Origin of the sequence: Marinobacterium nitratireducens (genome assembly GCF_014645375.1) — a bacterium.
Taxonomy (GTDB): Bacteria; Pseudomonadota; Gammaproteobacteria; order Pseudomonadales; family Balneatricaceae; genus Marinobacterium_A; species Marinobacterium_A nitratireducens.
The window spans coordinates 169983-400668 of sequence record NZ_BMLT01000003.1; the positions used below are offsets into that span (position 1 = coordinate 169983).

Genomic DNA, 230686 nt, shown 5'->3' on the forward strand with positions numbered 1-230686 from the left:
GCAGCTTTGAGCTGCTCGCCATTGCACCGCTAGACCCACCCTCCGGTTCGTGCTTTCGATGGGCGATGTGCCAGTCCGGCACTCGCAGGTTGGGTGCAGCCCGAAGGGCGTAACCCAACAACCTCCCCGGTCCGTCCGGATAGAAAAAAGAGGCCGCGCAGTGCGCGGCCTCTTCGATATTCTGCGGACAGAGTATTGGTCTAATCGCGGATCGTCGCCACTCGCAGGTCGGAGGTGCTCATGTCACCGCTAAGCTGGATCGAGCCGATCTTCTCCAGCGTATCCGAACTGTGAATGGAGATATCGCTGCTGGTGCCGCCGACATAGATGGTCTTGCCGTCCGCCGAGATGTTCAGGTCATAGTAGGTATGCGGCATCTCGTACAGCGCCAGGGTTTCGCCGGTGGTGATATCGTGCTTCGACAGGGTGTTGAAACTGCCGTAGAAGATATTGGGGTCGCGCGGATCCGAGATGAAGTTGAAGACGATGAACTCGAACGGAATGATTTCCTGACGTACGGCTTCGCCGGTTGCCAGATCCACCCGGCTGATACCCCACCACCATTCGGCCGTCTCCATGTTCATGGTATCGTCCTGAAACTTGGCCGTGACATAGGGCATGATGTACTCGTTGGACTGCTCGCCCTGGGAGTGCATCGCGAAGGCATCGGGCGGCAGCCACTCCGGGCCACGGTCCCAGCTCTGCAGCGCGGTCACCATGCGGACTTCGCCGCTGTTGACATCGATTGCCTTGATATCGGCGCCGCCGAGGATCACCTCACCCTTTTCCGTTGCGGCGATCTTGGTGATACGACGATCCACCGGGAAGGTGCGCACGGGTTTTGCGTCCGTGCCGTCGGCGGTGTTGTAGACCGCCAGCTGCGGTTCCATGACCTCGAAGCGATCAGGCAGGTGACGCACCGGGTTCTGCACCGTGTACAGTTCCTTGCCGTCGGCGCTGACGGTAATCGACTGATGCGTCTTGACCCGGACGTTGCCCTGGGACTGAGCGGCATGGAAGGTGATGTCGCAGGTCTGGATATCGAAACCGTAAACATCCTCGGTCATGTTACTGAGGACATAGGCAATCTTGCCATCCGGCGACGGCGCGATGGAACCGGTGCCGAATTTGCCCGGCACATCGCAGGTACGCACCACTTCGTTGGTGGACATATCGATCACCTGCAAATGGCCCGGGCGGGTGATGGTCAGCAGGTACTCCTGGTCGGCGCTGGCGGGGAGTGCCTGCAACGACAGCAGCGCGGCGCCGGCCAGCGCGGAGGTTTTCATTTTCTTGTTCACTTTCATCTGCACCGCTCTCCGTTACTCGCCGTCCTCGAAAATACCTTCCAGCTTGCGCCAGTCCTTATCGGCCTTGGCCACGCCCTCACCCCAGTCAGGGTAGGTGTTGGCGGTGTCGGGCACCTGCGCCGGCCACCAGCAGGCATCGGCGCAGCCGTAGATATCGGACTCCATCGGCTGGCACAAAGAGCCGAGGCCGCCGAACGGATCGAGCTCCCAGCCCGGGTCGGTGGTGGCGGTACAACCGACCACCGTCTGCATCGCGACTACTTCCTCGACTTCGTCCGGGCTCACCGCCTGGTTGATCAGCTTGGCTTTCTTGTTCAGTGATTTCAGGTGTTTCATTATCAGGCACTCCTCCTCGGAGAGACGTAGGCTTCGAAGAACCCCGGGTTCCCGAGCATGATCCGCGAGTACACTTCCACTCCAAAGTCGATCCAGTCGCGCATCAGATCGCAGTAGTGATAGGAAGGTTTTGTCGGATCCCCATACTTGGCATAGCTTTCGTGGTAGCAGCCCCCCGAACAGAGGTTGCGGATACGGCAGGTCTCGCAGCCGGTGTTGCTGCGGTCCAGACGCTTCTCGACGAATTCGGCGAGGCGCGGCTTGTCGATCCCGGTCTCGACATTGCCGAACAGCGGCATGTCGGAGCCGGTGAAGCGATGGCAGAGGTTGAGTCCGCCGTCCTTGTCGACCGCCAGCAACTGGACGCCAGCACCGCAGGGGATCAGCTTCTTGTTGCCCTCGTACATATCCGTAAGCATCTGGTGCATGTTGCCGAAGCCGAAGTTTTCACCGCGACTGGCCGCCTCGAGGTAACGCCGGCCGAGACGCTTCATGCCTTCGAATACCTCGACCTGCTCCTCGGGCGTCAGGTTGAACTCGGCGATATCACCGGAGGTCACCGGTCCGAAACCGACTTCAGCGAAGCCAAGGTCGAAGTAGAGGTGATCGAAGATCTTCTCGACATCCGTGATGCCACGGGTCAGGGTCACACGGCAGCCCACCGGCCGCGCGGTGTAGCGCGACAGCAGCATTTCCACCTTGCGACGCACCACATCGTAGGTGCCCTGACCGCCAACGGTGATGCGGTTCTTGTCGTGCATCGCCTTGGGACCGTCCATCGAAATGGTCAGACCGAAACGGTGCTCGTTGAACCAGTCCACCAGCTTCTCGTTGAGCAGCGTGGCGTTGGTGGTCAGGGTAAAGCTGACCTGGGCGTCCAGCTCGGCGAAGCGTTTCTCGCAGTAGGCCACCACCTCGCGGATCAGCGGCATATTGCTGAGCGGCTCGCCGCCAAAGAAGACCACGTTGTAGCTCGGCTGGTCCGGCGACTCCTTGAGCAGCATCTCGATCGATTTGATCGCGGTATCGAGCCCCATCAATTCGCCCTTGGAGGGCGTGGTCAGGTCTTCCTTGTAGCAATAGGTGCAGCTGAGGTTGCAACCGGTGTTGACGTTCAGCACCACCGTGGTGAGCGGAAACTTCGTCACCTTCTGCGGCTCCGGATTGAAGCGCCCAACAGCACCTTCGCCGACAATCATTTCCAGCGCCCGGAATTCCGAGATCGCTTCCTCGACGTCGGCGGCGCCGAAGCGGCCGTTCAGGGGCGCCAGCAGCTCTTCGGTCACCTCGCCGTGGCGGTCGAACAGTGACAGCAGTTCACGGCTCAGATCATCCAGCTCGAAGATGCTGCTGCTGGGCACGTGGAACAGCATCTGACGCGCATCGACGTCGATGCGGTGCAGATTCGGTTTTACCAGCGTCATGGCGCCCATAATCACCTCTTGTTGTTATGTTCAGGGGGTATCGGTATCGTCAGTCCAGCACGCGACGGACGAAGTCCTGCGGCGCAACCAGCAGGCTGCCCTCGCCGGTCACATCGTTACCGCCATCGCTGACGCTGCCAACGACCGTCAAGCGGCCGACATTGTTGGCCGACATCTTGCGTTCCGGGTTGGGACCGGCGTCGCCCGGCGTGAAGATGCCGCTCGCGTCGATCGCGCCGGCGTACTTCTCGTCCTTGTCGTGCGCAGCCACTTCATCGGCAGGCGCGATCGACCAGGTGGCCGGCATGTAACCCAGACGCAGATCGTCGTCGGTACCCGGCTGACCGTCGGCGCCTGCGGCGTAACCGACGGCACGGTATACGGTGCGTACCTTCGCCATCTCGCCGCCATTCCCGCCGATGCGGCTGAGCGCATTGGCAGGCGTCACCTCGACCCGGGCCAGGCTGTCGTAGACCGCGAGCGCCTGATCTTTGCTGGCGTCACCCACGCTGACGGTACGGGCGCCGGCGGCACCGCTGGCCTTGGCGAGCACGCGAATGCTGTCGCCGTCGCGCGCGATGACCTTCTCGATTTCGACGCCATCGCCAAGGGAGACATCGCCGTCGAGGTTCTGTCCGACGATCGTCAGCTCGGCGCTCTCGCCCAGCTTCAGATGCGCCGGCAGCACCGCTACCACCGCGGGCTGGCCCTGATCGCGCACCGCCATCAGCTCACCACCGATCTCACGCGCCTCGGTGTTGAACATGCGGCCATCCATCACGGATCCCTCGGCGTCGGCAGCCATGACCTGGCGCATCTTGACACCGTCGATCTCAATTGCCGCACGCCACTCGTAACCGGTGTAGACCCGGGCGCTGCCCTTGCCGCTCAAGGCGCTGCCGTCCGAGTACTGACCTTCAAGCGACAGCTGATAACCGGTTTCCGATTTGGAGGCATCCATCCAGGCGGTGAACTCGCCCTTGCCCGGCACGTAACCGAGTACGCGCCAGCGACCGGTCAGGTCCGCCTTGGGCGCCGCCTTCCAGCTGTTCCACTCCGGCGTGATCAACGGGAATTTATTGCCCAGTTCGACAGCGGTCTGGTTTTGCGCGATGTCGTACCAGGCGCGGTCACGGGCCAGCGAGTGGAGCTCGATGGTCGGGAACTGTCCCATATGGAAGCCAACCAGCCGCTTCCACTCGTCTTCGGTACGGCGCTGCAGCGAGAACCGGGCGGCGGAATGACAGCGGGCACACATCTGCCCCAGGCCTTCATCGACCCCGGACTCGACCAGGTTGGTATCCTGCTCCAGGAGATAGCGGTAGGGCTCTGCCTCGGACGGCGCCAGCCCCTGATGGTCAGCGAGGTACTGGACCAGGGCGCGCTTGTCCTCGGTGGAAATCTGGGCGCCGCGCAGCTCCTGCATGCGGTTGATGGTCATCAGCCAGCCTTCCGGGGTCTTGCGCTGTTCACTGATACGTGAAAACGGCGTCTCGCTGTTCCCGGTATCGCTGTGACAGGCCAGGCAGTTGTTGCGGATCAGCTCCTCGCCAGCCTCGGTAGCCGCCAATGCAGGCGCCGCCATTACCGCCAGCGCCAGAGCCGGCCCCGCCAGGGGCACGCGTTTCTTGTTATGCGTAGTCAAAGCCACTACTCCCTCGCTGTTATGTTCCAGGTTGTTCAGTGTTGCCGGTCAATCTACACCCTGGCTGTAAATGAAGTTCTTCGCCTTTGTGCTAAGTTGTAGACGAATGTAACAAGCTGTAACGAAAGCCGGGTGCCCAAGGCCAAAGTATTGATTCGGCTAAGGCATAGCGCCAGATTTTTTTCATCACCCGGCGCTTTGTCCCGCCCCGGACCGTTGCTAGACTGGGCGGGCCCGTACATCTACCCAAGTGCCCCAGACACGAGAGTCCGCCCCATGCCCGACAGCCCAGCCCGCCCGGCTCGTATCCTGATAATCGAGGACGACTTCGCATCAAGATCGCTACTGGTCAGCTACTTCGAGAAAGAGGGCTATCAGATCAGCGAAGCGGAACAGGCCGACGATCTGCCCAGTCGCGTCGCCCGCGACGGCATCGAGCTGGTGCTGCTGGACATCAATCTGCCGGGCAAGGACGGCCTGACGCTGACGCGGGAGCTGCGCGCCACCTCCGCCGTCGGCATCATACTGGTGACCAGCAAGGGCGATGAAATCGACCGTATCGTCGGCCTCGAGCTCGGCGCCGATGACTATGTCACCAAGCCGTTCAACCCTCGCGAACTGCTGGTAAGGGTGAAGAACCTGCTGTGGCGGGTTCAGGGGTCCGGGCAGAGCGCCGGCGCCCGCGAAAGCCAGTGCCTGCACTTCGAAGGCTGGGCGCTGGATGCCAACAAGCGCCAGCTGGCCGGTCCCGACGGCCAGCTCGAACGCTTGCCGGAGGGCGAGTTCAAGCTGCTGCAGGCGCTGATCAGCCACGCCGGCCAGGTACTGAGCCGTGACTACCTGATGGACGCGATTCACGACCGGGAGTGGACCCCGAACGACCGCTCGATCGACGTTCTGATCGGCCGTCTGCGTCGCAAACTGGGCGACAATCCATCCAACCCCCAGCTGATACTGACCGCCCACGGCGCCGGCTACGTATTCGCCGGCAGCCTGAGCTAGGCCGATGCGATCCGCAACCGCACGACAGCGCCCAGAGCGCGGCCGAACCGGAACCGGACGGTGAACGACGTCGGCGGCTATCGCATACTGGCGGAACTGTATCGAAGTCCGGCCTGCACTCTGAGCCGGGCGCTCCGCCTCGCCGACCAGCAGCCGCTGCTTCTCAAACAGCTGCAACGCCAGCAAAAGGACCCGGAACGGCTCAGCCGTTTCAGACACGAATTCGATATCCTGCAGCATCTGGACATCGCCGGCGTTCCGCAGGCCCTGGATTTGCTGCAGCTCGACGAAGCGCCCACGCTGGTGCTTCCCGACTGCGGCGACTTCACGCTGCGTCAGGCGCTCGAGCGCGGCAATCGCGACTGGAAGTCCTGGCTGCCGGTGGCGCTGCGTCTGGCCGAAATACTGGCGCAACTGCACGAAGCCCGGGTCATTCACAAGCAGATTCGCCCCGAGCACATCCTGCTTAAAGGCGCCACTCTTGAGCCGACGCTGATCGATTTCAGTCACGCCTCCCGACTCGGCCGCGAGCAGGCCATCTGGGGTACCGTGCGGCTGGAAGCCACGGCGCTGCCCTACCTGGCGCCGGAGCAGACCGGGCGCATCAACCGTGCGGTGGACTATCGCACCGACTACTACGGTCTCGGCGTCACGCTGTTCGAAATGATGACCGGCCAGACACCCTTTGCCAGCGACGACGATCTGGAACTGGTGCATAGCCAGATCGCACGACCGCCGCCCTGGCCCGACGCCCTCAATCCCGACCTGCCACGGCCGCTGGCGCGCATCATCCGCAAACTGCTGGCCAAGGACGCCGCCAAACGCTATCAGTCGGGCTTCGGACTGTGCCAGGACCTTCGCCGCTGCCTGGAGCAGTGGCGGCGGGACGGGCGCATCGACGATTTCGAGGCGGGGCTCGAAGACCGCTCCGCGCGACTGCAGCTGCCCCAGGCACTGTACGGACGTGACGATCTGCTGCGCCAGCTGGGCGAGCAGTACGACGCCTGCGCCAGGGGTGGGCAGGAGCTCGTTCTGATCAGCGGTTACGCCGGCATCGGCAAATCCAGTCTGGTCCACGAACTGCGCCAGCACGTCAACGCCCGCAGCGGCCACTTCTGCAGTGGCAAGTTCGACCAGATGCGCCGCAACCGGCCCTATCTCGGTATTCACCTGGCACTGCAGGGGCTGGTACGCCAGTTGCTGACCGAACCGGACGACCATATCGCCCGCTGGCGCGAGAACCTGCAGCAGGCGCTCGGTGCCCAGGCGCAGGTACTGATCAAGCTGGTACCGGAGCTCGAGCTGATCCTCGGCCCCCAGCCCGACGTGCCGCTGCTGCCGGCGGTCGAGGAACAGAACCGTCTGTCGCGGCTGTTCCAGCAGCTGCTGTGCGCGTTGACCGGCGACAGGCATCCGCTGCTGCTGTTCCTCGACGACCTGCAGTGGGCCGACCCGGCGTCGCTGCACCTGCTGGAATCCCTGACCGCCGGCATGCGGGTGCCGCATCTGCTGCTTATCGGCAGCTATCGCGAAGAAGAGATCGGTCCGGGCCACGCGCTGCGTCCCGTACTGGCAAGGCTGCGGGCCTGCGCCCGGCCACCGAGCGAGTACCGGCTCACGCCGCTGAACCTCGAGCAGATCGTACAGCTGCTGAGCGATGCGCTTGGCGACGACCGCGAACGTCTGATGCCACTGGCGCGGCTTTGCCTGGAAAAAACCCAGGGCAACCCCTTTTTCCTCGGCCAGTTTCTCTACCGTCTCGACGAGGACGGTCTGCTGCAGCTGCGCGACCAGACCTGGTACTGGGACGAGGACGCCATACGGGCGCAGGCGCTGAGCGATGACGTACTCGACCTGATGATCAGCAGGATTCAGCGGCTGCCGCCACAAACGCAACGCATCCTGCCACTCGCCGCCTGCATCGGCGGTACCTTTACGCTGCGCAACCTTGCGATCGTCAGCGAGACCGGGCTGTCGGCCCTGGGCATGCTACTCTGGCCGGCCCTGAGCCAGGGCCTGCTGCTGTCTCTGGGCGACGCCTATCAGCTGCTGCAACCCGAAACCGGCGACAGCCGATGTCGCTTCGTTCACGACCGGGTACAGCAGGCGGCCTACTCGCTGATCGACGCAGCCAGCCTCGAACCGCTGCACCTGAAGATCGGCCGGCTGCTGCAGCAAAGCGACGGCACAACCGAGGACCGGATCTTCGAGATCGCCAACCACCTCAACCAGGCCCGCCGGCTGATCACCAGCGCCGATGAACGGCTGGCGCTGGCGCACATCAATCTCGAGGCCGGGCAGCGCGCACGGCAATCCGCCGCCTTCGACAGTGCCCTGGAGTACCTCGAGGCGGGCCTTGACCTGCTGCCGGTCGATACCTGGGACAACCACTATGAGCTGTCGCTGGCGCTGCACCTGGACTGTGCGGAGGCGGCCTATATCCGCGGTGAAACCGATCTGATGGACCGGCTTGTCAGCGTCGTGCAAAGGCGCGGACGCTGCCTGCCAGACCGGGTGCGCGGACAGGAAATCAGCATCCACTCGCAGATCTCGCGCAACCGCTTCCAGGCCGCGCTTGACAGTGCGCTGCGGGTGCTGGCGCAGCTCGGCGTCGCACTGCCGCAACACCCGAGCCGCCGTCACAGTCTGATCGGTCTGCTGCGCGCCGAGTGGCAGCTGCTGCGTCGCAGTCCCGAGCACTTGCTCGACTCGCCAGCGGTGGTTTCACCCGAAACGGAGGCCGCACTGCGGCTGCTTGCCGGCATGTTCGGCATCGTCAAGTTTTCCAGCTCCGGTCTCAGGCCGCTGGTCACCGCCCGCAGTGTCGAGCTGACACTGCGTCACGGCCGCTCACCAGACACTGCGCTGGCGCTGGCGGGTTTCGGCGGCGTGCTCTGCGGCCAGTACGGACTTGTCAGCCAGGGCTACCGGCTGGGCGAGCTGGCGCTGGAGTTCGACCGGCGGGCGCCGACGACATTCAATCATCATCGCACCCTGTATCTGATCAACGCGTACATTCGTCACTACCGGGAACCGCTGGCGCACTGTCGCGACGACCTGTTGCGCGCCCACGAACTGGCGCAGGAGGTCGGCGATGTCGAGTGGTCGGCCTACTCGCTGGGAGCCCAGATCCAGTATGCATTTCCCCTGAGCCGCGACCTTGCGACCTTCGCGCCGCAACTGGCGGAGCAGATCGGAATCTTGCGCCAGTCCGGCCAGCAGCAGTCGCTGCAGTACTCGTTGCAGATTCAGCAGCTGGTCGACAACCTGCGCGGCAACAGCGAAACCCCGGAGCGCCTCGACGGCCGTTTTTACCGCGACCAGGAAATGCTTGCCCGCCACCGCAGGGAAAACCATCTGACAGCGCTGGCGCTGTATCACCAGTATCAGGGCCTGCTGCAGTTTCTGCTCGAGGACTTCGCCAGCGCGCGACTGAGCTTTCGCGACGCCGGCAGGCTTCGCCCCTACATCAGCGGTACCTATTCGGCATCCTGGCTGCTGTTTTACGATTACCTGACACAGCTGGTGCTGCTGCGCGGGCAGTCGCCGGGCGTGCGCTGGCGCGGACTCGCCGCCCTGATGCCGCGCCTGCGGCGGCTGCGTCGCCTGGAGCGCGGCGCCCCGGACAACTTTCGCCATCTGCTGTCGCTGATCAAGGCCGAAAGTTACCGCCTGCGGGGCCGCGCCGGCAGAGCCAGCCGGCATTACCACCGTGCCATCGAGCAGGCGGAGCAGCGGGGGCAGGTTTTCGAGGCCGCACTGGCGACGGAGTTTGCCGGCACCTTCTTCCTCGAAGGCCGCAACAGACCCATCGCACGGGTCTATCTGCAGCAGGCTTACCGCCGCTATGCCGACTGGGGTGCCATCGCCAAGCTGCGGCAGATGGAACGGCGCCATGGCGAGGATCTGGTGCGCACCGAAGAAACGATCAACGAAGACCGCGCCCTGAGCAACCAGGCCTTCGATATCGCCTCGGTCATCCGCGCTTCCCAGGCCATCTCCGACGAAATCCGCCTCGAGCCACTGCTGGGACGCCTGATACGCCTGGCACTGCAGAATGCCGGCGGGCAGCGGGCGCTGCTGGTGCTGGTGCGCGAGCGTCAGTTGCTGCTCGCTGCCGAGGCCGACGCCGCACAGGAGCCGCGGTTCTTCGGCGAGCGCCCGCTGGACGACGCCGAGCGGCTGCTGCCGGTCAGCCTGCTGCACTATGTCGCGCGCACCCGCGAACCGCTGGTGCTCGGACAGGCCACGACCCACCCGGTGTTCGACCAGGACAGTTACATTCGCGAACAGCAGCCGCGCTCGCTGCTGTGCCTGCCGATCCTGTACCACGGCAGCCTGACCGCCCTGCTCTATCTGGAGCACCGCGAAAACCGCGACGTCTTCGACGCCACACGCCTGAAGACGCTGCAGATTCTCATGTCCCAGGCCGCCATCTCGATCGAGACCGCCAAACTCTATTCGAGCCTGCAGCAATCGGAGCGGGAATACCGTTCGCTGTTCGAAAACGCCATCGAGGGTATCTTCCGCATCGAGCCGCCGGGACGCTTCATCTCGGTGAATCCGGCCCTGACACGAATGCTCGGTTACGACACCCCGGACAGCTTCATGCAGGAGGTCGGCAATGCGGCACGGCAGTGCTTCGCCGACGCCGAGACGCTGCACCGCTTTCTGGACATGCTGGAACTCGAGGATCAGGTCCTCAATTTCGAGACGCGCTGGCTGCGGCGCGACGGCAGCAGCCTGCAGGTGTCGATCTCGGCCCGGCGGGTACTGGGCGAACAGGACGAACTGCTGTACTACGAGGGCTCGCTCAACGATATCAGCGAACGCAAGGCCAAGGAGCAGGCGGAGCTTGCGCGGGAAAAGGCGGAAGCGGCAAGCGAGGCGAAAAGTCAGTTCCTGGCCACCATGAGCCACGAAATCCGCACCCCGCTCAACGGCATCCTCGGCATGGCGCAACTGCTGATGCGCTCGGAGCTCAGTGACGAACAGCAGGCGCGGGTGCGGGCGATCTACAGCTCCGGACAGAGTCTGCTGTCGATCCTCAATGACGTGCTGGATTTCAGCAAGGTCGAGGCCGGCCAACTGGAGCTTGAGCGCCGCCCCTTCTCGGTGTCGGAGCTGGTTGCCGAGTTGCAGCCGTTGCTGGATTCAATGGCGAGCGAAAAATCGCTGCGCCTTATCGTGCGCAGCGACAGCCGCTTGCCCGAGGCCGTGCTCGGCGACCGCCGGGCGCTGAATCAGGTACTGCTGAACCTGTGCGTCAACGCCATCAAGTTCACCGAGCATGGCCAGGTGGCACTGCGGGTCCGCTGCCTTTCGCAGAACCCGCAACAGGTGCGGCTACGCTTCGAGGTCGAGGATACCGGCATCGGCATACCGGAGGCGGCCCGGCCGCGCATTTTCACCCACTTCAGCCAGGCCGACAGTTCCATCACTCGCCGCTTCGGCGGTACAGGACTCGGGCTGTCCATCTGCAAGCGCCTGATCGAGCAACAGGGCGGCGAGATCGGCTTCAGCAGCCGCGAAGGCGAAGGCACCCTGTTCTGGTTCGAGCTGGACTACTCGCGCGCGCAGCGCGAGCAACTCGACACGGCACCGCCGGCGCCGATCGAACAACCCCTGGATATCCTGCTGGTCGAGGATACCGAGATCAACCAGGAAGTGACCCGCGGCCTGCTCGAAAGCGAGGGGCACAAGGTCAGCATCGCCGATGACGGCTACACCGCGCTGTCGATGCACAACGACCATGACTACGACCTGGTGCTGATGGATATCCACCTGCCGGACATGGACGGTGTCGAGACCGCGCGGCGCATGCGCCGCCACCGCGATCCGCGCAAATCCGGCGTGCGGATTATCGCCCTCACCGCATCAGTGACCGAAGCCGAAACCCGCTCCTATCTCGACGCCGGCATCGATGCCGTGGTGGGCAAACCACTGCAATTCGCCGAACTGCAGCGACAGCTCCACGGCGAGCCCGCCGCGCCACGTCAGCCAGTCGAGCACCACGATGAGCTGCTCGATACCGGACTGCTGGCTCAGCACCGGAAACTGCTCGGGGAGGAGCGCTTCGCCAGTCTGCAGATTCGCATGCGCCAACAGTGCAAGCAGCTGCTCGAGGCCCTTTCGGAGCCCGGTACCGACCATGGCGAGGCGCTGCACAAGCTCGCCGGCACCTGCGCCAACTTCGGCCTCGCCGCCCTCTGCGCCCGCGTGCGCGAGCTGGAGGAGACGGCGGCGCCCGTCGATGCGGAACAGCTTGGGCAACTGCGCGAGCTGTTTCGGCGCAGCCTCGAGGCGCTCGACTCGAGCGGCTGAGCGCGCGGCAGGCGGACGGGGTAGAGCCGGCCCGGGCGCCGGGTGGCACGGGATGGCACGGGATGGCACGGCGGCGATTTCCGAAACGGTATCCTGATCCGATGGCCGGAACACTGCATTGGTACTAACGTTTCAGGAGCTACTGCGTCCAGCCAAGGGTCGGGAGCGACATGAAATTCTTCAAGATGCTGGCGGAGGTCAGTTGGCTTCTGCGCCACCGCAAGCTCATTTCCTATGAAGCCCTGCGCCAGGAGTATGAACTCGATGACGCGGGACTCGAGGCCCTGCGGATCGAACTCATTCAGGTCGAACGGGTGGCCATCGACCTCGACGGCCGCTTTCTGGCCTGCAGCGACCTGGAGTCGACAAAGCTCCCCGCCGGCCCCGAATGCCAGACCGCGCGTCCCCCGGTGACGGAGGAGAAGGTTGTGGCGCCCGTGACGGACCGGCCGGCGCCGCCCGGCAGCGCCGCCTCTGACGCCGAACGACGTCATCTCACGGTCATGTTCTGCGACCTGGTCGGCTCCACCGAACTCTCGACACGGCTCGACCCCGAGGACCTGCAGGACATCATCCGGGCCTATCAGGAAGCCGCCGCACGCGTGATCCGGGATTTCAGCGGTTTTATCGCCAAGTATATGGGCGATGGCATACTGGTCTACTTCGGCTACCCCCAGGCCTCCGAACGCAGCGCCGAGGCCGCCATCAAGACCGCGCTCGGCATCGTCCAGACCATGCCGCTGCTCAACGACGAGTTCGGTCGCAGCCAGGGAATTGAAATCGCCGTGCGCATCGGCATCGCCACCGGCCTCGTGGTGGTCGGCGAAATCACCGGCGAGGGCGAGGCGCAGGAACGCAGCGTCGTCGGCGAGACCCCCAACCTCGCCGCCCGCCTGCAGGCGCTGGCGCAGAAAAACGGTATCGTCATCAGCAAGGCCTGCAAGGAGCTGGCGGGCGAGCGTTTCGTGTTCCAGGCGCTGGGGGAACAGCGTCTGAAAGGGATCGCCGGAGCAGTCGAAGCCTGGGGGGTAACGGGTGAAAGCGTCGCCGACGTTCAGCCGCAGTCGGCACCGATAAAGCCCAGACTTCCGCTGGTAGGCCGGCAGGAGGAAGTGGGGCTGCTGACCCGTGCCTGGGAAGGCAGCCGCGAGGGACGAGGCCAGGTCGTGCTGATCCAGGGCGAGGCCGGCATCGGCAAGTCGCGGCTGCTGCAAGCCCTGCGCGATCATGCCGGTGGCATCGACTATACCTGGGTGGCCGTGCGTGCATCGCCCTATCATACCGCCAGCACGCTCTACCCGATCATCGAACAGCTGAAACGTGCGATGCGCTGGCAGCCGGACGATAGCGCCCAGACCCGTTTCCAGAAGCTGGAAAAATTTCTGCAAGCGCAGCACAGCTGGCCGCTGGAGGAATCCGTCCCGCTGTTTGCGGCCATGCTGTCGCTACCGCTGATCGATGCCCGGTACGCGCAGCTCCAGATGTCGTCCCAACAGCAACGCGAGGCGACGCTGGACGCCGCCACCGCCTGCTACCTCGAACTGGCGGAGCTCCGACCGATACTGATGGTCTGGGAGGATCTGCACTGGGCCGACCCGACAACGGTGGAGCTGCTCGGTCTGCTGATAGCCCAGGTGCCTACGGTACCGATGCTGCTGGTCGCGACCTACAGACCCGAATTCGTCGCGCCCTGGCCAGTGCGTTCGCATATTACGCCGATCACGCTGAACCGGCTGGCGCGCGCCGAGGTCGAGGCCATCGTCACCCATCTCGCCGGTAACAAGACCATGCCGAAGGAGGTACTCGACCATATTGTCACCAAGGCCGATGGCGTTCCGCTCTATGTCGAGGAACTGACCCATACCATCCTGCAGTCCGAAATCCTGGTCGAGGCGGCCGATCATTATGAACTCAACGGCGTACTGGCCGACATGCACATCCCCGAGACGCTGCAGGATTCGCTGATGGCGCGCCTGGACCGCACCCCCATCGTGCGCGAGATCGCGCAGCTAGCCGCGGTGCTGGGCCGCGAGTTCAGCTACGATATGCTGGCCTCGCTCGCGCCCCACGGGGAACAGGCTCTGCAGCAGGGGCTGGCGCAGCTGGTGGAGAACGACCTGCTGTACCAGCGCGGTCGGGGGCAGCGCGCGCTCTACCAGTTCAAGCACATGCTGATTCAAGAAGCCGCCTATCAGTCACTGCTCAAGCGTTCGCGGCAGAAATACCATCGACAGGCGGCGCAGCTGCTGGAGCAACGGTTCAGGGAGGTGATCGAAGCGCACCCCGAGGTCGCCGCCCATCATCTTACCGAGGCCGGCGATACGCGCCAGGCAATCGGCTACTGGCAGCAGGCCGGCGAAAAGGCGGAACGGATCTCGGCGCACCAGGAAGTCATCAGCCACCTGTCGAAGGCACTGGAACTGCTGCCCCGGCTACCGGACGACCCGGAACGCGCGCGTCTCGAGCTCGACCTGCTCATTTCCATAGGCCCTTCCCTGGGCACCGTCAGGGGTTACGCCGCTTCCGAGTACGGCCGGACCTACAGCCGCGCCCGCGACCTCTGCGCCCGACTGGGCGACAGCGCCCCGATTTCCCCGGTTCTGCGCGCCCTGGCCGTCCATCATCTGGTCAGGGGCGAAACGGACATCGCCGTCGCCACCTCGGATGCGTTTCTCAAGATAGCCGCGCAGCAGCAGGATGAAGCCGCCGAGATGTTCGGCCACTATTCGCTGGGTATTTCACTGCTGTTCACCGGCTCCCTGGCCCCGGCGCGGGCGCAGCTGGTCGAGGCGCTGCAGCGCTACGACCCGGACAGGCACCAGGCGCTGGTGCACACTTACAACATCGACATCGGCGTTGGCGCCCAGGGGTTCGAAGCGCTCGGTCTCTGGCTGCTGGGCTTCGCCGATCAGGCACTCGAAAAGGCCGCGACGGCCCTGGCGCTTGCCCAGCGGCATCAACACCCGTTCAGCCTGGCGTTCGCCTGGCTTTGGAAAGCGAAGGTGCATCAGTATCGCGGCGAGCGCGAGGCAGCGATCGAGCATGCCAAGCGGGGTAGCGAGATTGCGCGGGAGCATGGAATGTCCCTGCTCGCGCACCACGGCAAAACGATTCTGGGCTGGGCCCTGGCCCTGGACGACGCGCCGGCGCAGGGGGCCGAAAAGATCCGCGAAAGCCTGGCTGAAGCCGCCCGCGCCGGCTCGCGGAATTTCGCGGCCTGCGATACGGCGATGCTCGCCGAAGCCCAGATCGCCTGCGGACAGATAACGCTTGCCCGCAAGACCCTGCAAGAGGCACTGGCGCGCGAGACCGAAGAGCAGTTCTGGGTCCCCGAACTGCATCGGCTGCTGGGCGAGCTGGAACTGCGGGCGGGATCGGATCTCGGCCAGGCCGAAGCGGCGCTGCGTCAGGCGCTGCGACTGGCGCAGGCCCAGGGCGCCAGGGCGCTGGAATTGCGGGCCGCGCTTAGCCTTGCCCGCCTGTTGCAGCAGCAGACCAGGCCGGACCAGGCCCGCAAACTGCTGGCGCCGGTATACGACGGCTTCACCGAGGGCTTCGATACGGCCGATCTGAGGGCGGCCCGGGGATTTCTCGATAAGCTGGCAGCCTGTCGATCCTGACCGACAGGCTGCCGGGACAACCCCAAAACGCAAAAAAGCCCGCGCCGGTGAAGGGGGAACCGGGGCGGGCGTGGTGCTGGCGGACCGGGCGATCAGAACGCCTTGGAATACACCAGGTAGAAGCGGTTGGCGTTCTTGCGCTCGAGCTGGGTCGGGCCGATAACATCAACCGTCCGGTCGACGCCGTCGACCTCGCCGGTGCCTCGGTTGACCATCGAGTACCAGATCAGCGACAGACCCTTGAGCTGGTTCTGGAAACCGTAGCGCAGCAAGCTGGAATACTCGTCGCGGCTGAAGTTGTCGTAACCGCGGGCATCGCTGGAGTGCATGACCTTGAGATCCCAGTTCAGTCCCGGTACGCCGTACTGACCAAAGTCGACGCCGAGCGACGCCGTCCAGACCTGTTCGTCCTCCAGGCCAAAGCGGGTCCAGCTGTTGCCGCTGGTTTCCCAGGTGCCGTGATCGCTGGTGAACAGCACGCGGTTGAAGTCGCCGTCACGCGTCACCAGGTAGTTGAGCCCCAGGGTGATGCCGTCGAAACCGTAGCGGATACCGGCGTCGTAGAACTGGACATCGAGGTCGCCCGCCGGCGCGTAACCGCCGAGACCACCGCTTTCGAACAGGTCGCCGGCATCGCGCTGGTCGCCCCATATCAGGCTGAAGCCCAGGCGGTTGCCGCCGTCGAGCGTCAGATCATAGGCGCCCTTGGCATAGCGCTCCTTGAGGTAGTCCTTCGCTTCGAGTTCGGTCAGGTCCAGCTGCAGGCCACCGGTCTTGTAGCGTGCCCCGTAGTAGCGTACCGCGTCGATCTTCTCGCCGGTGAAGGTTTTGAGGCTTTCCCCCCAGGTATTCTCGTTACGCGGGCTGTGCTTGTCGAACTCGGAGTAGTAGAACCGCAACCCGCGGACATTGAGGTCGAGGTCGTAACCCACCGTGGTCGACGGCAGGATACGGGAGTTGGAGTCGTTGTAGAGCAGCTCGGAGCGACGCTTCTTGCCAGCGCCGGCATTGAAGCTCAGGTCGTCATCGCCGAAGCGGGTGCTCAGGTACGCGGTCTGGGTGGAGGCGATACCGTTCGGATCGCTCACATCATCGCGGTTGGCCGGCAGGTTGGTGACGTTTTCGACATCGGAGGCGATGTACAGGGGACCGGCCAGCGCAAAGCCGTAGTCGAGCTTGAGCCAGTCGGCCATGTAGCCGGTGCTGTAGTCGACGATGGCGGCATGCACCCACTCGTCGCGCGCCGGTCCGTGGTAGCGACCGGTGCTGTCATCCCGGGATTCGTTCCAGTAATAGTTCTTGTAAGTCAGGCGCAACTGGTCGCCGTCGATCAAGGTGGATGCGGTTGCAAAAGGCGCGAGCGGCAGCATGCCACCCAGCGCAAGACCGAGCAGAGTTTTTTTCATTATGTTGTTCCAGCGGAGTTTTAACATCTAGAGCGACGAGCACAGGCGCCCGTCGCGATGACCGGCCCTACCGGGGGACATTCCCGGCTGTAGAAGCTCCGCCCCGTCGTGAATAACCTCAGTGCCAATATCGTTCGCCGCGTGGCGTGACTCCTGCAGGGAGATATTCCCGGCCGTAGGAGCGACGCCCCGTCGCGAATAACCTCGGTGCCAATATCATTCGCCGCGGGGCGCGGCTCCTACACGAGGGTCGGTTTTTTCGCGGTCAGCCCCGACGCCTGTTCGTAGGCATGGGCGATCTGCAGCACCTTGAGGTCCTGCTTCGCCGGGCCGATCAACTGAATGCCCATGGGGCGGCCCTTGGCGTCGAAGCCGACCGGCACGTTGGCCACCGGGCAGCCGGACAGGGTGCCGGGGATCACGACTTCCATCCAGCGGTGGTAGGTGTCCATGGACTTGCCGGCGACCTCCTTCGGCCAGTGGGTTTCGGCGTCGAACGGGAATACCTGCGCCGACGGCAGTGCCACCACGTCGTAGGTTTCGAACAGCTTGTTCAGCGCCAGATACCAGCGGGTCCGCGCCTTGGATGCCGCATAGACGTCCGCGCCCGAGAGCGCAAGACCGCCCTCGATCTCCCACAGCGCCTCCGGCTTCATCAGTGCCCGGTTCTCTTCCTTGGCGTAGAGCCCGCTGGCGATACCGGCGATAAGGAAGTGACGCAGCGTCAGCCAGGTCTGCCAGAGCTCGTCCATCGGGTACTGCATATCCACGGCCTCGACGCTGCAACCGATATCGTCGAAGCGGCCGAACGCCGATTCGCACAGCGACAGCACACCGTCTTCCATCGGCAGGTAGCCGTTGAAATCCCCGAGCCAGGCGACCTTCATGCCGCGGGTATTGATATCGAGGGAGCCCGCGAACTGCGCAGGATCCGACTCCAGCGACATCGGCACCCGCGCATCGAAGCCGGCCATGGTCGACAGCAGCTGAGCGGTATCCCGTACATTGCGCCCCATCGGACCTTCGTAGCCGAGCTGCTGGTACCACACCTCGCTGGTCGGCCCGAAGGGTACCCGCCCCTGGGTCGGGCGGAAACCGATCACGTTGTTGTAGGCCGCGGGATTGCGCAGCGAGCCCATCATGTCGCTGCCATCGGCCACCGGCACCATCGACGCCGCCAGCGCCACCGCGGCGCCGCCGCTGCTGCCGCCGGCACACAGCTTCGAGTCCCAGGCGTTGCGGGTAACGCCGAAGACGGTGTTATAGGACTGGGAACCCAACCCGAACTCGGGGGTGTTGGTCTTGCCGATGATGATGGCGCCGGCGCTGCGCAGGCGCTCGACGAAGATGGCATCGTGCTCGGGCACCCAGTTCTTGAGGATCGGAGAGCCCATGGTGGTGGCGATGCCGCGGGTGGCCGCCAGATCCTTCACCGCGTGCGGAAAGCCGTGCATCCAGCCGCGATACAGGCCCTTGTTGAGCTCGGCGTCGGCCTGCTTCGCTTCGGCCAGCAGCTCCTCGCGCGGACGCAGCGAGACGATGGCGTTGTAGGTCGGATTGTACTTCTCGATCTGATCGAGGTAGCTCTGCATTACCTCGACGCAGCTGACTTTGCCGGCCTTGATCGCCGCCGACAGCTCCAGCGCGGACAGGCCGAGCAGCTGTTCGGGCGAATTGACGGACCCGGCCTTGGCGGCCCAGGCGGGCAGCGCGGATGCGGCCATTGTCAGGGCGCCGAGTCCGGCACTGGTACGAAGAAAATTGCGACGCTGTGGATCGATTATTGTTGTCATTGCCTCTGCCTCGAATGGTCATGAACCTGACAACATCATGACACCCGGGCGCCGCAACACCAGCAAAGCCGGTTCCACTGTGTGGAACCGGATTCGCTTGAAAGCTCAGAGGATAACGGCCGGCGCAGGTGCGCCGACTTCAGGCACAGCGATTCAGCGACTGGCCAGGCTGCGTTTTCGGCAGTATGCGCTCAACCGCCGGCCCTGGCATGACAGGCTCAAGCGACGGCTCACGGGTGCTTCCGCCGACCCTGAACAGGTGCACCAGTGCCGGCAGCAGTACCAGCGCACCCACCATGTTCCAGAGGAACATGAAGATCAGCAGCACGCCCATGTCGGCCTGGAAGCGAATCGGCGAAATGATCCAGGTGGCCACACCGACCGCCAGCGTCACGCCGGTAAAGGATACGGCCCTGCCGGTGGACCGCAGCGTCTTGCGATAGGCCAGGCGCAGCGGCTGCCCCTCGGCCAGGTGAATACGCAGCTGCTCGTAGATGTAGATGCCGTAGTCGACGCCGATACCGACACCCAGCGCAATCACCGGCAACGTTGCCACCTTGACGCCAATACCGAGCAGCGTCATCAGCGCCTGGCAGAGCACCGACGTCAGCGCCAGTGGCAGCAGAATGCAGGCAACCGCCTTCAGCGAACGGAACATCAGCAGACACATCAGCGCGACCACGGCATAGATGTAGGCCAGGGTCTCGTACTGCGCCTTGGCGATCACTTCATTGGTGGCCGCCTCGAAGGCCGCGTTTCCGGACCCCAGGACAATTTCGATGTCGGCATCGTTGTGCTCAAGGGCGAAGTCCCGCACCACTGCGACGACGCCCTGCAGTGTTTCCTGCCGGTGGTCCGCCAGCTCCAGCCGGATAGCCTGGTAGCGGCAGCTCTCGGCGACGAAGTCCAGCGTGACGCTACTACCGCCGACACGCTCGATCGAGCGCGTCAGCACCCGCTCGTCGCGCGGAATGGCGTGTAGTTTGGGATTGCCCTCGTTGCCGATATACCGGCTGAACTTGGCTGTTTCGGCGGCGGAATCGACGGACTGCACGCCCGGCGTGTTGCGCAGTTGCCAGCCCAGCCGATCGACGATATCGATGGTCTTGTAGGTGTCGCACTGGCCCTGCGGCACCCGGGCGAACACCGTCATCAGGTCGGTGCTGGTGCTGTAGTGGTCGGTGATGTAATTGCTGTCCAGGTTGTAGCGCGAGTCGGCTCTGAGCTCCGGGGCTCCCCGGTCCAGGTCGCCGATACGCAGATCCTGACCGATGTAGAAGCCGCCCGCCGCCAGCACCAGGGCTCCGGCCAGCACCAGCTTCGCCGGACGCGGCTCGGCGAAGTGCGCGACAGCGTCCCAGAGCCGGTTGTCAGCCTGCTGCTTGACCAGCGATCGACTGATGCCGACCGGTCCGACGCCGATATAGGACATCAGCAGCGGCAGCAGGATCAGGTTGGTGAAGATCACCAGCGCCACGCCGATACTGGCAACCATCGCCAGGTCCTTGATAGCGCCGATGTCGATCACGAACAGCATGGCAAAACCGATGCCGTCGCTGATCAGCGCCAGCAGACCCGGGCGGTACAGGCGATGAAAGCTGATGCGGGCGGCATCGAGGCTGCTGGCGCCGGCCGCCGCCTCGCGGGCAATGCTGTTGATCATCTGCACGCCGTGGCTGACGGCGATGGCGAACACCAGGAACGGCACCAGCACCGAAAAGACGCCGAGGTTCGCGCCGATCAGATTCAACGCGCCCAGCTGCCAGATCACGGCCACGACCGAGCATAGCAGCGGCACCAGGGTGGCACGCACGCAGCGGGCATAAAAATACAGCAGCGCCGCGGTAATGAGGAATGCGACCAGGAAGAACAGCGCGATCTGGGTGAAGCCGTCGACGAGGTCGGCAACCTTCTTGATGTCGCCGATCACCTGGATTTGCAGGTCGTCGTTCTCGAAGCGCTTGCGGATATCGTCGATCCGATGCGACAGCAGGTTGTAGTCGGTCGCCTGCCCGGTAGCGGCGTTGACCGGCAACACCCGGAAGTCGATCAGCGATGAGTGGCCGTCAATGGATACGTAGCTGCCAACAAGCTCCGCGCGCAGCACATTGTTGCGGATGGCCTCGAGCGACTTCGGGCTGCCGTCGAAGGCATCGCTGCTGATGATGGGCCCGCTTTCGAAGCCTTCCGGCGTGATGGCGAACCACAGCATGCCCGGCGCCCACAGCGAATTGAGACTGCCGGTATCGACCCCGGGCAACAGCGACAGCTCGTCGCTGATCTTCTGCAGCTGCAGCAGGTAGTCGTAATCGTAAATACTGCCCGCCCTGCGGCTTACCGCGACCCGCACCACGGTGCTGCCGCCGGCCGATATCTCGCCCAGGGTGTCCCGGGCATTCTCGACGAACGCGTGGCTGCCGGGGATCAACCGTTCCAGCCGGGTGTCGGGTTCAATAAAGCTGGCCCGCCAGGCCAGAAACAGAGTGGCCAGCAGGCTGAGCACAAGGATCGGCGCCCGTAGCCGGAACAGGGCGTTTTCCAGCCGGGAAAACGTCACCGCTTGATGGCTTTTTATCATTATTTCGCACCTCTGAGAGCAAAGGGATGCAGGCCGCCGAAGCCGACCAGCAAGGCACTGTCGGAATCCAACTGCAGCAACGCACTGAGTGACTCGCCGCCTTCGGTGTACAGCTGCCGGGCCTGCTTCAGATCGGGCGAGAGTTGCACCAGGACACCACCGGCGCCCGCCGCCAGAACGCCGCCATCGTCCAGCCAGGTCACGCCTGCCAGCCCCAGTTCGGTACCGGATTCGACGCCTGTCCAGCTTTCGCCGCTGTCGCCTGAGACGTAGATGACGCCGCCGACGCCCACCAGCACGATACGATCGAGACCATCGGCACCACGCCGCGCCGCTATGGCATGGAAAGTGCCGTAATGGCCTGTTTCGACTGCCTCGAAGTGCTCGCCACCGTCGACGGACCGAAAGATCAGCCCCTTTTCGGAGGCGATATAGACACGATCCCGCTCGGTACCGGTGGCCGCCATCGCCATCAGGTGCCACTCGTCGAGGTTATCGACATGCTCCGACCAGTCGCTCCAGGTTTCGCCGCCGTCCAGGGTATGCAGCATCTTGTTGTAGACGCCAACGACGAACCCTTCGTGCGCATTGCGGAACAGCACATCCAGGTAAGGCCCTTTCTGGTCGTCGTCGCGACCGTCGTGCTGGTGCTGCCAGCTTTGCCCGCCGTCATCGGTACGCAGGATCAGGCCGTCCTCGCCTGTGGCCCAGCCGGTCTTATCGTCGACGAAGATCAGGGCATTGAGCTGCGTGCGCGACGGCACCTCGGCCTGGATCCAGCTGGCGCCGCTGTCCTCGGACAGCAGCACGTGCCCCCGCTCCCCGACGGTTACCAGACGATTGCCGGCACGGGCGACATCCAGCAGCAGCGATCGCTTCGACGCCTCCGTGTGGATCGACGGCAGTTCGATGGCATCCCGGTAGTCGGCCTGGACGAGCGGCGTTACGCTCAGGCACGCGGCGGCCAGCAGCAGCGCGGTGAATCTGTTGCGTTTCATGTTTGATTGCCATTCAACTGGAGAGGCATCCGGGCATTCGAGGCCCCGGATGCGGTGATATTCGGGTGAAGGCTACCGGAGAGCGGAGAACCGCTACCCCGGAGCCTTTGCCTGCGTCAGCGGCCGCGGCGACGCATTGCCGCAGAGCTGTAGTATGACGATTCGGGCGGCTGACCGTCGAAGACCTGAGCGACCTTCTGCCCCTGTACCCCCATCAGCGAGTAATAGGCGCCGACCTTGAGATCATAGTGAACCCAGATGCCACCGGCGGTGACCGGTACCTCCGGCGCGGTGACCGGATAGTGGTAGGCGACACGCCACAGGTTGCCGTTGTTGTCGTACTTGTCGGTGGCCAGGATGGTCCAGGTGTCCTCGTCGACATAGAAAACGCGCTTGGAATAGATATGACGCGCATCCGGCTTGAGGCTTGCCTCCACCACCCAGACACGGTGCAGCTCGTAACGGGTCAGGTCCGAGTTGATCACCGGCAGCTGATAGGTTTCCTCGATGGAATGGGTCGTCTTGTTGAGCTCGTTGTTGTTGTACGGCACGTACATCTCACGCTTGCCGAGCAGTTTGAAGTCGTAGCGCTCGAGCGAGCCGTTGAACATGTCGTAGTCGTCGATGGTGTTGACCGGGCGGTCCGGGGTATCGAAGGCGAAGTTCGGCGCACGACGCACGCGGCGCTCACCGGGATCGTAGGTCCAGGCCTGGCGCGGATTGACGGTCGGGTTCAGGCCCTCGAGCAGCAGGATACCCTCGCCTGAATCGCGCGACGGTGACAGCATGGTGCTGGAATACTTCCACATCATGCCCTGCTCCCGATCCGCGGCCGAGACATTGGGGTCGTAGTAGGTGAAGTGAACCTGGTTGGAGAAGGTCCACTCCAGCCGCTGCCCGTTGTTGTACAGGGTATTCTCGACCGCACTCGGCACCTCGCGGTAGGTGCCGACGAAACGCGTCTGATGGTTGCGGATCACTTCCTTGCCGTTCTGCGGAATCGGGAAGGGCACCGCGCCCCATACGTTTTCCAGCGCATCGCCGTCCGCGGCGAATTTTGCCTGGGTGGCCTGCTGGCGGATATTCTCGTACACGTACTCGGGCCAGGCGGCGGTACGGTGGGTCGGGTAGACCGGGATACGGAATTCCGGGTACTGCTTGAGCATGGCCTTCATGCCTTCGGTGAGCCTGTCGGCGTGCTCGGCCATGTTGTCCGCGGTAATGACCACAGTGGGCTTTTCACCGGCGAAGAAGTCGGGCCGGTCCTCCCCGCGCTGCCAGCCGTCCGGTACCTGGGTAAGACCACCGGTCCACTCCGGAATGGAGCCATCGGCGTTACCGGCACGCTCGGCCCCCACTGGGGTCAGATCCGCGCCCAGGCGCGCCGCCTCTTCTTCGGTGATGGCCGCCTGTGCCGTTTGTGCCAGTGTGGCGGCGAGCGTCATCGAAAGTACGGTCGCGACCGTACGGAGTCCGTTATTCTTTTTCATCTTCTACCTACCTTTCGCGCGGGGCGAATCAGAATTTGTAGTTGACCGACAGGTTCACGACGTCCTGCGTTTCGTAATGGGAGTTGTCCTGACTGACCCATGAATATCCGGCACTGGCCTCGAGGTCGGTACCGATCGCCGCTGTTGCCGTCAGGGCGCCCAGCGTGCGGTCTTCGGCGAAGTTGCCCCAGAAGTGCGAGTTGCCCTTGATGTCGTGCTGCAGATAGAGATCGAGCGAGAGATCGGTGCCCGGATAGACACCCTGCCAGGTGCCGGTCCACTCGAAGGCAACGCCATAGGCAAGATCGTCGACGCTCTCGCTGCCCTTGGTGATCGAGCTGTTCGGCGCCAGATTGGAGAGATCGCCGCCGACGTAGTCCGCACCGACCTGTAACAGCACGACCTGGGAATCGAGGCCCAGGACCGACGGACCACCGAGCCAGATCCCGTGTGCCGATGCACTGACGGTGTCGTGCTCTTCGGCGTTGGTCATGGCGGCGTTGGTGAAGGCGTCCGCTGAACCAAGCGACTGGAACAGCGGCCGGTTCGGACGATAGGCGATCTCGCCGTTGACGGACCAGCTGCCCAGCGTCGTCGCCAGGCTGGCGCCGAACATGTCGATATCTTCGGGCCAGAATTGCGCCAGGCCGAATGCGGAGTTACCCGCCGTGTTGGCGGTCACGAACGGGAAGGTTTCGTGGTAACGCGAGTAGTAGAGGCCCAGCTCCGTGTTGCCCAAGGTGGTGCGTGCCGACAACCCCCACTGGCCGCTGTCGTCCGGTTCCTGATCGGGGTCCCTCAGCGCAATGCCCAGCAGCGGATCGGTCTCGTCACCACCACGGAAAAAGGCGTCGTCACCGTAGAAGGTGCCCTTGGGCGGAAATTCCGTGCGCCGCCAGTTGGTCTGGACATAGGCCTCCAGCGAGGAGGCATCGCCGATACCGAGCTGACCGTAGAGCGACTCGACGCCGATATAGGCCTCCTTGAGTTCGGCTCCCGGCGTCACCAGCTTGTTGATATTCAGGGGTACCTGGGTCGCGACACCGTCGAGAAAGAACAGGCCCTCGCCCCAGTTGATCACCTGCTTGCCGGCACGCAGCTCCAGCGGGCTGGATCCGATGTCGAAACTGCCATAGACATAGGCATCCAGCACCTCGAGATTGTTGCCGGCATAGTCCTCGGCCGCATCGGACCAGGGTGCGGCATCGCCGTTGAAGTCGACGCTGTCGCCATCCATGATCTCGGTGTCGTACTGATAGCTCACCGAGCCGACGAAACCGTAGTTGCGCCATTGCAGCCCCGCTTCGGCAATCACCTTGAATACATTGGAAATACGGTCGCCCGCATCCGGCACCCGCGCGTCGGACAGGTAGTTGGGCGTGGCGTAGCTGCCGAGCAGGTTGTTGGCAGGATCGAGCGCGGACTTGTCCGCATCGGTTGCGCGAAAGGAGGTCGCATAACCAAGGGTAAAATCAAGATTCCCGGTTAACTCGGAATCGTCACCGAAATTCAATTCGACAGCCTGAACCGGCGCCTGATGAAACAAACCGACTGCGGCCGCCAATACGGCCAGATTGATTTTATTGCGGTTAAAAGGAATCGAATATTTCATTTTGTATTGCCTTGCTATTGGGTCTCATATGGAGCGTTATGAGAAATGTTATTTTTTATGGGAAGTAGGCAAACTCAAAATCACTATATCCGAGTCATAAAAGTATTCCGTAGATTCCTGGTGGCCAGCCTAAGGGTTAATTTCGGCCACCACATGGCTAGCAGAGCAAGGAACGAATACTTCTCAGCCGATGGCAAAGGACACAGGTGCCGGCCCGCTGTCCGAAATAAACCCCTTTAAAGGCCCGATCGAACATAACCGGGCCTTTTGCCTTTGTGCCAATAATGAATCCATGCAATCCCACAGTGGGTTGCGGCGCCGCAAGCCCTGTATAAGAATCACAAAAGGCCCGAAGGGCCAGGAGTCCGGTCATGCAAAACACACTGGAGATGAACGTCGCAATCGACGCCAAACAGCTGGAGAATCCTCCTCTGAGTACAACGAGCCTTTGGCGTGCCATCGTCTTCGGCACGGTTGCCATGCTCGTCTTTCTGCTGATGCCAGCCTATGTCGGCGCCCTGGCCACCCTGGGCTTCGATGACAGCCAGCTCGGCAACCTGGCGTCAATGGACCTGGCCGGCATCACCGTTGCCTGCGTTCTGGCGCTGGGCTGGATCAAGCGGGTCGACTGGCGTCTGGCCGGCATGCTCGCGATGGCGAGTCTGGTGGCGGTCAACCTGCTATGCGCCGGTATCTCGGACTACCAGACGCTGATGGGACTGCGCTTCATAGCCGGCCTGGCCGGTGGCAGCGGCATCGTGCTGGCCTACACGATCATTGCAGGCAGCAGCGCGCCGGACCGGTACACGGGACTTTTCGTCACCATCCAGGTACTGGCTCAAAGCCTGGGTTTCGTTGTCGCGCCCTCTCTGATGGAAAATTTCGGCGTCGACAGCTTCTACTATCTGTTCGCGGCACTGGCACTGGCGGCGCTTCCCCTGCTCAAGGCCTTTCCGAAACGCGGCCAGGACAGCCGGAACGCGTCAGCAGGCGGTGAAAGTCAGCGCTCATCACGCCTGGCACTGATGCTGGTACTGCTGTCGATGACCCTGTTCTTTACCGGCCAGGGCGCTATCTGGGCCTTCGGCGAGCGCATCGGGATGGCCGGTGGTCTCGACGCCCAGGCTGTTGCGAATACCCTGGCCCTCACCGCCTTCGCATCGCTGTTCGGCGCCGCACTGTCCGCCTGGATGGACGTGCGATATGGCCGTTTCTGGCCGATTCTGACCGCTATCCTGGTGCAGCTGGTGGCCCTCGCCCTGTTCACAGGCGAAATGAACGCCGTTTACTTTGCCACCCTGTTCTCGATCTTCGCCTTCAGCTGGAACTTCGGCATCGCCTTCCAGGTCGGCGTCGTCGCCAGCATGGATCATGGCGGACGTTTTACCGCTTTGATTCCGGCTTTTCAGGGCGCCGGCCTGGCAATAGGCCCATCGCTTGCCGGCATATTTCTCAACGGCGGCGGATATTTTTCGATTAACCTTGTTTCCGGCGTAGCACTTGTCGCCTACCTGCTGTTTATTCTGCCCTTCGCGATACACAAGAAAAACTGATATCAGCAGACCTTACAACGTAATTGATATATCCAATTACCAGACGAATAGAAAGTTGCAACAGTGATTTTTCACTTTTGAGCGAAGGAAAATAAAAACGCCACAAAACAAGGCACGCACATCCATTCATGCACCATTTTGCAGCGAAATATAAAAAGAAATAAATACATTTACGCCATTAACAATCCACGACCCGTGATTTTAAGTTTGGCGCTTTACAATTTTTACGATGGTATTCACATGGTCAAGACAGTGACAAACGCACCGGTCAACGGTGTTATCGACGAATCCCTGGGAATCTGCAACGCCAACTGGGACCACCCTTCGCACCTGGCCTACAGTCAGCTTCACATGGACCGGATGATGCCAACGGTCCATCTGGAACCCGGTACGCAAAGCATTCCACTGCAGCGTGCCGCCCGTCCGCTGGCGCTCGACAAGATCGCATTCACGGATCCCCTGGGTGGCCGGGCGATTAGTACAGAGCAGTTCCTTGACCGCCGCCTGTACAACGACGCCCTGCTGGTATTCCATCGCGGCGAAGTCGTCCACGAGTCCTACCGCAATGGCATGAGCGCCGACGACCATCACGTACAGCACTCGACGACCAAGTCGCTGGTCGCGATGCTGGTCGGCATCGCCATGGACGAGGGAGTCATGTCCGCCGAGGCTCCCATCGCGAACTACATCCCCGAGCTTGGCGACTATCCGGAATGGGCCGAAGTGCGCCTGCAGCATGTGCTGGACATGGCGCTCGACAGCCCCTACGCCGAGCACTACGACGACCCCGACTGCGGCTATTTCGACTATGCCCGCGCCGTCGGTTACTACCCGGCGGCAGAAGGCCGTACGCCCGCGGGCGCCCGCGCCTGGCTGACCAGCCTGCGGATGCGTCCGCGTGGCACTCCGGGCAGCCGGTTCAATTACACCTCGCCGCTGACCAATGCGCTGATGATCGCCGTTGGCGAAGCCTACGGCGAGTCCGTGCTGTCGCTGCTGGAGTCGCGAATCTACCAGCGCATCGGCGCGGTTTCGCCGGGCTGGTTCAACACCGATCATCTGGGCGTACCGATCGCGGAAGGTCAGTTCAGCCTGCGACTCGAGGACTTTGCCCGCTGGGCGTCGCTGATGATCAACAACGGACGCAACCTGGCCGGCGATCAGGTGGTGCCGCCAGGCTTCGTGGAGGATACCCTGGCGCCACGGGAGTCATCCCGCCAGGCGTTCGCCCGCAGCGAATACGGCGAGGTTCTGCCCGGCGCCCAGTACCGCAACCAGTTCTGGGTCACCCATCCGGAGGCCCGGCAGTGCGCCATGCTCGGTATCCATGGGCAGTTCGCCTGGTTCGATCTGAACCGTGAACTGATGATCTGCGGCTACGGGTCCTATCCGGTACAGGTCGACCCGCTGATGACGGATTGTCTGCAACAGCTGTGGCTGAATGTCGCCTCGGCCTGCGACAGGCGCTGACGGCCACCGAGATGGCCGCTATTGAGCGAACTACTTCGAGGCAGTACACTTCGTCGATCCTGCCTCGAAGTATTATAATCAACGGCAATGCAGCCTCAAAAAAGAAGCGTCGAACACGCCAGCCTGCCGACCCAGGTCGTATCGATTATCGCCGACGTGCTCAAGGAGCACGGCATCAGCGACAACCTGTTACTCGAAGGCACCACGCTGATGCCGTCGGCCCTGCGCCACCAGACCACCTATGTACGCTACGAGCAGCTGCTGCGCATCCTGGAAAACGCGCTGAACCTTTACCCCAAGCCGGGTCTGGGCCTCGAGGTTGGCCGTCGCGAACATGTCGCCAGCTGGGGGCTGCTGGGATTCGCGGTCATGACCGTCGCGGACCTGCGCGCCGTCCTGGAGATCGGCAACCGCTACTATCTCTCGGGACCCGCCCTCTATGATCTTCATTCCTATATCGAGGGCAATGACAGCATCATACAGGTCGTGACGCCACGCCCGATCGGGCGACTGCTGCCCGTCGTCGTCGAGGAACTTTTCGCCACTGTTTGCACCGTATTTCCGGAGCTCATCGGCGAACCCTTCCGCGTAAAGGAACTGCAGGTCACTTACGACCGCCCCGCTTACAGCCATCTCTACGACGAATTTTTCCAGTGTCCTGTCCGGTACAACGCCCCCGCGAACCACCTGGTCTTCGACAGTGCCTACCTGGACAAGCCACTGGTCAATGCCAACCCGGTGAGTGCGCTCCTCAGCCAGCAGCTCTGTGAGCAGGCATTGCAAAATCATGCCCACGAGGCGGACCTCTGTCACACCATCAAACTGATCCTGCTGCGCAAGCCCGACCGCTTTCCCAATATGGAAGCCGTTGCCGATGAGCTTCAGATGAGCCCGCGCACACTGAGGCGAAGACTCTCGGCGGAAGAAACCAGTTACCAGACACTGGTGGACGAAGTACGCCGTGATCTTGCGATCGGCTACCTGCGGGATACCCGCCTGTCGCTGGCGGAGGTCGCCGAGCGCATCGGCTTCACCGAATATGGCAATTTCCGCAAGGCGTTCCGGCGCTGGACCGGCCACGCCCCCAGCCACTACCGCAACGATGATACGGTTGAGGACAGGGGATAAGCCGGTCGTTTGGGTCAGAAGGCCGCAAGACGTTCGAGCAGCCAGAACATCGACACCGCACCGATTGAATAGGGCGCCAGCCGCCAGCCCCAGCCGGTGGCGGGCAGCGGCAGGCGACGAAGCCCCGCCATAAACGACAGTACCACGGCGATAAACGCGAGCTGGCCGAGCTCGACCCCGAGATTGAAGAACAGCAGCGCCAGCGGGATGGCCTGCTGCGGCAGACCGAGATCGGCGAGCGCGCCGGCAAAACCCAGCCCGTGCAGCAGACCGAAGGCGAAGGCTACCAGCCAGGGCGCACGCGCGGTCAGGCCCGGCGCCCCACCCTGCCGCCCGCGAACGATCTCCGCCGCGACAAAGGCAATGCTCAGCGCGATGCAGGCCTCGACCGGCGGGCCCGGTACCTGCAGCAGGCCCAGCGTCGCCGCTACCAGGGTAAGACTGTGCGACAGGGTGAACGCCGTGATGGTGCCCAGCAGGCGCTTCCAGCCCGTGACCAGCAGCACCAGCGTCAACACGAACAGCAGATGGTCGACGCCCAGCAGAATGTGCTCGACGCCGAGCCCGAGATAGCTGCTGGCCACGCCCCAAGCGGATGGTGTCGAGGCCACGACGAACCCGGGGTTATCGGGCAACAGGCGTTCGGTCTGGGTTGCGCCACCCTCGCCGATCACCCGTACCAGGACATCGATACGCGTCGCGGGAAGACCCGCAATACCGACCCGCTGCCCGGCAAGCCCGCCTTCCCGTCTTACCCGCCAGCTCTCGATATAGGCCCCGCCATCGAGCACCGCGGCAGGCTCGGAAACCGCCTCGGTGCCGTCGGGAAACCGGACATAGATCCCCAGGCGCAGGTCATCGCCCCGGGCCGGGACCTTCCAGAGCACATCGTAGGTATCGCCTGCGACCTGTCGCAGTTCGAGATACGCCGGCCGCACCTCGTGGGCCGACGTCACACCCGCCAACAGCAGGCCGCCGAGCAGGACCAGCCAGCAGTAGAGTTTTCTCACTGTTGTTCCCCGTTACGACTGATTTCGATCGCCGGGGCGGCCTGCGGCCAGTCGACCCGGACGTCGTACTTCGACAGCAGCCCGTCCAGCAGGTCGGCATTGGCTCTGCTGCGCCGCTCGGCCATCAGGCTGCGCTCCACCTCGTCCCGGACCTCGGCGAGCTGCGGCAGACTGGCTGCCTGCTTGCGCTCGAGGAATACCAGATGCACGCCGTACCCGGAGGCGACCGGCCCCGACCAGCTCCCCTCCTGCAAGGAGCCCAGCTGCGAGGCAAACGCCTTGCCGAAGGTGTTGGCGACGTCGGTCCGGGAGGCGTCTGCAAAAGCTGCCGGCAGCATCAGGCCGTCGCCAAGCCCAGCGGGATCGGCGCCATCGCGCAACTGGCGGCGCAGGTCGGCGGTGACCTCGGCCAGCGCTGCGCCCTGTTTCCCCGGATCGAGAAACACCTGGCGAAAGCTGAACCGCGGCTCGCGCGCGAATTTCTCCGGATGCGCAGACAGATAGGCGGCCAGCTCGTCATCATCCGGTCGGCTGACGGCGACCAGGCCCTCGGCGACAAACTCCATCTTCTGCTGTAAACGACGCCGGATCACGGTGTCGTTCTGGTCGAGACCGAGCTTGACCGCCTCGCGGCTGAGAATCTCCTCCTTGACGTACTGGTCGACCAGGCCCTTGAGCTCCTGTTCCGACGGCGCTCGCTGCCAGAGTTTGGTGAAGTTCGCGGCCAGACTTTCCACCTGGCCGGCACTGACAACGACAGCGTCGTTTTCGCTTTTCGCATCCTCTCCGCTGAGCACGCCATAGAACCCGAAGATCAGGGTGCCGAGCAGAAGAAAGTGCAGCAGAGGTTCCTGTAACAGTCGTCTCATGGCGTGTACCAGATCGGGGATGTGTAGGCGCGTTCCTGGATCGATACCGGCACCTCGGGCCCGACCGTAATGCCGAAACGCGCGGCGTCATAGGTGGTCCAGCGCGGCGTCGGGATTTCCAGCACGCGGGCGTAGTAGAAAGCGCGCAGTGAGGGATCGAAGTCCGGATCGGTCCAGACGGTAATCAGCTCCGGATCGCCGATGGTATTGGTCCAGGTGGCGTTTGCCGCATCGACGGTGTTGCCGACCGGCGCCAGCTTGCCGTCGTCGCCGATGCTGCGGGAATCGGCATCGCCCCAGACGACATCGTAGATCTTCTCGTGGGTGTCGCCCTTGTCATCGACCCATCCCTTGATTATCTGGATACGATCGAGGTTGCCATACATGGGATCCTTGCGGGCACCGACCAGGAAACTCGGCGCCTTGCCTTCAGGCGCGCGCTGCAGGTCGCCACCCATCGGCACGCCCTTGGCGTAGCCGATATTGGCGGGCTCGCGTGACAGCGCATCATCCGCGGTGAAGTCGAAGCCGCCGAAGAAGCGCACCGTGATCAGCGGACCGGTGGTGCCGTAGGTTTCCTTGCGTGCCATGGCATCCCAGAGCGCCTCGCGGGTGTTTTCCGTGGCCCAGACACCGGTGCGGCCCGACGCGCCCATTTCCCAGTCCTTGACCACCCGGCCTTCGAAAGAGAGCGCATCGTCGTTCCAGCGCTCGCCTTTGGGCTCGGAGGTACCGTACTTGCCGAAGAAGTTGTTTTCCTCGTCGGCGGTGAGCCCGGTGTGCATGTCGGTGCCGCCGGCAATACCGAACTTGAACGGGTTGGTGCCGAGCTTTTCCTCCAGCATCAGTCCGTTCTTCAGCGCCTCGCGGGCGTACTCGGTGGCGATCATACCCTCTTTCTTCGGCAGCAGGTTGAGATTGCCCTTGTCCCAGATCTCGAAGCCGGCGAACTCGTCGTTGGGCGACAGCGTCGGATGCTGCTCGCCGGTGCCCTTGGGCTGGGTGATCTCGTAAAGCGGTTCCCATTTGGCGCGGGCGTCGGCCCAGGCCTTGGTGAGCTCCTTGCCCTCGAAGGTCTTGAGCGAGAACATGCGGCCGTTGGACAGGTTGCCGTTGTGTGGAATGGCCAGCATGCGGCCGCCGGTCTTCTCCTCGTAGGCCGCCATCCACTCCCAGAGTTTTTCCGGGTTGTTGCTGTCGAAGGTGGTCATCGGTGTCGCCTGGTCGGCCCGGCTCTTGTCGTCCCGGTAAATGACGTTGCGATGCAGGTTGTCGCCGCCGCCCGGGTTCGAGCTCCACTCGTAGGCGATAAAGGCGGTGAACTTGCCGGGGTCGTTGTACCTGTCGACGATGGCCGTGTGGCGCTCCCATACCGTCTGCAGGAATTCCGGATCGGTCATCGCCTTGGGCAGGGTGCCGTTGGACTGCATCGAGATCATCTCGGACATCACCGCGGTGGCCGCCGCCCCACCCTGCTGCATTTTCTCGTGCCATTCCTTGATCTTGGGATCCTTGAGCAGCTCCGGGTCGCCGGAGATGATGCCACTGACGACGCCGAGGGCGTCGGAGTGGTCGGTGATGCTGAGCCAGTCGAGCGCGCGACCGAGCTTGACCGGCTGCCCGCTGTTGGACGTCACCTGCTCGCCACGGGCAAAGCGCAGCGCCTCCTCGGGCCCCAGAGTGGTGCCGGACGCGGCCGCATCGCCCGACCAGGCGGTATGCAGATGCTCGTCGCCCCAGTATACCTGGGTCGGGAAGCCGCGGTTGGCGTAAGGCGAATAGGGGCGCCCTTCGGGAAACTGCGCTGGCTTAACCGGCGACTGGGCGAATGTCGTGGTCACGACAGCGGCGCTACAGCATGCCACCGCAAGTGCAACGGGGGTGAGCTTCATGGATCAATTCCTTCTGTCTGGGTTTCCGGCCGATCACGGCTCCGGGACATCTTGGCTGGGTAAGCATAGCTCAGACATGCCGATCGCGGCGTCAGTCGACGCGGCCAAGCGGCGCCATGAAACGGGCCCACCGGCAATAGGCACAACGGGCATATTACGCCATCCCTGGCAGTCAGCCCGCCCTCGCGGGCATCACACCTCGATCAGCTGCCGAGATACGCCAGGGTCGCGGACACCATGGCGCCGATTCCGGCGCGCAACGTCGAATCATGGCCCGGGTTGTAGTACGGCGAATGCGGCATCTCCAGATGCCCCATCTTGGCCGCCACATTCTGTCCCGGTGTGTCGTGCCAGCGCTCCGGCGTCACGGCGCCGAGGAACCAGTAGACGTAGGGGATATCGTCGCCGCCGAAGCCGCCGGCCGCGGCGTTGCCGAAGTACGGGAAATCCTCGCTGCCGTTCAGACGCGGCATCTCGAACAGGCCATCATCGCCGAAGTAGTCGGCATGCGCGCGCCGCACCCGGTCTACGCTGTCCGGGTCGTTGACCAGCGCGATGGTCTCGGTCAGCACCTCGAACTCGGGCGGCTTCGGCGAGCGGCCGGCGTCGCATTCGGCACGGATAATGCGCCGGATCGACTCCAGTACCCGGCCATGCAGTTCGTTGTCGAAGCTGCGCACGTTGATCTCGAGTTCCGCGCTGTGCGGAATGATATTGCCCTGGGTGCCGGCGTGGAGCTTGCCGACGGTGACGACCACAGTCTGATCGGGCGGCACCTCGCGCGAAACGATTGTCTGCAGCCGCGTGACCACGTGCGCCGCGATCACCACCGGATCGACGGTATTGGCGGGCATCGAGCCGTGGCCGCCGGCGCCGTGGATGGTGACGCCGAGCGTGGTGGCCGCGGACATTGCCTGCCCGGCGATATGGCCGACGGTGCCGGCCAGGGCCGGCATATTGTGCTGGCCGAAGATGATATCGGGCCGCGCAAAGCGCCGATAGAGGCCGTCGTCGAGCATCGCCTGGGCGCCGCCGAAGATCTCCTCGGCGGGCTGGCATACCACCATCAGCGTGCCCTGCCAGCGGTCCCTGAGACCGGCCAGTACCGCTGCGGCACCGACCAGGCAATTGCTGTGCAGATCATGGCCGCAGGCGTGCATCACCGGCACACGCTCGCCATGCTCTGTTTCGGCTGTTGCGCAGCTGGCGTAGTCGAGGCCGGTCTGCTCCCTGATCGGCAGCGCGTCCATATCGCCGCGCAGCATCAGCGTCGGCCCCTCTCCGTTGCGCAGCAGCGCCACCACACCGGTACGGCCGACCTCGCGCGTCACCTCGAAACCGTGCGCCTCCAGCGCCCCGGCCAGTTTGCGGCTGGTATTGAATTCCTGGAATGGCAATTCCGGATGCTGATGAATATCCCGATACAGTTCCTGGATACCGGCGTATACCTTATCGATCCCGCCGTCGATACGTTCTCTCAAATGGGTCACTGCGCTGTCACTCACGTTGAAAACTCCTGATTCAGTCATCATCCTGCCGCCTCAGGCGGCGGCCTCGCGGGATACCGGCTTTTTTGCCACGGCCACCTGGAACAGCGCGACCACCGCCACATTCGCCAGCAGGCCCCAGACACCGGCGTGCCAGCCGAACGGCGAGTCGACCAGGAACTGGAACAGCAGGAACAGCAGACTGCCCACCGCCGCACCGGCAAACACGCTGTGGCGCCTGAGCTTGCGGAAGAACAGCGCGCCCAGCGCCATCGGCATCAGCTGCACGATCAGGCCGTAGGCACCCAACAGCAGCATCACCAGCGACGACGGGTTGAACAGCGCAATCAGATAGGCCATCAGGGACACGCCGACCACACTCCAGCGTGTCACTCTCACCGCGGTCTCATCGCTGCAGTTGCGCATGAAGGTGGCGCCGAAGACGTCGCGCACCAGCACAACACCCGCGGTATGGGCCAGGTTGGCACCGGTCGACATTGCCGCCGCCAGCGCACCGGAGAGCATCAGGCCAATGATCCAGGGCGAGAAATCGGCGATCTCGATGACCAGCTTCAGCAGTACGGTGTCGGCACGCTCCAGCGGTGTGTCGGCAAACACCAGGATGCAGGCAACGTAGCCTTCGAGGCCCGAGGCGCTTTGCGAGCGGGCCCGCAAGCCCAGCCAAAGCACCGCGACCAGGTAGACCAGCGTTATACCGGTGACGATAAACGAATCATTCATAGCGGTCACCATGCCGCATTTGGCGGCAAAGCTCTGAAACAACAGTAACTACTCACCATGCATTCGTGGGTGCCGGAAGAAGCAAAACGCAGAGATCATACCGACGGTTATAACACCGTAGCAAAAGAGGGAAACGGCCATTTGCATGCCCCAGTAGTCGGCTATCCACCCAACTCCCAGGATGGGTATCATGCTGCCGAAGTAGCCAACGACAAGATAGGTTGCAAATAACCCCGAGTGATTGTGTGGCTCAGCGATGCGATTCACCATATTCATACCTGCCAGCAGGCTCATCCCGTGACCGATGGCTGTCGCCAGGATACCTAATGCGAGCAGCAGCACAGAGCCAAGCTGGAGATTAACCAACAGAAGAGCGCTGCATAGAGCGAAAGCGGTCAACCCGACAAAGCCACTCCATCGAGTCGGCAGATGCACGAAAAGTAGTTGTACACCCGCCGACATCAGCAATATCACTGCAATCGCGGCCCCGCTGATGAAGGGCCCCTGCCAGTCGATCATCTTTTCCAGAAACAGTGGCGCCATCGACGCATATAAGCCAAACACGCCGAACGCGAGGAACGAACTAATAACCGTCAATAAAAACGCCACCGAGTCAGACGACTGAGGCCAGGTCAGTTTTGGCAACCACTGCTTCCAGTCGCCAGCCCGTGGCTGAGATGAGTCTGTGATGACCTTGGCATCATCGGGAATGGCGATGCGACGCAGTGCATATATTCCCAGACTACCCAATACGATGGTTGGCGCATAGGCCATGACAAGCGGACGGGTTACCCATTGACCAATTACTCCCCCCACCAAGGGGCCAACGCCAAAACCGAGCGCGATCAGCACGGTGGTAATCATGGAAGCCTTGCGTGTGTGGTGTCTGGACAACAGGAGCCTCAAGCCGATAGACGCGCCTGTCGTCATGAGACTGGATGCCACACCGACGATCAGGCGGGCCGCGTTCAGGCTGGTTGTGTTCCAGGCCAACATAGACAGGAGCGTGCCCACAAGGATAAGACTCAATGAAAGCTGCATGACTTTTTGAAAGCCAATTCGGTCGGATAATTGACCCAGGAAAAGCAGGCCAAACAGCGCCCCTGCCATATAAACCACATAGATAACCGATACGTCGCTGGCTTGAAGCTGCCAGGCTTCCTTGTAGAGCCCATAAAGCGGGCTGATCAGCGCGGTGCTCATAACGCCAACACACATCGCGAAGCATACCCATGGAAAGGGTGACCATTTTGCATTCATCTATCTGGACCAGGTGGATAACAGCCATGTCACTGATTTAAGCGAACTGGCCTTGATTGGATACTGTGTAGAGTTTTTCTAAATCCGATACATGCGCCCGCGGGCTCGGCGTAAGGCATGCTTCTGGAAAATAAGGCAACTTGGATTTCATTGTCTAAAGAAGCATTCCGAGATGGACTGACGAATCAGAACTCCTCATATTTAAGTGATTTTCTTTCAGGGCATTAGGGCCTTCCGCTTTCGATGCGACTCGACGCCAGCAAAACGCGGGCGTCGAGTTAGACTTGGTTGCTTTTTAAACGATGCGTCGCCCAGCCACTCCACTGCTGGGTGGCACTGAGAGAATTCATGAAAATTCCTCAGAATTTTATGTCGTAATTAACGTAAATACGGTTCGCATCGTGCTGGGTGATGTTGTATCCGCTGAAGGTCCGGTTCACACCATCGGGGGTACCCTCGGTATCGTGGGTCACGCTCAGCCAGGCCAGGCTGAGGCCGTCGAGCTCGCCACTAAAGCGATACTGCAGGACACTCTGTGCTTCGTAACGGCGAAAACCGTCAAACCCTTCTGCACCGTCGGAATACGCCAGGTGCATATCCCAACGCATACCGGGCAGACCCCAGCGCGCAAAATCAGTGCCGGCCTTGAGCTTCCACATCGCCTCATCCTCGAGCGAGAAAGCGTAGAACAGGTCTGTGCCCCGGTAAGTGGCACCGTAATCCCGGCTGAACAGCGGGCGGTTAAAGTCGGCACCGGTGATCTTCGAGTGCAACAGACCCACGTAGTACCCGTCGCGCGAGTATGTGATACCGGCTTCCCAGTAACGCGCGTCATGGTCGTCGGTCTCAGGAAGAAAGCCGTTTATACCATCGTACTCAAACAGATCACCGTCGTCCTGTTCCCGGGCGCCCAACAGCTCGAGTTTGAGATTACCTTCAGCCACGGGCATTTTGTACTGAGCTTTGGCGACCTGTCGTTTGAGATAGTCTTCAGCGACAGCTTGCTCTGCAGCAAGATAGAGACCATTGTCAAAACTGTAATTGGCACCGTAGACCTGCACCGAGTCGATCTGCTGGCCCAGGAAGTTGGTCAGGTTACGCCCCCAGTAGTCATCATCACGCGGGCTCTGCTTATCGATTTCTGTATAGTAGAACTTCAGCGACCCTACATGAGCATCCAGGTCGTAGCCTACGGTGCCGGAGGGCAATATGCGCGACTGGGAATCCTGGAGGAGCATGCGGTGGCGCTGTTTCTGACCCAAGCTCATGTCCAGACCGATTTTTTCGTCGCCCACTTTGGCTTTAAGGAAAGCCTGGGTGGTGCCGGCCAGGCCGTCCGGATGGGTGGGGTCCGCGGGGTTGTACTTCAGGTTACTGGTGTTGCTGATGTTATCGCCGATATACAGGTCGTCGGCCATACCGAAGCTGTAATCGAAACCGATAAAATCAAAAAGATAGCCCGAGCTGTAATCAGCGCGCAGTGCATGTACCCACTCATCGCGGTCGTTGCCCGCATACCCGGCTTCCCCGGATTCTTTCCAGTAAAACTGGCTGTAGCGGAGCTTAAATTTACTGTCAGTGACCAGACTCTCAATTACGGCGCTTGCCGAATCCTGTACAACACTGCCCAATGGAGCCGCGGCCACCGTACCTGAAAAGATCAGCGGTAGTAATACAGGCAACGAGGACCATACTCGAAACTTCATGCTTTATTAACCTTCAATCTTAGTAATTAGAATAATGAGGGGCAATAAAAGAACAGCGATCCCGAATATAATTATTTTTAAATATTTCCAAATTTCGGAATTTAACTAACGTTCAGGCGCAGGCCAGCTCCAAACAAAAGCTCGGTATATGTAAAAACAGGTTTCTACATTTACTACGGGGTTATTAGGCGTAACGCAGAAGACTGTTCAATACTGTCCTCTTTCCAGCTACCCGTATTTTATTTTGCTCGCAGCGGCCGCTACCCAACAGGTCTTGATTGGAATCGGCGCCCCACAGAAGGAGCGCCGAACCAGAGCTTGGTTAGTCTTTGCCGAGGCTATCGGCAATGCAGCCGCAGGAACCGCCGCCCGCCTGCGCGTAGCGCTGACGAATGATCGGGTGGGCCTCTGCCGTGCACATGCTCTGATAGGGCTTGCCGCCGGTACGTTCCTTGAACTCAGCAGTGGCTGCTTCCAGCAGGTCCGGGTCGGTCAGCAGGTCGAGACCGGTGGCCGCCAGTACCTGAGCCGCTTTGATTGCGGCCTTGTGGCCCAGGGTCGTCCCGTTGGAGGCGGTGGCGCCCCAGTGGTGCGGTTGCACGTGAAGCGGCCAGGACGCGACCAAAACACCCATGGTTGGAGTGATGTAGCTGATATCGCCCACATCGGTTGAACCGCCCATGCTGGCACCACGGAAATCGGGCGCCATATCGGTAGCCATGCCGTCTTCCGGGTAGCCGGCTTCACGCTGCAGGGTACGGGCAAAAGCCTGCTCTTCTTCGGTCCACTCCGGCACCTGGAAACTTTCGAGATGGGCATACACCCGATCAGACAGCACCTGGTTCGGCAGCACGTCGTAGCAGGCCGCCATATCGACGACTTCGACCTCGGTCTGGGTCATCAGTGCAGCCCCTTTGGCGATGTCCCGGATCCAGGCAACGTTCTTCTGCACGTCGGCGGCGTTGGGACCACGGTAGCGGAAGACAATGCTGGCCTTGTCCGGAATCACGTTGACCGCGCTACCACCATTCTCGACGTAGTAGTGCATGCGTGCTTCCGGCACGATGTGCTCGCGCATGGTGTTGATGCCGTGAGCAAAGAGTTCGCTGGCGTGCAGCGCACTGCGCCCTTCCCAGGGGGCGGCGCCGGCGTGGGCGTTTTTGCCCTGCCACTCGAAACGCAGGTCCGCAGAAGCGACGGTGGCGATATTGAAGGTGGAGTTCATGTTCATCGGATGCCAGTGCAGACAGGCGTCGAGATCGTCGAACACGCCGGCCTTGGCCATGTAGTTCTTGCCGGCAAGCAGCTCCTCCGCCGGGCAGCCATAGACGCGCAGGGTCCCGGTGATGCCGGCGTTCTCCATACGGCGCTTCAGCGCTATGGCACCGCCGATGGCACCGGTACCAATCAAATTGTGGCCACAACCATGGCCGCTGGTGGTGCCGTCTTTACGCGGAGTCTGGCTCGGTACTGCCTCGTTGCCGAGGTCAGGCAGAGCATCGTATTCGGTGAGGATGCCGATCACCGGGCTGCCTGAACCAAAGGTGGCGACCCAGGAAGTATCGATTCCGGCAACGTTGCGCTCGGTGATCTCGAAGCCTTCGGATTCGATCCATTCAACCAGAGTGCGACTGCTCTTGAACTCTTCGAAGCCGACTTCGGCGTATTCCCAGACCTTATCGGCGTTACCGGTGATAGCCTCTTTCAGCTGATCGTCCAGTTCATTCCATTGCAGACCAATATTGAGAGTGTTCATTAAAGCTCCGTTTAAATATTGTGGTTGACCCGAACCCGGCGTCTCCGCCGGATTACACGGATCTAAAATCGATGAGTCGTGGTAATACTGTACCGATCAGGACTGCGCTTCTGGCACCTGGATGGGTGCGGAGGCAAATTCAGCAGTTTCCTCGGTTTCCGGCTTTTTTGATGCTGCGATCTGGAATACAGCCAGGATCACTGCGTTGGCTAACAGACCCCAGACTCCCGGATGCCAGCCGAACGGAGAGTCGATCGCAAACTGGAATACCAGGAACACGACACTACCCACTGCTGCGCCGGCCATAGCACTAGTACGCTTGAGGCTCGGGAAGAAGAGTGCGCCCAGAGTCATCGGCACCAGCTGCGCTATCAGGCCGAAGGCGCCCAGCAGCAGCAGCACCAGAGAGGATGGGTTCAGAAGAGCGACCACATAGGCAATTACAGATATTACGACAACGCTCCAGCGAGTGACCTTCACCGCGTCCGTGTCGCTGCTGTTACGCATAATGGTGGGGCCAAACACATCACGTGTCAGTACCACACCCGCAGTATGGGCCAGGTTAGCGCCGGTCGACATCGCCGCCGCCAAGGCACCGGAGAGCATCAGGCCGATAACCCAGGGAGAGAATTCAGCAACCTCGATAACGAGCTTCAGCAGTACTGTATCAGCACGATCCAGCGGAGTGTCGGCAAAGATCAAGATTCCGGCGAAGCCAATGAACATCAGGGGTATCAGCAGAGTGGCGTACAGCGGGTAGATCGCGCTGACACGGCGCAGTGACTTGCCACTGTCGGCGGTATAGAACTTGGTGAACATGTGAGGCCAGGTCCAACCACCGAAGCAGCTGATCAGGATGGCGGTAGTGAAGAAGCCCCAGCCCATGCCATTGGCACCCGGCATCGTCAGGTACTCCGGCGCCTGCTGCTGAATCTGGGTAAACATTTCGCTGACACCGCCGTAGAGACGATCCGGAATGGCAACACCCAGGAACCAGGCGATGGCAATCATCATCACGCCCTGCACCAGGTTGGTCCAGCCGATACCATTCAGGCCGCTGCAGAAGACATAAATCGTGGTCACGACCAGCGCTATAAGCGCGCCAAGCCAGAACGGCACCAGGCCATCGGTGGCAGCCGAAAACAGCAGACCCGCGCCGGCAATCTGAATAGTCAGATAAGGCACCGAAGCAGCTACCCCGACTACGCCCGCGAAAATGCCCAGAGGCTTGCTGGAGTAGTGGTCAGCCAGCATGTCGCCGTGGGTCAGGTATCCCCGCTTAACTCCGAGCTCACGGACACGAGGGCCCACCATCCAAAGCATGATTGGCACCAAGGACAGGTAGGCAAGGATGTAGAACGCCGGTGCGCCGTTTTTATAGGCCCAACCGGGAGCGCCAAGGAAGGCGAAGGCAGAAAATATCTCGGCACCGAGAATAAAGAACAGGACGACAACGCCGACGTGACGTCCACCGGCCGCATAGCCTTCGAGGCTTGAACTTTCCTGTGTGCGGGCCCGCAGACCAACCCAGAGCATGATTGCCATATACACCAGGGTGATGCCGGTGATGATAACCGAATTACTCATCGCGGTTACCTCCGTGGCGCACGTTGTAGGCGATCCAGGTACCGACGAACAGCAGACACATCCAGAGGATGTACCAAGCCATGAAGAAGGGTATGCCAAGTACGGTGGGTTCGATACGGTTTGCGATCAGGGCGCCCGGCCAGATCATGGCCAGGGTACAGACGAGGAAATGCAAACCAACCAAAAGGTTGTAGGTCTTGCTCATGGATCAGCTCCTAGACTCGCTTAAGATGAGGCTTTGGAACCGGCGAACAAGTCACATTGAACTCTGGCTCGCAGCGCGAACCGAAGCCTCACTGCGACTTATTCGCAGGTTCCCGGGTTTGAGTACTGTGCAATGGCAAGAATCAAATCCCGCTGCCGAGAGCGAGTTGCTGTTGTTTTTATTGTTCCGGAACGAGCCGGTTTGTTTTATCGTCCGGCCAACTGTCGGTGAAACAGGTTGTCCGGTGGTGCCGTTTCACTATGGAGTACCCAGGCCCATCGTAAAAATATATAATTTCTATCTTCTCAATACCTTTCCGGTATACCCATGGATTTTCGACAACTGCAGTACTTTGTCGCCGTCGTGGAGGAAGGCTCGGTTTCCGGCGCCAGCCGGCGGGTTCATGTCGCCCAGCCGGCGCTGACCCGCCAGATCAAGCTGCTGGAGGATTCCCTCGGCACGCAGCTGTTCACCCGCCATTCCCAGGGCATGCAGCTCACGATTACCGGACGGGCACTCTACGAGGATGCGCAGGACCTGCTGGATCAACGCCAGCAGGTGATCGCCCGGCTGGCGGCTCTGGACAACGGTCTGAGCGGCAAGCTGAGCCTCGGGATCACCGTGACTCATCTCTGGCTGCCCATGGTCGCAGAACTGCTGGGGGCCTACCGTAAACGCTATAACGGCGTTGCATTCGAGGTATTCCCGCTGCTGTCGGGTCCGCAGCTGGAGCGTTTGCAGCAGGGCAAACTCGACGCCGGCATTCTCTACCTGGACGATGAGGCACCGGCCGGGCTCTCGAGCCGCTTGCTGCACCGGGACAGCCTGATACTGGCCGTGCCGGAGTCATCACCGCTGGCCGAAGCAGCCCCCAACAGCCTCAGCGCACTGAACGACGAGGATTTCGTATGGGGCGCCCGCAGCGCCTCACCGGTCTACTACGACCGCGTTCTCTCACATCTTCATCGCCTGGGTTTCAACCCGCGGCCGGTTCAGTACGGGGCCGACAATATCGCCATTCTCAGCATGGTCGCAGCGGGCCTCGGCATGGCAGTCGTGCCGGCCTCCGCCGGCGAAAGCACGGTCATTCCCGGCGTACGGTACCTGCGCATGAAAGAGCTCGACGAATGCAGTATGCCACTCTGTTTCGCCTGGCGCTCCGATAACGACTCGCCGACCCTCGCCAATATGATCGCGCTGGTCGATGAGACGCTGTCTCTGGAGATGGACCGGAAGTGAAGTCGGTTTAGGAGAAAACGGATTGGAAAGGGGATCGACGGACCCGGACGGGTCCGCCGCAGTGCGACCGGGCAGCCTTTTCAACGTGGCCGGCGATGAGGTAACGGTGTTGGGTTTCGCACCTTCGGTGCTGTACCCAACCTACTTAATAACCGCTGACCTGGTCCGGCAGAATGACGTTGTTGTCGGCGGCGTACTGCTCCCAGAGGCCTTTCATTTCAGCGAGTTTTTCCGGTTCCTCGGCCGCCAGGTCGTGGCGTTCGGCCAGATCGGACTTGAGGTTGTAGAGGTTCCATTCACCCGTGCCCCAGGGCTCGGGCATATGCACCAGCTTCCAGTCGCCGGCACGGACGAAGCGCTTGCCGAACAGCTCGCCGCCAACGACGCGCTCGGGCATCTTGCCGCCCTGCGGCAGGGACGCGAAGGACAGGCCGGTCATGGGTTCGACTTCACGGTCCTTGTAGAGGGACCCCGGATGTTCGACGCCGGCCAGTTCGAGCAGCGTCGGTGTCACGTCGCGCACGGTGACCAGATCGTCGACGATCTCGCCCTTGCGCGCATCGCCCGGCATGCGCAGCATGGCCGGAACCCGGGTGCCGCCTTCGGTCGGGAAGCCTTTGTGCAGACGAAACGCCGGCGACGACACCTGCGCCCAGTTGGGACCGTAGAAGGTGTAGGAGCCAACGCGTCCCATCTGCTCGTAGCTGAAGTCGTGGGTCTCGTCGATCACCTTGCGGATCGCCGGGAACTGGTCGCCCGGCCAGGTTTCGTCGAGATCGTGCCCTTCGGGGCCGTTGTCCGAGATAAACAGCACCACGGTGTTGTCGTAAAGGTCATTGGCCTTGAGGTAGTCGATCAGGCGCCCGGTGTGAACGTCGATCTGATCGACCATCGCCGCGTAGACTTCCATCTGCCGCTTTTCGATTTTCTGCTGCTCGGGCGTCAGCTCGCTCCAGGCCTTGCCCTTGGGCGGCCGTTCGGCCCCTTCGGCGTCGGCCGGTATCAGCCCAAGCGCCTTCTGCTGTTCGAGTCTGCGCTCGAGGATAACATCGTAGCCTTCATCGTAACGGCCCTGGTATTTTTTCAGTGCGGCATCCGGCGCCTGCAGCGGCCAGTGCGGCGCAAAATAGGCCAGGTAGCCGAAGAAGGGCTTGCCGGAGTCCTTGTCGGCCTCGATGTAGTCGATCATCTGATCGACATAGAACTGCGTCGAATACTCGAAGTTATCGGGCAGGGTGTCGAGCAGGGTCATGCCTTCGCGGTACAGCGCCTTGGCATCCGGCGTCGGCGCGTAGGCCGGCTTCATGTCGTCGAAGTGACTGCCGCTGACCAGCAGTGCAAAGGACTTGTCGAAGCCGCGGGCCGCGGGGCTGGTCTCTTCGGTCTTACCGAGGTGCCACTTGCCGCTCAGGTAGGTTTCATAGCCCGAGTCCCTGAGCAGACTGGCAATACTGACCACGCGGTTGTTCAGGTAGCCCTCATAGCCCGGCTTGCCCTGCTGGTTCGGCGCCAGCTCCTCGGCCATGTTGCCAAGCCCGGCTTTGTGGGGATCGACACCGGTCAGCAACGCCGCCCGTGTTGGCGAGCAGGCGGGCTCGGCATGGAAGTTGGCAAAGCGCAAGCCGGCCCCGGCAAGGGCATCCAGATTCGGCGTATCGATCTCGCCGCCAAAGCTGCCGATATCCGCATAGCCCAGGTCGTCGGCTACAACGACCAGGATGTTGGGCCGTTCGGACTGGTCGCGGGTGGCCGCAGCCTGCACGGTCTGGGCGTAGGGAACGGCCAGCGCTATGCCAAGCGCCAGCGTGGAGAGGGGTTTCAGCATCAAGGTCGGATCTCCTGCTCGGCGGCTGAGGACGCCACCGTGTCTTTATTGTTATGCCGGACTGACGCCCTGTCGCAGGCGTCCACTCCGATGGAAGGACCCAGTGTAGCCACCTGACCCGGGCGGATAATGAACGCAGGCGGAACAACTGTATTGCCACACAGGAAGCAATCGAGGTCGAGGCATATTCCGCACCTGCGTGAAGACGGGGCTACACTCAATAAGCCCGCCGGGAAAGCTGTCCGGTCGACAGGCATTTACCCCAAGCAAAAGGAGACGACAGTGGCTTACGAAACAATCGACGGTAGCAAATATGAAAAGGAATTGCTGGACCTGGCGCGCAAGCATACAACCGGCCAGGGCGAGGAAAAGTTATCGAAGGACGAGGTGGCGGATCTGTTCAAATCCGCCCGCGACGGGACCAGCGTGACCGAAATCGAGAAAAACACCCTCGCCTACATTCGTCAGACCTTTACCTTCACAGACGCTGCAGCACGGGATTTCGACGACGCTTTCAGCAAGCTCTGAGCCCGGATCCCTACCGCAGGCGACACCCTTTACTGTCGCCTGCCCCTTTACGGGTTACGGGTTACGGGTTACGCAAGATAACGGTATAAATCAGACCTTCAAACCGCCAAAGCGTTTGTAGAAGGCGGGCGTCGGCTCCGGCAACGGTCCTTCGGCGGTTTCCATGCTTTCGCCGATGTAGACTTCCGAAGGTCCGCACACGAGGCTGTAGAGATTGCGGCAAAGCTGCCGCGCCGCCACCCCGCTCCAGTCCGGCGGCAGCAGCTCCGCCGGCAGCTGCGGATCGCGCAGCAACAGCTTGCGATATTCGTGAATCATCAGTGTGCGGGCAATGAAACACTCCTGCGGATCCAGGCTGTCCTTGTTCTTCAACTCCTGCCAGACGGGCCTGAAGCGGTCGAGGAACTGGCGATAACTGTCGGATATCTGGTCGAGGTTCCAGCATTCGCGCGACTGCTCGCGCAGTGCCCGGGACGAGCTGGTCTCGTTCTGGCGGGTTTCGAACAGGATACTGCCGTCCAGCGCGTCCAGCTCCTGCAGCGTATTGCGCAGCTCCAGCATATCGTAGTTGGGGGCGGCCATCAGCGTCGGCGAAAAGGCGCCAAAGCCCATCCACTGCAACTCGTCCCGCACTTCCTGGCGTTTCTCGGTGGGCAGCTGCGACAGTACCACCAGGCACCAACTGCCGTCCCACTCCGGCAGAACCGGTGCATAGATACGCTTGAACGCCTTGTCGAAACGGCGCCGCCCCTGGGACGTTACACTGTAGTAGGCGCGCCGTCCCACCTGCTCCGCCGACAGCCAGTTCTCTTCCTTGCTGAGACGAAACACCGATGTACGAACCAGCCGCTGATTGAGGCCAAGGGACTCCAGCACCTGGATCAGGCTACCGAGCCAGACCGTTCCGCCGCGGGGCGCGATGGCGTCGCCGAAGATGGTAATGATCAGGGAGCCGGCACGAATCGGCCGTTGCTGGCAAAACTGACGGACAAGCTCGTTCAGATGACTGGAACTGCTCATGGGCGCGGGGAATCCATCCAGATGGAAAGTCTGGCGCTAATTTTATAGAGCCGGTTGTGCGGATGCAAAACAGCGGTTTCCGATACCGGGACGGCGGTCTGTACCTGGGAGCGCCGCCCCGGTTCGAACAGGAATGCTCCGGCGTAGATACTAACGTTTCAGGAAGTAACGGCCGTGCCAACTTTGTTCGCTGCGGGGCGCAGCTCCCACGGGTCAGATCCAGCCCTGGTGCCGAATCCACATCAGCAGTTGCGGTGCCAGTGCCTTTTTCTCGCCCAGCACGGCGGCCAGCAGGTGCTCCGGATTCTCGCCGGGGCGAGCGCTGCGCAGTGCGCGCAGCAGCGGTGCCAGCGGTAGCCCCTGCAGGTGCCAGATGCCGAGCGGCTGGTCGGGTGTCACCACCACCTCGGCCTCGCGAATGAGATCGTTCTCCACCACAGGACGGCGGGCGATGCTGACGTCCCGGGGCTTGACCGCCTGATGAATCGGGGCCTGGTCGGGCCAGTCCCGGCGTCGACGCCAGAACGGCTCCTCTGCGAACAGGGTTTCCTGGGCGTAGAAATCCCGGCCGATGCGGGCGAAGCGGAAAAACAGTTCCTCGATACGGGCGCGATGAAAGGCCCGGGCCAGACCGGCGCGCTGCGGTTGTTGCAAAAGCGTATTGATCACCGCCGGCGCCTGCATTGCGCTCGACAATGACTGGAATATGCCGTTGCCCGACAACGGATCCACCGCCATCGCCGCGTCGCCGACGCGAATCCAGTCTGCCCCCACCGGCTCCCGGCACAGCGTCGGTGTGCTGGTGCGGGCGTGCAGTTCGCCGGTCGGCTCTGCGCCATCGATAAAGGGCGCCGCCATTTCGAGTGGCCGGATACGGCTGTTGCAGTGCTCGACCAGCCGATCCTTCGGCGGCAGGTCGGCACTGGCAACGTCGAGGGTCAGCTGCAGGTAGCGCCGCCCGTCAGCGGTGGCGGCCATCCAGGCCCAGCCATCGGCACAGCTCTGGACCGCGGTGCGCGGCGTCATCTCGGGCCCCGCCCAGTACTGCAGCAGGCTCAGGGTCTCGGGCCCGCGCAGGCGCTCGAGTCCGCTGCCCGGCGCCGCGCGGCCACGCGCCTCGACGAGAAAAATGCCCTGCAAAGTACGACTTCCGCTATCGGCCACGACCTCGACCCGGTAGCCATCGTCACCGCGTGTCACCCCGCGGACACGGCCCGACACCAATTCGACGCCGTTGCGTTCAAGATCGATCAGGACGCCGCGATCGAACTCGCTCCGTATCACCAGCCTTTCGGTATTGGCGGCGCTGCTCTCGCCGCTCCAGTGGACGCTGCGCGGAGTCGGCGCGGGCAGCGATTTCAGCGCGGCGTCGAAGCCGGCTCCGCGCAGACCGTCCACCACCCGCTCTGAAATCCCTTCTACCGCGGCGAAAGGCCGCGGCTCACTGATGACGCACACCGAATAGCCGATGCGACGCAGTCCGAGCGCAACCGCTCCACCGGCGGGTCCAGCGCCCAGCACCAGTATCTTGCCAGCCTGGCTTGTATCCATCCGTCCTCCCGAAACGATTTGCAGTGCCGGTCTAAAAAGGACCACATGGTACTCCTGCCGCTGGCAGGTACAAGGAGCTGCGATGGATTTTATGCTGCAGCGCACAAATCAATCGTTACAACCGGTGCAAACCACATTGTGAAAAGGTCCGTCCATTAAGGAACCGGGGGAGAGCGATAAGTTCCGGGCTGGCATCAACGCCGCTCGGCCAGTTTCCAGACGGCGGCGATATTGCGCGCGCTGCGAAACAGGTTATCGGACGCGGATTCCAGCGCCTCGGGCAGCGTGACGATACCGGGAACGATGCTGAACAGCGCGTCGATACCGAAATCGTGAACGCAGTCGGAGTCGGCCGAGACCGAACCCGCCAGCGCGATCACCGGAATGCCCTGCAGGCGTGCTCGCCGGCTGACGCCAACCGGCGTCTTGCCGCGCACGGTCTGGCTGTCGATCCGGCCCTCACCGGTGATCACCAGGTCGACGCCGTCGAGCTTGCGATCGATATCGACGGCATCGAGCACGATGTCGATACCCGGCTTGAGACGCGCGTCGAAGAAGGCGAGAAAGGCACCGCCCAGCCCGCCGGCCGCGCCGGCCCCGGGGATATCGTTGATCGCCTTGCCATTGGTCTTTTCCACCACGCGGGCGAAATTGGCCAGACAGGCGTCGAGTTTCCTGACCATTTCAGGATCGGCGCCCTTCTGCGGGCCGAATACCGCCGAAGCGCCGTTTTCGCCGGTCAACGGATTGTCGACGTCACAGGCGACTTCGAAACGGGTCTCGGCAAGACGGGGGTCAAGCCCCTCGAGATCGATCCGCGCCAGGCGCTCGAGCCCGCCGCCTCCTTGCGGGATTTCCTGTCCTTCCCCGTCGAGCAGGCGGGCACCCAGCGCCTGCAGCAGGCCAGCTCCGGCGTCGTTGGTGGCGCTGCCCCCGAGGCCAACGATGATATGTCGCGCTCCCTTGTCCAGCGCAGCCCGAATCAGCTCGCCCGTTCCGCGACTGGTCGCCAGCCAGGGGTTACGATCCGCGGCAGGCACGCGGTCCAGGCCGGAGGCTGCCGCCGATTCGATCACCGCGGTTTCACCATCGCCAAGGCGCCCCCAGACGGCGTCGAGCTCGGTTCCCAGGGGCCCGGTCACCCGATCGGTGTAGGACTCGCCTCCGGTGGCCGCCACCAGCGCCTCGGTGGTTCCCTCGCCACCATCCGCGACCGGGACCAGTACCAGCTCGGCGTCCGGGTAGATCGCCTGGAAGCCCTGACCGATGGCGCTGGCGGCCTGCTCGGCGCTCAGGCTTTCCTTGAACGAGTCGGGTGCGATCAGGATTTTCATGGTCGTTTTTCCGTTTTTGTCTGTTTCGGCAATAGTGGCACAGCCCCGGGGTCATCGCTTTATTCCGGGCGACAAATGAGTTTCGGCCGACAGCCAGAAGTTTTGGTCATTTGCACAAAAACATGAAAACTCAGTCGTCCCGCCGGCGCAGACCGTCGAGCCGCTTCGCCACCACCAGCTGCAGCAGGTCATCGGGCCTGTTCAGATCCAGCGCCAGCGCCGTGGCGAGCTTGTCGAGCCGGTAGCGAAGCGTATTGCGGTGAATGTGCAGGCGCTCGCTGGTGCGGCCGAAATCGAGCTGCTCCTCGAGGTAAACATTGAGAGTCTTCTCCAGCACACCCTGGCGGTCCTGACCCCGCAGCCGCTCGAGGACCTGCACCAGCCGGGCGCCCGCCCAGCTGTCTCGCGCCTCGAACAGCAGCAGGTCGAGCGCCATATCGCCGGCCTCGCAATAACGCAGTTCGGGCGATCGCCGCGCGGCCACGTCCAGAGCCCGGACAGCGAGCTGGTAGGAACCCGACAAACCATCGGCACCGGGCAGGTAGTCGCCAACCGCCAGCCGCACGGCGTCGCCGAACGGCCGGCATTCGGACACCAGCAGTCGCCTGAGGCGCTGCCGGTCCCAGCCTGCGCCCTGCTCGAGCCTGACCGGATACAGCAGCACCAGCTGGCGCGCAGACAGCATCGCGCCCAGTACCTCGCCCTGCCCGGCCTCCCGCTCCGCGAGCCAGCGCTGCAACTGCGCCGGTGACTGCGCACCGGCATCAGCGGTCAGCTCCAGCACCACCGCCACCCGAGGTACGCGAAGGTCCAGCCCAAGCCGGGCGACCCGGTCCTCGAACAGCGAATCGCGCCGCCCTCCTTCTATCAACCGCAGAACCACCGCCTCGCGCTGGCGCCTATCCCACTGTACCTGGGCCGTCAGCGCCGCCTGCTCGACCACCAGCTCCGCCGTCATTACCACCAGATCGGCGAACCGGCGCACCTCTTCCGGATCACCGGTAATACCGACCACACCGACGATCTCTCCCTGACTGAAGATCGGCAGATTGACACCGCCGCGTACGCCACGCAGCTTGCCTTCCTGACCGTGTTCAATATCGACTTCGCCATGGCTGCTGAGCACGTTCAGCGCTCCCTCGTGCAACTGCTCCAGACGCGCCGGGTCGCCGGAGCCGATGATCACCCCCTGATGATCCATGACGTTGACGTTGCAGCCGGTGATCTTCATCGCCCGGTCGACGATTTTCTGCGCCATGTGGTGATCGATGTACATCTGCAACTCCTCAGTCGATACAACCCCATCTTGCCGCACGCAGGACTCGCGCGAAAGCCCACTTTTGTACTCCTGCACAAAAAAGAACGGCAACGGAGGCCTATTTTCTGTCCCGGGGCCGAGGCTGCCAAGGGCAGGAAAGCCGATAATCGCCGTATCAATTTTTATCGGACCAGGTGCTGAAATGAGAAGAACCAAGATAGTCGCCACCCTTGGACCCGCCAGCGAAAGCCCGGCGCAGATCGCCCGCCTGATCGAGGCCGGCGTCGACGTCGTGCGACTCAACTTTTCCCACGGCTCGATCGAGGAACACAGCGAGCGCGCCCGCCTCGTTCGCGAAGCCGCCCAGGCCCGGGGACGGCACGTTGCCATCCTCGGCGACCTGCAGGGACCCAAGATCCGTATCGCGCGTTTTCGCGACGGCAAGATCAGGCTCGAGGTTGGCGACCGCTTCATCCTGGATGCCGAACTGCCGCGCGACGAGGGTACGGTCGAGCGGGTCGGTCTCGACTACAAGGCGCTGGCCCGCGACTGCGCGCCCGGCGATATCCTGCTGCTCGATGATGGCCGCATCGTGCTGAAAGTGGACCAAATCCGCGGCGCCGAGGTGTTCTGCACCGTAACGGTGGGCGGCACCCTTTCGAACAACAAGGGCATCAACCGCCAGGGGGGCGGTCTCTCGGCCGACGCCCTGACCGAAAAGGACAAGCGCGATATCGAGGCGGCGCAGCAGATCGACGTCGACTATCTGGCCGTTTCCTTCCCCCGCAGCGGCGACGATATCCGTTACGCCCGGGAACTGCTGACGGCTGCCGGCGGCAAGGCCGGGATCATCGCCAAGATCGAGCGCGCGGAAGCGGTCAGCAGTACCGAAGCGCTGGACGGCATCATCGACGCGTCCGACGGCGTGATGGTCGCGCGCGGCGACCTCGGCGTCGAGATCGGGGACGCCGAGCTGATCGGCGTGCAGAAACAGATCATCGAGCGCGCGCGCAAGCGCAACAAGGTCGTGATCACCGCCACCCAGATGATGGAGTCGATGATCACCAGCCCGATGCCAACCCGCGCCGAGGTCTCCGACGTTGCCAACGCGGTTCTCGACGGTACCGACGCGGTCATGCTGTCGGCCGAAACCGCGGCGGGCGAATATCCGGTCGAAGCGGTCGAAGCCATGGTCCGGGTCATCGGCGGCGCCGAGAAGCATCCTCGCCTGCGCAGCTCGCGTCATCGCATGGACCAGACCTTCAGCCGCATGGACGAAACCATTGGCCTTGCGGCCATGTACGCCGCCAATCACCTCGAGGGCGTCAAGGCGCTGCTCTGCATGACCGAGACCGGCGCCACCCCGCTGCTGATGTCGCGGATGAGCTCGGGTCTGCCGATCTTCGCGCTGAGCCCCTGGACCGACACGCTGAACCGCACGGCACTGTACCGCGGCGTCTGCCCGCTGCAGTTCGACGCCAGCGAAATCCCCAGCCAGACGGTCAACCAGCGCGCAGTGGACCAGCTGCGCGATCTCGGCGAAGTGAAGGACGGTGACCTGGTGGTGATTACCAAGGGCGACTACCTCAATGTGCACGGCGGCACCAATACCCTGAAAATCGTGCGCGTTGGCGATGAGGTACGGTGAGACGTAACAGGTGACGTGCTACGCGTCACGCGTCACGCGAATCCAATAACAAGAGGACGCCTCCATGCAGAAAGATCCCCGCATCAGCCCGGAATCAACACCGCCCGAATGGCCACAGGGCTTCGATATCCGCGCCGAGCACGCCGAACAACAGGAACTTCTTCAGCACCCTGCGCCGACCGGCGCCGGCCGTCCACAATTGACGAGAGGGACAACAGAGCAATGAGCAAGATTCAGGATATCCGCGCCCGTGAAGTGCTCGATTCTCGCGGCAACCCGACCGTCGAAGCCGACGTCATCCTGGCGTCCGGCGTGGTTGGCAGCGCCTGCGCCCCGTCCGGCGCATCGACCGGCTCGCGCGAAGCCCTCGAGCTGCGTGATGGCGACAAGTCCCGCTACCTCGGCAAGGGCGTGCTGAAGGCGGTCGCCGCCGTCAACGGCCCGATCCGCGATGCCCTGGTGGGCATGGACGCCGCCGACCAGCGCGCACTCGACAACAGGATGCTCGAACTCGACGGCACCGAGAACAAGTCCAGCTTCGGCGCCAACGCCATTCTGGCGGTCTCGCTGGCCGCCGCCAAGGCTGCCGCCACCGAGAAGGGTATCCCGCTGTACGCGCATATTGCCGAGCTGAACGGCACCCCGGGTGCGTACTCGATGCCGGTGCCGATGATGAACATCCTCAACGGCGGCGAGCACGCCGACAACAACGTCGACATCCAGGAATTCATGGTGCAGCCGGTCGGTTCACCGTCCTTCAAGGAAGCCCTGCGCTGCGGCGCGCAAGTTTTCCACGCGCTGAAAGCCGTGCTCCAGGCCAAGGGTCTGAACACCGCGGTTGGCGACGAAGGCGGCTTCGCACCGAACCTGGGTTCCAATGAAGAAGCCCTGGTCGTGATCCGTGAAGCGGTCGAGAAGGCCGGTTACGCCCTCGGTAAAGACGTCACCCTGGCGCTCGACTGCGCGGCGTCCGAGTTCTACAAGGACGGCAAGTACATTCTTTCGGGCGAAGGCAAGGTCTTCGACGCCGAAGGTTTCAGCGACTTCCTGGCACATCTCACCGAAACCTACCCGATCGTGTCCATCGAAGACGGTCTGGACGAGTCCGACTGGGCTGGCTGGGCCTACCTGACCGGCAAGATCGGCAACAGGGTACAGCTGGTCGGCGATGACCTCTTCGTCACCAACACCAGGATCCTGAGCGAAGGTATCGAGAAGGGCATCGGCAACTCCATCCTGATCAAGTTCAACCAGATCGGCTCGCTGTCCGAGACCCTGGATGCGATCAAGATGGCCAAGGATGCCGGCTACACCGCGGTGATCTCGCACCGCTCCGGCGAGACCGAGGACACCACCATCGCGGACCTGGCCGTCGGCACCGCGGCGGGCCAGATCAAGACCGGCTCCCTGTGCCGTTCCGACCGCGTCGCCAAGTACAACCGCCTGCTGCGCATCGAGGAGGAGCTCGGCGACAGGGCCCCCTACCCCGGACTTGCTGCGATCAACGCAACCGCCTGACACGCCTGGCCGCCCCTTTGCGGTGCGGCCATACTCACATGTACAGCGCAGCACTAATGCTGACAGCCGCTCTGTTGGCTACCACGGTCGTGCCGGCCAACGAGCAGGATGCGCCATCCGACTAGCCGCTGGCGCCCAGGACCTGCGAGCCCCTACAACGGAAGTTGTAGGGGCTTTGTCATGCAAAAGCGTTATGATCGAAAGTTCCGGTTTTGTGATGTTCGACCCGCGACCGCCCCGGTAAACCAGAGCAAAGCATCGCCCCCGTAGCTGAACGGTTACGCCTGCGCGAGCCATGCCGGCGCCACCGGATGATCGCCGGCCCAGGCCCGGCAATCATGCGCCCGGGTCGATCGACGTTAGCGAAATGCCGGCTACAAGACTACAACTGGAGATGCGAACCATGAGTCATGACGTCGTTGTATTGAGTGCCGCCCGATCCGCCATCGGAACCTTCGGTGGCGGCCTCAGCCAGATCGAGCCGGCCGAGCTCGCCGGCCAGGTGATGAAAGCCGCCGTCGAACGCTCGACGGTAGACCCGCAGCAGATCAACTACGTGACCGCCGGTCACTGCATTCCCACCGACTCGCGCTACGCCTACGTTGCACGCGTCGCCTCGATCCAGGCCGGCCTGCCGATGGAATCCGTGGCGATGGCGGTCAACCGCCTGTGCAGCTCAGGCCTGCAGGCGATCGTCTCGACTTCACAGTCGATCATGCTCGGCGATTGCGAATACGGCATCGGCGGCGGTGTCGAGGTCATGTCACGCGCAGGGTATCTGTCACCGGCGATGCGTTCCGGCGCACGCATGGGCGACACTTCGATGATCGACATGATGGTCGCGGCCCTCAACGATCCGTTCGGCGTCGGGCACATGGGCATCACCGCCGAGAACCTGGCGGAAAAATGGAACCTGAGCCGCGAGGAACAGGACGCATTCGCCGTCGAATCCCACCGCCGCGCGGCGCTGGCAATCGAAGAGGGTCGCTTCAAGTCGCAGATCGTGCCGGTCACCCTCAAAACCCGCAAGGGCGACGTCACCTTCGAGACCGACGAACACGTCAAACCGGGCACCAGCCTCGGAACCCTGGCGAAGATGCGCCCGGCGTTCAAGAAGGACGGCACCGTGACCGCAGGCAATGCCTCCGGCATCAACGACGGCGCCGCCTTCATGGTGCTGGCCAATGCCGAGACGGCAGCGAAGGCCGGCCAGACCCCTATAGCACGTCTGGTCTCCTACGCCGTCGCCGGCGTGCCCAACCATATCATGGGAGAGGGCCCTATCCCGGCGTCACGCCTGGCGCTGAAAAAGGCCGGTCTCTCGCTGGATCAGATGGACGTGATCGAGTCCAACGAAGCCTTCGCGGCCCAGGCACTGGCAGTGGCCAAAGGACTGGAACTGGATCTCGAGAAAACCAACCCCAACGGCGGCGCCATCGCGCTGGGTCACCCGGTTGGCTGCTCCGGCGCCTTTATAGCGACCAAGGCCATCTACGAGCTGCAGCGCATCAATGGCAAGTACGCGCTGGTCACCATGTGCATCGGCGGTGGACAGGGAATCGCCGTAGTGTTCGAGCGACTCTGACAGCAAGGCACCCGTAGGGTGGGTTAGCGCCGCAAAGGCAGGGGGACCGGACCGGCACCGTGATCATGCGGCGCGTAACCCACCACACAAGTCAAAGGCGTTTTACGATCACGCTGCCGATGGAGTAACCGGCACCGAAGGAACAGATCACGCCGACGTCGCCACTTCTGAGGTCATCATGGTAGCGGTGGAAGGCAATGATCGAGCCGGCGGAACTGGTATTGGCGAACTCATCCAGAATGACCGGCGACTCGCTGGGGCTGAAGTCGCGACCCAGCACACGCTTGGCGATAAGGTCGTTCATGTTGATGTTGGCCTGGTGCAGCCACAAACGCTTGAGGTCTTCGACTTCAAGCCCCTGCGCTTCCCGGTGGCTGTTGATCTGCTCCGCCACCATCGGACAGACTTCCTTGAACACCTTGCGCCCTTCCTGACGGAACAGCTTGTCGCGCTTGCCGATACCGGACTCGTCGCAACGGTTGAGGAAGCCGAAATTGTTACGGATCGCGCTGGAAAAACGGGTTTGCAGACGGGTGCTGAGAATCTCGAAGGCACTGTCCACGCTACAGGTTTCCGGCGTTTCGATCACCACCGCCGTAGCCACGTCGCCAAAGATGAAATGACAGTCCCGGTCGCGCCACTCCAGGTGAGCCGAGGTGATTTCCGGGCTGACGACCACCATACAGCGAGCGGAACCGCTGCGCACGGCATCGGCGGCGGTCTGGATACCGAAGGTCGCCGACGAGCAGGCGACATTCAGGTCATAGGCGAAACCGCCCGCGCCGATGGCCTGCTGGATTTCGATGGCAACCGCCGGATAGGCGCGCTGCATGTTGGAACAGGCCACGATGATGCCGTCGACGTCGGCTGCGGTCTTGCCGGCCTTTTCCAGCGCCTCGCGCACCGCCGCCACACCGATTTCGGCCTGGATGCCCAATTCGTCGTCGGCCCGCTCCGGAATGATCGGTGCCATGCGCTCAGGATCCAGCACACCGCTCTTGTTGATCACATAGCGCGACTTGATACCCGACGCTTTCTCGATGAACTCGACGCTGGAAGGCGCCAGCGGCGACATTTCGCCGGACTCAATGGCTGCGGCGTTCGCCGCGTTGGTACGCTCGACGTACGCATTGAACGATTCGACCAGCTCTTCGTTACTGATGGCTTCCGCTGGGACGAACAACCCCGTGCCACTGATCACAACACGCTGCATAAAAACCTCGAAAAATAGGGGATTTTACCTAAACCTCTGCATTCTAGCAGGATGTTTGCAACAAAGCCCCTGCCGATCCGGAAATCCCCCCAAAGCGCGCCGTTGCCGACCTGGCGTAGCCGGACTGGCATATACCGCTGCGGATTGACGCCAGGTGAAACCTCTAACCATAATGCGCAGCTACATCCGGCCAGCAGTTGCAACTTGCCCATGCAGTCTCACCAATACGGAATCAGAAGCGGCACTCTACTCGGGTTCTCGGAACTCTGCCGCCAACACAAGCTAAACCCCCTGGAACTGCTGGCGCAGGAAGGCCTCTCGCCGGCAGTTCTGCGCTTCCAGGACCTCAAGATATCCCAGGAGCACCTTGCGCGCGTCCTGTCCCGCGCGACCGCCAAATCCGGCAATCCGCTATTTCCTTTGCTGCTGGCGCATGAGAACGCCATCGAAGCCCTGGGGCCGCTGGGTCTGCTGGCCTGTCAGTGCCCGACCATTGGCGACAGCCTGACGGCAATGCAGAAACACATGCATTTTCATGGCCAGGCAAATCAGGTCGAATTCAAGGTGGACGGCGACGAGGTAAAGCTGACGCTCGACATGTCGCTGGACAGCACCATCGATCTGATCCCGCACATCGAGCTGGCGATCGGGCGCGGCGTGAGACTGTTGCAGGCAATGCTGCAGAACAATCAGCCACTGACCTGCGCCTGCTTCAGACACTCGCCCAATACCGCTGTCGAAGAATACGAAAAGCTGCTGGGAGTGCCGGTCCATTTCGATCAGCCTGCCAATGCAATCATGTTTCCGGCCCGGTACCTGGAGCAGCAGCCGGCAGCGGCGTCCGACAGGGCCAGACGATACTTCGAAGCCTATCTGGCCCGCACCGGCCACGGGTACGAAAAGCCCCTCAGCCAACAGGTGCTGAGCCTGGTTCGCGAGCTGATCCCGACCGGCGATGCCTCGGCCACCACGGTGGCCCGGCTGCTGGGCATGCGCCCGCGAAGCCTGCAGCACCAGCTAAAGGCCACGCATTCCAGTTTCAGCAGTATCCTCAACGAGGCGCGATTCGATCTGGCGCGCGATGCCCTGACTCAGAGCGACGTATCGCTGACCGACCTTGCCCTGCAACTGGGATACTCGGAATTGAGCGCTTTTTCGCGCGCCTTCAAGCGCTGGAGCGGCTGCTCGCCACAGCAGTGGCGGGAACGGCAGGAGCGGGTCCCCGAACAGAGTCCCTGAAAGGCCTCTGACACACCCCGGTGAGGTGCCCGGTTGCGGTACAGGCCGGCCGTGCTAGCCGACGCGACTGAGTGCAGCACCAAGACTTCGAAAATAGTCGTAGAAGGCAGCATTGATGCGCTCGCGCTCCCCATCCTGCGGATAGAGGCCGGCGCGCGCCTCTTCGGAGGCGCGGGTGCCCTTGACCAGAAAATTGTTGCGAATACCGGCATCCTGCACGAAGGCTTCGAAAGCTCGGGCGCAGACTTCTTCCGGCTGGCTGTAGTAGAGGGTACCGAGGGATTTGTCCGTTTGCGCCGAGACCCGGAACAGCTCGCTCGGGCCCTCACCGCTGTCGTCGAGCAAAATGGCGCGAAAACAGCGCGACAGGCGATCGTTGAGCGGATGCGGGAGCGGCGTGGCGTCGTGCAGCCAGGCGCGGGAGGCAAAGAGGTTGCGCGGCGCGTCGCTGAAGGCCTTGTCGCACAGATAGTGGTCGAAGGCGTGGAACCATTCGTGGGCGATACTGCCTGGACCCGCGTTCTTGGCCAGCGAAAAACAGCGCTCCCTGGGATCGTAATGCGCCGAAACGCCCGGTCGTCCGCCGGTGCCGTACTGCAGCGACAGGGTACCGCGCAGCGATATCAGCACCTCGGGCCCGCCAAGAATCGTCATCAGATCCGCCAGAGCATCGTAGAACAGCCCGGCCGCCCGCTCCTGCTCCGCTTTCGTCACCCAGCGGCCGATGCGAATCGAGCGGAAATCGAAGCGCCGTCGAATATCGACGAAGCTCACGCCGGCGCCACCGCGATGATCGGGCCCCTGACGATAGAATCGACGATCGGAATCGGACTGGCTCAAGACAGACTCCCACGCGCACAACGAAAACAGCCGCTCGGCATGACCCGTAAGCGGCTGTTATCAGAAATCTGGTAGGACTGACTGGATTCGAACCAGCGACCCCCACCATGTCAAGGTGGTGCTCTAACCAACTGAGCTACAGTCCTGAAGAGCCGCGTATCATACGGATCCTGGGGCGTAATGCAAGTACCCAGGCGCAATTTTTTCGAAGCCCGCCCGGACTGCTCGATCGGCGCCAGCACTGGCAACCTTGAATGCGGGCCAGGGCTCAGCCGCAACACCCCCGCTACACAGCAGCGGCGACAAAGGCGCTGTCGAGCCAGTCCAGGGTACGCTGCCAGGCCAGCCTGGCGCTCTCCGGCTCATAGGCGCCGCGCTGATCGCAGTCGAAACCATGGCCCGCCGGATACAGATGGATCTCGCAGTCGGAACGCTGCTGGCGCACCTGCTCGACATCGGACAGCGGGATGGTGGCGTCCTGTTCGCCAAAGTGCATCAATGTCGGCACTCGGGGCGTCTCGTCGGCAAATTCGACGATACGACGACCGTAGTAGCAGACGGCGGCCGAGAAACGATCCAGACGCGTGGCACCGAGAAATGCCAGCGAACCGCCCATACAGAACCCGATCACCGCAACCGGCCCCGCATCCTGCACAGCGACAGCCGCCGCCTCGATATCGAGCAGCACCGCCGACCAGTCGAGTTCCAGCATCACGCCACGGGCCTTTTCGACATCCTCGGGCGTATAACCGGTTTCGAAATCCCGCACCTGCCGATCGAACAACGCCGGCGCTATGGCCACATAACCCTGCGCCGCGAGGCGGTCGCAGACACCGCGGATATAAGGATTGACCCCGAAGATCTCCTGCAGCACCACCACCGCACCGCGCACCTCTGCGGACGGATCGGCGCGATAGGCACCGAATTCGTGGCCGTCGGCAGCACTCAGCCTGACGTTATTTTCCATGTATGGACCTCCTGAGGATGTTTGCGTCTCGCCCTCAAGGCTGCCACGGCGCCCGCGAGCCCGCAACGGCATCACCACATGAGCCTCCATTTCCGGGCAGGAGTCAGGCTTTCCTGCGAAACCCTCTCCCCCACATGTGACCGCTTCTGAGAGCCGCCCCAGCCCCCATAAAATCATGCCATTGAAATATTATATTGGTAAATTTACGTAAATTTTATTAGATTCAATCGACAGATCACGCAACCCGCTCCACCATCCGCCCAGGAGACATACCATGAGCACAGATCTCGAACGACTCTTCCCGAACGCTTCCGAGATTCCGGACGCCTATCGCCTCGACGGTTCGCTGGAGCAGCGGGAATATCTCATCAACGGCGAACTGGTCGAATGGACCGGCGAGTTAGCACCGGTAAGAAGCCCGGTATGCCTGCGCCGGGACAACGGCGAACTGGAGCAGTGCCTGATTGGCAGCACCCCGCTACTGAACGCCGAAGCCGCACTGGGCGCCCTCGACTCGGCGGTGCGCGCCTATGACCTGGGACAGGGCGCCTGGCCCACGATGACGGTTTCAGAACGCATCCGCCATGTTGAAATATTTCTAAACAAGATGAAGCAACAGCGCGAAGCCGTCGTGCGCCTGCTGATGTGGGAAATCGGCAAGAACCTGCCGGATTCGGAGAAGGAATTCGATCGCACCTGCGACTATATTTCCGACACCATCAACGCCCTCAAGGCACTCGACCGCCGCTCCAGCCGCTTCGAGAACGAACAGGGCACACTTGGCCAGATCCGCCGCGTGCCACTGGGCGTTGCGCTTTGCATGGGCCCTTACAACTATCCGCTGAACGAGACCTTCACCACGCTGATCCCGGCACTGATCATGGGCAACACCGTGGTGTTCAAACCGGCCAAGTTCGGCGTGTTGCTGATCCGCCCGCTGCTCGAAGCTTTCCGCGACAGCTTTCCGCCAGGGGTGATCAACATCATCTACGGCCGCGGCCGCGACACCGTCAGCGCCCTGATGGAAAGCGGCAAGATCGATGTCTTCGCCTTCATTGGCACCAACAAGGGCGCCAGCGATCTGAAAAAACTGCACCCGCGGCCGCACCGCCTGCGCGCGGCTCTGGGCCTCGACGCCAAGAACCCGGGCATCGTGCTACCCGAGGTCGATCTCGACAATGCGGTCGAGGAATGCGTGACCGGCGCCCTGTCGTTCAACGGCCAGCGCTGCACCGCGCTCAAGATCCTGTTCGTTCACCGCAGCCAGGTCGACGACTTCCTCGCGCGCTTCAACGACAAGCTGGCGACGCTGAAAGCCGGCATGCCCTGGGAGCCCGGCGTCAAGCTGACCCCACTGCCGGAGCCCGGCAAGGCCGATTTCCTCACCACCATGGTCGAGGACGCCTGCAGCAAGGGCGCCCGCGTCGTCAACGAGGGCGGAGGCAGTACCGTCGGCACCTTCTTCTACCCGGCCCTGCTCTACCCGGTGAGCTCGCAGATGCGCATCTACAACGAGGAACAGTTCGGCCCCATCATTCCGGTCGTGCCGTATGACGACCTCGATGAAGTCATCGACTACATACGCACATCGGATTTCGGCCAGCAGGCGAGCCTGTTCGGCAGCGATCCGAAGCAGATGGCGCGGATGATCGACGCCTGCGCCAACCAGGTCGGCCGCATCAATCTCAACGCCCAGTGCCAGCGCGGCCCCGACACCTTCCCGTTCACGGGCCGCAAGAACTCGGCCGAGGGCACCCTGTCGGTCCACGACGCACTGCGGGTATTCTCGATCCGCACCCTGGTCGCTACCAAGGACAATGCTGCCAGCAAGGCGCTGGTGGGCAGCATCATTCGCGACCGCGAATCGAGCTTCCTTTCCACCGACTATATCTTCTGACGCCAGAAGCGACCGGCGCCGAGCCGGTCGCCTCCTACCGACCAGATTGCTCGACAGCCGCCAACCACGCCTCTTAAGATACGGACACCACTCCCGGGGACTTGTCGCTGGAGTACGATACCGAAAGCCAGCTCTACCGGGGCAACGCCCGCAGCGAATTCAGGCACCCCGGCTGCGGGGGACGACTGCTCGTTCACCCCAGCGAGGCACGTTTTAATGTACTTATCGAAAAGAGGCGCTACGACCGACACGGCGAACGACTGAGGGAATAACGGAAGACCTGGGCCCGGCCAGCAGCGAAATCGCCGCCCAACAAAAACGGCGGGCCGCTTTCGCTGACCCGCCGTTCCTGTAAGAATTTGGTAGGACTGACTGGATTCGAACCAGCGACCCCCACCATGTCAAGGTGGTGCTCTAACCAACTGAGCTACAGTCCTAAATAGTGCCAGGCATTTCACCTCGCCGCCTCTTCACGGTTGCGACGCTGTTTTGCGCCCCGTCCCGAACAGATGGTGCGTATTATAGAGATCCCGATTTCGAGCGCAACCCTTTTTCACAGTTTTTTTTCGATTTGATTCAGACACTTAGGGGCTGGCTACAACTGTACAGAAACAACGCGAAACGGCACCCGGGATGGAATTCAAGATGACCACAATCTGGCAGCAAGCGGCACGCACCCGCGCGGCGGCAATAGCCTGCGGCGCGCTGAAACCGATCGCGACCGAAAGCCTCGAAATCTGCGAGCACGGCATTCCCTTTGTCATCCGCGTACTCTCGAGCCTGCGCGACAAGTCGCAGGCGCTCGAGCGCTTGCACCAGGCCGCGGACCGGCACCACAACCCCTTTCTGACACCGGAGCCCGAGCTGCTGGTGTCCGAGGTGCCGCCGGCGCATCGCTGCATACTGAACAAGTTCTGCGTCATCGACCGGCACCTGCTGCTGGTCACCCGCGATTTCGAGCCGCAGTCGCGGGTGCTGAACCGGCAGGATTTCGCAGCACTCGCCACCTGCATGAGACAGGGGCCGGCGCTGGCTTTTTTCAACGGCGGACCGGATGCCGGCGCCAGCCAGCCGCACAAGCACCTGCAGATGCTGCCGCTCGACAAAACCGCGGCGCCGCCTTTCGGGCCGCTGCTGGACGACGCCGCGACCCGGGGCCTTGGGCAGGTTCCGCAGTTGCCCTTCCGCCACCGCCTGGTCGCGCTGCCGCAGAAGCTGCTGCAGGACACCACAGCGGCAGCCGAATGGCTGAACGGGCGCTACCGCTCGGCCCTCGACGCGCTGGGCATAGAGGTAAGCGCCGGCAGCGATGTGCGGCAAGCCTACAACCTGCTGCTGACGGCGCGCTGGATGCTGCTGGTACCGCGCCTTGGGGAGAAAAGCGGCGAGGTCTCGGTGAACGCCCTGGGATTCGTCGGCTGGCTGCTGGTGAAGCGGCGCAAACAGGCCGAATGCCTGCAGGCGCAGGGACTGATGGATACCCTGATTGCGGTCAGCGGATCAGGAGCCAACCGCAACGGGTAACCTGTTACGCGTCACCCGTAACACGTCGTCCGTAACACGTCGTCTTTAATCAACAACGAAACTGCCCGGTCATGCCCAGCAGTTCGTCGGAATGGCTGACCACCTGGCCGGAGAAGTTGCGGATCTCGCGCGAGCGCTCGGCATTGCCGCGCACCGTGTCGAGGACGCCGCTCATGCTCGTGGCGATCGACTGGGCGGTGGCCGAGATCTCTTCGATGCTCGCGGCCTGCTGATGGTTGCGGTCGCGCACCTGGGTGAAGAGGTCCCGGATGCGCGACATCTCCCCGGCGGCGTTGTCGCCGAGCGAGCGACTGCCGTCCACCCGCCCCTGGCCGTCGCGCATCGCCTCGAGGATATGTTTCATCTGCGCCTGCATCTCGCCAATGATCTTGTTGATGCTGGCGGTGGCGTTGACCGTCTTCTCCGCCAGCGCCCGCACCTCGTCGGCGACCACCGAGAAGCCGCGACCGGCCTCGCCGGCCCGGGCGGCCTCGATGGCGGCATTGAGCGCCAGCAGGTTGGTCTGTTCCGCCAAGCCGTTGATCATCTCGGTCACACCGTCGACGCGCGAGCTGGCCACGCCGAGCTCGTCCAGCTCGCGGTGCACCTGGTCGAAGATCGCCGCCAGCTGTTCGAGGGAACCGAGCGCGTCGGTGATCACCGCACCGCCCTTCTCGGTAGCTTCGTGAGCACCGAGCGCCAGGTTGTTGGTCTCTTCGCTGGCCAGCGCCATGTCCCGCACCGTCATGCTGATCTGCTCGACCGCCGCCGCGACACTGCCGGTTTCGTCCTCGGTGTGGCCGCTTTCGGCCACCAGCTGTTCCAGGGTGCCGCTGAGTTCGCTGGACATCGACTGCAGTCGGTGACTGCTGCTGACAACCCGGTTGAGCACGCCGCCGAGCTGCTCGGTCAGGCCGTTGACGGCCAGCCCCAGGCGATCGAAGTCGTCATTGCGCTGCGTATCGACGTCGAGCCGCTGCTGCAGATCGCCCTTGGCGATCTTCTCCAGGCTCTCGACGGTACGGCTCAGGGTTCGGGTCGAACTGCGCCACACGGACAGCAGCAGGACGGCACTGACCAGCGCCACGGCGACCGCCGCCGCAAGGATGCTGAAGCTGGCGCGGCTGGTCGTCGCGGCAGCGTCGGCCCGCGCCTGCTGCAGCCGGGAATCGATCAGCTGGATCAGCATGTCGGTGCTGCTGAGCAGGGTTTCCAGCTCGCTGCGCGTCTGGTGCTGTACTGCCGCCTGGTCGCGCAACAGTTTCACCAGCTGGCCTCCGGACGCGGCGACCTGATCGATGCGGTCGGCGAAGGCGTCGATGAAGCCGAGCTCGGTGATCTTGTCCCGAAGCACCTGAATCGACGCCTCGTATCCCTTGATGCTCTCAGGGTCGCGGCGCTCGACCAACTGGGCCAGAGCCTTCTTCACGTCTTCGAGCCAGGGCCGCATGTTAGAGAACATGGCGGCCTCGAAAGCCTGGATCTGCTCATTCAGCGCACCGCGGGCACCGGTTTGATTGCCGTCGCCGATCCGGCTGCCGAGATCGATGACTTCCGTCTGCAGCCGGACCAGCTCGTCCAGCAGGTCGATGATGGCCCCCACGTCGACCCCCTCGGCGCCGAGGCGTTCGAGTTGCGCCCTCTTCTCCTGGCGCAGGGATTCCAGCGCCGCCCGGTCATTGCGATCGCGGGCGGCGACCGCGAGGATATCGATCTTGAACAGGTTAAGTTCGTTCTGCCAGCCGCTGAGCTCGTCCGCGTGACCGGCGGCATCGACTTGGCTGTTCAGTGCCGAAACCGAAAGCCCGCCCAGCACGGCGAAACCCACCAGTGTCACGATTACTACCAGCAGCAGCCGCTGCCGAAATCCCGGATTGAACAGTGTCATCTGCAAGTCCCTGAATGGCTCTCATAGTCGTTGTTGTAATGGGGCCTGGCCTGCGCACCGGGCCAATGAAGGACTATCGGCCGTAAGGTATGGATATTTAGACCTTTTTACCAAAAGTGTTGGCAATGACGGACAGCGCTATACCTGAGGCCAACCTCCGCGCAGGGAAAGGGACGCCCCATGAAACCGAGTCGCCACATCCACCACCCATCGGCGATACCGATCCCGATCCGGCAGGCCGACCACACCGAAGCCCTCAAGCCGAGGGACATCAGCCCGGGCTGCATCGAAAACGTTTTTCAACAGCCTGCCAGGGTGCCGGTGAGCAACGCAAACCGCACCGGTAACGGTGGTGAAGTGCGCTCCGCTTACCGGCACCCTACGGAATTGCGAAATCCCGCGGCGCTCTCAGTTCAGTTGACCGGTTCCAGGTGCTTGAGCTTCTCGAGCTCGTCGCGGTAGTGCGCCGCAAGCTCGAATTCGAGGTTCTTCGCCGCCTCGTACATCTTGTCCTCGAGCTGACTGAGGGTGCGGGCCAGCTCCTTCGACGACATGGTCGCCGGATCCAGCGCATAGTCGGCGGCCTTGTCCGCGACCTTCCTGGCGCTGCGCGCGGCCTTGCGGCCGGGCACCGTCGAGGCCCCTTCCATGATGTCCGCCACGGACTTGCGAATCCCCTTCGGCGTGATACCGTGCTCCCGGTTGTAGGCGATCTGCTTCTCGCGCCGCCGCTCGGTCTCGGCGATCGCCCGCTGCATCGAGCCGGTGATGCGGTCGGCATACAGAATGGCGCGACCGTTGACGTTTCGCGCCGCGCGACCGATGGTCTGGATCATCGAGGTTTCGGAGCGCAGGAAGCCTTCCTTGTCGGCGTCGAGAATCGCCACCAGCGCGACTTCGGGCATATCGATACCCTCGCGCAGCAGGTTGATACCGACCAGCACGTCGAACTGACCGATACGCAGATCGCGGATAATCTCGACCCGCTCGACGGTATCGATATCCGAGTGCAGGTAGCGCACCCGCACGCCGTGCTCCCCGAGAAACTCCGTAAGATCCTCGGCCATGCGCTTGGTGAGCACCGTCACCACCACCCGCTCCTCGCTGACCACCACCCGATTGATCTCGGACAACAGGTCGTCGACCTGGGTCTGCGCCGGGCGCACCTCGACCTGCGGGTCGACCAGGCCGGTCGGTCGCACCAGCTGCTCGGCGACCTGGCCGGCATTGGCCGCTTCGTACTTGCCCGGCGTCGCCGAGACGAAGATCATCTGCGGCGCCAGCGTCTCCCACTCCTCGAACCTCAACGGCCGGTTGTCGAGCGCCGACGGCAGACGGAACCCGTACTCGACCAGAGTTTCCTTGCGCGAACGGTCCCCCTTGTACATGGCACCGAGCTGCGGAATGGTGACGTGTGACTCGTCGATCACCACCAGGGCGTTGTCCGGCAGGTAATCGAACAGCGTCGGCGGAGGCTGACCGGCACCGCGCCCCGACAGATAGCGCGAGTAGTTCTCGATGCCAGAGCAGTAGCCCAGCTCCATGATCATCTCGATATCGTACAGAGTCCGCTGTTCCAGGCGCTGCGCCTCCACCAGCTTGCCGTTGTCACGCAGCTGCTTGAGCCTTAGCTGCAACTCGTCCTTGATATGATCGACCGCCTCCAGCAGCACCTCTCGCGGCGTGACGTAGTGCGTCTTGGGGTAGATGGTGACCCGGGGCACCTTGCGCAGCACCGCGCCGGTCAGGGGGTCGAACCAGCTGATCTGGTCGACCTCGTCGTCGAACAGTTCGATGCGCACCGCGTCCTTCTCGGACTCCGCCGGGAAGATGTCGATGACATCGCCGCGCACCCGGTAGTTGCCGCGGTGCAGCTCGACATCGTTGCGGGTGTACTGCAGCTCCGCCAGGCGCCTGAGAATCTGGCGCTGATCGATTTCCTCGCCCCGGTCCAGGTGCAGCATCATCGACAGGTAGGACTTGGGGTCGCCGAGACCGTAAATCGCCGATACCGTGGCGACGATGATGGCGTCGTCACGCTCGAGCAGGGCCTTGGTCGCCGATAGCCGCATCTGCTCGATATGGTCGTTGATGGAGGCGTCCTTCTCGATGAAGGTGTCGGAGGACGGCACGTAGGCCTCGGGCTGATAGTAGTCGTAATAGGAGACGAAGTACTCGACCGAATTGTCCGGAAAGAACTCGCGAAACTCGCCGTAAAGCTGCGCCGCCAGGGTCTTGTTGTGCGCCAGGATGATGGTCGGGCGCTGCACCCGGGCGATGACGTTGGCAACCGTGAAGGTCTTGCCGGACCCGGTCACACCCAGCAGCGTCTGCGCCAGCAGGCCATCTTCGATGCCTTCGACCAGGGTGTTGATGGCGCTCGGCTGATCCCCCGAAGGCTCGAAACCGGACTGAATTTTGAATCGCTGCTTCATACTGTCACCCCTGTTGCGCAACCGGCCATTATACCGGAATCGAAGCGCCAGGGATAAGGCAGTCCGACGCACGCCTGCGGCAACCGCAGGTTGCCAATTTTTTGGTCGAGGCATTTAGACTGCACTGCGATTCCGCTATTATTAGTCGGCTCTGACCCCATAAAACGCACGAGGGAAACCGGAGCAACGGACCTCCGTACCCCAGGTACGGATCCCGATCGACTAAACGAGAGGATATTTGGCTTGGACGTTCAACTTTCAGACCGCGTAAATAGTATCAAACCGTCCCCCACGCTCGCGGTGACCAACCGCGCAGCCGAACTGCGTGCGGCCGGTAAGAATATTATTGGTCTGGGCGCCGGCGAACCCGACTTCGACACCCCGGATCATATCAAGCAGGCCGCGATCCGCGCCCTGAATGAAGGCTTCACCAAATACACCGCCGTCGACGGCACCCCGGGTCTGAAAAAAGCCATTATTGCCAAGTTCAAGAATGACAACGGTCTGAGCTATGAGCCGAACCAGATACTGGTATCCTGCGGCGGCAAGCAGAGCTTCTTCAACCTGTCGCTGGCGCTGCTGAACGACGGCGACGAGGTGGTCATTCCGGCGCCCTACTGGGTGTCCTACCCGGACATGGTGCTGGTCGCCAACGGCAAGCCGGTGATCGTCACCACCACCCAGGAACAGCGTTTCAAGATGACCGCCGAGCAGCTCGAGGCGGCCATCACCGAACGCACCCGCCTGGTGGTACTGAACAGCCCGTCGAACCCCACCGGCGTCGCCTACAGCCTCGACGAGCTCAAGGCCCTGGGCGAGGTGCTGAAAAAGCACCCCGACGTGCTGATCGCCACCGACGACATGTATGAGCACATCCAGTTCTCGGATCAGCCGTTCTGCAACATCGTCAACGCCTGCCCGGAACTGTACGAGCGCACCATCGTGCTGAACGGCGTATCCAAGGCCTACTCCATGACCGGCTGGCGTATCGGCTACGCCGCAGGTCCGGCCAAGCTGATTGGCGCGATGAAGAAAATTCAGTCCCAGAGCACCTCCAACCCGACCTCGATCGCCCAGGTCGCGGCCCAGGCTGCACTTGAAGGCGACCAGGCCTGCGTGGCCGAGATGGTCAAGGCGTTCAAGCAGCGCCACGAATACGTCGTCGAGGCACTGAACGCAATCAACGGCGTCGAGTGCATCCCGGCCGACGGCACCTTCTACGCCTTCCCGAGCTTCCAGGGCGTGATCGATGCCGACCCGCGCTTCGAGAACGATATCGACCTTGCCGAATTCCTGCTGAGCGACGCCGGCGTGGCGCTGGTACCGGGCTCCGCCTTCGGCGCGCCGGGCAACATGCGCCTGTCCTTCGCCACCAGTCTGGAGACGCTGCAGGACGCCATCGGCCGCATCAAGAAGGCGATCGAGGGCTAACGCCTGAGCAACTTACAGAAAGGGCTCCCACTGGAGCCCTTTTTCGTTGCCGCTCCCGTAGGTTGGGTCTAGCGACGAAGTCGCGTAACCCACCCCCCCGTGCCTACCGCAATCAATCGACCTGTACAACGGTCGATTCGATGGGTCCACGATGCCCTGACCACGCGGAAAACGTTTGAACTCTTACCACCGCATCGCTTGACCCGTCCTACGCCAAGGGTCGCCCGGCGGTTTCAATCACGGTCTGTTAACGATAAACTTGCACTCAATTTTAGAACGACCGGTCTAGATGTTATGACGCGCGGCCGCAGACCCGTACACTGCCGTACACAGCTGCTGGAAAGAGGCATGGAGCTGTTCGATCGTAACGGCTACCACGGCACAGGGCTCAAGGAAATTCTCGATGCCTGCCAGGTTTCCCGCGGCTCGTTCTACAATTTCTTCGGCAGCAAGGAGGAATTCGCCGTTGAAATCATCCGTCACTACCAGGACCTGGGCTTCGCCCACTGGACCCTGCAGCTGGACCCGCATGGCGACTACGCCGCCCAGTTGCGGCGCCAGATCGAAGCCGAAATCGACCAGGACCAGGAGCACTGTTTCCGCATGGGCAGCCTGCTCGTGAACCTGTCCGGCGAGATCGGCTCGGCGTCGGACGCCTTTCGCGGCGCCATTGCCGCCGCCACCGAACGCATGCTCGAGGCCATCGAAACCGATATGCGCATCTGCCAGCAACAGGGCACGGTGCGCCGGGACCTGTCCGCCCGCGCGCTGGCCGAGCTGATCTGGAACAGCTGGCAGGGTGCACTGTTGCGTCGCCAGATCGAAGGCTCGGCAGAGCCCCTGCGCACCATGGTCAGGCTGCTCTGGGACCAGTTGCTGCCGGCCACGCAAGCGAGAACGCCATGACACGCCGATTGCCGATTGCCGCACTGCTCTGCGCGCTGGCCGCGGAGGCCTGGGCCCAGACAGACCAGCCTCCCGGCCTCCCGGCCGAGGTGGTGACGGTCGAAAGCCGTCCGCTCACCGCCAGCATCGCCGCGGTTGGCACTCTGGCCGCGAACGAGCAGATCTGGCTGCGACCGGAACAAAGCGGTCGCGTGCTTGAGATCCGTTTCAGCGAAGGAAAGCCGGTAAGCGCCGGCGAGGTGATGATCGAACTGGATGCCTCGATCTATCGGGCCGAACTGCACAAGGCTCAGGCACAGTTGAACCAGAGCCGCCGGGCATACGATCGCGCCCAGAGCCTGCTGTCGCGCAAAGTCGGCTCGGAAACCGAGCGCGACAGCGCCCTCGCCCGCCTCAAGGTCGATGAGGCCGAGGTGGAGCTGGCGCGCACCCGGCTCGACAAGATGACCCTGCGCGCGCCATTCGCCGGGCTCACCGGACTGCGCCAGATCAGCCCCGGCGACTATGTCGCCATCGGCCAGGATCTGGTGGCGCTGGTCGACAACCGCTCGATGAAGGTCGACTTCAGGATACCGGAGATCTACCTGCCCGCACTGCGACCCGGGCTGCCGGTCAGGATTCAGGTCGATGCCTTCCCCGGCCGCCGCTTCGAAGGCTCGGTCTATGCCATCGCCCCGGGCGCCGACGCCCAGAGCCACAGCCTGCGACTGCGGGCACGCATTGCCAATCCCGAAGGCCTGCTGCGGCCGGGACTCTTCGCCCAGATCCAGTTGCAGGCCGGCGAAACGGCGGCAGCACTGTTCGTGCCGGAACAGGCGATCATCCCCGGCGCCGATGGCTCCAGCGTTCTGCGCGTGAACGCCGAACAACAGGTCGAGCGGGTCGCTGTCGAGCTCGGCCAACGCCGTCCCGGCGAGGTGCAGGTCCTGAGCGGCCTATCGACCGGCGACATCGTGGTCACCGCCGGCCAGCTCAAGCTGCGGCCGGGCATGCCGGTAACCCCGGTGCACGTCGACAACAACCGGGCCCCGACGCCGTGATCCTGCCGGACCTCAGCATTCGCCGACCCGTGCTGGCGACCGTGATGAGCCTGCTGCTGCTGCTGATCGGACTGATCGCCTACGACCGCCTCACCGTGCGCGAGTATCCCAAGATCGACCTGCCGGTGGTGACGGTGGAAACCAGCTACCCCGGCGCCAGCGCCTCCATCATCGAGTCCCAGGTCACCCAGGTGCTCGAAGACTCGCTGGCCGGCATCGAGGGGATCGACTTCATGAGCTCGATCAGCCGCACCGAGCAGAGCCAGATCAGCGTCACCTTCCGCCTCGAGCGCGACCCCGACCAGGCCGCCAACGATGTACGCGACCGGGTCGGGCGGGTGCGATCGCTGCTGCCCGACGAGATCGACGAGCCGGTCATCGCCAAGACCGAAGCCGACGCCCAGCCGATCATCTACCTGGCGTTCGCCTCCGAAGACCAGAACCCGATGGAGATTACCAGCGTCGCCGATCTGCGCGTCAAGGACAGGCTGCAGACGGTACCGGGCGTGGCCAACGTGCAGATCTTCGGCGAACGCCGCTACGCCATGCGCATCTGGCTGGACCCGACGCGCATGGCGACCTACGCGCTGATACCGGAGGACGTCGAGGACGCGCTGCGGGCACAGAATATCGAGATCCCCGCCGGCCGCGTCGAGAGTCTTGACCGCGAGTTCACCATTCTCGCCCGCACCGATCTGAACCGGATCGCGGAGTTCGAGCAGATCATCGTGCGCAATGTCGACGACTACCCGGTGCGCATTCGTGACGTCGCCCGTGTCGAAGTGGCGCCGCAGAGCGAGCGCATCATCACGCGCTTTCGCGGCGAAAGCGCAGTCGCGCTCGGGGTGGTCAAGCAGGCCACGGCCAACCCGCTCGATGTCTCGCGCGGCATCCGCGCGGAACTGGAGAAACTGAGACCGTTGCTGCCGGAGGGCATGCGGGTCGAGATCGCCTACGACTCCTCGGTGTTCATCGACGAGTCGATCCAGTCGGTATACAGAACCCTGCTGCAGGCCGGCGCCCTGGTGGTGCTGGTCATTTTCCTGTTCCTGCGCAATCCCCGCGCCACGCTGATTCCGGTGGTAACCATTCCGCTGTCGCTGATCGGCGCCTTTGCCATGATGTGGCTGTTCGGTTTCAGCATCAACACCCTGACGCTGCTGGCGCTAGTGCTGTCGATCGGCCTGGTGGTGGACGATGCCATCGTCATGCTCGAGAACATTTACCGCCACGTCGAGGCTGGCCTCGACCCGATCCAGGCCGCTTTCAAGGGCAGCCGCGAAATCGCCTTCGCGGTCATAGCCACCACCCTCACGCTGGTCGCGGTATTCGTGCCGCTGTCGTTCAGCGAGGGACGCACCGGCCGCCTGTTCACCGAATTCGCGCTGACGCTGGCAGGCGCCGTGGTGGTTTCGACCTTCGTCGCGCTGACGCTGTCGCCGATGATGGCGTCGCGTACGCTGCACCTGCAAAAGCATCATTCGGCGCTCTACTCCCTCATCGAGCGCTGGCTGCAGGCGCTGATCAGCGGTTACCAGCGCCTGCTCGAGCGGCTGCTGCACTCGCGCCTGCTGGCGCTGTCCATCATGGTCGCCAGCGTCCTCGGCGGCGCCTGGCTGTACGCCCAGCTGCCGGAGGAGCTAGCGCCCTACGAGGACCGCGGCACCATACTCACCTTCAGCATCGCTCCCGAAGGCTCGACACCCGACTACGTCGACCGCTACGTCCGCCAGCTCGAAGCCATCGTGCGCGAGATCCCGGAACAGAACCGCTACTTCACCGTCATCGGTTTCCCCACCGAAACCAACAGCCTGACCTTCGTCGGTCTGAAGCGATGGGAAGACCGGGAACGCCGGCAGCAAACGATCACCGAAGCGCTCTCCGGACGCCTGTATGGAGAAGTCAGCGGCACCCTGTCGTTCGCCATGAACCTGCCGTCGCTGGGCCAGAGCCCGATCTCGCGGCCGGTGGAATTCGTGGTGCGCTCCCACGCCGACTACCGCGAGCTCAAGCGCATCAGCGACGAGCTGATGCAGCGGGTGCGACAGAACCCCGGTTTCGTCCAGCCCGACAGCGACCTCAAGCTCAACAAGCCCGAACTGCAACTCTGGGTCGACCGCGACAAGGCTTCCGATCTGGGTATCGAGATCGACGCCATTGGCCGGGCACTGGAATCCTACATGGCCGGACGCAACGTCACCCGCTTCAAGCGCCAGGGCGAACAGTACGACGTCATCGTCCAGATCGAGGACAACCAGCGACGCACGCCGCAGGATCTGACCGGCATCTACGTGCGCAGCCCCGACGGCGGCATGGTGCAGCTCGCCAATCTGGCGCGGGTCGAGGAGCAGGTGGCGCCCAAGGAGCTCAACCATTTCGACAAGGCACGGGCAGTGACCATCCAGTCGGTACTGGCTCCGGACTACAGCCTCGGCGAGGCCCTGCGTTTCCTCGAGGACAACCTGGCCGAGATCGCCCCCGAGGCGGGCTTCGATTACACCGGCCCGTCGCGGGAGTTCCGCGAGTCCTCCAGCAGCCTGCAGCAGACGTTCGCACTGGCGCTGTGCTTTATCTTTCTGGTGCTGGCCGCCCAGTTCGAGAGCTTTCGCAATCCGCTGATCATACTGCTGTCGGTTCCGCCGGCGCTGTTCGGCGCGATGCTGGCGCTTTATCTGAGTGACGGCAGCCTCAGCGTTTACAGCCAGATCGGCCTGATCACCCTGATCGGCCTGGTCACCAAGCACGGCATCCTGATCGTCGAATTCGCCAACCAGCTGCAGGACCAGGGCCTGGAAATCCGTGATGCCATCCTGCGCTCGGCAAGCCTGCGGCTGCGACCGATCCTGATGACCACCGGCGCCACGGTGCTGGGCGCCCTGCCCCTGGCAATCGCCAGCGGTGCCGGCGCAGAGTCGCGTCAGCAAATCGGCTGGGTTATTGTAGGCGGTATGCTGTTCGGCACGCTGCTGACCCTGTTCGTCATTCCGACCGTGTACAGTTTTTTCGGCAAGCGTACCTTCAAGGACGTCAGACCGGTTCACAATCTTTAACAGAGGACGCTAAGTGTGAAACCACGCACCCCCTTTTACCGACCGGCGTTGCTGGCGCTGGGCATCAGCCTTGGATCGGGCGCCGCCCAGGCCGGCAGTCTGATCGAGCTGTTCGATCTGGCGGTGGCCAACGATCCGCAGATCCGCTCCGCGGCAGCCCAGATGCGCGCCGGGCAGGAAGCTCTGCCCCAGGCCCGCTCGCAGCTGCTGCCCAACCTGCTGCTCGGGGCCGACTCGACCTGGACCGACACCGAGAATGCCGGCAGTTTCAACAGCGAGGGCGTGACTCTGAGTCTCAACCAGTCGGTATTCTCCGCCAGCCGCTGGTACAACCTGCGCCGCGGCGAGGCGCTGTCGCGCCAGGCAGAACTGGTGTTCGACCAGGCGCAGCAAACCCTGATTCTGCGCACCGTCAGCGCCTACCTCGACGTGCTGCGGGCGCTGAACAACCTCGAAAGCGCCCGCGCCGAAGAGCGCGCCATCAAGCGCCAGCTCGATCAGGTCAACGCCCAGTTCGAGGTCGGCCTGATCGCCATCACCGACGTCCAGGAAGCCCAGGCCAGCTACGACAACTCTGTGGTGCGCCGCATCGAAGCCGAAGGCGACCTCGACAACAGCTACGAAGCCCTTGACCGTCTCGCCGGCGAGCCGTTTCGCGACGTGACCAAACTGCAGCCGGACTACCCGATCGAGCCGCCGCAGCCGGCCGAACCCGAGCCCTGGCTGGAAAAGGCCTGGCAGAACAACCTCGGCCTCCAGGTCGCCGACAGCAGCATCGAGGCGGCGCGCCGCTCGGCCCAGTCGGCACGCGCCGGCCACTACCCCACCCTCGACCTCAACGCCAGCTACGACACCGACGGCAGCGGCATCAGCGGCGACGTCGGCGAAACCGGCACCATCGCCCTGGCGCTCAACCTGCCCCTTTACCAGGGCGGACTGACCAGCTCCCAGACCCGTGAGGCCGAAGCGCTTCTGGATCAGGCAATGCAGGACCGTCAGGACACCCTGCTGGCCGTGACCCAGCAGACCCGCAGCCTGCTGCGCAACCTGCGCACCAATGTCCAGAGCGTGAAGGCGCGGGCCCAAAGCATTCGTTCCGGCGAAACCGCGCTCGAAGCGACCCAGGAAGGCTTCAATGTCGGCACACGAAACGTCGTCGACGTGCTGAACGCCGAACGCAACCTCTATGCGGCGCAGCGCGACTACGCCAACGCCCGCCTCGACTACATCGCCAACCTGTTCAGCCTGAAACAGCAGCTGGGCACCCTGAACCCGGGCGACGTTGCGACCCTGGACAAGTGGCTGCTGGAGCAGGAAAGCTGACAGCGGCAAGTGTAACCTCGACTATCGCGCCCGGCCTCGTTTGGGCGCATACTGGGGGCATCGACGGATCCCCCTTTTCGGACCTCAAGGGTAACTTTCAACACCGGGTTCCGGCATCCGGAGGAGTTATATGAGCGAACTGCTGACCCAGATACTGGAAAAAGTGAGGGTCGCCTACGTGCAGGCCATGCAGGAGGGCGACTACCAGCAGCCCTACCTGACGGCGGAACGGCTCTGCCATGAACAGCTGCACATCGACGCAGACGCCCTGTCCCGCATCATCGACGAGGACCCGACGCTGCTCGCGGCCCGCGCCGGTGAACTGGTACAGGACCCGGACGAACTCGACAACCCCTCGGTCGGCGCGATCATCTGCTACAACATCGTCGCCGCGGCGATGGACGGACTGCTGACAGTGGCCGTCGAACACGACTGGCTCGACGTCGACGAGGAAGGCAACGTGCTGGTCGACGATACCGAACTGCACGAAGACCGCCCCGCAATCATGCGCGTCGACTACAGTCGCTCGGCCCAGGCGCTGGAAAATGCCGGCCAGGCGGGCGCCAGCCGGCTGTCGAAGCTGTTTCACGCCGCCGAAGCGCAATACGTCAAGCTGCTGGACAACGAGGTGCACGACGCCTACCAGCTGGCGCTGCGCACCTCGTCCGACTACGCCATTTTCGCCCCCGAGGACATCGCGCCACTGGTGGCGGAAAACCCGCTGCTGCTGGGCCTGCGACCGGACGGTCTGGTCGACCCCGACCTGTTCGAGGGCGATCCGCCCGCCGGCATTATCATCAGCAGCCACCTGACCCACATGCTGCTGCAGCAGCTGCTGGAAATCGCCTCCGAGCGCGGCGCCCTGGCCCGCGACAGCAGTGGGCACCTGATCCTGCCCGCCGAAGACGAGGAATCCAGCCCGCAGCTGCATTGAACGTAGGTTGGGTAGAGGCGCGCAGCGCCGAAACCCAACACAAATCCTCAACCGCAGCAGACCCCGCGAGAACGGGTGTTGGGTTACGCTTCGCTCCGACCAACCTACGTTGCTATCGGCACTCGGCCCGCAGGGGGCCGGAAAGCGAAGCGCACCGCACCGCCCGGCTACAGGGAAACAAAAAAGGTTGATTGCGCTAGCGGGGAAAACGTAAATCGAGGATGGCTGAAAGCGTTAAACCCTGTGCCAATGCGGCTCCATCCATCCGGCTTTTGGCCTATGGATTCCCGCTAATCTGCGAAGAGCCACAAAAAAGGCACGGCCCTCGCGGGCGGTGCCTTTTTTCCGTCTACCGCCAGGAGGGCGGCTCAGTGCATGGTAATGCCGATCGGCGCCACACCGTGCTTGTGGCTGTCGAAGACTTCGCGCAACTCCGCAAGCGGGCGCAGGCCGTAGTCCCGCGGGTCCTTCGGCAGCTCGAGCCAGTCCAGCGTCCAGATGCGGGTCATCAGCTCGTACTCGCCGATCAGGGCATCGAGGAAGATCATCGCCGCCTCGACGCGCGGATCCAGATCCAGCTCGCGCGGTACGTCCTCGAGATAGATTTCCAGCCGCAGCTTGCGGTCGACATCACGCAGCGCGAACCAGAAGTCGCGCAGCTCGCAGAACTCCTCGCCAACGCTGATATGCCGGGGAACCGGATCGTAGCGGTGGTTGAACGCCTTGAACTGGATACCGGTCAGCTGCGGCGCGGCCCCGACCAGGCTGAGCACCGAGCCGATCGACTCGGGATAGCCGTCGCAGCCGAAAATCATCTCGACCGGCCCTTCCTCCTCGTCACGCTCGAAGTGGAACGTCAGATTGCGGTCGATCTGCCGCAGGATGTCATTGTACTGACTCAACAGCGCATCGGCTTCGAACTGGTTGTTCTGCTGACTGTGCAGCAACTGGTCGATGGTCTGCTCGACCTGCTGCCAGAACTCGTTGATCTGTTTGCGATTCTGCTTCATGAACTCTATCAGATGGGCTGCAGCGGCCGGGTCAGGTACGGGGTACCACGACACCGGTCTGTCCCTGGTACTTGCCATTGCGGTCCCGGTACGACGTCTCGCAGACTTCGTCTGCGCCGAGGAACAGCATCTGGGCAACGCCTTCGTTGGCGTAGATTTTCGCAGGCAGCGGGGTGGTGTTGGAAAACTCCAGCGTCACGTGACCTTCCCATTCGGGTTCGAGCGGCGTGACATTGACGATGATGCCGCAGCGGGCATAGGTACTCTTGCCCAGGCAGATCGTCAGGACATCCCGCGGAATGCGGAAATACTCGACGGTGCGGGCCAGCGCGAAGGAGTTCGGCGGAATGATACAGACGTCGGACTTCACATCAACGAAGCTGCCGTCATCGAACGCCTTGGGGTCGACGATGGAGGAGTTGATGTTGGTGAAAATCTTGAATTCGTCGGCACAGCGCACATCGTAACCGTAGCTCGAGGTGCCGTAGGAAACGATCGCGCCCCTGTCGGTGCGACGCACCTGACCCGGCTCGAACGGCGAGATCATCTCGCACTCGGCCGCCAATCGGCGGATCCAGCGATCGGATTTGATTCCCATAGATAGAGAGTCCGTCAGTCGAATAGTCTAAAAAGTCGGCTATTCTACCTTTTTGCAACTGCGGTGTGTAGGGTGCACCGAGCGAAGCAACCGTCATGGACAGCGGAAGGTCGCCCGGCGCGGATAGCGGCACGTACGTAGGAGCCCACTCCGTGGGCGAATAACCGCAGTGCCGGAACGGGTTCGCCCGGGGACCGGGCTCCTACGGGCGAACAACCGCAGTGCAGGAACGGGTTCGCCCGGAGACCGGGCTCCTACGGGCGAACAACCGCAGTGCCAGAACGGGTTCGCCCGGAGACCGGGCTCCTACGGGCGAACAACCGCAGTGCCAGAACGGGTTCGCCCGGGGACCGGGCGCCTACAGCTTCCGCCCGCGTCAATCGTTCTCGACGCTGATGTTCGGCATCGGCCCGGCGGTTTCGTTGCGGCTGGCGATACGCCCGGCGATGCGCCGCGCAATCTCGAGGTACGCCTGTGCCGGCGCCCCGCCGGGATCGGCCGCCGCGGTCGGCCGCCCGGAGTCTGTCTGCTCGCGGATCTGCAGCGACAGCGGCAGCGAGCCGAGCAGTTCGGTATCGTACTGCACCGCGATGCGCTCGCCGCCACCGGCACCGAAGATGTGCTCTTCGTGGCCGCAGTTGCTGCAGATATGGGTGCTCATGTTCTCGACGATGCCCAGCACCGGGATGCCGACCTTGCGGAACATCTCGATCCCCTTGCGGGCGTCGAGCAGGGCAATATCCTGCGGCGTGGTGACGATCACCGAACCCGTCACCGGCACCTTCTGCGACAGCGTCAGCTGCACATCGCCGGTGCCCGGCGGCATGTCGATGAACAGGTAGTCGAGATCGTCCCAGCGGGTCTGGGTCAGCAGCTGCTGCAGCGCACCGCTGACCATCGGGCCTCGCCAGACCATCGGCGTGGTTTCATCGATCAGATAGGCCATCGACATCGTCTGCAGCCCCTGCGCCGGGATCGGCTTGAAGTACTTGCCATCGTCGGATTCCGGGTGGGTACCCGGCGCCACGCCCACCATCAGCCCAAGGCTCGGGCCGTATATGTCGGCATCGAGCACGCCCACCCGGGCGCCGGCGCGGGCCATGGCAAGCGCCAGGTTGATGGTGGTGGTCGACTTCCCGACCCCGCCCTTGCCCGACGCCACCGCGATGATATTGCGCACGCCGGCCAGGTTCGGCAAATTGCCCTGGGCTTCATGGGGCCGGATCTGCTGCCGAATCTCGACCCGCACTTCGCGATCGAGCGCGGCGCCGAGCCTCGCCGAGAGGTCCGCGGCCAGCGCTTCGCGGATATCGGCGCAGGGATAGCCAAGTGTCAGCACCACCAGCACCCGTCCATCCTCCTCCCGCACCTCGGTCAGCGCACCGGCGCTGGCAAGATCCCGACCTAGGACTGCGTCCTGCTGCTGACTCAGGGTGGTTTCGATGCGCTCTCGGTACTGCTGCATATCTGCTTGAGCTCCTGTCGCCTGCCGGCGGCCAAATAGTTTTTCCAACACTGGGAGGAGCCTGCGAATAAGTCCCATTTGGTCTCTGCGGGCCCTGAAGCGTGCAGCTGCAAGGCGCAGTGCGCAGGGAATACCCTAAAGGGCACTTTGGCCGTAGTCCTTTTCAAGCGCTGCAACACAGCAGAAGCATGCTTCAGGGCCCGCCCTTCGGGGCTTGCAGCGCGAACCGGACTCTTTGTTGCCGCTTCTCGACAGGCAACCAGCATGCCTTCAAAGCGGCGCCGCGATTCCAGCCCGCGCTGCAAGCCAGAGCCTCATTGGGACTTGTTCGCAGGCTCCTTAACCTACTTAATTGGTCGGGAATTATTGCTGTTTTAGCGCCGAGCGTCCAGTGCCCGAAGCGACATCCTCGGTGCCGGATGCGCCGGTCGCAGGCGTCCCTGCATTACCGGGGCCTTGGCGCAACCAGAGAAAGCCATCCTGGTCCAGAGTGCCCCGAACGCCGGTGCGGAACCAGCGCAGTCCGTCCCGTTCGATCACCGCACGGGCGGTCGCCCCGGGCTCGCCGAGATAGCCCTGCATGATCTGCGCGCCGCCGATCACCACCTCGCCCGGGACCTGCGGCGGCCGCTCTTCCAGTGATACCGGATCGACGATACGGAAGGTGGTACCGGGTAACGGCAACCCCAGACTACCGGGCCGCGTGCCTTCCTGCAGGGTCCACCACTGGGTATCGAGATAATCGGGCAGGTTTACGCTGGCCACCGGCGTGGTCTCGGTACAGCCGTAACCCGCCAGCACCGGCACTCGGAAACGCGCCTCGAAATCCCGCGCCAGCGCCGGATCGAGTGACTCGCCGCCAACGATTACCGAGCGCAGCGACTGGAACATCAACGGATGCAGCCGCGGCTGCGCCAGATACTGCCGCAACCGGCGCTCGCTGGTACACAGCAGCGTCGCGCGCCGGCGTGCAACCGTTTTGCCAAGCGCCACCGGATCGGCGCCCTCCTGATCGGGGTGACAGATCACCGGCACGCCTTCGACCAGCGGCATCAGGCAGGTGACCGTCAGCCCGGTGGCCTGACTCAACGGCTGAGTGGCGACCCAGACGTCGTTCTCGCGCACGTTGAGCACTTCGCCGATCTGGCGAATGTTGGCGATCAGATTGCGATGACTGAGCATCACGCCCCGAGGCACGCCCTGCGGGCCAGCGTCGAAAACGATGGCCGCGGTCGCATCGAGCCCCCGGTCGTGACACAGCCAACGCTGCAGCAAGGCCAGCGGAATCAGGCGACAAGCCAGGCGAAGCCCCAGCGGCGCCGCAGTGCCGGGAGGCGGAGCAAGATCCTCGAGGCGAAGCACCCGGCATTGCGCCGGCAGCTGCACGCCGGCAGCATCGAGACGCCCCAGCGCATCCCGGGTCGCCAGCAGGGAGCGGACACCGGCCCGCTCGCACATCGCCCGCAGCTCCTGCCCGGTGGCGTCGGGACTCAGATTGACCAGGGTCTTGCCGGCCATCAGCGCCGCCATATTGGCCAGCACCCCCTGGCTGCTGGTCGGTACCATCAGTCCCAGGTTCGCACCCTCGAGCCCGCGCAAACGCCGCGCCAGCTGGGCACAGGCTGCGAGCAGCTCGCGATAGCCCAGCGCCTCGCCGCGGGCATCGCGCAGGATCCAGGCCGAAGGTCCCTGGCGGGCGCTGCGCACAAAGGCACGCGGAACCGTTTCCAGCTGCTCGACGTAGCGGTTCCAGGCATGGATCGACAGCTCGGAAACCCGCTGCTTCACCGTGCTGGCATCACTGTTAATCGGTATCGGCGCACCGAAGGCCACCACCAGATCGCGCCGCAGCCCGAAGCGCCGGCCGGCACGCAGCCTGCGGCCCGAGCGCGAAAAACGGCTCCCCCAGAGACCGCGCAGATAAAACGGCACGATGGTCGCGCCACTGTCCTCGGTCACGGCGACGCAGGCGCGCTCGAAACCGTTGCGAAAACGCCCCAGCTGGCCGGTGTGGCTGATCATCCCCTCGGGGAACAGGCACACCACCTTGCCGGCCTGAAGCAGCTCGCCAATCCGCGCCAGCGCCTCGCGGCTGTGACGCGAAGAGATCGGAATCACGCCAAAACGGTCGAGGAACCAGCGCAGATACCAGCGCTGGTAGATACTGCGCTCCATCACGAAATGGATATGCCGCGGGCAGGCCAGTTGCAGGATGCCCCAGTCGAGCCAGCTGATATGGTTGCCGAGCAGCAGCATACCGCGCCCCTCCTCCTGCAGGTGCTCGAACCCCAGCACCTCCAGTCGGTACTTGCGCCGCAGCACTGCTGTCAGCAACAGACGGATCAGCGCTTCCGGCAGCAGCAGCACCGTGGCCAGCGCCAGCAGCAGGGCCACGGTGGCGAGGGCGTACAGGAGCGTTACCCCCGGCACACCCCGATAGGCGCTGAACACGGTGAGCCCAAGGAAGGCCAGCATGGCAATATTCTGGATAAAATTGTTGCCCGCCAGCACACGGCCACTCTCGCCGCGCTCGGCATTGAACTGGATCAGCGCATTGAGCGGAATCACCATCAGCGCGCCGCAGAAACCGACCAGCAGAAACAGCAGCCCGGCCCGGCCCAGATCTCCTGCGCCGGGCAACAGCAGCAACGCCAGCGCCACCCCGCCGGCCCCGAGCGGGATCAGGCCGAGATTGATATGGTGACGGGACAGGCGCCCCGCCAGCAGCGAGCCGGCCATGATGCCGATGCCCGCCAGCGCCATCGCCCCCTGAATGCGAAAGGTGTTGAGCTCTCCGAGCTGCGACTTGGCGAAGGCCGGGAAAACCGCCAGCATCACCTGGCTCAGCGACCAGAAAAGCGCCAGCCCCAGTATCGACAACCAGATCGGGCGAATCCTAACGAGATGGGCCAGATTTCGCGTCAGCGTGCGCCCGCGGCGGTACGCGCGCCAGTCGAAACGCAGCGCGCTGTCGGTTCGACCCTTTGCCGGCAGGCGATACGCCAGCCAGGTTTCGAAACAGGCGCCGGCGACCAGAAACCAGCCCAGCGGCGCAATGCCGCGCATCAGTTCCGCCGGGCCCGCGCCCTCAACGCCGGCCAGGCGCAGCTCGAACAGCAGCGAGAACACCAGGATACCGGACAGTATCGCCACCATCGTGGCCGCCTGCACCCAGCCGTTGGCCTCACCGAGATTGTCGCTGCCTACGAGTTCGCGGATATAGGCGTATTTGGCCGGCGAGTAGAAGGCGCTTTGCAGCGCCAGCACGAACGTCAGCGCGAACGCCGGCACAAACCAGCCGAGGTAGTAGCAGGCGGTAATCGCCAGCGTCACCAGGATCGCGGCGCAGGCCGACAGCCGCATCACCCTGTACTTGGGGTACTTGTCGGAAACGAAGCCCGCCGGCGTAAACAGCATTATGAACGGCAGCAGGATAAGGCCATTGACCACCGCGGTCAGCAGTATCTGTTCGTTACCGTCGTAACTCTTGAACAGGGTGTTCTGAATAATGATCTTGTGGCCGAGATCGACGAAGGCGTTGATAAAGGCCACCGCCACGAAGGCGGCGAAACCCCGTACTTTCAAAAGTTCTATCATCGCAGCTCTCCCCGGGCGCTCAGCCAGCCGTCGAGATACTGATCCACCAGCGTCGGCAGCATGCGCAGGCTCGCCTGATCACCGGACAGAAACAGCTTGCCCCGCTGCTGCAGTACCGCCAACCCATGCACCGAGCCCCAGAGCGTGCGCGCCTGCAGACGAATATCCGCCTCCGACGCCGCCGGCGCCAGCGCCCGGAGCGGCGCCTCGACCCGTTCGAACAGCCGCTCGATGGATGCGCCGAGCCAGTCCGGGATATCCACCCCGGGCGAGGTGCGGTGTTCGAACAGCAGGCTCCAGCGCTGCGGCTGCGCCCTGGCAAAGGCAACGTAGGCGGCGGCATAGGCGTGCAGCTGCGCCCTGGGCTCAGAGCCACCGACGGCACCGAGCGCTGCGTGCAATTGCCCGAGCGTCTGGGCGTTGAGATGCCAGCACAGATCGTCGAGATTGCGGAAAACCGAGTATAGCGTCGCCGCGGAATAGCCGATCGCGGCGGCGATCCGGCGCGCGCTCAGCGCCTCGATGCCCTGCTCGTCCAATAACCTGCCGGCGGCTGAGAGCGCCAGCTCACGCAATTCTTCGGCGCTGTGTTCACGGGGTCTTGCCATGACGGGTCTCCGCGGTTTCCAAACAGCGTTTAATAACGCTACGCAAAATTACTAAACAGTGTTTACAAAGTAAAGCTCAAAATTCATCCAGACCAGCAATCAAAAGCTGATCTTGTTTTAAACTTCATCTGACTGTAAATTCAGGTTCTCTCCTTCCACACCGTTTCGGCCGCCCCTGGTCGCCGAAATCCATATACAGCCGGTATTTGATGAGCGACGACAAATTAGTCGAGTGGCTGCTGACGTTCAGCATGGAAGAGCTGCTCGACCTCGAAACCCAACTCAAAAAGAAAATCCGGGCCCAGGAGCGGGAACGCGCCCGGGAGGCGGAGCGGCAGGAAAAAGCCGCGCAGGCCGAACGCGCCAGGCTGGAAGCCGAGCGCCGCGCCGCAGACGAGCTACGCCAGAAACGCGAAGCCGAAGAACAGGCGCGTCTCGAAGCCGAGGCTCAGGCACGCAAACGCGAAGAGGACGAGCGCCAGGCCGCGGAAAAAAAGCCGCGCCCGCTGCCGACCAATTTTTACGCCAGCGTGGACCAGCTGGCCGCCAGCCAGGGCCTCGATATCAGTGGCCTGATGTCCGAAATCGCCAAGAAAACCGCGAAAAAGCCACCGCCCCCCGGCAAGGGTGGCAATGGCCGCAGGTGAGTCACCGCCAGGGATGGCGGATGTTCTGGCAACGCAGGAGCAGTTGTCAGTAGCACCGCCAGGCATGGCTGCTGTGCCGGCACTGCAGGAGCAGTTGTCAGTAGCACCGTCAGGCATGGCGGCTGTGCCGGCACTGCAGGAGCAGTGGGCGCTTGGCGAGTGGTGGTAACAGGGTGGCACTCGCGCCGCTCATCACCCCCCTGTTCACTGTCGAGCGATCACTTTCCACTGATCTTCGACTTCAACCGATCTTCGTCAGATAAACGCCGCACTCCAGGTGTTCGGTGTAGGGGAACTGATCGAATATCGCGAAGCGTTCGATGCGGTGGCTGCGGGTCAGCTCTGCCAGATTCTGTTTCAGCGTCTCCGGGTTGCAGGAGATATAGACGATATTCCGGTACTCGCTGACCTGCGCCACGGTATCGGGATCCAGACCGGAGCGCGGCGGATCCACCAGCACGGTGGTGAAGTCGTAGTTCGCCAGATCCAGGTGCGCGGTGCGGCGCGCTTCCCGCTCGCCCTTCAGCACCTGGGAAAACTCCTCCGACGACATCCGGATCACATCGATGTTGTCGATAGCGTTCTCGGCGATGTTGAACTGCGCCGCCCGCACCGACACCTTGGCGATTTCGGTCGCCACCACGCGACGGAAATTCCGCGCCAGCGGCAGCGTGAAGTTGCCGTTACCGCAGTAGAGCTCCACCAGGTCGCCACCGGCATCGCGGGTCACATCCAGCGCCCAGCCGATCATCGAACGACAGACTTCTGCATTGGGCTGAGTGAAACAGTTTTCGACCTGCTTGTAGCGGTACTCGCGACCGTCGATATCGAGCCGTTCGATAACGAAGTCCCGCGAAAGGACGTGTTTGCTCTTGCGCGAGCGGCCGATAATCTCGATATCGAAGCGCTGCGCCAGTTCGCGCGCCTTTTGCTCCCAGGCCTGGTCCAGTGGCCGGTGGTACAGCAGCGTTACCAGCAGCTCGCCCGACAGCGTGCTGAGAAAATCGACCTGGAACAGCCGGAACCGCATCAGCGGGTCCGGACGAATCTCGTCGAGCAGCGCGAACATGACGTCGTGGATGCGGCGCGACACCATCGGGCATTCGCGCAGCGCCACCGGCGCGTGCTTGTTGCCCGGTTCGAACATCACATAATCGAGATCGTCGCCATCGTGCCAGACCCGGAACTCGGCGCGCATGCGGTAGTGCTCGGTCGGCGACGCGAAGACTTCAATGTCCGGCAGCGCGAAAGCCGCAAAGTCCTGCCGTACGGCATCGAGCTTCTCGGCCAGCAACGCCTGATACTGGGTAGGGTCAACCTTGGGTAGGGCCATCGTCTGTCGAATCCGGTGTCTGGTTGCGTGCGGGCGGCGCGAACAAAGCCGGGCCCGACGAAAAGCGCGGCATTCTAGCAGGCTGTCGACGATCTATCTACGCGCAGGCGGTTGCCGGAATTCAGGCGCTGCGCGCGCCCTGCAGTTGCAGGCGGTACTCGTTGGCCATGATCTTCCACTGCGGCACGCGGCCCAGCATCTGCAACCGCTCCAGATAGGACTCGCTGAGGCGACAGGACAGGTCCGCGCCAAGACTGTTGGCCAGAGGCGGCAGCAGCGCATCCGCGACATGCACCGCGGTCAGCGGTTCGAAATCAGTGGCGGGGGATGTGACCGGGAAGTGGTGCAGCAACACCGCCTCGACCACCTTGAAGGGCAGGTTCCAGAGCCCGAGCAAAAAGGCCGCGGCCTCGGCATGGGTCAGCCCCAGGCGCATTTTTTCCATGGCATAGACCGGCTGCTTCAGGCGCACCGCCTCCTCCATCAGCGCCTGATAATCGTCCGGATCCCTGTTCGCCAGCACCGCTATGCCGAAATCCAGCAGCAGCCCGGCAAGAAACGCCTGCCCCTGCAGGTTGCGGTCCAGGCCACCATCGGCGGCGATCTTCTGCGCCAGACGCGCCAGCAGCATCGATCGCTGGTGCAGTTTTGAGAAGGAAAAGACATTCCACTGCTCGCGCTGACGATAGCGGCTGAACAGGTGGGTGGCGAGCATCAGGTCGCGGATCATGCGCACGCCAACGATGGTCACCGCCTCGTCGATGCGGCTGACCTGGCGGCGCAGCCCGAACAGCGCCGAGTTCACCAGCTGCATCAGCTTGGCCGCGATGGCGGGATCCTGCTCGATGATGCGGGCGATGTCGGCGGCATCGGAGACGTCGGAATTCAGCGCATCGCTCAGCTGCTGATACACGGTCGGCAGGGTCGGCAGCCTGCCCAGGCCGCTGATGTAGTCGCGGATCGCGGTCTTGTGTACCAGACCCTCGATCTTCATCGCGTATTCGATGGCGGCGATGACCTCGGCGCCGGTGCAGGTATCGGGCAGAATCCGGTGCGCCACTTCCAGCGCCCGCGCCGAACTTGCGGGCGTCATGTAGCCGCTGATCAGGATGCGCACCACGTCCGGTTTTTTTTCCATCACGTTCTGCAGCAAACCCAGTGCGCGATAGGGCTGCTGTTGGGCCACCACGATCAGCACGCGGCAACCGAACTGACGCAGTTGCGGCATGACCTCGTTTTCGTCATCCAGGTTCAGCAGGTCCCATCCGTCCCGCGCGCCGATATCGTAAGCCACCGAGCGATGACTGGCGCGAGTGTCGCAGAACAGTATCCGACAGGGCAGTCCGGCCTTCGATGCCATGCTCATACAACCCCTCTCAAGTCCGTTTTGTCGTACCGAGTTCCGGCAGATGCCGGCGTCGGTTCATAAGACCGCACAAAAGGCGTAGAATTCGTCCACTTTGCCTTCAGTCTATCAGGTTTCATTAGCCGAATTATGACCAACAGTAAGCGTAAGATCCTCGTTACCAGCGCGCTGCCCTATGCCAACGGCCCGATCCACCTGGGCCATCTGGTGGAATACATCCAGACCGACATCTGGGTGCGCTTCCAGAAACAGCGTGGCCATGACTGCACCTACGTCTGCGCCGACGATGCGCACGGCACGCCGATCATGCTCAAGGCGGACCAGATGGGCGTCACGCCCGAGCAGCTGATCGCCCGCGTTAGCGAGGAGCACCAACGGGACTTCGCCGGTTTCATGGTCGGCTTCGACAACTATTACTCCACGCACTCGCCGGAAAACCGCGAGTTCGCCTCGCTGATCTACCGTCGGCTCAACGATGGCGGCCATATTGCCCGCCGCACCATCACCCAGGCGTTCGACCCGGAAAAGCAGATGTTCCTGCCGGACCGCTTCGTCAAGGGCGAGTGTCCCAAGTGCGGCGCCGCCGACCAGTACGGCGACTCCTGCGAAGCCTGTGGCGCCACCTACAGCCCCACCGAGCTGAAGAACGCCTACTCCGCCGTGTCCGGCGCCAAACCGGTCGAGAAGGAATCAGAGCACTTCTTCTTCAAGCTCGGCGACTTCGAACAGTTCCTGCGCAGCTGGGTCGACCAGCACGTGCAGCAGCAGATGATCCACAAGCTCAACGAGTGGTTCGAGGCCGGTCTGCAGCAGTGGGACATCTCCCGTGACGCGCCCTACTGGGGCTTCGAAATTCCCGACGCACCGGGCAAGTATTTCTACGTCTGGCTCGACGCGCCAATCGGCTACATGGCCAGCTTCAAGAACTGGTGCGACAAGAACGACGTCGACTTCGACGAGTACTGGAATGCCGCCTCCGATACCGAGCTGTATCACTTCATCGGCAAGGACATCGCCTACTTCCATACCCTGTTCTGGCCGGCCATGCTCGAGGGCGCAGGCTTCCGCAAGCCCAACGGCGTCTTCTGCCACGGTTTCCTGACCGTCAACGGCCAGAAGATGTCGAAATCCCGCGGCACCTTCATCATGGCGGAGACCTACCTCAAGTACCTGAGGCCCGAGTATCTGCGCTACTACTTCGCCGCCAAACTGGGCTCCGGCATCGACGATATCGACCTGAGCCTCGATGACTTCCGCATGCGCGTGAATGCCGACCTGGTGAACAAGGTCGTCAACATCGCCTCGCGCTGCGCCGGCTTCATCGCCAAGAAATTCGACGGCCAGCTCGCCGAGCGCCTGGTGCAGCCGGAACTCTACGACGAGGCGGTCCGCGCCGGCGCCTCGATCGCCGATGCCTACGAGAAGCGCGAATACGCCCGCGCCATGCGCGAGATCATGCAGGTCGCGGACCGCGCCAACCAGTACATCGACGCCGCCGAACCCTGGGTTCTGGCCAAACAGGAAGGTCGGGAACAGGACGTTCAGGACTGCTGCACCCTGGGCATCAACCTGTTCCGCGTCATTCTCAGCTACCTCGCGCCGGTGCTGCCGCAGGTCGCCGAGGAAGCGGCTCAGTTCCTGAACCTGGCCAGCCTCAATATAGACGGCTTTGCCTGGGATGCCGTCGAAACGCCGCTGCTCGGTCATCGCATCAACAAGTTCAAGCCGCTGATGCAGCGCGTCGAACCCGATGCCATCGACAAGATGATCGAAGACTCCCGGCAGTCGCTGGCCGCTGCAGCCGCCAACCCGGCGCAGAAAGCCGTGCCGGACATGGAGCCGATTGCCGACACCATCGAGTTCCCGGACTTCGCCAAAGTCGACCTCAGGATCGCCAAGATCGCCAGGGCCGAGCACGTCGAAGGCGCCGACAAGCTGCTGCGCCTGACGCTGGATCTCGGCGGCGAGACCCGCAATGTCTTCGCCGGCATCAAGTCGGCCTACCAGCCGGAACAGCTCGAAGGCAAGCTGACCGTCATGGTCGCCAACCTGGCGCCGCGCAAGATGAAGTTCGGCGTGTCCGAAGGCATGGTGCTGGCGGCCGGCCCCGGCGGCAAGGACCTGTGGATTCTGGAACCGCACGAAGGCGCTCAGCCGGGCATGCGGATCAAGTAAGGCGTCAGGCGTCTAGCTGCCGTCGCTACGATGCAACCTGAGGGCAGGCCGCCTGGTCTGCCCTTTTTCGTGGCTCTTCGCAATGTAGGCTGGGTCTAGCGACGAAGTCGCGTAACCCAACAAGCGCTCATCCGCCACGTGACCCAACAAACGCTCTGCCAGCTGAAACCAATCGATCTGTAACGCGATCGATATTGCGGGTTCCCTTGAGGCTGCTCCTGCGCCTTGAGGATTTCCGCCATCTATGGCGGTCACGGCGCGAATATATCCGATACTAACCGGAAAGACCGGCGGGGCTCGCGCCTAGACCCACCCTCCGGTTCGTGCTTTCGATATGCGATATACCCGCCGCCTCACGTCGGGTGTAGGTTGGGTCTAGCGACGAAGTCGCGTAACCCAACAAGCGTTCCGGTCAGCGCCAATCCTCGCATCCCTCCCCGCTTTTATTGCAAACCGCAAAAGGCTGCACCATCTTGAATAGGAGCACCCTCGCCAGCGCCGGAGAATGGTGCACGACAACGGTGCATGAGCTACCTTTAGATCAATTCGGCATAACGACTGTCGCCCCCTGAGGACAGTGAGCGCCGCTCGGGGCACTCCCGTGCTGCAGCGCTTCAGTGCCGATTTGGCAGGATGCAACCTTCAAGGCTTGCTAAGAATAAAAACAGGCACGGCTTTTGCTGTGTCATTCTGGAAGTATCTGCCGGTCGGTGGTACTCGGCCACCGGAAGGCGATCACGAGAGCACAGGACTGATCTCAGGAGGATCACTCGATGATGAAGAAAACGCTAGCAGCCGCGATTCTCGCCACTACCACCCTGTCCGGCACCGCGATGGCCGAAGGCACGCTGGAAGCGGTCAAGGGTCGTGACATGCTGCAGTGCGGCGTGACCAACGGCGTTCCCGGCTTCTCGGTGCCGGACGAGCAGGGTAACTGGCACGGCCTCGATGTTGACGTCTGCAAGGCGGTCGCCGCAGCAGTGCTCGGCGACGCGACCAAGGTCAAGTATATCCCGCTGACCGCCAAGGAACGTTTCACGGCGCTGCAATCCGGCGAGATCGACGTACTGTCCCGTGTCACCACCTGGACCCAGACCCGCGACACCCAGCTCGGTCTCAACTTCACCGGCGTCACCTACTATGACGGCCAGGGCTTCCTGGTGAAGAAGGACCTGGGGCTGAAAAGCGTCAAGGAGCTCGACGGCGCCACCGTCTGCGTCCAGTCCGGCACCACCACCGAGCTGAACCTGGCGGACTACTTCCGCGCCAACGGCCTGAGTTTCACGCCGGTGGTGTTCGACACCAACGAGCAGGCCGCGAGCAGCTTCGACACCGGCCGCTGCGACGCCTTCACCACCGACCTGTCGCAGGCCTACGGGCTGCGTACCCGGATGAGCGACCCGGACGCCGTGGTGGCACTGCCGGAAGTCATATCCAAGGAGCCGCTCGGGCCCGTGGTCCGCCAGGGCGACGACCAGTGGTTCAATGTCGTCAAGTGGTCGCTGTTCGCCATGCTCAACGCCGAAGAGCTGGGCGTCACCTCCGCCAACGTCGACGAGATGAAGGGCAGCGAGAATCCCAATATCAAGCGCCTGCTGGGTATCGACGGTCCCAAGGGCAAGGGGCTCGACATTGCCGATGACTGGTCGTACCAGGTCATCAAACAGGTCGGAAACTACGGCGAAGCCTTCGAGCGCAACGTCGGTATGGGCTCGGCGCTGAAGATCGAGCGCGGCATCAACGCACTCTGGAACCAGGGAGGCTTCCAGTACGCGCCGCCGATGCGCTGAGACATCCGGGTGCACGGCACCCGATTTCGATCCTGCCGGCGGGCCCTCCCCGCCGGCTCACCTGATTCCCAGAGGCCCGCCAGCCGCGCCTCGCTGAGGGAGTGACACCATGTCCGCAGAGAAGCCGAGAGCCCACAAGGCCCACTCCGGGAAAGGCCCCGACAGCGGCACACGCTTCTGGAACGACCCCGGCAAGCGAGCCCTGATCTTCCAGACGCTGCTGCTCGGCGTGCTCGGATTCCTGATTTACAGCGTCGTCGACAATACCCTGCATAACCTCCAGACCCGCGGTATCACCACCGGTTTCGACTTTCTGCACGAGGAGGCCGGCTTCGGCATACCGCTTTCGCTGATCGAGTATACCGAGGCCGACAGCTACGGCCGCACCTTCATCGTCGGGCTGCTCAACACCATCCTGGTATCGGTGCTCGGCATTATCGCCGCCACCCTGCTCGGCTTCGTGCTGGGTGTGGCACGATTATCCGACAACTGGCTGGTTGCCAGGCTGTCGTCACTCTATATCGAGATCTTCCGTAACATTCCGCTGCTGCTGCAGATCTTCTTCTGGTATTTCGCCGTGTTGCGGGCCCTGCCGTCGCCGCGACAGAGCATCGAGATATTCGGCGGCTATCTCAACGTGCGCGGTCTTTCGGTACCAAGCCCTGTACCCGGGGACGGCTTTGGACTGGTGGCCGGCGCCCTGCTGCTCGCCATTGTCGCCAGCGTGATTCTGGTGCGCTGGAATCACCGGCGTCAGGACGCCACCGGTCAGATCTTCCCGGCCGGCTGGATCAGCCTCGGCCTCATCCTTGGCCTGCCGCTGCTGACCTTTTTCGCCACCGGCATGCCGCTGTCCCTGGACCGGCCAGAACTGCGCGGTTTCAACTTCACCGGCGGCATGACGCTGCTGCCGGAACTGGTCGCGCTCTGGCTGGCGCTGACCATCTACACCGCCGCCTTCATCGCCGAAACCGTGCGCGGCGGCATTCTGGCGGTACCCGGAGGCCAGCTAGAGGCGGCTTCGGCGCTGGGCCTGCCGAAACGCCGCACGCTGCGCCTGATCATCATTCCACAGGCGATGCGGGTCATCATCCCGCCGCTCACCAGCCAGTACCTGAACCTGACCAAGAACTCGTCGCTGGCCACCGCCATCGGCTACCCGGACCTGGTCTCGGTATTCGCCGGCACCACGCTTAACCAGACAGGTCAGGCGATCGAGGTGATTTCGATGACCATGGCGGTCTATCTCACGCTGAGTCTGCTGACCTCGCTGTTCATGAACTGGTACAACAAGCGCATGTCGCTGGTGGAAAGGTAGGGAGCCAACCGGATGAAATACGACATTCAACCCACGCTGCCGCCGCCGCCGAACACCGTGGGCGCCATCGGCTGGATGCGCAAGCACCTGTTCCACGGACCGCTGAGTTCGGCGGCGACGGTCATCATCGCCGCGCTCGCCGCCTACCTGCTGATTCCGCTGCTGCAGTGGGCCTTTATCGACGCCGACTGGATCGGCGACAGCCGTGAAGCCTGCACCAGCGGTGGCGCCTGCTGGGTATTCATCAGCAATCGCCTCGGACAGTTCCTCTATGGCTTCTATCCGAGCGACGAAACCTGGCGGCTGAATCTCGCCTTCCTGATACTGGTGGCGCTGATCGCCTGGATGGTGATACCGCGCCTGCCCTTCAAGGGCTGGGTTGGCGCCTTCACCCTGATCATCTACCCCGCCATCGCCTACTTTCTGCTGATCGGCGATGCCTTTGGTCTCGAATACGTCGAGACCCATCGCTGGGGCGGTTTCAGCCTCACCCTGGTGCTGGCTTTCGTCGGCATAGTGGCAGCGCTGCCATTCGGCATCCTGCTGGCACTGGGCCGGCGCTCGGAAATGCCGATCGTGCGTTCGCTGTCGGTGGTTTACATCGAGATCTGGCGCGGCGTTCCGCTGATCACGGTGCTGTTCATGGCGTCCGTGATGCTGCCGCTGTTCTTTCCCGAGGACATCAATTTCGACAAGCTGCTGCGCGCGCTTATCGGCATCATCATGTTCCAGACGGCCTATATGGCCGAGGTGGTCCGCGGCGGCCTCCAGGCGATCCCGAAGGGCCAGTACGAGGCCGCCGACGCCCTCGGGCTGAGCTACTGGAAAAAGATGATCCTGATCATCCTGCCGCAGGCGCTCAAACTGATGATCCCCGGCATCGTCAACACCTTCATCGCGCTGTTCAAGGACACCAGTCTCGTGGTCATCATCGGTCTGTTCGACCTGCTGGCCATCGTCCAGGCCGCCAGCAACGATCCGGAATGGATCGGTTTCGCCACCGAAGGCTATATCTTCGTGGCGCTGATGTTCTGGATCTTCTGTTTCGGCATGTCCCGCTACAGCCAGCACCTCGAGAAGCTGCTGCATACCGGCCACGGCAACCGCGCCTGAATTTAACGGAGTCACCAAGATGGCAGAAGCCAAAACGCAGGATCAACAACTGGCCGTCGAGCTGCGCGGCGTCAACAAGTGGTACGGCGAGTTCCATGTACTGAAGAACATCAACCTGGAGGTGCGCAAGGGCGAGCGAATCGTCATCTGCGGTCCGTCCGGCTCCGGCAAGTCGACCATGATCCGCTGCATCAACCGGCTCGAGGAGCACCAGCAGGGCGACATCATCGTCAACGGTACCTACCTCACCGAAGACCTGAAGAAAATCGAGCAGATCCGCCGCAACGTCGGCATGGTGTTCCAGCATTTCAACCTGTTTCCGCACCTGACGGTGCTGGAGAACTGTGCACTGGCGCCGATCTGGGTCAAGAAGGTGCCGCGCAAGGAAGCCGAGGCCACGGCGATGCGATACCTCGAGCGCGTGCGCATCCCGGAACAGGCGAAAAAGTACCCCGGTCAGTTGTCCGGCGGTCAGCAGCAGCGCGTCGCCATCGCCCGCTCACTGTGCATGAGTCCCGACGTGATGCTGTTCGACGAACCCACCTCGGCGCTGGACCCCGAGATGATCAAGGAGGTCCTCGATGTCATGATCGAGCTTGCCCAGGAGGGCATGACGATGCTCTGCGTGACCCACGAAATGGGCTTCGCCAAGACGGTCGCCAACCGCGTCATCTTCATGGACGCCGGCCAGATCATCGAGGAGAACGAGCCACACGCTTTCTTCAACAATCCCCAGCACGAAAGGACCCAGCTGTTCCTCAGCCAGATACTGCAGCACTGAGTCGTAGGGTGCCGGTGAGCCTGCGAACCGCACCATCGGAGGCGGTGCGGTTCGTTGCACTCACCGGCACCCTAAGTATCAGTGAGTTGACAGTTAACAGTTGGGAGTCGACAGTATCGCCGTCACAGGAAGCCAAGGCTTCCGGCTCTTTTAACTGTTTACTGGATACTTCAAACTATGCTCTTGAACGACTTTCTCGCCCGCATCGGTAACGATGACAGCCTTGACTTCGAGGACACCATGGCCGTCATCGCCGCCCACTACGACTATCGGCCGACCGCATTCGACAACGGCCCGGTGCGCAACGACGCCGGCCAGAACGAGGGCAGCTGCAAGATTTTCGCCTTCGCCCGTCTCAACGACCTCGACCGGGATCGCACCCTCGCCTGCTTCGGCCGCTTCTACCGCGACGTTCTGGCCACCCCGGACGGCAGCGACCACGGCAATATCCGCGCCTTCCTGGAAAACGGCTGGGATGGCATCCGCTTTGACGGAGAGGCGCTAATTGAAAAGGCGTGAGGCGTGAGGCGTGAGGCGTGAGGCGTGAGGCGTGAGGCGTGAGGCGTGAGGCGTGAGGCGTGAGGCGTGAGGCGTGAGGCGTGAGGCAGTATGGTTGCCCGCTTTTCACTGTCCACTCTTTACTGTTAACTGCTTCCTCCAACTGTTAACTGTTTCCGCGAAATCCATTCGCTCGCGGAGCGAGCTCCTACGCATCGTCAGGCGTACTCCCCTTTACGCCTTGCGCCTAACCCTTTACGCTTCACGGAGTCAAAACAACACCAGCTGTTCGGCGCTCGCCTGGTCGTCTATTTCGCGCAACCGGAACCCGACTCCCATCAGCCGCACCGGGCGCTCGCCCCGGTGCCAGGCCTCGCGGGCCAGGCGAGCGAACAGCGCGGCCTCCGCGTTGCTATCGCCCCGCCCGCTCAGCGCCTGTTCGGCGGTGGTCTGAGTGAAGTCGGCGAACTTGATCTTGACCACCGCGCCGCACACCGCAGCGGGGCGTGCCAGACGCCGGTAGCGCCCTTCCAGCTCGTCGATCAACGCCGGCAGCCGTTGCAGACAGGCGGCCAGGTCCGCCAGGTCCTCGGCGTAGGTATGCTCGACGCTCACCGACTTGCGCTCGCGGCTGACCCGCACCGGGCGTTCGTCCCGCCCCCAGGCAAGCTCCCAGAGGCGCTGCCCGAAGCGGCCGAACCGGCTTGCCAGCGCCTCGGCGCCCACGGCACGAAGATCCTCGCAGGTCTTCACCCCCATCCGGTGCAGCCGCTCCGCAGTCTTGGCACCGACGCCATGGAGCTTTTCCACCGGCAGCGCCCGCACGAAGGCTTCGACCTGATCGGGACGAATGACGCAAAGGCCGTCCGGCTTGTTCCAGTCGCTGGCAATTTTGGCAAGAAAACGGTTCGGCGCCACGCCGGCCGAAACGCAGATACCGACCTCCGTCCGTACGCGCTGACGGATCTCTTCGGCAATCCTGGTCGCGCTGCCCTGGCAGCGGCTGCTGGCGGTAACGTCGAGGTAGGCCTCGTCCAGCGAGAGCGGCTCGATCAGCTCGGTGTAGGCGCGATAGATGGCCATGATCTGCCGCGATACCTCGCGGTACTTGGCCATATTGCCGGAGATGACCGTAAGACCGGGACAGAGCTTCTGCGCCCGTGCCGTTGCCATGGCCGAGTGCACGCCGAACGCCCGCGCCTCGTAGTTGCAGGTGGCAATGACACCCCGCCGGTCGGCACGGCCGCCCACCGCCAGCGGAATACCCCGCAACGAGGGGTCGTCGCGCATTTCCACCGCGGCGTAGAAGCAATCGCAGTCGCAATGAATGATTTTCCGCATGAATGCTCAGGTACCGATACAACAGGCGGCCATTGACCCCCATCGCCGTTACAATTGCAACACCAGTTGCTTCCAGATGCTATATTGAGTGCCGTCAGCAGTCCCAGGGAGTTAACAGATGACGGATGATAATAAAGAGTGGAGCGGCATCGAACGACGATCGGGCGAAGACCGACGCAAACAACCGGACCGCCGGGAGGACATCCGCTTCGAGCCGGGCAAGAAGGACCGGCGCAAGAACAAGGGACGTCGCAAGGAAGACCAGGATCCCTGGTCGAAGGGTACGGTCTGAACCTTCCGGACCGGCCTGTCATCAAAGTGTCAGCAAGCATTAAAGCAAGCGTCACAGAGCGTCCATAAAGTTGGAGCCCTCGCAACGAGGACTCCAACCATGCAGCTCAACGTCGAACAAGTCGTCGTCAACAAGTTTCCGGCATTCGCCGCCCAGCCGGCGCCGCTACGCCACTCCACCCTGTTCTGCCTGCGCCGCCTTGTCCGCGAGAACGAGATCAACAGCTTTCTCGGCGACAACGGCGCCTGCACCGGTTTCGAATTCGTCGACCGCGTGCTCGACTACTTCAACTTCAGCTACTCGCTGAGCAACAAGCACCGCCTGAATATTCCGTCGTCGGGCCGGGTGCTGATCGTTGCCAACCACCCGCTCGGGGCACTCGACGGCCTGGCGCTGCTGAAACTGATCGGCGAGATCCGTCGCGATGTACGTATCGTCGCCAATGACCTGCTGATGAGCCTGGAGCCGCTGAGATCACTGCTACTGCCGGTCGACAACCTCGGCAAGTCCACGCGCAAGCGCGATATCGCCCGTATCAGCCAGGCCCTGCAGGACGAGCAGGCGGTGATCGTTTTCCCCGCAGGCGAAGTGTCCCGCGCCGGGCTGACCGGTATCCGCGACGGACGCTGGAGCACCGGTTTCCTGCATTTCGCACGCAAGGCCAATGCGCCGATACTGCCGATTTTCGTCGGCGGCAAGAATTCCTCGCTGTTCTACAGCGTCTCGGCACTGAACCGTTCGCTGTCGACCGTGCTGCTGGCGCGGGAAATGTTCAACAAGCGCTCGGTGACCATTCCGGTTCGCGTCGGCGAGCCGATCCCGTTCAGCCAGATCGATGCCCTGCCGCTGTCCGGCCGCGAGAAGGCCAAGATCATCAAGAAACACCTGTACCGGATCGCCCGCAACCGGTCGCCGCTGTTTATCACCGAGAAAACCATCGACCATCCGCAGGATCGCCAGAGCCTGAAGCAGGAGCTCAGGGCTTCCGAGCTGCTGGGCGAAACCGCCGATGGCAAGAAGATCTACCTGTTCGACTACCGTCCGGATTCGGCGGTCATGCGCGAGGTCGGCCGGCTCCGTGAAATCGCCTTTCGCCGCGTCGGGGAAGGCACCGGAGAGAAGCGCGATCTCGACGACTACGACCGCCATTACCGTCACCTCATCCTGTGGGACGAAGACGATCTCGAGATTGCCGGCGCCTACCGTCTTGGCGAGACAGCAGGCCAGGCGGACCCGAGCGCCGGTCTCTACAGCGCCAGCCTGTTTCGTTACAGCGAGCAGATGGCGCCCTACTTCGCACGCGGCATCGAACTCGGCCGCAGCTTCGTGCAACCGCGCTACTGGGGCAAGCGCAGCCTCGACTACCTCTGGTACGGCATTGGCGCCTACCTGCGTCGCCACCCCGAGGTGCGCTACCTGTTCGGCCCGGTCAGCCTGAGCAACAGTTATCCGAAGGCCGCCCGGGACCTGATCGTCTGGTACTACAGTCACTATTACGCAGACACCGAATACCTCGGACATTCGCTAAGCCCCTACAACCTCGACCAGGAGTGCCGCGAAAACCTCGAACGGCTGTTCGACGGCAACGACTGCAAGGCCGACTTCAAGGTACTGAAGGAACAGCTGGAATTCCTTGGCGCCACGGTCCCGACGCTGTACAAGCAGTACAGTGACGTCTGCGAGCCCGGCGGCGTGCGTTTCCTGGACTTCGGCGTCGATGCCGACTTCAACTACTGCGTCGACGGTCTGGTACTGGTCGATCTCGACTACCTCAAGCCACGCAAGCGCGAGCGATACCTGGGCCAGGCGCTGGCCGAAGCGTCCTGAAGCGATGGGCCAGGGGTTACCGCCAGGGATGGCGGGGGTGCTGGCAACGCAGGAGCAGTTGTCAGTAGGCACGTAACGCGTCACCCGTCATCCGTCACCCGTCACCCGTCACCTGGATTCAACTTTTCCTGTTTTACGGGTTCCAATTTCTATACTTGTTCAAGAGTAATCGAAATCGGGAGCCAACATGGGTGACGAACGCAAGGCGTTGCGGCAACCCTCCAGCCGCCAGGAAGTCGACCAGTTTCTGCACCAGGTGGCGAAGACGCCAACCACCGGCAACGGCGGACGGCTGATTTTCGCCCTGGACGCCACCGCCAGCCGGGAACCGACCTGGGACCACGCCTGCCAGCTGCAGAGCGAAATGTTCGAGCAGACCCGCAGCCTCGGCGGGCTTTCGGTACAACTTTGCTACTACCGCGGTTATCAGGAGTTCTTCGCCTCCGGCTGGCTGCAGAATACCGACCGGCTGCTGCAGCAGATGAATGGCGTAAGATGCCTGGGCGGTCATACCCAGATCGCACGGCTGCTGGCCCATGCACGTGACGAAAGTCGCCGTCAGCGGGTCCAGGCACTGGTGTTCATTGGCGACTGCATGGAAGAGAACGTCGATGACCTGTGCCAGCTGGCCGGCGAACTCGGCCTGCTGTCGGTGCCGGTATTCGTGTTTCAGGAAGGCAGCGATATCGTCGCGGCCCGGGCCTTCAAGCAGATCAGCCGGCTTTCCGGCGGTGCCTACTGCCACTTCGACCGCAACAGTGCCGGACTGCTGCGCGAGCTGCTCGGCGCGGTCGCCGTATACGCCTCGGGCGGACGCAAGGCGCTGGAGCATTACAGCCGCGGCAAACAGGGCGAGGTCCTGCAACTGACGCACCAGTTGCGCTCATAACGTTTAACCCGGCAGCCGATCGCGTTAATCTCGTTTGAAACACCTATACTCCCCGTTTCAGAAAGCAACCTAAGAGGCATGCATTGAATCCCGTCGGTCTGATTCTCATGGGCGCGGTCGCCCTTGCCGGTTATCTATGGATACAGTCGCGCCCGGCATCACAGCGGGGCCGCGCCAAGTGGCAACTGGTGATCCTGATGCTGGCGCTGCTGCTGCTTTACCTGAGCATCAGTGGCCGATTGCACTGGATCGGCGCATTGTTCGCGGCGATGCTTCCGCTTTCACGCTACCTGGTGCCGCTGCTGCGCTACCTGCCGTTCCTCAGGCGGCTGTACAACGGCCAGAGGCAGTCCCGGCAGTCCGGCGGCAACAGCTCCCGTGTTCAGACCGCCGTACTGGAGATGACCCTCGATCATGACAGTGGCGTCATGCACGGCACCGTGCTGCAGGGGCCCCTGAGCGGCCGCAGCCTGGGTGACCTCGGCGAGACCGAATTCATCGAACTCCTGCAATACTGCCGGCGCCAGGACGCCGAATCGGCGCGTCTCCTGGAGGCCTACCTCGACCGGCGCTTCGGTGAGCGCTGGCGCGACGACGACCCCGGCGACGAACAGCAGTCGGCGCCGGCATCCGGCGGCGCCCTTAGTGAGCAGGAAGCCTACGCCATCCTCGGCCTCAAGCCCGGCGCCAGCGATCAGGAGGTCATCGACGCACACCGCCGTCTGATGCAAAAGCTGCACCCGGACCGGGGCGGCAGCGACTACCTGGCAGCACGCATCAACGAGGCCAAGGAGCGCCTGCTTGGCTGAGAAAGGCGGCGAATTTTATTCCATTCGCTCGCCATCTCGACTCTGCAATCTGGTATGATCGCCCTTTCCAGAATCGTGTTTCGGGCACCAGCACACGTTTATGAAAAGGCTTTCGTTTCTTTTGCTCCAGGGACCGGCGACGCCGTTTTTCGCTCGTCTCGCCGATACCCTGCTGGAACAGGGACACCGTGTTTTCAAAGTGAACTTCTGTACCGGCGACACCCTGTTCCGCAACCGTGCCCAGAATATCGTCTTCGACCGCCCCATCGAACACTGGGATGCCTTCCTCGCAGACCTGGTCGAACGCCACGGTATCGACCGGGTGCTGCTGTTCGGCGACTGCCGGCCGCTGCACCGACGCGCCATCGAGCAGCTCAAGGCGCTCGGCATCAAGGTCCATGTTTACGAAGAAGGCTACTTCCGTCCCAACTGGATCACGCTCGAAGCCGGCGGCACCAATGGCTTCTCCAGCCTGCCGAAGGATCCGGAGTGGTACCTGCGCGAAGCGGAGAAGATCGCCCATTACGGCGACGGCGACCTGGTGGGCGGCTCGCTGAAGGTGCGCGCCATTCAGGATATGGCCTATCACATCAGCAACCTGGCAAACCCGGTACTGTATCCCGAATACCGCACCCACCGTCCGCACGCCAGCCACATCGAGTATCTGGGCTGGGCACAGCGTTTTTCGCGCCTGCCCTGGCGCGAGCGCCGGGCCCGTCAGATCTGCCAGCGCCTGACCGCGGAGCAACGCCCCTATTACCTGTTTCCGCTACAGCTGAATTCCGACTATCAGATCAAGGTGCATTCGGATTTCAGCGGTATGCCGGACGCCATCGCTCAGGTGATGCGCTCCTTCGCCGAGCAGGCGCCGCGACGGGCGATGCTGGTGATCAAGAACCATCCGCTGGACAACGGTCTGATCAATTATCGCAGGCTGATTGAACACCTGGCTGGCAAACTCGGTCTGGGCAGGCGCGTGCTCTTTATCGACGGCGGCCATTTACCGACGCTACTGCACAGCGCCAAGGGCGTCGTGACCGTCAACAGTACGGTCGGCCTTTCGGCGCTGTTTCACGGCCGTCCCACCCAGGTGCTTGGCAAGGCCATCTACAATATGCGCGGGCTGACCCATCAGGGATCGCTCGACAGTTTCTGGCGTCAGAAACAGGGGCCGGACAAGCAGCTGTTCCACGCCTTTCGCAACACCATCATCCACCGCACCCAGCTCAACGGCGGCTTCTACAACCAGCGCGGTATCGAGCTTGCGGTTCAGGGCTCGGTGCAGCGCCTGACCCAGGGCGCACCGATTCCGGTTGCAGAACCTGTCGACGACTTCGCCGGTGAGCCCGCATGGGAGAGCTGAAGCTCCCGCGTCACGTGCTGATCACGGGAGCCAGCGGCGGCATCGGCGCGGCCCTGGCCCGCGCCTACGCCCGTGGCGGCGTTCGGCTCAGCCTGTGCGCGCGCAACCCGGACCGCCTCGAAGCGGTTGCCGGCGACTGCCGTGCCCGCGGCGCCCGGGTCGAAGCCAAGGTGCTGGATGTTACCGATATTGCGCGCCTGCAGCAGTGGGTTGCGCAATGTGACGCCGATGAGGCAATCGACCTGGTCATCGCCAATGCCGGTCGCACCCTCAATGTCGGCCCCAACGGCGAAGAGGAAAGCTGGGACGATACCCGCGACCTGCTGGCGATCAACGTCGACAGCGCCCTGGCTACGGTCATTCCGCTGGTCGGCCCGATGCGTCGGCGCGGTCACGGCCAGATCGCGCTGGTCAGTTCGCTCGCCGGCTACCGCGGCATGGCAATTACCCCCGCCTACTGCGCCAGCAAGGCTGCGGTCAAGGCTTACGGCGAGGCGCTGCGCGGTCTCGTTGCCGCCGACGGCGTAGGTGTTTCGGTGATCTGCCCCGGTTTCGTCGAGTCGGAAATGAGCCGCCGCTTTCCCGGCAGCAAACCGTTCCTGGTCAGCAGCGACCAGGCCGCCGCAATCATTCAGCGCGGCCTGGCACGCAACCGGGCGCGCATTTCGTTTCCGTTTCCGCTCAATTTCGGCACCTGGATGCTGACCCTGCTGCCGGCAGGTTGCGCCGATTTCATACTGCAACGCCTGAGCTACGGGCGTAGTCGCTGACAGTTTCGACCGATGACCCTGACAGACGTTATCCTCCTGATCACCTCGCTGCTGCTCTCGTTCAACCTCGGGCGCTTCTGCAATCCGCGACACAGCGCTTTCGCAGCGCCGGGCCTGCATCTGCTGATCATGGCCGCCCTCTTCCTGGTCGCCTACGCGCTAACCCGGCGTTTCTGCTTTTCACTGCTGATCGCCCTCTGCGCCCAGCTGGTGGTACTGATCGTCAATAACGCCAAGTACCGGTTTCTGCGCGAGCCCCTGGTACACGCTGATTTTGCGCTGTACTCGCAGGCCATCCGTTTCCCGCGCCTCTACCTGCCCTTCGTCGGCATAGGCCCGGCGCTGATCGGCACGCTGGCAATATCGGCGACCCTGACCGGCGGGCTGCTGCTCGAAGCGCCAAGCGCCCTGTTGTGGAGTACGGCGCTCACCGACCGCCTGCTCGCGCTGGCAGGGCTGGCAGTGCTGATCCCGCTAATCATTGCCCCGGCGCGGCGCAGGGAAGTCAGCCTGATCCCCGAATCCGACATGCAACGTTACGGCCTGTTGCCGATGCTGGCGATCTACGCCGCCCAGAGCCGAATCGAGCCGGTCGCATCGCAGCCGCCGTTGCCGGTCGCGGACGGACGCCCCAACCTGATCGCTATTCAAAGCGAGTCCTTCTTCGACGCCCGCCGCCTCGACAGCCGCATCCGGCCATCGATCCTCGGCTGTTTCGACCGGCTGAAGCGCGAAGCGGCGGCCTCTGGCCGCCTGAGGGTGCCGGCCTGGGGCGCCTACACCATGCGCAGCGAATTCGCTTTTCTTTCCGGCCGGGCCAACGCCAGTCTCGGCTTCGGCCGCTTCGATCCGCTGCGCTTCTATCGCAACCGGCTTGCCGAGGGCGGTATCGACTCCCTGGCGGCCCAGCTCAGGCGTCAGGGCTATCGCTGCATCTGCATTCACCCCTATCCGGTGAAATTCTTTGCCCGCCACCGCATTTACCCGCAGCTCGGCTTCGACGAATTCATCGATATCCGCAGTTTCAGGGAAGCCCGGCGTTTCGGCCCCTACGTATCCGACGAGGCGGTCTGCGACCGTATCCTCGAGGAACTGTCCACCAGCGACCAACCGCTGTTCATCTTCGCCATCACCATGGAAAACCACGGCCCGCTGCATCTCGAAAGCGTCACGGCGGCCGAGCGCGCGACCTTTTTCAGCACTGAAACCGACGCCTCGGACGACAATCTTGCGATCTACCTGCGCCACCTACGCAACGCCGACCGGATGCTCGAGCGCCTGAGCGACTACCTCGCCGAACGGGACCCGCAAGCGGTGCTGGCCTGGTATGGCGACCACGTACCGGGAATGCCGGATATCTACCAGGCACGCGACTACGACGACCCGACCACCGACTATCTGGTCTGGTCGGCCGGCGCCGATATCGACGAGCGCACCGGGCCTCAGGAGGCCTCGGTCGAGGATCTGCCGGGCATGATGCTGCGGGCCACGCAGCGGCAAAAGGAGCTTTGCGTATGAACCGGGCCGTCAACGGACAACCCCGAAGCGCCGCCCATCAGCGCCTGTTCGACTGGATCAAGGGACTGGAATCGGTGCCGCAGCGCTTCGCCGGCTCTCCGGGCGAGCGCCAGAGCGCCGAGCTGGTTGCCGGCTGGATGCGCGAGCTTGGCCTGCCGCAGGTCGATACCGAGACCTTCAGCCCACCGAAACGTTCGGGCCGCTCCGGCTACCTGCTGGCGCTGCATACCTTCCTGGCCGGTATTGGCTGCCTGCTCGGGGGCTGGCCCGGTACCCTGCTGGTGCTGCTCGCAGCCTGGTCGATCCGCGGCCCGCGCTGGCTCAATATCGGCGCCCTGCTACCCGGCATCCGCTCGGTCAACGCCGTCGGCCGGCGTCCGGCCAGGGGCGAGAACCCGTACCGCATCATTCTCTCGGCCCATATCGACACCAACCAGGCCGGACTGATCTTCCATCCCTGGATGGCCAATACCTTCGCCACCCGCGCCACGGCCAAGAACCGCGGCAAGCCGCCCAGGGGGCCGAACAGCATCCCGGTGCGCCTGGCAATCGTGGCGGTGGTGCTGCTGGCGCTGTCGCTGCTGTTTCCGCAGTCGCTGCCACTGACCATCGCCCGCTGGCTGATGGGTCTGGCGCTGCTGGTCGTATGCGCTCTGGGGCTGCAGTGGGCACTGGCGAAAACCACCCCTGGCGCCAACGACAACGCCTCGGCGGTCGCTGCGATGCTGCAGGCTGCGGAGAAGCTGAACCGGACGCTCCCGGAGGATACCGAACTCTGGGTCGTCGCCACCGGCGCCGAAGAGATCGGCAGCCGCGGTATGCAGGCGTTCATGAACCGGCACCCGGACTGGCCGAAGCAGCGCTGTTACTTCATCAACTTCGAGAGCGTCGGCAGTAGCCACCTGCACTACGCGCTGAACGAAGGCGCCAGCAAGAAGACCCACTACTCCAACGCGTCCAACGCCTTCGCCGCCCGCATTGCCGGGTCCACCGTCCAGGGTCCCATCACGCCGGTCGAACTGATGATCGGCACCGATGCCCGCGTCCCGGCAAGACGGGGCTACGAGGCGCTGTCGCTGGTATCGCTGGAAGCCAACCAGGTGCCGCGCAACTACCACCGCCCCAACGATATCGCCGAGTATATCGAGCTCGACACGGTACAGCGCGCCGGCGACTTCGCGGTGGAAGCGGCTCTCGCCGCAGCGGCGAACAAGGGTATCGACGCCTAATCGCTCCAATTCGCGGTGGGGTTTGCAGCCGGTAGGATGGGTTGAGCCGCCATCGCGACCTGCGCCAACGACAGCACCTGGCGTAAGGCAGTGAACCCATCATATCGATCGTATTGCAGATCGACTGGTTTCGGTTGGCACGGGTCGTTGGGTTAAGGTCTTCGGCCTAGACCGAACCTACGACGCTACATCACGACGGGGCAAAAATGCATCCGACCGGGTAGGATGGGTCAAGCGATGCACTGCCACGGGCTCACCTTATACCTCGCGGGCCAAGCATCGCGGACCCATCATATCGATCGCATTACAGATCGATTGGTTTCAGCAGGCACGGAGTGCCGGTTCGCGGCCGGGCGCCGCTCCTACGAAAACGGTTCGAGCGCCTGATAACACCCATACAAGCCGCGCCTCCCAGCGAACCAAATCGCCTTTCGCGGCGAGGCGCCGCTCCTACGGGCGGCGTACCGTTCTCAGGTAATCCTTAAGGCCCAGCAGGCCGCGCACCCGCGCGGTATCCTCCCGGCCCGGCCAGCCGTCGTAGTTGCCCTCGCCCTGCTGCGCCCTGCCGGTGGCGCCGGCTTCCAATTCGGCTATCGCCTCAACCGCCAGCTCAGCGCCCAGGCGGAAGAGACGGTCGTAACCGGCCATCAGGCTCTCGCCGTGATCCAGCTCGCAGGTACGCTGGCGCAGGATGGGCCCGGTATCGAGCTCGGCATCTAGCCTATGCACCGTCACGCCGCCTTCGGTCTCCCCACGCAGACGGGCGTAGAACAGCGGATCGACGCCGCGGTTGTGCGGCAAAAGTGACGGGTGAATATTGATGCAACCGAGTCGCGGCAACCCCAGTAAAGGCGGTCTGACGATCTGGTTGAAATAGGCCGAGAGGCAGAGGTCGGGCGCGAGTTCGCGGACGAAGTCGAGCCCCTCTGCCGCGTTGATATCAGGGGTGTCGAGGACCGGGACACCCAGAGTCCGGGCACGGGCCTGCAGCCGGCGGCGCGGCGCCAGCAGTTCGTAAGCGGACGTCGCCAGCCACAGATGCAGCGCGTAACGCAGTCCCGAACGCCGCAGCAGGCGGGCGATATCCTGAGCAGGCGCGCCCCGCGCCGTCAGCACCCGGGTCGAGTTGACGATACCGACCAGCTCGACACCGGGCGCCGCCAGCAGCGCTTCGAGCACCCGACTCGAATAGAGGCTCGAGTGGCTGCAGAGAACGACCCGCAAGGTCAGATCTGGTGCTGGGCTTCGACGATCGCCTGCACCGTCGCGTCGATCTGCTCCTCGGTGTGGGCGCAGCTGATAAAGAAGCGCAGGCGCGCCAGCTTTTCCTCGACCGCCGGGTAGACGATGGGCTGCACGTTGATGCCACGCTTGAGCAGCATGTTGGACAGACGCACCGCCTTGATCGAGCTGCCGCACAGGATCGGCACCACCGAATAGCCGGCGCTGCGACCGGTATCCAGCCCCGCTTCACGCGCACGCTCGAGAAAATAGCGGCTGCGCTCGCACAGGCGGGAGACCCGGTCGGGCTCCTCTTCCATGACCCGGATCGCTTCGAGCGACGCCGCCGCCATTGGCGCCGGGATGCCGACGCTGTACAAAAAGCCCGGCGCGGAGAACTTGAGATGATCGATCAGCGCCTGCTCGCCGGCGATGTAGCCACCGCAGCCGGACAAGGACTTGCTGAGGGTACCCATCCAGATATCGACCTCGTCACCGGCAATGCCGTAGTGCTCGGCGATACCATGTCCGCGCGCGCCCATCACGCCGACCGAGTGCGCCTCGTCGACCATCAGGAACGCCTTGTGGCGCTTCTTCAGTTCGATGAAACGCGGCAGGTCCGGATGGTCGCCATCCATGCTGTAGATACCCTCGACCACGATCAGCACACGCTCGAACTCGTGACGGCGCTGCTCCAGCAGCTGCTCCAGCGCCTGCCAGTCGTTGTGCGGGAAGGACAGACGGAAAGCCCCCGACAGCTGGATACCCTGCAGCACGCTGTTGTGAATCAGCGAGTCGTGCAGCACCAGGTCCTTGGGCCCGAACAGGTAGCCGATTGAGGTCACGTTGGTGGCGTGTCCGCTGACGAAGACCACGGCGTCGTCGGTGCCGTGGATCCGCGCCAGCGCCTGCTCGAGATCGCGTTGCACCGGGCGCTCCCCGGACACCGGCCGGCTCGCCGACACCGAGGTGCCGTACTGGTCGATGGCCGCCTTGGCGGCACCGGAGATGCGCGGGTGTCCGCTGAGATCCAGATAGTTGTAGCTGGAGAAGTTGATGCAGGCCTGACCGTTCACCACCGACGTCGCCGAGGCAATGCCGTCGTGCAGACGGAAGAACGGGTTGTCGATCTTCAGCTCGTCCGCCGCCAGCTTCTGCACCAGCAGCTCCTTGTAACCCGGCAGCTTGTCGAAACGGCAGAGGTCGTCGGACACCGACTTGCGAGTGCCAAAAGCCGAGCGGCGCGGCGCCTCGGCCGCGTCGTTTTCGGCGGCACGGGCGCTGCGCTTTTCCAGAGCCTTCTGGATCAGCGATTCCTTGGCCTTGCCACTCAAGCCGAAAAGGCCCTTGTTGAGTTTGTTCATTGTACAAGCCTCACATCGGAAGATCCTTTTTCCAGCGCCGCCGCAATGCGTTGAGCCTCCTCGTCGGAGAAGGTCGACGCATGGCGTTCCTCCATCCGCGCCACCTGACTCGCCGCATCGGCGCCGGAATCGCGACCGCCGGCGTCGTCGTCATGGCACAGCTGCGCCACGATGCGCTCGGTGATGCGGGCGATGGTCGGCCCCTGGGACAGCGCCATCGCCGGCATGCTGACACCGAAGCGGCCTTCGATCGCCAGCGCCAGTTCGACGCCCATCAGCGAATCCATGCCAAGCTCGAGCACTGACTGTTTCAAGTCGATTTTTTCGGCGGGCAGACGCAGGATCTGGGCGATCTCGTCGCACAGCAGCCCGCTGACCAGCTCCGACACCTGCTCCGGCGTCATGCCGACGATCTGACTGCGGATATCGTCGCTGTCCTCGTCGTCCTCGCCGCTGCGCGCGTCCAGACGCCGCAGCAGATCGAACTTCGGCGCCTGCGCCGACGGCATCAGGCGCTGCATATCGCGCCAGCTGAAATCCATCACCGCCGCACCGGCGCAATCCTGCGCCAGCAGCAGCTGCAGCATCTTCAACGCCTCGGCGGAGGTCAGCGCCTCGCTGCCCATGCGCGACTGCAGCGCCTCCTTGATATCCTCGTTGCGGGCTAGGAAGCCGACATCGTCGATCGCGCCCCAGGCCACATAGAGCCCTGGCAGCCCCGCCGCGCGGCGCTTGCGCGCCAGCGCCTCGAGATAGGCGTTGGCGGCAACGTAGTTGGCCTGTCCCGGATTACCGAAATAGGTCGTTACCGAGGAATACAGCACGAAGAAGTCGAGCGCAAGGTCTGCGGTCAGCTCGTGCAGGTGCAGCGCGCCGAGCAGTTTGGGCTCCAGCACCCGGGCAAGGCTCTCCCGGCTCATGTTGCGCAGCAGTCCGTCCTCGAACACCACCGCGGCGTGGATAAGCCCCTTGAGCGGCGGCAGAGTGGCGCCAAAGCGCGCGAACAGCACCTGCAGGGCTGCGCGGTCGGTGACGTCCAGCGCCTCGACCGTCACCTGCACGCCGTCGGCCTCGAGCTTGGCGATCGCCGCCGACGCCTCTTCGGTCCGCATCCCGCTGCGACTCAGCAACACCAGGTGGCGCGCCCCCTGCTCGGCCAGCCAGCAGGCGCTGCGCAGGCCGAAGCCGCTCAGGCCACCGGTGACAAGGTAGCAACCATCGGCATCGAGGCCGAGCGCCGGCAGCTGCCGCTGCGGCTGTTCGGACAGCTGCGGTCGCTCGTCGAAGCCGATGACGATCTTGCCGATCTGCTTCGACTGCTGCATGTAGCGGAAAGCATCGCCCGCGCGTGCGGCCGGGAACACCCGGTGCGGCAGCGGACGCAGGGCGCCCTCGGCAAAGCGTTCCATCACCTCGCGGAAAATCCGCACGCTCAGGTCCGCGCGCTCGATCAGCAGCTGATCGGCGTCGATGCCGAAGTAGGAAATGTTGTTGCGGAACGGACGCAGGCCGATCTTGCTGTTTTCGTAGAAGTCGCGCTTGCCAAGCTCGAGGAAGCGACCGAACGGACGCATGATCGCCAGGTTCTTGGTGATCGCTTCCCCCGCCAGCGAGTTGAGCACCACGTCGATGCCCTCGCCGCCGGTCAGTTCCATGATCCGGTCGGCATAGGCGAGGCTGCGGGAATCGAGTATATGATCGACACCCATCAGGCGCAGGAAGTCGCGCTTCTCGTCCGAGCCCGCGGTGGCAAACACCTCGGCGCCGAGGTAGCGGGCTATCTGGATCGCGGCGATACCGACACCGCCGGCGCCACCGTGGATCAGCACGCGCTCGCCCGGCTGCAGCCGCGCCAGATGATCCAGCGCGTACCAGGCGGTGACGAACACCGTCGGCACCGTGGCGGCCTCGGCGCAGCTCCAGCCTTCCGGCAGCTTCGCCAGCGCCCCGGCCGGCGTCACCACCCGGGTGCTGAAGCAGGCCGAGGCAAAGCCCATGACCTGGTCGCCAGCGCGGAACTCGCTGACACCCTCCCCGACCTCGACCACCTCACCGGCGAACTCCATACCCAGCGTCGGACCGGAGAAGCCGTTTTCCACCGCCTCATCGGACAAAAGCCCCATGGCGTACATGACGTCGCGGAAATTGAGGCCGCTGGCGAGCGGACGCACCGCGACTTCACCGGGCGCCGGCGCCTGACGCGCCATCGGGAACCACTTCAGATGCTTGAGCGGGCCCGGCTCGGCGAAATCGAGTTTCACCTCTTCAATAACGTCCTGATCGGATGCGTTGCCCGGCAACGGCTCGATGCGCAGACAGTAGAGAGCATCGGCACTGAGCAGCAGTTCATCCTCCCGATTTTCGCTCACCAGGGTCTGCGCGAGCGCCGGCATCAAGGCCGCCAGATCGTCGCCGTCGAGATCGACCAGCCGGGCACCCAGTTCCGGATGCTCGTTCATCAGCACCCGACCAAGACCCCAGAGCGGCGCCTGCCCGGCTTTGACCTCGAGCGCACGGACTTCGCCGTCGATATCGTCGCAAAGCGCGGCACCTGCGGTAATCAGCGCCAGATGCGGCGGCTGCGACCAGGACACGCGCTCCAGCGCCTGTAACAGCGACAGCACCGTGCCGCAGCGACGTTGCTGCAGCGCCAGCAGCCGCTCTGGCGGCGCTTCTTCGGCCTGCAGCCCCATCAGTTGCACGACCTGGTCGCAGCCTCCGGTGGCGGCGACGGCGTCGAGCAGTTGCTCGGTACTGTCAACCGACAGCGGGTCGAAGCGGAATTCACCGGCTTCGATGGCGTAACGCTCCCCGGCGCGGGCCAGTATCACCTGCTGCCCGGTTCCGCGCAGAGCCTCGGCCAGGGCCTCGGCAAGACCATTCTCATCGGCCAGCAGCAACCAGCGCTGCGCTTGCGGCTCAGCCGCCGGTTCAGCCTCGCTGTGCTGCAAATTGCCGGCATCCATCGAGCTCGGGCGTTCGGCGAGCAGAACAAAGCCACCATGGCCGTCCGCGGCCGGCTCGTCGAGCACCTGAGAGGGCTCGAAGCCGCTTGCCGCCAGCGCCTTGCGCCACTGACCGGCGCTCATCAGGCGCGAAACCTGCTTGCCGTTCGTCTCTTCATACCACCAGCCCGGCACCAGCCCCTCGGTAAGATCGCTGACACGGGTCGGCGCCTGTTCGGCCAGCAGCAGGCGACCATCGTCTACCAGTAGCGAGCCGAGACCGGCCAGACAGGCAGAGAGGTCATCGGCCTGATGCAGCCCGCCGGTCGCAAGTATCAGGTCAAAACGGCGCGAGGCGACTTCGGCCTGATCGGCCGCAGGCTGGGTCGGGTCGAACAATGCGAAGTCGACGAAGGCATGAGCGCTGAGCTCCGCTTCGGCGCGCGACAGCAGCGATTCGTCGGCATCGGTGAACAGGAATTCGGTACGCTCGGCCGGCAGCAGGGCAACCAGACTGCGCGCCAGTGCGCCGGCACCGCCGCCAACCTGGAGAACGCGCAGTCGCCGGTTGGCAGGCCAGGAGGAAAGCTGCGCCCGTACCGCGGCCAGCACCGTCTGCTGCAGACCGGTGATCGACTGCGCCGAATCGGCCAGATGATCCTGCAGGCTGCTGCCTTTGCTCGGATTCAGCAGCGTGGTTGCATCGCATTCGCCGCGCAATACCTGCGGCAAATGCAGACCGCAGCGCCCCAGCAGCAGCAGTTCCGGCAGGTACGCCGGATAATCGCCGAGCAGCGCCAGCCAAAGCTGTTCCGCCGCCGGCCAGTCATCGTTGTGCTGCAGGCGGTAGTTGCCGTCGACCTGCTCCAGCAGGCCGTCATCTTCGAGCAGTTGCAGGAAATGCTGCAGAGCCGGGCGCTGGGCTTCGGCGATTTCGGCCCGCTGTACCAGACTGTCGAGGGTGAAGGTGTGGTCGAAACCAGCCAGTTGCTGCAGCGCTTCGTAGACATAGGCACTGACCAGAATGGCGAACAGCGGCTCGACCTCGCCGAAATGGCGCTGGCGTCCGCCTGACATCGGCGCCAGTGCAGCGCCGGCTGCGGCGATAATGTCGGACAGCGGCGCCAGTTCCGGATTGGCAAGCGGCTGCAGCAACCGTGCGCTGTAGCGATAGGTCGCCGGCAGGCCATGATCCTGATTGAAATTCACTGCGCGGAAGCGACAGCCTTCAGCCTCTGCCAGCACCTGACCGGCGTCGTCGGTCAGCCTGAAGGTCGTCAGCACCGAGCGCGGGCTCTGCTTGAGCACCTCGGCGCTGAAGTGGCTGATGTTTCGGCAATCACCGTAGACGCGCAACCGGTCGACACGTACCGGAATCAGCGCCGAGTTCAGCCCCGCCTCGTCTTCATTGCTGAAAATACCTACCAGCACCTGGAAGCAGGCGTCGAGGATGCCCGGGTGCAATACATGGCGCTCCAGCTCATCCGCAACAAGGGTCGGCAGTTCCAGGCGCGCTAGCGCGCCGAGCCCCTGGGTCCAGATATCGGCAACGCCCTGGAACTGAGGCCCGTAGGCAAGTCCGACCGCATCGGCCAGACGGTAGTGCTGCTCACCGCTGATGCGACCGCTTGCCTGCGCCTTCAGCGCTGCCAGGTCGAGGCGGGTCTGCGGGTTGTAGGCCGGCGTGCCGGTCAGACGACCGACGGCGTGCAGCGTCCAGGGGTCGTCGCTCAGGCGCACCCGGCTTTGGATGGTGAAGCTGCCGTCCTTGGGATAGAACTCGAAGCGCAGCGCTTTGAGGTGGTCCTGCTCGAATACCAGCGGCGCGCGGATTTCGAGGCCCTCGAGCTCGAAGGCCTCCGCCGGTGCTTCCTCGGTGCTGAACCAGGCGCGACCGGCCGCCAGCGCCATTTCGGCATAGCCGGCGGCGGGCATGACCACGGCGCTGCCGACCACGTGGTCGGCCAGGTAGGGCACCAGGGTGGTATCGAGCACGTTTTCCCACACCGCCTCGCCGCGCTTGATACGAAAGCCCAGCAGCGGATGTTCGAGCTGCCGGTTGATCAGGTCGTAGCCTTCGCCGGTTTCCTCATACCAGTGACGCTCGCGCTGCCACGGATAGGCCGGCGGCCGCACCGGTGTGCCCGGCCGCGGGAAATAGCGCTCCAGATCCATCTCGGCACCGGCGAGCCAGGCACCGAACACGGCGTTGTCGAGGCTGTACAGGTCGTCCTTGGCGCGCCGCTGCAGCGTGGTCACCACGCGGCCGGGAATATCCCGGGCCTTGAGGCACTCGTTGATGTAGCCGCGCATGATCGGATGCGGGCCAACGTCGATGAACAGCTGAATGCCGTCGTCGATCAGCGACTCGACGGCATCGGCAAAGCGCACCGGCTGGCGGATATTGTCCCACCAGTACTCGGCGCCGAGGCACTCGCCCGAAAGCTCCGCACCGGTCACGGTGGAAATGTAGCGCAGCGACGTGGCGCCGGGCTCGAGATTGGCCAGGCGCTCCAGCACCCGGCCGCGCACCGGGTCCATCTGCTTGCTGTGGAAGGCATAATCGAGATCCAGCAGGCGGAAGAACTTGCCCTGCTGCTCGAATACATCCGAAAGCGCCTCGAGCGCAGCCAGGGGACCTGCCAGCGTCACGGCGCCGGGGCTGTTGATGCCGGCAATCTCGACCTTGCCGCCAAGGTCGAGCTCGTCGATCAGCGCCTGCATCTCGTCGGCCGGCATCGAGGCAGCCGCCATACGACCGCGGCCGCGGGTCGTGCCCTGGGCTGCACTGCGTTCGAAGATGACGTGGACGGCGTCCGCCAGGCTCAGCGCGCCACTGGCCCAGGCGGCGGCGATTTCGCCGACACTGTGGCCAAGCACTGCGCTGACACGCACGCCCTTCGCCTGCAGGTAGCGGGTCAGACCGACCTGCAGCGCGAACAGCGCCGGCTGCGCGATCTCTGTTTCGTCGTAGAGATCACCGGCGTCGGACTGGAAAGTCTGGCGAATGCTGAGATCCGTGTAGGCCGAGAGCAGCACGTCGACTTCGTCGACGGCGGCGGCGAACATCGGCTCGCGTTCGAGCAGTTCGCGTCCCATGCCGACCCACTGGGAGCCGTTGCCGGAAAACACCAGCGCTACGGGCAGATCCTGCGACAGGTTGTCGCCGGCGAAAACGCCGGAGGCAGCTTCCCCCGCCGCCAGCTGTTCCAGCGACTGCAGGATCTCATCGACGCTGCTGCCGGCCACAGCGGCGGCCTTGGGCAACAACTGGCGACGACGGGCCTGGGTCCAGGCCAGGTCGTAATAGGAGATCTGCGGCTCGCGCAGGAACTGCGCCAGTTGCGCCGCCTGCTGCGCCAGCGCTTCGTCGTTGCGCGCACTCAGCAGCAGCGGCGGCAATCCTTCGCGGCGGGCCGCCGCTCCTACGATCGGGCTCGCCACTTCGCCGGCAGCCCGATACTCCGCCAGCACCGCATGGGCGTTGGCGCCACCGAAGCCAAAGGAGTTGATACCCATGACCAGACGCTGGTCGCCGGTAATTTCGGTATATTCACGAACCGGTTTCAGGTTCCATTCGTCGAAACGGATCTTCGGGTTCGGGTTATGAAGATGAATGGTCGGCGGCAGCGCGCGGCGCTCGATGCAGTTGATCACCTTGACCATCCCGGCCATGCCGGACGCGGTCTCGAGGTGACCGACGTTGCTCTTGACCGAACCGATCAACAGCGGATTGCCTTCGCCTCGTGCCTTCGCCAGAGCCTCGGACAGCGCACGGGTTTCCAGCGGATCGCCGACCGAGGTGCCGGTACCATGGGCTTCGAGATAGGTGAGTTCCGACGGCGACAGACCGATCTCGCCATAGACACGACGCAGCAGGTCGGCCTGCGCTTCGCTGCTCGGCACCGTGATGCCATTGGTGCGACCGTCGGAGTTGACCCCGGTGTTGAGTATCACCGCATGGATCGGGTCGCCATCGCGTTCGGCATCCTTCAGAGGTTTGAGGTAGAACACCGCACAGCCTTCGGAGCGCACGTAGCCGTTGCCGGTCTCGTCGAAGGTCTTGCAGCGGCCATCCGGCGACAGCATGGAGGCGCGGGAGAAGCCGACGAAGGGGAACGGGTGCAGCAGCAGATTGACGCCACCGACCAGGGCGCTCGAGGCTTCGCCTTCCCAGATCGATCGGCAGGCCTGATGCAGCGCCACCAGCGACGAGGAGCAGGCGGTATCCACCGACATACTCGGACCGTGGAGGTCGAAGACATAGGAAATGCGGTTCGAGGCGATACTGCCGACCGCACCGGTCATGGTGTAGGAATCGGCAAGCGCCGGGTCGTCGATGCGCCGGTTCTGGAAATCGGTGCCGGCCACGCCGACATAAACGGCACAGTCACTGCCGGCCAGACGCGCCGGATTCTGGGCACCGTCTTCCAGTGCCTCCCAGGACAATTCCAGCAGCATGCGCTGCTGCGGGTCCATCTGACTGGCTTCGCGCGGTGAAATACCGAAGAACTCGGCATCGAATTCCTCGATGCGCGACAAAACCCCGGCAGCCCATACATAGCTTTTACCGGATTCGGTCTTGCGCGGATGGTAGTAGGCGGACTTCGACCAGCGACTTTCGTCGATCTCGCCAACCAGATCTCTGCCCTCTTTCAGTGCTTGCCAGAACTCATCCGATCTGGACTGATCTCCGGGAAGTCGGAATGCCATGCCAACGATGGCAATACTTTCCTTACTACGACGCAAAATAAAAATCCCTAACTTATACTAAGCTGACGCCTGCGCCGGACCAGCAGGCTCTATCACAATCGCACCAGGAAAGGGCGGACCAAAACCGCTATGGTAACAACTTAACCCCGTTGTAGGAATGGATTTGCTTGCGACGGCAACGCCCCGGTCACCTGCCCTGGCAACCGGGTGTTTCCTCTCACTGGCGCAGCAATTCGAGGATTTTCGCGGTTTTTTCCTGCATCAAGGATACATCGGCGCGACTCTCGACGTTCAGCCGCACCACCGGCTCGGTATTGGAGCTGCGCAGATTGAAACGCCAGTTCTCGAACTCAAGGCTGATGCCATCGGTATGGTCGACAGAAAGCGCATCGCCGACGAAGGCTTCGCGCACGCGCTCGATCGAAGCGGCAGGGTCTGCCAGCTTGCTGTTGATCTCGCCCGAGCTCGGGAAAGCGGCAATGCGCTCGGCCACCAGCTCCGACAGCGGCTGCCCCTTGAGGCTGACAAGCTCCGCCACCAGCAGCCACGGAATCATGCCGCTGTCGCAGTAAGCGAAGTCGCGAAAATAGTGATGCGCGCTCATCTCGCCACCGTAAACGGCGTCTTCCTGACGCATGCGCTCCTTGATAAAGGCATGGCCGGTTTTCGACTGCACCGGCACCCCGCCGGCGGACTGCACCAGGTCGATGGTATTCCAGGTCAATCGGGGGTCGTGAATGACATGGGCCCCTGACTGCTTCTGCAGGAAGGCCTCGGCCAGCAGGCCGACGATGTAGTACCCCTCGATCATCTGGCCCTTCTCGTCGAACAGGAAGCAGCGGTCGAAATCCCCGTCCCAGGCGATACCCATATCGGCGCCTTGAGAGAGCACCACATCCGCGGTCTGGGCGCGATTCTCCACCAGGATCGGGTTCGGAATGCCGTTGGGGAAGGTCGAGTCCGGCTCGTGGTGCACCTTGACGAACTCGATCGGCGCACCGGCGGCCTGCAGCTTACGTTCGATCGCATCGAGCGCCGGACCCGCCGCGCCGTTGCCGGCGTTGACCACCAGCTTGAGCGGCTTGAGATTGGCAGGGTCGATGTAGGACAGCATCTTGGCCGCGTAGGCATCCTTGAGATCCTGCTGGCTATAGCTGCCGCGATGACCGACCTCGCCCCAGCTCTGCTCTTCGGCCAGCCGCTGCATTTCCTTGAGACCGGTATCGCCGGAAATAGGACGACTGCCCTCGCGCACCAGCTTGAGACCGTTGTAGTCGATCGGGTTGTGCGAGGCGGTCACCTCGATACCGCCATCGACGTCCAGATGCACGGTGGCGAAGTATATCTCCTCGGTACCCACCATGCCGATATCGATCACATCGACGCCACCGTCCTGCAGGCCGCGGGACAGCGCCATTTTCAGCGCTTCGGACGTTTCGCGGATATCGCCGCCGACAACCACGGTTTTCGGCTGCAGCTGCTGCGCATAGGCCCGACCGATACGGTAGGCGATATCCTCGTTCAGCTCGTCGCCGAGACGACCGCGAATATCGTAGGCTTTAAAACAGGTCAGTTTTGTCACTTTTCGAATACGTTTTTCAAAATACGTTACGGGTGACGCGTTAAGGGGTGACGCGTTACCGCTCCATCAAGTACATCAGGCCCGGCCGAAACCACAATGACCAATTCGACCGTACGATTTCACCTGTAGGAGCTCACTCTGTGAGCGAACGACGGGTGGCACATCAACCGCTTCGCCCGCGGAGCGGGCTCCTACCCAAGCGCAGCCAGCAATTCACGCACGGCAGATGCCACAATGACCGACCCGCTCGCACGGCGCGGACTGTAGGAGCTCACTCCGTGAGCGAACAAGGTACGGCACCCGCCCCGATTCGCCCGCGGAGCGGGCTCCTACGCAACCATTACCCAAGGTTTATGCCCGGCCAATGCCGTAATAGGTGAAGCCAAACTCGCGTACGAGGCCCGGATCATAGACGTTACGTCCATCCACGATCACCGACGCCTTCATGCGCTGCGCCAGACGTTCGAAATCCGGCGACCAGTACTCCGGCCACTCCGTTAGCAGCAGCAGTGCATCGGCGCTCTCGACCGCATCGTAGGCATCGCGGCAATAGCTGACACTCTCGTTTGAACCGTAGCGTTTTTCGACCTCCGGCAATGCTTCCGGGTCATGCAGCCGAACCCGGGCGCCCTGCGCCAGCAGCGCGTCGACGCTGCGAAGTGCCGGCGCGTTATCGATGCTGGCGACGCCCGGCTTGAACGCCAGCCCCCAGACCGCAACCGTTTTACCCTTCAGCTCGCAGTCGTAGTGCTGCCAGAGCTTGCGAAACGGCAGCTCCATCTGGCGCAGATTCTCGGCCAGCACCGTTTCCAGCAGGCTCGAGCGGCGTTTTTCGCTCAGCAGCTCAGCAAGCCCCTCGATGTACTGGGTAAAGTGCTGGCCGCCGAAGCCGCAGCCCGGCGCCAGGTAATGGCTACCGATACGCTCGTCGGTCGCCATACCCTGGCGCACCACCTCGATATCGACGCCGAGCAGGTCCGCAAGGTTGGCCAGCTCGTTGATATAGCCAAGCCGCAACGCCAGCATACCGGTCACGGCGAACTTGGTGAACTCCGCCTCGCGCCGCGACATCAGCTGCAACTGGCGTACCGCTCCAGTGAATGGTCTCAGAAGCCCCATTAGCCAGCGCCGGGCCCCCTCGTCCTCGCAGCCCACCAGCAGAGCGTCGGGTTCGCCGAACTGCGCCAGCGCCCGACCCTCCTGCAGCGTATCGGGCAGGCAGACGACAGCCTGCCCGCCGCTCTGATCCAGGCAGGCCTGCAACCGATCACTGGCACCGATACCGAAATTGCTTTGATTGACGACCAGGCACGGCCTAGCACCTGCACCCGCGACCCGCTTGACCAGCTCAAGGGCCTGATCGGCGTGATCGGGCGCCATCGCCAGCCAGTGCACCGGAGCGCCCAGCGCCTCCTCGGCCCCGACGGCACTTAGCCGCCCCGAGGAATAGCCCTCCTCCAGCAACGCCATTAAGCCGGGCTCTGCGCTAATGCTCTTGTGGCTGGGATAGATGCAGTTGTCCGCCTCGCTCCGCCCCCAGACCTCGCCGGCACAAAGCTGCACCTCATTGCCGAATGCGGAAAGCTGAGCCGCAACCACCCAGGCCGCCAGCTCGTCGCCCCAAACCGATATTTTCATCCCTTGTCACCTTTAGAAGCACGAGTGCCATCGCAGCCACGGAGCCTGCGAATCTCGCCCAGCAGGCCGGCCGTGGGCCGATCCATTCCCTGATCGCCATCCGCCTGCCCCAGCGCCTCAAGCATGCGCGTCGCCATTTTCTTGCCGAGCTCCACGCCCCACTGATCGAAGGGGTTGATACCCCAGATCACGGACTGCACGAACACCTTGTGCTCGTAGAGCGCGATCAGCGCGCCGAAGGTTGCCGGCGACAGTTCGTCGAGCAGCAGCACAGTGCTCGGCTGATTGCCGCTGTACTGCTGCCAGGGGGTCGGCGGTTCAGCATCCAGCGCGGCATCGCCGAGCGCCAGTACCCGCGCCTGGGCCAGACAGTTCGCCAGTGCCAGCTGGTGCTGACGCTGCAACGTCTCGCTCTGCGCTTCGTAGCGGCGTACCGGCACGATAAAGTCGCTCATCACCGGCTCCGTGCCCTGGTGCAGCAACTGGTAGAAAGCATGCTGGGCATTGGGCCCGACCTCGCCCCAGAGTACGGGACAGGTGCGCAGTTCGCTGCCTGATCCGTCGCGACGGATGCTTTTTCCGTTGCTCTCCATTTCCAGCTGTTCGAGATAGGCCGGCAGGTGGGCCAGGCGCCCGTCATAAGGCAGAATCGCGTGGGCGTGGTAGTCGAGCAGGTTGATGTTCCAGACTCCGACCATCGCCATCAGCACCGGCAGGTTTTCACCCAGTTCCGCGGTGCGGAAATGCTCGTCCATACCGTGGGCGCCGGCGAGCATCCGGCGAAAATTCTCCATACCGATTTTCAGCGCGATCGGAAAGCCGATCGTGGACCACAGCGAGTAGCGGCCCCCGGTCCAGTCCCAGAAATGCAGCTGATTGTCCTCCGGCACCCCCCAGGCCGCGGCTTTCTCCGGGCTCGCCGTCACCGCAACGAAATGGCGACGCACCAGGACAGCGTCCGCCATGCCACTGGCGTCGGCGAGCCATCGCCTTGCGGTTTCGGCATTCGCCAGCGTGTCGATGGTGGTGAAGGACTTGGATGAAACGATGAACAGCGTGGTCGCCGGATTCAGCCTGTCGAGCAGACCCGCCAGCTGACTGCCGTCCATCGACGAGACGAAGTGAATACTCAGGCCCCGCGCCGCTTCCGGCTGAAAGTCCGCAAGCGCCCGACATGCCATCACCGGACCCAGGTCCGAACCGCCCACACCGATATTGACGACGGTGTCGATGGGCTCGCCGGTGTAACCACGCCACTGCCGCTGATGCAGCTGAGCCACCATCTCCGCCATGCGCGCCAGATTGGCATGCACTTCGGGCACCAGGTCCTGGCCCTCCAACTGCAGTGACGCACTCTCTGGCAGACGCAGGGCGCTATGAAGCGCCGGCCGTTTCTCGGTATCGTTGACCGGCTCGCCGGCAAACAGCGCCGCTATCCATTCAGGCAGTTCGCTCGCCTGCGCCAGCGACATCAGCCGCTCCAGCGTTTCCGGTACGATGCGCTGGCGCGACAGATCCAGCAACAGCCCTTCGTGGCGGAAGCTCAGGGACTGGAAACGGCCGCCATCGGCCATCAGGTCTTTCAGGTGGCGCGGCTTCAGCGCCTCGGCATGGGTGCTGAGCGCCTGCCAGCAGATATCAGTCGTCAAATCATTGCTCCCGCAGGCCATATTCATAATTACGTTCTACGTTTCGCCAGGAAAGCCGCCAGCGCGTCCGCCGTCTCCGGATGCTTCAACCCGAGCGCCACATTGGCCTGAAGAAGGCCGGCCTTGTTACCGCAGTCGTAGATATCGCCGGTCATGCTGTAGGCTTCGAGCGGTGCTTCCTGAATCAGACGGACCAGCGCATCGGTGAGCTGGATCTCATCGCCAGCGCCGGGCTGGGTGTCTTCCAGCAGGCCCATGACCCGTGCCGGCAGAATATAACGCCCGACGATCGCGAGATTCGACGGCGCCTCATCGCGAGCCGGCTTCTCGACCATACCTGTTACGCGCGCTCCCGCTCCGGCCTTCACCGCAGCACCGCCGCAGTCCACGATACCATAACGCTCCACCTGCTCCTGCGGTACCGCCTCGACCATGATCTGACCGGCACCACCGGCACGGTAACGTTCGACCATCGCCTGCATATCGGCTCCGGCGCGATCGTTGTCGATCAGCATATCCGGCAGCATAACGGCAAAGTCCTCATCGCCGGTCACACCCGCGGCGCAGAGAACCGCATGACCGAGCCCCTTCGCGAAAGGCTGACGGACCGAGATCACTTCAACGCCGGCAGGCAGTATCTCTTTCACCGACGACAGCAGCGCCACCTTCCCCTTGCGGTCAAGCTCGGCCTCGAGCTCGTAGTGGCTGTCGAAATGATCTTCGATCGCCGACTTGCCGCTGCGGGTCACCAAAATAATCTGCCTGAACCCGGCGGCCACCGCCTCTTCGACCACGTGCTGGATCACCGGCTTGTCGACCACCGACAGCATTTCCTTCGGTATCGCCTTACTTGCAGGCAGTACACGGGTGCCGAGGCCGGCAACGGGAATCACGACTTTTGACAGCATTTACAATCCTTTCCTTCAACAAACCTGATAGGCGCAGAAATTCTTTCCATTAATGGCAAGCAAGCATAATGCCAGATTAAGACGCACCACTATAGTGCCCGGATATGATTTGTCCATGACAGCCGGTCGACAGGGCGCCAACCGGCCGGGGGGGAATGAAGCCTGCGAGACTAGCCTGCGGAAAAAGACGACCAGTCCTGCGCACTGTTTCCGTGCACGATAAAGTACGGATTGAGAATCTGCGCCGTATTGGCATAGCTGAGGGGTTCACCGTCAAGCTGAATCACGGAACCGCCCGCCTGCTCGACCACCGCCTGGGCGGCAGCGGTATCCCAGAGTGACGTCGGACCGAGACGCGGGTAGACGTCGGCCGCGCCCTCGGCCACCAGGCAGAGTTTTAGCGAACTGCCCATCGACACCATTTCGTGCTCACCGAGCTTTTCCAGCCAGGCCGCGGTTTCGGCGCCTGCGTGGGAGCGACTGCCCACTACCCGCCAGGTCTCACCGTCCGCATGTTCGGCGACGCGGATCGGGTGTCGCCCTTCAGCGTCAACTTTGAAGGCTCCTGCCCCCTTAAGGCCGAGGTAAGCCACATCCAGCACCGGCGCGTACACCACGCCCAGCACCGCCGTATCATTCTCGATAAGCGCGATATTCACGGTGAATTCGCCATTGCGCTTGATGAATTCCTTGGTGCCATCCAGCGGATCCACCAGCCAGTAGCGACCATCGCCGTCAGGCCCTGCAAAAGCAGCCGTATCCTCTTCCGACAGGATCGGCAGATCCGGCGCCAGCTCCTGCAGACGGGATACGATCAGCTTATGCGCTGCGGCGTCCGCCTCGGTCAGCGGCGACTTGTCTTCCTTTTCCTCGACGCTGAACTCACGCCCGTAAATCTCCATGATTGCGCGTCCTGCATCGCGCGCAATCTGCTCGACGCTATCCAGCAGCGTCTGGTCAATCGCGGTCATTGTCTTTCCTTAAATAACGAACGTTACGGGTGATGCGTGACAGGTTACGCGTGATGATCGGCCACGTAGGGTGCCCTGAGCGGAGCGAACGGCACCTTAATTCGGCACGTATCGCGGCGCTCAAGGTGCCCTACGAGTTCGTAACTTGTTGTCACCTGTCACGGGTTAACCAACCAGCATCCCGCGTTCCTCGAGCACGGCAACGATCAACTCGGCCGCCTCTTCCGGCGTCTGCTCGGTGGTGTCGATATGCACCTCGGGGTTCTCCGGACGCTCGTAGGCAGAGTCGATACCGGTGAAGTTCTTCAGTTCGCCGCGGCGCGCTTTCTTGTACAACCCCTTGGGATCACGGTCTTCGGCGACACTGAGCGGCGTATCGATAAACACTTCGATAAACTCGCCCTCTTGCACCAGGTCCCGCGCCATGGCGCGCTCCGAGCGAAACGGCGAAATAAAGGCGGTCAGGACGATAAGACCGGCATCGACCATCAGCTTGGCCACTTCGGCAACACGACGAATATTCTCGACGCGATCCGCGTCGGTAAAACCAAGGTCGCGGTTAAGGCCGTGACGCACATTATCGCCATCCAGCAGGTAGGTATGCTGGCCGCGGGCGTGCAGCTTTTTCTCCACCAGGTTGGCGATGGTGGACTTGCCGGCGCCGGAAAGGCCGGTCAGCCACAGCAAACAAGGCTTCTGTGCCTTGGCCGCGCTGCGCGCTTCCTTGTCGACATCGACGTGTTGCATATGGATATTCTGGCTGCGGCGCAGCGCGAAATGCAGCATGCCGGCGCCGACGGTGCTGTTGCTCATGCGGTCGATCAGAATAAGACCGCCGGTATCCTGGTTCTGCTCGTAGGCATCGAAGGCGATCGGGCGGTCCAGCGTCAGATTGCAGACGCCGATGGCATTGAGTTCCAGCTTCTTCGCCGCGGTGTGCTCGAGGGTGTTAACGTTGACCTGGTACTTGATTTCCGACACCTGGGCGGTAACCACCTTGGTACCGATTTTCATCAGATAGGGTCGACCCGGCAGCAGCGGCTCTTCGTGCATCCAGACCAGGGTCGCCTCGAACTGATCGGCGGTCTCGGCGGGCGCCGCGTGGGCGGAAATGACATCACCGCGGGAGATATCGATTTCGTCGGCCAGCGTGAGGGTCACTGACTGGCCCGCCACTGCCTGTTCCAGATCGCCGTCATGGGTGACGATACGCGCCACAGTGCTTTCCTTGCCTGACGGCTGCACGCGAATCCGGTCGCCGGGGCGCACCACACCGCTGGCGATCGAGCCCGCAAAGCCGCGGAAGTCCAGATTTGGACGGTTAACCCACTGTACCGGCATACGGAAGGCGCCCTGCTGCAGACGCTCCTCATCCAGCTCGACGGTCTCGAGGTAGCCCATCAGGGTGGTACCGTGGAACCAGGGCATACGCTCGCTGTGACTGGTGATATTGTCGCCCTTGAACGCCGACATCGGAATGAAGGTCACCTCGCCAATACCGACCTGCTTGGCAAAGGCCCGGTAATCCTCGACGATCTGGTTGTAAACCTTCTCGGAGTAGTCGACCAGGTCCATCTTGTTGATCGCAACAACGATATGGCGGATGCCGATCAGCGACATCAGGTAGCTGTGACGACGGGTCTGCGTCAGGATGCCCTTGCGCGCGTCGACCATCAGAATGGCTGCGTCCGCTGTGGAGGCACCGGTCACCATGTTACGGGTGTACTGCTCGTGCCCCGGGGTGTCGGCAACAATGAACTTGCGCCGGTCGGTGGAGAAGAAGCGATAAGCCACGTCGATGGTGATGCCCTGCTCGCGCTCGGCGGCAAGACCGTCCACCAGCAGCGCGAAGTCGATCTCGTCTCCCTGGGTGCCGAACTTTTTCGAGTCTGCCTCGATCGCCGACAGCTGGTCCTCGAACAGCATCTTGGATTCGAACAGCAGGCGCCCGATCAGGGTGCTCTTGCCGTCGTCGACGCTGCCGCAGGTGATGAAACGCAGCAGGCCCTTGCGCTCGTGCGCCTTGAGGTACTGCTCGATATCCGTGGAAATCAGGTCCGATACGTGCGCCATCAGAAATAACCCTCCTGCTTTTTCTTTTCCATCGATGCGGCCGAGTCGTGGTCGATCACGCGCCCCTGGCGCTCGGACGTCTTGGTCAACAGCATTTCCTGAATAATGGCCGGCAGGGTGTCGGCCTCCGACTCCACGGCACCGGTCAGCGGGTAGCAGCCGAGGGTACGGAAACGCACCTTGCGCATCATCGGCACTTCACCGGGCTTGAGCGGCATGCGCTCGTCGTCGACCATGATCAGGGCCCCGTCACGCTCCACCACCGGACGCTCGGCGGCGTAGTACAGCGGCACGATCGGGATATTCTCGAGGTAGATGTACTGCCAGATATCGAGCTCGGTCCAGTTCGACAGCGGGAATACGCGAATGCTCTCGCCCTTGTGCTTGCGGGAGTTGTAGAGCTTCCACAGCTCCGGACGCTGCCCCTTCGGATCCCATCGATGCTGGGCGCTGCGGAAGGAGAAAATACGCTCCTTGGCGCGGGACTTTTCCTCGTCGCGGCGCGCCCCGCCGAAGGCGGCGTCGAAGCCATACTTGTCGAGCGCCTGCTTGAGACCCTCGGTTTTCATGATATCGGTATGAATCGCCGAACCGTGGGTAAAGGGATTGACGTCCTTCTCGACGCCTTCAGGATTGATATGCACCAGCAGGTCCATACCCAGCTTTTCCGCCATCTGGTCGCGGAAACGGTACATCTCGCGGAACTTCCAGCGCGTGTCGACATGCAGCAGCGGGAACGGCGGCACCGAGGGCGCGAAGGCCTTCATCGCCAGGTGCAGCATGACCGCACTGTCCTTGCCGATCGAGTAGAGCATGACCGGGTTTTCGGCCTCCGCCACGACCTCGCGCATGATATGGATACTCTCGGCTTCCAGCCGCTGTAAGTGAGTCAGTGCCATAGTGGTCCTCAACGTTTCTGTAGATCCGGGAGGCATTTGCGCGGCTTCCCGGGAGGCTTTTCTGTGCTGCTTGCGCACCTTGCCGGCTTCTGCAGCTCCCGCGGCCGGCGGAGCCAGCAGCTGCAACTGCCCGGTGTGGGCGTTCAACCAGGTCTGAATCGACGCGTCGCGACTGAAATCCGCGCCGTGAAACACGAGCCCGACAGGGCCCTTGAAATGAGTAAGGAGTCGCTGAAAGAACTCCAGATAAAGCGCTGCAGTTGGCGGTTGCTCGCTCAAGAGCCAGAACTGACGGGCGCGCCCGGCGTGAACATAAAGCTGGTAACAGGGCGACTCATTCAGGGGGCTAGAGAAGTGGCGCAGGCCGCCCCAGAGCAGGGTTCCGCCCTCTTTGCGCACTGCGCCTTGCAACGGGTTGAGTCGGTCTTTGCTCCAGCGCTTAAGCGCTGGGGTTTGCGGCCGCTCGCCGAGGCTCGACTTGAGCTCGGGCGCGCTCAGTTGCCACTGTTGCAGCAGGCGCGTGAGACTGCGTGCCGTGAGCTCAACCCCGAGCTCATCCTTCACCCAATCAAGAATGCCATCAGCCTGCCAGAGACCACCGGACTCGAGACAGGCCTCGCCCGGTGCCGCGAACAGATGGCGCAACAGCGTCTGTTCCTGCCCAGCGTCAAGACTGCGACCCGCGCCCGCCTTGCGCCCCCGCGACCTGACATCCACAGCAGGCCAGCCGCCGGCAACAAAGGCCTTGTAGGCCGCAATGACAGTCGGCGCGCTGAGACCGGTCTGCCGCGCCGTTTCAACCACGGTACAACCATCAATTCGCAGCTGAACCGCTTCGCGGCGGCGTTTGTTTAACGCTTGCGGCGATAAATGTTTTATCGGCTCAGCCATTGTAATCCGTTGAAATCAAAGTATTTTAAAGTTTTTCCGGCAAAATTCTCCCGGCAACCATCGACAGTGTATTAAACATACTCCTACAATGACAACCCGATTGCGCCGAATTGTAGGAGCCCGGTCTCCGGGCGAACCCTTCTCGTCGGCATAAAACATCCTCGTAGGGCGCCTTGAGCCAAGCGAAACGCGCCGACTCCGTCGGCCCGTAACACGTAACACGTAACACGTAACACGTAACACGTAACTAATATTCCGCCGGTCGCGCGGGAACGACCAGGCATTAGGAAGCAGGGACATAAGAGAGTAGATGGAAAGCTGGAGCGTACTGATATCGGTAGGAATACTGCTGGCACTGCTGGCAAGCGGGCGCTTTGCGCCGGCTTTGCTCTTTACAGGCTGGGCCGGTGGTTTCGTGCTGCTGGGTATCGTCGAGAGCGGCGATCTGCTTGCCAGCTTCGCCAATCCTGCACTGGCAACTCTCATCCTGTTGATGCTGGTGTCGCTGGCGCTGGAACGCTCTCACCTGCTGGATCAACTCTCCGAGCGTCTGCTGCGCGGTAGCGAGCGACTGGCACTGCTGCGCCTGATGGGCACCAGCGCGTTATTCTCCGCATTTCTCAACAATACCGCCGTGGTCGCGTCCTTTCTTGGCGCCATCAGCCGCCAGCGACAGGTGACCTCATCGCGCCTGCTGATTCCGCTCTCCTTCGCGTCCATTTTCGGCGGCATCACCACCCTCATCGGCACCTCCACCAACCTCGTCGTCAGCTCCTTTGCTGTAAGCGCGGGCCTGCCGGCACTGGAGATGTTTCAGTTCAGCCTGGTCGGTGTCCCGGTGGCGCTGGTATGCATGCTTGTGCTGCTCTTCAGCGCCCGCCTGCTGCCCTCGCACCGTAACGACGAACAGGAATCCACCCAGGAATACTTCCTCGCGGCACGCGTTACCCGGGACTCCCCGCTGGTTGGCAAAAGCATCGAAGAAAACCGCTTGCGTAGCCTGGATGGGCTCTTTCTGCTGGAAATCGAACGCGAAGGTCACCTGATCAGTCCGGTCGGGCCGGAAGAGATCTTGCACGCTGGGGATCTGCTGGCCTTCACCGGCGAGGTACATAAGGTACAGACGCTTCAGCGCTTTCCGGGCCTTGAGCTGTTCGGCAGCCGCGCGGATGACCTGCTGGCGACCAACTTGGTCGAGGTGGTGGTATCGAATGAGTCGGAACTGGCCGGCCGTACCCTGCAGGAAGTGGATTTTCGTACCATGTTCAATGCGGGCGTAGTCGGTATACGGCGCGGTGAAAAACGCCTTAAGGAGCAGCTCGGACGGATCCCGCTGCGGGTGGGTGACAGCCTGTTGCTTGCCGTCGGCGCGGACTTCATGCAGCACCGCAACCTCGATCGCAACTTCCATGTACTCAGCGGCTCGCTGCAGCGCCCCAAGCTCAGCGACACCCAGAGCGCCCTGGCGCTGTCCGGTTTCGCCGCAGTGGTCGTCGCCGCCACCATCGGGGTACTGCCGCTGTTTCATGGCCTGCTGCTGATGCTGGGGGCGTTGCTTGCCAGCAAGACCCTGACGGTCGGCGAGCTGCGGCGCCGCTTTCCGTTCGAGCTTTTGCTGCTGATCGGCTCGGCCCTGACCATCGCCAAAGGCCTCGAAGACTCGGGCGCTGCGCTGCTGGTATCGAACTTTATCCAAAGCTACGCCAACGGCTTCGGCATCATGGGGGCCTTTATCGGCGTCTACCTGATCACGCTGCTGCTGACCGAAACGGTCACTAACAACGCCGCCGCCGCCCTCGCCTTCCCCATCGCCATCTCTACGGCCCAGGCCTTCGGCGCCGACCCGCTGCCTTTTATCATGGCCGTCGCTTTCGGCGCCAGCGCCTGCTTCCTGATCCCGTTCGGCTACCAAACCCATCTGATGGTCTACTCGCCCGGCCGCTATCGGATGCTGGACTATATCAGGACCGGACTGCCGGTCAGCGTCGCCTACTCCGCAGGCGTGCTGGTGCTGGTACCGCTGGTGTTTCCGTTCTGACAATCGGAGCTCACTCCTTGAGCGAACCCCGCCGAAATGTCCATATCACTGTGCCGGTTCGCCCGGGGACCGGGCTCTTACATTCGCCGGCGGCCGTGCCATGCTTTTGCAGGAGCTCGCTCCGCGAGCGAATAATCTTCTCGATTACCGCTTTAAGATCGCCCAGAGACAGGGCTACAGCAGCCCCACGCTACAATCACAACGAGCCAAATCGACGCTCCAGCGCCATCAAAACCGGTCGCGAGTCAGGCTGAGAAGGGTAACCCCGTCAAGGCAGGTCTCATCCTATCAAACCCAGCGTCTCCCACTCATCGCCCGGCACCCGCAAATCAGGCTGCTGCCACCACTCGGTCAATACCGTTTGATACAGACGCCGGAAATCCGTTGTGAACTGCATATCCCGGTCCGCAAGTTCGACAAGACTGGGGTGATGCCCATAGTGCCCACCCCGTACCCGCCCCCCCAGTACGAAATGCGTTGCCGCGGTGCCATGATCGGTACCGCCCGAGCCATTTTCCGAAGCCCGACGACCAAACTCCGAATAGGTCACAACCAGTACCCTCTCCCAGTGCCCTGAGGTTTTCAGTTCAGAACGCAAAGCCGCCAAACCTCGGGCCAAATGACGCAACAATCGAGCATGCGTCTGTTTCTGGTTTCGATGCGTATCAAAACTGCCCAGCGATAACTTTAGTACCGGCACGCCCAAATCCGCACGAATCACGCTGGCCGCATCCGCCAACTGTCGACCGAACGCCGAGGCAGGATATGGCGATGTACCGCCACTGGCCGCAGGACGCACACCACTGAGCAACTTCTCGCCAGCCTGAATTCTATAACGGGCATCGATAACCCTTCTCATCGCCGGATTGCTGCTATCCGAGACCACCTTTTCAATATTCCGGGATTGAGCCAGGAAGGATTTAAGATTGTCGATTACCAGAAACCGGCAGCCGCCGCCCGCAAAAGCCGCAGCATTGCGTCCAAAAACCAATGCATCCAATTCGCTGGACCCCAGCGTATTCGAGGGTGCTGCCAACCACCCCTCATCGCGGAACTCATCCGCGCCCGAAGCGGTGTCCCAAATTTCGATGGCACGAAAGTGCGAGCGATTCGGTTGTGGATAGCCGAGACCATGCACCAGTGCCAGATTGCCAGCCTCCCAGACCGGGAGCAACGGCTCAAACGCAAGGTTCAGGGCATACTGCTCATCCAAATCGAGCCGCTCGTCCGCATTCAGGCCCAAATTAGGCCGTAAATGCTGATAGGCGGCGAGTTGCTCGAGCGGTACAACGGTATTGAGACTGTCATTGCCGCCATTCAATTCGACAAGCAGCAGCACCGGCGGAGACGATGCCTCCCGACTTGCAGCCGACAGCCCAGCTGGACCAAGAAGCGGCATCAATGTCAGGTACTGGAGTAGCGAACGACGATTCATCTCCCCACTCCTATTTCAGCTGCCAGGCAGGGTCGGTTACCAGTGCTTCGATACGCTGCTGACAATCGGAGTCAGGTTCGGTGGCGACCACCGATGGCACCGCGCCAAAATCAGCCATATCCCGTTCGGCACAGAGATACGCCAGCTGTGGCGCGCTCGCCTCATCACTGAAACCACGCACTAGCCGCTCCCCGGCAACCACCCGAATCAGCATCCGGCTCGGTCCGATCCATTCATCGACAGCCCAACCTTTGACATTAGGCGGATCGAACAGGTCCTGACCCATACGCCGAAGCAGCCCTGGTAGTCCCTTTGATAACATGGTGCCGCTACCGAACAGTCGCACGCTGCCAATCACAAGCTCCACCGGGGACTTGACCATTCGCCCCTGATCACGCCAGAAGGCCTCAGACAAAAGGATTCCACGTACCAGCTGCGCAATATCCCAGTCGTGTTTGAATTCAGAGGCCAGTTGCCGGATTTGCATCTCGTCCGGCTCACTGACGAAGTTCAACCAGAGCTCACGCGTGATGTATTCCGCGGTCGCAGGCTGACGCAGGATCAGATCGACCAGCTGCCGTGAATCATAACGCCCTGCGGACCCGAAAATAGTTTTGACGCCATTATCGTGGCGCTTTCGGTAAAAGCGGGTTGCGCGACTGACCGGATCGACCGCCAGTCCGGTAAGGGCACGCGCCGACTCCCGGATATCCTGCTCGCTGTAATGGCCCTCGCCCATTGTGAACAGCTCCAGCAGCTCCCGAGCCAGGTTCTCGTTCGGCTTACGCTTGCGGTTGTTGACGTTGTCCAGGTAGAGCAGCAAGGCGGGGTCGCGTACGGCGGCTAGCAGAAGCTCGTCAAAATGCCCGAGCGCTCCTTCATACAGCATCCGGTGCTGATTGGCGATCAGCTGGGGGTCACGCACCTTGCGCAATGAAGAGGTGAAATGATTGTGCCAAAACAGCGTCATCTGCTCATGCAGAACGGATTTGCCGACCAGTAAACGTGCCGTGTACCATTCCTTTAGCTTCCCACCGCACTGCCGCTGAACCTTGCGGTAAGCCCGGCGCTCGTCGCGGCTCCATTTGCTGCGCAACTTCTGCGGCACGGCAGGTACCTGCGCACATGCCGGAAACGCCAAAGCGGGAGCGGGTTCCCCAAGCAGGAGCTCGACCGCATCCTGGCGATTCAGGGGCGCGAGCGCCTCGACCATCCGCCTTTCGGGCCCAAATCCCGCGCGCAATAGCAGATGACGTGCTTCCTGAAATTCGAGTGCGAAGGCAGTGGACGCCAGGCCAGTCCCGGCAAGCGCCAGTAAAACGCAGAAGGAAAAGGCCCACAAAGCGCGCACTGACACCTCCCAAGGATGAAGCGCAGCCGACGAACCGAAATGGCATCAGGCAGGACAAAGAATCAGATGAACGAACCTTACTTCATAGCATCGTCGTAAGCACCTGTCCCGGAGCTGAACGTCGTTCAGCTTGCCCGTCGAATCCAGTTGTACAGCCGCCCCTTCAGGCTTCGCCTGTATCCCTTCTCCCGAGCCCTCACCAGCAGCTCGACCGCGGTTTCGGCATTGACCGGGTCGCCGCTTTCCGGATCGACATACACCGGATACAGGATAAGCGTAGCTGCAACCAGCTCGTCCAGCGAGCGGACGCGAGCCCTCCTGGCACAATGCAACCGATCCTCCGTAAGCCCCCAGCCGGCGTAGAATGGCAAGCCGTAGGTGACGACTTTAAGCCCCCGCAACAGCGCCTCGAACCCGGTGAGCGATGTCAGTGTATGGACTTCGTCAACCTGCTCCAGCAGCTCCGGCATCGACATATCGCGCACTTCGAGATCGAACAGAGGTAATTCACCAGCCAGACCGCCGACACGACCGCCGGTCAGCACATCCGGATGGGGCTTGTAGATGATATAGGCATCGGGATTGGCTTCCCGTACCGCACTCAGCAACTCCAGGTTGGATTTCAGTTCAGGCGAGCCTTTGCGAATCGATGCATCCGTTTCCACCTGCCCCGGGATCAGCAGGACCCGACGGCCTTCCGGCAAACTCAGCCTGCCGGTGGTGCCGACGTTGTACTTCGACAATTTCAACGCCACCAACCGATCTCTTAACCGGCCCGCGCGCTCGAGCAAATCCGGTGTGATCTCGACATCGTTCAGCAACGCCTCCAGATCACTGGCACGCGTTGCATCGTAATATATCCCTGTCGAATCCAGCACCAACGACAGGGGATCGACCAGATCCGCGCCAAGCCCCACCGAACGAATAAAGCCATCTTCTATACGCCAGAGGGCTTTATCGACGCTTTCGCATTGGCGCTCCATGTCGTCATCCACTCGAGACGCCCAGGCCAGCACCCGCGAGCCCGGGCCCGAAGCCGCCGCCACAGTCAACTCGCCAGCATCACTCAGGTAATGCATCTGTGCAGCCTGCCCCAGAAAACGCCCGATAAAGCCACGCTTCCATCGCGAAAAACCGACAGCCTGCCAATCGCCACGCCCGCGTTCCAGCACACGTTTCTGATCGGCAATCAGCGCGATGGTATCCTCCAGCTCGCACCGGTCGCCGGTATAGGGGTTGATATAACGGCAATATCGCAGGTACGCCGCCGCAAAGACCTGCTCCAGCGATCGCTCGACTCCACGTCTTTCGCATGTAACTCTGTCCTGCGTAAGCCCCCAGCCGGCATAGAATGGCATACCGAAGCAGTGAACTTCCTTGCCCGCCATCAACGCCTCGAACCCCATCTGACTGGTCACAACATAGACCTTGTCGACAGCATCCAGCAACGCCCAAGGGGAAATATCCTTACCAATTAACGTACAGTTGCGCTCGCGAGCAAGATCGAACAGATAACCTTTTTTCTTGCCGGCAATCACATCGGGGTGAACCTTGACCAGCACCTCGGCACCCGGATTATCGGCAATGGCCGAGTCCAACATTTGCTGAAACTTCCCCTCACCCGCCAGGCCATAAGCGACCGACGCATCGCCCCAGGTCTGATCCACCACCAGAACCCCGCGGGAGCCGCGTACCAAACTCGAGGCATGGCACCCTCGCGGCGACGCCAAAGGCATATCCGGCGCATGGTTGTACTTGGAGAGGCGGTAATGACACAAAAGATCGATGCATCTGCGCGCCCGCTCGAGTTCACCGGCAGCAAAGCCTGCTTCAGCGATGATCCGTTCAAGTTCGCTGGGGTGTGTGGCGTTATAGTAAATTCCGGAGCGGTCAACGATCAGGCTATGGGGCAAGGCGCCTTGAACACCCAGCCCGAGCGAGCGCAGGAAGCCATCTTCGAGGCTGATATAGGGTAAACCAAGGCGCGCAGCAACGCGACGCGCGCTCACCGAAGTCGGCTTCAATCCCCAACCGGCAATCCCGGTCAGCTCGCCCCGAGCCGTACGCCAATACACGCGGCAGGGAGCTTCCAGAAAAACGTCGATATAAGGGATACGCGCGATACCACGCGATAGGACTCCAATCATTTATTTCTTGCGCCTGGCAATAGGCAAAATCAGCCGCAGACCGGGCTTCTGCAGAGCAGCGACGCCAGCCTCGATCGATAATGAAGGTGGTAGGAGCCCGGTCTCCGGGCGAATCAGCTGTATGCCTAATCGCCTAGAGAGTGGGCCCTAAGAAAGCAGCGGCGCCGGCCTTCGTTGATAATCTCGGTAGCAGTATCCCGGCATCCGGGCAAATCAGCACACCTAAACCAAATCAACCAGTCGCTGAGCCTCATCGAGTATCGCCTGAAGGTGTGCTTCATCCTTAAAGCTTTCAGCGTACACCTTGCACAAGGCCTCGGTTCCACTGGGGCGTGCGGCAAACCAACCGTTTTCAGTCACCACCTTGAGGCCGCCGATCGCGGCTCCATTACCCGGTGCTTCAGTAAAACACCCCGCAATCGGGTCTCCTGCAAGCGTAGACGTCTTGATATCAGCCGCGGTCAGGGATTTAAGCCGGGCCTTCTGCTCAACCGTCGCCGGACTGTCAATGCGTTTGTACAGCGGAGCACCATAACGCTTGGTCAACTCGGCATAATACTCTGAAGGTGTTTTTCCGGTTACCGCCAGGATCTCAGCAGCCAGAAGACAAAGAATAATGCCATCTTTGTCGGTACTCCAGGGATTACCATCACGAGTCAGAAAACTTGCCCCCGCGCTCTCTTCGCCACCGAAGGCCAGTTCACCCTTGTGCAGGCCGGGCACGAACCACTTAAAGCCCACTGGCACCTCAAACAACTGATGCCCCCTTCCCTCTACAACCCTGTCGATCATCGACGAGGACACCAGCGTCTTGCCAATCGACAGACCTGATAGCCATTGCGGCCGGTGTGAAACCAGGTAGTCTATGCAGACAGCCAAATAATGATTGGGATTCATCAGGCCACTGGCATCCACTATGCCGTGACGATCGGCATCGGGGTCATTGCCAAATGCCAGGTCGAAGCGCTCACGAATTTCCAGCAGATTGGCCATGGCCGCCGTGCTGGAACAGTCCATACGGATCTTGCCATCATGATCCGGCGGCATGAAGGCGAAATCCGGAGACTGGGCGCGGTTAACCACCTCGATATTCAGGCCAAACTTGTCAGAGATCGCATCCCAGCTTGCGAGCGACGTCCCGCCCATGGGATCAACACCAATATGGATATTGGCAGCCCTGATCGCGTCCATGTCGATCACGGACGACAGGGCCGCAACATATTCGCCCACGAAATCGTATGGCTCGGCCTGCTGACGCGCCTGATCGACAGGCATGCGCTGGACGTTTACGAGACCTGTTTTGAGTAATTCGTTGGCTTGCGTTTCAATCCAGCCGGTTACATTGGCATCTGCAGGCCCGCCGTCCGGCGTGTTGTACTTGATGCCACCGTCTTCGGGCGGGTTATGGGATGGTGTAATGATCAGCCCATCGGCCTGATCGGGACCGCCTTTAGCGTTGCTGGTCAGAATCGCTCTTGATACCAACGGCGTCGGCGTAAAGCCGCCGGCCGCATCGAGCATCACGCGCACCCCATTGGCAACCAGGACTGAAAGGGCAGTTTCAAACGCCGGCCCTGAAAGTGCGTGCGTATCCAGGCCGATAAACAGCGGGCCCGCAATACCCTGCTCGCGACGGTAGTCCACCACCGCCTGAGTGATTGCCAGAATATGGGCTTCGTTGAAGCTTGCACTCAGGGATGAGCCACGGTGTCCCGAGGTGCCGAAACTCACCCGTTGGGAGGCTATACCCGCATCTGGCACCGTTTGATAATAGGCTGAAATCAAAGAGTCAATCGTGTCCATGGTCAAATTCCAGTTGATACCGAACGCCCTGGGCGATACCGCTATCGATCCAGCGAATCTCAGGTGCGTTAGTCATTGAGTCGGAGGGAGCTCTGCTAGAGCCGTGCGCGCTGTCTTTCCCATGCCCAGGCGTGGCTTACAATAGTCTCGAGATCCGCGTACTGCGGCCGCCAACCCAGCTGTTCGCGGGCCAACTGTGCATCGGCGACCAGCACGGCCGGGTCACCGGCGCGGCGTTCGCCCTCATTGACTTTGATCCTATACCCATCTTTAGCGACAACCTGTTGCGCGACCTCGATCACTTGCTTTACGGAAAAGCCCTGGCCATTTCCCAAGTTGAAAGCAAGAGCACCCTGCCCTTTGCCGTTGGCCAGATAATCCAGCGCCTGGGCGTGCGCAGTGCAAAGGTCAAGAATATGAATGTAGTCTCGAATACAGGTGCCATCTTCAGTAGGATAGTCACGGCCAAAGACTGTGATGGCCTCCCTACGTCCCGATGCAGCCTGCAATACAAGCGGGATCAGATGGGTTTCAGGATCATGACACTCGCCCAACTCACCTTCTGGATCGGCGCCACAGGCGTTGAAATAACGCAGGCAAACCGAGTTCAGTCCATAGGCACTGGCGTAATCCTGAAGGATTCGTTCAACCATCAGCTTGCTGGCACCATAGGGGTTAATTGGCTGCTGGGGGTGCGCCTCGTCGATTGGAGTATATTCCGGCTCTCCAAAAGTAGCGGCCGTAGAGGAGAAGATGAAATGCATCACTTTATGGCGCACCATCACATCCAGCAAATTCAGGGTACCCGACACATTATTCCGGTAGTACTTGGACGGATCCTTGACAGATTCCCCCACAAGGCTGTTGGCCGCAAAATGCATGACAGCGTGGAAGTCATTTTCGGCAAACAAAGGTTCCAACAAAGTCACATCGGCCAGCTCTCCTACCACCAGTCGCCCATAGCGGGACAGCTCACGGAAACCAGTGGAAAGGTTATCCAGGACTACAACTTGATGACCAGCTTCAGCCAGCGCCTTAACCATGTGAGAGCCAATATAGCCTGCTCCACCGACAACTAAAATATTGGCCACTTAACACGCCTCCATGGTAACTTTCTTGGCTGCTTTCGAAGCAGCCGGAGATCCGCAAACGAGCTCGACTATAAATTTCTTATCCTGCACAGGAATCTCATAATAGCTACAATGCCGTTCGGTAAGCAGGGCTTCAAGCTGGGTTTTGACAGGAAGGCCAGCCACGCCGGAAAAACTCTCCAATCCCCCCCTCAAACGGTACCTGGGTGCAGAACCGAGTTTATCGCCATTACTTTTGAGATAGACGACGGTAAGATTCTTTTTCCATTTCAATGTATCCAGGCACGCCAGTTGATCGCCGCGCAGCTCTATTATCAGAAGATCCTGATGATTAAGCTTTTTATTCAGCTGCGCGACTTCTGCCAGATAGTAATGCCAGTCGCGTGAATGGTCTCCGGACGGGATGACATCGAATACACCTTTTAGAACAACAAATTCGGCTTGCTGCTGAATAACATTAACAGCTTCCGATGCTAACTGATTATCATCACTGATCAGCAAAACCACATTGGTTTTCAGCTGTTTGATAAACTCCCAATGATCATGACCATCCAAAAGCAACCCATCCCAGCGTTTCTTCTCCTGCTGTCGTTCAAGCTGCCAGCGCATATACTCAATCGAACGGGTCTTGTCGGAACAAAGCTGATCAACCCAACCTTTCAACTCAGACACATCGAGCGTTGTCAACCGACAGTTCCGATCCGCCAGCAAATGAAGCGCCTGACTCTTCAGGTAAAGCTCTTTCAACAATTTCTGGTTCAGTGATTGTTCATGGCATCCATCTACCAGCAAGACATTCAACCCGGGTTTCCAGCGCAACACCTCCAGGTATTGTTTGAAATTCCTGCCCAGTGAAAAAACGATGGTTTTCCCCGGTGACCGATAGGCGATATCACCCAGAACCTGATGCCAGGTATGTTTGACCAGCTTAACCGCATCACGCCCAACCCCAAGATACCCAGTATGATCGTAGCCTTTACCGACTTCAGCAGGATCAAACAGGTCCCCGTAGACGACGGTGTCATCCAAACGATCGATCTGCGCCAGGGCTTGACGCTTGGCGGGAGTATCCTCTCCTACAAGGACGACCATAGGGTTCGGGATAGACTTAATATAGTCGTAGCGATTCTCCTTATGCGACTCCAGACTATGCCAGCGGCTTTCATTGATCTGCTTTTGCAGATCAATCCGTTCCATCAATGCATTGCGCTCAGTCTCACTCTGCTCCAGCAAGTCAGCCATTTCGTTAACTGACATCGACGCAATAGAAGCCAAACGTTCGCGCAGAAACTTCGCCCGATGAGAAACCTTCCGCACAAAAAATCGTGACTCTGCTAACAGCTCGGGGTAGTCATCGTCATAGTAAACCAGCGGTATACCCCAGGAGTTGAATGTATAGCGTGTCAGCAGCTCACTACTGATTTCACTTTTTGGAACCAGGTTCGCCACCAGGGTCTGGAAGAAAAGCTCATCAGGCACCCAGGTCCGCTTATAAAAACGGCGCAACACTGGCTTGCTCTCAATCAAATCCAGAACGGACATCAGGGTCCCGCGCCGTATACACCACCATTGAGATCCCATATGCGCAGTGTGCCCGAGAGGGATCTCTCTTTTGATTTTCAACTTACGCTGAATCTTGAGCGAGGTGTCAAACAGGAATGTCTGATAACGCCAATTGAAAAAGTGGAACTTGCTCCAGCGTTGCTTCTGCAACCCCGCCGTAACCCACTGCTGCTTTTCGGCATTGACGGCTTCAATATGATCCTTACCGGATTGCGCAAGATATTCCTGCAGCAAAGCTACCGGCTTGACGGGCATGCATGAACCCGAGAGCAGCATAAAATAGTCGCTGTCCGTATCGTGCTCACGAATCAACTGCATGCAGTTGAGAGTCGCCTCAACGATCGACCACTCTCCCCAAACGACCTTGACCCGATCAGCCAGATACAGTTTGCCAGGCAGTGCATCCAGCCCCCAGCTTGCCGATGCGGTACGCACGTCACCTGAACTGCTGGCATCATGGTGCATATAAATGTTACTTCCTGCCGCCAACAGCGACTGGATCAGCCCCTTTAGCTGTTCGGGTGCTTCATGTGCCAGCAGAACAAATGAAACTTTCATGTAAACTCCTTACCAGCCACCCAGGTTGATCAACCCGCGCCGCGCTAAATCCTTCCACCCTGTAAACCGGGTCGATACTTGGTCATCAAACAAGACTTCACCTGCCTGAATGACATCGTCATACTGTTTATACTCAGCTGAATCGTTGTAGTGCTGCTTGGCTACCATCTCTTGCTTTACCTTTTCATCCAGCTGACTGATAAATTTGAAATGGAGAAGCGCACCGGTCACCATACGCTCATCAACACAGCGGTTGAGGCGACGGGGCAGCATCATATGCATGGATGAGATGTATGCGTAATTCCACTTCCACTTGACAAGTGGAACCTTATTCAAAGCGGGTGCCGATGCGGGTTCATCTTTGCTGAAGACACGCCTGCGCACTCCACCTTGTAGATACAGATTTCGGAAATTGGGGTTGTGCTGCTTAGAATAACCTGTTCCATCAAAATAGGGACAGGTTTCAACAGGATCCGTTCCCGGCTCATACCAAGACTGTGATACCGGTTTATCACTATACATATCAAGCATGACGGTGAAGAACGAGTCCTGCTTGAGAGACTCCAGGTATTGCGTCAAGTCGCGCAAATCCCGAGTTTCCATGTGCGGGTATACAAAGAACTCGTCGGGGTCACAGGTAAAGCACCAATGGCCACGGCCATACTTGAACAGCAGGTAGTTGAGCCAATGCATCCCAAAATTGGAATCTTTGTAACTCCCTTCGGTATAAAAGTGAGTAACATCCGGCTGTGTCGAAATAAAATCAGCGGTGTTATCCGTCGATCCATTATCAACGATAAAGAAATGATCCACACCTAGCTTTCTGTAATAGTCAAGAAAATACTCCAATCGGTGGCCTTCGTTCTTCATCGTCGAAAATAGAAGGATATCCCCCTTATCTATGCCCTCTTTAGAACCACCCACTCTCTGAAGCTCACAACTAAGCTTATAAGAATTAACAAAAAAAGGACTTAACTCCTTGAGCCACTTATACAACCTATAAAACTTTTCAAATATAGCCATCTATTCCGCACACTATAAAACTTTAAAGTAATCAACCTTCCGCGACCTTCTTTAAAACCATCGGAATATACTTAGTATAAACGTCTTCATCCGACAATTTAAATGGCTTTTCATTTCTATGTCGCAGGGAACCAAAAACCTCACTACCACCAAAGAACTCTTCCGCAAGCATCCTATTAGACGCTTCAAAATATCTATATATCTTTTCAAGATCACCATTACTAAAGACAGCTTTGCTCCCATTATCCCCACCGATATCGATGGATCTAACTGCAGTAATTATTCTATTTCTAACCGCAGGCGACGAACCACTCAAATTGATTCGACGAACAATTTCTAATGAACCAGCAGATAGTGACTCATTGGAGTGTTTATAAGGATGCAAACGCTCTACATCAAGCCCTAAATGAGATATAAAATCTCTAGTCGTATCTTTTACTCGATCTTTTGAAACAACATTAACAATTACTTTTTCTTTACCGACTATATTAACAATCTTACTGAGGGTTGAATAGTAGTCAATCCAGTAAAAATCGGACATATTATCAATAAAAAATCGAGAATCGGCACCAGAAAATTTACTATCCCAAGGCCACTTTATATGCTGATTATACCAAGACTCTAACCAACTCGCCTGCTCTTTCAGATAAAGGATTATTTTCAAATCATAATTATCACTCGCTTCTCTTAAAAAGGAGAAGTCTTCAAGCATACAAAAGTCTTCAGCAGAGAGTACAATCTTTTCAATAAATGACTCATCCTTTTTATCTAATTCTCTCAGAACATCTGAAAATGAAATCTTATTATTCTTCATCCACCAAGGTATTTTAACGTGGTCTGGCAGATCGAATAAAGTTGGATATAATACCCCATGACTCCTTAATATCCCTTTATTCTTTTTCAATACAGACTGGATTGTAGTTGTACCTGTCCGCTGAACACCAAAGTGCAAAACCAACTCTTTCATTAATTACCATCTTCCTGAACAAGCTTTAATTTATAGTAAGCCAGTTTCTTTTTAATGAAGTGCCCACTTGGCTTAATACTGCTAGCTTTCGACATAATTCTATACGCCGACGACAAATCCCCTTCAGACTCACACTCCAAGGCTATATCCCTCAATATATGAGCCAAGTCCTTATCAACCACACTGCGCAGATCAAAATTTTCGTTTACTAAACTTCCTACCATATCCGTAAATGTCTTAACAATATAATCAAGTTCAATGTTGTTATTCTCAATAGTAGGATATTTAGAAAAGTCCTCATCAAATAGAAACTTGTTGTTTGTTATATTATATTCATCATTTAACAGTCGATTCTTTTCTTTGAACTTCTCATAGAACTCTATTGCCGCCGCTCTGGATGGCAACAACTTCTCATCATCGTCGGCGGAGTGATTTACTATATATCGAACCATAAAGTCTTTGACTTTATTTCTTTCTCCGACAAACTGGCGAGATGCGTGTAGAATAATTTGCTTTCGTCTACTGATTGACTCGTTTACTCTGCCTACATCCCTGAATGAGTTATTTTTTTCTATTCCAACCAACCCGCAAAAGTCATCAACAACATCTTCATTCTTAAGCTGACCTTTTTCAAAAGCTCTAAGAATTACATTTTCTTCACCAAATACATCTGCCCAAAGCCTTACCTTGTCATAAAAATCAAGATATCTTTCTGCTCTCGAGGACAACTCACTTGGTAAAGCGCTGATATCGTGACCATATGCCAAGGAACAGTCAATCCATTTAGTACCTTCCTGCTTTTGAGAAACAGCTAGTGAGTCCTGTCTTCTAAGATATAGAACAATCTTTATATCCCTACCAAACCTAGATAGACTTTTCTTTAACAGAGATATATTTCTTAGATCCGATAGCCAAGAATAATTTTCATGAGAAATGATAATGTTATCATGACCTAAGTCATCTATGATATCAAAGCCTTCCGTCTTTATATTATGAGCAAAATCGACTCCATTTGTCTTAATTACCAATGGCCAAGGATTGGGTATTAAGTAGAAAAAACCCTGATCCGATAACGCCTCTGTATTTAAAGACAAAAATCGCTGAATAGAGGTTGTCCCCGTTTTATGGGAGCCAATATGTAAGAATATCTTTTTTCTAATGCTCATTCGACATCTACAATTGTTATCTAAAAAACTGAAATCTATTTCTATATCATTTTCCAGATTCTAATAAAATCAACCTATAGCATAGAAAATAAACCCCACTAATTAGCATACAAAAAACCTACTATAGAATTTAAATTCTCCTATCAGGAAATGAAAAAACACGACTACAGAAGTGTTATAACTAAATATGAGACCGAAATCTACTTCAAACAGTAGTTAATAACCTACCAAGTTTCCACTTAGGTCTTTCCAGTTCCCTTTGATTACATCTTTATTAAAGATATTGACTAGTGCCATGCCCATATCAATACAAGCAACATCGACTTTATTCTTACACATTGAGGATGCTACATACGATGCGACGGGGCCCGCTTCCATCAGCACTACCGAATAACTATACTGACCAACCGCACGCTCAACCAATTCTAGAATTCTTTCAGGGTAATAAAACACTTCCTGATAGTAAGAGTTAGCTGCAGGTATCTCAATTTTCGCAACAGACTCGTCTTCTATACAGTCTAATGTATTCTTTGATGCAACTACTATTTTTTGATGATTATCAATACATTTCACAAAGCGCGTTAACATCGAGTCATTCGTCACTAGCGACTTTGGTATATTAGATGAGACAACTCTAGAAACCCCATGCAAATATGTATTCATTATACACAACGAAAGAATATCCAATCGATCTCGAGCGATTATTCTATCTTTACAAAGAATACTCTCCAATGACTTAATATTCTCCCCAATATCTTGAACCCCGTTATCTAGCCCTACGCCCAAAGACAAATTTCCGGTACAATCTGCATCCAGCACGGCAGCATTTAGCTTCAATGCAAAAGAGCTAGATATGTACTTTGAATAGGCACTAGCGGCTAGCCTAACTTTTTTAGGGTTATTGCTGAGGTACTTCGTACAAAGTTGTCCAAAACGTCCGTTTTCATCCATTAGTGCTGACGAATAAACCAAGTTATTCCAATACCCATGATTGAGCTTGGTATAGTAGAAAGGCTTCTTATCCTCTAAGCTAACCAATAAATTACGATTCACGTCCTCGTTTGAAAGAACATCTTTATTAGCTATAGAATATATAGCCGATGCTCCCATTTCTTTTATATCACTAAATTTAATTGGCGCGATAAACTTATCGACAAAAAGCTTCTGGTTACCTGTGATGCATTTTACTGAATTTCCCACATAATGCACAGGAATAGCATTTTTATCCTTAGCGCTCACTAAATTACCGGCTTTCATATTTCACCTAAAATGAATCGAAAAATTTAATATAGAAATATACTTTAAGGTCATAAAATCGGAGACATATCATCATCTAGAATAGCTACTGATAGACAGTAGCCGTTAGTTAGTCGCTTGACGGTTATATTACTTACAGCAATGCTTATTCCTTACAAGGATGCCCACATAAAGCCGCCGCCTGAGCCTCTGTGTACTCCCCCAGTCTCCAGCCATTAGTACTGGCGAACGATTTCTCTCCAACATAATCTCGTACTTCGTTAGCACATACTCCGTTCTGCTCAACTAGCCGGCGGACAATTTCATTGTAGTAATACTTGGGACGCTGGCAAAAATCTTCATATTGGACCACTAACTTTTTGTGATCAGGCAAAATAGCTATACCCTGCTCGACTGAGCTATTGATTGCAGCTATTTGGCCCGCAACAGATTTCAGTGGATCCAGGTCATTGAGTTGCGGATACTCTTTGATCTTGAACGAGTACCAAGTATTAATATTACCGTACTGGCGCTTTCGAGCCTCCAACGCGGACTGGATGTTGAAGACCGGATCCCGACGGATCCAAATGAACAAAGCTTTGTCGAATTGCTCCGCCAAATCCGGAATATTCTGATTCATGATCATGGCTTTTAGAGCGAACGGCTTATCCAAGATATTTGCCAAAGCGTTAAGCTCATTCCGCAAACCGGGCAAGTTACCTTTTTGCCGTAACTCATTACTTGGCATATAGTCTAACTCGTCGAAAGGCAGGAAACGGCGCCAGAAGTACCAAAACTCATTGGGCGCAAGTGCGCCCTTCGTTTTTCCATTATCTGAGCTGAAGCCTACTTCAGAGTTAAAGTCCAGTATTTCGTTCCGAAAGTTGTACCGCGGGTCAGTCAATAACTGCTGGATTTTCGCTCCTACCAGCGGTGCACCGTAGAATCGGGATAGAAGGTTAGTTGGATAGGCGGTAAGTCCAGTATTGGCCAGCCATTGTGTGAATAGCGTGGTACCGGAACGAAGCGGCCCCATTACAAAAATTTTTGAGTAATTCTCCGAACAGCTTTCGAGGTATTTTTCATTTGCACCAGCAAGTGCCCCGTTCAGATCACTCAGCAGTACTTCTAGGTCGGATACTCTAGTAAATTGTTTCGTCCGTAGTTCTTGCTCAACCATTTGTATACTCACTACTAAATATTTAATGATGGCTCAATCAAGCTCATACCGACCAAATAAGTATTTTATCTCGTCAGGCGTACAATTCATCAAGACGTCAATAATGGAAAGATTTTGTGTAAACTTTTTTTGGCCTTGAGAATACTCTACTGATAGGGAGTTTATGAATTTTAGATCTATACCCTTCGCAGCAAAATCCGACTTCGCATATAATTTTCTCCCACCTGGCGCATTAATATAACAGCTAGCTTCAAACTTCTGACAAAGCGCTATCAAGCGATCTTGTGCCGACGCAGAACGATCATAATCTAGTTCGCTTGTCTTCTTGATATTTTTTTCGACACAAAGATATTCAAAAATTTCCTCATAACTTTTTTGACAGACTGCAGCGATTGATCGATCTTCCTGCTCTAACGTTTTCTGGACGATTGGAAACACGGATGCGAAATGGGGAGTCTTTGAATAACTTTGTTCAACCGTTCTCAGAGCTTTCTTTACATCAGTGGAGAAGTTGAGGCTTGATATCAACTTGTTTGAAGAAGCTCCCGGTACAGACACAGTGAACCGAACTGGACCATTCGGTGAAAGTATACTGTTCCTGTTGATATAACCTTGCTTTATATAAGCAACGTCATCATAAATCAGGAATAGGTCAGCCGCATACATCAATTGAAAATATCCGATGTAGGGGAAGAGATACGGCTGCATTACTGCCAGCTTCATGCCTCCAACTCCGTCTTGATCAAGTTGATGATGTTCCACTGTTCTGCTCCAGAAAGATGGTCAAACAAAGGCAAGCACAGTATCCGGCTCGATATATTCGTCGAAACGGGGTACTCCGCATTGACTCTTAAGCAGTCCACCGAGTCCAGCGAAGGATAGAAATAGCGCCTTGCAACGACGCCATATTCTTTAAGGGTAGCAGATACATTTACGGTCTGTTCTTCGCTTTCAAAGAGGACCGAAAAATAAGCGTAATTGTAATCAAGCTCTTTAGGTATCGTTTGAACCTTAAGCGACTTTTCGAATGCCTTTTTATATCGGCGCCAAACTGCCGCCCGCGATTGTAGATTACCTTCCATCTCATCTAGGACACATAGTCCCATAGCCGCATTGAATTCATTCATTTTGGCATTAATACCAAGTTCGTTAATACGATCAGGGCCAGAAATACCAAAGTTTATCAACAACTTCGCTTTTTCCAGATCTTCTCTGCGTTTGAAGATAATAGCTCCACCCTCAATGGTGTGGAATACCTTGGTTGCATGAAAGCTCAAAGTGGCTGCATCACCCCATTTGAGTACGCTCTCGCCTTTGTATTTTACACCAAACGCATGCGCTGCATCATAAATCACTTTTAGATTATGCTGATCGGCAATGGCTTGAATAGCTTCAACCTCACAGGGGTTGCCAAACACATGGACGGGTACAAGCGCCCTGGTTTGTGGTGTGATCGCCGCTTCTATGTTTCTCGGATCCATGTTCCAGCTGTCGGAATCAATATCTACAAATACAGGCTCTACACCTTCCCACTTGAGTGAGCTAGCGGTTGCCACAAAGGTAAAAGGCGTAGTAATAGCTTCCGCTGCCTTCCCTTCGACTGATTCAGTCACGCCCAGGGTACGGTATGCAATCTGCAGTGCAAGCGTACCATTGGATACAAGCAAAAGATTTTCAATACCAAGATATTCCTCAAGGCGACGCGTCAGTTCCTGCACCAAAGGACCATTGTTGGTCAGCCAGTTACGCTCATAGATGCCATCAATATAGGCATCTAACTTTTCCCGGCTAGGAAGGTAGGGTTTGGTGACGGGAATCATACTGCGTCCTCAATCAAGCCTAGCAAGTACCTTCCATAGCCATTTTTGCTTAGCGCACGCCCCTGGCTCAGTAGCTGCTCAGCGCTGAGCCAGCCATTATGATATGCGATCTCTTCAAGGCAGGCGATCTTGTAACCTTGGCGTTTTTCAATCGTTTCAACAAAGCTACCGGCTTCCAGCAGGCTTTCATGTGTCCCCGTATCGAGCCAGGCAAAGCCACGGCCCAGCACTTCAACATTCAGGTCCCCACGCTCGAGGTAGGCCTGATTGACCGAAGTGATCTCCAGCTCTCCACGATCAGACGGTTTAACCTTTTTTGCTATTTCTACAACATCGTTATCGTAGAAATAAAGCCCGGTCACCGCGTAATGAGACTTCGGCTTTTCGGGTTTTTCCTCAATGGAAACCGCTTTTCGGTCGGCGTCAAATTCTACAACACCAAAACGCTCAGGATCTTTAACCTGATAACCAAATATCGTTGCCCCAGATGAACGATCAGCGGCCTGCTTTAATTTCGGTGTAAAGCCCTGCCCGTAGAAAATATTATCCCCCAGCACCAGACAGACGCTATCATCCGCGATAAACTCTTCGCCGATAATAAATGCCTGTGCCAGGCCATCGGGGCTGGCCTGCTCGGCATAGCTAAGCTTAATACCAAAGTCACTACCATCACCCAATAGCTTTTCAAAGTTCGGTAGGTCTTCCGGTGTGGATATGATCAGGATTTCACGGAGCCCCGCCAGCATTAATACCGACAGCGGGTAGTAGATCATCGGCTTGTCGTAGATGGGCAGCAGCTGCTTGGAAACACCTTTGGTGATCGGGTACAGACGGGTGCCGGAGCCTCCGGCCAGTATGATGCCTTTCATTGTTTATTCCTTGTCAAATCAGATTTGGCCTAGGCGCTCACGCTGGTAACTGCCATCCTGCACACGGCGGCACCAATCCAGGTTGTCGAGATACCACTGCACGGTTTTTCGAATGCCTGACTCAAATGTTTCTTCCGGCTTCCAGTCCAGCTCGTGGTGGATCTTGCTTGCGTCTATCGCATAACGTCGATCGTGACCAGGCCGGTCCTGGACATGGGTGATTAAACTTTTGTAGTCGCCGACAGCGATAGCCTGCCCTGGCAGTACAAGCTCCTGAAGTATTTCGCAGATGGTGTGTACGACTTCGATGTTACGCTTTTCGTTATGACCACCAATATTGTAGGTTTCGCCCACGTTGCCTTCGGTCACCACTCGGTAGAGTGCACGTGCATGGTCTTCAACGTAGAGCCAGTCACGAATCTGATCGCCCTTACCGTAGACCGGCAGCTTCTTTCCCTCGAGCGCGTTCAGAATTACTAATGGAATCAGCTTTTCCGGAAAGTGGTAAGGACCGTAGTTATTGGAGCAGTTGGTTACGACCACCGGTAGGCCATAGGTTCTCATCCAGGCACGGACCAGATGGTCGGAACTCGCCTTGCTGGCCGAATAGGGACTGCTCGGCGAGTAGGATGTGGTTTCGGTAAATAGCGGCAAGGTGCTATCGGCGGTATTCCCTGCACCTATAACCTCATCAGGGTGCTGCAGGTCACCGTAAACTTCATCGGTTGAGATATGATGGAAACGGAATGCTGCTTTACGTGACTCTTCCAGCTGTTGCCAGTAGTTACGTGCGACCTCCAGCAGTGTGTAGGTACCCACAATATTGGTTTCGATAAAGGCTGCGGGGCCATCGATGGAACGGTCCACGTGGCTCTCTGCCGCGAGATGCATGATGGCATCGGGCTGGTGCTGCTTAAAGACCCGCTCCAACTCGACTCGATCACAGATATCAACCTGTTCGAAGGCATAACGCTCAGAGCTGTCGATTTCGCTCAGGCTTTCAAGGTTGCCTGCATAGGTCAGTTTGTCCACATTCACGACATGGCTACTGGTATGGTTGATAATATGGCGAATAACAGCCGACCCGATAAAACCGGCACCACCGGTTACCAATATTTTCATTAAGCTACCTGCTTAGAATACTTTTCTAACAAAAAAATAATCGTTACCGACTTTCGGCAAACTTTCTTTTTCGAAAATTTCAGGCTGTCCACAATCATCAAAATTGTAGTACGTAAGTGTTTTAACAATCTTATCTCTACTAGCTATATGCTTAAACACCAGAGTTTGGAACATACATTCATCCGGTATCCAGACAGTTTTAAAAAAACGCGTCATTTCCGGAGACTGCAAAATTTCTTCTACTATATTCTGCAATAACTCGAAAGGCAGGCACCACCACTGGCTGCCAAAGCGTATCTCATTGATACCTTTTGGCAGTCTTCGTATCAAGCCCATATCCCGCTGCAACCAATACAGCCTTCGAAACAGCCAAGGATTTCTTCTGAAGTTCAGAAAATGATGATATCGATACCTATCATCACACATCCCATCCTTTATCCAGCTCTTATCCTTACATTCAATAAAGGCGCCTCCCCTGTTTTCAGCCAGGTAGACCTTAAGCTCATGCAAGGGCTTTATGGGATAACAGGTACCGCTCAAAAGGTAGAAGTAATCGCTGGGCTCAGGCAGATTCAGTGCATACTGAATAAGATTAAGAGTGGCCTGTGCAATACTGAATTCACCCCATCCACAGGCTACGCGTTGAGGCTTCGGCAAAATATGTACATTAGTTTTTTTTTCGTTGACTGCAATAAGGCGCTTATATTCGTGACGGGGTGACTTTTGGTCATAATGAATCACGATTTTCGCACTCGGGTCTTCTTCCAGCCTTTCGATCAGCGCCTGTAAACGTGCCGGGTTATCATGGGCGAGTATAAGGTAAGTGATGCTGATATCCCAGTTACTGGCTGTCACTTTCCATTAACCGCTTAAGCTTGGCGAAATTCTTTTTGTGCTGGTAATAGCCCCAGCCTTTGCGTTTGGGGTGGTAGAGGTGAACCAGGGTTACCCCATGCTCCAGTACCTGTTCACCATAGAGTGCGAAGTACGCCCTAAAACCGCGGTAAGCTGTTATCGGGCCGCTGCCTGTGTTCAGGCTATAGTCCTGTGGCTTTTCCCCGATGGGATAGCGTTCCCCCAGCCGGTGCAGCAATTCGAAGTCTTCCGCACCATGGCCATCGTAGGTTTCATCATGCCCGCCGATGGCAATCAGATCATCCCGGTTCATCACGATGCAGGAACTGCCCTTCACAAAGTGCTGTAACAGGCCTGATGAAGCAGGTGTTGCCAGTTCAGAACTCCAGCGGTCAAGTTTTTGATTGCCGGGCAGGTCCTGCAGGAAGCGCTCTGTCGCGTCTTCAGTCAGGAAGCCTATGGGTATACAGAAAAACCGCTCGGGCCGCTTACTCAGCTCACGCAACTGTATCTCTTCCGCAATACGCGCGTACATGGCAGGCATGCCAATAAAGTCCACATCATGAAAAATTACCACCGGTGTACTGGCCAAACGCGCCCCCCGGTTGCGGCTGCGGGCCAGTGAAAACCGACGCCAGCGGGTATTCAAGCGATAAAAGCAGGCATCGGCACGCTGTGCCGTAATGGTCTGAAGCTGGGCGGATACCTTTTTGGGGCTGCCGTCATCGACTACGATAGTTTCGAAGCTAGCGGGTATGGTCTCCAGCAAACGATGAAGCCGCTGCAGGCTGTCATCGGTGACCTTGCGCGCGCGGATCGGAATTACGATACTGGCCTGATGCACCGTTGCTGACGCGTATTCTGGTGTAACGGAGTCTGGTTTTACCTGCTTGTCAGTCTGACCCATCGATCTCTTCCAGCTCTGCTTCAGCCTGCGCCTTGCGCTTTTGCGCCGCCTGCTCGGCCTTTTGTATTACGGATATTTCAGTCTCGGTGAGCTGGCTGGACCCGGCACCAGCGATAACAGAAGCCAGCGCATTCAAGCTGCCTTGCGCCTTACTGACAGCCTGTTTGGCCGCTGTGCGTATGCCATCAGGTGTGTTTTTTAGAATGGCAGCGATCTCATCCACGCGTGACTTGGCCTGTGTATGCAGCCGCTGGAGAACACCGACCTCTTCCCTGGGCCATTTATCACGGCGTGCGGCGGCCACACACAATCGCAGGCCATTGGCTTTTGCCCGCGCCTGCTGCAGTTCCCTACGCAGGGTTTGAATCTGCTCCTTACTGAGCGCGGATGGCTCCAGCGCTGCGAGGCTTTCACCATCCGCGGAGATCAGCTGCGTTTTGTTTTTATCGCTATCCGCATGATAAGCCACGATGGCGTCTGCAATATCGTCGTACCAGTGAGCCTTGCCATCTTTCAGATAAATACCGGCCTGACAAAGGTCGCGTAATATCCCCTCGCCGTGGGACACCATAATCAGCGACGCCTGACCCACCTTGTCTCTGAAGAGCTGCTTTGCTTTATCCTTGAACGCGCGGTCACCAACCGCGGTGGCTTCATCCGAGATATACACATCGAAATTGAACGCGAACGACAGCCCGAATCCCAGGCGCGAGCGCATACCGGAAGAATAGGTTCTGATCGGCTCATCAAAGGCTTCACCGATTTCGGCAAAGTCTTCAACAAAGCGAATAATCCGATGCATTTCTTTTTCGGTACCACCCAGCGCGCGGGCAACGAACTTGACGTTTTGCCGACCGGTCATGCTGCCCTGGAAGCCTCCGGCCAGACCGATCGGCCAGGACACGCGACAGCGACGCAGCACCTCACCTTTGTCCGGGCTGTCCATCCCGGCAATCAGGCGCAGCAGCGTCGACTTGCCCGCACCGTTGGCACCGATCAGCCCCACACTCACGCCTTTGGGAATTGTGAGGTTGATATCCTTCAGTATCCAGTCGGAGCCGTGGTGGTTGTGGTAGCGCTTGTGCAGGTTACGGATTTCTATCATGGGTACGGTATCAACTCATAGCGATGGGGCGTAGCCAGCCATTTTCTAAAACACTAATCGCGGTGATCACGAACAATCAGCACCAGCATCTGCACGATCAGTCCCAGAAAAAGGGCAATAATCGTAAACACCACCAGGTTATACAGCCGTTGTGGCTCCAGCGGGTATTCCGGCAGTGTCGGATTTTGCAACACCGACAACTGCTTGAGTTTGCGCGCCGCTTCTATGCGTGTGTTTTCCAGTGCAACCAAGGCGCCGGAGTAGCTTTGCTGGGCAAACTGAGCACTCAGTTCCAGCGTCTGATACTCCGATGACAATACGTTCAAGGCTCCACCGGCCTGCTGCGCGGTGCGCGCCCGCTCCTGGCTAATCTGCTTGATCAACGCATCGATCTCGGCTTCAACTCGACGAATATCGGCGGAACGCGAACTTTGATAGCTCCGCAAGGCTGTACGTTTTGCTCTGAGATTAGCAAGCTGCGCTTCGAGGCTGGCTACCACCGCATTGATGCTTTCCACTGCTCCCGTGGGGGATGTCAAGCCATTTTCGTTCTGGTATTCGATCAATGCCTTGCGCGACTGATCAAACTTGATTGCCAGCTGATCAACCTGAGTCTCGAGGAAGCGTACCTGCTCTTCTGCCAGCCGCTGCCCCATCTGATTCATATGCTGCTCACCTTCTTCCAGCATCAGGGACACGATTGCATGGGCCATATCGGGCGTAAAGGCCGATACCCTGATGCGTAAGACTCCTGCGTAGTCGTCCAGCTCGACCTCTACATGTTTGAGGTAATACTGATGCAGCTCTTCGGTCGGCACGTCCTTGTCAGATAGTGCCGAGAAAAAATCAATACCGGCCTCTGAGTAGTGCTTTCTGAACCCAAGTTGCGCATCGATGTACTTCAGCATATCAACGGAGAGCAGATAGTCACGCAACAGCAGCATATCGCTGTTGTTACCGCCACCGCTCAACAGCGACTGGAAGTTCAGTGTCGGCGCTGACAACTGGGGACTTTCTAGCACCACATTGGCTTCGGATACATAGCGATCACTGGCCCAGATCAGCTGGTAGAAGCCGACAATGACAATTGCTAGCAGGCAGACGAACCAGTAGGGATAACGCTTGATGAACGGGTACATCATTGTCTCTTGAGTCTCTGTTCAAATCTAAGATGCAGCGCAAGGCCGAGCGCGGTAAAACTCAATATCCAGCACCACAGGTAGACAGCACTGGTACCAGTTACGGGGCGGTACGAATCAAAGAAAGCGCCTCGGAGCAACTCAAGCCCATGCACGATAGGGTTCCACATCAGATATTCAAGTACCGTATGCGGAATGAAATTCAGCGGAAAAATGACACCGGAAATAATCAACAATGGCAGCGATGCCAGACGAATGATTTTACCAATCTCAGGCACCAACCCCGCGATAGCGGAAGCAATCAGCCCAGCACTAGTCCCCAGCAGCCAAAGTGAGAGCCAATAGAACAGCGCATGCAGAGGCTCATCGGGTATAAAGTTAATTTCTAGTAGCACACCAGCCAAGATAAAAAGCAGGAATATGAACGTCCGGAGCATTCCTTCGAGATAACAACGTATGAAAACCGGGTCTATTGGTTTTACCTGCCGATAGGCAAAGAGCGCTGCATTGGCATCCACTGCCCCGATCGGTCGCATCAAATTTTCACGAACCAGGAAGAAGCCAAACAGCCCTGTGATTATCCAAGGAATGTACTCCGCACCATCTATGTGACGCATTCGGCCCATAATGGTCGTGCGAATCAACACCATGATGGTAATCATCGCAATCGGCTCGAACAGCATCCAGAACCAGGCCATGCGGTCTGCCATGGTACGTGCGAGGGCTTCGCGAATAAACATGGCATGCCAGACCGAGCGGGTGACCTGCCAGGAGGTACGGGTGTTCAAGACTTCAAACTCCGTAGGAGGGAGGCGGGGCCCAGACCAGAAAATGACGGTCTGGAACCCGCAAGTACCGCGTTACAGATCAATCGCAACCTTGGTGGCGATGGCGATCTGATAGATGATCTGCGACAGGCTGGTGGCCAGCTGCAGGTTCTTGGTCGGGACCATCGGCAGCACGAGGATTTCGTCGCCGGGGCGCAGTGCGACGTCGTCGGCGTTGCGCACTTCGCCGTTCTGGCGCACGACCAGGATATGCTCATCGTCGGCGTGCTGGGTGAAGCCGCCGGCACCTTCGATATAGTCGCTGACCGAGACGCCCGGGTTGTAGACCACGGACTGCGGTACCAGGACTTCGCCGCTGATCAGCACCGAGTCGCTGTATTCGGGCAGCGTGATGACGTCGCCGTCCTGCAGGCGAATGTCGGTGACGCGGCCTTCCTGGGCGACGACCAGGCGACCGCTGGGCTCCACTTCCTTCGCGCGTTCGACGAACTGAGCGATCAGTTCGGCTTCACGCACGCGAATCTCGGCTTCCTGCGGCGTCGAGGACGAAGCGCCGAGGTAGGTGGTTTCGAGGCGGCGCAGGCTTTCGTCGAGCGAGACCTGCTGGCGCTCGGCGACGCTTTCGCGGCGCAGCGAGATGCTGTGCACGTCGGTCAGGTCGCGCGGCACGGCGATGTTGTCGAGCAGGTCGTGCAGGCGCGCGTCTTTCGGCAGCGCGTAGCGGGACGGGCCGTAGTAGCTGCCCTCGACCTGCACCACTATGGTTTCGTCGCGCATATCGGCGCTGAACAGAACCTCGTCGCCATCCTGCAACTGCTGGGTACGGAACTCGCCGGTGTTGTAGTAGAGCGAGATCGGGCCATCGCTACGGCTGCCGCGCAACAGGACATGGGTGACGTCGGGCTTGAGACGGGCCAGATCCAGCAGCGCGCCGCCGTTCAGGGTCTCCGGCGCCAGTTCGTAGCGGTAGTCACGCTCGACATCGCCGGTGACGGCCACGGCCGGCCCGCGCTCGGAGACGACGATGGTGTCGCCGTCACGGAACTGCGGGCGCGCCAGATCGCCGTTGAGGAGGAAGTCGTAGAGGTCGGCGGTGGCGATGACCTGGTTGTTGCGCAGCACCTTGATCTGGCGGTAGCTGCCGAGCGCATCGTCGATGCCGCCCGCCTGATCGAGGAAGTACAGCAGGGAATCGCTGGGCGTACCGGCGTATCGGCCGGGATTCTGCACGTAGCCGGTGACGAACACCGCGACCGGCTGCACGCCCTGGAGGTTGGTGTAGACCTGGACGTTCTCCGGATACACCGAGCGTACCGCCTGGGTCACGCGGCTGTTGAGTTCGCCATTGCTGAGCCCCTGTACCTTGATGGGGCCAATGGCCGGGATGAAGATATTGCCCTGGGCGTCGACCGGCAGCACGCGCTCGATCTCGACCGCGCCCCAGATGCGCAGCGTGATCTGGTCTCCCGGCACCAGACGGTAGTCCGGGTTCAGGCCGTCGGCGCGCACGCCGCGAAAACCGCCGCTGAACAGGTGCGCGCCGAAGGGACGCAGTGCGTCGGGGTCGTAGGCAGGGACAGGCACCGGCCCGCCGTAGCTGCCGCTGCTCCAGTTGGTCGACATCTGTTCCTGAACGTTGGAAGACATATCCCCGCGCTCGGGAATGGACTGCGCCTGCTGGCTTTCCTGCAGTATGGTCGCCTCGATACCGATGGCGCCCGCCAGCGGCGAGCCCATGCCGAGCGCGGCGGCGAGCAGCGGCGCACCGAGTGTTTTAAAACGTAACGCTAACTTCATGTTTGGACTTCCCTTTGTGCCAGTGACGGCGACAGCCGCCCGCTGCAAGCGGACACCAAGGCGCCTGCGGCGCCTATGATGGATTCCCTTAAAAACCGCTCCTGCGTTTTAAGGATTTCCGCCATCCCTGGCGGTCACACGGCACCCGAACCTGGTGCTTGGCGTCTCGACTAGCCGCCATTGCGCCGTTAACCCATCCTACCCCATCCCACAATTCTGCGGGCGGAGGCCAAGGCGCCTTCGGCGCCTATGACGGGTTACACGGCGCCCGAACGATGTGCAAGACGTCCGAATTGTTCGCCATGCGCCGTTAACCCATCCTACATTTCTTCAGGTTGCGCTGTTTAGCGAGCGACCGCTGAAAGCGAGCGCACCGCGACCCACTGGCCGTTGCCGCCTTCACAGGCAAGCCAGCGTCCGGCCGAGGTGCCGGTCATGCTGCTCACCGACACCTGACGACAGATGCGACCGCTGGCGGCGTAGTAGGTGGCATCGGTGGTCAGTTCGACATTGTCGCCCCAGTAGGTGCTGGCGAAGTAGCGGGTGGACTGCCCACTGCCGGTCGAAAGAAAACCGGAGACTTCCTGCGACAGCGCCTGTCCCTTGGAGACCACAGGCGGCTGCGCCGTGGCGCTGTAGGCGTCCCGGGTCTGATTGCTGCTGCAGCCCGCAAGGACCAGGGCGGCCAGCAGGCTGACGGTCGCTTTGGCGCGACCCGTGCTGATTCGATACATCTGTGACTCAAATCCCTTCAACATGATTGTTCTTCCGCTCACCACTGGGAAGATTGCGTCGGTACTGAACCGCAACCGCGGCGGCCAGTGCGTCCGCCTGCGCCATCACGGCCAGCTCCTGCACCGCGCCCTGCAGATGTGCCGGACACCGTTCGGTATCCAGCGATACCGGCAAGGCCAGGACGTTTTGCCCGACAGAGGCGCTTTCGGCAGAGCCTCCGATGAGCAGCAACGAGGTAACAGGCTTCTGCAAAGCCTGCTGGGCATCAGCCCCTACCACAATAACCAGATCGTCCGACCCCACCGCTGCGCCCGGGCGTCCGTGCAGGTTGCCGGCTTCCACTTCCCGCACCTTGCATCCCGCAGCCGACAGGCTCTTTGCCAGACGGGTCTGTGACACGCCGTTGCCCGCAACGATAATTTCGCCCCGGCAATGGGTCACAAGCCGCACGGCCCGGACAAAGGATTCGTCGATGCTGGCTGCGAGCCGCTCCAGCATCCGCGCCTGCTCCCTGAGGCTGGCGTAGCCGCTCTGCAGTACATCGCCGCCGTTGTCGACCAGCGCCGTAATGGATAATTCCGACATCCCCGCCCTCTCGATCCGGCACTGATGGCGGGATCCTTGCTCGAAAAGTCTGATAACCGGGTGGCCACAACGGGCAGCCAGATTGACCGGTCCTGAAATAACAAATGGATTGTGCAAAGTACCGCGGCGCTGACTATTCTTTCGGGGCGTTTTCAAAAACGGCCCAGAGATCGGCGCCCGCCTGCACTGAGGCCGCGCCTGTTACCTGTCGCGGCGCCAGGCAGCGGAAATATTACTACCTTGTCGCCGGGGGTCACAAGGCGCCAGCGCTTGCGACCCGGCAAAGGCGTTCAGACACGCTACCGCCCGAAGGTTGTTCGTCGGGCAATCCTCAACGCCCCGGGAACGGTTTGTAAGCGGCGAAGACAGCCTCGCCGAAAGCATGCTGCGCCCGCAAAAAGCTCTCAATGATTTCAGACTTTACACGCCGTGACCATAGGAGTTTTTCCTAGTGCGGTGCCGGCGAGGCCCTTTTGACAGAAAATACAGAAAATCCAGAAAGCCCTTATAGATCAATCAATAAGGAAAGCAATTTGCGGGCCATAATGCCACAAGGACTTTAAGACCAAAAGGTTACAGAAATAAGTCTGTAATAGGTGACGGGTGACGGGTGACGGGTGACGGGTGACGGGTGACGGGTGACGGGTGACGGGTGACGGGTGACAACGATTGTTGAGCCTGGAAGCGACGTAGCCAAACTTACGGGCACGCCCCCGGCGCGAATGGACTGTCGGCGCGCTATTCGCGGCGGAGCGCCGCTCCCACGCTATCTATTGCATCTCCTGCGGTATCCATGGCATCCGCCACAGGCGCCAGTCGCAGCCCCCAGGGAGCAAACTCGGGCCCCTCGCCCTCCAGGACCAGAGAGCCGTCAAGACGCCGGCTGAACAGCCGCAGGTATTGCTCGTCGTGACCGTCACGCTGCAGCAGGTGCAACATCAGCTTGCCGCTGGGCATCAGTCGCCAGCGCCCGCTGCGCTCGACGGTGCCGCGCGCATCCGGATAACGCTCGACAAGACTGGCCCATTTGTCGCCATCAAGCGTCAGTTCGACGGTACGACGCGACCCCTGGTCGGTGACCAGGTCGCTGCGGTAGCGCCCGGGCAGCGTCAGGGCAGCCTGGTTGCCGTAACGGACACAGCCGAGGTAACTGTCGCCATTGAGCTTCATCAGCGCTTCGAGCCCGTACCAGATGCCGCTGCGATCCTCGCACTCCCCGTCACGCAGGCCAATCTCGACGCGCTGTTCCGGAATGCCCGGCGCCGTCAGTCGTCCCTGCCAGCGCTGCAGATAGCGCCCTCCTGCCGCCAGCGGCTCGACGTGGAATTTCAGACGCAGCAGCCGCGACTGATCGCGAACCTCCAGCGCCGAATCGCTAAAATCCGCCTCCCAGTCCGGATCGCTGCCTGCCGCACGCCAGTCGATGCCGTTCAGTTCCGCACGACAGGCACTCACGTCGCCACCCGCCACCAGCAGGCGCTGCACCCGGTTTTCTGCGGACACTTCCAGCTCGACAAAAAGCGGCAGACCCGGCAAGGGTACCCGGTCTGTGTAGCGCGGCCCAAGCAGCCCACCGGGGTCCTGCAACAGTACAGATGCACGGGAATAACACGGATCCAGAACCCAGCGGTCGCCGGAAGGCGACAGCATTCCCACCAGGCGCCGGCTGTCGACGGGCTCTGGCAACGGCGCCTGCAATGCTGCACAACCCGGCAGAATTACCGACAGCAGCAAAACCAAAAGCCGTTGATTGTTCATGAGAGTCATCTTATAAATGCACATCTGACTTTATTTATTTTCAGATTTACCAGGACCTGAGTCCCGGCCCGGAGAGGATACACCAATGGCGAGACCGGCAGAATTCGACCGCAACGAGGTGCTGGATATCGCGATGGAAGTGTTCTGGCACCACGGCTACTGCGACACCTCGATCAGTATGCTGGTGCAGGCCACAGGGCTCAAGCCGGGCTCGCTTTACGGTGCCTTCGGCTCCAAGCATGCGCTTTTTCTGGAAGCCCTGGACCTCTATGCCCGCCGGCGGCTGCACTGGATTCATGATATCCTCGCCAGCGCGACCAGGCCGCTGGACGCCATCGGCGAAATGCTGCGCAGCTTGCGCCAGAAGCTCGGAAGCGCGCCCCGGGGCCGGGGCGGAATGCTGACCAAGACCCAGGTCACCATCGGCGCCCACGACGAAGCCATCCGCGACTGCATCTGTCACTATGTCGACCAGATTCAGCAGCTTTTCGAGCAGACACTGGAGCGCGCCCGCCAGTGTGGCGATCTGCCGCAATCCAGCTGCCCACGCTCGCTGGCGCTGCTGATCAGCAACAGTATCGAAGGACTCTGGGTGATGAACAGCCGGCAGGTGGCGCCCGAGGTTTACGACAGCATTCTGCTGCAGCTGCAGCGCGCGATCGCACCGGACTATGCATGGCCGGCGCTGGATGCCGCCTAGCAGCCTTACCCAACAACAAATACCGGAGACACAATGCGCCTGATCACCTTCGAATACCGCAACCAGACCCGCGCCGGCGCCCTGATCGATGACCGCGTCATCGACACGGCGCTCGACCCAGATCTGCCGCAGGACATGATCGGTCTGCTCGCCGCCGGCGAGCCTGCACTCGAGCGCCTGCGCGATCTGGCCGAAAATCCCGAGGCCGGCATCCCGCTTGCCGAGGTGCGCCTGCTGGCGCCGGTGCCGCGCCCCGGCAAATATCTCGCCGTCGGCCTCAACTACGCCGACCACGTCGAGGAAACCGGCCTCGAAACGCCCGAATTCCCAACCTTCTTCAACAAGCAGACCACCTGCGTCACCGGCCCCGAGATGCCGGTGCATCGCCCCCGCATTTCAGACAAACTCGACTACGAAGGTGAACTGGCCATCGTTATCGGCCGCCGCTGCCGCCACGTCACGCCGGAACAGGCGCGCGAGGTCATCGCCGGCTACACCATCGCCAACGATGTCTCGGTGCGGGACTGGCAGATCAAGGCGCCGACCTGGACCCTGGGCAAATCCTTCGACACCCACGGCCCCATCGGCCCCTGGATCGTCACCGCCGACAGCCTGGATCCGCACAACCTGGAACTCAAGACCTGGCTCAATGACGAACTGCGCCAGCACAGCAACACCCGCCACCTGATTTTCGACTGCTACCAGCTGGTGTCGACGCTTTCGACGGTCTGTACCCTGGAGCCCGGCGACATCATCGCCACCGGCACCAGCTCCGGCGTCGGCGTCTCGATGAAACCGCGCGGTTATATGAAAGCCGGTGACCGGGTGCGGGTGGAAATCGAAGGAATCGGGGAATTATGCAACCCCATCGTCGAAGAACCGGACACCGCCTGCTATTAATTAAGGGACCAAAACCCAGCAGGAGGCAATTCCCATGTCCGATCATGTCTATAAGCTGATCGAAGTTGCCGGCTCATCGACCGACGGTTACGACGATGCGGTGAAAAAGGCGGTCACCAAGGCCGCCGCATCCCTGGACCACCTGGACTGGTTCGAGGTCACCGAGATGCGCGGTCATATCCGCGATGGTCAGATCGCGCACTACCAGGTCGTCGTCAAGATCGGCTTCCGCCTGGACTGACGGATACCGATACAGGCTGCAGCCGCAGCCTGTTCCCCTGCCAGCACCAGCGACAATATTCCCGCCCGACTATCCGAGCCGCACTTTGCGCAGGCTGTTGAACATCTCTCTGCGTTGCCAAAGGCGGCGTAAAAACAGGTTTCAGATAGGGTATCAGACCCCGCGCAAATCGTAGGATGGGTGAAACGACGCTCGGTACGGGGTATCCGTTGCCGACTCGGCCCACGTCGTGGAACCCATCGCGTGCTCTCAGAACACCACGACAGCATCGGACGCTGTTGATGGGTTTCCTGTTATGCGCTCCTGCAATATCAGGATTTCCGCCGTCCGTGGCGGTTACGCGGCATCAAACCAGGATGCATCCCGATATGAAGTGCCATCGCGGCTCCACCCATCGACGACTGCGCTTTTTCGCCTGTTCCGGTCCGGGCGGCGTTCGGCACTCCCAGACGGCCTCGCAAACGCTTTTCAACAGCCTGCCAGGCCCGCCATTTAGATTGTTGGCCTGCTATTTGCTTATACCAATCTATCAAGATTGGGACAGCAGCCAAAGGAAAGCCCTATGAACAAATCCGTACTGCTCGGATTGACGACGCTGATCACCATCGCCGCGCTTGCCGCGACCCATCAGGCGATGAAACCCAGCCCCGTTCGCCAGTTGCAACTCGCCCCCCAGGCGATCCAGCCTGACGACAACAGCGAGCGCGGCTAATCCGCCCTCAAGCCACGCTGTCTCTTTTTGGATACATCTTAAGTTGTTGATTTTTATAGACCCGGAACCCACTCAACCCTATCCGTATCCAAAAAGAGACAGATTTCCGGTAGACTTCCGCCGGCTGCATCCGACTCTGCACGGTGACGCTCGCGCACAGAAATCATAAGCCATTGATTTTAAATATAAAAACCCCATCAGGCCCGAAACTTGTAGTAGCAGATCGATTGTCAAACGATTGTGTAGTAGTGACAAGGAGTGCCCGAATGAAACGAGTTGCCGCCGTACTTGGCAGTGCCGCCCTCACCTCTGCTTTCCTGGTACTGGCACAGCCTGCCGCCGAGAACGTACAGGCCGAGTCATTGCCCAACCTGCCACGCCCGGCGTTCAACGAACTGGACCGCAACGGCGATGGCCGGCTGAGCTTTCTGGAAGCCAAGCAGGACGAGCGGCTGATCGGCGAGTTTTACCGCATGGATCTCGATCTCGACGGTTTCCTGAGCCCTGAAGAACTGCGACGTTTCCAGGCCTGAGTCCCGGAACCGCAGGATCCGCAGCGACAGATGGATGTCGCCAGCCAACGACAGTCGAGCTAAGATGGATAATTGAACACTTTCGTCGAGCTTCAATCCCCTCCCATGACCCGGACCCATCGCTGGCGGGCAGGTTCGCTGCGCCAGTTGGTACTACTGGCCTTTCTGCTCGTGGTCACGCCGCTGGGCATATTGCTGTATCAGGCCAGCAATGAACTGGTGTCGCAGGCCCGCCAGGGACGCGAGGGAGCCCGACTGTCGCTGGATATCAGCCGCCGCAATCTGCAGCTGGACGTTCTCGCCGAAGATATCCTGCGCTCGGCAAGTCAGTACGCGATTCTGCAACGAGAGGAGATTCGCCAGCGCCTCCTGCAGCAAATCGGCGACTACCGCAAGCTGCTCGACATTCAGCGTTTCGCGTTCGAAGGCAATGCCGTGATGCCGTCGCTGCACGAAACCCTGGACCAGATCGAGCAGGCCGACAACAGCGAAACCGGCGCTCCGCTGCTGCAACAGCTGGTACTGCTGACCGACGAGCTGATCGCCCAGAGCAGCCGTCAACTGGAACAGCGGCTCGCCGACCTCGACCTGCAGGCGCGCGCCACCCAGCAGAAGCTCTGGACGCAGGCGACCATCCTGATCGCCCTGTCGGCGCTGCTGATACTGTTTTTCAGCGTGCGCATCAGCCAGCCGGTCAGTGTGCTGATCGAACGCATCCGCGCCCTGGGACACGGCCATACCAACACCGACAGACGCCTGCGGGGCCCGCGCGAACTGGTCGACCTCAATGAACAGCTGGACTGGCTGGCCGACCACCTGCGCGAACTCGAGGAGGAAAAACACCGCTTCCTGCGCCATATTTCACATGAGCTGAAAACCCCGCTGACCACACTGCGGGAGGGCTCCGACCTGATGGCCGAAGAGGTCGCCGGCCCGCTGACCGACAACCAGCGCGAGATCGTCGAACTGATCCAGCGCAACAGCTTCGAACTGCAAACCCTGATCGAGCAGCTGCTGGACTACAATCGCCTGCAGCAACCCAACAGCCTGCTCATTCGCAGCACCAGCCTCGACAGCTGCCTCAATGCCGCTCTGCAGCCGCACCGGCTGCTGCTGGAACAGAAACGCATTCGACTCGAGCGCCCCGCGAAGGATGCGCACTGGCCGACCGACCGTCCGATGCTGCATCGAATTCTCAGCAACCTGATCTCGAATGCGATCTACTACGGAGACGAACAAGGAGAGCTCTTCATCCGCTACCAGGCGCTGAACGACCGTATGCAGATCGACGTCGGCAACACGGGACCCACGATTCCCGACAACGAGATCGAGCATATTTTCCAGCCATTCTACCAGGGCCGGAACCGTCGTCGCGGCCCGCTCAAGGGCTCGGGTATCGGCCTCAGCGTTGCCCGCGACGCTGCCAATGCCCTGGGCGCGGAGCTTGCTCTGGTCACCAACAGCGAACACCGGGTGGTGTTCAGAATTCAACTGCCCGCAGTGAGTGACTGAAATGTCAGCAAAGCTGCTTACTCGACAACTGCCCCGGGGACTGGCCCTGCTGGCGCTCATCGCCGGCCTGCTTGGTTGCGGCGCGACCGCTACGCAGCCCACAGCGGATGCAGCGACTTCGCCAAAGGACTCAGGGCCGGCCTGCTACGTCAGTGGCGAGAGCCTGGCTCACCTGCTGCGACTCGAGCACCGCTATCTGCTGGCCGACTCCGACGAGCAACGCATGCGTCAGCTGATGGAGGCGCGGCAGAGCCGCGACAAGGCGCTTGAAGCCCTGCTGCTGATCAGTCCGGCTTCCTCTGCGGAGGACAGCAGACTCGGCGCCGAGCTGCTCGGCAGCCTGCCGCTGTACCCGGACGACAAATGCATCGCCGACCGCTACCTGTTCCTGCACCTGAGCCAGGTCCGGCACGACCTGGCGCGCAGCGACGAGCTCAAGGCCCGCGAAGACGAAATCACCGAACTGAAACGCAAGATAGAAGCGCTGACCGATCTGGAACAGCAGATCACGCGCCAACGCAAGGATTTGTGAGAATGAATACGACTCCACAGCTGCTACTGGTTGACGACGATAGCGCCCTGCTCAAGCTGCTCAAGATGCGCCTGCAGGCCCAGGACTATCGCGTCAGCTGCGCCGAAAGCGGCCAGGAAGCGCTGCAGGTCCTGGCTGCAGAAACGATCGACCTGGTCATCACCGACCTGCGCATGGATCAGATGGACGGCATGGCGCTGTTCGAGCAGATCCAGCAACAACGGCCGGACCTGCCGGTCATCATCATGACCGCCCACGGCTCGATCCCCGAGGCCGTCTCCGCCACCCAGCGCGGCGTCTATGCCTTTCTGACCAAGCCGATCGACCGCGACCAGCTGCTCGACACCGTCCGCGCGGCGCTCAACACCAGCGCCCGGCGTCAGGATCAGGAATGGCGCGCCGGCATCATCGGCGCCAGCCCCGCCATCGAGTCGCTGCTGCAGCAGGCGCAACGCGTCGCCGAATCCGACGTCAGTCTGCTGATCACCGGCCCGAGCGGCAGCGGCAAGGAATGCTTCGCCAAGGCGATCCACAAGGCCAGCCGACGGGCGGGCAAGGCCTTCGTCGCCATCAACTGCGGCGCGCTGCCCGAACAGCTGCTGGAATCGGAGCTGTTCGGCCATACCAAGGGTGCCTTCACCGGCGCCATCACCCAGCACCGAGGCCTCTTTCAGGCTGCGCACGGCGGCACCCTGTTTCTCGACGAAATCGGCGATATGCCGCAGTCGCTGCAGGTCAAGCTGCTGCGGGCGCTGCAGGAGCGCATGATCCGCCCGGTCGGCTCGACGGAGAGCATCCCGATCGACGTCCGTGTCATATCGGCCACCCACCGCGACCTTGAAAAAGCCATCGAGAGCCATGAGTTCCGCGAAGACCTCTACTACCGCCTCAACGTGGTCAACCTGGACCTGCCGCCGCTGCGCGACCGTCCGGAGGACATCCCGCTGCTGACCCGGCACTTCCTCGGCAAGGCCGCGGACCGCCACAATCCGCGGGTGCGCGGGATCTCGCCCGGCGCCATTCACCTGCTGGCCCAGGCCGCCTGGCCCGGCAACGTGCGTCAGCTGGAAAACGTGATCGAACAGGTGGTGGCGCTGAGCAACAGCCCGATCGTGCCGGAAGGCCTGGTCGCCCAGGCGCTGGCGAACCAGGAGAGAGTGGTGCCTTCGTTCAACGAGGCGCGGGCGGATTTCGAGAAGCGCTACCTGATCAAGGTGCTGCGCATCACCGAGGGCAACGTCACCCACGCCGCCCGCATTGCCCAGCGCAACCGCACCGATTTCTACAAGCTGCTCAACCGCCATGGTCTGGAAGCCGCGGAGTTCAAACCCAGCGAAAGCGCCACCACCGCCGCGCTCAAGAGCAGCAGCCAGCAGCGCGTACGCCGCACCGGCTGACACTATTCGCGGCGGGGGCGCCGCTCCCAGGAAGACGGCTCGAGCGCCTGATAACACCTGTAGGAGCCGCGCCTCGCGGCGAACAAAACCAGCACTGTGCCGGAAATTCGTGGCGGGGGCGCCGCTCCCACGAAAACGGCTTTCAGCGCCCTATCGGCGCCATGATCGCGCCGGTCAGGCGAATCAGGTCTTCGGCCGCCATCTCTATCTCGAGCCCGCGCCTGCCGGCGCTCATATACAGCGTCGGGAAATTGCCGGCGCTGCTGTCGAGCGCCATCGGCAGACGTTTCTTCTGCCCCAGCGGACTGATGCCACCGACGACGTAGCCGGTAGCCCGCTCGGCGTCACCAGGATCGGCCATACTGGCCTTCTTGGCCCCTAGAGCCGCGGCGACCGCTTTCAGGTCCAGCTGTCCCGACACCGGCACTATCGCCACACCGAGCCGGCGCGGGTCGCCGTTGAGCGCAACCAGCAGCGTCTTGAATACCCGCTCGGGCGGCTGGCCCAGCGCATCCGCCGCTTCGAGCCCGTAGGAAGCCGCCGCCGGATCATGGGTGTACTCGTGTATCTGGAAAGGAATCCTGGCCTTCCGGGCCACATTGATTGCAGGGGTCATAAAAGTGGACAGTCAACAGTGCCAAGTGAACAGGGGCTAACTGTAAACTGTCCACTCGAAACAGGCCACTACTCGACTACTTGTCCATACGGGTGATTTTGGAGCCTTCCAGCGTCAGGTTCGCCATCAGACCCTTGTTGGAAAAGACAAAACCGATGATCGGCTGCTGCAGCGTATGGGTGTCGATGGTGCCGCCGGTGCCGAGGGTGGCGATGGCGACGCTGCCGTCGACCCCTGCCTCCCAGCCCTTGCTGGTACGGAATTTATCGAGCGCTTCCTGGGTCATGAAGAGTACCACCTGGCTCTTGATCTGGGCGCCGAGCTGCAGCCCGATCGAGGCCGAAGCGGTGCTGTAGTAGTCGACGGTCTGGCCACCGATCCGCAACGCCCCCTCGCCGTACTCGCCGCCGATGCCAACGCCGGCCTTGTACACCTCCGGGAACACCAGTACGCCCTTGGCCTGCAAGGCCAGTTCACGTGCAGCCTGGGATTCCTGATAAAGAGTTTGCAGCGCCTCGTCGGCCTTGGCATCGATTTCTTCCCGCGATGCGGCCTGTACGGTGACGGCGATCATCAGGGCGAACACTGCGAACACGAACTGTCTGAGTCTCATAAGACTGATCTCCTGGAAATGGACCTTCCTGCAGGACGGACCCTGACAACGCGCACCAGGACGACTTGGGTCTCGATCACCGGCTGCAGTATAGTACCGGGTTTACGCCTGTGCCCCCGGGACAGATCACCAACGCCAACCGCCTCCAGCTCTGTCGCTTCAGTACCGATGCAAGACCGAAAAACTCTGCAACAAGCGCTCGTTCTGCTACAACAGGGACGTCTCCAGGACGTCGTCACCCTCTGTCTGCCGATGCTGAAAAGGAACCCCGACCAATTTGCGGCGCAGCACCTGTGCGGCGTCGCACTGCTGCGTCTGGAACAGCTCGACGGCGCCGAAAAACACCTGCGTCACGCCTGTCGTTGCCCGGCACCGGCCACCCAGCTGGCCCAGGCCAGCAATAATCTGGCGCTGTGCCTGCAACACAGAGGCAAGCTTGACGAAGCATCCATGGCCATCGACAACGCACTGCGACACCAGCCGGACGAGGCCGCCTACTGGGTCAATCGCGGCAATATCTGCGAAGCGCAGGGCGACTGGCAGCGGATGAGCACAGCCTTCGAGCGCGCGCTGTCGCTGGCCCCGCAGCTGCCCGAAGCCCGCACCGCACTGGCCGTTGCCTGGCGCCAGCTCGGACGCCGCCGCCAGGCGCTCGGGCTGCTCGAGCAGAGCCCCGAACAGGACTATGACTGGCTGTGCGAGTACGTACTGCTCCTGTTGTTGCAGGGCGCCGGGGACAAGGCGCTGAAACTGCTCGACCAGGTGCCCGACAGCGACAGCCTGCAGGGTGTCGCCGACTACGTCGCGGAGGCCGGCCACGGCGACCTTGCGGCGCCGCTCTACCGGCGCGTTTTGCAGCTGGACCCGGACAACGACACGGCAACCTACCTGCTGGCCTCGCTCAATGGCGAAAGCGCCATAAAGGCCCCGCGGGCCTATGTCGAAGGCCTGTACGACCGCCATGCCGGTCAGTTCGAACAGCGTCTGGTCGGGCGTCTTGGCTACCGGGCTCCGGAACTGCTGGCGCAGGCCCTTGCCACGCGGCTGCCGGACGCGCCCGCCTGCGCGCTGGATCTGGGCTGCGGCAGCGGCCTGCTGGGTCAGTCGCTGCGGCGGCATTTCCCCGGGCTTGCGGTAGACGGTCTCGATGTCTCGGCGCAAATGCTGGCGCAGGCACGCAGCAAGGGCTGTTATCGTGCGTTGCATCACGGTGATGCGATCACGCAACTGGCGCTTTTGCCCGCTGCCCGCTATCCGCTGATCGCCAGTACCGATATGCTGATCTACCTCGGCGACCTCGAACCGCTGTTCGCCGTGGCCGTCCGCTGCCTTGAACCCGGCGGGTTGCTGGCGCTAACGGTCGAGGCCGGCCAAAGCACCGAGCCCGAGCTGCAGCCAAGCGGACGCTTTCGCCACAGCAGAGCCTACCTGGAAGCACTGACCGACCGGCATGAGCTGCAGCTGCGGGTGCTCGAGCCGTTCGACCTGCGTCGGGAAAAGGAGCGGATGCTGGAGGGACTGATGCTGATCGCACAGGCCCCGATAACGGAAACGGAGACACCATGATCAGACTGAGTTCGCTGCATATCTACCCGATCAAGTCCACGGCCGGCATCGGTCTCGAGCGCGCCTTCGTCGAACGCGCGGGCCTTGCCTTCGATCGCCGCTTCGTCCTGACCGACAATGACGGGCAGTTCCTGACCGCGCGCAGGCACCCCCGGCTGCTGCAGGTCAGAGCCACGCCGACCTCTGATGGTCTGGTGCTGAGCGCCACCGGCTGCAGCGACCTGCGACTGCGCTATGACGACTTCCCGGCAGCGTATCGAACCATCAGCGTCTGGAACGACCAAATCGAGGGCCAGCACTGCAGCGACAGCGCAGACCGCTGGTTCAGCGAATGGCTGGGCCTCGAGTGCAGCCTGCGCTACTTCGGCACGCGCTCGAGCCGCCAGACCGACCGCGCGCCCCTCTCACCGGTCGCCTTCGCCGACGGTTATCCGCTGCTGCTGATCGGTGAGGCTTCTCTCGCCGACCTGAATTCACGCCTGCCGGCGCCGGTAGCGATGGCACAGTTTCGCCCCAACCTGGTGATCAGTGGCAGCGATGCCTTCGCCGAGGACAGCTGGCGCCGCATCCGTATCGGTTCCCTCGAGCTGGAACCGGTCAAACCCTGCGCGCGCTGCGTGCTGACGACCATCGACCCGGTAACGGCAGAACGTCACCCGCGCCAGGAGCCGCTGCGCACCCTGACAGGCTACCGACGCGACAGCGAAGGCCAGGTCAACTTCGGCCAGAATCTGGTGCCGCTCGGCGAAGGCGTGCTGGAAGTCGGGATGGAGGTGGAGATTCTGGCGTAGGGTGCCGGTGAGAGAAGCGAACCGCACCAAAACCCATTTCCGCGGGGCGCCGCTTCTCCTGCGACCGAGTGTCGCGCCACCGCAGCAGATAATCGCAGGTGGCGCGCCCCGCGGCGAATCGAATCTGGCACCGTGCCAACCCGTTCGCGGCGGGGGAAGTGACCGTACGTTTGGGTGCGCCACTCCCACGAAACAGCTGTAGGAGCCCGGTCCCCGGGCGAACCGAAGCCAGGCTTCGACGCTCTAACTTTGACGCGCTCCCGAAAAGCTCGCCCGCGGAGCGGGCTCCTACACACGATTCGCAGGCCCTGCCGATCACTCACAGGAGCCGCTCCCACAGGCATACTCCCACAGGCGCAGCGTCTAAGAGGCACTCCCGGTGTCATCGCCCATTGCAGCTTTGGCCGCGCGTGCCTGCGGCACCGACGGGCGGCTCCAGACATAGACCAGTGCGAACAGCACGCAGGCGCCGGCCAGCGCCTTGAGGCGCCAGTCGAATTCACGGAACAGTAGCGGATAGCTGACGAGCGCGAGCATCAGCGTGGTCGACAGGCATTTGATACGCAGCGGAATCACGCCGTAGGCCTCCCAGTCGCGTATCATCGGCCCGAACAGGCGCTGATTGAGCAGCCAGCGGTGCAACCGCTCGGAGCTGCGGGAAAAACAGAAGGCCGCCAGGATCACGAACGGCGTCGTCGGTAGCAACGGCAGCACCACGCCGATGGCACCGAGCAGCAACGCCGTGACGCCGGCAATCCAGTAAAGCAGACGCACCAGTCTAGGTCTCATGGCCCTCCCCACGGCTTTCGAGCAGACGCGCCATGATAGCGCGCAGCGCACGCACCTGGGCGCGGCGACCGCCAGCACTGACCGCGGCAAGACGCTCCCAACTGTGACGCTGCAGCACCACCCGGATAAGCAGTTGCTGCTGCGTCTGATCGAGCCCGGCGCGAATCCAGCTTTCCGGCCCCGCGCTGCACAGCTTCCATAACGCCGGCTCGCAGCTCTCGAAGGCGCGATTGTGATGCGCGAACACCTCGATTTCCATGCGCTCCCCCTGCGACAGGCGTATGGGTTCCGTCGAGGGTAACAGACTCGCCACCAGGCGTGCATCCAGATCCGCCAGCTGTGCCGGTAACTGGTGCAGCAGCCGCAGGCGCAGACGCTCGCGGGCCTCATCAAGTAGCTCCCGGGCCGCAGCACCGAGCGGCGCTAGCAGGATAACCGCGAAGGTGCCGCCGACCGGATCCCGGCCGGCCCCCAGGCGCACCGGCAGATAGTCGTTGCCGGTCCAGAAACTCAGCAGATCCTCAGTAGCGCCGAAACAGGTGCCCAGATAGTCGATATGCCGGGGTCGCGCCCAGTCCGCCAGCGCGCCGAGCAGGCGGCTGGCGATCCCGCGACGCTCCAGCATCGGGTGGGTGGCGATACGCATGATACGCAGCGCGCGCAGATCGCCAGCCTGGCACAGGCCTTCCTGGCCGATCAGCGCCTGCGGGATCAGGTGTCCCGGCGGTCGGCGACGGCCCTGGTAGATGCCCTCGACAAGATCCGCCGGCAAGTCTCCCTCTTCGACCACCAGCATCGCCGCCGCCAGATGACCGTTGCAGCTTGCCGTCCAGACGGCCAGGTTCGGGCTGTCGAGCAGAATGCGCAGATCCCCCGGCGTGGTGCGGTAGTGCGCCAGTACCAGCAGCCCGAAAAGCTCCGACAGCAGGGGCGCGTCGGTGAGCAGGCGGTCACGGTCGAGCCGGCACAGCGACAGGTCGCCGGGTGCGAAACCCTCAAAGGCCCTTGCCGGCGCGGCCTCCGCATCCAGCATCAGCATCCGGAACGACAGCTCCTCGAGCGGATCCCCCTGACACCAGCGCACCGGCTGTTGCATCCGCACCTCGCGCCAGTTGGGCGCGCGACGCTGCAACTCGCGACGAAAGCGCACCGCAAAGCCCCTCCCGGTGCCCTCGTAACCATGAACCGTAGTGGCGAATACGATGCGGGGAAAACGCGCCAGCAGTCCCGACAATACCGGCGCCGGAATGGCCGCTGCTTCATCGACCAGCAGCAGCTCACCCTCGCCTTCGCCGTGCAGCAGGCGCTCGGGAGAAAAGTAACGTACGCGCGGGTGATCGAACGGATCGCCCCGGTGCTCACCTGGCTGGCCGTCGTGCAGCCGCGCGAACAGTTCGGCCGCGGCGGCCCGCGTGGGCGCCGTGACCAGCACGGTGCCCTCGTTGCGCAAAAGCCAGCGCGCCGCCGCCAGCCCCAGCGACGCGCTCTTGCCGCGCCCGCGATCCGCTGTCAGCACCAGCGGAACGGAAACCTCGAGCGCCGCCAGCACGGCATCGACGGCATGACGCTGATCAGCGGTGCGATACGGCGGCTTTGCCGCTGCTGCTGGCACAGGGCTATCGGGCAGCGGCAACGGTGACGCCACCTGCCCCTGAGCCACCGCGATCACGCGACTGTCGGCCTCCAGCGTGGTCACCAGATGCGCCAGAAAACGCCGGCCGACGTCGTCGGCGCTGTAGGGATAGACCGCAATGGCGGCGTGTTCCGGGTCGTCGAAGTCGCGCCAGCTGTCCGCCGGAGGGGTCAACAGCAGCGCCAGAGCGCCGCCACGGAGAGTGCCGACGGCCTGACCGAAGGCGTTGGGGTTGAAGCCACTGAAGGCGTCGAAGACGAGAGCGCCGCACTCGCTGCCGAGCCGGCGCTGTACCTCGGGGGCTGCCAGAGCCTCGATGCCGTCCGGCGCCGCTGCGCCGACCCAGAGCGGCTGCTCGATGACGGCGTCCCGCAGCCAGTCAGCCGCCTGCGTTCGTGCCCAGTCCGCCTCGCCCTGCAGCCAGACCAGCTGCCGGCGTCCGGCGCGGGCATTGATGGCAACGAGGGGCTCGAGAAGATCAAACAGCATCAGGGGGTTCCCGGGAGGCTTGGCAGATGCCGGCCATTGTAGCGTTTTTCATGCAGCCCGGGGCCGGCCCCCGTGCAACACAGGCTCAGACCAGCATCGTCCTGACCGCGGGCGCGGTTTCGATATCGGCTTCGACCCGGTCCCGACCGTTACCCTTGGCACGGTACAGCGCCCGGTCGGCGCGCTCGAGAATAAACTCCGGCTTGAGCGCCGACGAGGGTTGCAGGGTACACAGGCCGACGCTAATGGTCACGATGCTGTCGACTTCGCTGTACTCGTGGGGAATCGCCAGATCGCGGATATGCCGCCGACACCGCTCGGCCAGGTCCTGCGCGTTCTCGTTGGTGGCCGGCAGCAGCAGCGCGAACTCCTCGCCGCCGTAACGCGCCACCAGATCGCCGGGACGCGCCACGGTCTGCCCGAGCGCCCGGGCTATCTGCTGCAGACAACGGTCGCCGGCCGGATGCCCGTAGTGATCGTTGTATGCCTTGAAGCAGTCCACATCCACCATCATCAGTGTCAGCGGCGTGAAATCCCGGATCGATCGCCGGCATTCGCGCTGCAGGCAATCATCGAAATGGCGACGATTGGCAAGGGCCGTCAGATCGTCGGTCGCCGCGAGAGTATTGAGTCGCTCCAGCGCCTGCCCGAGCTCGCGGGTACGTTGCTCGACCAGCCGCTCCACCTCCTGCGAGCGGTGCAACAACTGGCGCAGCCCGACATGGGCCAGCAATGTCAGCGTCAGACCGAACAGCAGCACCAGCAACGGCACCTGATCGTCGTACTGGTCAAGGTAACGTGTCGAGGGGATAGCGGTGACGCTCCAGGAGGACGCCCCCGCGATACTGATCTGACGCTGCAGCGCCAGCTCCGGCCGGATATCCGAAGGATGCGCGCTGGCGTACAGCTGCCTCGCGGGCACTGAGCCATCACTGATCAGTATCTGCAACGCCGGGCCGCCCTCGAGCATCCGCGCGTCGGCGACCAGTGACTCGAGACGGATCCGAGCCGACAGCTCGCCATTCGAGAGGGACGACTGGCCCTGGTCAAGCGGTCGCCGGACCACCAGCGCACCGTCGTCAGGCAACGCCAGCTGAGTCAACCCGATCCTGAAACCCGGCTGGTCAGGTGTCGCGGGGCGCCAACTCAACGCCTCGAGCGCCCTGCGACTCTGACCGAGAACCCGGGCGGAGGTTTCGAACTCTGCGGCGCTCACCTCGGAGGAGCCCTTGAACAGTATCTCTAGCGCCTCCAGCGCCCCAAGGTGCCGCTGCAGCGTCTGCTCCAGGCGCTAGAAGCGTACCGAGATATCGCGATTGAACTGCTCGACCGCCTGCCGCTCCTGCGTCTGCAGTACCGAGTGCCAGGCCAGCAGCGACAGCATCAGCCCCGCTACGATGACAAGACCGCGCCATCGGCGCTGGCGCTTGGCCGCGAAAAAGCCGCTGTTTCGATTATCCTGCGTCAATGCCTGCTACCCCGATGGCGTCCTGCTCCCGGTGCCTGGAGCCGGCACCGGTCAGCCCAGTAAAGCGACAAAGGCCAACTGACGCAACCCGGCGCCCCGTCAAAGTGAAAGCGTCGCGTCCTCGCCGCTATTGCCCCCAGCGACGATGCGACTGGTTCAGATACGCCAGCTCCTCCGGTGTCGATACGCGTTCCAGGGCGTCGTTGCGATGGGGGAAGCGGCCGAAGCGCACAATGAGGTCACGATGCTGGTGTGCGTAGTCGAGCGCGTTATCGATTGTCGCGCGGCGTTGAAAAGGCACTTCCCGGCGCAGCTCCTCGAGCGTTTCGATATGCAGATCCTGCGCCTCGAGCGACTCGGCGTGCTCCAGCGGCATATAGAAAAATAGCCGCTCGGCGAACTCCAGCCCGCGATCGTGGCCAAGCTCGATGCCCCGCTGACAAAGATCCAGCGCCCGGGAATCTCCGGCAAAGGCGTCAGCGCTGCCGCGGTAGATACTGCGGGTAAACTGATCCAGCAGCAGGATCAGTGCCAGGCGCCCGCGCGGGTTGCCGCTCCAGGCTTCGAGCTCGCCGCGCATGGCCTGGCGCACACGGCAACCGAACAGCTCATCGAGTTCGCGATCGACCTCTTCCTGGCCGCCCCACCAAAGCGACTGCTTGGATTCCACCGCAAAACCTTCACACAACGGCCCGAACCAGAACTGAAGAATTTCCTCGAACGCTTCGGTCATAACCCCACTCCACAGACTCCAACGAACCCGACACTGAAGTATAGGAGAACCTCGCCTGTGTGGCAGCGGCGCACCGCCGCGAATGAGCGGCCCCCCGTGCCAGCAAGGTTCGCCCGGGGACCGGGCTCCTACATCCGGAAGCAGCCTCGTGCCTGCGCCTGCAGCAGCTCACTCCGTGAGCGAACCCCGCCGCGCATGAGAGGGCACCGCACCGGCCCGGTTCGCCCGGGGACCGGGCTCCTACACCCGAAAGCGGCCTTGTGCCTGCGCCTGCAGCAGCTCACTCCGTGAGCGAACCCCGCCGCGTATGCGAGGGCACCCTGCCTGCCCGGTTCGCCCGGGGACCGGGCTCCTACACCCGAAAGCGGCCTTGTGCCTGCGCCTGCAGCAGCTCACTCCGTGAGCGAATCCCGCCGCGCATGAGAGGGCACCCTGCCTGCCCGGTTCGCCCGGGGACCGGGCTCCGACATCCGGTAGCGACCTCGTGCCTGCGGTCGCAGGAGCTCACTCCGTGAGCGAACCCCGCCGCGTATGAGACGGCACCCTGCCTGCCCGGTTCGCCCGGGGACCGGGCTCCTACACCCGGAAGCGGCCTCGTGCCTGCGGTCGTAGGAGCTCACTCCGTGAGCGAACCCCGCTGCGCGTGAGAGGGCCCCGTGCCAGCACGGTTCGCCCGGGGACCGGGCTCCTACATCCGGAAGCGGCCTTGTGCCTGCGGTCGCAGGAGCTCACTCCGTGAGCGAACCCCGCCGCGTATGCGAGGGCACCCTGCCAGCCCGGTTCGCCCGGGGACCGGGCTCCTACATCCGGCAGCGACCTCGTACCTGCGGTCGCAGGAGCTCACTCCGTGGCGAACCCCGCCGCGCATCAGAGGGCACCCTGCCTGCCCGGTTCGCCCGGGGACCGGGCTCCTACATCCGGAAGCGACCTTGTGCCTGCGCCTGCAGCAGCTCACTCCGTGAGCGAACCCCCACGAAAAGGATGGCAACTCCTCTGGCAGCCAGGTGCCTAGCGCCGCTTCTGATGCTGCTCCCAGTTGGTCTGGCGTTGCTGGTCACTTTTTTTCAGCATCACGTAGAGGGCACCGAGTCCGCCGTGCTGCGGCTGGGCGGAATGGAAGGCCATCACCTCGGGCAGGTGCGGCAGCCACTGGTTGAGCGCGCTGCGCAGAAGGCTGGCGTCATCGTCCGGATGCCGGCCACGGCCGTGACTGATAATGAACGACCGGATACTGAGCGCCATGCACTCGCGCACGAACGTCAGCAGCTCGTCCCGTGCCTGCGGCAGCGACCGGCGCATCAGCTCGAGCCGGGCATCGAAACTGTAACGCCCCAGGCGCAGGTTGCGGTAGACCCCTTCCTGAACGCCGTCCCGTTTCCACTCCAGCGGGTCGTGCGGACCGATGCGCTCGACGATTTCGAGCCCCAGACCATCCGGTTCGCCCTCGGCGGCCCGGCGCCGAGCCTGAACCGCGGGACCGGCATGGCGTGCATGCGCCGTTTCCGCCCGCTCCTCGCGCCGGATCGGGGCCACGCCTTCCTTGCGCATCAGCGCATTGAAATCAACTGACTGCTCTGACTTGGCCATGATCCACCTCCTTTACATCTGCTCCGGACTGAACGGCGCCGGACCGTCCAGTATACGCATTTTTGCGGGCAGGATGTGGCCCTGCGGCGTGACTGACCGAAACGCCTGCCAGAACGCCGCCGCATCCGCCGGCCCTTTCTTCGACCGGCTTTCTGGTCTACAGTGGGTCGGCCGTCTGGGAACCTGTGACGGCCATGGAAATCCGACTCTTATATCGGGCTGTTACTCATGTCTGACGAAGTATCAGGAGGACCTTCGGATGCAGCGCCTGTTGCTTGTCGTCACCATTGCCCTCGCCGTTGCGGCGGTCTGGCTGTTTCTCGACCCTGGCACCGGTACGTCTCCCGGGACACCGCAGATCAGCGACGAAATGCGCAGTGAAGCCCGCTCCCATATCGACAGCATCACCGCAGACCAGGATCGGGCCATCGGAGTCGGCGAAGCCAACAACTTCGTCACCGCCTCGCAACTGCTGAGGCTGCCGGAAGGGGATGTGCTGTCCGAGGGCGTCGATCTCGAGATGGCGACGGGCCCGGGGATGATCGACGCCGCAGCCGCCACCGCCTATGCCGTCGACATGACGCCGCTGAAATCCGGATCCAGGGCACCGGGCAGCCGCAACGAGGCGATCGGGCACGGAACCCTGCCGCAGCTGGCCGGCCAGATCACCCTGCGCGAGCTGCTGGACAACCCCGAACAGGCCGACGGCAAAATCTTCTACATCCACGCAGTCAATGAAGGCGACCGCGAAGGCCTCTGGGGCATTCTCAACACCGGCCTGATCAACACCTTCGCCGAGGGCCTGGACCTGCCGCGCAGCGGCGGTCGCGTTCAGGTCGAGATCCCGCACGACGCCGACCAGCGCATGTCCGACAGCAGCAGCTCCTATCTGGGCCGTATTCTCGATGACAAGGTGCGGGAAACCTACATCTACAATTATCGCCAGGGGTTGCTCGGCCAGGACCCGGATCTGATCCAGCCCGGCCAGCAACTGGTGGTCATCAGCTTTTCCGAGGACGAGCTGGTGCAGATCTACAACCACTTCGCCAGTCTCAGGGATTCCCGATGATCGAGCTGCATACCTGGAGCACCCCCAACGGCCGCAAAATATCCATCATGCTGGAAGCGGTTCGCCTGCCCTATCGCGTGATCCCGGTCGATATCACTTCCGGCGACCAGCACCGTGATGAGTTCCTGGAGCTGAGCCCCAACAACAAGATACCAGCGCTCCGGGATCCGGACGGGCCGGACGGCGAACCGATCGAGCTGTTCGAAAGCGGCGCCATCCTGATCTACCTGGCGGAGAAAACCGGACTTTTCCTGCCCCGGGCGCCGCGGGCGCGTTACGAGGTGCTGCAGTGGCTGATGTGGCAGATGGGCAACTTCGGCCCCTTCCTCGGTCAGGCCCATCACTTCAACCGCTTCGCCAAGGAAGAGGTACCCTACGCCATCGAGCGCTACCAGAATGAGGCCAGGCGACTTTGGGGCGTGCTCGACCGCAGGCTCGAGGGCCGCAGCTTCGTGGCGGACGATCTCAGCATCGCCGACTTCGCCATCTATCCCTGGTGCGCACGTTTCGAGTATCAGGAGATCGACCCCGGCCAGTATCCGCGGGTGCACGACTACATGCAGCGCATGGCGCATATCGAGTTCGTGCAGCGCGGCATGCAGGTACCTTAGCAGGGTGTTGAGTTCGCAGGATGGGTGGAGCGACGCTCCGGCACGGTATATCCGCCACTGATGCAGCCAGGGCGTCGTGCAACCCATCTCGGGTTCGGGATCATTGGACCACTACACTTGCATGCAGCCAAGTTCTTGATGGGTTACGCCACCTCAACCTCGCTACCGGCGCCTACCACCATTGCGGCTCCACCCATCCTGCGGTTAGCCCCTGCGCCACCGGTAAACCCTCCTATTGGAATTAGTGCGCTGTCCATTCCTAAACTGTAGGAACGAGCTAACGCGGCTCTGCCGCAGGAGGGTATCGCTATGCTGATCGGGGTCCCGAAGGAGATCAAGAACAACGAGTTCCGTATCGGCATGACGCCGACGGGGGTGCGCGAGCTGGTGCAGGCCGGCCACGAGGTGCTGATCGAACGGGACGGCGGCCTGGCAATCGGGCTCGACGACCAGGCTTATCGGGACGCCGGCGCGCGTATTGCCGACAGTGCACAGGAGGTGTTCGACAGCGCCGAGCTCATCGTCAAGGTCAAGGAGCCTCAACCTGACGAATGCCGCATGCTGCGATCCGGGCAGGTGCTCTTCACCTATCTGCACCTGGCACCGGACCCTGAGCAGACCCGCCTGCTGCTGGCGTCCGATGCGGTCGCCATCGCCTACGAAACCGTTACCAGTCCCCGGGGAGGACTGCCCTTGCTGGCGCCGATGAGCGAAGTCGCCGGCCGCATGTCGATTCAGGCCGGCGCCCATGCGCTGGAGCGCGCTCAGGGCGGCCGCGGCGTTCTGCTGGGCGGTGTGCCCGGCGTAGCGCCGGGGAAGGTGGTGGTGATTGGCGGCGGCGTGGTCGGGGTCAACGCCGCGCGCATGGCCCTGGGGCTCGGCGCCGACGTCACCGTACTGGATCGCTCGCTGCCACGCCTGGCCGAACTCGACAATCTTTACGGCCCGCGCCTCAAGACGCTTTACTCCAGCGCCCAGACCCTCGAGGAGCAGGTGGCCGGCGCGGATCTGGTGGTTGGCGCCGTGCTGATACCCGGTGCCGCGGCGCCGAAACTGGTCAGCCGGACGATGCTCGGTACCATGGCGCGCGGCAGTGTGCTCGTCGATGTCGCCATCGACCAGGGAGGCTGCTTCGAGACGTCCCGCCCCACCACCCATCAGGACCCCATCTTCGAGGTCGACGACATCGTCCACTACTGTGTCGCCAACATGCCGGGCGCGGTCGCCCACACCTCCACCTTCGCGCTGACCAACGCCACCCTGCCCTTCGTGCTGGCGCTGGCCAACAAGGGCTACCGCCAGGCGCTCCAGGAGGATGTTCATCTGCGCAACGGACTCAATATCCACCGCGGCAGCGTCACCTATGCCGCGGTCAGCGAGGCGCTCGGATACGAGTACGTGTCCGCCGAGACAGCGCTCGGCGGAGCCTGATACGGGTGGGAGCGTCGCCTCGCCGCGAATCCAACGCAACGACGCTCACCGGCACCCGACGGGCGTAGGAGCGGCGCCCCGCCGCGAGCGACCGGGGCACGGGCCCAAACCACTTGCCGCGGACGCGGCCGCCGCATTCAGATTTGCCGTATACGCTCGATCGCGGCGTCGATACCGTTCAGGCGATCGCGCTCCAGGATCAGCGTGCGCCCGATGCGCAACGCCAGCGCTTCGGCGCGGGCACGTGCCCTGGGGTCCTCGATCGCCTCCAGATCCAGCACCGGCGCGAGACCGACGGTACGGCGAATAAGCTCGGTACCGGCGAAGCCAAGACTCTGGCTCAGGAGCTCGGCGAGATAGGTCTCCCGGTAGGCCGGGAGTTTCAACGTCGGGTCGGCGGTGCTGCTGCTCATCAGGTCGCCGAAACGCTGCGCGAAGGTGTTCCAGAATTCGCGCACCGCATCCAGCAGCCAGTCCCGGTAAGCGTCGCGCTCCGCCGCCTCACCGGCCAGCTCGGTCTGGCCGGCGTAGTCGAGCAGCAGGTTGCCGATCATGCTGCCGACATCGAAGGCGATCGGGCCGAAAAAGGCGAACTCGGCGTCGATGACCCGCGTGGCCCCGGCGTCGACGAATACGGAACCCGAGTGCAGGTCGCCGTGCAGCAGCGCTTCGGCGCTGGTCAGGAAACGCTGCTTGAGGCGCGCCACCTCGAGCTTGAGCGGCTCGTCATGCCAGAGTCCCTCCGCCTCGTCCCGAAGTTCCGGGTTGATGTTGTTGCGCTCGTGATCGCAGTACGGATCCCAGAAAAACAGGTCTTCGGTGATCTTGCAAAGGTCCGGGTTGATGAAACGCGCCACCATTTCCTTTTTGCGGTGCGCGTCCAGATACAGATCCGAGGTATGGAACAGGGTCTCGGCGCAAAAACGACCCAGATGCGAAGCCAGCTTCGGCAATTCGGCGCGCGCGACCAGTGCGTGGCGCAGGTTCTCCAGCGCTCCGATGTCCTCCATGATGATGGCGCAGCGCTCGGCGTCGAAATGATAGACCTGCGGCACCAGATCCGGGCAGTATTCGCCCTCGAGCATCAGCGCTTCGGCCTCGATGCGAATGCGGTCCTGGGACAGCGGCCAGCCTTCGCCGATAATGCGCACGTACGGCAGCGCCTGCTTGATGATGACGCTGTTGCCGTCGTCGGCGAAGACGCGATAGACGAAATTGATATTGCCGTCGCCGATCTCCTCGACCTGAAGGCGTTCGGCCGGGTCGAACACGCCCGAGTGGCACCGTGCAAAGTCGATCACCTGCGCTTCGTTGGCAAATTTGCAGTCGGTCATGGCTCCTGCCCCGTCTTTTATTGCTGTAGGGTTATGGGTGTAAAGGGCCGATATTCTTGCAAAAATGCCGCGCTTTGGCTTGCGTTTTTTACCCGCAGACGGAGGTTCCAGAGGCACGGCGACTTTGCTATCGTTCACTCCTTCGCAACCGACCCGCCCGAGCACCGATGAACAACCTCATTGCCACCAGTATCAAGTACCAGGACGGCTCTCTGCTGGTGCTGGACCAGTATCAGCTGCCGCACAGAGAGGTCTGGCTGCCCTGCGAATCCGTCGAGGCGATGGTCGCGATGATCCGCAAGCTGCAGATCCGCGGCGCGCCGCTGATCGGTATCGGCGCCAGCCTGCTGCTGGCACGGCTCGCCGAACAGGGGATGGCGTCCGAGGCGCTGGAGCGGGCCGCCGCGACGCTGCGCGAGGCGCGCCCCACCGCGGTCAATCTGATGAACTGCCTGGACCGGATGCTTGCCGCACTGCACGCAGAGGGGCCCGGTGCGCTGCCGGCAACGGTCGAGCGGATCTTCCACGAGGACATCGAGCTGTGCCAGCGCATGGCCATGCACGGCGCCGGCCTGATCGAACCGGGTAGCCGCATCCTCACCCATTGCAATACCGGCAGCCTGGCAACCGCCGGTGTCGGCACTGCCATCGGCGTCATCGGCGAGGCGCACCGTCAGGCCAAGGAGATCCATGTCTATGTCGACGAAACCCGGCCGCTGCTGCAGGGTGGCCGTCTGACGAGCTGGGAGATGCGCAGGCTCGGCGTGCCCTACACCCTGATCTGCGACAATATGGCGGCCATGCTGATGGCCCAGGGAAAGGTGGACTGCATTCTGGTCGGCGCCGACCGCATCGCCGCCAACGGCGACTTCGCCAACAAGGTCGGCACCTATTCGCTGGCGGTCAACGCGCACTACCACGGCGTCCCCTTCTATCTGGTCGCGCCCTATACCACGGTCGACCCGCAGTGCCCAAACGGCAGCGCCATCCCGATCGAGCAGAGACCGGCCGACGAAGTCCGCGGCGTGGGCGGCAGTTTCGGCGAGGTAATCTGGAGCCCGGAAGACGCACCGGTCTTCAATCCGGCCTTCGACGTCACACCGGCCAAACTGGTCACCGGCTGGATACTGGATACCGGCGTTCTGACGCCGGATGCGGTCGGTGCAGGTGCGCTCGCTCGTCTGTAAGCGCCTGTTGCCAACCGGGCTCCTTATCGCCTGAGCGGAGCCCGGCAACAGGCAATCTCACCCCCGTCTCCCGATAGCGACAATATAACTTATTAATAAGAAAGGATTTTTTCGAAAGATCTGCTATCGATGTCGGCAATAGGCAACAAACAAGCCGGGCGCAAGACCCAAAGCCACCGCCCGAGCGCCACCGTACCGGCTCACGATCCCGGTAAGTGATTGATATTGAGTCGTTTATAAAAACTGGCACCGAACCTGCCCGATGACCTGAGGTAACTACCCAGTTGAGTCCAGAGGCCAGGGACGGCCGGGTCAGGGAAGACCCACCCATCCGTGCCCTGGTGGCATCCTCGGCATTCACAACTCGATACTGTCGACCCAGGCCTGCTCGTCGGGCAACAGGTACAGCTGCTCGCGCAGCAGCAGTGCCCAGTCCTCGCGCCCGATAAAGGACTCGAGCAGCGCGACTGCCAGCACGCGGGCCGCCGGGACCTGACTCCAGACCGCCTTGTTGAGACAGCGCCAGTGATTCGGGTCGCGCCGCGCCGGGTTGCGCAGTTGCTTGAGGCAGCTTTCACACAGCATCACGCAGTGGTCGAAGTCCGCTTCGCTGCCGACCGGCGGTACCTCGAATATTTTCAGACTGACGCCCTGGGCATCACAAAGTTCGCAGTGGGCGCCGCAACGACGCACCAGGTCCTTGCCGAATACCGACAGGCCCTGATGACGCTCGTAGTGCCGTTCATACCCCCTGGCCATGACTGGGGCTCTCCGGTTGTTGAAGTGCCCTAAGCATAGACTACGGAGGCTGTTGGAGCCCGGTCTCCGGGCGAACCTGGTGACCGCCCGACGCAATTCGCCCGCAGAGCGGGCTCCCACAAAGCCCAGTCACAGCCCTTTTGCCGACGAGGTGCTTCGTCTGGGATCCGCGCCGCCGTAAAGGGTGCCATCCTCGGCCACCATGATCGACTGGATCGCGCCCATCGCCGGCTTCTGCACCACCTTGTGCCCCATGCCTTCGAGCAGTGCGATGGTGTCCGGACTGATCCCCTGCTCGATGCGCAACTCGTCCGGCAGCCACTGGTGGTGAATCCGCGGCGCATTCACCGCCGCCTGGATATTGAGGTTGTGATCGATGACGTTCATCAGTACCTGCAGCGTGGTGGTGATGATGCGCGAACCGCCGGGGCTGCCGGTGACAAGGAAATTGCGACCGTCCTTCTTGACGATGGTCGGCGACATCGAGCTGAGCATGCGTTTGCCGGGCTCGATCCTGTTAGCCTCGCCACCGATCAGGCCATAGGCGTTGGGCACGCCGGGCTTGGCGCTGAAGTCATCCATTTCATTGTTGAGCAGAAAGCCGGCGCCGTCGACGACGATATGGGAGCCGTAGCTGAAGTTGATGGTGTAGGTGTTGGACACCGCATTGCCGTACTGATCGACGATGGAAAAGTGGGTGGTTTCGTTGCTCTCGTAGGGCACCGGATCCGCGGGCCGGATGCTCTCGCTCGGTGTGGCCCGGTCGGGGTCGATACCTTCGCGCAGACTGGCGGCATAGTCCTTGGAGGTAAGACCGGACAGCGGCACCTCGACGAAGTCGGTGTCACCGAGGTACTGGGACCTGTCGGCATAAGCGCGCTTCATGGCTTCGGCCATCAGGTGAATGCTGCGGGCCGAGTTGGGGCCGCTGTCCGCGATCGGATAGCCCTCGAGGATGTTCAGGATCTGCACCACATGGGTACCGCCGGAACTGGGCGGGCTCATGGAGTAGACATCGTAACCGCGGTAGGAGCCGTGCACCGGCTTGCGCACCGAAGGCTCGTAGTTCTTCAGATCATCGTGGGTGATCAGACCGCCGCCGCGCTGCATCTCGGCAACGATCAGATCGGCGGTCTCGCCTTCATAGAAGCCCTTGACGCCCTGCTCCGCGATGCGCCGGAGGGTTGCCGCCAGCTCCTTCTGCACGAACAGCTCGCCCGGCTCGTAGAAACTGCCATCCGGCTTGAAGAAGACCTTGCGACTCGACTCGAACTGCTTGAGCCGCTCGGCGCTGCTGCGGATGCCGTCGCTGAAGCGCGGGGGGATCACGAAGCCCTCTTCCGCCAGCCGGATCGCCGGCGCCAGCGCATCGGCCAGCGACAAAGTACCGTAGCGTTCAAGCGCCAGCGCCAGACCCGCCACCGTCCCCGGTACGCCGGCGGCGCGGTGGGAATAGCGACTGAGGTCGCTGTCGGCGTTGCCCTCGCTATCGAGGAACATGTCGCGGCTGGCCGCCGCCGGCGCCTTCTCGCGGTAGTCGATGGCGACGACATCATCCTTTTTCCCGGACGACACCAGCATGAAGCCGCCACCGCCGATATTGCCCGAACGCGGCTGCGTCACCGCCAGCGCAAAGGCCGCGGTCACCGCGGCGTCTATGGCATTGCCGCCCTGCTCCAGGACCTTCAGCGCCTCGTCCGTCGCCAGATAGTGACTGGTGACCACCATCCCCTTGCGCGCCTCGGCCGGCACGCTGCGATCGCCCTCGAGGATCGGTTGGGCCGACAATGGCAGAGTAATCAGAAACGAACAGCAAAACGACAGGGATTTGAACAGACGGGACGAACCTGGACGCATACCGATCTCCTTTTCCGCAGGTGCAAGACCCTAGAGTCTAGACCGGAAAAGCAGGTAGGGCAGACTTTCAAGACGCCTCCTAGGTCGTGAAGCAAGCCATTGACGTCGTCAAGGTGCGGTGCGCTTCGCTTACCAGCACCCTACGTCCGAAGCCGTCGTAGGGTGCAGTTGAACGGAGTGAAGCGCACCGAGTATTCGGTTTCGGTGATCGACGCCGCGTTAACCGAACTTGGGGAAACGCTCGGCGATATCGCTGCCGGTGAAGTTCGCCACCCAGCCCTCGGGGTTGTTGAACAGACGGATCGCGGTGAAGCGCGGCGCCGGTCCCATGTCGAACCAGTGGGTAATATTCGCCGGCACCGAGATCAGGTCATCGCGGCAGCACCGGACCTGGAACACCTTGCCGTCCTGGTGCAGGCAGAACAGGCCCTCGCCCTCGACGAAGAAGCGCACCTCGTCCTCGCTGTGGGTGTGCTCGGCAAGAAACTTCTGACGAAACTCGTCCTTCTGCGGATGATCCGGCAGCATGCCGATCACATCAACGGTGACGTAGCCTTCGTCACGTTTCAGGCGCTCGATTTCGCCCGCATAGGCCGCCAGTATTTCGTCCGGACTCATCTGCGGCGTGATCTCGCATTCGGCCTTCCAGCGCTCGAAGCGCACGCCGATCTCGGCCAGCGCCGCGGCGATCTCGTCACCTGCCGCGGTCTCGAGCAGAACCTGTTGCGGGTTGTCGTCGGCATAGATTGTCAGTGCACTCATGGGCTAGCTCCTCGGTTCAAACTGAAATTTCGTCAAAGGTCGCGGCTACCGGGTGGCCCGGCTCTTCGGGTTTTTCGTCTCTGGCCAGCAGGCAGGTGCGCAGGCCGGCCTCGCGGGCGGCGTCGAGTTCCTCGACGACATCGGACAGGAACAGAATCTCGTTGGCCGGACAGCCGATCGTCGCGACGATCTGGCGATAGGCGTCGGCATCGCGCTTGGGTCCGGTTGTCGTATCGAAATAGCCACTGAACCAGGGCGTCAGGTCGCCGAAGTCGCTGTAGCCGAAGAGCAGCTTCTGGGCCCGAACCGAACCGGACGAAAACACGTAGAGTCCGATCCCGTCGCGGTGCCAGCGCTCGAGGTGGCGGTAGGCGTCCTCGTAAAGGTGGCCCTTGAAGTCCTCCTGGCTGTAGCCCTGAACCCAGATCAGCCCCTGTAGCGTTTTCAGCGGCGTGACCTTGCGGTCCTGCTCGATCCAGTGACGAAACGCCGTGATCAGGGTTTCGAGATCGGCGTCAGGGTCGCCCAGTTCTTCCCGCGCCTGCTCCAGGATCGGCGCCAGTGGCGGTGTCTGTGCATGTTCGCGTACAAAGTCCGCAAGCTTTTCGTAGGCGTAGGGAAACAGCACCCGGTGCACGAATTGGATGTCGGTGGTGGTGCCTTCGATATCGGTAACGATGGCCGTGGTCTTCATATCCGGGCTCCCAGGCGTTTCATGTCCATGATGCAGGCAAACAGGAACTCCAGTGCCTCGAGATGACGTCGCGCTTCGCTCATATCCCGCCCCCAGGCATAGAGGCCGTGCCCGCGCACCAGCAGTCCCCAGCTCAGCGGCGCCTGACTCCAGCGCGCCTGAACCTCTGCAGCCAGCGCCTGCATATCCTGGGTATTGTCGAACAGCGCAATGTCGATGGCTTCATCGTGGGTATGATTGCCGCGAAGCGCCTTCTGCATCTCGAACCCCTCTATCTGCAGCGAGTCTCCCGCCGTGAGCCGCGACAGCACGGTACTGTTCACCGAGTGGGTATGGAGGACAGCACCGATCTGCGCATCGAGGCGATACAGGCAACAGTGCAGCAGGGTTTCGGCGGACGGCGTCAGGTCGCTGCCGAGGACACGGCCGTCGAGGTCGACCCTTAGCAGATCCGCGGCCTCGAGCCGCCCCTTGTGCCGGCCGGAGGCGGTAATCCGCGCTTCGTTGGAGCCGACACGTTCTGAAAAGTTGCCGCCGGTGGCCGGGCACCAGCCCTGGGCATCGATCCAGCGACCGGCTTCGAGAATGTTCTGGACGGGGGCGTTGCTCATCGCTCTCCTGCATGTACGTCTGACGAGTCGGCCCCGCAGCGGGGCCTCGTGGGCAGGTAGTGTAAGGGATTTGGGCGGTCGGGCGAAGAGCATTTAAAAGGGGCAGCCTCGCGGCTTGCCCCTGAAAACCGGAACGATTCCGGCAGAAAGCCCATTACAGGCAAAAGGTATTGGTGTTTCCGGGCGGGCCGGCGAAGTGTTGCGGACTCAATGCCAATAGGAGATTGTTCTGGCAGGCCCGCAGTCCTTGACCGGACCGCTGCACCGGTAGCCGAAAGGATGTCGAGACTTGGTCGGTCTAGCGATGCGTTCTCAGTATAGCGCCCACCTTTGGGCGCATTCTTGAAACATTTTCAAAACCCGCCGGCCAGCGGTGGCACGCACAATGCTCACGCATGATCTCTTTTTTTGCCGGATCGATAACCCCGACAGCGACGTCTCAGGGGGTCTACAGGGCCGGGATAACGAAATCGTCGGCGTCCTGCCAGGCCGGAAACACCTCGCGAAAGCGGATCAGTTGCGCCGCGCTCAGCGTCCCCGTCTCGACAAAAGCCTCTCCGGCGGCGCGGTCGACCAGGGCCTGCCCCTTGAAATCGACCAGCATGGAATCACCGCTGTAATCGAGGCCATTGGCATCGGGGCCGACGCGATTGACGCCGGCGACGTAGCAGAGGTTTTCGACCGCCCTCGCCTGCAGCAGCACGCGCCAGGGGTGGCGCCGCGGCGCCGGCCAGTTGGCGACGCACAGCAGCAGGTCGTAGTCGTTGCGGTTGCGCAGAAACACCGGGAAACGCAGGTCGTAGCAGACCGAGGGCAGGATACGCCAGCCGCGGTAACGGATCAGCGTGCGTGCCTCGCCTGCAGCGTAGTGCTGGTGCTCGCCGGCCATGCGAAACAGGTGACGCTTGTCGTAGTGATGACGCTCCCCCTGCGGCGTGACGAACAGCAGGCGATTGACATAACCGCGAGCGGTTTCGGTGACCACACTGCCGCAGATGGCGGCGCCCAGCTCCCGGGCCCTATCACGCATCCAGTCAGACGTCGGCCCGTCCTCGGGCTCGGCCAGCCCCTCCGGCTTCATGGTGAAGCCGGTGGTGAACATCTCCGGCAGCACCACCAGATCGGTGGTACCGGCCAGCGGACGCAGCAGCGTGTCGAACTGCTCGCGGTTGACCCCGGCGTCCTGCCAGTGCAATGGCGACTGCACCAGCGTCAGGCGCAGATCCTCGTTCGGTGTCAGATGCTGCATAGACGTTGCGCCGCCTCCCTCAGGGTGGCTTCGCCCTTGGCGAAGCAGAAACGCACCAGCCGGCGCTTAAGCGGCTGCTCGCAGAACACCGAAACCGGAATCGCGGCGACCTTGGCCTCACGGGTCAGCCAGCGGGCGAACTCGGTATCCGGCAGGTCGCTGATGGCACTGTAGTCCAGCAACTGAAAATAGGTGCCGGGTGCCGGGGAAAAGCGAAAACGGCCTGGCGACAGCAGCTCGCAGAACAGGTCACGCTTGGCCTGGTAGAAATCCGGCAGCTCGAGATAGTGCTCGGGCGCCGCGGCGAGAAAGTCCGCCAGCGCCAGCTGCACCGGCGTAACGGTGCTGAAGGTCAGGTACTGGTGTACCTTGCGAAACTCCGCCGAGAGCGGGGCCGGAGCGATGCAGTAGCCGACCTTCCAGCCGGTGCAGTGGTAAGTCTTGCCGAAGGACGACACCACGAAGCTGCGCTGCGCCAGCTCGTCATGGCACAGCAGACTGTGGTGGCGACGGCCGTCGTAGACGATATGCTCGTACACCTCGTCACCTACCAGCAGGATATCGGTATCGCGCACCAGCTCCGCCAGCCGCTGCAGATCGTCCGCCGACAGCACCGTGCCGGTCGGGTTATGCGGCGTGTTGACCACGATCATGCGGGTGCACGGGCCGATGGCGTCCGCCAGGCGCTGCCAGTCGATGCCGAAGTCGACGGGGTCGAGCGGCAGCCGCACCGGGCGCCCGCCGTTGAGCTCGATCGCCGGCTCGTAACTGTCGTAGCAGGGATCGAACAGTATGACTTCGTCGCCCTGACGCACCACCGCAGCGAACGCCGCGAACAACGCCTCGGTGGCGCCGGAGGTCACGGTGACCTCGGTATCGGCACAGGGCTTTCGGCCGTACAGGCGCTGGCACTTGGTCGCGATGGCCTCGCGCAGGGCCGGCACGCCGGTCATGGGCGCGTACTGGTTGGCGCCCTCGCCGATATGGTGGGCGACGCGCGCACGCAGCGCCTCGGGGGCATCGAAGTCGGGAAAGCCCTGCGACAGGTTGATCGCCCCTTCGCTGGCCGCCAGCTGGGACATCTCGGTGAAAATCGTCGTGCCGACGCGGGGCAGTTTGGTTGCGGGATATCGCATCGCGTTCGCTCTTTGAATCCTGAAAAATGCGTCCAGTGTACAACCATCGTTGAAGGGGTGGAACGACGCCTGGGCACGGGGCACGGCCTATATGTGGCCCGGGCGTCACTGACCCCTCAAGCGCCGCCGATGATGGGTTACGCCGCGCGAGACGCAGTGCAAACTGTCTACCCCCGAGATGGCGGCTCCACCCATCCTACCGTCTACCCACTCACGAATTTCAAAATATCAGCAGGTGCAGTACGCCGCGCAGCAGCATGCCGGCGATCGCGCCCAGCACCGCGGCCCGTGCAATGGCGCCGACGCGCTTGCCGGCCGCCGCGAAAATCGCCACGCCGGCAAGATCCAGCGGGTTGGTGACGAAGCCGGCCATGCGGTTGAGATCGGCGGCACTGATCTGGCCCTGGTTCATCAGGTCCAGAGTCACCCCCATAAAGGCGGTGCCGCCAGCGATGAACTTGGTCACGATGGGCAGTACGGCGGCATCGGGCAATCCCAGCATCCCCAGCAGCGGCGCCAGCAGGGTACTGATCAGGCCGATCGCGCCGGTCGCCTCGAGGGCGCCGACGAAACACAGCGCCAGCAGCAGCATCGGCAGCGATGCCAGGGCGATTTTCATCCCCTCCTGCCCGCCCTCGGCCAGCACTTGCATTGTGGCGCGGCGCTCGCCCGGCGCCTGTACGGGCCCCACTGCCGTGGCGGCCTCCTGGCCGTCTTCACGCACCAGCAGATAGTAGGTCAGCGCGGCGGAGAAGAGCCCGCCTATTATCGAGGTCGCCATTATGACCGGCAGGTTGAGGCCGACCGCGACCATCGGAAACACCACATTGGCCTGGGACATGGTCATGACCATCGCCAGGGTCGCGGCGATATGGCGCAGCGAAGTGCCGTTGCGGTCCATCAGCGCCAGCGTCGCGACCGGCGCCGAGAAGCTGACCAGCAGCAGCTTGACCATGGCGAAGATACCAAGCCCCGGCAGGCCGAAAATACCGAGCACCGGCGCCAGCCGGTTCGCGATCCAGGCCATCAGCCCCCAGGACTCGAGCAGCTTCATCAGCGCCAGCATCACCACCAGTATCGGCAGCAGTATATAGAGCGCAAGATCGATCGCGGTGCGACCCGATTCCAGTATCACGCTGACAATGGCGTCCATTCCCGCTCCCCGCAACCGTCAAAGCACTGCATCTACATCAGGCGTTACACGTCACCCGTCACTCCTCATACGGCTCGATACGATAGGCGTCGAGTCGATAGCCGGCCGAGGCCAGCTCATGACTGAAAGTCTCGACCCGCAGCACTCCGGTCACCCAGACCGCATCGTAGAGGTTCTGAAGCTCGGTGCCGGGTTCGAAGTGGGCGTAGACGATCTGGTTCGACGGCGGCGGCGGCGTATGGATGCAGGCCCCGAACCAGGGCACCAGAAAGAAGCTGGTAACCCTTTGCCCTTCACCCTCCACCGGTACCACGAATCCTGGCAGTCTGACCATCCGCCCATCCAGGGAGGCCACCACAGGCGCGGAGCTGAGCGCCTGCATCATCTCATCGAGCTTGCGCTGCGCCGCCGGATCGAAATCATCGAGACTGCTCAGGTCGTCGCTGCCGTAAACCTGATCGAAGCTGAAGTTCGGGGGCATCAGCGCTTCCCAGTCGATGGTCTCGACCGCGCGGCCGTTCAGCACGTCGGCGGCGTTCAGGAAAGGCGTCCAGCACAGGGCCAGCAGGCAGAGTGAAGCCAGCAATCGTTTCATTCGCAATCCGTCATAGTCTTATGGTCATGCCTTCGGCCAGCGAATAGCGATAGGCGCGCCAGCCAGGAACAAGGCCGATCAGTATACCCGCGCCCTGCACCAGCGCCAGCAACAGCCACTGATGCGCGTTCGGCGCCAGAAGCTCCAGCCGCAGGCCGCTCCACTGCTCAACCAGCGGCCGGGCGGCCCAGAGCCCGCTGTACATCAGCGCCATACCCGCAAGACAGCCACACAGCGTCAGCAGTGCCGCCTCGCTGGTCAGCAACGACAGCAACTGCCAGGGACGGGCGCCGACCGAGCGCAGGATGGCGATCTCGCGCCGCCGCTCGCGCAGACCGGCCAGCAGTACCGTCAGCATGCCGGCGAGGCCGCTGAAAACCACGCACGCCGATACCAGCAGCAGCGCACGCTCCGCCACGCTCATCAGGCTCCAGAGTTCGGCCAGGGCCACGCCCGGCAGTATCGCCAGCAAGGGCTCCTTGCGGTAGTCGTTGATGGCCCGCTGCAGGCGGAAAGTGGCCACCTTGGACTTGAGCCCGACCAGAAAGGCCGTGATCTGCTTGGGGGTCAGATCCTCTGCCGCCGGTGCCGGCCGGCCGGGCAGCCGCGTGCCGCTCGCCCAGCCTGCGTGGATCGCCTCGATCGCCTCCAGGCTCACCAGCACGCTGCGGTCCAGCGGCGTGCCGGTGCGCTCGAGCACCCCGACGACACGAAACGGCTGGTCGTCATGGTTCGCGAAGCTGGTGCTGCCAAGGCCATGGGCGATAACCATCGTCTGCCCGAGACCGTAACCCAGGCGTTCGGCCACCTCGGCGCCGATCACCGCATCGTGCAATCCGGCAAAGGCGCCGCCATGGCGGAACCCGGGCCGCTGGCCACGGCCATAACGGTAATGCTCGAAGAAGGCGTCACTGGTGCCAACCACGCGGAAACCGCGATGCGAGTCCCCCAGCGACAGCGGGATGGTCCAGTCGACCTGCGGGTGCGCGGCGATCTCGCGATAACTCTGCCAGTCGACGTTGTTGGTGGCGTTGCCGATATGAAATACCGAGTACAGCAGCAGTTGGGTCTGACCGCTACGGGCGCCGACGATCAGGTCGGTGCCGGAAACCGTACTGGTGAAGCTGTCCCGCACCTGGCTGCGGATCTGGTCGACGCCCAGTAGCAGCATCACGCTGATGGCGATGCTCAGTATCGTCAGCGCCGCGCTGCCGCGGCGATTGAGCAGGCTTTTCCAGGCCAGTCGCACGATTTCCATCAGCCCGCCCTCGTCACTCGGTTGATCTGCGCCAGATCGAGCTGACGGTCGAAGTCTCGCGCCAGTGCGGCGTCATGGCTGACGAACAGCAGGCTGCTGCCGACGCGGGCGGCCTCGGCGCACAGCAGCGCGATGAAGGCATCGCGGGCGTCGGTATCGAGCGCCGAGGTCGGCTCATCGGCGATCAGGATTTCGGGCGCGCCAATCAGCGCCCGCGCGGCGGCGACCCTCTGCTGCTGCCCGACCGACAGTTCCGACACCGGGCGGCTCAGTATCAGCGGATCACCGAGCCCCAGATGCTCCAGCAGCCGGCGCCCCTCTGTCTCGGGACTTCCGGTGTTTTCAATCGTGCGACGGCGACGGCGTCCGGAGAAGTGGCAGGGGAGCACCACGTTCTCCAGCACCGACAGGTACGGCAGCAGATTGAAGAGCTGAAAGATCACGCCGAGGTGGTCAGCGCGAAAGCGGTCCCGCGCCGCCCCCGCAAGGCTGCCGAGCTCCTGACCGAGCACGCGGATGCGACCGCCATCGGGCGTCACCACCGCCCCGATCAGGCTTAGCAGGGTGCTCTTGCCGCTGCCGGAGGGACCGCGCAGAAACAGGGACTCGCCTGTCTCGACCCTGAGCGACGCTATATTCAGCACCTCTGCGCCCGGCCGCCATCCAAAGCGCAAATCCGTTATCTCTATTGCCGCCTGCCTGCTGTTCAGAAATCCATCTCCCGGTTGTCGGCGTCAAGCACGCGTGCCCGCTGCCCCGACGGTATGATCATGCGAACCTCGAGCTTCTCAAGACCCGGAAAGTGGCTGAAGAGTTCCACCGAAACCCGATCGAGCCGCTCGGGGCTTGCGCAACGAAAGCGATAGCTCACCTCGAAGTCGCTGTGCCCGGAAACATCCTCTGCGCCGACTGCTTCGTCGCCATGTTCATGCTCCGCATGATGACCATGCTCCTCGTGATGATCATGCGCCTTTTCATGGCGGTGGTCATGGTCATGGTCATGGTCATGGTCATGGTCATGGTCATGGTCATGGTCATCAGTACGTTCATGCCGATCCGCGCTGCTGCCGGCCAGCAGTTGCTGCTGCACCCTTACCTCGTCCAGCAGACAGGCGGCGGCGGCCGGCAGCCTCAGCACTTCGTAGCCCTGCTCGAGCGTTGCCACCGCCGCCTCGACTTTTTGCCGCTGCAGAGGCTCGACGGCCGGATGTTCGAAGCCGACGAGATTCACGGCCGGCGACGTCAGCTGAATCTCCAGCACGGGTGCTTCGAGCACCAGGTCGAGCTGCCCGACGCCGTGGGCGTGACTGCCGTGCTGGCGCTCGAAATCTTCGGCTTGAACCAGACCGCTCAGGGTCGCCAGCATAGCCAGGGTTACGACTTTCATCCTTATCCTCTTGCACCTGTCGAACGATAAAGTGTGATAATATAACATCCTACTACCCTCATCCAGCGGCTTGACTCTGTACGCCCTCTGCCAAGGGTGGCAGTATGGAGAGCGATCGTGGCTCCCAGGGATGAACCGACAAGATGGCAAACGCCTTTCTCGACCGCTCCCGCGCGGCTTCCGGGCGGCTGGCCCGCGATATCGGCATACAGATCGACCGACTGCGCGACCGCCGCCTCTGCCTCGGCGTCACCGGCCTCAGCCGCAGCGGCAAATCGACCTTTATCACCAGCCTGATCAACCAGTTGCTGCAGCACAAAAAATCCAGCCTGCCGGGCTTTTCGCCGGTACTGAGCGGCCGGCTGCTCGATGTACGCCTGCATCCGCTGGAAGACCCGCAGTTGCCGCCCTTCCCGTACCAGCAAGCCTGGCGACAGTTGTCAGGCCAGCCGCCGGCCTGGCCCGAGCCGACCCGGGACGCCAGCGGTTGCCTGCTGGAGCTGCGTCTGGGGCGCAAGCCCGGGTCCCTCAACCCCTTCGCACGGGATCATTTTTCCCTCTGGCTGGAAATCCGCGACTACCCCGGCGAGTGGCTGCTCGACCTGCCACTTCGCGACACCAGCTTTCGCGACTGGAGCCTGGAGTGCGGCAATCGCTTCGCCCGCGCACCGCATGCGGAGCTGGCGCCGCAGCTGATGGCAAGCCTGGCGGCGATCGACCCGCTCGCCGAGGTCGACAACGAGGAACTCGCCCGACTGCAGCAGGCATTTCGAGACTTCCTTGCCGCCTGCAAGGAGCAGGGCCTGAGCCAGATTCAACCGGGACGCTTCCTGCTGCCCGGCCACAACGACGACGAAGCTCTGATGCAGTTCGTTCCCCTGCCGGGCCTGGCACAGCAGGATCCGGCCGCGCTCGAGGGCGCTGCCGAGAACAGCTGGTACGGTACCTGCCGGGCACGCTATCAGGCCTACGTGCGCAATCTGGTGGAACCCTTTTACCGGCATTTTTTCAGCCGCATCGACCGGCAGCTGGTACTGGTGGACGTGGTCAGCGCGCTCAACGGCGGCCCGGCGCTGATCGACGATATGCGCGAGGCGCTGACACGCATTACGGACAGTTTCCATTACGGCCGGCAGAACCGCCTGTTGCAGCTGATCCGCCCCCGGATCGACCGGGTACTCTACGCCGCCACCAAGATCGACCAGGTGGTGTCCGACGATCACGAAGCGGTGCGCGCCTTTCTCGCGGGTCTGGTCGCCGACGCCTACCGCCACGCCGAATACGAGGGCATACAGCCGGCCTGCGAGGCCACCTCGGCGGTACGCTGCTCCCGCGAACTCGAGGACGACGGAGAAAGAGCCCTGTCCGGCTTCGACAGCGAAGGGCGACCGGTCGGTTACGTGCACCCGCGCTTTCCGTCCCGCCTGCCCGACAGCGAACACTGGCAGCGGCTGATGGACTGGGATATTCCGCCGCTGCGCCCGCCTGCGGGGATGTCATCCCGCAACGCCGACGCCATCCCCCACATCCGCCTGGACACCGTACTCAACCTGCTGCTGGGAGACAAATGCGTATGACCTCCGACCCGGATGCCTCCGAACGCAGCGGCCGGCGCTTCACGCCACCGCCGCCCGCAAGCGCCGAGACCGAAACGGAACGCCCCCGACGCGCACGCCGGTTCGTGCCGACAACGGAAGATCAGCTGATCGCGGTGCCGGAGCCGGTCACCGCCGCAGAACCCCAGCCAGGCCGGCCCGACCCCGGCGCGCTGAAGCTCGAGCGCCTTCCGGTACGGGGGCTGGGCACCCTGGGAGCCGGCCTGCTGGTGCTGCTGACGGTCATCGCGGTTGCGGAGCTGGTACGACTGTTCAATGCCGCGCTCAGTCTGCACTGGAGCGCGGCGGCGGTCGTGGCGGCGCTGTTCGGTGCTGTCGCCCTGCTGGCAACGCGCTCTCTGCTGTCGTTTCTGCGGGCGCGGCGCAGCCTCGACCGGCTCGGCCGGCTGCGCCTTGGCGCCGAGCGCCAGCTCGGGCGGCATACCGCCGGCCGCAGCCGTGCCCTGCTCGAGGCCATGAAGGCCTTTTACGCCGACAAGCCCCAGGCGCCGCTGCTGGACCGTGCGCTGGAGCAACTGCCCGATTACAGCGATGACAACGAAACCCTGGGACACCTGGACCGGCACTTCGTCGCGCAACTGGACACCCAGGCCATGCAACTGGTGTCGCGTTACAGCGCCCAGACCGGCGTGGCGGTGGCGTTCAGCCCCTGGGCTGCACTGGACATGCTGCTGGCGCTTTGGCGCAGCCTGCAGATGATCGATGAGATCGGCCAGGTCTACGGCGTCGCGCCGTCCTGGCCAACCCGCATGCGGCTGTTGCGCAAGGTGCTGGCGCAACTGACCTTCGTTGGCGCCAGCGAAGTGGCGATCGACCAACTGTCGGACGACCTCGGCAGCGCGGCGCTGGCCGGCACGCTCAGCGCACGCGCCGGCCAGGGCCTGGGCGCCGGCATCCTCAGCGCACGCATTGGCCTTGCGGCGATGCGCGTGCTGCGCCCGCTGCCATTTGCCCAGGGTCGCGAGCCCGGCATTCGTGCGCTGATCTCGCCGCTGCTGGAGAAACTGAAAAAGCGGCTGTCGCGTCAGAAGAAATAAAGCGATTCGCCGCTGGCCGGCATTTCGAAACGTAGGAGCCCACTCCGTGGGCGATCCGGTTCTGTGCCTGGTTCGAAGGTTCGCTCGCGGAGCGAGCTCCTACAAAAGCTGCCGGGTAGCCGATACAGTGGGAGCGGCGCCCCGCCGCGAAGTTTCTGGCCCGATGCGACCCCATTCGCCGCGGGGCGCCGTTTCGAAACGTAGGAGCCCACTCCGTGGGCGATCCGGTTCTGTGCCCAGTTCGAAGGTTCGATCGCGGAGCGAGCTCCTACAACCGTCAGGCGGTTGCAAGGCCGGCGATCAGCGCCAGCTTGCGCTTGCGCGTCAGGCGCTTGATTTCGATTTCGCGACGCAGCGCATCCGCCCGCCGTGGCTGGCGTTCGTGCCAGGCCAGGGTCACAGGCCGTCTCACTCGGGTGTATTTCGCCGCCAGACGGTTATCCTCGTTGTGCTCGCGCAGCCGCCGCTCGGGATCCGTGGTGACGCCGGTGTAGAGGCTGCCGTCGGCACAGCTGAGTATGTAGACGTACCAGTACTGCTCGGCCAATTGTCTTTCCCATCATAGCTAAACCGCACGCAGCCTACCGCGCTGCCCGCCAGCTGTCGACGGCACAGCTGTCAGCGGTGCGCCGTTCCATTATCATAGCCGCCATCGCACCAACGCCCCGGTGAATCCACCATGCCCCGACATCGCAACAGTTACTTCCAGTGCCGCCAGTTTCGCATCGAGCAGGGGAGCTGCGCCATGAAGGTCACCACCGATGCCAGCCTGCTCGGCGCCTGGGCCCCGGTCGAAGACGCCCGACGGATCCTCGATATCGGCACCGGCACCGGGTTGCTGGCGCTGTTCGCGGCGCAACGCAGCAGCGCCCGCATAGACGCGGTCGAGGTGGACGCTGACGCCGCCGCCCAGGCCAGACAGAATTTCGCCGCCAGCCCCTGGGCCGACCGCCTGAGCCTGATCGAGGCGGATGTGCGCGAACTGACCCCGGACGGGGAAGGCTACGATGGCATTCTGTGCAACCCGCCGTTCTTCACCGCCTCGACGCCCAATCGCTGCGACCGGCAGGCCCTGGCTCGCCACAACGACGCTTTGCCGCTGACGGACCTGCTGGCGGCGATCTCGCGCCTGCTCTGCGATAACGGCCGCGCCTGGCTGCTGCTGCCTGTGCCGGAAGCCGGGAGCGTACGGGCGCGCAGTCCCGCCGCGGGACTCTGGGTGCGCCACGAGCTGCATCTGCGCAACGACCGCCAGAGTCCCCCGCACCGCCTGGTTCTGCAGCTCGAACGCCGTCCCGGCGACTGCACCCGCTCGGATATCAGTCTGTACGAACGCCACCCCTATCACACCCAAGCCGCGGCCGATCTGTTTCGTCCTTACTACACCCGGCTCAGGGTCGGACCGGCGCCCGACTGCGAATAACCACCAAAACGTAGCGATATCCTGCGCACACGGCATAAATTCTGGTGATTTTCTGCGCCCATCCCTAAACTTACGCCAACACCACCGTTTTCAGGGAACCCAATGACCGGCCACAAGCTCGATCGCATCGATCGCCGCATCCTCGAATTGCTGCAGCAGGACGCCAGGTTGTCCGTGGCCGATATCGCCGACCGGGTGGGTCTCTCCGCAACGCCGTGCAGCCGGCGCATCAAGCGGCTGGAAGAAGAGGGCTTCGTCGCCCGTCAGGTGGTGATTCTGGATCCGGCCCGGATCGGCCTGCCCATGACGGTACTGGTGCATATCTCGCTGGAAGCCCAGACCCAGGAGCGCCTGAGCAGTTTCGAACGCACCATCGGCGAAATGCCGGAAGTGATGGAATGCTACCTGATCACCGGCAGTACCGCCGACTACGTGCTCAAGGTGGTGGTGCCGGACCTGGATCATTACCAGCAACTGCTGCTCAACCGCCTTACCAGCATCGACGGCGTGCGCTCGATCATTTCCAACTTCGTGCTGCGACAGCCGATCAACCGCACCGACTACGCACTGGATCATCTGGCCTGAAAGGCTGCAAATCCACGCCCAATGCAGGCACAACGAACTTGTCTATACTGAGGACAAGCGCAGGATTACGACAACGAAAAGGTGCGATTGCTTCCACTCACCGGCCAACTACCCCAGGCCCCTCAGGCACTCCGAGTCTTCATCCCCGACACCGGTCACGGGGGAACCCTGCGAATTGTGCGGTCCGGCCGCCCATCGACAAGCCGGCCGTGAAGCTTATTCTCTTGTTGATTGGGCCTCTATATGGAATGCAAAATCTCCGGCTTGACCGCGGATACGATATTGCGAACCCTGGAAACCTACCCGGGCGCCGAGTGGGTTCCGATTCCCTATCGCTGCCCCTGGGAAAAAACCGTCACCCGCCACCCGCTGATTTCCGATCGCATGGCCGAACGCATCCGCTTCCGGCTCCCCTTCCCCGCCAGTACACTTGAAATCCGCATCCTCGCCGCCCTGTCCGGCGGTAAACTGTTCGAGGACGATCTGGTGACCCTGCTGGGCGGCGACGAGGAAGACAACCTGGAAGCCATAGAAGCACTGCATCAGCGTGGCCAGATCGCGCTGTGCGAGAGCCATAACGTCCGCCACTGGCTGCTGACGGATGCCGACCTGGACAGTCTGATGAAACGGGAGCTGCAACGGGTCTAGCGCCTGGCGGTCTGGCACCGCGGGGCGGGCCCCTCGATTCCCTACAAATGCCCGAGGGAGAACCGCTCCCCAAGGCTGTACACCACCAGCTCATCGCCGCCGCCGGCAGCAGGCTCGGTGGCGGCCATGTCCACCAACTGGTAGAAGAGGTTGCGGTGTATGCGCCCCGACATGCCAAAACGCACCTCGATCTCGGGTGCGGGCTCGCCGGTTTGCGGATCCTGCGTCACCCGGATGCGGTGTTCGGGACCTGCGACGATATGATCGTCGGTGGTGGTGGTGAAATGCAGCTCCTGACCAAACGGGCCCTCGCGAAGCTCGAGATTGACGACCTGAAACGGCAGATCATCGACGCGAATGCCAACCTTTTCCACCGGGGTCTTGAGAAAATAGCTGCCCGCTTCCGGCCAGAGCACCCGCGAGAACATGCGCACCATGGCCTTGCGGCCGATCGGGCTGCCGCAGTAGTACCAGGTCCCATCGCGGGCGATCCGCATATCGATGTCGCCGCAGAAGTCGGGATTCCATCGCTCGAGCGGCGGAATGCCGTCGCCGTGCTGCTCCAGTTGCCGCTGGGTTTCACCGAGATCGAACTGGCTCATGATGGGTTACCTCCGGGCCCTGGGGCGCCAACTTTAGAATCCCTCAACTTTACTGAAAAAGATTTCAACTTATAACCCAATTACATGAAAAACGTTCACTGTTAGACTATTCGGAACTTAGACAAGACGAACAGAGCCCGAGCAGCCATGACTACTCCCCTGGAACAGAAATTTTCCGACCCGAACCGCGGTGTCTATTTTGTCGGCACCACCCCGCCGCGCGACAACACCGAGCCGGAAAAGGTCTCGGAAATCGCCGACAAGCTGCTCGCCCGTCTGAGCCAGATCGACTATGACGGCCTCATCGTTTACGACATCCAGGATGAAAGCAGCCGGATCAGCAAACCCCGGCCCTTCCCCTACATGCAGACGCTCGATCCGAGGGAGTATTCGGCGCTGCTGCGCGAGAAAAGCGCCCATCCGGTGATCACCTACAAAAGCGTAGCACAGCGCGATCGCGCCGACTTCGAGCGCTGGCTGGAGCAGTCGCGGACCGAATTCAACGTCCGTGACCTGGTCCTGGTGGGCAGCCCCTCGTCCGACGGCAGCATCCGGCTGTCACTGCCCGAAGCCTATCGCAGCCTCGCCCAGCATCCGCTGGACTACCACCTGGGCGGTGTCACCATCGCCGAGCGCCACGCGGTCAAGGGCAACGAGCACCTGCGCCTGATCGAAAAAAGCGCCCAGGGCTGCAGCTACTTCGTCTCGCAGGCCGTCTACAACGCCCAGGCGACCATCGACCTGCTGAGCAGTTACGCCCGCGAATGCCGGGCCCGCGGCGTCGAACCGCAGCGCATCATCCTGACTTTCACGCCCTGCGGCAGCGCCAAAACCCTGGAATTCATGGAGTGGCTGGGAATTTCGGTGCCGGAAGCGACCCGCTGGCGCATCCTCGATGCCCGCAACCCGTTGTCCGAATCCATTCGCGTCTGCCGCAGCAACCTCGAGCAGATTCTCGAAGCCGTGGCGCCGCTGGGCATTCCGCTGGGCCTCAACATCGAAAGCCTGACCAACCGCAAGGACGAAATCGACGCCTCCATCCGGCTGTTCAAGCTGCTCAAGGCGACTCTGGACCTCAAGCTGGCCGAGCAGCAGCTGTAGAAAAGGTTTATCGATCCGCCGCCGGCGGGTCCTGCGGCTGAACGGCATCGGGCTGATCCAGCGCCTGCAGCAGCGACTGCAGCTCGGTGTAACGCTCCGGCTCCCAGAGGATCAGCTGGCGCTGGTAGTCGATGCGGTAATTGGCGTTCATCAGGAAATCCATCCCCAGCAAGCCGTCATTACCCGCCGAAGGGCCCTGATGATCGATGACGAAGGCGCGCACATGGGAAACCTTGTAGGGACCGATCTCGATACGGTCGAAGTCGACGGTTTCGGTCTGAATGGTCCCGCCGCCGGCGACCCGGGCGTGGCCGGCGGCGCGCGAGACGAAAGGCAGGCCTTGCAGAGCGTCCTTGTGAAACACCGTACTGGTGGCGCCGGTATCGAGCACCATTCGGGTCTGGGCGCTGCGACCTCCATAGACCACCTTGACCGGCACCAGCACCCGGTTGTTGGTGATCTTCACCGCCGTTTCCATATCGCGCAGCAGCTGCTCGAGCTTGCGCCGCTGCTGCGTCTGGGCCTGCGAACGCTGCAGATCGGCGCGTTCGCTGCGCTCCAGCGATAGCGCTTCGGGGCTCAGGCGCTCGGAATACTCTTCCCGACTTTCCAGCTGGTCGCGAAACTGCTGCGGGACCTTGCTGAGGCTGTCGACAAATACCTGCCGCCCGCGCTCGTCGACGTATTTGTAGATACGCGCCTGCGCCGGTACCGCCAGCATTGCCGCCAGCAGCACAGCGGCCATCGCCGCGCTCGGTATCGGTGTCGCCATTGCTCGTTCCTCCGCGCCGTCCATGGCCGTTACACGGGACGCGCTCAGCCTCCGGACAGCTTGACGCGAAAGCCGTCCTGCTCGAGCGCCTGCTTGATCCGTTCGCGATGATCACCCTGGATTTCGATAACGCCGTCCTTGAGCGCGCCGCCGGTCCCGCACAGTTTCTTCAGCTTCTTGCCGAGCGCCTTGAGCTCCGCTTCCGGGACGGGCACGCCGCTGATGGTGGTCACGCCCTTGCCCTTGCGCCCGGAAGTTTCCCGGCGAATGCGCACGATACCGTCCAGGGCGCCGAGCCGCGCCTCGTCCGCCAGCTCGGCACAGCGGCACTCGGCCACGGCCTCGCCGCACTGCGGGCACATATCGCCCTTCTCGGTAGAATAGACCAGCCCGCGCAGCTGATCCTGTAATGAAGCCATCGATTTCCTCCCATCACGGCGCACGCCGCCTGTTACCACTTACCACTTAGCTACTGACAACCGCTCCTGCCTTGCCAGCACAGCCACCATCCCCGGCGGTAACTTACCACTTACCGCCAATTGTAACCGTTTCAGGGGCTCAGCCCACCAATCTGCCGCGCCAGGTACGTGGCGTAGGTGTCCGTCATGCCGCCGATAAAATCGAGCGCCCGGCGATACGCCTGATACAGCGGTACATCCGGCGCCGGCGCATGGATACCCATCAGACTGAGGATCTTGCCGCTGCGATAGCCCAGCCGGTGGGGTCCCTTGAAGTGCTGATCACAAACCGCCCGGCAAAATGCCTCCAGCAGCGTGCCGAGACTGCTGTAGGCGCCTACCTCGAGCTCGGTCTTGCGGGTATCGGGGAACACCCTCTCCTGCGCCAGTCGCTTGGCACGGGCCAGCCCCTCGCGCACATTCGGATCGCCATCGGCCAGCAGCTCGCCGCTATACTCGCCGGCCATGATGGCGTCGTAATGATGCCGGAAGGCCAAGAGCGCCGACTCGATCATGTTCTCCATCGCGGTGCCGCGCAGCGCCGATATCTTGCGTCGCGCCGATGCTTGGGTCGAAAAGATGGCATCGTCGTATCGCAGCTCGCCGCAGAGCTGCAGCAGTATGGGGCGGATATCGTCGAAGCTGAGGATGTTCAGCTCGACGGCATCCTCGAGATCGAGAATCGCATAGCAGATGTCGTCCGCCGCCTCCATCAGCCAGGTCAGCGGATGCCGGCTCCACCAGTGCTCGCCGAGCCGGATCAGCCCCAGCGACTCGCCCAGGCTCTCAAGAATGTCGATCTCGCTGCGAAAACAGCTGAACTTGCCGCGGTCCGTTGCGCGCTCGACGGTCCAGGGATATTTCAGCAGCGTGCCCAGGGTGGGATAGGTGAGACGCAGGCCACCATTGAAAAGGTGGTTCTCGATCCGGGTCACCACGCGGAATCCCTGCGCATTGCCCTCGAAGGTTTCGAGGTCTGCCTGCTCGATCTCGCTCAGGCTCGCCAGCAGTGCCGTGCCGGCGTCGCGCTGGAACCAGTCCCGGATGGCGTATTCGCCGGCATGGCCGAAGGGGGGGTTGCCGATATCGTGGGCCAGGCAGGCGGACTGCACCACGGTGCCAAGGTCCTGAGGGCCAACCCAGGGCGGCAACTGATCGGCAATCAGCTCGCCGACCCGTATGCCCAGCGTACGCCCGAGGCTGCCGACTTCGATCGAGTGGGTCAGGCGGGTATGTATATGATCGTTCAGCGCCAGCGGATGCACCTGCGTCTTACGGCCCAGACGCCGGAAGGCACTGGAGAAAACGATGCGGTCATGGTCCTTGTGAAAATGACTGCGGCCCACCTCCCCCGGGCCCAGATGTTCATGCCCGTATCGCCGGGTTGTCAGTAAGCTGTTCCATTGCATCGCCATTGTCGCGTCTCCCGCCAGCAGGGCATCCTTCGTCAGCGCAATCATTATACCTCAGCGACTGCCGGCCTTGGGCGGCACGGCAGCGGGATACAGACCGCCGCAATCTCAATTTTCACGTTGGCACCGGAACTAACCGTCGCCCGCGGTTTCAAACTCTGGATAGGAAATGAATGGCAATAACCGTGCAAATTGGACAACACTTGTTTGCACAAGGCTGCTAAACTGAATTGTTCCGGCAACCTGCGAATACATCAAAGGAAAAGGAAAACGGATGAATAAGAGCTACAACAAGCCATTCGTTGCGACGCGGAAGCCAGGTTAGGCAGGCACTTGGGACACTGCCACCATGAGTGACTACATCCACTGGAGCCTGGCAGGCACCGGACTCAGCCTGCGCGGCTGCAATGTCGACGAGATCCTGAGCGAACGTCCGGATGTGCGCTGGTTCGAAGCGCTGGTCGACGCCCATATCGTGGACGGCGGAGAAAGGTTGCACAACCTGGAACGCATTCGCGAGCATTATCCGGTCACACTGCACGGACTGGGGCTTGCGCTCGGCTCCACCTCGCCGCTGGATACCGGCTACCTGGTACGTATTCGCGCCCTTGCCGACCGTATCGACGCCAGCTGGATTTCCGACCACATCTGCTTCACTAGTCTCGGCAATTGCTTTAGCCACGAGGTGCTGCCACTACCCTACACCGAAGAAGCGCTGGACCACATCGCGTCCCGCATCATGCAGGTGCAGGACTTTCTTGGCCGTCGCATACTGCTGGAAAACCCCGCCCGCTACCTCGGCTACAACCACTCGACGCTGAGCGAAGGCGAATTCATGGCCGAGATGGCCGAAAGGGCCGACTGCTACCTGCTGCTGGACGTCAACAACAGCTACGTCACCCAGCACAACCTCGGCGCCGACGCCCTCGACACCATCGACTGCCTGCCACCGCAGCGCGTACGGGAGATCCACCTCGCCGGCTACGATGAGCGTGACGGTTGCATGCTCGGCGGCCACAACAATCCGGTTCGCGAGCCGGTCTGGGCCCTCTACGAAGCCGCCCAGAAACGTTTTACCGGAACCCCCACACTGATCGAATGGGAGCATGACATACCGGATCTGAAGGACGCTCTGAGAGACGTCCGGCGCGCCAAACGCGTCATGCATCGGGCACAAAACGGCCTCAGGAAGCCCGCCGGTGTGCCAGCACAGGGTGTCCGGAGCCCTGGCTGATGCGCCTGGCCGAACTCCAGTCCGCGCTCGATGCGGCTCTGGCCGGCAAGGAATGCCCCGAACTCCATAGACTGGTGGTCAGCCTGAAGCAGTCCCCGGAGGACTGCCTTGCACTGTATCGCCAGTTGCTGCGCCGTGCCCACGTCAACGCGCTGCAGCAACTCTTTCCCGCCTGCGCACGGCTGCTCGGCCAAGACCACTTCCAGCTGCTTGCCGAGTTCTACAGCGCCCAGATCGCCGCCGGCGCCGGATTCGACCCCTTCGGCGCCCAGTTCCCGGGGCTGATGGAATCCTATCGTTCCAGCCATGCGGAACTCGAACCGCTGGTCTTTCTGGCGGACCTCGCAACGCTCGAATGGCACCTGCAGGAGGCGCGCAGCGCCCGCGACGACCCCGCTCTCGACCTCGAAAGCTGGGCCAGCCTGCCCCGACGGCAACAGCACAGGATGCAGGCCGTTGTCAGCTACAGCCTGGGCCTGCAATACAGCCGCTGGCCACTGGCCGAGATTCGCGATGCGGTGATAACGGATCGTCCCTGGCAGGAGCTCCTGGCGGGGAAAGGCGGATGGCTGTGCATCCATCGCCACCTGGACAGGCTCTGCATCGAACCGATCAGCGAAACCCAGGCCAGGATGCTCAACGGTATACGCCAGGGGCTCAGTTTCGACAGCCTGGGTTACGATTTGAACCTGGTGCAGCAACTGCTGCCGCTGATGATCGCCCGCGGCTGGATCTGCAGACTGAGGATGCCGTCAGACCAGGAGCCCGCGCCAGAATCCTGACCGCCTTAACAGGCGGTCGCACAACGTTTTCAAGGCCGCCGAGGCAAGCGGAACGCCACCCGGCGGAGTGCCGCCCAGACCCAAACAGGCGAAAAAGCGCAGTATTAGGATCGGTGAAACGACGCTTGGTACGGGCCACCCGTTGCTGACTCGACCCAGAGCGTCGTGGAACCCATCGCGTGCTCTCAGAACACCACGGGAGCATCGGACGCTGTTGATGGGTTGCGCCGCTTCAAACCAGGAGCATCCCGATATGAAGTGCCACCGCGGCTCCACCCATCTACGATGTGCCCTGGGCGTTATACGCTGCCTGAAACCTGTTTTTGACGCAGCATTCGGCGACGCAGATAGATTTTCAACAACCTGTTAACAGGCGGTAGCAACTCGCAGGATCGGTAAAACGACACGCCAGCACTGGGCGCACGACGCTGTTGCAGCCGTTATCCCGCGTTCTGATAGGCCTCTAACGCTTCGCGACGCGCGCGGGCATAGTCAATCACCGGCTTGAGTCCACGCGCCGCTGCAGCCCGTTCGGGGTCACGGCGTTCCCTGGCGGACAACGACGCCAGCTCCGGCAACCAGTGGCAGACGAAATCGTCGTTCGGGTCGAAGCGCTCCGCCTGCCGCGCCGGATTGAAGATACGGAAATAGGGTGCGGCATCGGCGCCGACGGAGGCGCTCCACTGCCAGCCACCAAGGTTCGAGGCGAAGTCGCCATCGATCAGCCTGGACATGAAAAAGTCACAGCCCAGACGCCAGTCCACGCCCAGCAGCTTGGTCAGGAAGGATGCGGTGAGCATACGCAGCCGGTTGTGCATCCAGCCGGTCTTCAGCAACTGGTGCATGGCCGCGTCGACGATGGCGAAACCGGTCTCGCCCCGGCACCAGGCATCGAACAATTCCGGACGATGGTGCCAGCGGATCTTCGCTTCCACCTCGGGTCTGAATGGCTGGTAACGACACTGCCCGGGAAAGGCGACCAGCAGGTGGCGATAGAATTCTCGCCATATCAGTTCCGTCACCCAGACGCTTTCTAGCCAGTCCGCCCCCAGCCCCAGGCGCGCAGCGCTCAGGCACTGGCGTGCCGACAGCTGCCCGGTCGCAAGATAGGGGGACAAGCCCGAGGTGCCGTCGATGGCCGGATAGTCACGGTCATTACCATAGCTTTCCAGCCCCGCGCCGACGAACCGCTGCAGCCGCGCGGCAGCCGCCTGCTCGCCGGCGGGCCAGAGCGCGGCATCGTATCCCTCGCCCAGCGCGGGAACGCTGTCCCGACGGAGCTCGCACCGCGCCTGACGGCCCGGAGCCGGCAGGCAACTGAAATCGGTGCGCAGCAACTCTCTGCGCCAGGCCCGGCTGAAAGGTGTGAACACCCGAAACGGCTCGCCCTTGCCACTGAGCACCGATCCGGGCGGCAGAATCAGGTCGCCGTGAAAGCCTTCCACCACTATGCCCTCGGCACGCAGGCGCTGCTTGACGCCGATATCACGGCGACGCTCATTGAGCGGGTACTCGAAATTGAAAAACACACGTCTGGCGCCGAGCGAACGGCACAGATCGAGCAGTGCATCGGGGCAGTCATCGAAGGTCGCCAGCTCCAGCACCCGCAGCGGTATGCCGAGCGACTCCAGGTCCTCACCCAGGCTGAGCAGCGCGTCGCGCCAGAAGGCCAGCTTGCGCGGCGCCTCAGAGTGCGCCTGCCATTGTTGTGGCGTCAGCACCGCGACCGCCAGTACAGGCCCCCCGGCGGCACAGGCCTGGTGCAGCGCCGGATTGTCGCTCAGCCGCAAATCGTTGCGGAACCAGACCAGATTCATATGTAGTTGCGCAATCCCAGCTGATAGGGGTGGGGATCCAGGTACGACTGCGAGCGAATATAGTCGTTGCCGAAACGGTTGAGATAGTGCTGCAGCAGAGTGAGCGGCACCACCAGGTTGACCTCGGAACGACGGTAGCGCTCTATCACCTCGAGCAGCTCACGCTTGCAGTCACCATCGATCGACTTCTTCAGATATCCCAGCACATGCATCAGCACGTTGACATGGCTCTTGCGACTTGCGCGGCGGGCCATGTGCGCCATAAAGCGCCCGATATAGGTCGACATCGCCTCCTCCAGCGGCAACGCGTGGGCTTCGGCGAGAAAGCGCCCCAGCTCCCGGTAGCCCTGATAGCTGTGAGCCATCAGCAGGTACTTGCTGCGACTGTGGTACTGAATCAGGGCATGGTAGCTGGGATCGGTCTCGACCTCCTGCTTCCAGCGCTGGAGGGCGAACACCCGGGTAATGAAGTTCTCCCGCAGTACGGCGTCGTGCAGGCGTCCCTCCTCTTCCACCGGCAGCAAGGGGTTGGCGTCCATCAGCGCGGCGGCGAAGATTCCCCGCCCGGCGGCATTGGGGATACCGTTCTCGTGGTAGATCTTCACCCGCTCCATGCCGCAGCTTGGCGACCCCTTGATCAGAATGTAGCCGCAAAGGTCCTGCATCCGGGTCGCCACCATGCGCCCCTTCTCCGCCAGCGCTTCGGTGACGTCGAGATTTTCATTTTCCGAACCCCGCGCCCTCGGCGCTTCGGGATCCCCCACCAGCCGGATGGGTTCGCGCGGCACGCCCAACCCGACCGCCAGCTCCGGGCAGAACGGCCTGAACACGAAACACTCGGCCAGCACATCGAGGCAGTATCGCGAGCGCTTGTGACCGCCGTTGTAGCGGACCTCTTCGCCCATCAGGCAGGCACTGATACCAACCGGAATCCGTTCTTCCGGCTGCATGATAGGGGTGTGCTCCATGAATTCGCTCCGGGTCACATGCCGATGAAGGGCTGCACCAGCCGCCCCATAAGACCGCTGAACCGTAGCGGCGCATCGGTGGCGATCAGGCAGATGCAGTCTTCGTTCGCGTCATTTAAGGGCTGATGCGCGACCTGATCGTCGAGGTCGGCGACATCGCCGGCGCAAAAGCGTCCTACCTCGTCATTGTAGGATCCGCGCAGCACCAGCGTCAGTTCGTTGCCACGATGACTGTGGTGCGGCACCGACACGCCCGGGGCGAAGCGCAGCAGCCGGGTCGCGCCGGCACCTCCCGGATGCAGGTCGATCTGCTTGACGCCGGGCGCCAGCGAGCGCCACTCCAGCGCATCGAAATCGCGCCCGTCGAGGTGCTGCGCCAGCACCTTAGGCATCGCCGGGCCGCCCGCGCGCGCGCCAGACAGGGGCGCTGGCGCGGCTGCAGCCGGCGGCTCGCTGTCGAGCAGGCCGAGCACGCTTGCCAGGGCATTATCGCTGTCGAGGGCCACCGGCGGCAGCTCTTCCAGTAGCGCTCCACCGACCGCCTCGGCCTGCGCCAGGCGATCGCGACAGTCCGCGCAGCTTTCCAGGTGACAGGCCACCAGCAGCGCCATGCCCGGCACCAGGGTACCGGCGGCGTATGCCATCAGGGTTGCATCGTCGAGATGATGTCGAATGTTCACGATGACTCCCCCCACATCGCTTTCAGTTTGTCGAATGCCAGCCGCAGACGGCTCTTGACGCTGCCCAGGGGAATGCCGAGCACTTCGGCAATTTCGGAGTGGCTGCGCCCGTCGTAGTAGGACATGTACAGCACCTGCGCCTGCGCCTCCGGCAGGCGCCGGATGCAGGCCGCCAGCCGATCGCTGATCACCGCGCCCTCCCCGGCGTCCCGGTCGTCACCGTCGGGCATGTCCGCATCCAGTTCATAGCAGGGCATTTTCTCCCGGCGCAGACGATCGATGCACAGATTTCGCGCCAGGGTAAATATCCAGGTGCTGGCGTTGGCCTTGCCGGGATTGAAAAGATGCGCCTTGCGCCAGACCGACAGCATCGCTTCCTGCGCCAGCTCGTCTGCCTGCGCCGGCGCCATGCCAAGCCGAATCAGATATGCCTTGACCCTGGGAGCGAAATGCTCGAACAGCCGGGCGAACAGTGCCCGATCGCGGGTCTCGGCCATCCGTGCCAGACAGGCTGTCCATTCTTCCCGCATTGGCGGAGCCTCTTTGAATAACGGAGTGACAGTGGCCACATCGCCTCCACACAGTTGAGCCCTCTTGTGACCCTGTGTACGCTGGACGAGCCCGGTTGGATCAACCTCCCGATCCGCTCGGGCAGCGACAGGGAAATGACGCACCGAGCGGTGATCCGGCCAAGCCCGCATCTTCGTACAGGGCGGCAAAAGATGCAAAGGATTCACACCCATGAAGGTTCAGGCGATCCGCCCGCTGAAAGTTGCCGTCATCGGCTCGGGCATATCCGGGCTGTCTTGCGCCTGGCTGTTAAGCCAGCAGCACCAGGTGACGCTGTTCGAGAAGGACGACAGGCTCGGCGGCCACTCCAATACCGTGCAACTGAAACTCGGCAATGACAGTACCGCCGTCGACACCGGCTTTATCGTCTACAACCCGGTCAACTATCCCAACCTGGTGCGCTTTTTCGACACCCTTGGCATCGAGAGTCGCGCCACCGAGATGTCCTTTTCGGTGTCGCTCGATGGCGGCCGGCTCGAGTACAGCGGTACCGGGCTCAGTGGGCTGCTGGCGCAACGGCGTAACCTTGTCCGGCCACAGTTCTGGTCGCTGATCCGCAACCTGCTTCGCTTTTACCGCGAGTCCAGCGGCTACTGCCGCAACCCGGACCTTGCCGAGCTGACGCTCGGCGACCTGCTGAAGCAGGAAAAGTACAGCCGCGCCTTCATCGACGACCATCTGCTGCCGATGGGAGCCGCTATCTGGTCGACGCCGGTCGATCAGATGCTCGACTACCCGGCGCAAGCGTTCCTGCGATTTTGCCAGAACCACGGTCTGGTGCAGCTCAGCGACCGACCCGAGTGGCGCACCGTAACGGGCGGCAGCCGGCAGTACGTCGACCGCGTCGGCGCCATCCTGCGCCAGCGCGGAGATATCCGTCTGAACAGCCGCATCCACCGCATCGTGCGACGACTGGGCCGCGTCGAACTGGAGTTCCTGCACGGCGAACGGGAAGTCTACGACGAGGTGGTGCTGGCCTGCCACGCCGACCAGGCGCTGGCACTGCTGCACCAGCCCACCAGCGACGAACAGCAGCTGCTCGGCGCCTTCGAATACCAGCGCAACACGGCAGTGCTGCACAGCGACCCCGCCCTGATGCCCGCGAGACCCGGCGCCTGGGCCAGCTGGAACTATCTTGCGGAAGGCACCCAGCCGCGCAGCCGGGCGCTATCGGTGACCTACTGGATGAACCGGCTGCAGCACCTGCCCGAGAGCCTGCCGCTGTTCGTGACGCTGAATCCCCTGCGCGAGCCCGCCGAAGGCAGCATCCATCGCAGCTTCCTTTACCAGCACCCGGTCTTCAACCTCGGCGCCCTCGCCGCGCAGCAGCGGCTGTGGCAACTTCAGGGTCATCGCAACACCTGGTTCTGCGGCGCCTACTTCGGCTACGGCTTCCACGAGGACGGCCTGCAGTCGGGGCTTGCGGTCGCCGAAGCCCTCGGCGGCGTTCCCCGTCCCTGGACGCTGGAGGCGCCCAACGATCGCATTCATGTCGACAATCCGCTGCCGCGGAGATCGGTGGCATGAGCGGCTCCGCACTTTACGTAGGGCGGGTCATGCACCACCGCCTGAAACCGCGGCAGCACCGCTTTCGCTACCGGGTTTTTTCGCTGCTGCTGGACCTCGACGAGCTCGATGCGCTGCACCGGCGCCTGCGGCTGTTTTCCCACAACCGTTTCAATCTCTTCTCCTTTCACGACCGGGATTACGGCGACGGCAGCGGCCGGCTGAAAACCTGCATCGAGGCGCGGCTGACAGCGGCCGGAGTCGACCTTGCCGGCGGCCGCATCCGCCTCTTGTGCTATCCGCGCCTGCTCGGTTACGTGTTCAACCCCTTGAGCGTTTACTACTGCGAAGACCGCACCGGAGCCTTGCGGGCCATTCTCTGTGAGGTCAGCAACACTTTCGGGCAGCGCCACAGCTATCTGCTGCCGGTATCATCCGACCCTTCGGCGGCCCGGCCCAGCGTGGACAAATGCTTCTACGTCTCGCCGTTCATGCCAATGGACTGCCGCTACGCCTTTCGCATGCCGGTACCTGGCGAGCGCATCGGTGTCCATATCGACCAGCGCCAGGCCGGCGAGCGCCTGTTCGTTGCCAGTTTCAGCGGTCGCCGGGCAGCCCTGACCGACACCGGTCTGCTTAAAACCTGGCTGACCCACCCGCTGATGACGCTGAAGGTGATCGCCGGCATTCACTGGGAAGCACTGCGGCTCTGGCTAAAGGGACTGAAACTGCAGCCTAGGCCGGAGCCCCCTGCCCGCCCCCTGACTTTCGGCGTCGTTGCTACGACGCCTGTGTTGAACCCCGACCGCGGAGACGGCATCGATGAAAACCACTGACCTTGCGACCGACCTGTCGATTCAGACCGACCGCAGTGCCAGCGGCTGGCTCAACCGACTGTGCCTGCGCAGTCTCGACCCTTTGCTCAGGGAAATTCGCCACGGGCAGCTTAGATTGTGGCTGCCCAGCGGACAGGCCCTGCAGGCCGGCCAGGGACAGGGGCCGCACGCCGAAGTGCGGCTGAACAACTGGCGGCCAATCCGGCGTTTCCTCGCAGGCGGCGAGCTGGGCTGGGCCGAAAGCTATCTTGATGGCGACTGGGACACACCGGACCTGCTCGCGCTGATGCAATGGGCCCTGGCCAACGAGGATTCGCTGCGCCCTGCCGCTGCAGGCTCCGTTGTCAGCCGTATGCTGCACCGGCTGTTCCACCGCTCCCGCCGCAACAGCCGCCGCGGCAGCCGCCGCAACATTGCCTTCCACTACGACCTTGGCAACGACTTCTACCGCCGCTGGCTGGACCCGACGATGACTTACTCCAGTGCGCTGTTCGCTCACCCGCAGCAAACACTGGAGGCGGCGCAGCTCAACAAGTACCGTCGCATCTGCGAACTGCTGGAGCTGCATCCGGGGCAGCGGGTGCTGGAAATCGGCTGTGGCTGGGGCGGCTTCGCCGAAACCGCCGCGGGCGAGTACGGCGTTACCGTCGACGGCATCACCCTGTCGCGCGAGCAGCTGGCCTGGGCGCGCGAGCGCGTTGCCGACAGCCCGCTGGCCGCAAGGTGCCGTTTTTCCCTCACCGACTACCGCGACCTCGACCAGCGCTACGACCGGATTGCCTCGATCGAAATGTTCGAGGCGGTCGGCGAAGAGCACTGGCCGCGCTATTTCGACCAGCTCAAGCGATGCCTGAAACCCGGCGGGCTGGCGGTACTCCAGGTCATCAGCATTGCCAGCGACCGCTTCGAAGACTACCGCCGCGGCACCGACTTCATCCAGCGCTACGTGTTCCCGGGCGGCATGCTGCCGAGTCCCGACCGGCTGGCGGCACAGATCGAATCCGCCGGATTGCAGCTGAGCCATGCCGAGCACTTCGGCGCCGACTACGCCCGCACCCTGCAGCACTGGCGCCGGGCCTTCGATGACAGCTGGCCCGAGATCCAGCCCCTGGGGTTCGACGACCGCTTCCGACGCCTCTGGCACTATTACCTGGCCTACTGCGAGTGCGGTTTCAACCGGGGCTGTATCGATGTCGGACTCTATCTGCTTCGTGCGCCCTGAACGGCCGCTGAACCAGCCTCTGCCTGCGGCCTCCCTGTGGCGCTATGCCGCTCCGGGGCTGCCGCTGGCAATGCCCACCGTCGCCGTCTACGTGCTGCTGCCGACCTGGTATGCCGAACAGTTCGCCCTGCCGCTGGCACTGATCGGCGCTATCCTGCTGCTGACCCGGCTGTTCGACGTCGTCACCGACCCGCTGATCGGACTGCTGCTCGACCGCAGGCCCTTACAGAGCCCACGCAGCCCCATGCTCGCCGGCGCGCTGCTGTGCACACCGGCATTGATACTGCTGGTTAACCCGCCTGAGTCGCTGGCAGCGGCGGCCCTGGTGTCCGGGCTGCTGATGCTGTACCTGGGCTGGACCCTGATCCAGATACCTTACCTCGCCTGGCTGACACAGCTGCACGACGACAGCCTGCAGCGCAATCGTGCAGCCGGCGCACGCGAAGCGCTGACCCTCGCCGGCCTGCTGATTTCCGCGGCCTTTCCCGCGCTGTCGGCGCTGGCGGAACTGCCACTGCACACCGGGCTCAACCTGCTTGTGCTGACCACTCTACTGGTCGGTGTAGCCGCGTTCCGGGCGCTGTGGCGACTGCCCGCAGGGCGCATCGACGCGGGAGAACTCCAGCGTCCGCAGCTGAGCCTGCTGCGTGAAAACCGGCTGGCGATGCGGCTGCTGTCGGGCTGGTTTCTCAACGGTCTGGCCAACGGACTGCCGGCGGTGCTGTTCCCGCTGTTCGTGTCGGCTTTCCTTGGCGGCGACGAAGCGGACCGGGGGCGCTTCATCCTGCTCTATTTCGCCTCGGCGGTGCTGTCGTTGCCAGTCTGGCTGTGGCTGTCCCGGTACATCTCCCGCTCCCGGCTCTGGTGCCTGGCGATGCTGCTGGCGATCATGGCGTTCGCACCGGCGCCGCTGCTCGACCCGAGCCGCATCGACTGGTTCGTGCCGATCTGCGTGATCACCGGCGCCGCGCTCGGTGCCGACCTGACCCTGCCCCACGTGATTCAGGCCGAGGTGGCGGACTGGGACCGCTATCGCTTTCGCGCAGCCCGCACCGGTCTGCTGTTCGCCTGCTGGAACATGGCCACCAAGCTGGCGCTGGCGCTGTCGGCCGGCTGTGCCTTCATGCTGCTCGGCGCCAGCGGCTTCGCCGCCAGCGCACCGGAGCCGCTGTGGCTGCTCGCCGTGATCTATGCCCTGCTCCCCTGCGTATTCAAGGCCATGGCCATCGGCCTGCTATGGCGTTTTCCGCTGCAGCAAGGTCATCACCGGGCTATACGGCGGCGCCTGGCCCGACGCCACCCAAAGGAGCGAGGCGATGCGAACACTGCTGACGATGATGGCGATCACCCTACTGGCCGGATGCAGCGATATGAGAATTGAACAGTTCCGGGACGCCCGACCGCAGCTCCGGCTGGAGCAGTATTTCGATGGCCGGGTGCTCGCCTGGGGCTGGTTCGAGGACCGCTTCGGTCAGGTGCGGCGGCAATTCTTCGTCGAAATCGACGGCCAGTGGGACGGCCGGGAACTGGTGCTGGACGAAGCTTTCAGCTACAGCGACGGCGAAACCGACCGCCGCGTCTGGATCATCACCCCCGACGGCGCGGGCGGTTACAGCGGTCGCGCCGAAGACATTGTCGGCACCGCCCGCAGCGAAACAGCCGGCAACGCGCTCAACTGGCGCTATCGCATGGACCTCAAGGTAGGCGACAGCCACTGGCGCGTCAGCTTCGACGACTGGATGCTGCTGCAGGGCGACGGCGTGCTGCTCAACCGCGCACGGGTCAGCAAATGGGGGCTGACCGTCGGTGAGGTCAATCTTTTCTTCCTCAAGCCCGGGGACGCCGCTGAACGCATCCGCTTTTAGCATCGGGCCGGGCACCCTCTGGCGCTACCGCAGGTGCGCGCCTGAAGCGTTTCAGCAATGCGACCAGGCAGGCCGTCAACAGCGTGCCGGCGCCGATCGCCAGCAGATAGAAGGGCCACTGGCGCACCAGGGGAATAACGAAAATGCCACCATGGGGCGCGAGCAACTGGCAGCCGAGCGCCATCGACAAAGCTCCGGACAGCATCGCGCCGGCGATACAGGCCGGCAGCACCCGCAACGGGTCAGCCACCGCGTAAGGAATCGCGCCTTCGGTGATGAACGAAGCCCCCATCACCAGGCAGGCCCGACCGGACTCGCGTTCGAGTCGGGTGAACACGGCGGGGAACAGCACCGTCGCCAGACCCAACCCCAGCGGCGGGACCATTCCGCCGGCCATCACGGCGGCCTGCGGAAAATAGTTACCCGCTTCGATGGCCGCCAACCCGAACGTATAAGCGGCCTTGTTTACCGGCCCTCCCATATCCACGGCCATCAGACCGGCCAGTAGAGCGCCCAGAACCACACGGTTACCGACATCGAGTCCCTTTAGCCAGTCGACCAGCATTCCATTCAGCGCCGTCATCGGCTCGATCAGCAGCATGACCAGACTGCCGCACAACAGCAGACCCAACACCGGGTAGATAAGTATGGTGCGAATAGCGTCAAGCGCATCGGGCAGCGGCCGGCACAGCCGAATGATCAGCAGCACCCCGTAACCGCCGATCAGGCCGGCCACCATGCCGCCCAGAAAGCCGGCGCCGGCCTGGGCGGCGATGTAGCCGCCGACCATCGCCGGCATCAGCCCCGGACGATCGGCTATGCTGCGGCCGATGAAAGCCGCCAGCACCGGCACCATCAGACCGAAGGCCCCCTGGGTTCCTCCCAGCGCGACCAGCAGCTGCGCCAGCGGATGGAATTCCGGCGACTCGGGACTGGCGGCATCGACACCGAACAGAAAGGAAAGCGTGATCAAAATGCCCCCGCCGACAACGAACGGCAGCATGCTGGACACACCGCTCATCAGGTGACGGTAAAGCCCCCAGCCTTCAACGGCCTCTGCGTGCGTTATGGGTTGCACGCTCTGCCCGGTCTGCACGGGCTGGCGCAGCGCGCGCAGCAACAGCCGCCGCGGATCCCGAATGGCATCGGTGACCGCCACCTGAAGTACCGGCTTGCCGGCAAAGCGCTCGCGGCTTATCTCGCGGTCCACCGCCAGGATCACCGCGTCCGCCTGCTGCACCTCCTCAGCGCTCAGTCGGTCCCGAACCCCGGCGGCGCCATGGGTTTCGACTTTCAGATCCAGGTGCAGCTCGCGAGCCGCTTCGCGCAGCCGCTCGGCCGCCATATAGGTATGGGCAATGCCCGCGGGACAGGAGGTGACGGCCACCAGGTGCGCCTCCACCGCGACCGCTGGCGGTAGCGTCACGCCTTCAGCTTCGGCAAACAGCTGCTGTACCTCCCGCGGCTTCGCGGCCTGCAGCAGCCGTTCACGAAACGCGGGATCGACCAGGAGACAGGAAGCCGAGGCCAGAATCTCCAGATGCTGACTGTCGGCGTCGACGGGCTCCGCTATCAGCAGGAAAAAGCGCGCCGGCTGACCGTCGAGAGACCCGAACTCGACCCCGTCCGGTGCCAGCCCCAGCGCCACAGCCGGTCTGCGCACCGCATCGGAACGGGCATGGGGAACCGCGATGCCCTGCTCGAGCCCGGTACTGCCGGTGGCTTCCCGCTCCAGCACCGCATCGAGGAAGGCGTCGGCATCGGCCAGGGCACCCTCTTGATCGAGCAGACCCACCAGCTCGGCGAGCAAGGACCGCTTGTCGCGGCTTCGCAGATTCAGCGCGATACTATCCTCGGTCAGCAGGTCAACCAGAGCCATGGCTTTATCCTTATTCGGTTCTACGCCAGGGAGTCGTAGTCAAACCATAGCTGTTATCGCGCCCGATGCAGCGAGTTTGAGATCTCGGCTTTCGCTGCTCAACTCACCTGAAACGCCACCTCAGCCTTTCGCCGCCAGACGGCGGCGCAGGCGCCCGATCAACCAGCCCAGCAACGGGATCCGGGCGTACAGCAGACCCGCGTCCCAGTAATCGAGATGCGCGCAGACCTTCCCTCCCCGATCGAAGTGCAGCAGCGACACGCCCTCGACACTCCAGTCACCCAGCACCGGTACCCGCGCACTGAATCGCCAGTTCAGATAGGCACGCTCGCCATCGATACAATAATGCGTGACCGAAAACGCCGGGTTCTCGGTGCGCTCGAACATATCCTCCAGCACCCTGAGCATGGCCGGCACGCCGTGAACGTCGTTGAACGGGTCGCGAAAGCGCACATCCTGGCTCAGCAGGGCGGCCAGGTCGCCGAGCCGGTCCGGCGTCAGGTTTTCGAACAGTTCGATATAGCGATTACAGCATTCGTCTACGGTCACGTACGGGTCATCCTTGTCACCAGCGGAAAATACAGTCGGTAGGGTAGCAGCCGCATCAGCTTGAGCCAGAACACGAAGCGCCACGGAAAGGCGATTTCGAAGCGATTTTTCTCCAGCCCGCGCACGATGCGCCGCGCCGCGTCGTCTGCCTCGAGCAGGAAGGGCATCGGAAAGTCGTTGCGGTCGGTCAGCGGCGTACGCACGAATCCCGGATTGACCAGGCTCAGTGCCAGCCCCTGCTGGCGAAATTCCGGCTGCAGCGCTTCGGCGAAATTGATCAGCGCCGCCTTGCTGGCGCCATAGGCCGATGCCGTCGGCAGACCACGGTAGCCCGCCACTGAAGCCACGATGGCCAGATGGCCGGTGCCGCGGGCGCGCCACTGCGGCAACAGCGCGGCGACGCCGTTGACGACGCCGAAATAGTTGAGCTGCATCAGCTCGAGATAGGGAGCGGGCGAGAATTCCGCAAGCGTGACGGGCCGGTGAGTACCGGCATTGAGCAGCGCAAGATCGATCGCCCCAAGCTCGGTCTCTATGGCGGTGACCGCTTCCCGGCAGGCAGCGGCATCGGTCACGTCCAGCGCAAAGGGCACCAGCTTCCCGGGCAGACCAAGGCTTTGCGCCTGCTCCGCCAGCTGCTGCAGATCGTCGGCGCTGCGGGCGCTGATCGCCACCGTACAGCCCCGGGAGGCGAACTCCAGCGCCAGTGCCGCGCCGATGCCACGGGAAGCGCCGGTTATCCAGACCGTTGACCAGGCCGACATAGCGGATTCCTGTTCCAGGGAGATTGCGAGAATGCGAGGCTGTCGCCCTGACGCGGCTTCAGCCGAACCCGGGAGCCGTCCCGCGCGCTGAACTCGAGACCACGCCAGCCACCACTGCCGTCGTACCAGACGACGGTATCCTCGAGGTCTCCGCCCAGACGATAACGCCGGACATCCAATTCAGCCTCGCCAAACGGCAGACGATCCGCCCCAAGGTACTGGCTGTCGATCCTGCTGGCACGGCCGGTCAGCGTATTGAGCAACTCGCCTTGCTCCAGCGCCGCAGGATTCCAGTGATTGCTGGTCAGCAAGTTGCCCGGCAGGCGCCAGGTTCCGCCAGGCGCTTCGACTTCGAGTGCACCGGCGCGGCGCCGCGCCTCTATTCGCCGTTGCTTCGAACCATCCTCGATACGCACGTCCAGTGCCGCCAGACGACCATCCTGCCAGCGCTCCAGGGCACGATAGCGATAGCGGTAGTCGAACCACAGCGGCAACTGGACCTGCAGCTCCATCCCTACCTCGACTTCGAGCTGATCGCCCTGACGAGTGAATTTCAGACAGTGCGAACCAACGCTTTCCCCGTCGCGGTGAACCTCGAAAAACAGCTGTGACGGTGACTCTCCGCCCTGCGCCAGCGCAGCGGCAAAGAGTCCGGCCAACAGGATGATAGGTCGTTTCATTGCCGTTCCTCCTGCGCTCTTTTACGCAGGTGCGGCGCAGATGGATCTGGCGCATGCGCGAACAGCAACAGGTTCAACCTGACCTCTGTCAGGGCATCGGGACTTCCAGCGCCTGTCCGGGGTCTATTCGCGGATTCCTCTTGCTACTATAGATCTACAGCATTCCCGGGCTTTAGATGCCCGCCTGGCCATCGAGGCTGCACTGGCGCACCCGCAGGCTCCAATGGCTGCCAGCCCCGGCCAGGCAGGGAACGGGCGCTCACCCCGCCGGTCAAAGCGAATCCAGACCACCAAGGAAAACGACATGATGAAACGCTTTTTTTGCCAAGCCGCCACCGCCTGTGTTCTGAGCCTCGGTGCCGTTCTGCCACTGCAGGCCGGAACCCTGGTGGCAATGGAAACCAGCGCCGGCACACTGCAGCTCGAGCTGTTCGATGAGCAGGCGCCGGCGACAGTGGCCAATTTCCTGCGCTATGTCGATCAGGGCTTTTACAGCGGCACCCTGTTCCATCGCGTGATTCCCGGTTTCATGATTCAGGGCGGGGGCTTCACGGAAGACCTCGAGCGCAAGGATACCCTGGCACCGGTGGTCAACGAGTCCGGCAACGGCCTGAGCAACCTGCGCGGCACCATTGCAATGGCCCGCACCCGGGATCCGGACAGCGCCACCTCCCAGTTCTTTATCAACAGCGTCGACAATGCCCGGCTCGACGCCCAGGGCGCCCAGCCGGGCTACACCGTTTTCGGACGTGTCACCGAAGGCATGGATGTCGTCAATGCAATTTCGGCGGTACCGACCACCATCGTCGGGCCACACCGCAATGTGCCTCAAACACCGGTGGTCATCACGCAGATCAGCCGCGTGGAAAGCGCGGCGACGCCTGAGCAGTGAAAACAGACCGGGGGAATGGACCTGCATGTTCCATCGGCAGTCCCCCGGGCCACCCACGGATTGACGCCTGTCATGGCACGGTTACCGTTGACTGTGTACTGTAGCGTTTCATCCTTTGAACCGCTGTAGCAAAGAGAGCCCTATGGATACCGAACTCAAGGACGCGCCCACGACACGGGACAGTGACCGCAGCCGCCATCCCGTGCCGACAGGAGTGCCGGCACCGCTGTCGCCGCTGCTCGACGACGGGCCCCTGTCCTATCGCTCCTACGGCACCCGGGCATTCGATCACGCCTTTCGTGCCGGAATCGGGCGTTTCAGCCTGGGGTTGAGCCCGGCGGGCCTGGCGGCGCTCCAGTTCGACTGGCTGTCGCACCTGGCCATGTCCCCGGGCAAGCAGCTGGCGCTGCTGGAAAAAGCCGGACGCAAGTGGACACGACTGCTGAACTACATGCAGCAGCAGGTGGCCAATCCCGACTGTTCGGGCTGCATCGAGCCCCTGCCCCAGGACCGGCGCTTTGCCGGCGACGCCTGGCAGCAGTGGCCCTGGAACCTGATGCAGCAGGCCTTCCTGCTGCATCAGCAGTGGTGGCACAACGCCACCACCGAGGTCGACGGTCTGTCGCCGCAGCGTCAGCAGGTGCTGTCCTTCGTGTTTCGCCAGATGCTGGACCATTTCGCACCGTCGAACTTCCCCTGGAGCAACCCGGAAATTCTCCAGGCTACCCTGGCTCAAGGCGGTGTTAACCTCTGGCGCGGCATGCAGAACTTCAGCGACGACTGGCAGCGGATGCTGGCCGGCAAGCGCCCGGTCGGGGCAGACGATTATGTGGTCGGCGAGAATATCGCCGTAACCCCCGGCAAGGTGGTATTCCGCAACCGCCTGATCGAGCTGATCCAGTACAGCCCGACCACGGACCAGGTGCACCCGGAACCGGTTCTGATCGTGCCGGCCTGGATCATGAAGTACTACATTCTGGATCTTTCGCCGCACAACTCGCTGGTCCGCTACCTGGTCGACCAGGGCCACACTGTCTTCATGATCTCGTGGCGCAATCCGAGCTCCGACGACCGCGAACTGGGCATGGACGACTACCGTCGCCTCGGGGTGATGGACGCCATCGACGCCGTCGCCGCCATCAACCCCGACCAGCGTATCCACGCCATGGGCTACTGCCTCGGCGGCACCCTGTTGAATATTGCCGCCGCCACCATGGCACGGGACGGCGACGACCGGCTGGCAAGCATGACCACCCTCGCCACCCAGGTCGACTTCAGCGAGGCCGGCGAGTTGATGCTGTTCATTGGCGAAAGCGAGGTCTCTTTCCTCGAGAGCATGATGTGGGAACAGGGTTATCTCGATGGCTACCAGATGGCCGGGGCCTTCCAGCTGCTGCGTTCCAACGACCTGATCTGGTCCCGGATGGTGCGCGACTACTTCCTCGGCGAACGCCAGCCGATGAACGACCTGATGGCCTGGAACGCCGACCTGACCCGCATGCCCTATCGCATGCATTCGCAGTATCTGCGCGGACTCTTTCTCAACAACGACCTCACGGGCGGTCGCTTTATCGTCGACAACAGGCCAATCAACCTCGCCGACCTGCGCACGCCGGTATTCGCCGTCGGCACCACGTCCGACCATGTCGCGCCCTGGAAGTCGGTCTACAAGATCACCACGCACCCGGCGATAGACGTCACCTTTCTGCTGACCAATGGCGGCCACAACGCCGGAATCGTCAGCCCGCCCGGCCACGATCACCGCCGCTACCAGGTATCGACCCACCACGCCGGGGACCGCTTCGTCGACCCGGACACCTGGCAGTCGGTAACACCGACACAGGACGGCTCCTGGTGGCCGGAATGGCTGCGCTGGCTCAAGGCCCACTCCGGGGAGATGGTCGATCCGCCCGCCATGGGAGCGGCCGACAGGGGCTACGTGCCGCTGATGAACGCACCGGGCAGCTATGTGTTGCAGAGGTGAGCGGTGATGGGTGATGGGTGATGGGTGATGGGTAGGGCACCTTGAGCGCAGCAACCGCCATGGATGGCGGAAAGTCTGGCATTGCAGGAGCAAATGCCAGCGAAACGTGCCGATATTCAGCGGCGCCATTCGCTTCGCTCAGGGACGCCCTACCTGCTGTTAACCGTTCACTCGCTTTATCGCGACATAACGCCCCTGCATCCGCATCGCGACCCTGCCGCCCTGGCGCACTTCGATGCACAGCGGCAGGGGGGCGCGGCCGCGATCATGCAGGCGCTTGAAAAAGGCGTCGACGGCCTGGCTGTCGGGCAACTCGGTGCAGGCACAGAAATCACCGTCGACCGGCGCGCGGTAGTCGAGCTGGCTGTCGGCAATCACCAGATCGCATTCCAACCCCTGCTCGCGCAGCAGCAGCGTGATCAGGGACCAGCCACAGATCGTTGCCAGCGTCGCCTGGGAGCCGCCGAAGCCGGTGCCCTTGTCATTGACGTTGGGCGCCAGCAGCGCCGGAATCTCGAGCCTGCGGCCATCCCAGACGAAGTCGCCAAGGCCCATATGCCCCAGTAACGGAATCTGGCCCAACAGCCAGCTGCGAAACTCGGCGATATCGACCCGGCTCACTTCAGTCACCGTCCCAGCGGCTGACGAAGTCCTCGATCTCGGGCTCCGGCGCACTGCGACCACGGCTCGGAGTGCCGAGGTAGATAAAACCGACCAGTTCGTCGTCCTCGCCCAGTCCAAGCCCCTGTCTGACCACCGGATCGTAGGCCGGACCGCCGGTGCGCCACATCGCGCCAAGCCCCTGGGCATGGGCGGCCAGCAGGATGCTGTGCGCGGCACAACCGGCGGAGACGACCTGCTCCACCTTCGGCGCCTTCGGGTGCTTGCGTGTGGCGGCGATCACCACCACCAGCGTCGGCGCGCGCAGCGGTGCCTTGAGCAGCTTCTGGCGTTTCTCCTCCGGCAACTCGGGATCCTCGGCCAGCGCACCCTTGAGCAGCAGTTCGCCGAGTCGCTCGCGTGCTTCGCCTTCGATCACCAGAAAGCGCCACGGCCGCACGGCGCCGTGATCCGGCGCACGCAGCGCGGCGCGAAACATCAGCGCCAGCTCGTCCTGGCTCGGGCCCGGCGCCTCCAGCAGCGGGATCGAAACGCGGTTGATCAATGCATTGAGTGCATCCATGAAAAACTCCTTGCAGGGCGCGGGCCGCCAGTCTGTGGCGACCCGCGTATTGATTACTGGCGGTTCAGGCGCAGATTCGGCGCCCGTTCCGTCAGGCTGCTGCGCCAGGGATTAATATCCAGGCCGCCGCGGCGAAGGTAGCGGGCATATACGCTCAGGTTCTCGGGCTGGCAACGCTGCCAGATATCCATGAAGATGTTTTCCACGCACTGTTCGTGAAAATCGCCGTGCTCGCGGTAGGAAATCAGATACCGCAGCAGTCCCTCATGGTCGATGCGCGGGCCGCGATACACGACCTGGACACTGGCCCAGTCGGGCTGGCCGGTGACCGGACAGTTGGACTTCAGCAGATGGCTGTAGAGACGCTCCTCGACCACCTCGCCGTCGGCGCTCAGCAACCCGGGTTCCGGCTGGTAATGGCTGATCTCGACATCCAGATCGTCGAGACAGACGCCGTCGAAGCGCTCGACCGGCAGCGCCGTATCGGGCTCGATCAGGCGCACGACGACATCGCCTCCGGCGGCGGCGCTGAGGTCCCGGGTCATCAGCTCGAGCACCTTCGCCTCGCTGTCGAAACGACTCAGGTTGAAGGAGTTCAGGTACAGCTTGAACGACTTGGACTCGATGATATGACTGGAGCTTGCCGGAATGCGAAACTCCGCCAGCCGTACCACGGGCTTGCCGCGGGCGTTGAGCCAGGACACCTCGTAGGCGTTCCAGATATCCTCGCCGACGAACGGCAGGCTGGCGCGCTCGACGCCCTGTTTCGCCCAGTTGAGACTGCGTTCGATCGGGTACAGCTGTCCCGGATCGTAAGTGTTGACGTACTGAGTGTCCTGCCCCAGCGGCGACTGGTGCAGAACCGGATCTTCATGACTCAAGCGCGAATCCCCTTGCCTTTTTGCAGCAGAAACAGTGAGTAGCTGAACAGCGCGACGATAAAGCAAAGCAGCATGCCGAACGCGAAAACGATACTGATATCGCTGACACCCAGAATACCGTAGCGGAAGGTGTTGACCATATAGAGTATCGGGTTGAGCATCGACACGCCCTGCCAGAAATCGGGCAGCAGTTCGATCGAGTAGAAGACCCCGCCGAGATAGGTCAGCGGCGTCAGCACGAAGGTCGGCACGATCGAGATATCATCGAACGAATTGGCGAAAACCGCGTTGATGAAGCCACCGAGCGAGAACAGGATCGATGTCAGCAGGACCGTGAAAACGGTCACGAACAGATGGTGTACCTGAAGATCGGTGAAGAACAGCGACAGCAGCGTCACGATCAGACCGACGCCGAGACCGCGGGCCACACCACCGATGACGTAACCGCTCAGAATCACCCAGTTGGGTATCGGCGAGACCAGCATCTCCTCGACGTGGCGCTGGAACTTGGTGCCGTAGAAGGACGACACCACGTTGCCGTAGGAGTTGGTGATCACCGACATCATGATCAGGCCGGGCACGATGTACTCCATGTAGTCGAAGCCACCCATTTCGCCGATGCGGCTGCCGATCAGGTTGCCGAATATGATGAAATAGAGCGTCATGGTGATAGCCGGCGGCAGCAGCGTCTGCGGCCAGATACGGGTGAAGCGACGCACTTCCTTGACCACGATGGTCCAGAACGCGATGAAGAGTTCCCTCGAGTTCATACAATCTCCTGTCAGGCTTGGCATCCGGCCAAGGGGCGGGCAAAAGGGGTCAAATCAGCGGGTCGCCTCGCCGGCGAGGTTCTTGTCGACCAGGCTGACGAAGAGTTCCTCCAGGCGGTTGGCCTTGTTGCGCATCGAGCGCACTTCGATGCGCTGCTCGGCCAGTTCCCGGAACAGCCGGCTCAGGCCCTGGTTCTTCTCGACCTCGACCACCAGGGTATGGTCGTCGTCGAGCTTCGCCGGATAGCCATTCAGCGCCGGGACGCCCTGCTGCGGCGGGTCTATGTCGAGGATGAAGGTCTCGGTGTTGAGCTGCTGCAGCAGCGCACGCACGCTGGTGTTCTGGATGATGCGACCGTGGTCGATAATGGCGATATTGCGGCAGAGGCTTTCGGCCTCCTCCAGGTAGTGGGTCGTCAGGATGATGGTCGTACCGGCCGCGTTGATCTCGCGCAGGAAACTCCACATCGAGCGGCGCAGCTCGATATCGACGCCCGCGGTGGGTTCGTCGAGAATCAGCACCCGGGGTTCGTGCACCAGCGCGCGGGCAATCATCAGGCGGCGCTTCATGCCGCCGGACAGCATCCGCGAGACCTGATTGCGCTTGTCCCAGAGCCCCAGTTTCTTGAGATAGAATTCCGCACGTTCACGCGCCACGGCCTGCGGGATTCCGTAATACCCGGCCTGGGTGATGACGATATCGGCAACCTTCTCGAACTGGTTGAAGTTGAACTCCTGGGGCACCACGCCGAGGCACATCTTCGCCTGGGCCTTGTCCCTGTCGAGACTGTGGCCGAACACCTCGACCTCGCCGGCCGACTTGTTGACCAGCGACGAAACAATGCCGAGAGTTGTCGACTTGCCGGCGCCGTTGGGCCCGAGCAGCGCGAAGAAATCCCCCTGCTCGACTTCGAGCGAAATCCCCTTCAGGGCCTCGAAGCCGTTGTCGTAGGTTTTGCTGAGGTTGCGAATCGATAGCGCTGCTGTCATCAGTCCTTCCTGTATTGCTGGCACCGGGCCTGGGGTAGATGGGGACCCGATCGCCATATTTCAACCGGCTGCCGAAGAGATTGACAGGCTACGGGCTCGGGGGTTTGATAGAATGGCCGCCGAAGTCACTCAGGAAATCCACGATGATCAGCGACTATCACCCCTTCCACCTCAACCTGCTCAAGGTGGCCTACAACAACCTGCTGCGCCATGATCCCTTCGACCAGAACCAGCTGTCGGAAAACGACGCCGAGTTCCGCCACCAGCTGGACGCGCTGGTCGATGCGATGGAGCAGCAGCGCGGGGATTATATCGAATCCGGTCAGGAAATTCTGTCCCGGCTGGTGCGCCACTACCCGGAACTGGTTCCACTGGTCCCCCGGGACCTGTTCTGGTACTTCGGTGGCGAGTGCCTGCACTACATGCCGGACGACGAAATCGAGATCTTCCAGCAGCTCGACGAAGAGCGCCATGCCGCCGAAAGCGAAAACCGGCCGTTCAATTACGAAGAGACCCGGGCGCGGATACTGGGTCTGCATTGACCCTGGGACCCTGCGGGACCGGGAATGACCCCGGTGCCAAACGGCTTCGCGGCGAGGCGCCGCTCCTACGCATCAAGGCACCTTTATCCCCCCTGTGGGACCGGCGCCCCGCCGGGAATAACCTGCCTGGGATAAAAGCTTCGCTGCGGGGAAGTGCCCCCGAGTTTGGGTACCCGGCTCCTGCGCGCTGCCTATCAGCCAGACTCCGCACGCTCGACGACGCTCTGAACGTTCTGCGACCAGCTGCGGTTCTCTTTCGAAATCAGCGCCTCGATACGATTGACGAACAGCGAAAAGGCGGCGTCGCTGCCGTAAGGCTCGGCGCCGGTCAGGAACAGGAACTTCTCGTGCTTGAGCGATTCGGCGCAGGTTCGGTATTCGATCCAGTTTTCCTGGTACTGATTAAGGCTCACCAGCGCCGAAGCCAGGGCGATAAGCGCACCCAGCACTGCCACCACGATATCCACCGGAAGCACGTCACGCCCGAACCCCGCCAGCAGCGGAATCGACGCCGCCGCCGCGATCTCGAATCCGCGCAGCCACTTGAAACGCAGCTGCGCCTGACGGCTGCGACTGCTGTACCAGCTGATCTGACTGTCCACCCGCTCCGCGATGTATTCCTCTGAGTTCATGACTGGCGCCCTCCCGTTACTGCCAGTATAGGAATCAAACATTCGTTTGTTACGACGCCCCGGCTAACTGGGTCGACTGCTAAGCTGATAGGGCCCCGGGTCGAGCGGTCTTGCGGGGCATTCCAGGGATCACGGAGAACGCCATGGCGGCGATCTTTATCAGCCACAGCAGCGCCGACAACGAGGCCGCCACCGAACTCGCGGAGCGTCTCAGGGCACGGGGTTTCCATTCGCTGTTTCTCGACTTCGACCCCGAGCAGGGCATTCCCGGCGGTCGCAGCTGGGAGCGGGAACTGTACAGCCGCCTGCGCAGCGCCCAGGCGGTCCTGGTGCTGTGCAGTCCGGAATCGATGGCGTCCAACTGGGTGTTCGCCGAAATCACCCATGCCCGCGCACTCGGCAAGCCGGTTGTACCGCTGCGGCTCGCCCACTGTGAACTGCACTCGATTTTGCGCGACGTGCAGCGCATCGACTTCGCGGCGGACCGCGAGGCGGGCTTCGCGCGTCTGTGGCGCGCCCTGGGCGAAGCCGGACTCGACCCCAGCGACCCGCAAAGCTGGCAGGCCGACCGGCCGCCCTACCCGGGCCTTGCGGCATTCGACGAAGACGACAGCGCGGTGTTCTTCGGCCGCGACGACGATATCCGAGCCGGCATCGAGACCCTCAATCGCATCCGCCGCTTCGGCGGTGCCCCGCTACTGCTCTTCCTCGGGCCCTCCGGCAGCGGCAAGTCCTCCCTCGTACGGGCCGGCATTCTGCCGCGCCTGAGGCGCAACCCCGGCTGGCGCGTGCTCGAGCCGATTCGCCCAAGGTCCCGGGCGCTGGCAACACTGGCCGCAGGTCTTGCGCCCGCTGACCATGACGGCGCCTGTCGCCGCCTCGCCGACGGCGACCCCCAGGGCCTGCCCGGCTGCCTGGAGGCCTTCTTCGACAACAGCGATTCGGCGGATACCTGGCTGGTGCTGGTGATCGACCAGCTCGAGGAGCTGTTCGACCCCGAGAACCGCGACGCCGACCGACTGGTCGAGCTGATCCGGCTGCTCGACCAGGGACCCGCCCGCCGGCTGATCCTGGTCGGGGTGATGCGTTCGGACTTTCTGGATGATTTTCAGTCCCACCCGGTACTCAAGGCGCTGCCGTTTCAGGATCAGTCGGTTCGGCCGCTGGCGCTGTCCGACCTGCACCAGGTCATCGCCGAGCCTGCGCGACTGGCCGGCATCGAACTCGAACCAGGCCTGGTCGAGCGCATGATCGACGACACCGGCAGCAGCGATGCCCTGCCCCTGCTGGCGTTCGCGCTGCGCGAGCTGTGGGAAAACTGCGGCCGCAAGGGGCGTATCGGGCTGACCGACTACGAAACCGAACTGGGCGGTATTTCAGGCTCGATTCGACGCGCCGCCGACGGCGTGCTCGCCGCAGCCGGTCCGGACAGCGACGCCCTCGACGCCCTCCATGCCGCCTTCCGTCGGCTGGTGCGCATCAACGAAGAGGGCCAGTACGCGCGCCGGGTCGCGCGCCTCGAGGAACTGCCAAAGCCCGGCCGGCCGCTGCTCGAGCGCTTTGTCGAGGCCCGCCTGCTGATCGCCGGCAAGGACGGCGATCAGCTCGAGGTGGCTCACGAAGCACTGTTTCGCGTCTGGCCGACGCTGCGCGCCTGGCTCGACCAGGACCGTGAGTTCCTGCTCTGGCGGCGGCGCCTGCAGCCTGCGGTCGAGCAATGGACGCGGTCATCGACGGTGCTGCGCGACGCTCCACTCGACGAGGCCGAACGCTGGTACCGACGACGGCGCGACGACCTTGGCGCCACCGAGCTTGAGCTGATCGAGCAGAGTCTCGACCTGCGCCAGCGCACGCGGCGCAGCCGCAGGCGGCGCCAACGGGCTTTCGTCGGCGGCCTGACCGGCATTACCCTGGTGGTCAGCGCACTGCTGGCCTTTGCGCTGCTGCAATGGCAGGCCGCCACCGAGAGCGAAGCGCAAGCACGCGCGCGTCTGGCCCGCACCCACTGGCTCAGTGGTGTCAGCTTTCGTGACGACCGGGAGGATACGGTGCGCGCCGCCCACCATTTCGCCCGCAGCGCGACCCTGCTGCCGGATACGCCCAGAGGCAGCGCCGCCCGCCAGGCGCTGGCGTTTCTCGACTCGGGCAGCTGCCTGCGCCAGGTCATCGCCCCGCCGCAACCGCTTTCGGGCGCGGCGCTGTCGCCGGATCTTGGGCGCGTCCTGACCTGGACCGCCAGCGACAGCATACAGCTCTGGGACGCCGCCGGCGGGCTGCTCGGCGAGCCCGGACACGCCGGCATTCGAGGCGCGTCCTTTTCCGCGCGGGGACGGCTGCTGACCTGGGGGGGCAGCGGCGGAGTTCGACTCTGGGACAGTGACAGCGGGCAGCTCCTGGCGCGTCTGGGCGACGACGCCGGCAGCCGCGGCGCGGAGTTTTCCGCCGACGGTCAGACAATTCTCGCCTGGTTCGACGACGGCCGCGTGGGTCTGTGGGATGAGCAGCTGCGGGCGCTGAACGCCAGCCGCCATGCCGACAGGGTGTTGCAGGCCGCCTTCACGCTCGATGGCCGCCGGGCCCTGAGCCTTGGGCGCGACAACGTTATTCGGCTGATCGCGGCCGAAAGCCCGGCCGCGTCGCAGCCGTTGCAGCTGCAACACCCCACTCAGGTCGTTGGCATGGCCCCGGGTCAGGGCTCGCTGCTGAGCTGGGACGCCGAAGGTCGGGTCTACCTCTGGGATCTGGCGCAAGGTTCGCTGCAGCGCCGCTGGCTCGACAGCGACGGCGGCCCGTTCAACGGCGCCGCCTTCGTACATCCGGACAGGTCGCTGCTGCTGTGGAACCGCGAAGGCCTGATGCAGCTGCGCCGCCTGGACGACGCCGCGCCGCCGACGGAGTTTCGCCATACCCAGCCGCTGGCGGGCGTGCGGGTCAGCCCGGACGGTCGCCGCATCGCCGGCTGGGATGTCGGGGGCGAAATCGGCATCTGGTCGGATGACGGCCGCCGGTTGCAAAGGCTCGTGCATCAGGATGCCGTAATCGGCGTGCGCTTCATTGCCGACGGCCGTCGCCTGCTGAGCTGGAGCCGGGACCGCAGCGTGCGTCTCTGGGATCTTAGCAGCGGCCGGGAGCTCGGCTACCCTATCCATCTCAGGTCCGCTGCGGCTGCCGCGAGCTTCGATCGCGACAACAACGCCATTGCCGGCTGGAGCCGGCAGGGCGATGTGCGCCTCTGGGGACTGGCGCCGCTGGCGGCGCTACCAGAATCCGCAGATCCGCTACTCGATGTACGCCCTGCAGCTGACGGCCAGTCGCTGCTGAGCATCGATCTTGGCGGCGCCCTGCAGGCCTGGTCGCCGACCGGCGCCGTCTCCGAAGGCACCGGGCGCTCGCGCTTGGAACCGCTGCAGCAGGGTCGCCTGTCCGCGGACGGACGCTGGCTGCTCGATGTCGGCCGCGACCGGCTGCGGCTCTGGCCTGTCGCAACCGACACCGCGCCTGTGTCCGTCGAGGAACTGCCACCGGGGCTGCGCGAAGCACGACTGAGCGGCGATGACAGCATCCTGATGGCCTGGGGTTCCGGCGACTTCGCCAGGCTCTGGCGTGTTGCGGACGGTCATTATCTGGGACAGCTCCCCCACGACCGCCCCCTGCTGGACGCCGCTGTCGACGTCAGGGGCCAGTATGCCATCACCAGTGACGCCGGGTTCTCCGCCTATCTGTGGGATCTTCGTGAACAGCGACAGCTACTGAAGTTCCGTTTCGAGCAGGGGGCGCTGGGTCGGGTTGCGCTGTCCGGCGATGGCCGGCGGGCGCTGGCGCTCAGCCTCGACGGCGAAATTCGCGTCTGGAACAGCACGGACGGCAAGCTCCTGACCCGCCTGGACAAACACCCGGCGGCCGGGGACGCCCTGTTCAGCGCCAACGGTGAACGCATCCTGAGCTGGGACAGGTCAGGCCTGATCCGGCAATGGCACAGCGCCGACGGCACCGAGGCGGGACCCTCGATGCGCCATATACCGGCCAGTCCGGACGCCGCGCTGAAGGGGCTTGCAACCGACCCTGACGGCCACCTGCTGCTGAGCTGGGACAGCCAGGGCAGCCTTCGGATCTGGGATCTCGCCACCGGCCTTGCGGTCTCGCCGAGGTACCGCCTCGGCGAGCCGGTAGGCGGCGCCGGCTTCTGGCGGAGCGTGCCGCCCGCGATCTATGCCTGGGGTGAGCGCCGCATCAGGCTCTGGCCGTTACCGCAACCGGCGGACGGCAACCCGGAACAACGGCAGGCCCTGCTGACCGGTACCCGGCTCAGTGACGACGGCGAACTCGAGGTGCTGGACAGCATCGACTGGCACGCCCGCCGCGCGGCCTGGCCGGGTGAAGGGGCACCCTGCGCTTACTGAAGCACGTTGACGAAGCTGTCTGACCAGGCGCACACCCAGTCACCGTCGGCATCCCAGGCCCGGACCTGCAAGCGGTGCCGGCCCAGCGACGTTTGTTGCGCCGTGCCGCGGCCGTCCCAGCGGCGTTCTTCGTCGAGGCCGACCCAGTGATTGGGCCGCACGCCCCCGGGCAGCAGCTGCTGATCGACGAACTCGTGCCGGCTGCCGTCACCGGACTCCGACACCCGGAAGAACTCCACCGACAGGCTGTCGAAATCCGAGCGCGAGAAGAAACGGTAGCGCGCATCCTCATGCTCGCTGACGCGGATACCCGGAGGTCCGAAACCGAGACGATCGATGGCCACCGAGCCGACCGCCTCGGGACCTGCGCCAAGCCCATAGATGCGAAAATCGGGCAATGTCTGCGTGCCGTCCGGCCCGCCCCTTGCCGTTACGGCGATGATGGCGTCGCCGACATCGTCGCCCAGCCAGGGGGGCAGCTGAAAGCGGACAATATGCCTGCCACCGTCGAGTCGCGGCAACGGAAAGGTCAGCACCTCGCCGCTGCCACGCTTGCTGATCTGCACCTCGACCTGCCCGGGTCCGCCATGGGCATAGTCGATCACCAGCGGCCAGCCGCCGCGAACGGCCGCGCGCATGGCAAAGGCGCTGCTATTGAACAGCGGCGCCAGCTCGGGACCGCCCGTTGCCCAGTCGCTCTCCATCGGCTGGTCCGCTTCGGCTGCGGCCCGGTTATGCGCGATCAGAGCGGCAATTGCGGTCAGCGCGGCAACGCCGGCGAGAACCGCAGGCATATTGGAGCCGCCGTTGTCGCCACGGGGTTCGCCATAATCGGGGTATTTCGGATCCAGAACGTCGTCGGGCGCAGCGAAGACGCAGCTGCTGCACAAAGCCGCGAGCAACAGCAGTCGCCGTGCCGAACGGCCGTTCATCCAGGCATTCATCGCCGCCGCACCTCAGGCCGAAATCTGCCAGGGGGCTTCGTCACTGGAGCGACAGGCGGTGGCGTCGATCACCTCGGGCCTGCCATCGATGATCACCTCCTGCTTGAAGTTCCGGCACTGCTTGCCACCCTCGTCATGCACGGCACTGGTCGGCGTGATGACATATTCATTGCCGGATTCCTCGTTGCGCCAGCGCCGGGTCTCTCCACTGTCCGCTTCGTTCAGGGTCTCGGCCAGCTTGCGGCGATCGGCCTCATCCATTTGATAGCCGATCATACGCCCCAGCGCAGCCCCCGCGAGCGTACCGAGCAATATTCCCGCACTGCCGCCGTCGTCGACCTGGTGCCCGATAATGCCGCCAAGCAGTCCCCCTAGCAGAGTGCCGGTATCCTGCTTGCTGGCACCGGCGCAGGCCAGCAGCGTGGCCGTCAGGCCGAGCAGCGCGAGCGAACGCGCGACTTTCCCCATCGCAGCCCCCTTGTCTGTGGTGGTTGGCGGGCACGGACAGCCGCAACGCTTTGCGGGATATCCGCACCTGCTTTCAGAGTAGCGTATCAAACGCACGTTTACCCCCCGGCAACCCCATGAACAAGCCCCGACCGGGGGGGACGGGGCTCATTGGACTCGACTTGGAGCCCTGCAATGGGCTCGAGGTCATCGATCAGCACGCGAGGACAGTCCGCCGCAGGGGAAAGCTCAGGCGGCCAGCAGGCGCCAGAGGCGCTCGTCATCGAGGTGTTCGGCAGCCATCGCATCGAAGCCGACATCCTGCCGGGTACGGCGATCAAGACGGACGGGCCTGCAAACGGCACGGCGACTCACAAGGCGACGGATCAGTTTGTACAGTTTCATGGTGGAATCCTCCGTTTAGGGCCCGGCGTCAGAACGCCTGTCCCGGCGGCTGCTGTTCCATGGCCAGGTATCCGGTGAACAGGTGCTGGCGTTTTTCCTGCAGTGGATGGAAGTGCGACGCCTGGCTGTCCCGGAACAGCGCTTCAATGCCGTTGCCGCACATGAAGCCTCGACCGCCGCTGGCCTCGAGCGCCTTGGAGGCGGTCAGCTTGCACGCCTCGGCGGCAATGGTCTTGCGCTTGACGATCTCGTTGACCGTTTCCAGGCAGGCCTCGAAGCGGAAATCGTCGACCAGCTCGATCATGCTGGCATGGGCCAGCTCCGCCGTGGTCAGGGCATTCTCCATCTCGCCAAGCAGGTACGGCGTTACCGGATCCCGGCTGCTCTTGCACAGCGACCTTGCCCGCGCCGCGGCCTCGCGGGCGACTCCGCAATAGACCGACAGGATAAGTGGCAGCGCCACCGGCAGTACCACCGCCCAGATGCTGTGAAAGTCGCCGCGTGGCCGGCGCAGGGCGATGCTGGCGTCCGGTATGAAGACGTTTTCCAGCTTCACACTGTTGGAACCGGAGCCGCGCATACCCAGCGGATACCAGTCGTCCAGTAGCGACACGCCTTCCGCCTTCAGCGATACCGGGAAGTGCAGCACCTGCCAGCCCGCGTCCGGATCCTCCCAGGGCGCCGAGGTGACCAGCACATCCCCGGCGGGCGAGCCGCTGGCAAAGCGCTTGACGCCGCTCAGGCTGAAGCCGCCTTCGACCCGCTTCATGCAGCCGTTGGATGCCAGCCAGTCGCCGGCGCCGGTACTCACCAGCACCAGTTCGCAGGCACCGACCTTTTCCAGCAGTGCCCGGCCCGGACGACCGTGCAGGTCGTTGTAGCGATTGGCCGCGACGATGTGCGTATGCATCGAACAGGACAGCGCTGTCGACGGATGCAGTGCGGCGAGCGCGCCGAGAAAGCCACAGAGCTCCCGGTACCTGAAACCGCCGCCGCCACAGTCCTCGGGCACCAGTGCAGAAAAGATCTTCGCCTCTTTCAGCAGCCGGTAGTTGTCAGTTGAAAAATGTCCGTCCCGGTC

General features: G+C 62.1%; 184 protein-coding genes and 2 tRNA genes (1 of these 186 running past the window's edge). 68 read left to right on the plus strand and 118 right to left on the minus strand.

Annotation, left to right across the window (positions count from 1 at the left end; genetic code table 11):
* Positions 1–200 precede the first annotated feature (200 nt).
* From peaD to peaA, 4 genes are read right to left on the minus strand one after another with little or no spacing between them, the layout of a single operon-like run.
* The gene (gene peaD / locus IEX85_RS06560) at positions 201–1307 is read right to left on the minus strand and encodes a quinohemoprotein amine dehydrogenase subunit beta (RefSeq protein ID WP_188859678.1); all 1107 of its coding nucleotides are present in this window, start codon (positions 1305–1307) and stop codon (positions 201–203) included.
* A gap of 15 nt (positions 1308–1322) precedes the next feature.
* The gene (gene qhpC / locus IEX85_RS06565) at positions 1323–1646 is read right to left on the minus strand and encodes a quinohemoprotein amine dehydrogenase subunit gamma (protein WP_188859680.1); all 324 of its coding nucleotides are present in this window, start codon (positions 1644–1646) and stop codon (positions 1323–1325) included.
* Positions 1647–1648: 2 nt separating this feature from the next.
* Positions 1649–3079 (minus strand): quinohemoprotein amine dehydrogenase maturation protein, encoded by a 1431-nt coding sequence (gene peaB, locus IEX85_RS06570; RefSeq protein WP_188859682.1) that lies wholly within the window; start codon positions 3077–3079, stop codon positions 1649–1651.
* A gap of 40 nt (positions 3080–3119) precedes the next feature.
* Entirely contained in the window at positions 3120–4721 is a 1602-nt protein-coding gene (gene peaA / locus IEX85_RS06575; protein ID WP_229721814.1) for a quinohemoprotein amine dehydrogenase subunit alpha, read from the minus strand.
* A gap of 270 nt (positions 4722–4991) precedes the next feature.
* Here peaA and IEX85_RS06580 point away from each other — a divergent pair, with 270 nt between their 5' ends.
* The 3 genes from IEX85_RS06580 (at position 4992) to IEX85_RS06590 (ending at position 15661) form a co-directional block, all read left to right on the plus strand.
* Positions 4992–5717, plus strand: coding sequence for a response regulator (locus tag IEX85_RS06580; protein ID WP_188859683.1), 726 nt, complete (start codon positions 4992–4994; stop codon positions 5715–5717).
* 60 nt (positions 5718–5777) lie between these two features.
* Positions 5778–12041: an AAA family ATPase gene (locus tag IEX85_RS06585; protein WP_188859685.1), complete on the plus strand. Its 6264-nt coding sequence runs from the start codon at positions 5778–5780 to the stop codon at positions 12039–12041.
* 170 nt (positions 12042–12211) lie between these two features.
* On the plus strand, positions 12212–15661 hold the full coding sequence (locus tag IEX85_RS06590) for an AAA family ATPase (protein WP_188859686.1): 3450 nt from the start codon (positions 12212–12214) through the stop codon (positions 15659–15661).
* A 92-nt stretch (positions 15662–15753) separates the two neighbouring features.
* Here the strand turns inward: IEX85_RS06590 and IEX85_RS06595 are convergent, their stop codons facing one another.
* The 6 genes from IEX85_RS06595 to IEX85_RS06620 form a co-directional block, all read right to left on the minus strand.
* Positions 15754–17067, minus strand: coding sequence for an OprD family outer membrane porin (locus tag IEX85_RS06595; RefSeq protein WP_188859688.1), 1314 nt, complete (start codon positions 17065–17067; stop codon positions 15754–15756).
* A gap of 239 nt (positions 17068–17306) precedes the next feature.
* On the minus strand, positions 17307–18860 hold the full coding sequence (locus IEX85_RS06600; RefSeq protein ID WP_188859690.1) for an amidase: 1554 nt from the start codon (positions 18858–18860) through the stop codon (positions 17307–17309).
* Between the two features lie 139 nt (positions 18861–18999).
* A complete protein-coding gene (locus IEX85_RS06605; protein ID WP_188859692.1) occupies positions 19000–21438 on the minus strand; it encodes an efflux RND transporter permease subunit in 2439 nt (812 codons plus the stop codon).
* Positions 21438–22436, minus strand: coding sequence for a WD40/YVTN/BNR-like repeat-containing protein (locus IEX85_RS06610; RefSeq protein ID WP_188859693.1), 999 nt, complete (start codon positions 22434–22436; stop codon positions 21438–21440). The genes IEX85_RS06605 and IEX85_RS06610 overlap by 1 nt, the downstream gene beginning before the upstream one ends.
* Positions 22437–22552: 116 nt before the next feature.
* Positions 22553–23926 carry a DUF1329 domain-containing protein gene (locus IEX85_RS06615; RefSeq protein ID WP_188859695.1) on the minus strand — a complete coding sequence of 458 codons (1374 nt, stop codon included), beginning with the start codon at positions 23924–23926 and terminating at the stop codon, positions 22553–22555.
* 28 nt (positions 23927–23954) lie between these two features.
* Positions 23955–25538: a DUF1302 domain-containing protein gene (locus IEX85_RS06620; RefSeq protein WP_188859696.1), complete on the minus strand. Its 1584-nt coding sequence runs from the start codon at positions 25536–25538 to the stop codon at positions 23955–23957.
* 371 nt (positions 25539–25909) lie between these two features.
* Here IEX85_RS06620 and IEX85_RS06625 point away from each other — a divergent pair, with 371 nt between their 5' ends.
* The 3 genes from IEX85_RS06625 (at position 25910) to IEX85_RS06635 (ending at position 29689) form a co-directional block, all read left to right on the plus strand.
* Positions 25910–27091, plus strand: a complete 1182-nt coding sequence (locus IEX85_RS06625) for an MFS transporter (RefSeq protein WP_188859698.1) — start codon at positions 25910–25912, stop codon at positions 27089–27091.
* A gap of 252 nt (positions 27092–27343) precedes the next feature.
* Positions 27344–28561, plus strand: a complete 1218-nt coding sequence (locus tag IEX85_RS06630) for a serine hydrolase domain-containing protein (protein ID WP_188859700.1) — start codon at positions 27344–27346, stop codon at positions 28559–28561.
* 87 nt (positions 28562–28648) lie between these two features.
* Complete coding sequence (locus IEX85_RS06635) at positions 28649–29689, plus strand: AraC family transcriptional regulator (RefSeq protein ID WP_188859701.1); 1041 nt, start codon at positions 28649–28651, stop codon at positions 29687–29689.
* A 14-nt stretch (positions 29690–29703) separates the two neighbouring features.
* Here IEX85_RS06635 and IEX85_RS06640 read toward each other — a convergent pair whose 3' ends face one another.
* The 10 genes from IEX85_RS06640 to IEX85_RS06685 form a co-directional block, all read right to left on the minus strand.
* Entirely contained in the window at positions 29704–30699 is a 996-nt protein-coding gene (locus IEX85_RS06640) for a HupE/UreJ family protein (RefSeq protein WP_229721815.1), read from the minus strand.
* The gene (locus IEX85_RS06645; RefSeq protein ID WP_188859703.1) at positions 30696–31568 is read right to left on the minus strand and encodes a peptidylprolyl isomerase; all 873 of its coding nucleotides are present in this window, start codon (positions 31566–31568) and stop codon (positions 30696–30698) included. The genes IEX85_RS06640 and IEX85_RS06645 overlap by 4 nt, the downstream gene beginning before the upstream one ends.
* The gene (locus IEX85_RS06650) at positions 31565–33460 is read right to left on the minus strand and encodes a DUF3604 domain-containing protein (RefSeq protein ID WP_188859705.1); all 1896 of its coding nucleotides are present in this window, start codon (positions 33458–33460) and stop codon (positions 31565–31567) included. The genes IEX85_RS06645 and IEX85_RS06650 overlap by 4 nt, the downstream gene beginning before the upstream one ends.
* A gap of 203 nt (positions 33461–33663) precedes the next feature.
* Positions 33664–34965: an amidohydrolase gene (locus IEX85_RS06655; protein ID WP_229721816.1), complete on the minus strand. Its 1302-nt coding sequence runs from the start codon at positions 34963–34965 to the stop codon at positions 33664–33666.
* A gap of 36 nt (positions 34966–35001) precedes the next feature.
* Complete coding sequence (locus IEX85_RS06660) at positions 35002–35688, minus strand: sodium:solute symporter family transporter (RefSeq protein ID WP_229721817.1); 687 nt, start codon at positions 35686–35688, stop codon at positions 35002–35004.
* Between the two features lie 48 nt (positions 35689–35736).
* Positions 35737–36948 carry an MFS transporter gene (locus IEX85_RS06665; RefSeq protein WP_188859709.1) on the minus strand — a complete coding sequence of 404 codons (1212 nt, stop codon included), beginning with the start codon at positions 36946–36948 and terminating at the stop codon, positions 35737–35739.
* 359 nt (positions 36949–37307) lie between these two features.
* Positions 37308–38654 (minus strand): OprD family outer membrane porin, encoded by a 1347-nt coding sequence (locus IEX85_RS06670; RefSeq protein WP_188859710.1) that lies wholly within the window; start codon positions 38652–38654, stop codon positions 37308–37310.
* Positions 38655–38976: 322 nt separating this feature from the next.
* Complete coding sequence (locus IEX85_RS06675) at positions 38977–40410, minus strand: amidohydrolase (protein WP_188859712.1); 1434 nt, start codon at positions 40408–40410, stop codon at positions 38977–38979.
* 96 nt (positions 40411–40506) lie between these two features.
* A complete protein-coding gene (locus IEX85_RS06680) occupies positions 40507–41997 on the minus strand; it encodes a sodium:solute symporter family protein (RefSeq protein ID WP_188859713.1) in 1491 nt (496 codons plus the stop codon).
* Complete coding sequence (locus tag IEX85_RS06685; protein ID WP_188859715.1) at positions 41990–42202, minus strand: DUF3311 domain-containing protein; 213 nt, start codon at positions 42200–42202, stop codon at positions 41990–41992. Before IEX85_RS06685 ends, IEX85_RS06680 begins: the two co-directional genes overlap by 8 nt.
* A 327-nt stretch (positions 42203–42529) precedes the next feature.
* Here IEX85_RS06685 and IEX85_RS06690 point away from each other — a divergent pair, with 327 nt between their 5' ends.
* The gene (locus IEX85_RS06690; RefSeq protein WP_188859717.1) at positions 42530–43441 is read left to right on the plus strand and encodes a LysR family transcriptional regulator; all 912 of its coding nucleotides are present in this window, start codon (positions 42530–42532) and stop codon (positions 43439–43441) included.
* Positions 43442–43586: 145 nt separating this feature from the next.
* Here IEX85_RS06690 and IEX85_RS06695 read toward each other — a convergent pair whose 3' ends face one another.
* Positions 43587–45266, minus strand: a complete 1680-nt coding sequence (locus IEX85_RS06695; protein ID WP_188859719.1) for an arylsulfatase — start codon at positions 45264–45266, stop codon at positions 43587–43589.
* A 282-nt stretch (positions 45267–45548) separates the two neighbouring features.
* On the opposite strand from IEX85_RS06695, the gene IEX85_RS06700 reads away from it, so the two are divergent.
* Positions 45549–45794, plus strand: coding sequence for a hypothetical protein (locus tag IEX85_RS06700; protein ID WP_188859721.1), 246 nt, complete (start codon positions 45549–45551; stop codon positions 45792–45794).
* 90 nt (positions 45795–45884) lie between these two features.
* On the opposite strand, the gene paaX is transcribed toward IEX85_RS06700, so the two are convergent.
* The 4 genes from paaX to IEX85_RS06720 form a co-directional block, all read right to left on the minus strand.
* A complete protein-coding gene (gene paaX, locus IEX85_RS06705) occupies positions 45885–46814 on the minus strand; it encodes a phenylacetic acid degradation operon negative regulatory protein PaaX (RefSeq protein ID WP_188859723.1) in 930 nt (309 codons plus the stop codon).
* Between the two features lie 213 nt (positions 46815–47027).
* Entirely contained in the window at positions 47028–48365 is a 1338-nt protein-coding gene (qhpG, locus tag IEX85_RS06710; protein WP_188859724.1) for a flavin-dependent monooxygenase QhpG, read from the minus strand.
* 194 nt (positions 48366–48559) lie between these two features.
* Positions 48560–49699: a glycerate kinase gene (locus IEX85_RS06715; protein WP_188859726.1), complete on the minus strand. Its 1140-nt coding sequence runs from the start codon at positions 49697–49699 to the stop codon at positions 48560–48562.
* Positions 49700–49829: 130 nt separating this feature from the next.
* On the minus strand, positions 49830–50975 hold the full coding sequence (locus IEX85_RS06720; RefSeq protein WP_188859728.1) for a sugar diacid recognition domain-containing protein: 1146 nt from the start codon (positions 50973–50975) through the stop codon (positions 49830–49832).
* Between the two features lie 184 nt (positions 50976–51159).
* Between IEX85_RS06720 and pyk the strand changes: the two genes are divergently transcribed.
* The 4 genes from pyk (at position 51160) to IEX85_RS06740 (ending at position 55708) form a co-directional block, all read left to right on the plus strand.
* The gene (pyk, locus tag IEX85_RS06725) at positions 51160–52605 is read left to right on the plus strand and encodes a pyruvate kinase (RefSeq protein WP_188859730.1); all 1446 of its coding nucleotides are present in this window, start codon (positions 51160–51162) and stop codon (positions 52603–52605) included.
* Positions 52606–52669: 64 nt separating this feature from the next.
* Positions 52670–52831, plus strand: coding sequence for a hypothetical protein (locus tag IEX85_RS06730; protein WP_188859732.1), 162 nt, complete (start codon positions 52670–52672; stop codon positions 52829–52831).
* Positions 52828–54123 (plus strand): phosphopyruvate hydratase, encoded by a 1296-nt coding sequence (eno, locus tag IEX85_RS06735; protein WP_188859733.1) that lies wholly within the window; start codon positions 52828–52830, stop codon positions 54121–54123. The genes IEX85_RS06730 and eno overlap by 4 nt, the downstream gene beginning before the upstream one ends.
* A gap of 403 nt (positions 54124–54526) precedes the next feature.
* Positions 54527–55708, plus strand: a complete 1182-nt coding sequence (locus tag IEX85_RS06740) for an acetyl-CoA C-acyltransferase family protein (RefSeq protein WP_188859735.1) — start codon at positions 54527–54529, stop codon at positions 55706–55708.
* A gap of 91 nt (positions 55709–55799) precedes the next feature.
* On the opposite strand, the gene IEX85_RS06745 is transcribed toward IEX85_RS06740, so the two are convergent.
* Positions 55800–56921, minus strand: coding sequence for a beta-ketoacyl-ACP synthase III (locus IEX85_RS06745; protein WP_188859737.1), 1122 nt, complete (start codon positions 56919–56921; stop codon positions 55800–55802).
* A gap of 210 nt (positions 56922–57131) precedes the next feature.
* Here IEX85_RS06745 and IEX85_RS06750 point away from each other — a divergent pair, with 210 nt between their 5' ends.
* Entirely contained in the window at positions 57132–58160 is a 1029-nt protein-coding gene (locus IEX85_RS06750; RefSeq protein ID WP_188859739.1) for an AraC family transcriptional regulator, read from the plus strand.
* Between the two features lie 54 nt (positions 58161–58214).
* On the opposite strand, the gene IEX85_RS06755 is transcribed toward IEX85_RS06750, so the two are convergent.
* The 3 genes from IEX85_RS06755 to IEX85_RS06765 all read right to left on the minus strand — a co-directional run bounded on the left by IEX85_RS06755 (position 58215) and on the right by IEX85_RS06765 (position 59967).
* Positions 58215–59000: a CLCA_X family protein gene (locus IEX85_RS06755; RefSeq protein ID WP_188859741.1), complete on the minus strand. Its 786-nt coding sequence runs from the start codon at positions 58998–59000 to the stop codon at positions 58215–58217.
* A gap of 69 nt (positions 59001–59069) precedes the next feature.
* Positions 59070–59146: transfer RNA gene (locus IEX85_RS06760), tRNA-Val, on the minus strand.
* Positions 59147–59286: 140 nt separating this feature from the next.
* Positions 59287–59967 (minus strand): dienelactone hydrolase family protein, encoded by a 681-nt coding sequence (locus tag IEX85_RS06765; RefSeq protein ID WP_188859743.1) that lies wholly within the window; start codon positions 59965–59967, stop codon positions 59287–59289.
* 274 nt (positions 59968–60241) lie between these two features.
* On the opposite strand from IEX85_RS06765, the gene IEX85_RS06770 reads away from it, so the two are divergent.
* Positions 60242–61864, plus strand: coding sequence for an NADP-dependent glyceraldehyde-3-phosphate dehydrogenase (locus IEX85_RS06770; RefSeq protein WP_188859745.1), 1623 nt, complete (start codon positions 60242–60244; stop codon positions 61862–61864).
* 360 nt (positions 61865–62224) lie between these two features.
* Here IEX85_RS06770 and IEX85_RS06775 read toward each other — a convergent pair.
* A tRNA-Val gene (locus IEX85_RS06775) sits at positions 62225–62301 on the minus strand.
* Positions 62302–62509: 208 nt separating this feature from the next.
* Here IEX85_RS06775 and IEX85_RS06780 point away from each other — a divergent pair.
* The gene (locus IEX85_RS06780; RefSeq protein ID WP_188859748.1) at positions 62510–63388 is read left to right on the plus strand and encodes a DUF4922 domain-containing protein; all 879 of its coding nucleotides are present in this window, start codon (positions 62510–62512) and stop codon (positions 63386–63388) included.
* Between the two features lie 49 nt (positions 63389–63437).
* Here the strand turns inward: IEX85_RS06780 and IEX85_RS06785 are convergent, their stop codons facing one another.
* Both IEX85_RS06785 and uvrB read right to left on the minus strand, forming a co-directional pair.
* The gene (locus IEX85_RS06785) at positions 63438–65276 is read right to left on the minus strand and encodes a methyl-accepting chemotaxis protein (protein WP_188859750.1); all 1839 of its coding nucleotides are present in this window, start codon (positions 65274–65276) and stop codon (positions 63438–63440) included.
* 413 nt (positions 65277–65689) lie between these two features.
* The gene (uvrB, locus tag IEX85_RS06790; RefSeq protein WP_188859752.1) at positions 65690–67711 is read right to left on the minus strand and encodes an excinuclease ABC subunit UvrB; all 2022 of its coding nucleotides are present in this window, start codon (positions 67709–67711) and stop codon (positions 65690–65692) included.
* A 243-nt stretch (positions 67712–67954) separates the two neighbouring features.
* On the opposite strand from uvrB, the gene IEX85_RS06795 reads away from it, so the two are divergent.
* The 6 genes from IEX85_RS06795 to IEX85_RS06820 all read left to right on the plus strand — a co-directional run bounded on the left by IEX85_RS06795 (position 67955) and on the right by IEX85_RS06820 (position 76395).
* Positions 67955–69142, plus strand: a complete 1188-nt coding sequence (locus IEX85_RS06795) for a pyridoxal phosphate-dependent aminotransferase (RefSeq protein WP_188859754.1) — start codon at positions 67955–67957, stop codon at positions 69140–69142.
* A gap of 294 nt (positions 69143–69436) precedes the next feature.
* Positions 69437–70048 carry a TetR/AcrR family transcriptional regulator gene (locus IEX85_RS06800; RefSeq protein ID WP_188859756.1) on the plus strand — a complete coding sequence of 204 codons (612 nt, stop codon included), beginning with the start codon at positions 69437–69439 and terminating at the stop codon, positions 70046–70048.
* Complete coding sequence (locus IEX85_RS06805) at positions 70045–71088, plus strand: efflux RND transporter periplasmic adaptor subunit (RefSeq protein WP_188859758.1); 1044 nt, start codon at positions 70045–70047, stop codon at positions 71086–71088. Before IEX85_RS06800 ends, IEX85_RS06805 begins: the two co-directional genes overlap by 4 nt.
* Positions 71085–74138: an efflux RND transporter permease subunit gene (locus IEX85_RS06810; protein WP_188859760.1), complete on the plus strand. Its 3054-nt coding sequence runs from the start codon at positions 71085–71087 to the stop codon at positions 74136–74138. The genes IEX85_RS06805 and IEX85_RS06810 overlap by 4 nt, the downstream gene beginning before the upstream one ends.
* 15 nt (positions 74139–74153) lie before the next feature.
* A complete protein-coding gene (locus tag IEX85_RS06815; RefSeq protein ID WP_188859762.1) occupies positions 74154–75461 on the plus strand; it encodes a TolC family outer membrane protein in 1308 nt (435 codons plus the stop codon).
* Positions 75462–75591: 130 nt separating this feature from the next.
* Positions 75592–76395: a hypothetical protein gene (locus IEX85_RS06820; protein WP_188859764.1), complete on the plus strand. Its 804-nt coding sequence runs from the start codon at positions 75592–75594 to the stop codon at positions 76393–76395.
* A gap of 368 nt (positions 76396–76763) precedes the next feature.
* Here IEX85_RS06820 and IEX85_RS06825 read toward each other — a convergent pair whose 3' ends face one another.
* The 5 genes from IEX85_RS06825 to IEX85_RS06845 all read right to left on the minus strand — a co-directional run bounded on the left by IEX85_RS06825 (position 76764) and on the right by IEX85_RS06845 (position 83673).
* A complete protein-coding gene (locus IEX85_RS06825; RefSeq protein ID WP_188859766.1) occupies positions 76764–77405 on the minus strand; it encodes a hypothetical protein in 642 nt (213 codons plus the stop codon).
* A 31-nt stretch (positions 77406–77436) separates the two neighbouring features.
* Positions 77437–78003, minus strand: coding sequence for a dCTP deaminase (gene dcd, locus IEX85_RS06830; protein WP_188859768.1), 567 nt, complete (start codon positions 78001–78003; stop codon positions 77437–77439).
* A 376-nt stretch (positions 78004–78379) separates the two neighbouring features.
* A complete protein-coding gene (gene apbC, locus IEX85_RS06835) occupies positions 78380–79468 on the minus strand; it encodes an iron-sulfur cluster carrier protein ApbC (RefSeq protein ID WP_188859770.1) in 1089 nt (362 codons plus the stop codon).
* A gap of 363 nt (positions 79469–79831) precedes the next feature.
* The gene (locus IEX85_RS06840; protein ID WP_188859772.1) at positions 79832–83065 is read right to left on the minus strand and encodes an MFS transporter; all 3234 of its coding nucleotides are present in this window, start codon (positions 83063–83065) and stop codon (positions 79832–79834) included.
* The gene (locus tag IEX85_RS06845) at positions 83062–83673 is read right to left on the minus strand and encodes a TetR/AcrR family transcriptional regulator (RefSeq protein WP_188859773.1); all 612 of its coding nucleotides are present in this window, start codon (positions 83671–83673) and stop codon (positions 83062–83064) included. The genes IEX85_RS06840 and IEX85_RS06845 overlap by 4 nt, the downstream gene beginning before the upstream one ends.
* A 209-nt stretch (positions 83674–83882) precedes the next feature.
* Between IEX85_RS06845 and IEX85_RS06850 the strand changes: the two genes are divergently transcribed.
* The gene (locus tag IEX85_RS06850; RefSeq protein ID WP_188859775.1) at positions 83883–84320 is read left to right on the plus strand and encodes a hypothetical protein; all 438 of its coding nucleotides are present in this window, start codon (positions 83883–83885) and stop codon (positions 84318–84320) included.
* Positions 84321–84561: 241 nt separating this feature from the next.
* On the opposite strand, the gene trmA is transcribed toward IEX85_RS06850, so the two are convergent.
* Both trmA and IEX85_RS06860 read right to left on the minus strand, forming a co-directional pair.
* Positions 84562–85653, minus strand: a complete 1092-nt coding sequence (gene trmA, locus IEX85_RS06855) for a tRNA (uridine(54)-C5)-methyltransferase TrmA (RefSeq protein ID WP_188859777.1) — start codon at positions 85651–85653, stop codon at positions 84562–84564.
* A gap of 121 nt (positions 85654–85774) precedes the next feature.
* Complete coding sequence (locus IEX85_RS06860; protein WP_188859779.1) at positions 85775–87019, minus strand: HDOD domain-containing protein; 1245 nt, start codon at positions 87017–87019, stop codon at positions 85775–85777.
* A gap of 129 nt (positions 87020–87148) precedes the next feature.
* Between IEX85_RS06860 and metG the strand changes: the two genes are divergently transcribed.
* From metG to IEX85_RS06890, 6 genes are all read left to right on the plus strand, one after another.
* Positions 87149–89194, plus strand: a complete 2046-nt coding sequence (metG, locus tag IEX85_RS06865; RefSeq protein WP_188859787.1) for a methionine--tRNA ligase — start codon at positions 87149–87151, stop codon at positions 89192–89194.
* A 773-nt stretch (positions 89195–89967) separates the two neighbouring features.
* Positions 89968–90984 (plus strand): amino acid ABC transporter substrate-binding protein, encoded by a 1017-nt coding sequence (locus tag IEX85_RS06870; protein WP_188859789.1) that lies wholly within the window; start codon positions 89968–89970, stop codon positions 90982–90984.
* A gap of 109 nt (positions 90985–91093) precedes the next feature.
* A complete protein-coding gene (locus IEX85_RS06875) occupies positions 91094–92302 on the plus strand; it encodes an amino acid ABC transporter permease (protein ID WP_188859791.1) in 1209 nt (402 codons plus the stop codon).
* Positions 92303–92314: 12 nt separating this feature from the next.
* Entirely contained in the window at positions 92315–93415 is a 1101-nt protein-coding gene (locus IEX85_RS06880; protein WP_188859793.1) for an amino acid ABC transporter permease, read from the plus strand.
* A gap of 19 nt (positions 93416–93434) precedes the next feature.
* On the plus strand, positions 93435–94196 hold the full coding sequence (locus IEX85_RS06885) for an amino acid ABC transporter ATP-binding protein (RefSeq protein ID WP_188859795.1): 762 nt from the start codon (positions 93435–93437) through the stop codon (positions 94194–94196).
* Between the two features lie 177 nt (positions 94197–94373).
* A complete protein-coding gene (locus tag IEX85_RS06890; protein ID WP_188859797.1) occupies positions 94374–94715 on the plus strand; it encodes a HopJ type III effector protein in 342 nt (113 codons plus the stop codon).
* Between the two features lie 249 nt (positions 94716–94964).
* Here the strand turns inward: IEX85_RS06890 and dinB are convergent, their stop codons facing one another.
* Positions 94965–96035: a DNA polymerase IV gene (gene dinB, locus IEX85_RS06895; RefSeq protein ID WP_188859799.1), complete on the minus strand. Its 1071-nt coding sequence runs from the start codon at positions 96033–96035 to the stop codon at positions 94965–94967.
* A gap of 118 nt (positions 96036–96153) precedes the next feature.
* Here dinB and IEX85_RS06900 point away from each other — a divergent pair, with 118 nt between their 5' ends.
* From IEX85_RS06900 to IEX85_RS06935, 8 genes are all read left to right on the plus strand, one after another.
* Complete coding sequence (locus IEX85_RS06900) at positions 96154–96327, plus strand: hypothetical protein (RefSeq protein WP_188859801.1); 174 nt, start codon at positions 96154–96156, stop codon at positions 96325–96327.
* A gap of 99 nt (positions 96328–96426) precedes the next feature.
* On the plus strand, positions 96427–98154 hold the full coding sequence (gene olsF / locus IEX85_RS06905) for a bifunctional ornithine lipid synthase OlsF (protein ID WP_188859803.1): 1728 nt from the start codon (positions 96427–96429) through the stop codon (positions 98152–98154).
* Between the two features lie 187 nt (positions 98155–98341).
* Positions 98342–99043, plus strand: a complete 702-nt coding sequence (locus tag IEX85_RS06910) for a vWA domain-containing protein (RefSeq protein ID WP_188859806.1) — start codon at positions 98342–98344, stop codon at positions 99041–99043.
* Positions 99044–99126: 83 nt separating this feature from the next.
* Positions 99127–99852 (plus strand): DnaJ domain-containing protein, encoded by a 726-nt coding sequence (locus IEX85_RS06915; RefSeq protein WP_229721820.1) that lies wholly within the window; start codon positions 99127–99129, stop codon positions 99850–99852.
* A gap of 100 nt (positions 99853–99952) precedes the next feature.
* Positions 99953–101215 carry a capsule polysaccharide biogenesis protein gene (locus tag IEX85_RS06920; protein WP_188859808.1) on the plus strand — a complete coding sequence of 421 codons (1263 nt, stop codon included), beginning with the start codon at positions 99953–99955 and terminating at the stop codon, positions 101213–101215.
* Complete coding sequence (locus IEX85_RS06925) at positions 101203–101985, plus strand: SDR family NAD(P)-dependent oxidoreductase (protein ID WP_188859810.1); 783 nt, start codon at positions 101203–101205, stop codon at positions 101983–101985. Before IEX85_RS06920 ends, IEX85_RS06925 begins: the two co-directional genes overlap by 13 nt.
* Before the next feature lie 12 nt (positions 101986–101997).
* Positions 101998–103503, plus strand: coding sequence for an LTA synthase family protein (locus IEX85_RS06930; RefSeq protein WP_188859812.1), 1506 nt, complete (start codon positions 101998–102000; stop codon positions 103501–103503).
* The gene (locus IEX85_RS06935) at positions 103500–104732 is read left to right on the plus strand and encodes a M28 family metallopeptidase (protein ID WP_188859814.1); all 1233 of its coding nucleotides are present in this window, start codon (positions 103500–103502) and stop codon (positions 104730–104732) included. The genes IEX85_RS06930 and IEX85_RS06935 overlap by 4 nt, the downstream gene beginning before the upstream one ends.
* Before the next feature lie 450 nt (positions 104733–105182).
* On the opposite strand, the gene IEX85_RS06940 is transcribed toward IEX85_RS06935, so the two are convergent.
* From IEX85_RS06940 to cysD, 10 genes are all read right to left on the minus strand, one after another.
* On the minus strand, positions 105183–105956 hold the full coding sequence (locus IEX85_RS06940) for a methionyl-tRNA formyltransferase (RefSeq protein ID WP_188859816.1): 774 nt from the start codon (positions 105954–105956) through the stop codon (positions 105183–105185).
* Between the two features lie 2 nt (positions 105957–105958).
* Positions 105959–107317 carry an aminotransferase class I/II-fold pyridoxal phosphate-dependent enzyme gene (locus IEX85_RS06945; RefSeq protein ID WP_188859818.1) on the minus strand — a complete coding sequence of 453 codons (1359 nt, stop codon included), beginning with the start codon at positions 107315–107317 and terminating at the stop codon, positions 105959–105961.
* Complete coding sequence (locus IEX85_RS06950) at positions 107314–115011, minus strand: type I polyketide synthase (RefSeq protein WP_188859820.1); 7698 nt, start codon at positions 115009–115011, stop codon at positions 107314–107316. The genes IEX85_RS06945 and IEX85_RS06950 overlap by 4 nt, the downstream gene beginning before the upstream one ends.
* Positions 115012–115192: 181 nt before the next feature.
* Positions 115193–116557: a phosphomannomutase CpsG gene (gene cpsG / locus IEX85_RS06955; RefSeq protein ID WP_188859822.1), complete on the minus strand. Its 1365-nt coding sequence runs from the start codon at positions 116555–116557 to the stop codon at positions 115193–115195.
* Between the two features lie 351 nt (positions 116558–116908).
* Positions 116909–118195, minus strand: a complete 1287-nt coding sequence (locus IEX85_RS06960) for a UDP binding domain-containing protein (RefSeq protein ID WP_188859824.1) — start codon at positions 118193–118195, stop codon at positions 116909–116911.
* Positions 118192–119844, minus strand: a complete 1653-nt coding sequence (gene pgi / locus IEX85_RS06965) for a glucose-6-phosphate isomerase (protein ID WP_229721821.1) — start codon at positions 119842–119844, stop codon at positions 118192–118194. The genes IEX85_RS06960 and pgi overlap by 4 nt, the downstream gene beginning before the upstream one ends.
* A gap of 29 nt (positions 119845–119873) precedes the next feature.
* Positions 119874–120752 (minus strand): UTP--glucose-1-phosphate uridylyltransferase GalU, encoded by an 879-nt coding sequence (gene galU, locus IEX85_RS06970; RefSeq protein WP_188859826.1) that lies wholly within the window; start codon positions 120750–120752, stop codon positions 119874–119876.
* Positions 120753–120922: 170 nt separating this feature from the next.
* On the minus strand, positions 120923–121723 hold the full coding sequence (gene cysQ / locus IEX85_RS06975) for a 3'(2'),5'-bisphosphate nucleotidase CysQ (RefSeq protein WP_188859828.1): 801 nt from the start codon (positions 121721–121723) through the stop codon (positions 120923–120925).
* Between the two features lie 165 nt (positions 121724–121888).
* Positions 121889–123796, minus strand: coding sequence for a sulfate adenylyltransferase subunit CysN (gene cysN, locus IEX85_RS06980; protein ID WP_188859830.1), 1908 nt, complete (start codon positions 123794–123796; stop codon positions 121889–121891).
* A complete protein-coding gene (gene cysD / locus IEX85_RS23985) occupies positions 123796–124695 on the minus strand; it encodes a sulfate adenylyltransferase subunit CysD (RefSeq protein WP_229721841.1) in 900 nt (299 codons plus the stop codon). Before cysD ends, cysN begins: the two co-directional genes overlap by 1 nt.
* Positions 124696–125896: 1201 nt before the next feature.
* Between cysD and IEX85_RS06990 the strand changes: the two genes are divergently transcribed.
* Positions 125897–127624, plus strand: coding sequence for an SLC13 family permease (locus tag IEX85_RS06990; protein WP_188859835.1), 1728 nt, complete (start codon positions 125897–125899; stop codon positions 127622–127624).
* 280 nt (positions 127625–127904) lie between these two features.
* On the opposite strand, the gene IEX85_RS06995 is transcribed toward IEX85_RS06990, so the two are convergent.
* The 24 genes from IEX85_RS06995 to IEX85_RS07110 form a co-directional block, all read right to left on the minus strand.
* Positions 127905–129059 (minus strand): DUF1501 domain-containing protein, encoded by a 1155-nt coding sequence (locus IEX85_RS06995; RefSeq protein WP_188859837.1) that lies wholly within the window; start codon positions 129057–129059, stop codon positions 127905–127907.
* 10 nt (positions 129060–129069) lie between these two features.
* The gene (locus IEX85_RS07000) at positions 129070–130416 is read right to left on the minus strand and encodes a DUF1800 domain-containing protein (RefSeq protein ID WP_308425639.1); all 1347 of its coding nucleotides are present in this window, start codon (positions 130414–130416) and stop codon (positions 129070–129072) included.
* A 119-nt stretch (positions 130417–130535) separates the two neighbouring features.
* Positions 130536–132557, minus strand: coding sequence for a capsule polysaccharide biogenesis protein (locus IEX85_RS07005; protein WP_188859839.1), 2022 nt, complete (start codon positions 132555–132557; stop codon positions 130536–130538).
* 222 nt (positions 132558–132779) lie between these two features.
* Positions 132780–134360 carry a phosphoglucomutase (alpha-D-glucose-1,6-bisphosphate-dependent) gene (pgm, locus tag IEX85_RS07010; protein WP_229721823.1) on the minus strand — a complete coding sequence of 527 codons (1581 nt, stop codon included), beginning with the start codon at positions 134358–134360 and terminating at the stop codon, positions 132780–132782.
* Positions 134361–134455: 95 nt separating this feature from the next.
* Entirely contained in the window at positions 134456–135451 is a 996-nt protein-coding gene (gene galE / locus IEX85_RS07015; RefSeq protein ID WP_188859840.1) for a UDP-glucose 4-epimerase GalE, read from the minus strand.
* Entirely contained in the window at positions 135452–137572 is a 2121-nt protein-coding gene (locus IEX85_RS07020) for a beta-1,6-N-acetylglucosaminyltransferase (protein ID WP_188859841.1), read from the minus strand.
* Between the two features lie 9 nt (positions 137573–137581).
* A complete protein-coding gene (locus tag IEX85_RS07025) occupies positions 137582–138595 on the minus strand; it encodes a glycosyltransferase family 2 protein (RefSeq protein WP_188859842.1) in 1014 nt (337 codons plus the stop codon).
* A gap of 31 nt (positions 138596–138626) precedes the next feature.
* Entirely contained in the window at positions 138627–139562 is a 936-nt protein-coding gene (locus IEX85_RS07030) for a hypothetical protein (protein WP_188859843.1), read from the minus strand.
* Positions 139562–140728 carry a hypothetical protein gene (locus IEX85_RS07035; RefSeq protein ID WP_188859844.1) on the minus strand — a complete coding sequence of 389 codons (1167 nt, stop codon included), beginning with the start codon at positions 140726–140728 and terminating at the stop codon, positions 139562–139564. The genes IEX85_RS07030 and IEX85_RS07035 overlap by 1 nt, the downstream gene beginning before the upstream one ends.
* Positions 140729–140944: 216 nt before the next feature.
* Positions 140945–141985 (minus strand): hypothetical protein, encoded by a 1041-nt coding sequence (locus IEX85_RS07040; protein WP_188859845.1) that lies wholly within the window; start codon positions 141983–141985, stop codon positions 140945–140947.
* Positions 141986–142130: 145 nt separating this feature from the next.
* The gene (locus tag IEX85_RS07045) at positions 142131–143144 is read right to left on the minus strand and encodes a sulfotransferase (protein ID WP_188859846.1); all 1014 of its coding nucleotides are present in this window, start codon (positions 143142–143144) and stop codon (positions 142131–142133) included.
* Positions 143145–143177: 33 nt separating this feature from the next.
* Positions 143178–143867 (minus strand): WbqC family protein, encoded by a 690-nt coding sequence (locus tag IEX85_RS07050; RefSeq protein WP_188859847.1) that lies wholly within the window; start codon positions 143865–143867, stop codon positions 143178–143180.
* On the minus strand, positions 143864–144964 hold the full coding sequence (locus IEX85_RS07055) for a DegT/DnrJ/EryC1/StrS family aminotransferase (protein ID WP_188859848.1): 1101 nt from the start codon (positions 144962–144964) through the stop codon (positions 143864–143866). The genes IEX85_RS07050 and IEX85_RS07055 overlap by 4 nt, the downstream gene beginning before the upstream one ends.
* Positions 144961–145833, minus strand: a complete 873-nt coding sequence (rfbA, locus tag IEX85_RS07060) for a glucose-1-phosphate thymidylyltransferase RfbA (protein ID WP_188859849.1) — start codon at positions 145831–145833, stop codon at positions 144961–144963. Before rfbA ends, IEX85_RS07055 begins: the two co-directional genes overlap by 4 nt.
* A gap of 18 nt (positions 145834–145851) precedes the next feature.
* The gene (rfbB, locus tag IEX85_RS07065) at positions 145852–146955 is read right to left on the minus strand and encodes a dTDP-glucose 4,6-dehydratase (RefSeq protein WP_188859850.1); all 1104 of its coding nucleotides are present in this window, start codon (positions 146953–146955) and stop codon (positions 145852–145854) included.
* A 12-nt stretch (positions 146956–146967) separates the two neighbouring features.
* Entirely contained in the window at positions 146968–147810 is an 843-nt protein-coding gene (locus tag IEX85_RS07070; RefSeq protein ID WP_188859851.1) for a beta-1,6-N-acetylglucosaminyltransferase, read from the minus strand.
* Positions 147797–148717, minus strand: coding sequence for a glycosyltransferase (locus IEX85_RS07075; RefSeq protein ID WP_188859852.1), 921 nt, complete (start codon positions 148715–148717; stop codon positions 147797–147799). Before IEX85_RS07075 ends, IEX85_RS07070 begins: the two co-directional genes overlap by 14 nt.
* On the minus strand, positions 148704–149822 hold the full coding sequence (locus IEX85_RS07080) for an ATP-binding cassette domain-containing protein (protein WP_188859853.1): 1119 nt from the start codon (positions 149820–149822) through the stop codon (positions 148704–148706). Before IEX85_RS07080 ends, IEX85_RS07075 begins: the two co-directional genes overlap by 14 nt.
* 53 nt (positions 149823–149875) lie before the next feature.
* Positions 149876–150961 carry a KpsE/RkpR family capsule polysaccharide export protein gene (locus IEX85_RS07085; protein WP_188859854.1) on the minus strand — a complete coding sequence of 362 codons (1086 nt, stop codon included), beginning with the start codon at positions 150959–150961 and terminating at the stop codon, positions 149876–149878.
* The gene (locus tag IEX85_RS07090) at positions 150961–151749 is read right to left on the minus strand and encodes an ABC transporter permease (protein ID WP_308425640.1); all 789 of its coding nucleotides are present in this window, start codon (positions 151747–151749) and stop codon (positions 150961–150963) included. Before IEX85_RS07090 ends, IEX85_RS07085 begins: the two co-directional genes overlap by 1 nt.
* 72 nt (positions 151750–151821) lie before the next feature.
* A complete protein-coding gene (locus IEX85_RS07095; RefSeq protein ID WP_188859855.1) occupies positions 151822–153546 on the minus strand; it encodes a polysaccharide biosynthesis/export family protein in 1725 nt (574 codons plus the stop codon).
* Between the two features lie 344 nt (positions 153547–153890).
* Positions 153891–154304, minus strand: a complete 414-nt coding sequence (locus IEX85_RS07100) for an RT0821/Lpp0805 family surface protein (protein ID WP_188859857.1) — start codon at positions 154302–154304, stop codon at positions 153891–153893.
* Positions 154288–154866 (minus strand): hypothetical protein, encoded by a 579-nt coding sequence (locus IEX85_RS07105; RefSeq protein ID WP_188859859.1) that lies wholly within the window; start codon positions 154864–154866, stop codon positions 154288–154290. Before IEX85_RS07105 ends, IEX85_RS07100 begins: the two co-directional genes overlap by 17 nt.
* A gap of 738 nt (positions 154867–155604) precedes the next feature.
* Entirely contained in the window at positions 155605–156624 is a 1020-nt protein-coding gene (locus IEX85_RS07110) for a hypothetical protein (protein WP_188859861.1), read from the minus strand.
* 85 nt (positions 156625–156709) lie between these two features.
* On the opposite strand from IEX85_RS07110, the gene IEX85_RS07115 reads away from it, so the two are divergent.
* The 8 genes from IEX85_RS07115 (at position 156710) to IEX85_RS07150 (ending at position 163151) form a co-directional block, all read left to right on the plus strand.
* Positions 156710–157324 carry a TetR/AcrR family transcriptional regulator gene (locus tag IEX85_RS07115; protein ID WP_188859863.1) on the plus strand — a complete coding sequence of 205 codons (615 nt, stop codon included), beginning with the start codon at positions 156710–156712 and terminating at the stop codon, positions 157322–157324.
* A gap of 33 nt (positions 157325–157357) precedes the next feature.
* A complete protein-coding gene (locus IEX85_RS07120; RefSeq protein ID WP_188859865.1) occupies positions 157358–158224 on the plus strand; it encodes a fumarylacetoacetate hydrolase family protein in 867 nt (288 codons plus the stop codon).
* Between the two features lie 34 nt (positions 158225–158258).
* Positions 158259–158465, plus strand: a complete 207-nt coding sequence (locus IEX85_RS07125; RefSeq protein ID WP_188859867.1) for a dodecin — start codon at positions 158259–158261, stop codon at positions 158463–158465.
* A gap of 562 nt (positions 158466–159027) precedes the next feature.
* Complete coding sequence (locus IEX85_RS07130) at positions 159028–159177, plus strand: hypothetical protein (protein ID WP_188859869.1); 150 nt, start codon at positions 159028–159030, stop codon at positions 159175–159177.
* A 266-nt stretch (positions 159178–159443) separates the two neighbouring features.
* The gene (locus IEX85_RS07135) at positions 159444–159710 is read left to right on the plus strand and encodes an EF-hand domain-containing protein (RefSeq protein ID WP_188860110.1); all 267 of its coding nucleotides are present in this window, start codon (positions 159444–159446) and stop codon (positions 159708–159710) included.
* Positions 159711–159782: 72 nt separating this feature from the next.
* Complete coding sequence (locus IEX85_RS07140) at positions 159783–161222, plus strand: sensor histidine kinase (RefSeq protein WP_188859871.1); 1440 nt, start codon at positions 159783–159785, stop codon at positions 161220–161222.
* Position 161223: 1 nt separating this feature from the next.
* Positions 161224–161754 (plus strand): hypothetical protein, encoded by a 531-nt coding sequence (locus IEX85_RS07145; protein ID WP_188859873.1) that lies wholly within the window; start codon positions 161224–161226, stop codon positions 161752–161754.
* Positions 161755–161756: 2 nt separating this feature from the next.
* Positions 161757–163151, plus strand: coding sequence for a sigma 54-interacting transcriptional regulator (locus IEX85_RS07150; RefSeq protein WP_188859875.1), 1395 nt, complete (start codon positions 161757–161759; stop codon positions 163149–163151).
* Positions 163152–163293: 142 nt separating this feature from the next.
* Here the strand turns inward: IEX85_RS07150 and ybaK are convergent, their stop codons facing one another.
* On the minus strand, positions 163294–163767 hold the full coding sequence (gene ybaK / locus IEX85_RS07155; RefSeq protein WP_188859877.1) for a Cys-tRNA(Pro) deacylase: 474 nt from the start codon (positions 163765–163767) through the stop codon (positions 163294–163296).
* Between the two features lie 76 nt (positions 163768–163843).
* Positions 163844–164380 carry a BPSL1445 family SYLF domain-containing lipoprotein gene (locus tag IEX85_RS07160; protein ID WP_188859879.1) on the minus strand — a complete coding sequence of 179 codons (537 nt, stop codon included), beginning with the start codon at positions 164378–164380 and terminating at the stop codon, positions 163844–163846.
* A 168-nt stretch (positions 164381–164548) separates the two neighbouring features.
* Here IEX85_RS07160 and IEX85_RS07165 point away from each other — a divergent pair, with 168 nt between their 5' ends.
* A complete protein-coding gene (locus tag IEX85_RS07165; RefSeq protein ID WP_188859881.1) occupies positions 164549–165946 on the plus strand; it encodes a tetratricopeptide repeat protein in 1398 nt (465 codons plus the stop codon).
* The gene (locus IEX85_RS07170) at positions 165943–166737 is read left to right on the plus strand and encodes an MOSC domain-containing protein (protein ID WP_188859883.1); all 795 of its coding nucleotides are present in this window, start codon (positions 165943–165945) and stop codon (positions 166735–166737) included. The genes IEX85_RS07165 and IEX85_RS07170 overlap by 4 nt, the downstream gene beginning before the upstream one ends.
* Before the next feature lie 363 nt (positions 166738–167100).
* Here the strand turns inward: IEX85_RS07170 and IEX85_RS07175 are convergent, their stop codons facing one another.
* The 6 genes from IEX85_RS07175 to smrA form a co-directional block, all read right to left on the minus strand.
* Positions 167101–167526, minus strand: coding sequence for a YbaN family protein (locus IEX85_RS07175; protein WP_188859885.1), 426 nt, complete (start codon positions 167524–167526; stop codon positions 167101–167103).
* The gene (locus IEX85_RS07180; RefSeq protein ID WP_188859887.1) at positions 167516–169648 is read right to left on the minus strand and encodes a tRNA(Met) cytidine acetyltransferase TmcA; all 2133 of its coding nucleotides are present in this window, start codon (positions 169646–169648) and stop codon (positions 167516–167518) included. Before IEX85_RS07180 ends, IEX85_RS07175 begins: the two co-directional genes overlap by 11 nt.
* A gap of 85 nt (positions 169649–169733) precedes the next feature.
* Positions 169734–170864, minus strand: a complete 1131-nt coding sequence (locus IEX85_RS07185) for a GGDEF domain-containing protein (RefSeq protein WP_188859889.1) — start codon at positions 170862–170864, stop codon at positions 169734–169736.
* Between the two features lie 75 nt (positions 170865–170939).
* Positions 170940–171116 carry a hypothetical protein gene (locus IEX85_RS07190; RefSeq protein WP_188859891.1) on the minus strand — a complete coding sequence of 59 codons (177 nt, stop codon included), beginning with the start codon at positions 171114–171116 and terminating at the stop codon, positions 170940–170942.
* 127 nt (positions 171117–171243) lie between these two features.
* A complete protein-coding gene (locus IEX85_RS07195) occupies positions 171244–171849 on the minus strand; it encodes a DUF924 family protein (protein WP_188859893.1) in 606 nt (201 codons plus the stop codon).
* A 1008-nt stretch (positions 171850–172857) separates the two neighbouring features.
* On the minus strand, positions 172858–173436 hold the full coding sequence (gene smrA / locus IEX85_RS07200) for a DNA endonuclease SmrA (RefSeq protein ID WP_188859895.1): 579 nt from the start codon (positions 173434–173436) through the stop codon (positions 172858–172860).
* 259 nt (positions 173437–173695) lie between these two features.
* Here smrA and IEX85_RS07205 point away from each other — a divergent pair, with 259 nt between their 5' ends.
* The 3 genes from IEX85_RS07205 (at position 173696) to ald (ending at position 176547) form a co-directional block, all read left to right on the plus strand.
* The gene (locus IEX85_RS07205) at positions 173696–174505 is read left to right on the plus strand and encodes a hypothetical protein (RefSeq protein ID WP_188859897.1); all 810 of its coding nucleotides are present in this window, start codon (positions 173696–173698) and stop codon (positions 174503–174505) included.
* On the plus strand, positions 174502–175116 hold the full coding sequence (locus IEX85_RS07210) for a glutathione S-transferase N-terminal domain-containing protein (protein WP_188859898.1): 615 nt from the start codon (positions 174502–174504) through the stop codon (positions 175114–175116). The genes IEX85_RS07205 and IEX85_RS07210 overlap by 4 nt, the downstream gene beginning before the upstream one ends.
* A gap of 309 nt (positions 175117–175425) precedes the next feature.
* Positions 175426–176547, plus strand: a complete 1122-nt coding sequence (gene ald, locus IEX85_RS07215) for an alanine dehydrogenase (RefSeq protein ID WP_188859900.1) — start codon at positions 175426–175428, stop codon at positions 176545–176547.
* Positions 176548–176684: 137 nt separating this feature from the next.
* Here the strand turns inward: ald and mtnK are convergent, their stop codons facing one another.
* Positions 176685–177881: an S-methyl-5-thioribose kinase gene (mtnK, locus tag IEX85_RS07220; RefSeq protein WP_188859902.1), complete on the minus strand. Its 1197-nt coding sequence runs from the start codon at positions 177879–177881 to the stop codon at positions 176685–176687.
* 167 nt (positions 177882–178048) lie between these two features.
* Here mtnK and mtnA point away from each other — a divergent pair, with 167 nt between their 5' ends.
* On the plus strand, positions 178049–179068 hold the full coding sequence (gene mtnA, locus IEX85_RS07225; protein WP_188859905.1) for an S-methyl-5-thioribose-1-phosphate isomerase: 1020 nt from the start codon (positions 178049–178051) through the stop codon (positions 179066–179068).
* Positions 179069–179425: 357 nt separating this feature from the next.
* Here mtnA and IEX85_RS07230 read toward each other — a convergent pair whose 3' ends face one another.
* The 12 genes from IEX85_RS07230 to IEX85_RS07285 form a co-directional block, all read right to left on the minus strand.
* A complete protein-coding gene (locus IEX85_RS07230; RefSeq protein WP_188859907.1) occupies positions 179426–179827 on the minus strand; it encodes a phnA protein in 402 nt (133 codons plus the stop codon).
* Between the two features lie 129 nt (positions 179828–179956).
* Positions 179957–181684, minus strand: a complete 1728-nt coding sequence (ggt, locus tag IEX85_RS07235; protein ID WP_188859910.1) for a gamma-glutamyltransferase — start codon at positions 181682–181684, stop codon at positions 179957–179959.
* 219 nt (positions 181685–181903) lie between these two features.
* Entirely contained in the window at positions 181904–182446 is a 543-nt protein-coding gene (locus IEX85_RS07240) for a 1,2-dihydroxy-3-keto-5-methylthiopentene dioxygenase (RefSeq protein ID WP_188859912.1), read from the minus strand.
* Between the two features lie 16 nt (positions 182447–182462).
* Complete coding sequence (gene mtnC, locus IEX85_RS07245; RefSeq protein WP_188859913.1) at positions 182463–183140, minus strand: acireductone synthase; 678 nt, start codon at positions 183138–183140, stop codon at positions 182463–182465.
* A complete protein-coding gene (locus tag IEX85_RS07250) occupies positions 183137–183751 on the minus strand; it encodes a methylthioribulose 1-phosphate dehydratase (protein WP_188859915.1) in 615 nt (204 codons plus the stop codon). Before IEX85_RS07250 ends, mtnC begins: the two co-directional genes overlap by 4 nt.
* 448 nt (positions 183752–184199) lie before the next feature.
* The gene (locus IEX85_RS07255; protein WP_188859917.1) at positions 184200–185000 is read right to left on the minus strand and encodes an amidohydrolase; all 801 of its coding nucleotides are present in this window, start codon (positions 184998–185000) and stop codon (positions 184200–184202) included.
* Positions 184988–186136, minus strand: coding sequence for a pyridoxal phosphate-dependent aminotransferase (locus IEX85_RS07260; RefSeq protein WP_188859919.1), 1149 nt, complete (start codon positions 186134–186136; stop codon positions 184988–184990). The genes IEX85_RS07255 and IEX85_RS07260 overlap by 13 nt, the downstream gene beginning before the upstream one ends.
* 220 nt (positions 186137–186356) lie before the next feature.
* Positions 186357–187289 (minus strand): nucleoside recognition domain-containing protein, encoded by a 933-nt coding sequence (locus IEX85_RS07265; protein WP_188859921.1) that lies wholly within the window; start codon positions 187287–187289, stop codon positions 186357–186359.
* Positions 187290–187347: 58 nt separating this feature from the next.
* Positions 187348–187884, minus strand: coding sequence for a DUF3299 domain-containing protein (locus IEX85_RS07270; protein ID WP_188859923.1), 537 nt, complete (start codon positions 187882–187884; stop codon positions 187348–187350).
* A gap of 10 nt (positions 187885–187894) precedes the next feature.
* Positions 187895–189142: an ABC transporter permease gene (locus IEX85_RS07275; protein WP_229721824.1), complete on the minus strand. Its 1248-nt coding sequence runs from the start codon at positions 189140–189142 to the stop codon at positions 187895–187897.
* Positions 189142–189786 carry an ABC transporter ATP-binding protein gene (locus IEX85_RS07280; protein ID WP_229721825.1) on the minus strand — a complete coding sequence of 215 codons (645 nt, stop codon included), beginning with the start codon at positions 189784–189786 and terminating at the stop codon, positions 189142–189144. Before IEX85_RS07280 ends, IEX85_RS07275 begins: the two co-directional genes overlap by 1 nt.
* 62 nt (positions 189787–189848) lie before the next feature.
* Positions 189849–190529 (minus strand): DUF2796 domain-containing protein, encoded by a 681-nt coding sequence (locus IEX85_RS07285; protein ID WP_188859925.1) that lies wholly within the window; start codon positions 190527–190529, stop codon positions 189849–189851.
* Positions 190530–190672: 143 nt separating this feature from the next.
* Between IEX85_RS07285 and IEX85_RS07290 the strand changes: the two genes are divergently transcribed.
* Both IEX85_RS07290 and IEX85_RS07295 read left to right on the plus strand, forming a co-directional pair.
* On the plus strand, positions 190673–192106 hold the full coding sequence (locus IEX85_RS07290) for a YcjX family GTP-binding protein (RefSeq protein ID WP_188859927.1): 1434 nt from the start codon (positions 190673–190675) through the stop codon (positions 192104–192106).
* Entirely contained in the window at positions 192097–193182 is a 1086-nt protein-coding gene (locus IEX85_RS07295) for a TIGR01620 family protein (protein ID WP_188859928.1), read from the plus strand. The genes IEX85_RS07290 and IEX85_RS07295 overlap by 10 nt, the downstream gene beginning before the upstream one ends.
* Positions 193183–193459: 277 nt before the next feature.
* On the opposite strand, the gene IEX85_RS07300 is transcribed toward IEX85_RS07295, so the two are convergent.
* Complete coding sequence (locus IEX85_RS07300) at positions 193460–193729, minus strand: GIY-YIG nuclease family protein (protein ID WP_188859929.1); 270 nt, start codon at positions 193727–193729, stop codon at positions 193460–193462.
* Between the two features lie 132 nt (positions 193730–193861).
* Between IEX85_RS07300 and IEX85_RS07305 the strand changes: the two genes are divergently transcribed.
* The 3 genes from IEX85_RS07305 to IEX85_RS07315 all read left to right on the plus strand — a co-directional run bounded on the left by IEX85_RS07305 (position 193862) and on the right by IEX85_RS07315 (position 195838).
* A complete protein-coding gene (locus tag IEX85_RS07305; protein ID WP_188859930.1) occupies positions 193862–194605 on the plus strand; it encodes a tRNA1(Val) (adenine(37)-N6)-methyltransferase in 744 nt (247 codons plus the stop codon).
* A gap of 102 nt (positions 194606–194707) precedes the next feature.
* The gene (locus IEX85_RS07310) at positions 194708–195190 is read left to right on the plus strand and encodes an Lrp/AsnC family transcriptional regulator (protein WP_188859931.1); all 483 of its coding nucleotides are present in this window, start codon (positions 194708–194710) and stop codon (positions 195188–195190) included.
* Positions 195191–195472: 282 nt separating this feature from the next.
* A complete protein-coding gene (locus tag IEX85_RS07315; RefSeq protein ID WP_188859932.1) occupies positions 195473–195838 on the plus strand; it encodes a hypothetical protein in 366 nt (121 codons plus the stop codon).
* Between the two features lie 41 nt (positions 195839–195879).
* On the opposite strand, the gene IEX85_RS07320 is transcribed toward IEX85_RS07315, so the two are convergent.
* Positions 195880–196440: a DUF1285 domain-containing protein gene (locus IEX85_RS07320; RefSeq protein ID WP_188859933.1), complete on the minus strand. Its 561-nt coding sequence runs from the start codon at positions 196438–196440 to the stop codon at positions 195880–195882.
* Positions 196441–196587: 147 nt separating this feature from the next.
* Between IEX85_RS07320 and IEX85_RS07325 the strand changes: the two genes are divergently transcribed.
* Positions 196588–197541: a methylenetetrahydrofolate reductase gene (locus IEX85_RS07325; protein WP_188859934.1), complete on the plus strand. Its 954-nt coding sequence runs from the start codon at positions 196588–196590 to the stop codon at positions 197539–197541.
* Between the two features lie 7 nt (positions 197542–197548).
* Here the strand turns inward: IEX85_RS07325 and IEX85_RS07330 are convergent, their stop codons facing one another.
* From IEX85_RS07330 to IEX85_RS07340, 3 genes are all read right to left on the minus strand, one after another.
* On the minus strand, positions 197549–198313 hold the full coding sequence (locus tag IEX85_RS07330; protein WP_188859935.1) for a retropepsin-like aspartic protease: 765 nt from the start codon (positions 198311–198313) through the stop codon (positions 197549–197551).
* Positions 198314–198357: 44 nt separating this feature from the next.
* Positions 198358–198732, minus strand: a complete 375-nt coding sequence (locus IEX85_RS07335; RefSeq protein WP_188859936.1) for a translation initiation factor Sui1 — start codon at positions 198730–198732, stop codon at positions 198358–198360.
* 131 nt (positions 198733–198863) lie between these two features.
* Entirely contained in the window at positions 198864–200186 is a 1323-nt protein-coding gene (locus IEX85_RS07340; protein ID WP_188860113.1) for a deoxyguanosinetriphosphate triphosphohydrolase, read from the minus strand.
* A gap of 346 nt (positions 200187–200532) precedes the next feature.
* On the opposite strand from IEX85_RS07340, the gene IEX85_RS07345 reads away from it, so the two are divergent.
* Positions 200533–201417 carry an MbnB/TglH/ChrH family RiPP precursor modification enzyme gene (locus IEX85_RS07345; RefSeq protein WP_188859937.1) on the plus strand — a complete coding sequence of 295 codons (885 nt, stop codon included), beginning with the start codon at positions 200533–200535 and terminating at the stop codon, positions 201415–201417.
* Positions 201417–202199, plus strand: a complete 783-nt coding sequence (locus tag IEX85_RS07350; protein ID WP_188859938.1) for an HvfC/BufC family peptide modification chaperone — start codon at positions 201417–201419, stop codon at positions 202197–202199. Before IEX85_RS07345 ends, IEX85_RS07350 begins: the two co-directional genes overlap by 1 nt.
* Before the next feature lie 440 nt (positions 202200–202639).
* On the opposite strand, the gene phrB is transcribed toward IEX85_RS07350, so the two are convergent.
* From phrB to IEX85_RS07370, 4 genes are read right to left on the minus strand one after another with little or no spacing between them, the layout of a single operon-like run.
* Positions 202640–204016 (minus strand): deoxyribodipyrimidine photo-lyase, encoded by a 1377-nt coding sequence (phrB, locus tag IEX85_RS07355; RefSeq protein ID WP_188859939.1) that lies wholly within the window; start codon positions 204014–204016, stop codon positions 202640–202642.
* A complete protein-coding gene (locus IEX85_RS07360) occupies positions 204013–204984 on the minus strand; it encodes a YbgA family protein (protein WP_188859940.1) in 972 nt (323 codons plus the stop codon). Before IEX85_RS07360 ends, phrB begins: the two co-directional genes overlap by 4 nt.
* Positions 204985–204998: 14 nt before the next feature.
* Positions 204999–205664: a ChrR family anti-sigma-E factor gene (locus IEX85_RS07365; RefSeq protein WP_188859941.1), complete on the minus strand. Its 666-nt coding sequence runs from the start codon at positions 205662–205664 to the stop codon at positions 204999–205001.
* Positions 205661–206194, minus strand: a complete 534-nt coding sequence (locus IEX85_RS07370; RefSeq protein ID WP_188859942.1) for a sigma-70 family RNA polymerase sigma factor — start codon at positions 206192–206194, stop codon at positions 205661–205663. The genes IEX85_RS07365 and IEX85_RS07370 overlap by 4 nt, the downstream gene beginning before the upstream one ends.
* A 211-nt stretch (positions 206195–206405) precedes the next feature.
* On the opposite strand from IEX85_RS07370, the gene IEX85_RS07375 reads away from it, so the two are divergent.
* Genes IEX85_RS07375 through IEX85_RS07395 form a run of 5 tightly spaced genes read left to right on the plus strand, consistent with a single transcriptional unit; the run spans position 206406 to position 211663 of the window.
* The gene (locus IEX85_RS07375) at positions 206406–207761 is read left to right on the plus strand and encodes an NAD(P)/FAD-dependent oxidoreductase (protein WP_188859943.1); all 1356 of its coding nucleotides are present in this window, start codon (positions 206406–206408) and stop codon (positions 207759–207761) included.
* Positions 207758–208576: a DUF1365 domain-containing protein gene (locus IEX85_RS07380; RefSeq protein ID WP_188859944.1), complete on the plus strand. Its 819-nt coding sequence runs from the start codon at positions 207758–207760 to the stop codon at positions 208574–208576. Before IEX85_RS07375 ends, IEX85_RS07380 begins: the two co-directional genes overlap by 4 nt.
* Positions 208563–209798: an SAM-dependent methyltransferase gene (locus tag IEX85_RS07385; RefSeq protein WP_188859945.1), complete on the plus strand. Its 1236-nt coding sequence runs from the start codon at positions 208563–208565 to the stop codon at positions 209796–209798. The genes IEX85_RS07380 and IEX85_RS07385 overlap by 14 nt, the downstream gene beginning before the upstream one ends.
* Entirely contained in the window at positions 209767–211179 is a 1413-nt protein-coding gene (locus IEX85_RS07390; protein ID WP_188859946.1) for an MFS transporter, read from the plus strand. Before IEX85_RS07385 ends, IEX85_RS07390 begins: the two co-directional genes overlap by 32 nt.
* Positions 211169–211663 carry a DUF3833 domain-containing protein gene (locus IEX85_RS07395; RefSeq protein WP_229721826.1) on the plus strand — a complete coding sequence of 165 codons (495 nt, stop codon included), beginning with the start codon at positions 211169–211171 and terminating at the stop codon, positions 211661–211663. The genes IEX85_RS07390 and IEX85_RS07395 overlap by 11 nt, the downstream gene beginning before the upstream one ends.
* On the opposite strand, the gene IEX85_RS07400 is transcribed toward IEX85_RS07395, so the two are convergent.
* From IEX85_RS07400 to IEX85_RS07415, 4 genes are all read right to left on the minus strand, one after another.
* Positions 211626–213542, minus strand: a complete 1917-nt coding sequence (locus tag IEX85_RS07400) for a PTS fructose transporter subunit IIABC (protein ID WP_188859948.1) — start codon at positions 213540–213542, stop codon at positions 211626–211628. The two genes, IEX85_RS07395 and IEX85_RS07400, sit on opposite strands and share 38 nt — an antisense overlap.
* A gap of 120 nt (positions 213543–213662) precedes the next feature.
* A complete protein-coding gene (locus tag IEX85_RS07405; RefSeq protein WP_188859949.1) occupies positions 213663–214091 on the minus strand; it encodes a nuclear transport factor 2 family protein in 429 nt (142 codons plus the stop codon).
* Positions 214088–214855, minus strand: coding sequence for an SDR family NAD(P)-dependent oxidoreductase (locus tag IEX85_RS07410; RefSeq protein WP_188859950.1), 768 nt, complete (start codon positions 214853–214855; stop codon positions 214088–214090). The genes IEX85_RS07405 and IEX85_RS07410 overlap by 4 nt, the downstream gene beginning before the upstream one ends.
* Positions 214828–215535, minus strand: a complete 708-nt coding sequence (locus tag IEX85_RS07415) for a DUF6134 family protein (protein WP_188859951.1) — start codon at positions 215533–215535, stop codon at positions 214828–214830. Before IEX85_RS07415 ends, IEX85_RS07410 begins: the two co-directional genes overlap by 28 nt.
* A gap of 307 nt (positions 215536–215842) precedes the next feature.
* On the opposite strand from IEX85_RS07415, the gene IEX85_RS07420 reads away from it, so the two are divergent.
* Together IEX85_RS07420 and IEX85_RS07425 are read left to right on the plus strand one after the other, a co-directional pair.
* On the plus strand, positions 215843–216427 hold the full coding sequence (locus IEX85_RS07420; RefSeq protein ID WP_188860114.1) for a peptidylprolyl isomerase: 585 nt from the start codon (positions 215843–215845) through the stop codon (positions 216425–216427).
* Between the two features lie 142 nt (positions 216428–216569).
* On the plus strand, positions 216570–218411 hold the full coding sequence (locus tag IEX85_RS07425; RefSeq protein WP_188859952.1) for a PHA/PHB synthase family protein: 1842 nt from the start codon (positions 216570–216572) through the stop codon (positions 218409–218411).
* Between the two features lie 159 nt (positions 218412–218570).
* Here the strand turns inward: IEX85_RS07425 and IEX85_RS07430 are convergent, their stop codons facing one another.
* From IEX85_RS07430 to IEX85_RS07450, 5 genes are read right to left on the minus strand one after another with little or no spacing between them, the layout of a single operon-like run.
* On the minus strand, positions 218571–219032 hold the full coding sequence (locus IEX85_RS07430) for a YiiD C-terminal domain-containing protein (protein WP_188859953.1): 462 nt from the start codon (positions 219030–219032) through the stop codon (positions 218571–218573).
* A gap of 1 nt (position 219033) precedes the next feature.
* Positions 219034–219594, minus strand: coding sequence for a nitroreductase family protein (locus tag IEX85_RS07435; protein WP_188859954.1), 561 nt, complete (start codon positions 219592–219594; stop codon positions 219034–219036).
* Positions 219595–219647: 53 nt separating this feature from the next.
* Positions 219648–220475 carry an NADPH-dependent 7-cyano-7-deazaguanine reductase QueF gene (gene queF, locus IEX85_RS07440; RefSeq protein WP_188859955.1) on the minus strand — a complete coding sequence of 276 codons (828 nt, stop codon included), beginning with the start codon at positions 220473–220475 and terminating at the stop codon, positions 219648–219650.
* Complete coding sequence (locus IEX85_RS07445) at positions 220472–221245, minus strand: ABC transporter permease (RefSeq protein WP_188859956.1); 774 nt, start codon at positions 221243–221245, stop codon at positions 220472–220474. Before IEX85_RS07445 ends, queF begins: the two co-directional genes overlap by 4 nt.
* A gap of 54 nt (positions 221246–221299) precedes the next feature.
* Positions 221300–222235 (minus strand): ABC transporter ATP-binding protein, encoded by a 936-nt coding sequence (locus IEX85_RS07450; RefSeq protein ID WP_188859957.1) that lies wholly within the window; start codon positions 222233–222235, stop codon positions 221300–221302.
* A 143-nt stretch (positions 222236–222378) separates the two neighbouring features.
* On the opposite strand from IEX85_RS07450, the gene IEX85_RS07455 reads away from it, so the two are divergent.
* Positions 222379–222777 carry a PA2817 family protein gene (locus tag IEX85_RS07455; RefSeq protein ID WP_229721827.1) on the plus strand — a complete coding sequence of 133 codons (399 nt, stop codon included), beginning with the start codon at positions 222379–222381 and terminating at the stop codon, positions 222775–222777.
* A gap of 194 nt (positions 222778–222971) precedes the next feature.
* Here IEX85_RS07455 and IEX85_RS07460 read toward each other — a convergent pair whose 3' ends face one another.
* A complete protein-coding gene (locus IEX85_RS07460; RefSeq protein WP_188859958.1) occupies positions 222972–223409 on the minus strand; it encodes a DUF4231 domain-containing protein in 438 nt (145 codons plus the stop codon).
* Between the two features lie 143 nt (positions 223410–223552).
* Here IEX85_RS07460 and IEX85_RS07465 point away from each other — a divergent pair, with 143 nt between their 5' ends.
* On the plus strand, positions 223553–227809 hold the full coding sequence (locus IEX85_RS07465) for an nSTAND1 domain-containing NTPase (RefSeq protein WP_188859959.1): 4257 nt from the start codon (positions 223553–223555) through the stop codon (positions 227807–227809).
* On the opposite strand, the gene IEX85_RS07470 is transcribed toward IEX85_RS07465, so the two are convergent.
* From IEX85_RS07470 to IEX85_RS07485, 4 genes are all read right to left on the minus strand, one after another.
* The gene (locus tag IEX85_RS07470; RefSeq protein ID WP_188859960.1) at positions 227803–228753 is read right to left on the minus strand and encodes a hypothetical protein; all 951 of its coding nucleotides are present in this window, start codon (positions 228751–228753) and stop codon (positions 227803–227805) included. The genes IEX85_RS07465 and IEX85_RS07470 overlap by 7 nt on opposite strands.
* A gap of 12 nt (positions 228754–228765) precedes the next feature.
* Positions 228766–229221, minus strand: coding sequence for an RT0821/Lpp0805 family surface protein (locus tag IEX85_RS07475; RefSeq protein WP_188859961.1), 456 nt, complete (start codon positions 229219–229221; stop codon positions 228766–228768).
* Between the two features lie 228 nt (positions 229222–229449).
* Positions 229450–229605 carry a hypothetical protein gene (locus IEX85_RS07480; protein WP_188859962.1) on the minus strand — a complete coding sequence of 52 codons (156 nt, stop codon included), beginning with the start codon at positions 229603–229605 and terminating at the stop codon, positions 229450–229452.
* Positions 229606–229633: 28 nt separating this feature from the next.
* Positions 229634–230686, minus strand: partial view of an acyl-CoA dehydrogenase family protein gene (locus tag IEX85_RS07485; RefSeq protein ID WP_188859963.1) — the 3' portion only. 84 nt of this gene lie beyond the right edge of the window; 1053 of the gene's 1137 nt are visible here — the last part of the coding sequence; its start codon lies beyond the right edge, outside the window; the stop codon is at positions 229634–229636.

What these genes read in the sequence shown, in the direction of transcription:
- dinB (WP_188859799.1), bottom strand. Translation starts at nt 96,035, where the DNA reads ATGCGGAAAATCATTCATTGCGACTGCGATTGCTTCTACGCCGCGGTG.
- galU (WP_188859826.1), bottom strand. Translation starts at nt 120,752, where the DNA reads ATGCTGTCAAAAGTCGTGATTCCCGTTGCCGGCCTCGGCACCCGTGTA.
- IEX85_RS06925 (WP_188859810.1), top strand. Translation starts at nt 101,203, where the DNA reads ATGGGAGAGCTGAAGCTCCCGCGTCACGTGCTGATCACGGGAGCCAGC.
- IEX85_RS06590 (WP_188859686.1), top strand. Translation starts at nt 12,212, where the DNA reads ATGAAATTCTTCAAGATGCTGGCGGAGGTCAGTTGGCTTCTGCGCCAC.
- IEX85_RS06685 (WP_188859715.1), bottom strand. Translation starts at nt 42,202, where the DNA reads ATGAGCAAGACCTACAACCTTTTGGTTGGTTTGCATTTCCTCGTCTGT.
- mtnC (WP_188859913.1), bottom strand. Translation starts at nt 183,140, where the DNA reads ATGAAGACCACGGCCATCGTTACCGATATCGAAGGCACCACCACCGAC.
- IEX85_RS06845 (WP_188859773.1), bottom strand. Translation starts at nt 83,673, where the DNA reads ATGGCAAGACCCCGTGAACACAGCGCCGAAGAATTGCGTGAGCTGGCG.
- IEX85_RS06680 (WP_188859713.1), bottom strand. Translation starts at nt 41,997, where the DNA reads ATGAGTAATTCGGTTATCATCACCGGCATCACCCTGGTGTATATGGCA.
- IEX85_RS07400 (WP_188859948.1), bottom strand. Translation starts at nt 213,542, where the DNA reads ATGGCTCTGGTTGACCTGCTGACCGAGGATAGTATCGCGCTGAATCTG.
- trmA (WP_188859777.1), bottom strand. Translation starts at nt 85,653, where the DNA reads ATGGCCCTACCCAAGGTTGACCCTACCCAGTATCAGGCGTTGCTGGCC.
- IEX85_RS06890 (WP_188859797.1), top strand. Translation starts at nt 94,374, where the DNA reads ATGCTCTTGAACGACTTTCTCGCCCGCATCGGTAACGATGACAGCCTT.
- IEX85_RS07460 (WP_188859958.1), bottom strand. Translation starts at nt 223,409, where the DNA reads ATGAACTCAGAGGAATACATCGCGGAGCGGGTGGACAGTCAGATCAGC.
- IEX85_RS07035 (WP_188859844.1), bottom strand. Translation starts at nt 140,728, where the DNA reads ATGAGCATTAGAAAAAAGATATTCTTACATATTGGCTCCCATAAAACG.
- IEX85_RS07210 (WP_188859898.1), top strand. Translation starts at nt 174,502, where the DNA reads ATGATCGAGCTGCATACCTGGAGCACCCCCAACGGCCGCAAAATATCC.
- IEX85_RS06715 (WP_188859726.1), bottom strand. Translation starts at nt 49,699, where the DNA reads ATGAAAATCCTGATCGCACCCGACTCGTTCAAGGAAAGCCTGAGCGCC.
- IEX85_RS06840 (WP_188859772.1), bottom strand. Translation starts at nt 83,065, where the DNA reads ATGATAGAACTTTTGAAAGTACGGGGTTTCGCCGCCTTCGTGGCGGTG.
- IEX85_RS07230 (WP_188859907.1), bottom strand. Translation starts at nt 179,827, where the DNA reads ATGGCCAGGGGGTATGAACGGCACTACGAGCGTCATCAGGGCCTGTCG.
- pgm (WP_229721823.1), bottom strand. Translation starts at nt 134,360, where the DNA reads ATGGACACGATTGACTCTTTGATTTCAGCCTATTATCAAACGGTGCCA.
- IEX85_RS07025 (WP_188859842.1), bottom strand. Translation starts at nt 138,595, where the DNA reads ATGGCTATATTTGAAAAGTTTTATAGGTTGTATAAGTGGCTCAAGGAG.
- IEX85_RS07340 (WP_188860113.1), bottom strand. Translation starts at nt 200,186, where the DNA reads ATGGCGATGCAATGGAACAGCTTACTGACAACCCGGCGATACGGGCAT.
- IEX85_RS07390 (WP_188859946.1), top strand. Translation starts at nt 209,767, where the DNA reads ATGTCGGACTCTATCTGCTTCGTGCGCCCTGAACGGCCGCTGAACCAG.
- IEX85_RS07170 (WP_188859883.1), top strand. Translation starts at nt 165,943, where the DNA reads ATGATCAGACTGAGTTCGCTGCATATCTACCCGATCAAGTCCACGGCC.
- IEX85_RS07445 (WP_188859956.1), bottom strand. Translation starts at nt 221,245, where the DNA reads ATGAACTCGAGGGAACTCTTCATCGCGTTCTGGACCATCGTGGTCAAG.
- IEX85_RS07260 (WP_188859919.1), bottom strand. Translation starts at nt 186,136, where the DNA reads ATGCGATATCCCGCAACCAAACTGCCCCGCGTCGGCACGACGATTTTC.
- IEX85_RS07105 (WP_188859859.1), bottom strand. Translation starts at nt 154,866, where the DNA reads ATGTCGGAATTATCCATTACGGCGCTGGTCGACAACGGCGGCGATGTA.
- IEX85_RS06675 (WP_188859712.1), bottom strand. Translation starts at nt 40,410, where the DNA reads ATGAACACTCTCAATATTGGTCTGCAATGGAATGAACTGGACGATCAG.
- IEX85_RS06610 (WP_188859693.1), bottom strand. Translation starts at nt 22,436, where the DNA reads ATGAAACGCAACAGATTCACCGCGCTGCTGCTGGCCGCCGCGTGCCTG.
- IEX85_RS06690 (WP_188859717.1), top strand. Translation starts at nt 42,530, where the DNA reads ATGGATTTTCGACAACTGCAGTACTTTGTCGCCGTCGTGGAGGAAGGC.
- peaD (WP_188859678.1), bottom strand. Translation starts at nt 1,307, where the DNA reads ATGAAAGTGAACAAGAAAATGAAAACCTCCGCGCTGGCCGGCGCCGCG.
- IEX85_RS07270 (WP_188859923.1), bottom strand. Translation starts at nt 187,884, where the DNA reads ATGAAACGATTGCTGGCTTCACTCTGCCTGCTGGCCCTGTGCTGGACG.
- IEX85_RS07480 (WP_188859962.1), bottom strand. Translation starts at nt 229,605, where the DNA reads ATGAAACTGTACAAACTGATCCGTCGCCTTGTGAGTCGCCGTGCCGTT.
- cysD (WP_229721841.1), bottom strand. Translation starts at nt 124,695, where the DNA reads ATGGCACTGACTCACTTACAGCGGCTGGAAGCCGAGAGTATCCATATC.
- uvrB (WP_188859752.1), bottom strand. Translation starts at nt 67,711, where the DNA reads ATGAAGCAGCGATTCAAAATTCAGTCCGGTTTCGAGCCTTCGGGGGAT.
- IEX85_RS07325 (WP_188859934.1), top strand. Translation starts at nt 196,588, where the DNA reads ATGACTACTCCCCTGGAACAGAAATTTTCCGACCCGAACCGCGGTGTC.
- IEX85_RS07100 (WP_188859857.1), bottom strand. Translation starts at nt 154,304, where the DNA reads ATGTTGAAGGGATTTGAGTCACAGATGTATCGAATCAGCACGGGTCGC.
- IEX85_RS06665 (WP_188859709.1), bottom strand. Translation starts at nt 36,948, where the DNA reads ATGAATGCAAAATGGTCACCCTTTCCATGGGTATGCTTCGCGATGTGT.
- cysQ (WP_188859828.1), bottom strand. Translation starts at nt 121,723, where the DNA reads ATGACCGCGATTGACCAGACGCTGCTGGATAGCGTCGAGCAGATTGCG.
- IEX85_RS07120 (WP_188859865.1), top strand. Translation starts at nt 157,358, where the DNA reads ATGCGCCTGATCACCTTCGAATACCGCAACCAGACCCGCGCCGGCGCC.
- IEX85_RS07465 (WP_188859959.1), top strand. Translation starts at nt 223,553, where the DNA reads ATGGCGGCGATCTTTATCAGCCACAGCAGCGCCGACAACGAGGCCGCC.
- olsF (WP_188859803.1), top strand. Translation starts at nt 96,427, where the DNA reads ATGCAGCTCAACGTCGAACAAGTCGTCGTCAACAAGTTTCCGGCATTC.
- IEX85_RS07360 (WP_188859940.1), bottom strand. Translation starts at nt 204,984, where the DNA reads ATGGAGCACACCCCTATCATGCAGCCGGAAGAACGGATTCCGGTTGGT.
- IEX85_RS07080 (WP_188859853.1), bottom strand. Translation starts at nt 149,822, where the DNA reads ATGATAGAAATCCGTAACCTGCACAAGCGCTACCACAACCACCACGGC.
- IEX85_RS07250 (WP_188859915.1), bottom strand. Translation starts at nt 183,751, where the DNA reads ATGAGCAACGCCCCCGTCCAGAACATTCTCGAAGCCGGTCGCTGGATC.
- IEX85_RS07020 (WP_188859841.1), bottom strand. Translation starts at nt 137,572, where the DNA reads ATGAAAGTTTCATTTGTTCTGCTGGCACATGAAGCACCCGAACAGCTA.
- IEX85_RS06695 (WP_188859719.1), bottom strand. Translation starts at nt 45,266, where the DNA reads ATGCTGAAACCCCTCTCCACGCTGGCGCTTGGCATAGCGCTGGCCGTT.
- IEX85_RS07375 (WP_188859943.1), top strand. Translation starts at nt 206,406, where the DNA reads ATGAAGGTTCAGGCGATCCGCCCGCTGAAAGTTGCCGTCATCGGCTCG.
- IEX85_RS06670 (WP_188859710.1), bottom strand. Translation starts at nt 38,654, where the DNA reads ATGAAGTTTCGAGTATGGTCCTCGTTGCCTGTATTACTACCGCTGATC.
- IEX85_RS06825 (WP_188859766.1), bottom strand. Translation starts at nt 77,405, where the DNA reads ATGAAGCAGAATCGCAAACAGATCAACGAGTTCTGGCAGCAGGTCGAG.
- IEX85_RS06870 (WP_188859789.1), top strand. Translation starts at nt 89,968, where the DNA reads ATGATGAAGAAAACGCTAGCAGCCGCGATTCTCGCCACTACCACCCTG.
- IEX85_RS06995 (WP_188859837.1), bottom strand. Translation starts at nt 129,059, where the DNA reads ATGAATCGTCGTTCGCTACTCCAGTACCTGACATTGATGCCGCTTCTT.
- IEX85_RS07320 (WP_188859933.1), bottom strand. Translation starts at nt 196,440, where the DNA reads ATGAGCCAGTTCGATCTCGGTGAAACCCAGCGGCAACTGGAGCAGCAC.
- IEX85_RS06990 (WP_188859835.1), top strand. Translation starts at nt 125,897, where the DNA reads ATGGAAAGCTGGAGCGTACTGATATCGGTAGGAATACTGCTGGCACTG.
- IEX85_RS06770 (WP_188859745.1), top strand. Translation starts at nt 60,242, where the DNA reads ATGAGCACAGATCTCGAACGACTCTTCCCGAACGCTTCCGAGATTCCG.
- IEX85_RS06820 (WP_188859764.1), top strand. Translation starts at nt 75,592, where the DNA reads ATGAGCGAACTGCTGACCCAGATACTGGAAAAAGTGAGGGTCGCCTAC.
- IEX85_RS07180 (WP_188859887.1), bottom strand. Translation starts at nt 169,648, where the DNA reads ATGCTGTTTGATCTTCTCGAGCCCCTCGTTGCCATCAATGCCCGCGCC.
- IEX85_RS06615 (WP_188859695.1), bottom strand. Translation starts at nt 23,926, where the DNA reads ATGAAAAAGAATAACGGACTCCGTACGGTCGCGACCGTACTTTCGATG.
- IEX85_RS06635 (WP_188859701.1), top strand. Translation starts at nt 28,649, where the DNA reads ATGCAGCCTCAAAAAAGAAGCGTCGAACACGCCAGCCTGCCGACCCAG.
- rfbA (WP_188859849.1), bottom strand. Translation starts at nt 145,833, where the DNA reads ATGAAAGGCATCATACTGGCCGGAGGCTCCGGCACCCGTCTGTACCCG.
- IEX85_RS06785 (WP_188859750.1), bottom strand. Translation starts at nt 65,276, where the DNA reads ATGACACTGTTCAATCCGGGATTTCGGCAGCGGCTGCTGCTGGTAGTA.
- ggt (WP_188859910.1), bottom strand. Translation starts at nt 181,684, where the DNA reads ATGCGTCCAGGTTCGTCCCGTCTGTTCAAATCCCTGTCGTTTTGCTGT.
- IEX85_RS07115 (WP_188859863.1), top strand. Translation starts at nt 156,710, where the DNA reads ATGGCGAGACCGGCAGAATTCGACCGCAACGAGGTGCTGGATATCGCG.
- qhpG (WP_188859724.1), bottom strand. Translation starts at nt 48,365, where the DNA reads ATGGATACAAGCCAGGCTGGCAAGATACTGGTGCTGGGCGCTGGACCC.
- IEX85_RS06765 (WP_188859743.1), bottom strand. Translation starts at nt 59,967, where the DNA reads ATGGAAAATAACGTCAGGCTGAGTGCTGCCGACGGCCACGAATTCGGT.
- IEX85_RS07370 (WP_188859942.1), bottom strand. Translation starts at nt 206,194, where the DNA reads ATGCGGGAAGAATGGACAGCCTGTCTGGCACGGATGGCCGAGACCCGC.
- IEX85_RS07310 (WP_188859931.1), top strand. Translation starts at nt 194,708, where the DNA reads ATGACCGGCCACAAGCTCGATCGCATCGATCGCCGCATCCTCGAATTG.
- IEX85_RS07275 (WP_229721824.1), bottom strand. Translation starts at nt 189,142, where the DNA reads ATGGAAATCGTGCGACTGGCCTGGAAAAGCCTGCTCAATCGCCGCGGC.
- IEX85_RS06780 (WP_188859748.1), top strand. Translation starts at nt 62,510, where the DNA reads ATGACCACAATCTGGCAGCAAGCGGCACGCACCCGCGCGGCGGCAATA.
- IEX85_RS07095 (WP_188859855.1), bottom strand. Translation starts at nt 153,546, where the DNA reads ATGAAGTTAGCGTTACGTTTTAAAACACTCGGTGCGCCGCTGCTCGCC.
- IEX85_RS07145 (WP_188859873.1), top strand. Translation starts at nt 161,224, where the DNA reads ATGTCAGCAAAGCTGCTTACTCGACAACTGCCCCGGGGACTGGCCCTG.
- IEX85_RS07410 (WP_188859950.1), bottom strand. Translation starts at nt 214,855, where the DNA reads ATGTCGGCCTGGTCAACGGTCTGGATAACCGGCGCTTCCCGTGGCATC.
- peaB (WP_188859682.1), bottom strand. Translation starts at nt 3,079, where the DNA reads ATGGGCGCCATGACGCTGGTAAAACCGAATCTGCACCGCATCGACGTC.
- eno (WP_188859733.1), top strand. Translation starts at nt 52,828, where the DNA reads ATGAGCAAGATTCAGGATATCCGCGCCCGTGAAGTGCTCGATTCTCGC.
- IEX85_RS06875 (WP_188859791.1), top strand. Translation starts at nt 91,094, where the DNA reads ATGTCCGCAGAGAAGCCGAGAGCCCACAAGGCCCACTCCGGGAAAGGC.
- IEX85_RS07130 (WP_188859869.1), top strand. Translation starts at nt 159,028, where the DNA reads ATGAACAAATCCGTACTGCTCGGATTGACGACGCTGATCACCATCGCC.
- IEX85_RS06740 (WP_188859735.1), top strand. Translation starts at nt 54,527, where the DNA reads ATGAGTCATGACGTCGTTGTATTGAGTGCCGCCCGATCCGCCATCGGA.
- IEX85_RS06900 (WP_188859801.1), top strand. Translation starts at nt 96,154, where the DNA reads ATGACGGATGATAATAAAGAGTGGAGCGGCATCGAACGACGATCGGGC.
- IEX85_RS07290 (WP_188859927.1), top strand. Translation starts at nt 190,673, where the DNA reads ATGGCAAACGCCTTTCTCGACCGCTCCCGCGCGGCTTCCGGGCGGCTG.
- IEX85_RS07265 (WP_188859921.1), bottom strand. Translation starts at nt 187,289, where the DNA reads ATGGACGCCATTGTCAGCGTGATACTGGAATCGGGTCGCACCGCGATC.
- IEX85_RS06850 (WP_188859775.1), top strand. Translation starts at nt 83,883, where the DNA reads ATGAGCGACGACAAATTAGTCGAGTGGCTGCTGACGTTCAGCATGGAA.
- IEX85_RS06600 (WP_188859690.1), bottom strand. Translation starts at nt 18,860, where the DNA reads ATGACAACAATAATCGATCCACAGCGTCGCAATTTTCTTCGTACCAGT.
- qhpC (WP_188859680.1), bottom strand. Translation starts at nt 1,646, where the DNA reads ATGAAACACCTGAAATCACTGAACAAGAAAGCCAAGCTGATCAACCAG.
- ybaK (WP_188859877.1), bottom strand. Translation starts at nt 163,767, where the DNA reads ATGACCCCTGCAATCAATGTGGCCCGGAAGGCCAGGATTCCTTTCCAG.
- IEX85_RS07045 (WP_188859846.1), bottom strand. Translation starts at nt 143,144, where the DNA reads ATGGTTGAGCAAGAACTACGGACGAAACAATTTACTAGAGTATCCGAC.
- apbC (WP_188859770.1), bottom strand. Translation starts at nt 79,468, where the DNA reads ATGCAGCAGTACCGAGAGCGCATCGAAACCACCCTGAGTCAGCAGCAG.
- IEX85_RS06595 (WP_188859688.1), bottom strand. Translation starts at nt 17,067, where the DNA reads ATGAAAAAAACTCTGCTCGGTCTTGCGCTGGGTGGCATGCTGCCGCTC.
- IEX85_RS06885 (WP_188859795.1), top strand. Translation starts at nt 93,435, where the DNA reads ATGGCAGAAGCCAAAACGCAGGATCAACAACTGGCCGTCGAGCTGCGC.
- IEX85_RS07040 (WP_188859845.1), bottom strand. Translation starts at nt 141,985, where the DNA reads ATGAAAGCCGGTAATTTAGTGAGCGCTAAGGATAAAAATGCTATTCCT.
- IEX85_RS06720 (WP_188859728.1), bottom strand. Translation starts at nt 50,975, where the DNA reads ATGTACATCGATCACCACATGGCGCAGAAAATCGTCGACCGGGCGATG.
- IEX85_RS06625 (WP_188859698.1), top strand. Translation starts at nt 25,910, where the DNA reads ATGCAAAACACACTGGAGATGAACGTCGCAATCGACGCCAAACAGCTG.
- IEX85_RS07385 (WP_188859945.1), top strand. Translation starts at nt 208,563, where the DNA reads ATGAAAACCACTGACCTTGCGACCGACCTGTCGATTCAGACCGACCGC.
- IEX85_RS07175 (WP_188859885.1), bottom strand. Translation starts at nt 167,526, where the DNA reads ATGAGACCTAGACTGGTGCGTCTGCTTTACTGGATTGCCGGCGTCACG.
- IEX85_RS07330 (WP_188859935.1), bottom strand. Translation starts at nt 198,313, where the DNA reads ATGGCGACACCGATACCGAGCGCGGCGATGGCCGCTGTGCTGCTGGCG.
- IEX85_RS07475 (WP_188859961.1), bottom strand. Translation starts at nt 229,221, where the DNA reads ATGGGGAAAGTCGCGCGTTCGCTCGCGCTGCTCGGCCTGACGGCCACG.
- IEX85_RS07420 (WP_188860114.1), top strand. Translation starts at nt 215,843, where the DNA reads ATGAAACGCTTTTTTTGCCAAGCCGCCACCGCCTGTGTTCTGAGCCTC.
- IEX85_RS07055 (WP_188859848.1), bottom strand. Translation starts at nt 144,964, where the DNA reads ATGATTCCCGTCACCAAACCCTACCTTCCTAGCCGGGAAAAGTTAGAT.
- IEX85_RS07305 (WP_188859930.1), top strand. Translation starts at nt 193,862, where the DNA reads ATGCCCCGACATCGCAACAGTTACTTCCAGTGCCGCCAGTTTCGCATC.
- IEX85_RS07425 (WP_188859952.1), top strand. Translation starts at nt 216,570, where the DNA reads ATGGATACCGAACTCAAGGACGCGCCCACGACACGGGACAGTGACCGC.
- IEX85_RS06660 (WP_229721817.1), bottom strand. Translation starts at nt 35,688, where the DNA reads ATGAATGATTCGTTTATCGTCACCGGTATAACGCTGGTCTACCTGGTC.
- IEX85_RS07345 (WP_188859937.1), top strand. Translation starts at nt 200,533, where the DNA reads ATGAGTGACTACATCCACTGGAGCCTGGCAGGCACCGGACTCAGCCTG.
- IEX85_RS06910 (WP_188859806.1), top strand. Translation starts at nt 98,342, where the DNA reads ATGGGTGACGAACGCAAGGCGTTGCGGCAACCCTCCAGCCGCCAGGAA.
- IEX85_RS07075 (WP_188859852.1), bottom strand. Translation starts at nt 148,717, where the DNA reads ATGGGTCAGACTGACAAGCAGGTAAAACCAGACTCCGTTACACCAGAA.
- IEX85_RS06935 (WP_188859814.1), top strand. Translation starts at nt 103,500, where the DNA reads ATGAACCGGGCCGTCAACGGACAACCCCGAAGCGCCGCCCATCAGCGC.
- IEX85_RS07150 (WP_188859875.1), top strand. Translation starts at nt 161,757, where the DNA reads ATGAATACGACTCCACAGCTGCTACTGGTTGACGACGATAGCGCCCTG.
- rfbB (WP_188859850.1), bottom strand. Translation starts at nt 146,955, where the DNA reads ATGAAAATATTGGTAACCGGTGGTGCCGGTTTTATCGGGTCGGCTGTT.
- IEX85_RS06745 (WP_188859737.1), bottom strand. Translation starts at nt 56,921, where the DNA reads ATGCAGCGTGTTGTGATCAGTGGCACGGGGTTGTTCGTCCCAGCGGAA.
- IEX85_RS07050 (WP_188859847.1), bottom strand. Translation starts at nt 143,867, where the DNA reads ATGAAGCTGGCAGTAATGCAGCCGTATCTCTTCCCCTACATCGGATAT.
- IEX85_RS07415 (WP_188859951.1), bottom strand. Translation starts at nt 215,535, where the DNA reads ATGAAACGACCTATCATCCTGTTGGCCGGACTCTTTGCCGCTGCGCTG.
- ald (WP_188859900.1), top strand. Translation starts at nt 175,426, where the DNA reads ATGCTGATCGGGGTCCCGAAGGAGATCAAGAACAACGAGTTCCGTATC.
- IEX85_RS07135 (WP_188860110.1), top strand. Translation starts at nt 159,444, where the DNA reads ATGAAACGAGTTGCCGCCGTACTTGGCAGTGCCGCCCTCACCTCTGCT.
- paaX (WP_188859723.1), bottom strand. Translation starts at nt 46,814, where the DNA reads ATGAGCAGTTCCAGTCATCTGAACGAGCTTGTCCGTCAGTTTTGCCAG.
- phrB (WP_188859939.1), bottom strand. Translation starts at nt 204,016, where the DNA reads ATGAATCTGGTCTGGTTCCGCAACGATTTGCGGCTGAGCGACAATCCG.
- IEX85_RS06945 (WP_188859818.1), bottom strand. Translation starts at nt 107,317, where the DNA reads ATGAACAAACTCAACAAGGGCCTTTTCGGCTTGAGTGGCAAGGCCAAG.
- IEX85_RS07435 (WP_188859954.1), bottom strand. Translation starts at nt 219,594, where the DNA reads ATGGATGCACTCAATGCATTGATCAACCGCGTTTCGATCCCGCTGCTG.
- IEX85_RS07470 (WP_188859960.1), bottom strand. Translation starts at nt 228,753, where the DNA reads ATGAATGCCTGGATGAACGGCCGTTCGGCACGGCGACTGCTGTTGCTC.
- IEX85_RS06960 (WP_188859824.1), bottom strand. Translation starts at nt 118,195, where the DNA reads ATGAAAATATCGGTTTGGGGCGACGAGCTGGCGGCCTGGGTGGTTGCG.
- IEX85_RS06930 (WP_188859812.1), top strand. Translation starts at nt 101,998, where the DNA reads ATGACCCTGACAGACGTTATCCTCCTGATCACCTCGCTGCTGCTCTCG.
- IEX85_RS07455 (WP_229721827.1), top strand. Translation starts at nt 222,379, where the DNA reads ATGATCAGCGACTATCACCCCTTCCACCTCAACCTGCTCAAGGTGGCC.
- IEX85_RS07240 (WP_188859912.1), bottom strand. Translation starts at nt 182,446, where the DNA reads ATGAGTGCACTGACAATCTATGCCGACGACAACCCGCAACAGGTTCTG.
- IEX85_RS07205 (WP_188859897.1), top strand. Translation starts at nt 173,696, where the DNA reads ATGCAGCGCCTGTTGCTTGTCGTCACCATTGCCCTCGCCGTTGCGGCG.
- IEX85_RS07395 (WP_229721826.1), top strand. Translation starts at nt 211,169, where the DNA reads ATGAGAATTGAACAGTTCCGGGACGCCCGACCGCAGCTCCGGCTGGAG.
- smrA (WP_188859895.1), bottom strand. Translation starts at nt 173,436, where the DNA reads ATGGCCAAGTCAGAGCAGTCAGTTGATTTCAATGCGCTGATGCGCAAG.
- dcd (WP_188859768.1), bottom strand. Translation starts at nt 78,003, where the DNA reads ATGGGAATCAAATCCGATCGCTGGATCCGCCGATTGGCGGCCGAGTGC.
- IEX85_RS06730 (WP_188859732.1), top strand. Translation starts at nt 52,670, where the DNA reads ATGCAGAAAGATCCCCGCATCAGCCCGGAATCAACACCGCCCGAATGG.
- mtnA (WP_188859905.1), top strand. Translation starts at nt 178,049, where the DNA reads ATGAACAACCTCATTGCCACCAGTATCAAGTACCAGGACGGCTCTCTG.
- IEX85_RS07085 (WP_188859854.1), bottom strand. Translation starts at nt 150,961, where the DNA reads ATGTACCCGTTCATCAAGCGTTATCCCTACTGGTTCGTCTGCCTGCTA.
- cysN (WP_188859830.1), bottom strand. Translation starts at nt 123,796, where the DNA reads ATGGCGCACGTATCGGACCTGATTTCCACGGATATCGAGCAGTACCTC.
- IEX85_RS06750 (WP_188859739.1), top strand. Translation starts at nt 57,132, where the DNA reads ATGCAGTCTCACCAATACGGAATCAGAAGCGGCACTCTACTCGGGTTC.
- IEX85_RS07125 (WP_188859867.1), top strand. Translation starts at nt 158,259, where the DNA reads ATGTCCGATCATGTCTATAAGCTGATCGAAGTTGCCGGCTCATCGACC.
- IEX85_RS06620 (WP_188859696.1), bottom strand. Translation starts at nt 25,538, where the DNA reads ATGAAATATTCGATTCCTTTTAACCGCAATAAAATCAATCTGGCCGTA.
- IEX85_RS07195 (WP_188859893.1), bottom strand. Translation starts at nt 171,849, where the DNA reads ATGACCGAAGCGTTCGAGGAAATTCTTCAGTTCTGGTTCGGGCCGTTG.
- pyk (WP_188859730.1), top strand. Translation starts at nt 51,160, where the DNA reads ATGAGAAGAACCAAGATAGTCGCCACCCTTGGACCCGCCAGCGAAAGC.
- metG (WP_188859787.1), top strand. Translation starts at nt 87,149, where the DNA reads ATGACCAACAGTAAGCGTAAGATCCTCGTTACCAGCGCGCTGCCCTAT.
- IEX85_RS06580 (WP_188859683.1), top strand. Translation starts at nt 4,992, where the DNA reads ATGCCCGACAGCCCAGCCCGCCCGGCTCGTATCCTGATAATCGAGGAC.
- IEX85_RS07110 (WP_188859861.1), bottom strand. Translation starts at nt 156,624, where the DNA reads ATGAACAATCAACGGCTTTTGGTTTTGCTGCTGTCGGTAATTCTGCCG.
- IEX85_RS06645 (WP_188859703.1), bottom strand. Translation starts at nt 31,568, where the DNA reads ATGAGACGACTGTTACAGGAACCTCTGCTGCACTTTCTTCTGCTCGGC.
- IEX85_RS07285 (WP_188859925.1), bottom strand. Translation starts at nt 190,529, where the DNA reads ATGAAAGTCGTAACCCTGGCTATGCTGGCGACCCTGAGCGGTCTGGTT.
- IEX85_RS07030 (WP_188859843.1), bottom strand. Translation starts at nt 139,562, where the DNA reads ATGAAAGAGTTGGTTTTGCACTTTGGTGTTCAGCGGACAGGTACAACT.
- IEX85_RS07005 (WP_188859839.1), bottom strand. Translation starts at nt 132,557, where the DNA reads ATGATTGGAGTCCTATCGCGTGGTATCGCGCGTATCCCTTATATCGAC.
- IEX85_RS07380 (WP_188859944.1), top strand. Translation starts at nt 207,758, where the DNA reads ATGAGCGGCTCCGCACTTTACGTAGGGCGGGTCATGCACCACCGCCTG.
- IEX85_RS07450 (WP_188859957.1), bottom strand. Translation starts at nt 222,235, where the DNA reads ATGACAGCAGCGCTATCGATTCGCAACCTCAGCAAAACCTACGACAAC.
- IEX85_RS06805 (WP_188859758.1), top strand. Translation starts at nt 70,045, where the DNA reads ATGACACGCCGATTGCCGATTGCCGCACTGCTCTGCGCGCTGGCCGCG.
- IEX85_RS07295 (WP_188859928.1), top strand. Translation starts at nt 192,097, where the DNA reads ATGCGTATGACCTCCGACCCGGATGCCTCCGAACGCAGCGGCCGGCGC.
- IEX85_RS07350 (WP_188859938.1), top strand. Translation starts at nt 201,417, where the DNA reads ATGCGCCTGGCCGAACTCCAGTCCGCGCTCGATGCGGCTCTGGCCGGC.
- IEX85_RS06880 (WP_188859793.1), top strand. Translation starts at nt 92,315, where the DNA reads ATGAAATACGACATTCAACCCACGCTGCCGCCGCCGCCGAACACCGTG.
- IEX85_RS07335 (WP_188859936.1), bottom strand. Translation starts at nt 198,732, where the DNA reads ATGGCTTCATTACAGGATCAGCTGCGCGGGCTGGTCTATTCTACCGAG.
- IEX85_RS06800 (WP_188859756.1), top strand. Translation starts at nt 69,437, where the DNA reads ATGACGCGCGGCCGCAGACCCGTACACTGCCGTACACAGCTGCTGGAA.
- IEX85_RS06860 (WP_188859779.1), bottom strand. Translation starts at nt 87,019, where the DNA reads ATGAGCATGGCATCGAAGGCCGGACTGCCCTGTCGGATACTGTTCTGC.
- IEX85_RS07165 (WP_188859881.1), top strand. Translation starts at nt 164,549, where the DNA reads ATGCAAGACCGAAAAACTCTGCAACAAGCGCTCGTTCTGCTACAACAG.
- mtnK (WP_188859902.1), bottom strand. Translation starts at nt 177,881, where the DNA reads ATGACCGACTGCAAATTTGCCAACGAAGCGCAGGTGATCGACTTTGCA.
- IEX85_RS06605 (WP_188859692.1), bottom strand. Translation starts at nt 21,438, where the DNA reads ATGATAAAAAGCCATCAAGCGGTGACGTTTTCCCGGCTGGAAAACGCC.
- IEX85_RS06920 (WP_188859808.1), top strand. Translation starts at nt 99,953, where the DNA reads ATGAAAAGGCTTTCGTTTCTTTTGCTCCAGGGACCGGCGACGCCGTTT.
- IEX85_RS07255 (WP_188859917.1), bottom strand. Translation starts at nt 185,000, where the DNA reads ATGCAGCATCTGACACCGAACGAGGATCTGCGCCTGACGCTGGTGCAG.
- IEX85_RS06650 (WP_188859705.1), bottom strand. Translation starts at nt 33,460, where the DNA reads ATGAAGCTCACCCCCGTTGCACTTGCGGTGGCATGCTGTAGCGCCGCT.
- IEX85_RS07160 (WP_188859879.1), bottom strand. Translation starts at nt 164,380, where the DNA reads ATGAGACTCAGACAGTTCGTGTTCGCAGTGTTCGCCCTGATGATCGCC.